The sequence below is a fragment of the Amycolatopsis sp. lyj-109 genome (genome assembly GCF_046548995.1).
Classification (GTDB): domain Bacteria; phylum Actinomycetota; class Actinomycetes; order Mycobacteriales; family Pseudonocardiaceae; genus Amycolatopsis.
This window is the reverse complement of record NZ_JAJPWR010000007.1, coordinates 56,242-280,361: the sequence shown is the minus strand read 5'-3', so window position 1 is coordinate 280,361 and position 224,120 is coordinate 56,242. Positions and strand designations below refer to the sequence as shown.

Sequence of the window (224,120 nt, the reverse complement as noted above, 5' to 3'; positions counted from 1 at the left end):
GTCAGGCCCTGGAGATTGTCGAGGCCGGTGAACAGCAGGCCGGTCACGCACAGCACGACGGTCAGCCCGGACACGACGATCACGTGCCCCGACGTCCGCGCCGCGATCCGGATCGACTCGTCGACGCCGTGGGCGCGTTCCTCCCGGACCCGGCGCAGGAAGAAGAGCGAGTAGTCGACGCCCACCGCCATGCCGATCAGCAGCGTGATCGCGGAAGTGGCGCTGTTGACCGGAATCCAGTTGTCCACAACGGACAGGAAGCCGAAGGCCGCGAACACCGCGGTGCCCGCCAGCAGGACCGGGACCGCGGCCGCGACCAGCGAGCCGAACACGACCAGCAGGATCAGCACGGTGATCGGCAGCGAACGGGCTTCCGACCGCCCGATGTCCTCCTTGATGCTCTTGTCGACCGCGCCGGACACGGAGAGGTCGCCGGCCTGGGCCAGCCGGACGCCCGGGTGCCGGGCGGCGACCGCATCGACGGCCGCGGTCGCCTTCGCGAGGCTCGCCCGGATTTCGGCGCCGGTGCCAGTGATCCGGAAGGTGACCAGTTCCGACCGGCGGTCGGCGGAGACCTGGGAGTGGGTGTCCGCGGCCGCGCCCGACGTCGTCAAGGTGGTCACGAGGTCGGCTGTGGCCGCTGGGGACCGCGGCTGGACGAGAACGTTCTCCCAGAACGGTTCGCGGGTGGGCTGGCGGTCGAGGACGGCTTGGCCGGTGCCGGCGTCGCCAGCGGGGTGCGACCGCGCGTCGGTGCCGGGGGCGAACGCGCCGACGGCCCAGGCCAGCGCGACCAGCGCCAGCCAGCCGAGGATCGCGGCGGCGCGGTGCCGCAGCGACCAGTTCGTGACGCGTTCGACCACCGGCCCCCGCCGGTGAGCCGGGGTACCTGCAGGCAGCATGAACTAAGGTCCTTTTCGTGAAGGAGTGATCCGATGAGAGCTCGCCCTCGGGCGAGGTGGTTGCTTCTTCCTCCTGGGCCGCCGAGTTGCCGCTCGGTGGCCCAGGGCCTCACCTGCGTTTCGGGGGTTCCGGGTGGCGGAGCCCCGGTTGTTACAGTCAGTCGACCTCCTTGAGCACGCGTTCGATGGACCGCAGGCGGTCTTGGACGTCCTTTAGCTGCCGTTCGGTCTCTTCCTGCGTCCGGACGGCTTTCTCGGCCAGTGAGCGGTATTCCTGCTCCCGCGCCAGCTTCGCCTTGGCGCGCCAGGTCGAGGCCAGTTGCACGATCGCGATCGACAGCACGACGGTGATCAGGGCGAAGACCCCGGTCACGCCGATGATTTCCTGCCACTGGTGCCAGTTCATGTCCGTCCCTCCTCGCCGTCCCCCTGGACGGATTCCGGTGTGGTGAGCGTCGGCGCGGCGGCCGCGATCGCCTCCGGCGTCAGCACGACGGAGAACGGGGCGAGCTCGTAGAAGCGCAGCGTCTTGCCGTCCGCGCCGACCTCGAAGCTCGCGGTGACCAGGCCGGCGGCTTCGAGCTTGCGGAGGTGGACCTGCAGCAGCGCGCGGCTGATCCGCAGCTCGCGGGCCAGCTTGCTGACGTAGGTGCGTTCGGCGTGCAGGGCCGCGACGATCCGCAGCCGGTGCGGATTGCCGAGGGCGCCCAGCTGCCGCAGGAGCTCGTCACCCGTCGACCACATGCCAACAAAAGTTAGCAGGTGTCGGATGGGAGCGCTATCGGGGTGATCCCCGAGATCACATCGGGTGGTCCATCCACACGTTCGGCTCGACGTAGATTGCCGTGTCGTAGCCGGTCGACGCGTACACCGGGGCGATGCCGCCCGGGATGAAGTTCTCGCCGTCCTGGAGCTTCACGCCTGTCCAGTCGTGCCAGTCCGACAGGGAACCCGACAGCGTCACCGCGAACGGGCACACCTTCACCACCTGGGCACCCAGGCGCTCGTGGGTGCGTAGCCAGCGGTCGGCCGGCAGGCCGTCGGGACGGCGGCGGGCCGCGTACTCCGGCATCGGGACCGACGGCTCGGCCTCCTTGCCGATCGGGCGCACCGAGACGATCAGCTTGCGCAGGCCCGTTTCCGCCGCCCGCGCCTTCAGCGCCTTCAGCATCGGGGCCGACAGGCCGGTGCCCCGCAGGTGCGGGGCGATCACGACTTCCAGCGCGCACAACGCGTTCGGCGCGCGGCCGTCCATGACGTCCTGGGCCGCCCACTCGATCGCCTGGTCCCAGCCGTGGTCCGGCAGCTCGGTGCGGTCCGGGGCCGGGTAGGCGAGCGGGACCGACAGGGCGCGGGCCATCGGCGTGCCGTCGTCGTCCAGTGCGATCAGGAAGTAGCGCGCCCAGTGGCGCAGGAACCGCTCGCCGGTGATCATCCGGCCGCTTGCGCCCTGGTAGATGAACTGGCCGCCGACGTCGCCGAGGTTCAGTGCGGCATCGAGGAGGTCGGGGCGGCCGGCAAGATCGACAACGCGCATGCGCTCAGTGAAGCGAAAAGCCCGAGCCGTGGATAGCGGCAACCGGGCGACTCAGCGCAGGGCTTTGCGGCGCCGCGTCAACGCGGCCGGGTCGAGGTTCGCCCGGGTGCCGGCGTCGTGGCCGTCGAGGTAGCCGCTGCCGGAGAGCCGCCGGGGCGAGGCGGCGCGCAGGTCGCCGTATTCGGAGTCGAACGCGTGCTGCACCATCTGCGCGCGGTCGCGGACCACCAGCTCCGCCGAGCGCGCGCCGGGCATCGCCGTGCGGACGGCTTCCTGCTCGGCGTGGGAAAGCCGTTCGTGCACCGCGCGGGCGAAGCCGTGCAGCCACGTCCGCCGGTACGCGGCCAGGGATTCGCCGGGGAAGAACCCGCCGGGCCGGACGCGGGTCAGCTGCGTGCTCGCCTGCAGCAGCAGGCTGGTGAACAGCAGTTCCACCCGGCCGAGGTCGGAGCGGAAGCCGAACACTGTGACGCTCTCGACCTTCTGGCCGAGGCGGTGCAGCAGCGTCCGGCACCGCAGCGGGTACGCGACCGAGGTCAGCAGGCTCGCTTTGTCGCGGCTGTACGGGTCGGTGAGCGGGATCTTCAGCGTGCCGAGCTCGTCGGTGCTGGCCCCCGACGCGGCGAGCATCGCCTGGTCGATGCCGTACCGCGCGACGAGTTCGGCGGCCTTCTGGTTGTACGCCTCGGCTTCCGCCTCGGTGACCGCCGGGTCTTCGGCCTTCGCCAGCAGCTTGCGGATGCGCTCGAGCTGCGGGTCTGACTCGGTCATGCCGAGAGGGTATTCGATCAGGTGTTCGGGCGCGTGGACCGGGTCGGCGTGTCGAGGTACGCGTCGAGCGTGACGGCCAGCGCCGCTTCGGGTGACGGCGCGAAGCTCGCGCCCGCGAGACCGCCCCACAGCCACAGCTGGGCGAGGCCGTGCAGGGCCGCCCACAGCGACGCGGCGACCAGCCGCGGGTCGGCGCGGTGGACGCCGGCCGCCGCGACCAGCACGGCGAATTCGTCGAACACCGCGCTGGACGCCGCCGCGAGCGCCGGCTCGTCCGGGTCGATCAGGTCGCGGCGGAACATCAGCTCGAACATCGCCGGGTTCTGCAGCGCGAAGTCGACGTAGCTGTGGCACGCCGCGGTGAGCCGCTCGCGCGGGCCGCTGTCCGGCAGCTGCGTCCGGCGTTCCAGCAGTTCCGTGAAGCCCTGCGTGGCGACGGCCGAGAGGAGTTCGGCGCGGCCGGAGAAGTGCCGCAGCGGTGCGCCGTGCGAAACCCCGGCGGCCTTGGCGATCCCGCGCAGCGTGACCGCGCCGACGCCTTCGCCGGCGAGCAGTTCCGACGCCGTCGTGATCAGGCGTTGCCGGGTGCCCACGCCTCGTCCAGGGTCACCGGGAGCAGGTCGGGGCGCTTGGGGAAGAAGCCGTCGCCGGGCTGGCGGCCGATCAGCCGGTTGCGCGTGCGCGTCACGGCGACCGGCAGCACCTCCCGGACCAGCCACCGCAGGTCGGCGCGCCGGCTGCCGGGAGCGGCGGTGCCGGGCAGCGGCGCGAGCCAGGCCGGGTCGTGGTCGAGGCCGAGCCGGGCGAGGAAGTAGGCGGCGAGCCGGCGGTGGCCGTCGGCGGACAGGTGCAGCCGGTCGGCGCCGAAGTAGCGCGAATCGGTGACGGCCTGGTCGGGCCACAGGTCGATGAGCTGGGCCCCGTAGCTGACGGCGGCTTCGCGGATGGCCTCGTTCAGCGCGACGATCCGCGGCCGCATCCGGCTCCCCAGCGGCATCCGGCGGGAGACGTCGCTGAGCGTGAACGTGACGACGACGGGCGAGATCTCGGTGCAGGCGCGGATGGCGGCGTCGACCCGGCGGGCGACCGTGCGCGCGTCCCAGCCGCGGCTCATGACGTCGTTGCCGCCGCCGAAGAGGGCGATCAGGTCGGGTTCGAGGCGGGCCGCGGCCGGCACCTGCTCGGGCACGATCTGGTCGAGCCGGCGCCCGCGGACGGCCAGGTTGGCGTAGCGGAAGCCCGGCTCGCCTTCCGCCAGCCGCGCGGCGACGAAGTCGGCCCAGCCGCGGTAGTGCCGCTGATCCGGGTACGGGTCGTCGAGGCCTTCGGCGCAGCTGTCGCCGACGACGACGAAACGGTGGTAGCTCATCCCGGTCTCCGTAACCCGTGGTTCACCTTGCAGACACTGTCTATCAAACTTGTGTAGACGGTGTCTACTTCGCGTTCACCCCAGCCAGGGACCGAGCTTGTCGGGGTTCCGGAGGGCCCAGATGTGCGTGATCCGGTCGTCCGCGAAGGCGAACGCGTACACGGCGGCGAGCTCGTCTCCGCGGCGGAGCACCAGCCCGGGGAGGCCGTTGACCGTGCGCTCCTCGATCGTCAGCGCCCCGAAAGCGGCGAGCTCGGCCACGTACCGGGCGACGAGTTCGCCGCCTTCGATGGGCGCGATCGTGGCGCGGACCCGGCCACCGCCGTCCGCGGTCAAGGTCGCGCCGGGGTCGAGCAGCCCGATCAGCGTGCCGATGTCCCCGGCGGCCCAGGCCTCCTTGAAGTCCCGCACCAGGGCGGCCTGCCGGGCGACCGGGGCGGCGGGCCGGGCCGCCCGGATCCGGCGGCGGGCCGCGGAGGCCAGTTCCCGGCACGCCGCCGGCGTCCGGCCGGTGATTTCGGCGACCTCGGCGAAGGAGTACCCGAAGACGTCGTGCAGGACGAGCGCGACGCGCTGGCCCGGGGTCATCGCCTCGAGTGCGACGAGGAAGGCCATGCTCACCGACTCGTCCAGGGTGATCCGGTCGGCCGGGTCGGGCTGGTCGGGCAGCGGCTCGGGCAGCCACTCGCCCACGTACCGCTCACGCCGCACCCGCGCCGAGCCGAGGACGTCCAGGCAGATGCGGCCGGCCACCGTGGTCAGCCAGGCGCCGGGCGAGGAGATCGCCTGCTGCTGCGCCGGGGACAGGGCGTACCAGCGGGCGTAGGTCTCCTGGACGGCGTCCTCGGCTTCGGTCAGCGAGCCGAGCAGCCGGTAGGCGAGGTTGACCAGGTGCCGGCGTTCGGCGACGACGGGTTCCGGTGGCGTTGTCATGACTCCTCCGACGACACAGCTTGCCGGAACGTCAGGGCCTGACATTCCCGCGGGCTGTGTCGTCGGACCTCTCGAAGCCAATCGAACAGGGAGAACGAGGATGAAGATCGGAATCGTGCTCGGCAGCACCCGCCCGGGTCGCGTGGGGGACCAGGTGGCCCGCTGGGTCGAGGAGCGGGCGGCACGCCGGGGTGACGCCGAGTTCCAGCTGGTCGACCTGCGTGACCACCCGCTGCCGCACCTCGAAGAGCCGCCGAGTTTCTCGGGGCAGTACCAGGACGAGCGCACCCGGGCATGGGCCGGAGTAGTCGCGTCGTGCGACGGGTTCGTCTTCGTCACGCCGGAGTACAACCACTCGCTTCCCGGCGTGCTCAAGAACGCCCTGGACCACGTCCACGTCGAGTGGAACACCAAGGCGGCCGGGTTCGTTTCGTACGGCGGGGTCGGCGGCGCCCGCTCGGTCGAGCAGCTGCGCCTGGTCTGCGGGGCCCTGCAGCTGGCCGACGTGACCCCGCAGGTCACGCTGCCCCTGGCGACCGAGTTCGAGAACCGCGCGGTCTTCAAGCCGGGTGACCACCAGCTCGCCGCCCTGGACACCCTGCTCGACCACGTCGTCGCCTGGAGCACCGCGCTGGCGCCGCTGCGGGGCGGGGAGGCGGAAGCCGCGATCCGGGGCCGGCTCGACGAGGTCATCGAGGCGTTGCGGGCCAAGGACCTCGACGCGCTGCGCGGGGTCTACGCGCCGGACGTCGTCTCCTTCGACGTCGAACCGCCGCTGCAGCACGCCGGGGTCGACGCGAAGCTGAAGAACTGGGCGAAGGTGTTCACCATCTTCGAAAAGGTGGACTACGAGCTGCGCGACCTGACCGTCACCGTGGGCGCCGGCCTGGCCGTCGGGCACGGCTTCGGCCGGGTCAGCGGCACGCTGCCGACCGGCCAAGCGGTGACCGGCATGTGGGTCCGGGCCACCTTCGTCTTCCGGAAGACCGGCGGCGACTGGGTGATCGTCCACGACCAGGCGTCCGTGCCGTTCGACATGGCGAGCGGCCGGGGCGTGACCGACCTCGAGCCGTGACGTCTCAGGCGAGTCATGCGCGGTGGGCGGTCACGGCGCCCACCGCGGGTCGGCTGCCGGGAGCGTCCGCCCGGCCGCCGAAGCTTCGATCCTCATCGCGGGCCCCTTTTCCGCTCTCCCTCTGCCCGGCATTGGCAACCTGGCTCAGAAAAAGTCTTCAGTAAGCAAGTGACACCAGCAAGGCAATAAACGAGATAATAAGACTGAGCCAGGAAGCCAATGGAAGAACGAAATCTTTCATGACTTCCCAGCGACTTCGATCTCTCATGGGGTCGAGAAACAGCATGTCACGCTCGATTGATCGTTCCGAAACCTCGGACCGCGGCTTGAGTTCGGAATGCCGGCGACGTATTTCCGGAATAAGGTCCTCTCGTCCGGCGATCACGACGATGGTTACATCGAGCAAGAATCCGCAGAGAGCATCGAACTGTGCGGGCTCCAAATAGTCGGGCGTGTCGACGTCCAATAGTGGACGAGCGAGCCGTGCGGCACGCTCAGAGAGAGCCGGCGGCGATGCCCATGTCCAATGCTCGGTCTGGATGACCAGGAAGAGTGCGCGGGCTGCCGACCCGGCGAGCTTGAGTGCATGAGTTCTGCTACCGCCGTTCTTCCAGATGGCAAGCATCACGCCCACGTTTCGATAGAAGCGCAGTTGACTGCGACTGTCCGCCCCTTTGACGAATCGGACGCTCACTTTGACCGACTTGGCTATCGCCAATGTTGTCGTATACATTATTGAGCTCGCGAACCAGACGATAACACCAATCACTATCAACTTGTCAATTGTCGAGAGTGGTGCATTGGTCGACGGTGGTTTACTCGCAGTACCGCCCGGCGAAATCCATAAAGTGGAGAATAGTAGAAGAACTCCTACGGCGATGGCGATTGTTTTAATGCGCTTGAAGCGCAGCATTCGGAATTGCCTGAAAGATTCCGAAGCTGCCGGATGCCAGGCGGAGAAGAGTAAAAGGCGTGATTCGAAGTACCCCTCGTCGATGTAAGGAAAGTCTCCGAGAATCCAAGAATAAACACGCTCGCGCTTGGTCTTGGGAACATTTATTTCCGGCAAAGGGATTTCACTTGATCTCGGCTGGTCGTCGATCGGGTGCTGGTCGGACATGGCCACCATGCTAGGACGCAAAGACTCAACCATCAGCCGCCAATTGGGCGGCTCTTTTCACTTGCCGGTGGCTCTAATATTCTTCGCGACCACGCCGGCACTCGAACAATCGACCAATGCAAAGCGGACTATCCGGTTCGATATGCTTGGCTGGCATGGCTGGACCATTTTCATGCGAGGGACAATGCCGGCCAAGTCTTCTGATGCTAGAGCGGCGCTGAACCGAGTGCGTCGAACAACGCCGTGGCGAGTACCAGCCCTTCCCGGGCGACCGGGGCGAGCAGGTGCTCGTCCGGCGCGTGCTGGTTGCAGCCCGGGTACGAGTGCGGCAGCCACAGCGTCGCCAGCCCGAGGACGTCGGTGAACACGTGGTTCGGCAGGCCGCCGCCGAAGTTGGGCAGCAACGCCACCGGTCGCTCCGACACTGGGGCCAGCGCCGCCCGGGCCCAGCTCACCCAGGGGTTTTCGACCGGGGTGCGGCTCGCGCGGAAGCCGGCTTCGGCCGTCACCGAAACCATCGGGAACCCCGCCGCCGCAAGGTGTTCGCGGATGGCGGGCGCGATCCCGTCGACGTCCGTCCCGGCCACGTAACGCAGCTGCAGCACCGCCCGCGCGCGGCCCGGGATCGCGTTGACCGGGCGGTCGACGTCCGCCGCGGCCAGGGAAAGGACCTCCAGGGTGTTCCAGCCGTACAGCCGCTCGGCGGGCGTCAGCCGCGGGTCGCCCCACGTGTCGTCCGGCTCCGGGACATCGACGTCCGCCAGGGCCTCGCGCACGGACTCCGGCAGCTCCGGCGGCAGCAGTTCCGGCACCTGGACGCGGCCGTGGCCGTCGACCAGGCTCGCGATCGCGCCGGCCAGGGTCGTCGCCGGGTTGCGGAGGATGCCGCCCCAATTGCCCGAGTGGTGACCTCCCGGGCGCAGGTCGACGTCCAGGTCGATCCGGACACCGCCGCGGGCGCCGAGGAACAACGTCGGTGTTGCCGCGTCCAGACGCGGGCCGTCCGAGGCGATCAGGACGTCCGCCCACAGCCGCTCCTTCTCCTGCGCGGCGAACTCCGTGAGCCCCGGCGAACCGATTTCCTCGCCGGTCTCGAACAGGAACTTGAGGTTGAAGCCCAGCCGGCCGCGCTCGGCCAGCACCAGCCGCAACGCCGTCAGGTTGATCAGGTGCTGGCCCTTGTTGTCGGCCGTGCCGCGGCCGTACCACCGATCGCCGTCCGCGGTCAGCGTCCACGGATCCCGGCCTTCGCTCCACGTTCCGGCTTCCCCGACGACGTCGGCGTGGCCGTAGCAGAGCAGCGTCGGCAGGCCTTCTCCTTCGGTACGCACCCCGACGAGGAACGGGCCGCCCGCCGGATCCGGGTTGGCGTGCTGCGTGACCGCGCAGCCGAGCGCGGTCAGCGCGGGCGTCAGGACCTCGTCGAAGTACGCCTGGATCGCGGCGCGGCCGTCCGGGGCGTCGCTGACCGTGGGGTAGGCGACCAGCCCGGCCAGCTCGGCGAAGAGGGCGCCGGAGTCGACGTGGGCGCGGGCCTTGCCGAGCAGTTCCATGACCGCCAGCCTAAAGGCCGCAAACTGTACGAACGGTCGTGCTATCTTCGGCCCATGAACGTCGACGGCGTGTTTGTGGGGGAACCGAGCGTCCTGGGCTACCGGCGGGACCGGCCGGTGCTGAGCGCGATCACGAAGGCGCGGGTCACGGCGCCGGAGCTGACCCTGACCGAGCTGAACCTCGACGGCGACCGCCAGGCCGACCTCACCGTGCACGGCGGGGTCGACAAAGCGGTCTACGTCTACCCGGCCGAGCACTACCCGGCGTGGGCGGCCGACGGCCTCGAAGCCGAGCCGGGCGGCTTCGGCGAGAACATCTCGCTGTCCGGCGCCACCGAGGACCACGTCCGGATCGGGGACGTCTGGGCCTGGGGTGACGCCCTGGTCCAGGTTTCGCAGCCGCGGCAGCCGTGCTTCAAGCTGGCGATGAAGACCGGGCGCAAGGACGTCACGCCGATGATGATCGACAGCGGGCGCAGCGGCTGGTACCTGCGCGTCCTGCGGCCCGGCACGGTGCCGGCGTCCGGGCCGATCGAGCTCGCCGAGCGCGCGGACGGGCCGACGATCACCGAGGTGTACCTCGTCTCCTTCGCCAACTACGGGCAGCTGCCGGAGGACAAGGTCGAGGCGGCCCTGGACCTCGCCGACCGCGTGCTGGCCACGCCCGCGCTTTCGGCGTCCTATCGCGACGGCGTCCAGTCCACTGTGGACCGCTGGCGGGCGCGGCGTGCCGGGTGACGGCCGGATCGCCCGCGGCGACGCGACCCGGCGCCTGGTGCTGCGCCGGGCCGCCGACGTCGCTTCGGTCGACGGCCTGGCGGGGCTGTCCCTCGGCCGGCTGGCCGCCGAGCTGGAACTGAGCAAGAGCGGGGTGTTCGCGCTGTTCGGCTCCAAGGAGGAGCTGCAGCTCGCGACGATCGAAGCCGCGCTGGCGATCTTCCGGTCGCACGTCGTGACGCCCGCTCTCGACGTCCCTCCGGGGCTGCCGCGGCTGCGCGCGGTGTGCGAGAAGTGGCTGGCCTACTCGGAACAGCGCGTCTTCCCGGGCGGCTGCTTCTTCTTCAACGTCGGCGCGGAGTTCGACGCACGCCCGGGCCGGGTGCACGACGCGGTGAAGGCGGCGAGCGGCTCGTTCGCTTCGTTCCTCCGCGAGACAGCTGCCGACGCGGTCGATCTGCGTCACCTCGATGCGGACCCAGAGGTCCTGGCGTTCGAACTGCACGCGCTGGGCCGCGCGGCCAACGCCGACGCCGTCCTGAACGGCAGCACCCGCCCCTACCACTTGGCTCGCTGCGCGCTGCTGTCCCGCCTCGGCGCCGTCCAAAGTTCGTGAAGGCCACCTTCAGGAACTACAAGTTCCTCAAGGTGGCCTTCACGAACTACTTCCAGTCGACCTGCGGGCTCCGGTAGAAGTCGATGCCCTGTACCACCCAGCGTGGGGACTGCTTCGCGAGGCGGGCGCGGTAGGCGTCCCAGTTGTGCGTCGACTTCGGGGACCAGCCGATCTCGGCGATCCCTGGCAGCCGCGGGAACGCCATGTACTCGATGTCGTCGCTGGTCCGGATGGTCTCGGTCCACAGCGGCGCCTCGACGCCCGCGATCTGGCTCTCGCCGACGCCGTTCACCAGCGAAGCCGGATCCCAGTTGTAGCCATCGCGAACCTCGATCAGCGCGGCCCAGTCCTGGCCGAGCGGCGTCTGCGGGGTGTACTTCATGTCGAGGTACGCGAAGTTCGCCGGCGACATGAGGATCTTGTTGCCGCGCGCCGCGGCCGCCGCGACGTCGGGGTTGTCGCCGCCGAAGTCCCAGTACTGCGGGACCGCCGACACCGGCGGGACCGACTTGGCGATCTCGTGCCAGCCGGTGACCTTCTTGCCGTACTTGGCGACGATCGGCTGGACCTTCCGCTCGAAGGTCAGGTAGTCCGCGGGCGGCGTCGAGTGGGCCTCGTCGCCGCCGATGTGCAGGTACGGGCCGGGGGTGAGGGCCGCCAGCTCACGGACGACGTCCTCGACGAACTTGTAGGTGATCGGCGAGGAGATGCACAGCGAGCTGTAGCCGACCTCGGTGTCCGTGCGCGGCGGGACGGCCTTCCCGTCGCAGTTCAGCTCCGCGTACGTCGACTGCGCCGCGTTCGTGTGGCCCGGCATGTCGATCTCCGGGATCACCGTGATGTGCCGCGAAGCCGCGTACGCGACGATGTCCTGGTACTGCGCCTGCGTGTAGTAGCCGCCCGGGTCGCCGTCGACGGCCGTCCTGCCGCCGACCGTCGCCAGCTTCGGCCAGCTCTTGATCTCGATCCGCCAGCCCTGGTCGTCGGCCAGGTGCAGGTGCAGCGTGTTGACCTTGTACTGGGCGATCTGGTCGATGTACCGCTTGACCTGGTCCGGCTTGAAGAAGTGCCGGGCGACGTCGAGCATCGCGCCGCGCTCGGCGAAGCGCGGGTAGTCGAGGATGGTGCCGCCGGCGACGGTCCACGTCCGGTGCTGCACGCGCTGGGCGTCGATCGCCGACGGCAGCAGCTGCCGCAGCGACTGCACGCCTTCGAAGAGCCCGTCGGCGGTGTTGGCTTTCAGCGTGACGCCGTTGCGCGCGACCTTCAGCTGGTAACCCTCGGTGCCGATCCGCGAGTCGGGGCCCAGCTTCAGCGAGATGGCGGGCAGGCCGTCGGCATGCGGCACGACCGGCAGCGGGTAGCCGGTGGCCGGGCGGAGCAGGCCGCGCAGGTAGTCCGCGACCTGGCCGGCGCCGCTGTCGGCGGTGATCACGGTGGACGCGGTGAGCCGGAAATCGCCGCGAGGATCGGCCTTCGCCGCGACGGGCGCCGGAACGACGTCGGTCACGCTGCGTTCGGGAGCGGCCGTGGCGGCCGTGGCGGAAGCGGGCAGGCCGGCCGCCGTGAGACTCACGACAGCCGCGGTCAGAACGGCTCGGGACAAGCGCATCGAAGCACCTCCGGTCGGGGACTCCCTGCAAAGGTACAGACCAGCAGGTGCATTTGGAACAGTTCTTAACGAAGGGGTGTCAATGTTCGTGAAGGCCACCTTCAGGAACTACAACTTCCTCAAGGTGGCCTTCACGAACTTCGGGCGCGGAGGGCGTCCCGCAGGGCGTCGAGCACCGCGGGGTCCTCGATCGTGGAGGGCACCGCCTCGTCGCGGCCGTCGGCGATCGCGCGCATCGTCTTGCGCAGGATCTTCCCGGACCGCGTCTTCGGCAGCGCGTCCACAATGGACACATCGCGGAACGCGGCGACCGGCCCGATGTCCCGGCGGACCATCGCCACGAGTTCGTCCCGGAGCCGCTCGGCGGGGACGTCGGCACCCGCTTTGAGCACCACGAACCCGCGCGGGAGCTGGCCCTTGAGCTGGTCGGCCACGCCGATCACGGCGCATTCGGCGACCGCCGGGTGCGCGGCCAGCACGGCCTCCATCGACCCGGTGGACAGCCGGTGCCCGGCGACATTGATGACGTCGTCGGTGCGGCCCATGACGAACAGGTAGCCGTCTTCGTCGAAGTAACCGGAGTCACCGGTGAGGTAGTGGCCTTCGTAGCGGGAGAGGTAGGCCTCGCGGAAGCGCTCGTCGTCGCCCCAGAGCGTCGGCAACGACCCCGGCGGCAGCGGCAGCTGCACCGTGATGGCGCCTTCGCGGCCGGCCGGCAGCTCCTCGCCCGCCTGGTCGAGGATCCGGACGTCCCAGCCGGGGACCGGCTTGGTCGCGGACCCGGCCTTGACGTCCATCGGTTCGAGGCCGCGCGGGTTGGCCGCGATCGGCCAGCCGGTTTCGGTCTGCCACCAGTGGTCGACCACCGGCACACCGAGCTTTTCGTGTGCCCAGTGGTAGGTCTCCGGGTCGAGGCGCTCGCCGGCCAGGAACAGCGTCCGGAACTGCTTCAGCTCGTACTTCTCCAGCTCACGGGCGTCCGGGTCGACCTTCTTGACGGCTCGCAGCGCGGTCGGCGCGGTGAACAGCGCCTGGACGCCGTGCTCGGCAATGACCCGCCAGAACGCGCCCGCGTCGGGCGTGCCGACGGGCTTGCCTTCGTACATGACCGTCGTCGCTCCGACCAGCAGCGGCGCGTACACGATGTAAGAGTGCCCGACGACCCAGCCGACGTCGGACGCCGTCCACCAGACGTCGCCGGCGTGGGTGTCGTAGACGGCGTCCATCGAATAGGCGAGTGCGACGGCGTGGCCGCCGGTGTCGCGCACGACGCCCTTCGGCTTCCCGGTCGTCCCGGACGTGTAGAGGATGTACAGCGGGTCGGTGGCCGCGACCGGCACCGGGTCGGCCGGGTCGGCGCCCGCCGCCAGCTCGCGCCAGTCGAAGTGGCGGCCGGCCGTGGCCGGTGCCTGCTCGCGCTGCAGCATGACGACGTGGTCCGGCTGGTGCTCGGTCATCCCCAGCGCGGCCTCGATGATCGGCTGGTACTCGACCACCCGCGTCGGCTCGATGCCGCACGACGCGGCCAGGATGACCTTGGGTTTCGCGTCCTCGATCCGCGCGGCCAGCTCCTTCGGCGCGAACCCGCCGAAGACCACCGAGTGCACCGCGCCGATCCGCGCGCAGGCCAGCATCGCGATCGCGGCCTCCGGCACCATCGGCAGGTAGACGATCACCCGGTCACCCTTCGTGACCCCGAGCGAGCGGAGCGCGCCGGCGAAGCGCGCGACGGTGTCGCGGAGCTCCTCGTAGGTGTAGGTGCGTTGCCGTCCGGTCACGGGAGAGTCCCAGATCAGCGCGGCCTGGCTGCCGCGGCCGGCCTCGACGTGCCGGTCCAGCGCGTTGTACGAGGTGTTCAGCTCGGCGTCCGGGAACCACCGGAAGAAGGGCGGGTTCGTGTCGTCCAGCGCCCGCTCCGGCGGCCTGGTCCAGCTGATCGACTCGGCCGCGGCCAGCCAGAACGCGTCCCGCTCGGCCAGGCTGCGCCGGTAGGCTTCGGAGTACGCGCCCATGCTCGGCTCCTTCGCGTCGGACGTTGCGCCGATCCCCATCATGGCGTGGGAGCGGCGGGCGCGCCGGATTCCCCGCGGAAAGACCCGGCAACCTCACGGAGCCCGGGAGCGTCCTAAGCTGGACCGCGGGCAAACGCCGCGTGACGGCCACGAAGTGAACACGGACAGTGAGGGGAGCCCGGCGGTGAACGGACTCGCGAGCGCGTTGCTCTCGCTAGCCCATTCCTTGTTCGGCCCGGGTTTTTGCCCCGGCGACTGGGTTTGGGCCACGAGTGCGGCCGGCGCGCTCGTCGCGCTGCTTCCGCCGATCGGCGCGGTCGCCGTGTCGATCATCCGGAAGGGCACCGGCAACCGCTACGACGCCACGACGCTGGGCGTCTTCGGGGTGATCGGCCTGCTCAGCACGCTGGTGCTGCCGTGGCTGCTGGCCATCGGCGTCTCGGGTGTCTTCCAGGCGGCGTTCGCCAAGGAGAAGACCGGGCTGTCCTCGACCGAGCTCTCGACGCTGAACGGCCCCGGCGGCTGCTGGGTCGACAACCAGCGGGAGTACCTGGGCGGCGGCCAGACCGTCTACGACGTGCTGTCCTCGCAGAACGGCAAGGACATCCCGTTCTTCGTCTACCTGCTGGCGTTCATCGTCCTGGGCGCGGGCTCGCTGTTCTTCGTCATGCTGCAGGGCCGCACGGCCTTCCGCCGCGGCCCGAAGTGGCCGTCGCGGTTCTTTTGGATCCCGTTCGCCGCGATGCTCGTGTTCAGCGTCGGCATGGAAGCGAACACCGCGCTGCACTTCTGGCTCGGCTTCCTGCCGTTCAGCGTGCTGGGCCTGATCCCGGTCGCGATGGTCGGGCCGCCGCCGTGGTCGGTGATCAACCGGTCGGACCGCTCGGACGAGCCGCCGCCGCGCCGGCAGGAGCCGCAGGGACCGCCGCCGTCGCAGGTCCAGCCGCGCCCGACCCCGCCGCCTCCGCCGCCACCCCCGGTCAACCGCCCGTACCCGAAGACGGCGCTGGCCTCCGCGCCCGAGCCGCCGTCCCCGCCACTCGGCGCGCTGGCCGCGGCACCGGGCCCGATCCCGCCGCCGCCCGGCTCCCGCAACGCCGGCGGCAGCCGCTACCGCCGCGTCAAGCAGCTCGGCGCGGGTGGCTTCGGCACGGTCTGGCAGGCCGTCGACACCCAGCTGAACCGCACGGTCGCGCTGAAGATCGCGCACGCGCCGGACCGCGACACCGCCGAGCGCATGCAGCGGGAGGCCCGGGCGCTGGCCGTGGTCAGCCACCCGAACTGCGTCAAGGTGTACGACCTGGCCGAGGAGCCGGACGGTCTCGCACTGGTGATGGAGTACCTGGAGGGCCGCCCGCTGGCCGAGCTGGTCGACGGCCAGGGCCCGCTCGACGACGTCGCCGCGGGCCGCCTGTGGGCGACGATGGCGGGCGCGCTCGCCGCGGCGCACGAGAAGGGCGTCCTGCACCGCGACATCAAGCCGTCGAACATCGTCCTCGACCCGAGCGGCCTGGCCCACCTGATCGACTTCGGCATCGCCCGCAGCCAGGGCGACTCGAAGATGACGGCCACCGGGATGATGATCGGCACGCCGGACTTCGTCGCCCCGGAGCAGGCGATGGGGGCGACGGCGTCCCCGGCGTCGGACGCGTGGCAGCTGGCGGCGACGATCAGCTACGCGCTGTCCGGCCAGCCCCCGCGCGGAACGCGGGAGACGCCGATGGCGGCGTTGATGGCGGCCGCTCGGGCCGAGCCGGTGTCGCGGCTGCCCCAGCGGAGCGCGCACGCGCGGCTGCTGGCGGCGTCCCTGGACCCGGAGCCGCGTCGGCGTCCGACGTTGAACGCGGTGCGGCGTGAGGTCGAGGGGTGGCTTTCCCGGGCGGGCAAGTCGGCGGACGGCCCGGTGACGCGGGTGGTGCCGCGGCAGCCGGGCAGCCAGCAGCTGCCCCGCCGCTAGCCGGGCTTGACGGCCGAGAAGATCACCAGCTGTTTCGGTTCCACCTGGATGCCGACCCGCGTGAACCCGGCCTGCTCGAGCCGCGCGGGGAACGTCGCCGGGTCGACGACGTTCATCGTGTCGCCGATGTGCAGCAGGCGGAACCTCAGGTTGAGCTGGCCGTCGCTGCCGCAGTACGTGCCGCCCGGGCGCAGGACCCGCGCGGCCTCGGCGAAGATCGCGTCCTGCAGTGCCTTCGTCGGCACGTGGTGCAGCATCGTGAAGCACACCACCGCCGAGAAGCGGCCGCTCTCGAACGGCATCTCCGCGCCGCTGCCCTCGACGACCTCCGCACGGTCGCCGTACTTCGCTCGCAGCAGCTCGCTCGATGCGTGGTCGATCTCCAGGACCGTCAGCTTCGGGACCACGTCGAGCAGCACCTTCGTGGTGGCGCCGAAGCCGGGGCCGATCTCGAGGACGTCGTCGCCGAGGTCGCGTTCGGCCAGCCACGGTGTCAGGCGCTCTTCGACCGTCGCGGCCCACTTCTCCGAACTGCAGATCTTGCGGTGGATCAGGTTCATCGGCATGCGTCCGACGCTATTTCGGCCCGCGTTTGACCGGTAGCCGATACGCTGCCAACTGATGTCGCAAACCGGTCAAGCCATGCTGCTCGGCGCGTTCGACCTGCCCGCGGGCACCTGGTTCCCGTGGCACGAGCACCCGGCGCACCAGCTGGTCTGGTCGGCGCGCGGCGTGGTCGCGGTCAAGGCGGGCGACGCGGGCTGGGTCCTCCCGCCGACCCGGGCGCTGTGGATGCCCGCCGGCGTCCGGCACCGCACCGGCGCGCTCGGGCGGGCGGCGCTGCGGGGCATCTACGCCGACCCGGCGCGCTCGCCGGTGTCGTGGCCGCAGCCGCGGATGGTCGTCGTCCGGCCGCTCCTGCGGGAGCTGCTGGAGTACCTGACCGGCGACGGCGTCGAGCCCGCGGCCCGGCTGCGCGCCGAAGCCGTGGCCTTCGACCTGCTGGAACCACTGGACGTGGTGCCGATCGTGGTGCCGTCGCCCGAAGACCCGCGGGCACGCGACGTCGAGCGCGCGGTGCTGGCGAACCCGGCCGACTCGCGAACCCTGGCCGAGTTCGGCCGGGATGTCGGGGCCGCGGAACGCACGCTCGCGCGGATCTTCGTCCGGGAGTGCCGGATGCCCTTCGGGACGTGGCGCACGCAGGTGCGGCTGCGTGCGGCGTTGCCGTTGCTGGCCCAGTCGGCGCCGCTGGAGACGGTGGCCTACCGGGTCGGATACAGCTCGGCGAGCGCGTTCGTCGCGGCCTTCCGCCGGGCCGTCGGGGTCACGCCGGGGGCCTACTTCGCGGGCTGAGCTACCGCCAGGAGGGCAGCCAGCGCTCGGCCTCCCACTGGCCGTTCGTGATCGCGATGCCGTTCAGGATCGGCCACAGCCAGGCGAAGTTCGCCACCACCAGCCCGACGTACAGCGACACCACGAGCAGGCCTGTCCCGCGTCTCTCGAACCCGCGCCGCGCGCTGCCCAGGATCTGGCCGAGGCACAACGTCAGCCCCAGCACCAGGAACGCGGCCAGCGGCGTCGCGTAGAAGAAGTACATCTGGCGGTCGATGTTGGTGAACCAGAAGACGTACCCGCCGAGGTAGCCGACCAGCACCGCCGCGTAACGCCAGTCCGCGCGGAAGATCGAGCGCCACGCCGCCCAGCCGAGCATCGGGATCGCCAGCCACCACATCGCCGGGGTGCCGATCAGCATCGTCGCGCTGATGCAGCGGGCCTCGCCGCAGCCGGTGACTTCGCCGTTGTAGCTGTAGAGCATCGGGCGCAGCCCCATCGGCCACGTCCACGGCTTCGACTCCCACGGGTGCGGGCTGTCCTTGGGCGTGACCAGGGTTTCGTGGAAGTGCAGGACGTTCGCCGTGTAGTCGCCGAGCGAGCGCAGCGCCGGCGGCATCCACGACCAGAAGCCCGGCGCGATGTCCTTGATCTCGGTGTAGTGCCGGTCCGTGGCGGTTTCGCTGGCGAACCAGGCCCAGTACGCGGCGAAGTACATCAGGAACGGGATGATCAGGATCGCCCACAGCGCGGGCAGCACGTCCCGGCGGATCGTGCCCAGCCAGGGCCGTTCGACGCCGGCCGCGCGCCGCGCCGCGACGTCGAAGAAGACGGTGAGCAGCCCGAACGCGACGATGTAGTACAGCGCCGACCACTTGACGCCGAAGGTGAGCCCGATCATCAGCCCGGCCGCGAACCGCCACCAGCGGAAGCCGAGCTTGGGCCCCCAGACGGACTCGTTGACCCAGCCTTCGCGGACCGCCGTCGCGAGCCGCTCGCGCACCTGGTCGCGGTCGGCGAGCACGCAGGCGAACGCGGCGAGCACGAACAGCGCGATGAAGATGTCGAGCATGCCCATCCGCGACTGCAGGTGCAGGACGCCGTCGCTGATCACCAGGATGCCGGCGATGCCGCCGAGCAGCGTCGAGCGCGTCAGGCGGCGGGCGATCCGGATGGTCAGCAGCACCATCAGCGTGCCGGCCAGCGCGGGCATGATCCGCCAGCCCCAGCCGTTGTAGCCGAACAGCCATTCGCCGATCGCGATCAGCTGCTTCGCCAGCGGCGGGTGGACGACCAGCTCGTAGCCGTAGTTGTCCTCGTACCCGCCGTTGCGCAGCACCTGCCACGCCTGCGGCACGTAGTGCTTCTCGTCGAAGACGGGGCTGCCCTTGTCGGTCGGCTCGCCGAGGTTCTGCAGCCGGACGATGCCGCCGATCAGGGTCAGCACCAGGGTGACGACCCAGCCGCGCAGCCGGTCCGCCGGCATGCCACGGCCGAGCAGGGTCAGCTCGCGGTCGGTGGGCGGCCGGAGCGCCTCGACCGGGTCCGGCCGGACGCTTTCGTCGTCGGGACGGGTCAGCACGGCGGTCACGGGGGCGATCCTACGGGCGGGACGGGGCGTGCGTCGTCCGGATCCGCTGATCAGCCTAGGCTGGGTCGGTGAGCTCCCCGGTTCCTCCCGGCCGCCTGATCCTGGCGGCGACCCCACTCGGCGACGTCCGCGACGCTTCCCAGCGCCTGGCCTCGGCCCTGGCGGAAGCGGACGTGGTCGCGGCCGAGGACACGCGCCGGTTCCGCTCCCTGGCGTCGGCGCTGGGCGTGACCCCGCGCGGCCGGGTGGTGAGCTTCTACGAAGACGTCGAGGCGGCCCGCCTGCCCAAGCTGCTCGAAGCGCTGCACGCGGGCGAGACGGTGGTCCTGGTGACCGACGCCGGCATGCCGAGCGTGTCCGACCCGGGTTTCCGCCTGGTGGCGGCGTGCGTCGCGGAGTCGCTTCCGGTGACCTGCCTGCCGGGCCCGTCCGCGGTGACGACGGCGCTCGCTTTGTCCGGTTTGCCCTGTGACCGGTTCTGTTTCGAGGGCTTCGCCCCACGCAAGCCGGGCGAGCGCACGCGGTGGCTGACGGCGTTGCGCGACGAGCCCCGGACAGCGGTGTTCTTCGAGTCCCCGCACCGCCTGGCGTCCCTTTTGTCCGACGCGGCCGCGGTGCTGGGCACGGATCGGCGCGCGGCGGTGTGCCGGGAGCTGACGAAGACGTACGAAGAGGTGAAGCGGGGAACGCTGTCGTCCCTGGCGGAGTGGGCTTCCGAGGGGGTCCGCGGGGAGATCACGGTTGTTTTGGAAGGGGCGGTGCCGAGGTCGGTTTCGGTGGCCGACCTGGTGGAGGAGGTCTCGGCCCGGGTGGCGTCCGGCGAGCGGCTGAAGTCCGCGGCGGCGGAGGTCGCCGAGGCGACCGGGGTGTCCAAAAAGGAGCTTTACGACGCGGTGCTGGCGTCGCGGGTCAAGTGAGCAGTGCCGTCACCGCGGCGTGTGCCTTGGCGGCGTCCGGCGCGTCCCCGGTGATCACGTCCGTGTACACGAACGACTCGCCGATCCGCACCAGCAGGTAGGCCAGGTCCGGCACCGGCAACGGCGGGTCCAGCCGCCCCGCCGAGACCTCGCCCGACAGCAGGGCCGCCAGCTTCTCCGTGGTCCGCTTCTGGCAGACGCTCGCCCGGGTCGTCAGCAGCCGCAACGCCCGCTCGGGCTCCCGGCGCAGGAAGTCGCGGAACGGCGGTGAGTCGTTCGCGATCCGGACGTACCCGCTCACGAAGTCGGCGATCCCGGCCGCGCCGCGGCCGACGCACGATGGCCACAGCCGCGCGATCGACGCCGACGACAGCGACCACAGGATCTCGCCCAGCAGGAGATCGCGGGACCCGACCCGGCGGTGCAGCGTCGCCCGGCTGATCGACAGGGCTCGCGCCAGTTCGCCCATGTCCACCCGGCGGCCGGCCAGGAACCAGTCGCGGGCCAGTTCGAACTCGTGAGACATATGTCAGAATGTCTCACAACCACGACGGAGAGGGAACGCGACATGCGCGCAGTGCAGGTGACCGAGTTCGGCGGACCCGAGGTGCTCACCCCCGTCGAGCTGCCCGACCCGGTGGCCGGGCCCGGCGAGGTCCTCATCGACGTCGAGCGCATCGGCGTCAACTACGCCGACACGCACCAGGCCGAGAACAGCTACCTCGCGCCGAGCAAGCTGCCGCTCGTTCCCGGTGGCGAAGTCGTCGGGACCCACGACGGCAAGCGCGTCGTCGCCCTGCTCAACGGCGGTGGCGGGTACGCCGAGAAGGCTGTCGCCCCGGCGGCCACCACCTTCCCGGTGCCCGAGGGCATCGACGACCTCACCGCGCTGTCCATGCTGGTCCAGGGCACGACCGCGTGGATCCTGCTCAAGAAGAACGCCCACCTCGCCGCGGGCGAGTCCGTCGTCGTGCATGCTGCCGCCGGTGGGGTCGGGACGGTCGCCGTGCAACTCGCCAAGGCGTGGGGCGCCGGCCGCGTCGTCGCCACCGCCAGCAGCGAGGAGAAGCGCGCGCTCGCCCTCGAGCTCGGCGCCGACGTCGCGATCGACTCCCGCGCCGAGGACATGACCGAGGCCCTGCTCGACGCCAACGGCCGCCGGGTCGACATCGTGCTCGACATGGTCGGCGGGAAGACCACGGACCAGAGCATCGCCGCGCTCGCCCCGTTCGGGCGGCTGGCGTTCTACGGCATGGCCGGGCGCGAGAACCCGAAGCCGGTCGAGCTGCGCAACATCCTCGGCCACAGCACCACGATCAGCGGCATGTGGCTGCCGCACATCTTCCGCGTGCCCGGCAACGTCTTCGGGACGGCGCTGGCGGAGCTGTTCGACCTGGTCCTGGCCGGCAAGCTGAAGGCGATCCCGGGCGGCGAGTTCCCGCTGTCGGACGCGCGGGGCGCGCACGAGGCCCTGCGTTCCCGCAAGACCGTCGGCAAGCTACTGCTCGACCCCGCGAAGTAGCGGGTTCGCGAGGAGGTGTTCCAGGGGTGCCGCCTTGTGGAGGCACTCCTGCCACTCCGCCTCCGGGTCCGAATCCGCCGTGATGCCGCCGCCGACGCCGAGGGCGATCGAGCCGGCGGCGATCTCGAACGTGCGGATCGCGACGTTCAGCTCCAGCCCCGCCACCGGGGACAGCAGGCCGATCGCGCCCGTGTAGACGCCGCGGCCGCACGGCTCCAGCGACGCGATGAGGTCCAGCGCGCGGATCTTCGGCGCGCCGGTCACCGACCCCGGCGGGAACGTCGCGTCGAGCAGCGCGGCGTCCGAGACCGAGGGGCGCAGGACGCCCGTCACCGTCGAGTCCAGGTGCCAGACCCCCGGCGCCGGCCGGACCCGCAGCAGCGACGGCACCGTCACCGACCCGACCTCGCACACCCGGCCCAGGTCGTTGCGCACCAGGTCGGTGATCATCACGTTCTCCGCGACGTCCTTTGTGGACTGACGCAGCAGCTGCTCGTTCCCGTCGTCCGCGGGGCCGCGCCGGGGGAGGGTGCCCTTGATCGGCGTCGACCGCACCGAACGACCGTGCCGCGCGAGGAACAGCTCAGGCGAGAACGAAACCACCGAGCCCCACGAGCCGGACAGGAAGGCCGCCCGGCGCGGCGCCAGTGACGACACGCCGGAGGCGAACAAGGCCGCCGGGGAGCCCGAGAACGAGCCGGTGAACCGGCCGCAGATGTTCGCCTGGAACAGCTCCCCGGCCTCGATCGCGTGCACGCACGCCTTGACCGCGTCCCGGTGCTCCGACGGCAGCGGCCGCCGCAACGGCCCCGCTGTCCACGACGCGGAAGGCACCGGCCCGGCCAGCAACGACTCCATTGTGGACACCGACGGCCCGCCACCGTCCAGGGAGTCCAGGTGGCACGTGCCCGAGGCGGACCACCGCAGCACGTGGTCCGCCCAGCCCCACGCGGCCGCCGGCAGGGACCCGGTCCGGTGCGACGGATCCGCCAGGTCGTAGGACAGGTAGCCGAACCAGCCGCCGCCGATCACGCCGGGCGGGCCGTCGGCCTCGGCGGCGGACGGAAAAGCTCGCGGCGACACGGTGAGCGACGGTGCGATGACGGCCTGCGATCCGAACCAGTCACCCGAGAGCATCGCGGGCGGCGGCAGGCCGCGAGCAGCGGCGTGGGCGGCCAGCACCAAAAGGGCGCGCGACGGCGTCACGTCCGTCCGGAGTGGCTGGCTCGTCACGCGCATGGCGACATATCACCACACGTCAGAGCAGCAGGTCGCCCAATGTGAACGGGTACACGACGGCGTTCTGCTCCACCGGGGCCGCGATGCCGGGGACGTCCGGCGCGAACGCGTGCTGGTGCACGCCGAGCCGCGAGTGGAACCAGCCCGGCCGTCCGGGGATGCCGTTGTGCCGGGCCAGCCACAGCACGACCTCGCTGTCGGCCCAGCGGTCCGGGTGCAGGCGGTGCGCCCAGCAGTCGTGGTCGGCGTAGATCAGCACGCGCTCGATGCGCGCCGCGTGCCGGACGTGCTTGATCCACGCCTTGATGAACCGGTCGTCGACGCTCGGTGCCGCCACTTCCAGCGTCGGGGCCAGCGATCCGGGGGCGAACGCGCCGAGCCTGCTCGCCGTCCGCACGAAGAACTCGGCCTGGTCGTGGACCGCGCCCGGCCGCGCGTAGTGGCGGCCGCCGACGTGCAGCCCGGCCTCCTGCGCGCCGAGCAGCGAGTGCTCCGCGGCCGAGCTGGTCCAGTTGACGTTCTCGCTGATGGTCACCGACACGAACCGGGTCTGCGCGGCGCGCACGGCCTGCCAGTCGGCTACGCGCTCGCGGTGCGACAGCGAGATGCCGAGTTCACTCTTCGGCTCTGTCACGGTCCGCCCCCGGCGCGTCGGTGGAGAGCACACCATACGTCGCCGGAGGCGGACCCGCAGTGACAAACTCGCGGTTGATCAGGCGTTTTCGCGGTGGAAGGTCCGTGTCCCCCACCACACCGACAACACGGCCATCACCAGGACCACGACACCGCCGGTGAACAACGCGTCCATCGTGAAGTCGCCGCGGAACGAGTTCCGCTCGACGTCCACCACGTGGCGGAACGGGTTGATCTGGGAAACCGTGTAGAGCCACTTCGGCGCGACCCCGGCCGTGATCGGCAGGAGAATCCCCGAAAGCAGCAGCAGCGGCATGAGCACCGCGTTGAGCAGGGCCGGGAACGTCTCCTCGCTCTTCAGCGTCAGCGCCAGCGCGTAGGAACACGACGCCAGCGACACTGCCAGCAGGAACACGATCGCCAGGCACAGCAGCACGCCGCCGGCCGGCGCGTCGAGGTCGAACACCAGGTACGCCAGCGCGATGATCAGCACCGCCTGCACCACGGTCTGCAGGGCGTTGGCCAGCACCTTGCCCAGCAGCAGCGCGGTGCGGCTGACCGGCGTCACCCGGAACCGCTCGACGACGCCGGAACGGAACTCGGCCAGCAGCCCGAAGCCGACGAACGAGCTGCCGAACAGCGCCAGCTGGGCGATCAGCGCCGGCGTCAGGAGCATCCAGCCGTCCACTTCGGACAGCCCCTGCCCCTGCATCGCCTTGACCATCAGCGGCCCGAACAGGAACAGGTACAGCAGCGGCTGCATGAGCCCGATCAGCACCCACGTCGGGTTGCGCAGGGCCGACGCCATGTCGCGGCGGAAGATCAGCCAGGTGTCACGCAGCACGGGTGCCCTCCTCCGCTTCCCGCAGCGAGCGGCCGGTCAGGGTCAGGAAAACGTCGTCGAGCGTCGGCCGGTGCACCCGCATCGACAGCATCGCGATGTTCTTCGCGTCGAGCGCGCGCAGCAGTTCCGGCAGGGCGACGTCGCCGCGCGGCACCCGGAACCGGACCTCGCCGCCGTCGACGGACAGCTCCCGCGCGCCCGCGAGCCGTCCCGCGATCTCGGCCGCGTCCGTGGCCTGCTCCGGCTCGACGCCGATCTCGACGCGGTCGCCGTTGACCCGCGCTTTCAGCGCGTCCGGCGTGCCCTCGGCGACGATCCGGCCGTCGTCGATGACGATCAGCCGGTCCGACAGCGCATCGGCTTCATCGAGGTAGTGGGTGGTCAGGAAGACCGTGACGCCCTGTTCTGCGCGCAGCCGGCGGATGTGCTCCCACAGGTTGGCGCGGCTCTGCGGGTCGAGCCCGGTCGACGGCTCGTCGAGGAACACCAGCGCCGGCGAGTGGATCAGCCCGAGCGCGATGTCGAGCCGCCGTCGCTGGCCGCCCGACAGCGTCTTGGTCAGCCGCTGGTCCAGGCCGCCGAGGTCGAGCTGCTCGGCGAGCTCCGCGCCGCGCGCGATCGCGTCGGCCTTGCTCATCCGGTAGAGCCGTCCCTGCAGCTCCAGCTCGTCGGCGACCTTGCTTTCGGGCGCGCTGCCGCCGCCCTGCGCGACGTAACCGATCCGCTCGCGCACGCCCAGCGGGTCGGCCAGCAGGTCGCGGCCGCCGACGGTCGCGGTGCCCGCGGTCGGCTTCAGCAGCGTGGTCAGCATGCGCAGCGTGGTCGTCTTCCCGGCGCCGTTGGGCCCGAGGAAGCCGACCAGCTCGCCCGCTTCGACGTCGAGGTCGACGCCCTTCACCGCGTGCACTTCGCCCCCAGTGCGGCCCTTGCGGCGGAACCGCCGCTCGAGACCGCGTGCCGTGATCATGGGAACCCCTCTCGAAAGTAGTCAAGCTTGACTAGCTGAAGCGCACACTGTGCCGCAGCGACACGCGCTAGTCAAACTTGATACCGGGCGGGTGGTTCGCCGAAGGCGTCCGGGGACTCGCCGGCCATCACGTAGTCGCCGGCTTCGAGCCGGGCGATCAGGCCCTGCAGCCAGGTGAGGCTCGCGTCGGTGATCCCGCCCCACAGCCGGTACAGCTCGCCGACGTGCTCGGGCGTCCCCATGCCCATGCTCACCTTCAGCTCTTCGAGCATCAGCTTCGCCTGCCGCTGCTCGGCCTCCAGGTGGACCAGCCGGTGCCGGAGCAGGTTGATCACGCGCGCCCCGGGGGAGCGTGGTCATCAGCGAGATCGCGGCCGACAGTTCGGGGTGGTTGAGCCGCGGGTCCGACGGCGGTCATCTTCTCGAGCGCGTGGTAGATCGATCCCGGCTGGACGCTGGCCCACTCGTCCGCCGACCAGGTCAGCAGCTCGCGCCGCACCTGGTAGCCGTGCGCGCGGCCGTACCTGCGCACCACCCCGAGCACGAGCAACCGTGTCGCCGACAAACCGGGCCTCCCTCTCGTCAAAGCTCGTGACGCCCTCCGTAGGCTAATAAGGTATGAGCACCTCTGTGTTGACCGCGGTGGCCTGGCCCTACGCCAACGGCCCCCGCCACATCGGCCACGTGTCCGGATTCGGCGTCCCGTCCGACGTCTTCTCCCGCTACCAGCGAATGGCCGGCAACCGGGTGCTCATGGTCTCCGGCACCGACGAACACGGCACCCCGATCACCGTCCAGGCGGACAACGAGAACTCGACCCCGCAGCAGACCGCGGACAAGTACACCCGCCAGATCGGCAACGACCTGCAAGGCCTCGGCCTGTCCTACGACCTGTTCACGCGGACCTCCACCGGCAACCACGCCGAGGTGACGCAGCAGATCTTCCTGGCGCTGCACCGCAACGGCTACGTCGTGCCGAAGACCACGCGCGGGGCGATCAGCCCGTCCACCGGCCGCACGCTGCCCGACCGCTACGTCGAGGGCACCTGCCCGATCTGCGGGTACGACGGCGCGCGCGGCGACCAGTGCGACAACTGCGGCAACCAGCTCGACGCCGCGGAGCTGATCAACCCGAAGTCGCGGATCAACGGCGAGACGCCGAAGTTCGTCGAGACCGAGCACTACTTCCTGGACCTGCCGGCGTTCACCAAGACCCTCGGCGACTGGCTGGGCACCAAGACCGACTGGCGTCCCAACGTCCTCAACTTCACCAAGAACCTGATCGACGACATGCGGCCGCGGCCGATCACCCGCGACCTCGACTGGGGCGTCAAGATCCCCCTCGACGGCTGGAGCGACCAGCCGATGAAGCGGTTCTACGTCTGGTTCGACGCGGTGATCGGGTACTTCTCGGCCAGCGTCGAGTGGGCCCGCCGGTCCGGCAACCCGGACGCGTGGCAGGAGTGGTGGAACAACGCCGACGCGCGGTCCTACTACTTCATGGGCAAGGACAACATCACCTTCCACGCCCAGATCTGGCCCGCGCTGCTGTTCGGGCACAACGGCGAGGGCGACAAGGGTGGCGAGCCCGGCAAGTACGGCAAGCTGCACCTGCCGGACGAGATCGTCTCCAGCGAGTTCCTCACCATGAGCGGCTCGAAGTTCTCGACCTCGCGCGGGCGCGTCATCTACGTCGAGGACTTCCTGCGCGACTTCGGCCCGGACACGCTGCGGTACTTCATCTCGGTCGCCGGCCCGGAGACCCAGGACACCGACTTCACCTGGGACGAGTTCGTCCGCCGGACCAACTTCGAGCTGGCCAACGAGTGGGGCAACCTGGTCAACCGGTCCATCTCGATGGCGCACAAGAACGTCGGCGCCATCCCGCGCCCGGAAGCCCCGACTGCGGCCGACGAGGACCTGAAGGCGCTGTCCCGCAAGGCCTTCGACACCGCGGGCGCGCACCTGGCCCGGTCCCGGTTCAAGCTGGCGGCGAGCGAGGCGATGAAGGTCGTCACCGCGGCGAACAAGTACCTCTCCGACCAGGAGCCGTGGAAGCTGAAGGACGACCCCACGCGGCGCGACACGGTGTTGCACACCGCGCTGCAGGTCGTCTCGGACGCGAACACGCTGCTGACGCCGTTCCTGCCGCACTCGGCGCAGAAGGTGCACGAGGCCCTCGGCGGCACCGGCGTCTGGGCCGCCCAGCCGGAGCTGAAAGAGGTCGAGGACCTCGACATCGCCGGCCGGGTCAACCCGATCCTCACCGGCGACTACGCGGGCGAGCAGGCCAAGTGGGAGTCGAAGCCGATCGAGGTCGGCAAGCCCCTGCAGAAGCCGTCGCCGCTGTTCACCAAGCTCGACCCGGTGCTGGGTGAGACCGGCCCGGAGTGGGCACCGATCGTGAAAGAGTAAGAGGTAGTGCATGGGTGACGAGAAGCGCGAGCTACCGCCGGTCCCGGACCGGCTCCCGGTGTCGGTGGTGGACGCGCACACCCATCTCGACGCGTGCGGCGCGGTCACCGCGGCCGATGTCACGGCCATGGTCGACCGCGCCGAGCGCGCCGGCGTCGCCCGCGTCGTCACGGTCGCGGACGACCTCGCCTCGGCCCGCTGGGCCGTCGAGGCGGCGGGCTGGGACCGGCGGGTGTTCGCCGCGGTCGCGATCCACCCGACCCGGACCAAGGGGTTCGGCGAGGCCGAGAAGGCCGAGGTCGAGCGGCTGGCGGCCGGGGACCGCGTGGTCGCCGTCGGCGAGACCGGCCTCGACTACTACTGGGACTACTCCCCGCACGATGCCCAGCAGGAGGCCTTCCGCTGGCACATCGACCTCGCGAAGCGGCTCGGCAAGCCGCTGATGATCCACGACCGCGAGGCCCACGACGACGTGTTGCGCATTCTGGCCGAAGAGGGTGCGCCGAATGCCGTAATTTTCCATTGTTTTTCCGGGGACGCGGAAATGGCCCGCAAGTGCGTCGACGCGGGGTATGTCCTTTCCTTCGCGGGCACCGTCACGTTCAAGAACGCGAAAGGCCTCCACGAGGCGGCCCGGCTCTGCCCGCCGGGGCAGTACCTCGTCGAGACCGACGCGCCGTTCCTGACCCCCCACCCGTTCCGTGGGCGGCCGAACGAGCCGTTCGGCGCCGCTTACACCGTCCGTCACCTCGCGGCGCTCAGGGGCGAAGCTGTCCACGAAGTCGCCGAATCGGTCCGGACCACCGCCGAGCGGGTCTACCGACTCCCCAGCGTCACAACGGGTTGAACGCATTGCGACAACAGGGTTCCCGGCTCGTCCACCTGATGGGTGACCCAGATCACGACACTCCGGGGGGTGTTTGCGCAACCCGCCGCGACCCGTTACTGTCCCGTGATCGTGCCGGTCGGTACTGCGGACTGCAGTTGCCGACTGTTACGCCCACAGTCACGTCAGTGCACGTCGGGGAAGCGGAACCAGGAGCGGTACGGCCTGGAACTGTGACGATGGCGCCGGCTGAGGGCCCAGACGTAAAGGTGCTGCCCCGAACGGCACCTTGGGAAAGGGAACGACCCGGTGACAGTTAGCAGACAGGCTGGAGCGCGCTCCGCGGCCGTACTCGAACGCGAATTCGAGGACACTGCGTACGGCCAGCTGGACTTCTCTGACAGCCCGAGCATCACGCAGCAGGACATCCTCGCCGCGCTCGGCCCCGACGCCGACGCGATGATGGCCGAGATCGACGTCGACGTCGACGAACTGATCCGGCTCATCAACGCCGAGACGACGTACCTGCCGCCGATCGTCATCCCGGACGGCCTCGAAGAGGACCGCACCGCTTCCCCCGAAGCGCGTCGTGCGGCTCTGGACGAGGGCCTCCGGCAGACCACCAAGGTCTGGAAGCGCCGGTTCCTCAAGGGCGCCGTCCTCAGCGTCATGATCAGCGTCGCCGGCGGCGGCGCGGCCGCGCTGGCGATGAACAAGAGCATCACCGTCGACGTCGACGGCCAGCAGCAGACCGTGCACTCCTTCGGCGGCACCGTCGGCGAGGTGCTCGAGGACGCGGGCCTGTCGGTCGGCGAGCACGACTCGCTGTCCCCCTCGCCGCAGGCCGAGGTCGGCGACGGCGGCGTCATCAAGCTCGAGCGCGGCCGCCAGCTGAAGCTGGTCGTCGACGGCACCGAGCGCACCTCCTGGGTCCGCGCGACCCACCTCGGCGACGCGCTGAGCCAGCTCGGCATGTCCGAGATGGACAAGGCCGGCACGTGGATGTCGATGCCGAAGAGCGGCGAGCTGCCGCTGCAGGGCGCGACTGTCGAGATCAAGACCCTCAAGAACATCACGCTGTACGACGGCGGGAACGCGCCGAAGCAGGTGAAGACGACCGCGGTCACGACGAAGGAGTTCCTGGGCGAATACAAGCTCACCCTGGGCCCGGAGGACAAGGCCGAGGGTGGCCTGGACGTCAAGCTGACCGACGGCGCCGAGGTGCACGTCAGCCGCACCGGCGTCTCGACGGTCGTCCAGAAGGAGTCCATCGACCCGCCCGAGCAGCGCGTCGACGACCCGAACCTGACCAAGGGCAAGACCAGCGTCGAGGACCCCGGCACGCCGGGCGAGAAGGAAGTGACCTACAAGGTCACGCAGAAGAACGGCAAGGAGACCGGCCGGGAGAGCATCTCCGAGAAGGTCATCACCCAGCCGAAGCCGAAGATCATCCACGTCGGCAGCAAGGAAGCCCCGACCCCGGCCGTCGGCGACGGCTCCGCGTGGGACCGCATCGCGCAGTGCGAGTCGGGCGGCAACTGGTCGATCAACACCGGCAACGGCTACTACGGCGGCCTCCAGTTCGACAAGCGCACGTGGGACGCCTACGGCGGCGACGAGTACGCCGCGCTGCCGAACCAGGCTTCGCGCGAGCAGCAGATCGCGGTCGCCGAGAAGGTCAAGGCCGGCCGCGGCGGCAGCTACAGCGCCTGGCCGGTCTGCGGCAAGAAGGCCTGACAGCTCCTCGAACCGGCCCCCGTCCACACGGACGGGGGCCGGTTCGCGTGCGCAAAAAGGCATCACGCGTGATGCCCCTCCAATCACGCGTGATGCCCTCCCAATCACGCGTGATGCCCGCTCAATCACGCGAGATCCGCCGCTGATCACGCGAGTTCCGGGTTCAAGTAGGCTCGTCCGGTGGTTGAACTGCTGGGACCTGCCGAAATCCGCGGGCTGGCGGCCGAACTCGACGTGCGGCCGACCAAGAAGCTCGGGCAGAACTTCGTGCACGATCCCAACACCGTCCGCCGGATCGTCGAACTCGCCGGGATCACCCCGGACGACGTCGTCCTCGAGGTCGGGCCCGGGCTCGGGTCGCTGACGCTCGGGCTGCTCGGCACCGGGGCGCCGGTCGTCGCCGTCGAGATCGACCCCAAGCTCGCCGAGCGGCTGCCGAAGACCGTCGCCGAGCGGGGCCCCGAAGCCGCGGAACGGCTGACCGTCGTCGGGGCCGATGCCCTGCGCGTCACCCGCGAGGAACTCGGCGAGCCGACCGCTCTCGTCGCCAACCTGCCCTACAACGTCGCCGTGCCCGTCGTGCTGCACCTGCTGGCCGAGGTGCCTTCGCTCAAGAAGGGCCTCGTGATGGTGCAGACCGAGGTCGCCGACCGGATGGCCGCCGGCCCCGGCAGCCGGATCTACGGCGTGCCCAGCGTCAAGCTCGCCTGGTACGGAAGTGCACGCAAAGTCGCCGCGGTGCCACGCTCGGTGTTCTGGCCCGTGCCGAACGTCGATTCCGCGCTCGTCGCCTTCGAACGTGGCGACTCGACGGCGTCCGAAGACCGGGAGCTGCTCTTCGGCCTGGTGGACGCCGCCTTCTCACAACGCAGGAAGACGCTCCGGGCCGCGCTCGCGGGCTGGGCGGGCTCGGCCGAACGGGCCGGTGAGCTGCTCACGGCCGCCGGGATCGACCCGAGAACCCGTGGTGAGCAGTTGGACGTACACGCCTTCGCCCGGATCGCCGCCGCCCGTTAGGCACTCCACAGTGGAAGCGTGAAACACGCCCTCGCCGCTCATGATCCCGCGATCCGGACACCGCCACTCGTGTGATCTGGGCCAACGGGCTTGCTTTCGCTCCGTGGGATCGGTTTTACTCAGTACGTCCATCCCGAGCGACTGAGAGACCTGGCTCGCCGAAGTCGCAGCAACCACCCTCCACAGGGCAGGTGCTACCGCCAGGACCGATGGAGGCCGTTTTCGATGAAGAGGGTAGCTCGCCCCCTGCTCCTGACCAGGCGTCGCGTAGTCGACGAAGGCCGCCGCTCCGTGACCGCATGTCGACGCTCCAACTGAGCTAGTCCGACCCGGTCCACCTCTTCTTCATGCACCGTCCGAACAGGACGGAACTCGCTTGCGGCCGGGTGCTGCGCGCTGCGTGCACCCTGTTTTCTGGAGCCTTCGTGATCACCGTCGAAAACCTGTCCAAAACCTTTGCCACCAACGGAAACTCCGTCGTCGCGCTGCGGGACGTGAGCGTCGACGTCCAGGCCGGCTCGCTGTTCGGCGTGGTCGGTCCCGCCGGGTCCGGCAAGTCCGTCCTCGCCCGGTGCATCGCCCTGCAGGAGCGCCCCGACCGCGGCGTCGTCCGCCTCGACGGCCTCAACACCGGCACCCTCGACGGCCGCCGGCTCCGCGAGATCCGCCGCCAGCTCGGCGTCGTCTCGACGAAGCCGGAGCTGATCGCCGAGCGCACCATCGCCGGCAACATCGCCTCCCCGCTCGAGCAGCTCGGCGTCGACGGCCCGCAGCGCCGCAGCCGGGTCGGTTCGCTGCTCGACCTCGTCGGCCTGACCGCGCGTGCCGCGCAGCGTCCCGGCGAGCTGTCCGTCGGTCAGCTCCGCCGCGTCGCGGTCGCGAAGGCGCTGGCGGCGGCCCCGGCCGTGCTGCTGGCCGACGACCCGACCGCCGGCGTCGACCCGGAGGAGGCCGGCGCGGTGCTCGCCGTCCTCGACCGGGCGCGCTCCGAGCTGGGCGTCACCGTCGTCGTCACGACGCCGGACGCGGGTGTGGTCCGCCGGGTCTGCGACGACGTCGCGGTGCTGGAGGACGGCACGGTCGTCGAACGCGGCACGGTGCTCGACCTGATCTCGGACCCGGCCAGCCGCACCGCGCAGGCGCTGCTGCCGGCCATCGAGACCACCCGCGCGCAGGTGGCGCGCTACGACCGCGCGGCCGACGTCGTGCTGGTCGGCTTCGCGTCGGTGGGTGCGCTGCTGCCCGAGGCCGCCGGTCGCTTCGACGTCGAGTTCGCCACCATCGGCGGCGGCCTGACCCGCATCGGCGACACCCCGGTCGGCCGCTTCCGCCTCGGCGTCCGCGGCGAGCGGGCCGACGCGGCGCTGGCCTGGGTCGCCGAGCGCGGCGGCCACGTGACGCACACCGCCCGCGGCCCGCAGGGTGTCGCGGCTGCCTGACCGGCCCGACTTCGTGAAGGCCACCTTGAGGAAGTACAAGTTCCTCAAGGTGGCCTTCACGAAGTTACTGCCGGAAGTGTGAGCGGCGGGGGCCACGTAGGCTGGTCGGGTGCTCGCCGTAGTTCCGCCCCCAGTCACCGTCCGGGTCCCGGCCAAGGTCAACCTGCACCTGTCGGTCGACGACCTGCGCGAAGACGGTTACCACGAGCTGGTGACCGTGTTCCAGGCACTGTCGCTGACCGACGAGGTGACCGTCGCGGTCACCGAAGAGCCCGGCATCGAGGTCTACGGCGAGGGGGAGGGCACGGTCCCGACCGGCCCCGAGAACCTGGCCTGGAAGGCCGTCGAGGCCCTGGCCGCGCACGTCGGGCGCACCGAAGAGCCGAAGGTCCGGGTGGTGCTGCGCAAGGGCATCCCGGTCGCCGGCGGCATGGCGGGCGGCAGCGCCGACGCGGCCGCGACGCTCGTCGGGCTGGCGAGCCTCTGGAACCTCGACGTCACCCGCGACGAGCTGGCCGAGCTCGCCGCCGGACTGGGCAGCGACGTCCCGTTCGCCATCTACGGCGGCACCGCGCTGGGCACCGGCCGCGGCGAGCAGCTCGTCCCGGTGCTGTCGCGGCACACGTTCCACTGGGTGCTGGCCTTCGCCGACGAAGGGCTGTCGACGCCGAAGGTGTTCGGCGAACTGGACCGGCTGCGCGCGGCGGGCAACCCGCCCAGGATCGGCTCGCACACGCCGGTCGTCGAGGCGCTGGCCTCCGGCGATCCGCGCCAGCTGGCCCTGCTGCTGGGCAACGACCTCCAGGCGGCCGCGGTCTCGCTGCGGCCCGACCTGCGCCGCACGCTCCGGGCGGGCGTCAACGCGGGCGCGCTCGCGGGCACGGTGTCCGGTTCCGGCCCGACGTGCGCGTTCCTCTGCGAAGGCGCGCAGTCGGCGGTGGAGGTCGCGGCCGAGCTGTCGGGCGCCGGCGTGTGCCGGACGGTCCGGGTGGCCCACGGCCCGGTCCCCGGCGCCCGCGCCGTCGGCGGGGATGACGCACCCCGTCCGGCACCGCCGCGGGTGCACGCGTGAAGCACGCCGAGTTCGCGTTCCCCGGCCCGCTGCGCGACAAGCTCGTCGCGGCGATCCTGCGCGGGGAGAAGACGTCGACGACCGGCCTGGTCGCCGAATACGAGAAGTACGGCGAAGAACTGCCCGTCGTCGGCGAGCGTGAGCTGATGATCGACTCGGCCGGCAACGGGGTCGCTGTGCTCGAAACCACCGAGGTGCGCGTGCTTCCTCTGTCCGAAGTGGACTTGCAGCACGCGCTCGACGAGGGTGAGGGCGACACGAGCGTCGCCGAATGGCGCGCCGGCCACACGGAGTACTGGCAGAGCGCCGAAATGCGCGCCGCGCTCGAAGATCCGGAATTCACCGTGGACGACACGACCATGGTCGTGGCGTCCCGGTTCGTCATCGTAGAGAGGATCGGCTGAGCAGTGGCCAACCTGGTCAACCTGGAGTCGGTGAGCAAGTCCTACGGGGTGAAGCCACTGCTGGACGGCGTCTCCCTCGGCGTCGCGGCCGGACAGCGCATCGGCGTCGTCGGCCTCAACGGTGGCGGCAAGACCACCCTGCTGGAAGTCCTTTCCGGACTCGCCGAGCCGGATTCCGGGCGGGTGAGCCACGTCGGCGGCCTGCGGATGGCCGTGGTCACCCAGCGGACCGAGCTCCCGGACGGCAGTACCGTCGGCGAAGTCGTGCTCGAACGCTACGGCGCCGAGCACGAATGGGCCGCCGACGCGCGCGTCCGGTCCATAGTGGACGGCTTGGGGATCACCGCGATCGGGCTCGACACGCCCACCGCGAACCTCTCCGGCGGGGAGCGGCGCCGGGTCTCCCTGGCTGCCGCGCTGACCGGCGAGCTCGACCTCGTCGTGCTCGACGAGCCGACCAACCACCTGGACGTCGAAGGTGTCCAGTGGCTCGCCGACCACCTGCTGAACCGGCGGATCGCGGTCGTGGTCGTCACGCACGACCGGTGGTTCCTCGACACCGTCGCGACCCTGACGTGGGAGGTCGCGAACGGCCGCGTCGAGCAGTACGAAGGCGGCTACGCCGACTGGATCTTCGCGCGCGCCGAGCGCGCCCGGCTGGCCGCGACGGCCGAGGAGAAGCGCCAGAACCTGGCCCGCAAGGAGCTGGCGTGGCTGCGCCGCGGCCCGCAGGCCCGCTCGTCGAAGCCGCGCTACCGCATCGAGGCGGCCGAAGCGCTGATCGCCGACGTCCCGCCGCCGCGCGATTCCGTCGAGCTGCAGGCGTTCGCGAAGCGGCGGCTCGGCAAGACCGTGCTGGAACTGGAAGACACGACGTACACGGTGGGCGAGCGGACACTGCTCGACCACGTCACCTGGCGGGTCGGTCCCGGCGACCGGATCGGCCTCGTCGGTATCAACGGCTCGGGCAAGACGTCCCTGCTGAAGCTGCTCGGCGGCGACGTCGAGGGCTCGACCGGCCGCCGGATCGAGGGCAAGACGGTCGCGCTCGCGCACCTGCGCCAGGAGCTCGACGACCTGCCCGGCGACCTGCGCGTGCTGCAGGCGATCGAGCAGGTGGCCGGGCGGGTGGTGTTCGGCAAGCAGGAGATGACGGCGTCGCAGCTCGGCGAGAAGCTCGGCTTCCCGCAGGCGCGCCAGTGGACCCCGGTCGGCGACCTCTCCGGCGGCGAGCGGCGGCGCCTGCAGCTGTGCCGGCTGCTGATGGCCGAGCCGAACGTGCTGCTCCTCGACGAGCCGACGAACGACCTGGACATCGACACCCTGCAGCAGCTGGAGGATCTCCTCGACGGCTGGCCGGGCACGATGGTCGTGGTGTCCCACGACCGCTACCTGGTGGAACGCGTCTGCGACACGATCGTCGCGCTGTTCGGCGACGGCCGCATCACCCACCTCCCGGGCGGCATCGAGGAGTACCTGAACCGCCGCGCCGTCGCCAAGGAACCGGCGGCCGCGGCAGCTCCGACGGCGGCCAAGACCGAGGCGAAGAAGTCGGCGGCGGACCTGCGCGCGGCGCAGAAGGACCTCGGCCGGCTGGAGCGCAAGCTCGACCAGCTGCACGCCAAGGAGAAGAAGCTCCACGCGTCGTTGCTGGAAGCCGCGACGGACCCGGCGAAGCTGATGGAGCTCAACGCCGAGCTGAAGGGCGTCCAGGGCGAGATCGGGGACGTCGAGGCCCGCTGGCTGGAGACCTCCGAGCTGCTGGAATGACCAGGGTGGTCGGCCCGGGCGAACCCTTCGGGCGCCCGGTGCGGCGGATCGCGGTGGCGGGCTCCGCGGGCTCGGGCAAGTCGACCTTGGCGCAAGCCCTGTGCGAGCGGCTGGGCGTGCCGTACGTCTCGCTCGAATCCTTCTACCTCGGGCCCGGCTGGACCGTGCGGGAGACCTGGGAGGCCGAGGTGCTCGGCTTCCTGGATGGTGACGTCTGGGCGATCGAGTGGCAGGGCGAGCAGGTCCGGGAACGGATGACGGCGCGCGTGGACGTGCTGGTGTGGCTCGACCACCCGCGCGCGCTGGCGATGGCCCGGGTCGTCAAACGCACCCTGCAACGCCGCTTCGGCCGCGGTTCGGAGATCGCGGCGGGGAACGTCGAAGGTCCGTTGCGTGGCGTCTTCACCGACCGGGAACACATCGTCCGGGTCGCGTGGCGGTACCACCCGATCATGCGGGCGCGGGTCCGCAAGGTGATCGACGAGAACCGCCACCCCGGCCTCGTCGTCGTGCGGCTGCGGGGGCAACGGCAAGTGGACCGCTGGCTCCGCGGGCCGGTTTCCGCTTTGCGCGGCGGACGTTGACACCGAGACAGTAATGTTCCCGCTATGAGCAGGTTCGTGGACACGCTCGTCGCCACCGCGACGAAGCGGGGGCAGCAGCGCGGCATGGTGACCGGGGAGCCGAAGGAGCCGGTCCGGCGGACCTGGGCCGAGGTGCACGCCGAGGCGCGGCGGATCGCCGGTGGTCTCGTCGCCGGGGGGTTCGAGCGCGGAGGTGCCGTTGCGGTGCTGGCCGCCGCGCCGGTGCTGATCGCGCCGACCGTGCAGGCCGTGTGGCTGGCCGGTGGCAGCGTCACCATGCTGCACCAGCCGACCCCGCGCACCGATCTCGCCGAGTGGGCCGAGGACACCGTGCGGATCCTGGGGATGATCGGTTCGGACCAGGACGCTTTGGGGGGTCCAGGGGGGCTTGCCCCCCGGCCGGGGCCCGGGGCCAGGCCCCGGAATGTCACAGTGCTGCTGGGCGAACCCTTCGACCAGCTGGCGCCGGTGCTGGCCGAGAAGGGCATCGGGTTCCAGCTCATCACCGAGCTCACCGCGGCCGAGCCGCTGGCCGACGTCGTCCCCACCGACGAGGGCGACACCGCGCTCCTGCAGCTCACCAGCGGTTCGACCGCCGACCCCAAGGCCGTGCGGATCACCTACGGGAACCTGTACTCCAACGTCAAGGCCATGGTCGAGCGCGCGGAGTTCGACTTCGACGTCGACGTGATGGTCTCCTGGCTGCCGACGTTCCACGACATGGGGATGGTCGGCTTCCTGACCGTGCCGATGACCTTCGGCGTCGAGCTGGTCAAGATCACGCCGGTCGAGTTCCTCTCGGGGCCGCTGATCTGGCCGGAGCTGATCACCAAGTACCACGGCACCACGACGGCGGCGCCGAACTTCGCCTACGCCATCGTCGGGCGCCGGATGGCCCGCGTCGACGAGGACGACGCCTACGACCTCTCGAAGCTGCGCATCGCGCTGAACGGCGCCGAGCCCGTCGACGAGGCCGCCGTGCAGACCTTTGTGGACGCCGGCGCCCGGTTCAAGATGCCGGCGGAGTGCGTCTTCCCCGCCTACGGCATGGCGGAAGCGACGCTCGCGGTGTCGTTCGCGCCGCTGTTCACCGGCCTCACCCTCGACGTCGTCGAAGCCGACGCGCTGGAGGCGGACAACCGCGCGGTGCCCGTCCCCGAAGGCGACCCGCGGCGGGGGACCGACAGCGTCCGGTCGTTCGCGCTGCTCGGCCGGCCCCTCGACGGGCTGGAGGCGGAGATCGTCAACGACGCGGGTTCGCCGCTGGGTGAGCGTCAGGTCGGCGAGATCCGGCTGCGCGGCGAGGCCGTGACGCCCGGCTACCTGACCATGGACGGCCCGGTCTCGACGCAGGACGATGCCGGGTGGCTGAACACCGGCGACCTCGGTTACCTGGTGGACGGCCAGATCGTCATCTGCGGCCGCCGCAAGGACGTCATCATCATGGGCGGCCGCAACCTGTACCCGACGGACATCGAGCGCGCGGCGACTTCGGTCGAGGGCGTGCGCGCGGGCAACGCGGTGGCCGTCCGGCTGGACGCGGGCAGCCGCCGCGAGCGGTTCGCGGTGGTCGTGGAGTCGAAGCTGGCGGGTGACGCCGAAGCCGAGAAGAGCCTGATGAAGCAGGTGTCGGCGCGAGTCCGCGACGCCGTCGACATGCGGCCGTACGCGGTGGTGGTGCTCCCGGCGGGCAGCCTGCCGAAGACGCCGTCGGGCAAGGTCAAGCGCGCGGCGACGGCGCAGCAGTTCGCGGACCGGATCAAGAAGAACGCCGACGCCTAACGGGCACTTTCACGTGAAAGTGCCGCCTCCAGGGTGGGGCACTTTCACGTGAAAGTGCCCGCTTCAGCGCTGCTGGACGCGGACTGCGCGGAGTGTTGGCGGGGTGGCGCGCTCGGCGGTGGCCTCCGAAGAACTGCGGGCGCCCGGGAGGTCCGGGGCGTGGCCGGTGCGGGAAGCGAGCTGGTCTTCCACCGTGTCGAGGAATTCGTCGACTTCGCGCTCGTCGTAGCCGCGCTTGCCGATCAGCGGCTTCGCGAACATCGCGTGGTGCACTTCGGCGGCGGTCAGGTCGTCCTCGTCGGCGAGCGTCTTGGCGATCCGCCGGACGAACGCGTCGACCTCGTGCTTGGCGTATCCACGGCGGCCGATCGGGGCGTTACCGAAGGTGACCTCGGCGAGGTCTTCGGCGGTGAACGACATGGAACTCTCCGATTCCGGGGGTGGGCGGGTGCGAAACTCCCGTACACCGTCCTAACCCGTGGACAGGCTCCCCGGAAGGGGCTGCTCCCAACCTCACCCCGACGGGCAGCCTCGCGCCCGCCTTCGGGTGAGTGTGTGCTACCGAGCGCTGTGTGGCCGGATTCACACCGTGAGAAGCGCCGTCAGCGCCCGAACCACTTCCGCGGGCCCTCCGGCCGCCGCGGCTCATCGACCTCCGTCGGCGGAGGCGGAGGCGGAGGAGGAGGCGGGGTCCGCATCGCCACCAGCGCCGCTTCGGCCTCGTCGAGGAACAGGTCGACCTGGGCCTGGTCGTAGCTGCGCATGCCGACCGGCATGATCGTGAACTCGACGTAGTGGATGTCGTCCGCCGTCAGGATGTTCCGCCCGGCCAGCGCCTCCGCGATGAGGTCGAGGAACGCGTCCACTTCGTCTTCGTCGTAGCCGCGACGGCCGAACCGGGGTTTGCCGAACGCGATCGACCGGACTTCGTCGGGGGTCATGGCTTCACCTCGCCACCCATGTCAGCCCGCGTGGAAGGAGTTCTGCGCGGCCGCGAGGCCGGTGGCGATCAGCGCTTCGGTCGCGTCCGCGCACCGGTCCACCTCCAACGCGAGTTCCTTGCGCTCAACCGTCGAAAAATCCTTCAGCACGAAGTCTGCCGGGTCCTGACGGCCGGGCGGCCGGCCGATGCCGAACCGCACCCGGTAGTAGTCGCGGGTGCCCAGCGACTTCGTGATCGAACGGAGACCGTTGTGGCCGTTGTCGCCGCCGCCGAGCTTGAGCTTCAGCGCGCCGAAGTCGACGTCGAGCTCGTCGTGCACCACGACGAGGCCGGACGGTTCGACCTTGTAGAACCGCGCCGCGCCGACCACCGGGCCGCCGGAGAGGTTCATGTACGAACGCGGCTTCACCAGCACCACGCGGCGCCCCGCCAGCCGGCCTTCCAGGACCTCGCCGCCGGTCTTGTGCGTCTTGAACTTGCCGCCCACGCGGGCGGCGAGCTCGTCCAGCACCATGAACCCGACGTTGTGCCGGTTTCCGGCGTACTGGGGTCCGGGATTGCCAAGGCCGGCGAGCAGGATCAGCTCGCCGGCCCCGGGCACATCTTCGGTCATGCGGTGATGCTATTCGGAGGCTTCGGCCGACTCGTCGCCCGCTTCGGCGTCGTCGTCGGACTCTTCACGCTGCGGCTCGTTGACGGCCACGACCAGCGACTCCGGGTCGGTGACCAGGGTCGCGCCCTGGGGCAGCTGGACCTGGCCGGCCAGCACCTGGGAGCCGATCTCGAGGCCCTCGATCGAGACCTCGAACTGCTCCGGGATGTGCAGCGCCTCGACCTCGACCTGCAGGGTGTCGACGTCCTGGTTGACCAGGCCGCCGGGGCCGGGGTTGCCGGTGACGACGACGGGGACGTCGACGACGATCTTCTCGCCGCGCTTCACGACCAGCAGGTCGACGTGCTCGATGTAGTTCTTCAGCGGGTGGACCACGATGGTCTTGGTCAGGGCCAGCTCGATCGAGCCCTCCAGGTCCAGCGTGATGACGGCGTTCGAGCCGTTCTCGCGCACGACGCGGGCGAATTCGATCGCCGGCAGCGCGAAGTGCCGCGGGTCCGACCCGTGGCCGTAGAGGACGGCGGGGATCTTGCCGGCGCGACGCGTGCGGCGCGCGGCGCCCTTGCCGAACTCGGTGCGCGGCTCGACGGACAGACGTACCTCGGACACGGTGTTGCACTCCTTCAAATCAAGACAGCATGCTGCGGCCGGGAGAAGCCGTTATGTTCTGTTCAAGGAAGTTTCGGCGGCGAGTTTCCGGGCGTGCACGACGACGGGGGCTACTCGAGCCGCCGCGTCGATCACGCCGGGCACCCCAGAAGGGCCCCGCCTCGCCGAGACAACCTCAAGAGTGTAAACCAACCTCATCACGGTGGGTTGCGGCGGGTGCCCGGCCCACGCTAGAACCCTCCTGGAACCCCGGTACGTGACGACACAAATCCGGTGGCGATTCGACGCCGGCCGAGGTGTGCTCGGTAGCGGGAGAGCAGGGGGCGGGAAAATGCGCGCTCGGTGGAGCAAGGTGGCGGCGGTGCTGCTGCTGGGTGGACTGCTGGCGGGCTGCCAGGTGGCAGTGGCCGGCACCGCCGGTGTCTCCGCGGCGGATCAGGCGACGGCCGACCGTCGCGCGGAGCAGCGCGTCGCGGTCGATGCGGCCCTCACGGCGCTGGGTCAGGCGCCCGCGATCGCGCTGAAGTCCACGGTCAAGGGCGCGGAGCAGCAGTTCCGGATCACCCGCGGTGGCTACGCGGCCGGCGCGCTGCCGCTGGAAGGCCGGTTCGTCCAGGTGACGGTCGCCGCCGGCCAGTTCTACCTGCAGGCCGACGCCGACTACTGGAAGGCGCACGCCATCGACGAGGGCACGCAGTTCGGCACGAGCTGGGTGCGCTCGCTCGGCTCCGAACTGCCCTTCGACCCGGCGGCCCGGTTCTCGCCGCCGGCGCTCGCCGAAGGCCTGCGCAAGGCGCTGGCCGGGCTCGACCGGATGAGCGAGCCGGTCAAGGCGAAGCTGCCGGACGGCACCGAGGTCTACCAGCTCGGCGCCGCGCCGAGCGTCCTGCGCGTCACGACGGCCAAGCCGAACCGCGTGGTCAGCTTCGCCCCGACGCTGCTCGACCCCCAGAACGGGCCGAAGTACGGCACCGAGTTCCAGGTCGCCGCGCTCACCGGCGACGCGGTCAAGACGTTCCACACCGACCTCGACGCCGCCGTCGGCGGGCTGGGGCAGCCGTTCGAGGGGCTGGTGCAGGCCAGCGCCGTCGTCACCAACGACCACCTCGACTGCAAGGACTTCGTCGGCTCCTGCACGACGACGGTCGACGTCTCCAACAGCGTCGTCGGCACGCCGGCGTCGGGGGAGAAGAGCGTCGTCCACATCACCCTCTCGGTGGAGGTCAGCGCCGAGTCGCTCGGGGCGCAGACGTGCACGACGGCCGGGGACGCGGAGCCGTACAAGACGATCCAGCTGTCCTGCGCGGTGAAGTTCAAGCTGCCCAACCGCACGGCCAGCTACCAGGTGCTCTCCAAGCCGAACGCGACGGCGGAGGTCCGTGCGGGCCTCGACGTCAACGCGGTCAAGCAGAAGGTCGCCGCGGAGTTCGCCGGCCTGGGCGGCTGACCTGGACACCTACCCCCAGGTGTGTTGCTTCCGTTGAAGTAGGTGATCTTCCGTTCCTAGCATCGGCCGTGAACGGCCGACTACGAACGAGGAGATCGCATGGCCAAGCTGGTGGTTTTCGGGGCGACGGGGTACGCCGGAGGCAGGATCGGCGCCGAGGCGCTGCGGCGCGGGCACGACGTCGTCGGGGTCGCGCGCAACGCGGGTTCGGTCCCCGAGGGCGTCGATGCGCACGAGGGTTCGCTGCACGACGAGGAGTTCGTCGCGCAGGTCGCGAAGGGTGCGGACGTCATCGTGGTCGCCACCCCGGCCCGCGAGATCGACGGCAAGAAGCTGATCGACGCCGTGCCGGCCCTGGCGCGGATCGCTCGGGAGAACGAAGTCCGGCTGTCGTTCGTCGGTGGTGCGGCGAGCCTGCACGTGGCCGAGGGCGGCCCGCGGCTGTTCGACACCCCGGAGTTCCCGGCCGAGTACAAGGACGAGGCCGGCAACCACGCCGAGGTCCTCGGCCTGCTGCGCGAGCAGCCCGAGAGCCTCGACTGGTTCTACGTCAGCCCCGCCGCCGAGTTCGGCTCGTGGACTCCCGGCGAGCGCAAGGGCGAGTTCCGGATCGGCGGCGACGTCCTGGTGACCGACGAGAACGGCAAGTCGCACATCGGCGGCGACGACTTCGCGATCGCCTACGTCGACGAGATCGAGCAGCCGAAGCACCGCCGCGCGCGCTTCACCGTCGCCTACTGAAGTCTGCCGCAGCTTGTCGTGAGTGGTAACTAGGGTTCTAACCCTAATTACCACTCACGACGGGTGCGGCAGGGCTGGGACTCAGGCGTTGCCGTCGAAGAGCGACGTCACCGAGCCGTCCTCGAAGACCTGCTGGATGGCCTCCGCCAGCATCGGGGCGATCGACAGGACCGTCAGCCCGGGGAACCGCTTCTCCTCCGGGATCGGCAGCGAGTTCGTCACGATGACCTCGCGCGCCTTGCACTGCGAGAGCCGCTCGGTCGCCGGGTCGGACAGGATGCCGTGGGTCGTCGCGATGACGACGTCGGCCGCGCCCTCGTCGATCAGGGCCTCGGTCGCCTTCACGATCGTGCCGCCGGTGTCGATCATGTCGTCGATCAGGACACAGAGCTTGCCCTCGACCTTGCCGACCACGCGGTTGGCCACGGCCTGGTTCGGCTTGTCCGGGTCGCGCGTCTTGTGGATGAACGCTATCGGGCGGTCGCCCAGCGTCTGCGCCCACTTCTCGGCCAGCCGCACGCGGCCCGAGTCCGGCGAGACGACCGTGATGTCCGCGTCGCCGTAGGTCTTCTTGATGTGGTCGGCCAGCACGGTCTGCGCCATCAGGTGGTCGACCGGGCCGTCGAAGAAGCCCTGGATCTGCGCGGTGTGCAGGTCGACCGTCATGATCCGGTCGGCACCCGCGGTCTTGAACAGGTCCGCGATCAGCCGGGCCGAGATCGGCTCGCGGCCCTTGTGCTTCTTGTCCTGGCGCGCGTACGGGTAGAACGGCATCACCACGGTGATCCGCTTCGCGCTCGCCCGCTTGAGCGCGTCCACCATGATCAGCTGTTCCATCACGAACTCGTTGATCGGCGTGGTGTGCGCCTGGATGACGAAGGCGTCGGTCCCGCGGACGGACTCCTCGAACCGGACGAACAACTCCCCGTTGGCGAACGTGTGCGCCGTCTGCGGGGTGATCGTGACGTTGAGGTGCTGGGCCACCTCTTCGGCGAGCTCCTGGTGCGCGCGTCCGGAGAAGAGCATCAGGTTCTTCTTCGGCGTCCCTTGCTTCGGACTCATGCTGGCGACTCCCCGTCGGTTCCTGCTGCTGAATCGGTGTCGAGAGCGGCCTGGGCCGCCTCCGCCGCGGGCGTACCCGGCCGGCGCCGGATCGCCCAGCCTTCGATGTTGCGCTGGGGCGGCGCCGACACCGCGAGTGTGCCCGGCGGGACGTCTTCGCGGATCACGGCACCCGCACCACTGTAAGCGCCGTCACCGATGTGCACCGGGGCGACGAAGGTGTTGTCCGCGCCCAACCGGACATACGATCCGATAACGGTCCGGTGCTTGTTCACCCCGTCGTAGTTCACGAACACGCTGGAGCAACCGATGTTGCTGTGCTCACCGATCGTGGCGTCACCCACGTAGGTCAGGTGGGGCACCTTTGTGCCGGCGCCGATGTCGGCGGCCTTCGTCTCGACGAACGCGCCCAGCTTCGCCTTGACGCCCAGCTTCGTGCCCGGCCGCAGGTAGGTGAACGGGCCGACGTTGACGCCGTCGCCGAGCTCCGAGTCCGAGCCGTGCACGCGGACCACCGAGGCGCCCGCACCGATCGTGACGTTCGTCAACGTGCTGTCCGGGCCGACCGTGCTGCCCTCGCCGACCGAAGTCGTGCCCTTGAGCTGCACGCCGGGCTCGATGACGACGTCCCGGGACAGGGTCACGCCGGCGTCGATCCAGGTCGTGCCCGGGTCGACGATCGTGACACCCTCGCGCTGCCAGCGCTGCACGATCCGGCGGTTGAGCTCGGCGCCGAGCACCGACAGCTGCACGCGGTCGTTGACCCCTTCGGTCAGCCACGGATCGTCGACGATCAGCGCGCCGACGTGCAGCCCGTCGCCGTTCGCGATGCCCAGCACGTCGGTGAGGTAGAGCTCGCCCTGCGCGTTGTCGGTCGAGAGGCGCGAAAGGCCGTCGCGCAGCACCGCCGCGTCGAAGGCGTAGACACCCGAGTTGATCTCGTCGATCTCGGCCTGCTGCGGGGTGGCGTCCTTGTGCTCGACGATCCCGGTGACCTTGCCGGCCGCGTCGCGCACGATCCGGCCGTAGCCGGTCGGGTCGGCGACCACCGAGGTGAGCACGGTGACCGCGTTCTTCGCCTCGGTGTGCTCGTCGAGCAGCGCGCCCAGGGTCGCGGTGTCCAGCAGGGGGACGTCGCCGTAGCTGACGAGCACGGTGCCGGTGACGTCGGCGGGCAGGGTGGCGAGCGCGCAGGACACGGCGTGGCCGGTGCCCTTCTGCTCGGCCTGCACCGCGGTGCCCACGGTGCGCCCGAGCGCGGCCCCGACCTGCGTGAGGTGCTCGCCGACCAGTTCGCGGCCGTGTCCGACGACCACCACGAGGTGTTCGGGGTTCAGGCCGGCGGCGGCCCGGACGGCGTGCTCGACCAGGGGTCGCCCGGCGATCGGGTGCAGCACCTTCGGCGTCGAGGAACGCATGCGGGTGCCTTCACCCGCGGCCAGGATCAACGTGCTCAGCGGGCCGGTCAACGGCGCTCCCAACGATGGCTCCGGTCGGCACTTTCACGTGAAAGTGACCCGGAGGCACCCTCCAGGTCACTTTCACGTGAAAGTGGCGCTTTGGTCGGGCGCCAATCCTAACTGTGGTCGTCGGCGTCCCACGCGGGGTCGGTGGGAGGGGCCTCGCCGGCCCATGCTGCGGCGGGGTCGGCGGCCATCGAGTTCGCCGACGCCACCTGGTTGCCGCCGCCGCGTTTGGCCTGGTACATGGCCGCGTCCGCGCGGGCGAGGACCTGTTCGCCGCGTTCCTGCGGCCGCAATGACACCAGCCCGATCGACAGCGTGACGCCGTGCGAAAGGTGGTGCGGCAGGTTGGAGACCGACTTCACGGCGCGGCCGAGCGCCATCTTCGCCGCGGACGCCGGTGTGCCCGGGAGCAGGACGATGAACTCGTCGCCGCCGTAGCGCGCCACCAGGTCGTCGCCGCGCAGGGCGTCACGAAGCGTGCTCGCGACGACACGCAGCACGTTGTCGCCTTCGGCGTGCGACTGCTTGTCGTTGACGCCCTTGAAGCCGTCGAGGTCGACCAGCGCGACCGCGAGCGGTTGCGCGTCGGCCGACGACGCGAGCTGACGCAGCTTCTCGTCCAGCGCGCGCCGGTTGGGCAGGCCGGTGAGCGGGTCCTGCAGCGCCTGCTGGGTGATCGCGCCGTGCTCGGCGGACAGCCGTTCGTGCTCGCGGCGGGCGTTCAGCGTGGCGATCTGCGACTCGCGCAGGCTCCACATCTCCGACTCCAGGCGCCGCGCGTAGTCGATCAGCGACTCGCCGGCCCCGGAGTCCGGGCTCGTGTCGAGCCGGGCCAGTTCGCGGGCGATGTTCAGCCGCATCGACGGCTGCGAGGTGTCGTCCGAGATCGACTGGCGGGTCTCACGCAGGACCGAGAGGGCCTCCTCGCGGCGCCCCTCCTTGTCCAGGCAGCGCGCCAGCGCGATCGCGACGATCTCCCGGTCGTGGCCGAACGCGCGCTCGGTGTAGAGGTGCTGCAGCCGCTCGACGTGCTCGGCGCCCGGCTGGTTCAGCGCCGGCGCCGCGGCCAGGACGCCGACCTGGTCGATCGCGGCGACGTTCGCCTTGCGCGGGAACAGCGACTCGGCGAACGGGCCTTCGGCGGCCGCACCCATCGACGCCGCGGTGCGGAACTTCTCGGCGCTCTCGTCGTACTCGTCGATGCGCTCCAGCCGCAGGCCCCAGCCGAGCAGCATCTTGATGCGGTTGATCAGCTGCAGGGCGATGTCGTGCGGGCTCGCGCTCTCGCGGATCGCCGTGGCGGCCCGGGCGATCGCTTCCTCGGCTGCCTCGTAGACGCCGAGCTGGTTGAGCACGAGCCAGCAGTCGATCAGCGTCGAGGAGAGCAGCCGGTTCCAGTTGCGCAGGCCGACCTGGCGGTCCGGGATGGTGGAGTCGTCGAGGATGGCCAGCGCCCTGGCGATCTCGGTGAGCGCGGCGTCCTCCTGCGCGGCGATCACCAGCCGGCGCCCGCGCAGGGCGTGCGCGTCGGCCCGGAGCAGCGCGATGCCGTGCCGCCGGGTGTGCGCGAGCATCTCGTCGAGCCGGGGTTCGGCCTCCGCGGCCAGGCCTTTCGTGGCCAGCCGGGCGAGCGCCGACGACCGCAGCAGCTGGGCCACGAGCAGGGGCTCGCCGCGCCGCTGGGTCTCGTCGAGCAGCTCGTCCATCATCGCGACGATCTCGAGCTGCTGGGTGTACTCGTGCCGCTGGACCGCGGCGTTCAGCTCCCGCGCGCGCCCGACGATCCAGGCGTCGGACATTTCGGCCAGCGCGGGCCGCCTGGCCGTCACCGGGTCGGTCGCCTCGTCGGACAGCGCCAACCTCCCGGTGTCGTGGGTTTCCGGTTCCTTCTGCTCCGCCGCCAGGATTCGAACCTGAACTGTCAGAACCAAAATCTGAAGTGCTGCCGATTACACTACGGCGGATCGATCCTGGTCAGGATAGCGACGATCGGGTGTCGTCCGCGCGGGGGATGCATTATGCCCGCCTCCGCCGGGTACCCGGCTGCCGGACAGCAGTGTGAGTTCGGGCTCTCCCCAGCCGCCCGAACCTCCTGTACCGTAACTTACGGCATCGTAGGTTAGGGCGCCCTTGGTAGAAGGTGTGCCTGCGTAGGAAGAAGTGAAGCGTATGACGGCCACGCTCGACCGCTCCCAGTCCGCCGGGGAGCCGGAGGCTCCCAAGGGGCCCAAACCTGTCATCGACGGAACACGCGGAATCGGCGTGCAGCTGTCGGTCTACTTCGGCGTGATCGCGCCGCTCGTGGCCTTGCTGGTCGCGGTGCCGTTCGCGTGGGGCTGGGGCCTGAGCTGGGTCGATGTCGGCGTCTTCGTGCTGTTCTACGCGATCAGCGGGCTGGGCATCACGGTGTCGTACCACCGCTACTTCACGCACGGTTCGTTCAAGGCCAAGCAGTGGCTGCGCGTGTTCATGGCCATCGCGGGCAGCATCGCCCTGCAGGGCCCGGTGATCACCTGGGTCGCCGACCACCGCCGCCACCACGCGTTCTCCGACCGCGACGGCGACCCGCACTCGCCGTGGGCGTTCGGCACCTCGCCGTGGGCCATCGCCAAGGGCTTCTGGCACGCGCACATGGGCTGGCTGTTCGAACGCGACCAGACCAACGCCGAGCGCTTCGCACCGGACCTGGTGAAGGACCCGGCGATCAAGAAGGTCGACGACCTGTTCTGGCTGTGGGCGCTGCTCAGCCTGACACTGCCGGCGCTGCTCGGCGGGCTCATCTCGTGGTCGCTGTGGGGCGCGGTGACCGCGTTCTTCTGGGCCGGGCTGGTCCGCATCTGCGTGCTGCACCACGTCACCTGGTCGGTCAACTCGATCTGCCACATGATCGGCGAGCGCCCGTTCGCGGCCCGCGACAAGTCGGCGAACTTCTGGCCGCTGGCGATCTTCTCCTTCGGCGAGTCGTGGCACAACCTGCACCACGCCGACCCGACGTCCGCGCGGCACGGCGTCAAGCGCGGCCAGATCGACATCTCCGCGCGGCTGATCTGGATCTTCGAGAAGTTCGGCTGGGTGCACGACGTCCGCTGGCCGACGCCACAGCGTCTGGCCCGAATCACCACCGAAAAAGCCTAGTCAACTAGGCTGCTTCGATGGCGGGGAGACGACGTTCGAAGCGTGAGCAGCAGGTCACCGGGGCACGTCCGGCCGCCCCGGTGACCCGGGTCCGGATGACCGGAACCGAGCGGCGTCAGCAACTGCTGAACGTGGCCAGGGCGCTGTTCGCCGAGAAAGGCTTCGACGGCACGTCCATCGAGGAGATCGCCCACCGCGCCAACGTGTCGAAACCGGTGGTGTACGAACACTTCGGCGGCAAAGAGGGCATCTACGCGGTGGTCGTCGACCGCGAAACGCAGCTGCTGCTCGACCGGATGGTCTCGACCCTCCACGGCGGCCACCCGCGGGTGATGCTGGAGCAGGCGGCGACCGCGCTGCTGTCCTACGTCGAGGATTCCCACGACGGCTTCCGCATCCTGGTCCGCGACTCCCCGGTGGCGAGCTCGACGGGGACGTTTTCCACCGTGCTGAACGACATCGCGAGCCAGGTCGAGCACATCCTGGCCCAGCAGTTCGGATCGCTCGGCTACGACGAGAAGCTGGCCGCGCTGTACGCGCAGGCCCTGGTGGGCATGGTGGCGCTGACCGGCCAGTGGTGGCTGGACGCGCGCAAACCCAAGCGCGACGAGGTGGCGGCGCACCTGGTCAACCTGGCGTGGAACGGGTTGTCGCACCTGGAGCACAAGCCCAAGCTCCGGCTGGCTTAAATCGGCTCGACGGCCCTGCCACAGTGGTGGGTATGGCCGAGTTTCCGACCGCCGCCGACGTGCGGCTCATGCAGGGTCTGGCGCAGCGGATCACCGCCACCCGCCCCGATCTGGTGAACGCCGACGCGTCGTTCGGCGAGCTGGCGTGGAACTGGGGCCGGACCCGCGGCGGCGGTGAGAGCCGGCTGTGGTTTTCGGACGGCGAGCTCGTTGCGTGGGGCCAGGCCGAACTGCCGCGCAGAGTCAAGCGGAACGACGGTTCGGTCAAGGACATCACCGGCGCGTACCTGGCGTACCAGGTGCATCCCGGCCACGCGGAGCTCGTCGACGACGTGATCGGCTGGTACGACACGACGGCGGCCGGCCTCGAGCGCACCGTGCTGCCGGCGGCGGCGGACGAGTTCGCGCTGCGGCGGTGGGCCGCGCACGGCTACGAACCCGACGCACCCGACGCGTGGTCGCAGCTCAACGAGCGCGACCTCACGGACGTGGCCGAGCCGTCGCTGCCGGCCGGGTTCTCCTTCCGCACGGCCGCGGAGGTTCCGCCGGAGGCCGTGGTCCAGGCCCATGTGGACGCGTGGACGCCGACGTCGTACACAGCTTCGTCGTACGAGGGCCTGCGGCAGGCGCCGGGCTATCGCGGCGATTTGCACGTCCTGGTGGAGGCCCCGGACGGCACGATGGCGTGCTCGGCGATCATGTGGCTCGACGAGGTGAACGAGACGGTCGAGTTCGAGCCGGTCGGCACGCACCCGGGCTACCGCCGCCAGGGTCTGGCGCACGCGGTGCTGCTGCACGGGATGCGCCTGGCCGTCGCGGCGGGCGCCCGGCACGCGACGGTCGCCTGCATGGGCGAGCCGGCACCGGCGCGGGAGTTGTACTACCGCGCGGGGTTCCGGGCGTTTTCGCGGGACGCGCCGCTCATCGCAGCCGCCCGGCCTCGCGAAGGTGATCGAAGATGAGCCGGTCCACCGCGGACACCCGGTCGCGGTCGGCGTAGCCGAGCCAGCGGATCTCCTCGATCTCGCTGCTCGCGTTGAGGGTGCCGCGGTAGCCGGCGGTGTAGCAGGTCATCCGCACCAGCGTGCCTGCGGCGTGGCCGTCCGCCTGAGCTTCGAACGTTCCCGCCGCGGCGATCGACTCCGGTGTGATCGCCACGTCGAGTTCCTCGCGGATCTCCCGGACCAGCGTGTCGCGGTCCGTTTCGCCGGGCTCGCGCTTGCCGCCAGGAAGGTAGTAGACGTCTTTGCCGCGCGAGCGCGTGCTGAGGATCCGGCCCTCCAGCAGGTGGATCCAGGCGATCTTGTCGATCATCGCGGTCCTCTTTCGTCGTCACCGGCGTTCGTCCGGTTGCGCAGCACCCGCGCCACGGCGCCCGGCGATAACCGGTCGCGCTCGAGACGGGCGATCCCGGCCCGTGCCCGCGCGGAAAAGCCGGGGATCGGCTTGGCCGGGCGGTGCGGGGTGCCGGCGCGCGGCCTAGTACTACAGGGCTAGATCGCCTTCCTGGCGGGAAAAAGCCTGGTCGCGCAGCCCGGGTCCTTCCTCGCAGCTGACGCACTGAGGGGCCTTTCGGGGTTCGTGCCGACCGGAGCGGCCAACTCGGCGGCCGGAGCGGCCAACTCGGCGGCCGGAACGGCCAACACGTTGGAGAACCCGGGCGAGTTGGCCGTTGCGGGTGTCGTGTTGGCCGCTCGGGCGATCCGCTCGCCACCGAACGGCCTCAGCCCGGCCGTAGGCAACTGTCCCTGTAGTACTAGGCGGCATCGCCCTTTCTCCTGATCTGCACACCGCTCATGATCGCAGCCGGCCGTCGTTGTGCAGGTGGTCGAAGATGAGCTGGGCCACCAGGGAAACCCGCGGCCGGTCCGCGTAGCCGAGCCAGGCGATCTCTTCGATCTCCGCGCAGGCCCGCGGCGTCCCTTCGTACTCCGCCGAGTAGGCCGTCGTGCGGACGACCGTGCCCTCCGCGTGGCCGTGGGCCTGGCCCTCGAACGTGCCGGCCGGGGTGATCGAGCCGCTGTCGATCGCCACCCCGAGTTCCTCGCGGATCTCCCGGACCAGCGTCTCGGCGTCGGTCTCGCCCGGCTCGCGCTTGCCGCCCGGCAGGTAGAACTTGTCCTTGCCGCGCGAGCGAGCCGCCAGGATGCGGCCGTCCGACACGTGGATCCAGGCGATCTTGTCGATCACGCCGGTGCCACCAGCGCCGCCAGCGCTTCATCGGTCGTCACGACCGTGCCCAGGCGCGGGAAGATCTTCGTGACGGCGTTTTCGTGCGAGATGGCGGAAAGCGCTGTCATCGCGTCCGACACCGCGACCGTGTCGTAGCCGTGGTCCGAGGCCGCGCGCAGGGTCGACTCCACACCGAATTCCGTGGCGATGCCGCTGAAAACGACCGTACGGACGCCCGCGCCGCGCAGGAACTCGTCGAGGTCCGTGCCCGCGAAGCCGCCGATCGTGTACTTCGTGACGATCTTGTCGTCGCCGGCTTCGAAGACCAGCTCGTTGCCCGGCGGGTTGTCCGGGCGGGACACCTTCACGATCACCACCGGCGCTCCGGCGCTGCGGAACGCCTCCCGCAGCCGCAGTGCGTTCGCGACGACTTCTTCGCCGCTGTACGGCGTGGTGGGCAGCGCCACGACCCGTTCCTGCAGGTCGATCAGCACAAGCGCGGACGTGGCCGGGTCGATCTTGCTCATCCCCCGATCCTAGGCGCTAGGGTCGGGTTCATGGCGAACAACAGGGAAATCGTGGTGACGGGCGGCGGCACGGGCATCGGCTACGCCGTGGCGGCGGCCTTCGCGCAGGCCGGCGAGCGCGTCACGATCACCGGGCGCCGGGAGAAGGTGCTCACCGAAGCCGCGACGCTCGCCGGCGCGCGGCCCGTCGTGTTCGACGCCGCCGACCCCGCGGCCGTCGAAGCCGCACTGGACGAGTTGCCGGATCGCGTCGACGTCCTCGTCAACAACGCCGGCGGCAACACGGATTTCCTCGACGGCGGAAGCGAAGCGGACCTGGCCGGCTTCGCGGCGGCGTTCGAGCGGAACCTGCGGTCCAATGTGGTCAGTGCCGCGCTGGTGACGCACGCGCTGCGCGACAGGCTCGCCGAGGGCGCGCGGATCGTCACCATCGGCTCGATCGCCGCGCACACCGGAGCCGGGTCCTACGGTGCCGCGAAGGCGGCTGTCGAAGCCTGGAACGCGAGCGTGGCCCGGGAGTTCGGGCCGCGCGGGATCACCGCGAACGTCGTCGCGCCGGGCCTGATCGGGGACACCGAGTTCTTCCACGGGCAGCTGAGCGACCAGCGTCGCGACTGGCTCATCGGCAACACGATGAACAAGCGCCCGGGAACGCCGGACGACGTCGTCGCCGTGGTGACGTTCTTGGCGAGCCCTGCCGCCGGGCACGTGACCGGGCAGGTCGTGCACGTCAACGGCGGGGCTTACCTGGGCAAATAGGCCCGGCACATCGGCCATTCGGCCGAGGTGAGCGCTTTCCGGGGCGCGGTTGTCCACCGGATGGCCAAAACTGACCGGCCCATCGGGCGATACCCGCAGATCACCTCCGCAATAGCTTCGGATTCCTCAAGATCCGGCGGAGGTGGACTGTTGCTCGAGCGACTGAACAACGTGAAGGTGCTCGCGGGGATCGCCGTGGTCATCGTGATCGGCGGCCTGCTCATCGCGATCGCCGTCAACAGCGACTCCGGAAGCGACAGCTGGCACGCCCAGTGCGGTTCGCCGCCGGCCGAGCCGGCGGGCAAGCAGGCGAGCGTCGTCGCGGAAGCCAGGAAGGCGTTGCTGAGCACGGGGAACGAGCCGCAGCTCGGGATCGAGATCGTCGACCTGGGAGCCTGCGTCGTGGAAACGCGGTGGAAAGCCGACCAGCCGCAGCCCGCCGCGTCCGTGGTGAAGCTGCTCATCGCCCTCGACCTGATCGACCGTTCCGGAGTGCCTTCCGGCGATGAAGCGACGGCCGTCCACAGCATGCTCGCCGCCAGCGACGATCGCGTCGCCAGCCGCCTGTGGCAGGAGAACGGCGGGCCGGACATCATCCGGCGCCAGGTCAGGGAGCTCGGGCTCACGCACACCACGCCCCCGGCCGACCCCGGCAAGTGGGGCTCCACCCGGATGTCACCCACCGACGTCGTCACGATCTACCGGTACATCACCGCCCGGCTGTCCGAAGAAGAACGCGGGTTCGTCACCGGAGCGATGGAGAACGCCCCGCGCACCGCCGTCGACGGGTTCGACCAGCACTTCGGGATCCCGCGCGGGTTCCCGGGCGCGGCCTGGGCGGTGAAGCAGGGGTGGGGCAGCTCCGATTCCCGGCGGGTGCTCAACACCACCGGGCTGGTCCGGACCGCGGCCGGTACCTACGCCGTCGCGGTGATGGCGTCCTGGAGCGACACCATCGACTGGCCCGCCGCGACCACGGCCGTGACCACCGCCGTCGGGGCGCTGAAGGGTTCGCTCAAGGCCGGCAAGGCCTGAGGCCGGAATGGATGCCGGTCCCCGGGTCGCCAGGTCGGCGATGGCGCCCGGGGACCGGCGCGATGCTGCCGCGGGAACGCTTTCTTCGGACCGCGTCCAACACGCGTCGGGGGCGGGCGAAAGCTTTGGTGCTCACCATGTTCCGCGAACCGCCACCCCGGCGGAAGTGTCCACGGCACTCGGTGGCCGTGCTTTTCGCATGATCCGGCCTGCTGATCAGGCGGGCGTGACCTTCAGCAGCTTGTCGTCCGTGCCGTCCGAGGTGGTCACGTAGAGGGCGCCGTCCGGGCCGCTGCGGACCGCGCGGAGGCGGCCGAACCGGTCGTCGAACTCCGGGGGCAGCGTGACGTCGAGGACCTTGCCCGCCGGGTCCAGGTGGTACAGCAGCAGCTTCTGGCCCTTGAGCGCCACCACGACCAGCGCGCCGTCGTTCGCGCCCCACTGGGCGCCGGTCAGGAAGGCGTTGCCGCTGATCGCCTCGGTGGTCTTACCGGACGTCCACAGTGGACTCACCGCGTCCGGGAAGCGCTTGAGGTCGGTCATCGGCACGCTCTCGTCGTAGCTTGTTTCGGTGCCGCCCTGCGACGGGTCCCAGCCGTAGTTGGCGCCCGGCTTCAGCAGGTTGACCTCGTCGTCGAACGACGGGCCGTGCTCGGCGGTGATCACCTGGCCGCTGCCCGGCCGGATCGCCACGCCCTGGACGTTGCGGTGGCCGTAGGTGTAGATCAGCCGTTCGCGCGGGTTGTTCGAGGTGATGAACGGGTTGTCCGGCAACGGTTCCCCGGTTTTCGCGTCCAGCCGCAGCACCTTGCCGCCGAGGGAGTGGCGGTCCTGCGCGATGGACGCGCGCGCGGTGTCGCCGGTGCCGACGAGCAGCGCGCCGTCCGGGGCGAACGTCGGCCGGCAGCCGGAGTGCCGTCCGCTCGGGTTCACCGGCAGCCCGGTGAGCAGGTCCTTCACCTTCGACGCGCTCGCGCCGTCGGCGGCCAGCTTCCAGGTGACCAGCCGGATGTCGACGGCCCGGCCGCCGTCCTGGTGGTCCTGGCAGGTGATGAACTCGCGGCTGGTCGCGAAGTCCGGGCTGACGACCAACCCGAGCAACCCGCCTTCGCCCTTGACCAGGACGTCGGAGAAGTCGGCACGCACCTCGGCGGCCTGGCCCCTCCGGATCAGCGCGAGCTTGCCGGGTCGCTGCGGCACGAGAATGCCGCCGTCGGGCAGGAAGCCGACGTCCCAGCCGTGCTCCAGGCCGGCTGTCACCGTCTCGACCTTGAACTTCCCGCTCGCGGTGGCCTGGGAGGCCGCCGGCGGGACGCTCTGCACGGGCTCGCTCGCCGCTCCCGAACAGCCCAGGACCAGCAGGGACACCGCACCGAGGAGACCCAGCGAACGCCGCATACGGCTCATCCTGCCATCAAGTGGTGAAATCGCCGTTCGCCGCCGAGCGCGTGAGGAAGTCCAGGTCTGCTTCGCCGGGGATGTAGTGCCCGGTGCCGGGAACCAGGTCCACGACGGCGCCCGCCGCCTCGAGCCGTCGTTTCGTCGTCGCGGAGTCGACCATGGCGTCATCGGCCCCGGCGACGGCGTACACCGGCATGGTCAGCCCGGCCAGAGCCGCGTCGCCGAAGACGGGGAACGGCCCGGTGCGGTACCGGTAGTTCGCGGCCACCAGCAGCTGCTGGGCCACGACCGGCGACGACTCAGGCTCCCCGACCGCGCCGGCAACGGCCTTCCGCCGTCCCTTCTCGCCGAGCAGCGCCAGCAGGACGGCCTTGACGACGAACCCCTTCTTCATCGGGCCGAGGCCGACCGGGCACCGCAACGCCAGTGCGGCGACGCGCTCCGGCCGCCGGATCGCGAAGTCGAGCGCGAGCCAGCCGCCGAACGACGAAGTCAGGAAGGCCGCCCGCCCGACGCCGAAGTGCGCCAGCACGGCCTCCAGCCACCGCGCGTACCGGTCACCGTCGAGCGGCGGCCGCGCTTCGGCGCTCAGCCCGGGTTCGCCGATGATGTCGACGGCGTACACCCGGAACCGCTCGGCCAGCGCCGGGATCCGGGCCGCCCACTCCGCGGAGTTGCTCCCGGAGCCGTGCAGCAGGACCAGCGCCGGGGCGCCGGCCGGCCCCGAGACCAGGACGAACGTCTCGCCTTCGGGCGTCGGGACGCGCACTTGGTCATGGGGGACGGGCCAGGTCTCGAGCGCGTCGAGGTACCGCTCGCGGAGGAGCGCAGCGCCCGCTTCGGACTTGTATATCGTCATGCAAAGTACTCTAAACCTCCGCATCAAGGGGATTAATAGGGAGTGATCAGGAACCTGGTCGCACCAGCCCGGACTCGTAGGCGAAGACGACGGCGTGCACCCGGTCGCGCAGCCGCAGCTTGCCCAGGATCCGCCCGACGTGCGTCTTCACCGTCGTCTCGCCGATGTACAGCTTCGCGGCGATCTCCGTGTTCGACAGCCCGCGCGCGATGAGGCCCAGCACGTCCTTCTCGCGTTCGGTCAGCGCCCCGAGCTTCGCGACGTCCACGGGGTCGCGGTCGTCGGCGAGGTACCGGTCGAGCAGCCGCCGCGTGACCGACGGCGACACCATCGAGTCACCCCGCAGAACGCCTCGGATCGCCACGAGCATTTCTTCCGAGGGCGCGTCCTTCACGAGAAACCCGCTGGCCCCGCCGCGCAGGGCGGCGTACGCGTACTCGTCGAGGTCGAAGGTGGTGATGATGAGGACGCGCACCTCCGGCAGTTCGCCGCAGATCCGCGCGGTCGCCGCGACGCCGTCGAGCACCGGCATCCGGACGTCCATCAGCACCAGATCGGGCCGGAGCTCCCGCGCAAGGGTGATGGCTTCTTCGCCGTTGGCGGCCTCGCCCACGACGGTGAGGTCGTCTTGGCTTTCGACGATCATGCGCAGGCCGACGCGGACGAGCTGCTGGTCGTCGCAGAGGAGGATGCGGGTGGTCACGGGCTCACCACCAGGCTCGCGGACACGCGGTACCCGCCTCCGGGGAGCGAGCCGGTTGTCAGTTCGCCGTGGTACATCTCGACACGCTGGCGCATTCCGGCGAGGCCGCGGCCCGACGACGGCAGTGCCGGCGCCGGGGGTGAATGGCCGCCCGTGTTCGTCACCTCGATGCGGACCTCCGGTGGCTCGAAGGTGATGCCGACGCGGCCGGTCGCGTCGGACGGGGCGTGCTTGATCATGTTGGTCAGTGCCTCCTGGACGATCCGGTACGCCTGCAGCGCGGCGCTCGCGGGCAGGGTGCCCGGGTCGCCGGTGACGTCGAGGGTGACGTCGCGGCCGGACTGGTCGACGAGGTCGCGCAGTTCGGCGAGCGTCGGCTGGGGGGTGCGCGCCGCCTGGCCGGCGTGCAGGACTTCGAGGAGCCGGCGCAACTCGGCCAGCGCGTCCCGGCCCGTGTGGACGATCGTGTCGAGCGTGCGGTCGACGGCGGCCGGGTCGCGGTGGCGGGCGAGCTTCGCCCCTTCGGCGTTCAGCACGATCACGCTGATGCTGTGCGCCAGGACGTCGTGCAGCTCGCGCGCGATCCGGGTGCGCTCTTCCGCGACCGCCGCGCGGGTCTGGGCTTCGTCGCGTTTCTCCTCTTCCGCGGTGAGCTGTCCCTTGGCGCGGAAGAACTCTCCGAGCGCCCAGGCCGCGATGTGCAGGGGAACGATCGCGACGATCGTGAGGGTCGGATTCTGGGTCGACGGGCCCCAGCTGAACCCCCACAAGGCGTCGAGCGCCAGGATGGCGGCCGCGGTCAGCGCGGCGGACCGGCGGTCGCCGCGCTGCACGAGGGTGAAGAGGACGACCGCCATGCCCAGCTCGGCGCGGCCGCGGTCGTAGGCCCAGATTTCGTTGGTGTACGCGACCAGGGTGCCGGCGAGGATCAGCAGCGCGACGGTGCGCGGGAACCGGCGGCGCACCAACAGCGGGAGCAGGAACACCATCGGGATCGCCCGCACGGTCCACGAACCCTGGCCCACCCAGTTCGGCGCGAGGAAGACGAACACGGCGTACAGCGGCAGGTCCACCGTCCACCGGTGCCTGCGCATCCACACGACGAGTCGTTCCATGCCACCGAACGTAGTGCCGGGGGTGGGGCCGGGTCGTCATCCCTTCGGCCCCGATCGAGTCCTCCCTTGGGAGGACAAATCCGGTCGGCCCGGCGGATTCGCGGCCGGTCCCGCCGTTCCTAGCGTCGGGATCATGTCGATCACCAGGGAATTCCTCCGCCACCCCGTGCTGACGGGCGCGATCGCGCCGAGTTCGCCGCGGCTGGCCGAAGAGATGACAGCGGGCCTCGGCCTGGAACGCGCGTCGTGCGTCGCGGAACTCGGGCCGGGCACCGGTGTGTTCACCGAAGCGGTTCTCGCGCTGCTTCGCCCCGAAGCGCGCTTCACGGCCATAGAGATCAACCCGCGTTTCGCGGCCGGCCTGAGCGAGCGCTTTCCCCAGGTCGACGTCGTCACCGGCTCGGCGGAACACCTGGCCGTGGCGAACGTCGACGTCGTCGTCTCCGGGCTGCCGTGGACGGCCATGACCGCGATCCGGCAGCGGCACATCCTCGACGCGGTCACCGCAGCACTCGCCCCGAACGGCCGGTTCACGACGTTCGCGTACGCCCATGCGGCCTGGACGCCACCCGCCCGCCGCTTCGCCGCGTCGCTGCGAAACCGGTTCGCGGTCGTGGAGCGCACGCAGGTCGTCTGGGGCAACCTGCCGCCCGCGTTCGTCTACCGCGCGGCGCTGCCGGTGGCGGTGGGGAGGGCCCGGCGTGGACAGCCTGCTGCGGCCTCTGCTTGACGCGCCCCCGGTGGTCGTCTACCTGGTCTGCGCGCTGGTCATCACGGCGGAAACCGCGCTGCTGCCGGGAATCGTGCTGCCGACGTTGTCGACGCTGCTGCTGATGGGCTTCCTCTCCGAGCGGGGCACGCTCCACCTCGGACTCGCTTGGGTGGTGGCCGTCGCCGCGGCCGTCCTCGGCGACCAGCTCGCGTACCTCGAGGGACGTCGCTGGGGGCCGCGGCTGTCCCGCCGCGTCGGCCGGAAGCGCTGGGAGCGCGCGGAAACGGCCGTCGCGCGCTACGGCGTCCCGGCGGTGGTCGCGGGGCGCTGCCTGGCGGGCCTCCGGACGCTGGTGCCGCGCGTCGCGGGCTCGGCGGCGATGCCGTACCGCCGGTTCGCGGCGGGCAGCGTGGCGGCGGCGGTGCTGTGGGCGAGCGTGGAACTGCTGGTCGGTCACACGACGGCGCTGATGGTCTGAAGCCGTTCCGCGGTCTCGGCGTCCGCCGGCAGGAACGTCTCCAGCTTCAGCTCCGACACGGTCACGTCCGCCGCCGTCGCGAACGTCGTGATCGCCGTGATCAGCCGCAGTTCGCCGGCCGAGGTGGCCAGCCGGACCGGCACCGCGAACCCGAGGTGCTCCGGGCCCGGCGGGGACGACGGCGGCAGGTACCCCTCCAGCTCGGCGAGCTGGGCGGCCAGCCGGTCGTCCGGGGTGCGGGCCAGGTCGTTGCGGAGGCGTTCGAGGATGTGCCGCGCCCAGTCGTCGAGGTTGGCCACGCGCGGCGCCATCCCGCGCGGGTGCAGCGCGAGCCGCAACGTGTCGACCGGTTCGCGCAGCAGTTCCGGCGCCACACCCTCGGTGAGCAGCCGGAACCCGTCGTTCGCCGCGACCAGCACGCCGTAGCGGTCGACGACGATCGCGGGGTAGGGCCGGTGGCCGTCGAGCAGCCGTCGCAGCCCGTCGAGCACCGGCCGGATCGCCGGGTCGTCGAGCCGCGTTTCGGGGTACGTCGGCGCGTAGCCGGCGGCGTGCAGCAGGCCGTTGCGTTCGCGCAGGGGCAGCTCGAGGGACTCGGCGACGCGCAGGACCATGCCGCGGCCGGGCACCGAACGCCCGCTTTCCATGAAGCTGACGTGCCGCTGCGTCGTGCCCGCGCGCAGGGCGAGGTCGAGCTGGCTGATCCGCCGCCGGGTGCGCCAGTCCTTGAGCGCCGTTCCGAAGTCCACGGGTCCATCCTGCTCGGCCGGTCCATTCCCCGCGGGGAATTGAGGGCATACCCCGGTTCGGCGACGCTTCGGCCATGACGAACTACGGCCTGGTCATCCCGACCTACCAGCCCATCCTCGATGCCGGGCGGACCGCTGCCGAGCTGGTCGGCACCGCCGTCGAAGCCGAACGCCTCGGGCTCGACTCGGTCTGGGTCGGCGACACCCTCGCGCGGGCTCCGCTCGACGCCCTCACCGTCCTGGCCGCCTTCGCCGCCCGGACGCACCGGGTGACGCTGGGGACGTCGGCGCTGCTCCCGGCGCTGCGGAACCCGATCCTGACGGCGAACCAGCTGCTCAGCATCGATCTGCTCAGCGAAGGACGGCTCACCGTGGCCGTCGGCGCCGGGTTCTCCGGGCGCAGCGAGCCGGAGTTCGCGTTCGCGGGCGTGCCGTGGGCGCGCCGCCGGGCCCGGCTGGACGACATCGTGGCGCTCTGGCGCGCGGCCTGGAGCGGCGCAACGTCCTTCCACGGCTCGGTGCTGCACCACGACTCGCTGCCGGTGTTCCCCGCCTCGGCTCGCCCGGGTGGCCCGCCGGTGTGGCTGGCGGCGTACACGCCGGGCGCGCTGGAGCGGGCCGGCCGGCTGTACGACGGCTGGCTGCCCTACCCGCCCGACCCCGTGGACTACGGCTCGGGCCTGGCGGCCATCCGCGCCACGGCGTCACGCCCGGTGACCCCGGCGCTGTTCGCGACGGTCCTGGTCGAGGACGATCCGGCGCGCGGAAGTGAGCTGCTGGAGGAGTACTGCCGGCGCAACTACGGGATGCCGGCGAGCTTCGTCCAGGGCATCCAGATGCAGGTGACCGGCAGTGCCGTGGAAGTGGCGGAGCGGCTGCGGAAGTACGAAGGGGTGGAGCACTTCCTGCTGCGCGTCGCGAGCACGGACCCGAAGGTGTTCGACGAGCAGCTGCCCCGCCTCGCGGAGGTGGTGGAACTGCTGCGCGACCAGCCGTGATCGGAAACCTGTCGGGGGTGGCACGTAGGCTGGGACCGTGACCGACGCTCCACTGTCCGGACTCCTCACCGCCATCCTTCCCGACCCGGCCCTGCGCGGTGTGGTCGAGCGCGCCGGCGCGCCGTTGCTCGAGCTGCAGGGCCCGATCGCCGCCCGGCAGCTCGTCGCGGCCGCCGTCGCCGCCGATGCCGGTGCCGCCAAGCCCGTGCTCGCCGTCACCGCCACCGGCCGGGAGGCCGACGAGCTGACCGCCTCACTCGGTGCGCTCCTGGGCAAGCACCGAGTCGCCGACTTCCCGAGCTGGGAAACGCTCCCGCACGAACGCCTCTCCCCGCGCGCGGACACCGTCGGCCGCCGCCTGGAGGTGCTGCACCGGCTGAAGACCGGGGACGATGACCTGCGCGTCGTCGTCGCGACGGTCCGCAGCCTGATCCAGCCCATGGCGCCCGGTCTCGGGTCCCTCGCCCCGGTCGACCTCGTCGTCGGCGAAGAACAGAGTTTCGAGGGCCTGCTCGAACGGCTGGTCGAGCTGGCGTACACCCGCGTCGACATGGTCGAGAAGCGCGGCGAGTTCGCCGTCCGCGGCGGCATCCTCGACCTCTTCGGGCCCACCGCGCAGCACCCCGTCCGCGTCGAGTTCTGGGGCGACGAGGTCAGCGAGATCCGCGCGTTCGCCGTCTCCGACCAGCGGTCGCTGCCCGGCGAGATCCCGCGGGTCACCGCGCCGCCGTGCCGCGAGCTGCTGCTCACGCCGCCGGTCAAGGAGAAGGCCGCGGAGCTGGCGAAGACGTACGAGGCCGACGCGCACCTGGCCGAGATGCTCACCAAGCTCGCCGACGGCATCCCCGTCGAGGGCATGGAGGCACTCATCCCGGTGCTCTGCGAAGACGAGCTCGAGGTGCTCACCGACGCGATGCCGGTGGGCACCCACGTCCTGCTCACCGACCCGGAGAAGATCCGCGCCCGCGCCGCCGACCTCGTCCGCACCGGCCAGGAGTTCCTCGAAGCGTCCTGGACGACGGCCGCGGCGGGCGGCCAGGCCCCGATCGACCTCGGCGCGTCGGCCTACCGCGGGCTCGACGAAATCGCGTCACACGCGCAGGACACCAAGCGCGCCTGGTGGACGCTGACCCAGCTGACCAGCGAAGACCCCGACGTCTACCGCGTCTCGATCGAGGCGGCGCCCGCCTACCGCGGCGAGCTCGAGCGCGCGACGGCGGACCTGCGCGCGCACACCGCGTCGGGCGGCACGGCGGTGCTCGTCGTCGCCGGCCAGGGCACCGCGGCGCGCGCGGTGGAGCAGCTCTCGGCCGCCGACGTCCCGGCGACCCAGGCCGGTGACGGCCTCACCGGAGTGCCCGCCCCGGGCATGGTCACGGTCACCTGCGGTGGCCTCACCGACGGTTTCCTCTCGCCGGAGCGCGCACTGGTCGTGCTGAGCGAAGCGGACCTCACCGGCCGCGGCGCCGGCGCCGGAACGTCCACAAAGGACCTGACCAGCAAGATGCCGTCCCGGCGGCGCAATGCGGTCGACCCGCTGGCGCTGAAGGCCGGTGACTACGTCGTGCACGAGCAGCACGGCATCGGCCGGTTCGTCGAGATGGTTCAGCGCACGGTCGCCGGCGCGACCCGCGAGTACCTGCTGCTCGAGTACGGCTCGTCCAAGCGCGGGCACCCGGGTGACCGCCTGTTCGTGCCGACCGACCAGCTCGACGAGGTGTCCAAGTACGTCGGCGGCGAGCTGCCCACGCTGAACAAGCTCGGCGGCTCCGACTGGAAGAACACCAAGGCCAGGGCCAAGAAGGCGGTCAAGGAGATCGCCGCCGAGCTGGTGCAGCTCTACGCCGCGCGCCAGGCCGCGCCCGGGCACGCGTTCGGGTCGGACACGCCGTGGCAGGGTGAGCTGGAAGACGCCTTCCCGTTCACGGAGACGAACGATCAGCTCGCCGCGATCGACGAGGTCAAGGCCGACATGGAACGCGGCGTCCCGATGGACCGCGTCATCTGCGGCGACGTCGGCTATGGCAAGACCGAAATCGCCGTCCGCGCCGCGTTCAAGGCGGTCCAGGACGGCAAGCAGGTCGCGGTCCTCGTCCCGACGACGCTGCTCGCCCAGCAGCACCTGAACACGTTCCACGAACGCATGCGTTCCTTCCCGGTGACGATCAAGGGCCTGTCCCGGTTCACGAACAAGACCGAGTCCGACCTCATCCTGGAGCAGCTCGCCGAGGGCGAGGTCGACATCGTCATCGGCACGCACCGCCTGCTGCAGACCGGCATCCGCTACAAGGACCTCGGTCTGGTCATCGTCGACGAGGAGCAGCGCTTCGGCGTCGAGCACAAGGAGCACATCAAGGCGCTGCGCACCCACGTCGACGTGCTCACGATGTCCGCGACGCCGATCCCGCGCACGCTGGAGATGTCGCTGGCGGGCATCCGCGAGATGTCGACGATCCTGACCCCGCCGGAGGACCGCCACCCGATCCTGACCTACGTCGGCACGTACGACGACAAGCAGGTCGGCGCGGCGATCCGCCGCGAGCTGCTGCGCGACGGCCAGGTGTTCTACGTCCACAACCGCGTCTCGTCGATCGAGAAGGCGGCGCGGCACATCCGGGAGCTGGTGCCGGAGGCGCGCGTCGTCACCGCACACGGCCAGATGAACGAGGACAAGCTCGAAAAGATCATCCAGGGTTTCTGGGAGAACGAGTACGACGTCCTGGTGTGCACCACGATCGTCGAGACCGGGCTGGACATTTCGAACGCGAACACGCTGCTGGTCGAGCGCGGTGACCTGCTGGGGCTGGCGCAGCTGCACCAGCTGCGCGGCCGGGTCGGGCGAGGGCGCGAGCGCGGGTACGCCTACTTCCTGTACCCGCCGGAAGCGCCGTTGACCGAGACCGCACACGACCGGCTGGCGACGATCGCCCAGAACACCGAACTCGGCGCGGGCATGGCGGTCGCGATGAAGGACCTCGAAATCCGCGGCGCGGGCAACATCCTCGGTGCGGAGCAGTCCGGGCACATCGCGGGCGTCGGCTTCGATCTCTACGTGCGGCTGGTCGGCGAAGCGGTCGACGCGTTCAGGCGACACGCGGGCGCGGAGACGGCGGAGGACGAGGAGCTGGCGGATGTCCGCGTCGACCTCCCGATCGACGCGCACATCCCGCACGACTACGTCCCGGGGGAGCGGCTGCGGCTGGAGGCGTACCGCAAGATCGCGGCGGCGCCGGACACCGAGGGCCTCGACGCGGTCCGCGAAGAGCTGATCGACCGCTACGGCCAGCCGCCGGCGCCGGTCAATCGGCTGCTGTCGGTGGCCAAGTTCCGGCACACGTGCCGCGAGGCGGGCGTGACGGAGGTGGCGGCCCAGGGCAACACGATCCGGTTCGCGCCGCTGCCGCTGCTGGACTCGCAGATGGTGCGGTTGAAGCGGCTGTACCCGAAGGCGGTGTACAAGGCGGTGACGAACACGGTGTCGGTGCCGAAGCCGACGGAGGGCCCGGCGGGTGGCCGGATCGGCGCGCCGACGTTGCGCGACGAGCAGTTGCTGGACTGGTGCACGAAGCTGCTGGTGCAGCTGACGAAGAAACCCGCGGCGGTCTAGCGGCGGAACGTGAAGGCGCCCGGAGAAACGGCGGGTGCGGCGGCGCGCCGGAAGGTCTTGAATGACTCATTCAGGACCGCCGGTGTCCTGAATGAGTCATTCAAGACACCTGCGGAAGCGACCTTGCCGGAACGCTGCCGAATTCCTGCCGAATCCCTGGCGTCAGCCGACTTCGCTGAACATCGGCGGCATCGGCTCCGCCAGCCCCATCCGCACCGACTCCACCGGTACCGGAACCGCGCCGGCCCCGGCCATCGGCAACGGCCGGGGTTTCCGCGGCATGCGCGACCCCGCGCCGCCGCCCCTCCCCGGGTACACCAGCAGCCCCCGCGCCGGATCCGGGACCGCGTCGAGCGCCGCCGTCACGGCCGGCAAGGCCCGGAACGCGTCACGGCGCTCCTCCGTCGCGAACTCGATCTCCAGCACCACGCCCCACCGGTGCTCGTGCCAAACCCACTGCTCCGCGCCGTTCGTCAGCGCCGCTTCGGTGAGTGCGTCCCCTTGAGCCAGGCGCCACAGCGAAGCCGAATGCTCCCCGTCGAACACTTCGATGGTCAGCCAATGGTCCATAAGTCGACATTACCGCCGTGGTGACCCCATGGGTGTTGCGTTTCGGGGGCGATGGTGTGAGAGGGTATGGCCTGTGATGCGGATCATGGGGCGCCCTCGCGCGCTGGTCGCGGTCGTTGCCGGTGCTCTTCTGCTCGCCGGGTGCGGCTCGGGCCCCAGCCAGGTCGGCAGCGCCGTCGTCGTCGGCGACCGGTCGGTGCCCCTCGACCAGGTCCAGTCGATGATCGACCAGGCTCTCCGCGAACACCCGTACGCGCAGAAACTCGCCACCGAGCACAAGCTCGACCTGCTGGGCCGCGAGATCGTCCGGCAGAGCGTCCTCCACGAGCTGACCCTGCGCGCGACCAAGCAGGAGAACCTCGTCGTCGACCAGGCGAAGGTCGCCGGGCTGGCCGCGCAGGTGCCCAACGCGCCGGTGGCGGACACCGGGCAGGGCGACCAGGTCGCCGTCACCCAGATCGTCTCGCAGCTGCGCGACCGCAACGAGGTCGCGAGCGACCTCGTGCTGGAGCAGCAGTTCGCCCAGAAGCTGCTGCCGAAGCTGTCGGTCGGCGCGGACTACGTCGGCATCAGCGCGACCGCCGACAACGACCAGGCGGCCCGTGCCCGCGCCTTCGACCTCGCGAAGGAGTTCGCCGACAACCCCGGCAAGGTCCAGGGGGTCGTCCAGCAGGCGCAGCAGGAAGGGCAGCAGGCCCAGCAGACCGGGCAGCCCGGCCCCAGCGGGTACTCCGCCGGCCAGGCCGCCGAACTCTTCGGCGCCTCGCAGTACCTCGGCCTGGCGTCGACCGCGCTCTTCGGCTCTGAAAAGAACAGCGTCGTCGTCTTCCAGGCGCAGAAGCCGCAGCGCCCGGACTGGTTCGTCTTCGTCATCCGCGCCCGCGGCACCGACCAGGCCGTGCCGGCCGACCAGGAAGCGCAGAAGCCGACGGACGCGCAGCTGACCGCGATCGGCACCCGGCTGCTGCAGCCGTACCTCGGCCAGAGCGGCCTGCGGGTCAACCCGCGTTACGGCGTGTGGGATGTTGTGGGCATGAACCTCGTGCCGAACTCCGACGCCACCCAGGGCGTCGTGCTGCCCATCCGCGGTGCCGCGCCCGCGCAGCAGTGAGCACGGGTGTCGTCGTAGTCGTCCGCGGGACGACGCTGCCCGGTGCGGCGCTCAAGATCCTGCGTGAGTCACCCGCTGTCTACGCGGCCACGGACGTCGACCCGGCCGCGTTCGGCGTCCCGCCCGTCATCGAGGCGCCTTCGCTGAAGGGCGTCGTGCTGCTCGCCGGGTCCCGGGACGAGCCCGCGGCGTCGCTGCTCATCGCGACCGGCGCGGACGTCATCGAGACGCCGGTGCCGCCCTTGGTCGAGGCCGCCGACGTGATGGACCGGCTCCGGTCGCCGGGCGGCTGCCCGTGGGACGCGGTGCAGACGCACGATTCGCTGCGGCAGTACCTGGTCGAGGAGACCTACGAGCTGCTCGACGCCATCGAGGAAGGCGATCGCGAGGCGCTGCGCGAAGAGCTCGGTGACGTCCTCCTGCAGGTGCTCTTCCACGCGCGGGTCGCGGCCGAGGACGCGGACGATCCGTTCGGCATCGACGACGTCGCCGCGGCGCTGGTCGCGAAGCTGGTCGGCCGGCACCCGCACGTCTTCGCCGACGCCGACCAGGTGCACACCGTCGAGCACCAGAACGTCAAGTGGGAAGAGCTGAAGCAGCGCGAGAAGCAGCGTCGATCCATTGTGGACGGCGTGGCGCTCGGCCAGCCCGCGGTCGCGCTGGCGGGCAAGCTGGGGCAGCGCTCCGGGCGCGCGGGCATCCCGCTCGACCTCTTCCCCGAAGGGGTCGGGGTGGCCGCCCAGCTGTTCCGCATCGCGGCCACCGCGCGCCGGGCGGGTGTCGACGCCGAGGGTGAGCTGAGGGCGTTGGGGAAGCAGTTCGCGAAGGACATCCAGGCCGCCGAGGAGGCCGCCCGCGACGCCGGGCTGGAGCCGACGACCCTGGAAGCGGACGGCTGGCGGAAGTTCTGGCCCGTCCGACCGATGTGACGCAGCACACGTCCGGGTGAGAACCGGTTCCGGTCATCCGGCGTCTTGCCCGGTGTGAGACACCTGCCGCTGGAGGACGCCGACGAGGAACACCTCGTCCGGCGCACGGCCAAGGGCGACCGCGCGGCGTTCGAGGAGTTCTACCGCCGCACGGCGCCCTGGCTCGCCGTGCGCCTGCGCCGCCGGTGCGCGGACGAGCAGATCGTCGCGGAGGTCATGCAGGAGACGTTCCTGGCCGTCTGGCGGGCGGCGGCGTCGTTCGCGGGCGCGGCCACCGGCGGGAGCGCGGTCGGCTGGGTCTGGACGATCGCCGCGCGCCGGCTGGTCGACGCGTTCCGGCGCCGGGCCCACCACGCGCAGCTGCCGCCGGAGGTGGCCCTCGACGCGGCACCGGCGGCAGCCGCCGAGGACGAGCTCCTGGCGGCGACGATGGGCGACGAGGTCGGCGCCGCGCTGCGCGACCTCGCGCCGGAGCTGCGCGCGGTGCTGCAGGCGATGGTGCTCGACGGGCTGACGGTTCGGGAGACGGCGGTGTTGCTGGGATTGCCGGAGGGGACCGTGAAGACCCGGGCACGGCGGGCGCGGATCGCGTTGCGGGAGGCCCTGTCATGACGGCTCGCGAGATCGCCGTCCTGCCGGGGTTGCCGGAAGGGACCGTCAAGACCCGCGTGTGCCGGGCGCGGATCGCGTTGCGGGAGGCAGTGTCATGAACCATGCGCCGGAGCGGCTCATCGCCGCGTACGTGGCGGGCGAAGTTCTCCCGGGAGACCAGCTGTGGGGTCTCGAGGCCCACCTCGAGGCGTGCCGCGGCTGCCGGGCGCGGCTGGCCGAGGTGGCGCCGGTCCAGCCGGTCGTGGACCTGGTCTGGGACCGGGTCTCGACCGAGGTCCGGCGGCCGGTCGTCCCGCGGAGGCGGCGGCGCCGGTGGCTCGGCACCTGGGTCACGCCGGCGATGGCGCCGTGGCTGGCGATGATCGTGGCCGTCACGCTGGCCGCGGTCCTGCTCGACAGCGTCTGGCACGCGGTGCTCCGCGTGCCGGCCGTGCAGCTCTTCGCCCCGGTGCTGCCGGTGCTCGGCGTCGCCGCGTCGTGGGCGCGGGGTCTCGATCCGGCCTATGAGGTCGTCACCGCGAGCCCGCGGGCGGGGCTCTACCTGATCGTCCGGCGGACCGTCGCGGTGCTCGCCGTCGTCCTGCCGGTGCTGGGGGTCGCCGGGTGGCTGACCGGCACCCAGCCGGCGCTCTGGCTGCTGCCGAGCCTGGCCTTCACCACCGGCACGCTCGCGCTCGGCGGGCTGGTCGGCGTCAGCCGGGCGGCGTACGCGCTGGTCGCGGTGTGGGTGGCGGTCGTCGTGCTGCCGGGGTTCGGCCGGCCGGGGCAGGTGTTCGCGCTCGGCACCGGCGCGCTGCCGGTGTGGGCCGGGGTCTTCGTGCTGACCACGGTGGTCGTCGCCCTGCGCGGGCCGGCGTTCACCCGGCTCGGCGCACGTCACTAGGTCTTCAGGTCTTCAGGGAGGAAAAGCATGCGGGCAGTAGGGGCCGCCGAGGTCGCACCTTCGACGTACGCCTGGGAAATCCAGGCGGAGGCGCTGAAGGTACGGGTGGGGCGGCAGACGATGGCCGTGGACGGGCTGGACCTGTCCCTCGGCAAGGGCGTGCACGGGCTGCTCGGCCCGAACGGCGCGGGCAAGACGACGCTGATCCGGGCCCTGGCGACGGTGCTCCGGCCGGCGTCGGGCCGCCTGTCGCTGCTCGGCACGCAGGCCGGCGGACGCTCGGGCCAGCGTGAGCTGCGCCGCCGGATCGGGTACCTGCCGCAGAACTTCGGGTACTACAAGCGGTTCACCGTCCGCGAGTTCGTCGAGTACCTGGCCTGGCTCAAGGAGATGTCCAAAGAGGACATCCCGGGGGCGGTCCAGCGGGCGGTGGAGCGGGTCGGCCTGGCCGACCGCGCGGACGATCGCATGAAGACGCTGTCGGGCGGCATGGTCCGCCGGGTGGGCATCGCCCAGGCGATCGTCAACGACCCGGAAATCCTGCTGCTCGACGAGCCGACGGCCGGCCTCGACCCGGCGCAGCGGGTCCGCTTCCGCGAGCTGGTCCAGGAACTGGGCCGCGACTCGTGCGTGCTGATCTCGACGCACCTGGTGGAGGACGTCGCCACGGCGTGCACGGACGTCGTGCTGTTCGCGGCGGGCAAGCTGGTGTTCCAGGGAACGCCGGACGGGCTGGCCGCCGCGGGCACCACCGAGCATGTGGGCGACAGCCCGATCGAGCGCGGCTATTCGGCGCTGCTGAGCCACGAGCCGGGCCGGGAGGCGTGGTGATCTTCCGCATCGAACTGCGGCGCTCGATCGCGCCCTGGGCAGGCCTCGCGCTCGTCGTCCTGGCGCTCGGGTTCCTCTTCCTGCTCTCGGGGCCCTGGTGGAAGGTTCCCGCGCCCTGGACCGCGAACACCACCACGACCGCGCTCTGGGTCCGGTTCCTGCTCCAGTTCCTCTGGCCCGTCGTGGTCGGGGCCGGGGCCATCCAGGGCATGCGCGACAGGCGGTCCGGGATGACCGAGCTGCTGGCCACCACGTCGCGGCCCGCGTGGCAGCGTGCGCTCCGGCTGGCCGGCGCCGTCGCCGCGCTGACCGGACTCGGCTACCTGGTCGTGTTCGGCGTCGGCGTCGCCGAAGTCCTGGCCCACGACGGGTTCGTCTCGGCCGGCCTCGTCCCCGTCGTCGGCGTCGGGGTGCTCGGTGTGGTCGCCGGGAGCTGGCTGGGGCTGGCCGTCGGGCGGCTGCTGCCGCACCCGCTGACCGCGCCCGGGCTCGCCGTGCTCACCCTCGTCGCGACGACCCTCTGCTGGATGTCACTCGAACCGGACCTGGAAACCGTCCTGCCCCGCCGGGTCGGTCCGCTGGCGCCGGCGCTGGCCGAGCCGCGGGGTTCGATGGTGACGACCGCGGTGTCACTCGACGCCGGGCAGGCGGTGTGGTTCCTCGGCCTCGCCGTCACCGGGTTCCTGCTGCTGTCGGTGCAGTCCGTGCGCGCGCGGCTGCTGAGCCTGCTGCCGCTCGTCGCCGGGGTCGCCATCGCGCTGCCGCTGTTCCCGGCGGAGATCCTCACTTCCGACAGCTTCGCGGCTCGCAAGGTCTGCGACGGGCCGATCTGCGTGGCGGAACTGCACCGGGACCGGCTGGCCGCGTTGGCCGGCCCGGGTCGTGAAGCACTCGCCATGCTGGCGAAGCTGCCCGGCGCGCCGACGCGGGTCGAGGAGCAGGTCGCGCCCTCCCCGGTCGAACGCCCTCCGCGTGACTCCGGCGTCGTCTACCTCGACTTCCAACGCAACGACATCCTGCTGAGGGCGGACGCGAGCGACCTGCGGCTGGCCGTGCTGTCCGGGGCGGGCGTGCCGCCCTGCCTGCCGCCGAGCCACGCCGACGTGTCCGACGTGGGCGCCCGGATGATCGCGGCGGCGTACTTCACCGGGGAGCTGAAAACGCTGCCCGAGTTCGCCAGGAACTGGTTCAAGACCCGATCCGGTCCGATCGAGCAGGCCTGGCAGAAGTTCCAGGCCCTGCCCGCGGACGTCCGGTTCGCGCGGGTCGTCGCGCTGCGCCAGGCGTTGCTGACGTGCCAGGGCGACCCGCTCGACACGCTGGTGCCGGGAGCTGCCCAGTGAGGTGGGCGGTGCTGTACGCCCGCTCGCGTCAGCTGCCGGCGGCGTTCGGGGCGCTGCTGGTGGCGACGTCCGGGGTGTGGTTCCTGGGCCGGGACTCCTGGAACGGCGTCCTCGTCGCGCTGGCGCTGACCACGGCGGTGGCGGTGGCGGCGATCGGGCTCAGCGGCCAGGACCCCGACCTCGACCGGACGGCGGCCCTCCCGTGGCCGGTCCGGCGGTTCGCCCACGTGGCGCTGATCGCGGTCGTGGCCGGGGCGGTGGTGCTGGGGGTGCAGGAGCTGGGCCCGTCGGCGGTCGCCGCGTCGGTCATCGTCCGCGACGCGGCCGGTCTCGCGGGTTTGGCGGGCTTGGCGGCGACGGTCGCGGGCGGCCAGTTCGGCTGGACGCTCCCGCTGGCCTGGTGCGCGGTCGCCCCGTTCGTCCCGAACGACTCGTCGACGGCGAGCCAGGTGCTGACCTGGCTCCTGCAGCCGCCGGGGACTGCGGTGGCGACCTGGACGGCGGTGGTCCTGGCGAGCGGCGGAGCCGTGACACACACCGCCTGGGGAGGTCGCCGGTAGTCGTGAGTGGTAAGTAGGGTTCTGGCGAACGCCCACGTTGTCAGTAGGGCCAATTCACCGCCCGGAACGGCCAATTCACGCACCGGAACGGCCAACTCGCCGGTGGGTGTGGGTGAGTTGGTCGTTCCGGTTGGTGAGTTGGCCGCCGGGGGCTGCCTGGGTGCGTTCCCGGCCACGGCAGACTCAGACGCTGCGGACGTTCATCTTCAGTTCGTACGGCTCCTGGTCCCAGTTCTCGACGCCGAACGCGAGGATGCGCTCCGGGTGGACGCGGAGCACCGCGTCGTCGAAGTGGACGTCCGGGAGGTGTTCGTACTGCCCCTGCGGGATTCCGACGTCCACCAGGGCCTCCGCGCGGCCCCGGATCTCCAGGCAGCGGACCCGCCACGGGTTCGTCGAGGGGACGTCGTCGACGACGAGGGCGACGCGGTCGTTCGTCGCGATGTTGCGGAACTTCTTGGTTTCGCGCAGGTTGTGCCCCGTGATGTCGATGGCCTTCTCGTCCGGGTTGTACCGGAAACCGACCGGGTTCACCTGCAGGGTCCCGTCCGGCTGCTGGGTCGCCAGGCGGCCCAGCAGCTGGTCGGTGAGGTAGGCGAGCTCTGCTTCGGTAAACATGCCCGGATTGTCCAACTTCAAGTTCCCTTGAAGTCAAGCTCCGAGGATCATCGACGCGAACCGCGCCCCGATCCGGCGGTGGGCCGCGGGCGACGGGTGGAGGTCGTCCGGCAGCGGGAGGTCCGCGAAGTCCGCTTCGCCGTACAGCGAAAGGCCGTCGAGGTATCGCAGGTTCGGGTCGTCGGCCTGCCGCTGCGCCGAGATCCGGGCCAGCTCGGCCCGGATGACCTCCAGCGTCAGCTTGCCCGCCGCCCGCTCGGCCGGGTCGCCGGTCGCGCGGAACCGGACCACGCCCGCGGCCAGCGCTTCGTGGTCGAAGTCGCCCGGCCCCGGCGTCCGCTCGTGGATCGGGCAGTACAGCGGCGAGACGACCACGAGCGGGGTGTCCGGGTGGCCGTCGCGGATCGTGTCGAGGAACCCGTGCACCGCGGGCCCGAACGCGCGCAGGCGCATCAGGTCCGCGTTGACCACGTTGATGCCCAGCTTCACGCTGATCAGGTCGGCGGGCGTGTCGCGCAGCGCCCGCGCGGTGAACGGGTCGAGCAGGGCGTTGCCGCCGAAGCCGAGGTTCACCAGCTCGACGCCCGCCGCGGTGGCGGCGAGCGCCGGCCAGGTCGTCGCGGGGCTCGCCGCGTTCGAGCCGTGGCTGATCGAGCTGCCGTGGTGCAGCCACACCCGGCCTTCGGGCGCGGCCTCGACCGGTGCGTCGGTGCGCAGGGCGACAAGCTCGGTGAGTTCGTTGTGCGGCAACCAGATTTCGACGTCCTTGGGCTGCCCGCTCAGCCCGGCGAACCGGACGACACCAGGGGAACCCTCGGTGAGCGAGGATGCTCCGGTCGCCATGTCGACGTTGAGGGTGTGGCCGCCGCCCACGCTCGCCTGAGCGACCAGCGAGCCGTCGACGAGCAGGTCGTAGACGCCGTCCGGCCGCGGCGGGGCGCCGGCGTACACCTGCTTGGTCCGCAGCGTCTCCAGCTCGATGACGTCCGCCCGGGTCCGGAACCGCAGCCGGACGCCGGCGGGCTGCGCCTCCGCCATGGCGAGCCGCGGGTCGCTGTTCTGCGCCCGCGCGCGAGCCGGGAGCCGGTGGGGCACCAGGCCGCGCTCGGTGCGTTCGAGTTCGAGTGCGCCGCGGACGAGGCCCGCGGTCAGGGGAATGTCGATCACGACCGTGGCCAATCCTGCAGGAGGGAGTCGAGTGCGGTGAGGATGCGGACCCAGCTCTCGGGCGCGGCAGGGGAACTGTGGTCGAACCCGCCCTGGGTTTCGAGGCTGACGAACCCGTGGAAGACGCTGCCCAGCAGCCGCACGGCGTGCGTCTCGTCCGGTCCGGTCAGGTCGTAGCCGCGGAGGATCGCGCGCATCATCTCGGCGTGCCGGGGTCCGGCGCTCGCGGCGGCGGTTTCCGGATCGAGCCGCAGCTGTGCGGCGGCGTACCGGCCGGGGTGCTCACGGGCGTAGTCGCGGTAGACGTCGGCGAAGGCGACGAGCGCGTCCCGCCCGGCCCGGCCCGCGAGCGCGGCGGCCGCCCGGTCGGCGAGTTCGTCCAGGGCCAGCAGTGCGACCTTCGTCCGCAGGTCGTGTGCGTTCTTGACGTGCGAGTACAGGCTGGCGACCCGGACGCCGAGCCGCCGGGCCAGCTCCGACGGCGTCACCTGGTCGAAGCCCGCCTCGTCGGCCAGCTCCGCTCCGGCGCGCACCACGCGGTCCGTGGTCAATCCTGCCCGAACCATCAACCTTCTCCCATTCACCTAAAGCCAGTGTACCCCACCCTAAAGGCTTTAGGAGGGCACTTTCACGTGAAAGTGCCCTGCCGGGATCAGGAGAAGAGGGCGTCCGCCCAGCTTGAGTCGCGGGTCAGGCCCGGCGGGACCGCGAAGTGCGCGGAGCCGGTGTGCTGGACGTACTCCATCATCGCGTCCTTCGACGACAACGCCTGCTGCATCGGCACGTACTGCTTGCGGGTGTCGCGGTTGAACGCCAGGAAGAACAACCCCGCTTCGAGGTGCCCGAGGCCGTCCGAACCGTCGACGAAGTTGTAGCCGCGGCGCAGGATCCGCACGCCGTTCAGCGCCTGGTGCGAGGCCAGCCGGACGTGCGCGTCCTCCGGGATCACCTTCTCGCCGTCCGCGCCGCCGACGTCGAGGTCCAGCTCGTCGTGCTCCGCGGTCTGGCCCAGCGGGGCGCCGGTGCCCTTCGTGCGGCCGACGATCTTCTCCTGGCCGTCGAGGGTCTCGCGGTCCCACGTCTCGATGTGCATCCGGATCCGGCGCGCCACCAGGTACGAGCCGCCGGCCATCCACGCCGGACCGTCGGCGGCCGTGGCCCACACCTGGTCGCGCAGGAAGTCGGTGTCCTCGGACTTGATGTTGTTCGTGCCGTCCTTGAAGCCGAACAGGTTCCGGGGCGTCGGCTGCTCGCGCGACGTCGACGAGCTGCGGCCGAAGCCGAGCTGGGACCAGCGGACCTCGGTGACGCCGAAGCCGAGCCGGACCAGGTTGCGCACGGCGTGCACCGCGACCTGCGGGTCGTCCGCGCAGGCCTGGATGCACAGGTCGCCGCCGCTGCGGGCGGGGTCGAGCTTGTCCTTCGGGAACAGCGGCAGGTCGATCAGCTGCGGCGGGCGCTTGCCCGCCAGGCCGAAGCGGCCGTCGAACAGCGACGGCCCGAACCCGATGGTCAGCGTCAGGTTCGACGGCGGCAGGTCGAGCGCCTCGCCGGTGTCGCCCGGCGGGGCGTACGCGCCGTTGCCCACCGCGCCGTTCGCGACGACCTCCTGGCCCGCCGTCATCCGGCGGGCCGCGTCGGTCCACGTCTTGAGCAGCTGCCGCAGCTTCTCGCGGTCCTTCGTCGTTACGTCGAGGGCCGCGAAGTGCAGGTTGGCCTGCGCCGGGGTGACGATCCCGGCCTGGTGCTCACCGTGGAAGTCGACGGTGTTCGTCGACGCCTCGGCGTTGCCGCTCGTCGCCTTGTCGATCCCGATGCCGGCGGCGGCCCCGGCCCCGGCGAGCGCGACACCCGCGCCCGCCAGGCCGAAGAGCTTCCGCCGCGAAACGCGCGTGCCCTCTGTCGACGTCACTTCGACACGACCTCCGCAACCTTGCTCAGCGGTTCGCTCAGCGCGTCGACGGCCGAGGCGAACTCCTTGACCTGGTCCTGGGACAGCTCGTTGTACAGCTTGAAGCCGTCACCGGCCCGCTGCTTGTCGAGCAGGGCCTGGACGTTCGCGAACTCCTTGTCCAGAGTGGACACCAGCGCCGGGTCCTTGGCCTGCAGGATCGGCCGCAGCGAGGTGATCGCGCCCTTCGAACCGTCCACATTGGCCTGGAAGTCCCAGAGGTCGGTGTGCGAGAAGGCCTCTTCCTCGCCGGTGATCTTGCCGGTGGCGACCTCGTCGAGCAGGCCCTTGGCGCCGTTCGCGAGGTCCAAAGCGGACAGTTCGAGCGTCTTCGTCTTGGCGACCAGGTCCTTGACGTCGGTCACCAGCTTGTCGGCGATCTGGGCGCTGTCGGGCTGCAGGCCGGTCTTGAACAGGTCCTTTTCCAGCCGGTGGAAGCCGGTGAACTGCTGGTTCGGCTCGAGGTCGGCCTCGCGGACGTCGATGGCCGGGTCCAGGTCGCCGAACTTCTCCGCGACCGGCTCGATCCGCTCGTAGTAGACGCGGGTACGCGCGTACGCGGCCTTCGCCTCGTCGACCTTGCCGGCCTTCACGAGGTCGGCGAACTTCACCGTCTCGTCCTGCAGCGCGGAGGTGTTGTTCGCGATGTAGTCGGCGTAGCTCTTGGTGGCCTGCGACTTCTGGGCGTTGGTGTCGTTCTGCTTCGCGACGCCGCCGGTGACGGTGAAGTCGCCGCGGATGCCGTCGCCCGCCATCCCCGGCTTGCACGCGGTCTGGTACTTGCCGGCGTCGGCGACCTCGACGATCAGCCGCCGGTTGAGCCCGGGCGCGATGTTCTCGACCTCGCCCATGATCCGGTCGCCCTCGGCGTAGAGGTAGAACTCGGTGACCTTGGTGCCCTTGTTGGTGATCTCGAAGGTCACGTTGCCCGCGTTGGCCGTGGTCGCGGAGACCTCGCACGCGGTGTCGGACGCCGAAACCTTGATCGGGCCGCCGTCCGCCGCGGCACCGCCGGTGGCGCTCTTGCTGTCGCACGCGGCCAGCGTCACCAGGGCGGCGGCGCCGGCCAGTACGGCCAGCGAGGGGGTCTTGCGCACGGTCACTCCTTCGAGGCGGCCGCGGCGGCGGGCGCCGGCGCGGTCTTCTTGCTGGGCTTGAGGAAAAGGGGCAGCACGATGGCGACGTAGGCGACCCAGGCGACGGCCTGCAGCACGGTCGTCTGCTGCGAGTAGTTGAAGATGCCCTTGAGCAGGGCGCCGTACCAGGACGTCTCGGGCAGCGTCGCCGACGCGTCGAACGCGAGGGTGCCGATGCCGGGCAGGAACGCCGCCTCCTGCAGGTCGTGGAGGCCGTAGCCGAGCACGCCCGCGGCGACGAACACCAGCAGGACGCCGGTGATCGTGAAGAACTTGCTCAGGTTGAACCGCACCGCGCCCTTGTAGAGCAGGTAAGCGAGCACGACGGCGGCCGCGATGCCGATGGAGAAGCCGATCAGCGGCTGCACCGTGTCCGATTGCGCGGCCTGGACGGTCGAGTAGAAGAACACCGCCGTCTCGAGCCCTTCGCGCCCGACCGCGAGGAACGACAGCAGCAGCACGGCCGCCGGGCCGACGTCCAGCGCGTCGTCCATCTTCCCGCGCAGTTCGGCGGCGATGCTCTTGGCCGCCTTGCGCATCCAGAAGATCATCGCGGTGACGAACACGACGGCGACGATCGACAGGCTCCCGCCGAGCAGCTCCTGGTGCTCGAAGGCCATCTGGTGGGTCGTGAAGGTGAGGATCGCGCCGACGGCGATCGACAGCAGCACCGCGGCGCCGACACCCGGCCAGACCCAGCGCAGCGCGTGCCGCCGCTCGGTCTTGACCAGGAAGGCCACCAGGATGCTGACGACCAGCGCGGCTTCCAAGCCTTCGCGCAGCCCGATCAGCGCGCTCGAAAACAACACCGGTCCGCCTCCCTGAGATTGTGCTCCAGAGATGTTTTTAGGTAAGGCTCACCTGTAAGTCCAGTGCACGTCCGCTTCCTCGAAACGATGCAACCGGACAAACCGGGCATGAATTCGAAGTTAGGTTAGGGTAACCGCAGGTCAGGGGCTTGCACCTCGACTCCATAACGAATTCTGTGATTTCGCAGGCAGTGGGCCTGGGTTTACCTGCCGCTTGCCTGGTCAGCCGATCGGGGGTCGCTCTTGAGTGGCTCCGTAACCTGTTCGGGTGGCCGATACCGCTCAGCCGACCGTCACGCCTCCGCCGTCGCCCTCGGGCGGGCCGCCCAGGCGGTACGTCGGCCGGATCGCCCTCGCGCTGGGCCTGGTGGTCACCGGCGTGGTCCTCGTCGTGACCATCGGTATCCAGAACCCGGACGCGCCGGCCGCGTCACCACCGGTCCAACCGGCGCTCGCCATCCCCGAACAGCGTCCGCAGCCCGGGGCCGAAGCACCTCGAGCCGGGCTCGCCGCGCCGGTCGACCGGCCGCAGGTGTCGGACCGGGCCGAACTGGACGCGTGGGCGACCCGCGTCGCCGGCAAGACGCACATCCCGGCGCGGGTCCTGTCCGCGTACGGCCGGGCGGAAATGTGGATGCAGCGCCAGAAGCCGACCTGCCACCTCTCGTGGGCGACGCTCGCCGGCATCGGCCGGGTCGAGAACGAGCGCGGGGAGTTCGACCTCGCGGCGATCGGCGCGGACGGCCGGGTGGCGAAGCCGGTGGTCGGCCCGCCGCTGGACGGCTCGCCGGGCGTCCCGGCGGTGCACGACAGCGACGGCGGCAAGCTCGACGGCGACAAGTCGTGGGACCACGCGATCGGCCCGCTGCAGTTCCTGCCGTCGACGTGGAAGAAGTACCAGGAGCGGGCGAACGGCGACGGCGGTGCGCCGGACCCGCAGAACATCGACGACGCGGCCTTCACGGCGGCGCGGTTCCTGTGTTCCGGGGGCGACGACCTCGGCACCCCGGCCGGCTGGTGGCGGGCGATCCTGTTCTACAACCAGGCCCTGGCGTACGGCCAGGACGTCTTCAGCGCGGCGGACGCCTACGCGGAGGCGAGCGTCGCGCCCTGAATCACAGCTCGCGGTCGGCGAGCAGCGGCGTGACGGCCATCAGCACGAGCAGCAGCAGTCCGGCGTAAGCACCCAGCGTGGCGAAGATCGACATCGTGGTTCCTCCCTGTTTCGGTCCGCACTCAGCATCGCCGGTGGAGGGGGCGCCGCGGATCGGTCGAGGGGCCCGGTTCGATCGGCCGAAAGGCTGAGGTGAGGCGGGCCCTTCGGCCCTGGCCGCTCAGGGCTCGCGCAGCGCGATGTGCGCCTTGACCTCGCTGATCGCCTCGAGGTACTCCGGCACCGGGTTCATCGCCGACGCGATCCGCAGCTGGGTCAGCGCCTCGGCGTACCGGCCGAGGCGCTGCAGCGTGCGGCCCAGGATGAACCGCGCGTAGTGGTCCGTCGGGTCGAGTTCGAGCACCCGGGTGAACGCCGCTTCGGCGCGTCGCAACTGAGCGGAGTGGAAGTACGCGCGCCCGGCCAGCAAGTGCACCGACGGCTTGTCCGTTTCGGACTCCAGCAGGGGCTGCAGGGCCTTCAGCGCGTCGAGCGGACGACGGCGGCCGACCAGGTCTTCGGCCTGACGGAAGGCATGGAACCGCGACTCCTCGGGAGGCTGCGAAGCAGCTGCGGCGTCCGTCATGGTCACTCCAACGTTACCCCGGGGGAGGGGGTTGCACACGCCTCCGATCGGGACGTGATGGACTGTGCCGCCATGAGCAGCCCGTACCGGGGCCTGGCGCCCTACCTGTACTACGCCGACGCCACCGAGGCGCTCGCCTGGCTGACCAGGGTCTTCGGGTTCGCCGAAGAGGTCCGGTTCTGCGACGGCGCCGGCGAGGTGTTCCAGGCGACCCTGCGCGCGGGCGAAGCGCGGATCCAGATCGCGGGCGTCGGCCCGGGCTACTGGCAGGCCAAGGGCGTCGACGGCCCGGTCGGCCAGCTCAACATCGTGTACGTCGACGACGTCGACGAGCACTACGCGCGGATCTCCGCCGCGCTCGGGGACGAGTGCGAGCTGGAGCCGCCGCAGGACCAGCCGTACGGCGCCCGGGTGTACACGGTCGCCGATCTCGGGGGCAACAGCTGGACGTTCTGGCAGCAGACGTCCGAGACCGTCGAGCTGCCGCCGGGGTGGCAGGAGGTCCGCGCGGGCGGTGAGTCCTCCAACGGGTGAACTCCCGAGACGGCTAGGCTGGGCGCGAAACCGCAGGCCCGCCGACGCTCTCTTTCCCGCGGAGGCGGCGTAGACACAGTACAAAGCACCGAGGAGCATGGCGTGGCTCTCATCGAGCAGGTAGGCGCGCGCGAGATTCTGGACTCGCGCGGCAACCCGACGGTCGAGGTGGAGGTGGCTCTCGACGACGGCACCCTGGCGCGGGCCGCGGTCCCGTCGGGGGCGTCGACCGGTGAGCACGAAGCGGTCGAGCTGCGTGACGGCGACACCGGCCGCTACAACGGCAAGGGCGTCGAGCGCGCGGTCGCCGCGGTGCTCGACGAGATCGGCCCGGAGATGGTCGGCATCGAGGCCGTCGACCAGCGGATCGTCGACCAGAAGCTGGTCGACCTCGACGGCACCCCGGCGAAGTCCCGCCTCGGCGCGAACGCGATCCTCGGCGTCTCGCTGGCCGTCGCGAAGGCCGCCGCCGAGTCGGCCGAGCTGGAGCTGTTCCGCTACCTGGGCGGGCCGAACGCGCACGTGCTGCCCGTCCCGATGCTGAACATCCTCAACGGTGGTTCGCACGCGGACAGCAACGTCGACGTCCAGGAGTTCATGATCGCGCCGATCGGCGCGGAGACCTTCCGCGAGGCCCTGCGCTGGGGCACCGAGGTCTACCACTCGCTGAAGTCGGTGCTGAAGGGCCGCGGCCTGTCCACCGGCCTCGGTGACGAAGGCGGCTTCGCGCCGAACCTCGGCAACAACCGCGAGGCGCTCGACCTGATCGTCCAGGCCATCGAGAAGGCCGGCTACACCCCGGGCCGCGACGTCGCGCTGGCGCTCGACGTCGCCGCGACGGAGTTCTTCGCCGACGGTGCGTACACCTTCGAAGGCGCGAAGAAGAGCGCCGAGCAGATGTCCGCCTACTACGGCGAGCTGCTGGCGAACTACCCGCTCGTGTCCATCGAGGACCCGCTGAGCGAGGACGACTGGGACGGCTGGGTCACCATGACCGCCGAGGTCGGCGACAAGGTCCAGATCGTCGGCGACGACCTGTTCGTCACCAACCCGGACCGCCTGGAGGAGGGCATCACCCGCCGCGCCGCCAACGCGCTGCTGGTGAAGGTCAACCAGATCGGCACCCTGTCCGAGACGCTCGACGCGATCTCGCTGGCCACGTCGTTCGGCTACAAGTCGATGATGAGCCACCGCTCGGGCGAGACCGAGGACACGTTCATCGCGGACCTGGCGGTCGCCACCGGCGTCGGCCAGATCAAGACCGGCGCCCCGGCCCGCGGCGAGCGGATCGCCAAGTACAACCAGCTGCTGCGCATCGAGGAGACCCTCGGTGACGCCGCCCGGTACGCCGGCGAGCTGGCCTTCCCGCGGTTCAGCGCCGAGGCCTGACGCCGATGGCGGACCGGGGGAGGACACGTGGCCGCCGCGGCGGTGGCGGCGGGGCGGCGCGGGTCGGTGGACCCACGCGGACCCGCCGCCCCGAAGCCGGTCGTGCGGGGAGCCCGGGATCCCGGTCACCCCGGACGGCGGACGGCTCGGCGGCGGCGCGCCGCCGAGCCGGCGACGCCGAGACCACGAGGGCCCGGCTGCGCCGGGGCCTCGCGGCGAAACGGGCGTCGGGTGCGGCGAAGGTGCTCGGCATGTCCACCACCCGCCGCGCGGCGGTGGTGGCGATCGTGGTGTGCGCGCTGGCGTTCACCATCGCCGTGCCCCTGCGCACGTACCTCTCCCAGCGGACCGAGGTCCGCGAACAGCAGGCGCAGCAGGCTCAGCTGCAGCAGGAGGTCGCTCAGCTCCAAGGCCGAAAGGCAGAGCTGAGCGACCCCGCGCAGATCGAGGCCGAAGCCCGGCGGCGGCTGCGGTACGTCAAGCCGGGCGAGACGCCGTACATCGTCCAGCTGCCGGAGGACAAGGCTCCGGACGCGGCCCCGCCGGCCGGACAGCAGCAGGTCCCGGGCAGCTCCTGGTACGAGAACCTGTGGAACCAGGTCTCCGGCGGCTGACCCAAGCGCCCCAAGGCGGCCTTGGTTGCGTCTGACGCACCGAAGGCCGCCTTGGTTGCGTCTGACGCACCGAAGGCCACATTGGGGCGCTTTGGGCTTGGAGCCGGGGCACGCTCTAACCTGGACCGCGTGAACAGCACGCAGCAGCACCGGTTCGAGCCCGTCACCGACGCCGACCGCGAGATCATCGCGGAGCAGCTCGGACGGCCGCCGCGGGCGCTGCGCGCGATCGCCGCGCGGTGCCCGAGCGGGCACCCGTCCGTGGTGCAGACCAGCCCGCGGCTGGAGAACGGCACGCCGTTCCCGACGCTCTACTACCTCACCTGCCCGAAGCTGAACTCGATGATCGGCACCATCGAGGCGTCCGGGATCATGAAGGAGATGACCGAGCGGCTGACCACCGATCCCGAGCTCGCCGCGCAGTACCAGCGCACGCACGAGGCCTACCTCGCCGAGCGGGACGCGATCGAGCCGCTGGGTCACCAGGTCACCGCCGGGGGCATGCCCGGCCGCGTCAAGTGCTTGCACGTGCACGTCGCCCACGCGCTGGCCGTCGGCCCGGGCGTGAATCCGTTCGGTGACGAGACGTTGGCTCTGCTTGCGGCCAACGGGTGGCCCTCGGGTGACTGCGCCGCGTAACACTCGCGCCCGGTGAACAGATAACTGGTCCGGGTGAGCGAAAACCTCGATTGCGTCTCTCGATGGGCTGAATCTTCGCCGCGCTTGCGGCAGGCTGTCCCCCGAGAACGGCGATCGATCCGGCCAGGAGGGCTCCGATCATGCGTGTGCGGCGGCTGCCAGACGCAGTCGGGAGCTACGCCCGAAGATTCGGGATCCGCCACCGCACGGCGTACCCGCTGGTCACCGGCATCCTGGCGGTGGTCCCGGCGCTGGTCGCCGGTGGTGGCACCCTCGGCTGGCTCGGCGGCAGTGGTGAGCACACCCGCGACGCCGCGCTCGCCCAGGGCTACGACCCCGGCAACGCCGCCCTCCAGCAGATCGCCGTCGACGGCACCCTCCCCGGCGCCCCCACCCCGAATCCGCTCCCGGCCTACGAGCTCCCCGACGGCCCGCTCGGCATCCCGGCCACCGCGCTCAAGGCGTACCAGAACGCCGCCGACATCCTCGGCCGCGAACTGCCCGCGTGTCACATCGACTGGGCGCTGATCGCCAGCATCGGCCGGATCGAGTCGAACCACGCGCGCGGCGGGTACGTCGACGCGTCCGGGACCACGCGCGAGCCGATCCTCGGCCCGCAGCTCAACGGCCAGGGCAACTTCGCCGCGATCCCGGACACCGACCAGGGCCTGCTCGACACCGACCCGGTGTGGGACCGCGCGGTCGGCCCGACCCAGTTCATCCCGGGGACCTGGAAGGGCTACGCCTCCGACGGCAACGGCGACGGCAAGTCCGACCCGAACAACATCTTCGACGCGGCCCTGGCCACCGGCCGGTACCTGTGCTCCGGCGGGTTCGACGTGGCGAAGCCGGACCAGCTGCGCGGGGCGATCTACCGGTACAACAACTCGGACACGTACGTGAACACGGTGATCCTGTGGGCGGACGCCTACCGCAACGGGATCATGCAGGTGCCGGACAGCACGGTGCCGATCGGCGCGCCGAACGCGGCGCTGGCCCCGGCCCCGCCGGCCGTGCCGCCGCCCCCGGTCCCGCCGGCTTCTTCGGCACCGCCGACGACGAGCACCTCGAAGCCGCCGACCACGTCGCCGACCTGCGTTCCGCCGACGACGACGGTGATCCCGACGACGGTCATCAGCGTCACGACCGAGCCGTCGCCGACCACCACCCCCGACCCGAGTCCGACCACGCCGACGACGACCACCCCGACCCCGTCGCCGACGTGTGGGCAGATCGTCACCTCGGTCAGCACGTCGACCACCCTGACCACGACCACGCTGCCGTCCCCCACCAGCTGAGCGGAGGTCATGAATGACTCATTCAGGACCTCCGACGCCAGGAATGAGTCATTCAAGGCGTTCGCGCCGCGGGCGAGGCGGGGCGTGCGGCCGGTTAGGGTGAGCGCATGCCTCGTGTTGCCGCGATCGACTGTGGGACCAACTCCATCCGCCTGCTCGTCGCCGAGCTGACGCCGCGCCACGACGGCACGGTCGACCTGCGCGACCTGCACCGCGAGATGCGGATCGTCCGGCTCGGCCAGGGCGTCGACGCCACCGGCGAGCTGGCCCCCGAGGCGATCGAGCGCACCCGGGCCGCGCTCGCCGACTACACGATCGCCGCGCGGCGCAAGGGCGTGGAGAAGGTCCGGATGGTCGCCACGTCCGCGACCCGCGACGCGAAGAACCGCGACGAGTTCTTCCGCATGACCCGCGAAACCCTGGGCGTCGAGGCCGAGGTGATCAGCGGCGACGAGGAGGCGCGGCTGTCGTTCACCGGCGCGGTGGGCGAACAGGACCCGGACGACGGCCCGTTCGTGGTGGTCGACGTCGGCGGCGGCTCGACGGAGCTGGTCCTCGGCACCTGGGACGGCAGGCGGGCCGAGGTGCTCGCGGCGAAGTCCGTCGACATCGGCTGCGTCCGGATCACCGAACGCGCGCTGAAGAGCGACCCGCCGTCCGCGGACGAGATCGCCGCCGCCCGCGACCTGGCCGGCAAGGTCCTCACCGACGCGTTCGACGTCGTCGACGTCGCCCGCGCCAAGACCTGGATCGGCGTCGCGGGCACGGTGACCACGCTGTCGGCGATCGCGCTGGGCCTGCCGGAGTACGACAGCGAGCGGGTGCACCTGTCCAAACTGGCCCCGGCGGACATCGACCGGCTGGCGACGGAGCTCCTGCAGAGCGACCACGCCACCCGAGCGGCCAACCCGGTGATCCACCCGGGCCGCGTCGACGTGATCGGCGGCGGCGCGGTGGTGGTCCAGACCCTGGCGGAGCAGCTGGCGGCCCGCGGCGGCCCCACCGAGCTGGTCATCAGCGAGCACGACATCCTCGACGGCATCGCCCTCTCCCTCGCCTGAGAGGTCCGCACCGGGGCATCACGCGTGATCAGCGGGGCATCACGCGTGCGCCGAGGGGCATCATGCGTGACTGGGCGGGCATCACGCGTGACTGGGCGGACATCACGCGTGACTGGGCGGGGGCATCACCGTGATGCCTCTCCAATCACGCGAGATGCCTCCCCAATCACGCGTGATGCCTGCCTGATCACGCGGTGACCGGCAGGTTGCCCGCGAGACCTGACCGACCGTTCGGCCGCCCGAAAGGGCTTGTGGCGCAACGCAAACCGTGGGTGAGCGGGTGATGACCTGCTGTCCGCGCTAGGCCGTCCGGAGTATCCGGATTCCTACGTTTGTTGTGCTCCAACCAGGTGGTCCCGACGACCGTCACACATTTGCAACACCGCAGTCCTGTGATCAGCTTCGTCGGCCCCGATAGCGTGCGTCTCACCTTTCGGACACACCGGATATGGAGGGATCATGCGTCGTTCGCGCAGGCTCTGGGGACCCACGGTGGTGATGACTTCGCTGGCACTCGTGCTCGCCGCGTGCGGTGGCGGGTCGGGCAGCTCCGCGGGCGCCGGCGAGACGGACCCGGACGGCACGGTGAGCGTCTACGGCACCGAACCGCAGAACGCACTGGTCCCGACCAATATCAACGACCTGGGCGGCACCAAGGCGATCCAGCCGATGTTCGCCACATTGGTCGGCTTCAAGGGCGCGGACGCCAAGCCCTTCAACCTGATGGCGGAGTCGATCACCACGACCGATTCCAAAGTCTACGACATCAAGATCAAGCAGGGCTGGAAGTTCCACGACGGCACCGAGGTGAAGGCGCACAACTTCACCGACGCCTGGAACTTCGCCGCCTACGCGCCGAATGGCCAGCTCAACACCGACTTCTTCTCGAACATCCAGGGCTACAAGGACGTTCACCCCGAGGACGAGAACGCCAAGCCGTCCACCGAGGGAATGTCCGGGCTGGTCGTGAAGGGCGACTACGAGTTCCAGGTGACGCTGAACGCGCCGTTCTCGGTGTTCGACATCAAGATCGGTTACCAGGCCTTCGCGCCGCTGCCCGACGTGTTCTTCAAGGACCGCCCGGGCTTCGAGCAGCACCCGATCGGCAACGGCCCGCTCAAGTTCGTCTCGCGGACGCCCAACCAGGACATCAAGCTCACCCGGTTCGACGACTACAAGGGTGACGACAAGGTCAAGTTCAAGAACCTCGACATCAAGATCTACGCCAGCCAGGAGACCGCCTACCAGGACCTGCTGAGCGGGCGGCTCGACTTCATGGAGGCGCTGCCGCCGTCAGCGGTCGCGGGCGGGAAGTACAAGGCCGACCTCGGCGACCGGCTGGTGACCGGCCACCTGCTCGGGATCAGCACGATCGCCGTGCCCTACTACGTGCCCGGCTACAACAACCTCGAGCTGCGCAAGGCCATCTCGATGGCGATCGACCGCGCACAGATCACCAAGACCGTCATGAACGACACCTACGTGCCGGCCGACGGCTACATCTCGCAGGGCATCCAGGGCGCACGCGAAGGCGTCTGCCAGTTCTGCCACTTCGATCCGGTGGCGGCCAAGGAGGCCTTCCGGAAGTCCGGTTTCCAGGGCAAGCTGACCATCGCGTCCAACGCGGACGGTGGCCGCAAGGAACCGCTGGTCGCGGCGTGCAACAGCATCAAGAACACCCTCGGCGTCGAGTGCGACTTCGTGCCCGCCACCGACTTCGGCCAGTGGCGCAGCATCGTGACCGGCCACAAGCTCACCGGCATGGGCCGCTCGGACTGGTCGGCGGACTACCCGTCCATCGAGGACTTCCTCAACCCGATCTTCAAGACCGGCGCGTCCTCGAACGACTCGACGTACTCCAACCCGCAGGTGGACGCCATCCTCAACCAGGCGGACTCGACCGTCGACAAGGACGCCGCGGTCAAGCTGTACCAGCAGGCCGAGGACCTGGTCGCGAAGGACCTGCCGACGATCCCGGTGTGGGACGAGAAGGGCACCGCGGCGAAGTCGAAGAACCTCAAGTCCGCGGCCCTGGACTTCCGCCGCATGCCGGACTACCCGTCCATCGAGGTCCTGAAGAAGTAGTTGCGGCTCCCACCACCACGCCGTCGTGAGTGGTAATTCGGGTTCTAACCCGAATTACCACTCACGAGGGCCGGCGCGCACTAGGAACACTTGATGACCCGCTATGTCCTGCGACGGCTGCTGCAGCTGATCCCGGTGTTCTTCGGCACCACGTTCCTCATCTACGTCCTGGTCTGGGCCGTGCCCGGCGACCCGTTCTCCGGCAAGTGCGGCCAGGCCGCCTGCCCGCCGGCCTACGTCGCCCTGATGACCGAGAAGTTCCACCTGGACGACAACATCTTCGTCCAGTACGTCAAGTACCTCGGCAGCCTGTTCACCGGCGACTGGGGCGAAACCTTCAACGGCACGTCCGTCGGCGAGCTGATCGCGACGTCCTATCCGATCACCCTGCGCCTGGCCGTGATCGCCGTGATCATCGAAGCGGTCATCGGGCTCACGGCCGGCGTGCTGACCGGCCTGCGCGGCAAGGGTTTCCTCGACAACCTCGTGCTGGTTTCGACGACGTTCCTGATCTCGCTGCCGGTGTTCGTCACCGCGATCGTGCTGCAGCTCGCCTTGGGCGCCAACGGCCTCGGCTGGATCGAGGCGAGCGTGTCGGACGACCCGAGCATCGGCGAGCTCATCGTGCCGGGCATCGCGCTCGGCAGCCTGTCCATGGCGTACGTCGCCCGGCTGGCGCGGACGAGCATCGCCGAGAACCGCCGCGCCGACTACGTCCGGACGGCGATCGCGAAGGGCCAGCCGCAGAGCCGGGTCGTGCTCGTCCACCTGCTGCGCAACTCGGTGATCCCGGTGCTGACGTTCCTCGGCACCGACCTCGGTGCCCTGATGGGCGGCGCGATCGTCACCGAAGGCGTGTTCAACATCAACGGCCTGGGTGGGCTGATCTTCCGCGGCATCCAGAACCGGGAGAGCGCGACGGTCGTCGGCGTGGTCGTCCTGCTGGTGGTGGTGTACCTGCTGATGAGCCTGGTCGTCGACCTGCTCTACGCCGTTCTCGACCCGAGGATCCGCTATGACTGACCCGAACCTGGTGGGCGGCGGCGGGGCCGACGCGGCGGAACTGTCCCGTGTGGACGACTCCGCCACCGGCCCGCAGAGACCCCGCAGCCTGTGGAGCGACGCCTGGCGCCAGCTGCGGCGCAAGCCCGCGGTGATCGCCTCGGCGGTGATCATCCTGTTCATCGTGCTGATCGCGATCGCGCCCGGGCTGTTCAGCTCGCGTGAGGCGGGCTTCAGCGACCTGACGCACGCGAACGAGGGCCCGTCCGCGGACGCCTGGTTCGGCTACGACAACCAGGGCCAGGACGTCTACGCCCGCACGATCTACGGCACCCGCGCGTCGCTGCTGGTCGGCGTCTTCTCGACGCTGGTGACCGTGCTGCTCGGCTCGATCATCGGCATCGTCGCCGGCTACTACGGCCGGCTCGTCGACAGCCTGCTGTCGCGCTTCGGCGACATCTTCGCCGGCCTGCCGTTCGTGCTCGGCGCGATCGTCATCCTGACGACGTTCAACGCACCCGGCTCCAATCCCGGCGCGGTGACGATCATCGTCCAGGTGGTCTGCTCCATCGCGGCGCTGAGCTGGCCGGTGGGCATGCGGATCATGCGCTCGGCGACGCTGGTGGCCAAGCAGCTCGACTACGTCAAGGCCGCGCGTGGCCTCGGCGCGAGCACCCCGCGGATCATCTTCCGGCACCTGCTGCCGAACACGATCGCGCCGGTGCTGGTGTACGCCACCATCGCGCTCGGCGCGTTCATCGGCGCCGAGGCGACGCTGGCCTACCTCGGCATCGGCGTGCGCGCGCCGGTGATCTCGTGGGGCGTGCTGATCGCCGACTCGCGGGACTACTTCCGGAACGACCCGCACATGCTGCTGTTCCCCGGTGCCTTCGTCACCCTGACCGTGCTGGCCTTCGTGATGCTGGGCGACGGCATCCGCGACGCGCTCGATCCGAAGTCGAGGTAGATCCTTTGTCCGACAACGAACTGCTGCTCGAGGTCGAGGACCTGCACGTCGAGTTCCGGACGTCCGACGGCGTGGCCAACGTGCTCAACGGCGTCGGCTATTCGGTGCACGCGGGCGAAACGCTGGCCGTCCTCGGCGAGTCCGGCTCCGGCAAGAGCGTCACCGCCCAGACGGTGATGGGGATCCTCGACACGCCACCCGGCGTGATCACCGCCGGCGCGGTGCGCTGGCGCGGCGAGGACCTGCTGACCGCGTCCGAGGACCGCCGGCGCGAGGTGCGCGGCAGCGAGATCGCGATGATCTTCCAGGACGCGCTGTCCGCGCTGAACCCGGTGTTCACGGTGGGCTTCCAGATCGAGGAACAGCTGCGCGTCCGGCTCGGCATGTCCAAGAAGGACGCCCGGAAGCGCGCGATCGAACTGCTCGACATCGTCCGCATCCCGGCCGCGGAACACCGGATCAAGGACTACCCGCACCAGTTCTCCGGCGGGATGCGCCAGCGCGCGATGATCGCGATGTCGCTGGCCCTCGACCCGGACCTGCTCATCGCCGACGAGCCGACCACCGCCCTCGACGTCACCGTGCAGGCCCAGATCATGGACCTGCTGGAGGAGATCCAGGCCGAACGCAAGATGGGCCTGGTCCTGATCACCCACGACCTCGGGGTGGTCGCCGAGGTCGCCGACCGGATCGCGGTGATGTACGCGGGCCGGATCGTCGAGCAGGCCGACGCCGTCGAGCTGTTCCGCGCGCCGGCCCACCCGTACACCGCCGCGCTGATGGACTCCCTGCCCCGGCTCGACCTCAAAGGACAGACCCTGGAGACCATCAAGGGCCTGCCGCCCAGCCTGCTGAACATCCCGCCGGGCTGCCCGTTCCACCCGCGGTGCAAGCGGGCCGAAGCTCGCTGTTCGGAAGAGGTTCCGCCGCAGCACGCGATCGGCTTCGGCCGGACCAGCGCGTGCCACTTCGCCGAAGAGGTGGTGAGCTCCCGTGCCTGACCCCATCCTGTCCGTTCAGGACCTCAAGAAGTACTTCCCGGTCCGCACCGGCATCCTGTTCAAGCGCACGATCGGCCAGGTCAAGGCCGTCGACGGCGTCTCGTTCGACCTGATGCCGGGCGAGACGCTCGGCGTCGTCGGCGAGTCCGGCTGCGGGAAGTCGACGCTCGCCCAGGTCCTGATGCGCCTGGAGGAGCCGACCGGCGGCACCGCGAAGTTCGAGGGCCGCGACATCTTCGCCATGCGAGGAGCCGAGCTGCGGAAACTGCGGCGCGAAATCCAGATCGTGCTGCAGGACCCGTACACCTCGCTCAACCCGCGGATGACCGTCGGCGACATCGTCGGCGAGCCGTTCGAGATCCACTCCGATGTCGCCCCGAAGGGCTCGCGGGCCGGTAAGGTGCGGGAGCTGCTGGAGGTGGTCGGGCTCAACCCGGAGCACCTCAACCGCTATCCGCACCAGTTCTCCGGCGGTCAGCGCCAGCGCATCGGGATCGCGCGGGCGCTCGCGCTGCGGCCGAAGGTGATCATCTGCGACGAGCCGGTGTCCGCATTGGACGTCTCGATCCAGGCGCAGGTGATGAACCTGCTCGGCGACCTGCAGAGCGAGTTCGGCCTGTCCTACGTCTTCATCGCGCACGACCTTTCGGTGGTGCGGCACCTGTCGAACCGCGTCGCGGTGAAGTACCTCGGAAAGATCGTCGAGCTCGGCACCGACGAGGAGATCTACGAACGACCGTCCCACCCGTACACCCAGGCGCTGCTGTCCGCGGTGCCGGTGGCGGACCCGGCCGTGCGCGGGCGCCGCCAGGTGATCCGGCTGACCGGGGACGTGCCGAGTCCCCTGGATCCCCCGTCCGGGTGCCGGTTCCGCACGCGGTGCTGGAAGGCCCAGGACCGGTGCGCGACGGAGGTGCCGGAGCTGGTGCCCAGGACGGACGGGCACTTGTCAGCTTGTCACTTCGCGGAGCAGAAGTCGGTTGTTCCATAACGTACGTTTGGCCGTTGTACACGCATTGTCCGGTCTATACGGTGCAGGAACCGCTTTCTGAGGAGGAGAAACGTGAAGAGATCCAGGCTTCTGGCCGCGGTGCTGGCCGTGCCGCTGTTCGGCGCGGTTTCCGCGGTCGCGGTGCCGGTCGCGTCGGCGCAGCCCGCGCTGTCCGGCCCGGCGACCGAGTTCACCGTGCTCGCCAAGGACGTCCAGAGCATCGGCACTGCTCAGCAGGCGATCAAGGCCGCGGGTGGCACGGTCCTGGAGACCAACACCGCGGTCGGCCTGATCAGGGCCAGCGCGCCGGCGACCGGGTTCAGCGAGCGCGTCACGACGAACCGCGCCGTGTTCGGCGCCGCCAAGGCCCAGTCCATCGGCTCGGTGCCGAAGACGGGCAAGAAGGCCAAGGGTGACGCCGGCGTCGAGAAGGAAGGCCGTGGCGGCGCTTCGAAAAAGAGCACAGCCGCCACCAAGGCCGTCGGGATGGACCCGCTGGACGACCAGCTCTGGGGCCTCAAGTCCGTCCGCTCGGACCTCTCGCGCACCAAGCAGGCGGGCAGCAAGCAGGTCAAGGTCGGCGTCATCGACACCGGCATCGACGGCTCGCACCCGGACATCGCGCCGAACTTCGACCTGGCCGACTCGCGCAACTTCACCCGCGACATCCCGACCGACGTCAACGGCGCCGAAGTCGACGGTCCGTGCGAGTTCCGCGGCTGTGTCGACCCGGCCAACCACGACGACGGCGGCCACGGCACGCACGTCGCCGGCACCATCGCCGCCGCGGCCAACGGCTTCGGCGTCTCCGGTGTCGCACCGAACGTGACGCTGGTGAACATCCGCGCCGGCCAGGACTCGGGCTTCTTCTTCCTGCAGCCGACGGTCGACGCGCTGACCTACGCCGGCGACGCCGGCATCGACGTGGTCAACATGTCGTTCTACACGGACCCGTGGCTGTACAACTGCACGGCGAACCCGGCGGATTCGGCCGCCGAGCAGGCCGAGCAGCGCACGATCATCGAGGCGACGCAGCGCGCGCTGAACTACGCGCACCGCAAGGGCGTCACGATGGTGGTCGCGCTGGGCAACCAGCACACCGACCTGGGCGCGCCGCTGCCGGACACCACGAGCCCGGACTACCCGGCGAACAGCACGCACCCGCGCACGGTGGACAACAGTTCCTGCCTGAACCTGCCGGTCGAGGGCAACCACACGATCGGCGTGGGCTCGTTCGGGCCGTCCCAGAAGAAGGCGGACTACTCGAACTACGGCCTCGAGCAGATCTCGGTCTCGGGCCCGGGCGGCTTCTACCGCGACGGCTTCGGCACGCCGTGGTACCGCACGGTGGAGAACGAAATCCTTTCGACGTACCCGAAGAACGTGGGCATCGCCGAGGGCAACATCGACGCGGACGGCAACGTCACGCCGGACGGCGTCACGGCGGGCGTCAAGAAGGCCACGGCGGCCGACGGCCGGGTCGGCTACTACCAGTGGCTGCAGGGCACGTCGATGGCCACCCCGCACGCCACCGGCGTCGCGGCGCTGATCATCTCGCAGTACGGCAAGAAGTCGCACGGCGAGTTCGGGATGGACCCGGACAAGGTCCAGCGCGTCCTCGAGGGCACGGCGGCGAAGATCGCCTGCCCGGTTCCGCGCACGGTGGACTACCTGAAGGAAGGCCGCACGCCCGAGTTCACGGCCACCTGCCAGGGTGACCCGTCGTTCAACGGCTTCTACGGTCACGGCGCGGTCGACGCCTACGCGGCGGTGACGCTCGGTTCGCAGTACCTGAAGTAAGGAACGCTCGAAACGCAACGCCCCGGACAGGCAACCTGTCCGGGGCGTTGCGCGTGTATGCCGTGACTCGGGGGAGGTTCCGTTGATCGTTCGTGAGCCGGCGCTGCCGGTGGACCCGAACCTGCCCGGCGAGCCCACGGTGCTCGAGGTGGGCAGTACCCGGCTGTGGCTGGGCCGGCGCGGGGTGCGGGTGTGGCTGCCGACGCGGCTGCTGGCGCTGCGCATCGGCGCGCGCGGCTTCGGGCTGCGCGAAAAGCCGGAGTACGCCATCGTCGTCGCCGTTCTGACGTCCTTCGGCGCGGCCGTGGTCACCAAGACGGACCTGCCGGGCAAGGGAGCATTCGTCGGCGTGCTCCTGGCCGTGGTCCTCGTGCTGCGCCGGCGGCGGATGCAGACCCGCGAGCGGCTCGCCGAGCGCCTCGCGGGCACCGGAACCCCGCCCTCCCTGCGGGCGGCGGCCAAGCAGGTGGGCTGGTGGTACCTCAGTGCGGTGGCGGTCACCTTCGCCGGCGGAGCGGTGTTGTGCGCGGCGTCGTTCCTCTCCGCGCCACTGTCCTCCGCGGGGCACTGGTACCTGCCGTCGGTCGAAACCGGGGTGCACACGTTCGCGCTGGCCGTCACCGCCGGGGCGACGGCGCTGGTGCTCGGCAAGGCGCTCCGCGCGCCGGTGATCGCGGAGGACGAGACGTCCCGGCTGGTCGACGAAGTGCTGCGCGCCGAGGACGTCCACCGCTACACCTCGTGCACCGGGTACGCACTGTTCACGGCCCCGGTGCTCATGGCCGGCTGGGAGCCACCCGCCCTGCTGGAGCGGGCCGCGTGGGTGTACGTGGCGGTGGTGGCCGGGCTGGAGCTGACCGGCTGGCTGCTGCATCGCCACCGGTACCGCCGGCTGCCGCCCGGCTGCTACGGCCGGTAAACCTTTTCCCGCTTCGAGCGTGTACGGCAGGACAGGGGGAGGTCCGATGGCGGTGGAAGCAGCGTGGACGACGCTCGCCGAGCGGCAGGGGGCGCGGGCGTGGCTGGCCCGCCGCGGCGTGGAGGTGGACGAGCCGACGCCGCTGCTCGCGGTGCGCGCCGGGGCCCGGGAGCTGGCCACGCGGTCCTACCCGGCCTACAACGTGCTTTCCTCCCTGCTCTGGGCGTTCGCCTTGATCCCGGCGGTCCCGGTGCTCGCGCGGTTCCTGGTGTTCGCCGTGGTCTGCACCGCCTTCCCGCTGCTGCAGTGGCGCCGGGTGCATCAGGCCGACCGCGCCGCCGCCCGGCTGGTTCCCCCGGGCGCCCGGCCGTCGGTCCGGGAGGCGGCCGGGCAGGTGGGCTGGTGGTACCTGGCCGCGGTGGCGACGACGTTCGGCGGCGGCGTGGTCCTGTGCGCGGTGTTCGCCGCCAACCCGGTGGGCTGGGCGGCCGCGCTGGCGATCGGCGCCGCGAGCGTGGCGCTGGTCCTCGGCCGGGCCCTGCGTGCCCCGGTGATCGCCGAGGACGGGGCATCCCTCGCCGTCGACGCCGCCTTGCGGGCCTACGACGCCCGGGCATTCGCGGTGCCGTTCCTGTTCACGTTCCTCGGGTGGATCGACCTGTCCACCAGCTGGCCGTGGCCCCCGGCGCGGTGGGTGCCCGCGGCCGGGTACTTCGCCCTGGTGGTGGCGGTCCACGTCGGTGCCGCGAAGGAGGCCCGGCGCGAAAGCCTGCCGCCCGGCCACTACGGGACGGTGACCTCGTGATCGGCGCGGTGGTCCGGGCGTGTACGGCCCCGCAGGGGAGAAGCCGTGGCTGAACAGGTACCGAGCCGGGAGGTCCGATGAGCACGGAAGCCGAGCGCGCCATGAGCCTGCGGTGGCTGGCGAGCCGCGGGCGGCCGGTCGCGGCGCCGACGCCGTTCCTCGACGCCCTGCTGGCCACGCGCAACGTCGCCATCGGCCGCGTCCTGCCGTGGCTCCTGCTGTTCGGCGCACTGGCGACGGCCGGATCCATCGGCTACCACGAGCTGTTCGGACCGGGCGCGACCGTGGGCACGCCGGCGTACTTCGCCTGTTTCGCCATCCAGCTCGCCATCTGGCTGAGCGCCCGGTCCCGGCAGCGCGCGCTCGCGAAGCAGACCCGTCGGTGGCCCGGTGCGACGCACGAACGACCCGGCGGCTGGTTCGTCGCCTCCGCGGCGCTGGCCTACGGCGGCGGCGCCGCGCTGGCCCTCGTCCTGTTCTTCGCCACTCCGGCGCGGACCTACGCCGCGAGCTGGCTGGGTCTGCTGCTCCTGAGCGCGTTGTGCAGCGGCTGCGTCCTGGCCGGATTCCTGCGGGCGCCGGTGCTCGCGGTGGACGAGCCGTCGCTGGCGGTGTACCGGGCACTGCTCGCGGAGAACGTCCACGCGGCGGCACCGGCTTTGGCGGCGGTCCCGCCGATCCTGGACGTCGCCCTCGGAAACCGGCTGCCGGCGGGGTACGGAGGTTGGCTGGTCGCGTACGCGGCACTGGTGGTGGCGACGGAGCTGGTGGCCTACGTCCGAAGCCGCCGTCCCTTGCCGCCCGGCCACTACGGCGATCCGCTGCCGGTGCAGACCGACGTCGACTGGTCGCCCCGAAGCTTCGGCGCCTGAAGTGGTTTTCCGCTGGAAAACGGTCGGTCTCCGGTAGGAGAGCGGGCCGGTTCGCGTTCCTGATCGGCATTCGTCCCGATTTGTCGGGGTGTGCCGGATATCGGCGTTTCCGGTGGTGAGAGCGTGATCGTGACCCGTCCGGCCGTTGACAGAAACGGGCGGGATCGGGAAATCTTCACCTCGGAGAAATGCGGTCGGGGACCCGGTTCTTCGGACATTCCGCTCGAGGGGGACTTTCAACGTGCGCACCGCGCTGAGACGATTTCGTGCTGCCCTGATCACGACCGCCGTGGTCGCCGTGACCGCGGGTTCGGTCACCGTCCCGGTGGCCGCCGCGGCCGCCGCGCCGCCGCCGGACCGGGCCCAGGTCGAGGTCCTGTGGAAGTACGGCGGTCCGGTCACCCGGGCCGACGCGGCCGCGGCACTCGCCGGTTCCGACGCCGACGTCACCACCTTCCTCACCACGCTGCGCCAGCGCGACGCCGCGATCGACCGGGACGTGCACGTCAACCAGCTCATGGCGGCCGGTGGACCGGCGACGAGGAGCGCGGCGCAGCAGGCGTTGGACGCCGGGGACGACGACGCGCTCGTCAGGTTCCTGCAGTCGGGCTGGCAGGCGCCCTACACCAGTGACCTGCGGGTCCGGGTCGATCAGGTCATGGCCGCGGGCGGGCCGCAGCTGCGCCAGGCGGCACAGAAGGCTCTGGACGCCGGCACCGACGACGCCTTGTCGGCGTTCCTGCAGGCCGGGTGGCGCGGCCCCTTCGCCACGGACCAGCGGCTGCGGGTCAATCAGGCAATGGCTGCCGGTGGCCCCGAGGTCCAAGCCGTCGCGCAACAGGCGCTCGACGACGGGACGGTCGACGCCTACAACCGCTTCCTGGATGCCGACCTCCCGGTCGCACAGGCCCGGGACGCCGAGACGACGGACGTCGCCCAGCTCGCCGCGACGGCGAGCAATGCGGCCTCGACGGCGGCGACCGAGACGAAGGCGGCACAGGACGCCTCCGATCGCGCGGTCACCGAGGCCGCGGCGGCCCAGACCGCGGCACAGGCCGCGAAGGACGCGGCTGCCGCGGCGCAGGGGCACTCCCAGCAAGCCACCGACGCCGCCTCCCGTGCCGCCTTCGCGGCCCGCCAAGCGGCCGCGACGGCGCAGGAAGCGATCGGTGCGGCCAATGCGGCGTCCTCGGCGGCGAACACCGCGGCAGCCGCGGCGTCGCGCGCTGCCGCCGCAGCCGCCGCAGCGGGACGAGCGGCGTCCAACGCCTATGACGCCGCGGCTCTCGCGGTCGGTGATCAGAAGAAGGCCGGCGACGCGAAGTTCGCGGCGCAGGTGGCCCGGGACGCCGCCAATGCCGCGTCCACCGCGGCCAACGCCGCGGACTGGGCCAGGACGGCCTCTCAGCAGGCCGGTCTGGCGGGCAATGCCGCCAACGACGCCGCCAACCAGTCGGTCAACGCCGCCAATGCCGCGACCGAGGCGGCCGACGCTGCCGCCGCGGCGGGCGCGGACGCGCGGGAGGCCAAGGCCGCCGCCGCTCGTGCTCGCGCGCAGGCTGCCCGTGCCGTCGCCGCGGCCGGTGCCAGCCGCGCCTGGGCGAACCAGGCGGCTGACCAGGCCGGCCAGGCCGCCGCGGCCGCCCGGGCAGCGGGAACGGACGCGACGAACGCCGCGGCCGCCGCCGAGGACGCCGCCGCGCACGCCGGCCAAGCCGCCGATGCAGCGCAGCAGGCCACCAACCACGCGAATGCCGCGACCGCCGCCGCTACTACCGCGGTCAACGCCACCCACCAGGCAGCCCAGATCGCCGCCGCGGCACGTCAGGCGGACGCGGACCGGATCGCCCTGGCCGCGCAGCAGGAGGACGACGCAGCCAGGGACGCCCTCGCCGCCGCAGCCCAGCTGCCCGTGACCCCGCGGTGGGATCTGGACCAGGCGGCCACCTGGGACGCCGAAATCACCCGGCTGCTCGCCGAGGCCACCGCGTCCGGCACGGCACGGGCGACAGTGCTGACCGATGCGCGCAAGATCGCCCTGACCCTCAGCGTCACCGGCGGACCGTGGACCAGGGCGGCGGCCGGGTCGGCCCTTGCCGGATCCGACGACGAGGCCGTTTCGTTCGCCACCGGTGGCTTGCTCGCCGCGGCCGGGCAGGACGACCGCGTGATCCTCGGAGATCTGGCGGCGGCCGGAACTTCGGCCTTCAAGGACGCGGCGGCCTCGGTGCTGGCCGGGCCGGACACCGGAGTCCGCGACTTCCTGCGCAGCCGCGAGTATCCGGGACGCGAGCAGGACGACCGGATCCTGGTCGACCAGGTCATGGCCGCGGCGCGCGCGGACGGGCACCTCACGGTCGTCGCCAACGGGCAGAAAGCCCTCGACGCCGGCGGTGACCAGCCACTGCGGCAGTTCCTCGAGACGGGCCGGTATTCCGCTGCCGAGATCGACGACCACGTCGCGGCGAACCAGATCATGTCCGCCGCGCAGTCGTCGGGCTCGCGAGAGCTGGCCGCCGCGGCGCAGGCCGCGCTGGACGGACCACCCCAGCTGCTGCACCGGTTCCTGACCGTCGGCCAGTACACGGCCGCCCGCCGGGATCAGAACAGCGCGGCGCACTACGCGGCGATCGACAGCCTGCTCGCGCAGGCTTCGCGTGCGGCCGCCGACGCGACGCACAACGCCGACGACGCACAGGCCGCGGCTGCGAGGGCTCGCAACGCGGCCCAGCAGGCCGCGGACTACGCCAACCAGGCCGCGGCCGCGGCCAGCCAGGCGGCCGGTTACGCCAATCAGGCCCAGGACGCGGCGGCCCGTGCGGCCGCCTCTGCCGTACAGGCCAAGCAGTCGGCCGACACGGCCGCCCAGGCCGCCGCTTCGGCCGTCGCTTCGGCGGACCGGGCGTCACGCTCGGCGTTGTCCGCCCAGCACTCGGCGGACATCGCGGCCGGGTACGCCGACCAGGCGGCCACCTCGGCCCGCACCGCGTTCGACGCTGCCGTGCAGGCGGGCCTCGACGCCCACGCCGCCGACGAGGCTGCCCGGCAGGCGTGGCAGACCGTCGTCACCAAGGCGAACGCCGAACGCCAGAAGATCATCGACGACCGCACCACGGCGTGCCAGAACCGGAAACAGCAGGGCGTCGTGCTGCTCAGCACCGCCGATTGCATCCTGCTGGTGACGGGCACGGACGCCGACCGCGAACGCATCTTCGGGGCCATGCAGCAGGCGTGCCGCCGGCTGAACGAGGGCGACAACGACCTCGTCAACCGGTGCCTGGACCCGAACAACCTGTGGGACCCCAACTTCAACCCGCTGCCCGATCCGGCCGCCGCGATGGCCGCCCACACCTTCATCGGACCGCCCGGGGAGGCCGCGGCGCTCGAAGGGTTCGAGGGACTGCTCGGTCTCGCCGAAGAGGGGGCGGAGGCCCTTTCGGTGGCCGCCGAAGCGAGCAAGCTGGCCACAGCGGTGAACGAGGCCGCCACGGGCGAGCGGCTGGTCGGCCAGGACGCCCAGCTCGCCGAAGCCGCGCAGGAGGTCGCGGGCCGCCAGCTCGGCGACCACATCGTCCTGGGGTCCCGCTACCACGGGCTGGAGGACCTGACGGCCAAGCTCGGCGGCCGCAACCTGCTGTCCGATCTGGACTGGCGGGAACAGGTGCAGATCTCGGCCGACCTGCTGAAGCTCGGGGACACGGACATCAAGGTCTCGTTCGCGCTGGACGGGCTGGAAGGGGAGACCCCGGCGGAGATCCTCCACCAGGCCTACCTGGCCGACATGCGCGGAACCGCCAACCCGACCCAGTGGGAGCTCACGACGTACAAGTACGCCGGCGTCCTGGACAAGGTCGAGTTCTACCAGGGCGGCGTGCGCACCCCGAACCCGTACGGTGGGTAGCGCGCCCAACGGACAGAGAGGAAGTGCAGCCGTGCAGACCGTGCCCGGACAGCTGCCTCTCGTGCTGAACCGGAAGTTCCACCTGGCGAAGTACGAGAGCGGCCACGCACAACTGCTGCTTCGCAGCGGCCGGAGTGGCTATCACGACGGCGAGTACCTGAAGTACGACTCGGTCGTCGACGTGCTGTTCAAGAACGTCTCGGTGCTCGCGGTGGCCGAGAGCTACCACCCGCTGGAAGTGTCGTTGGGCGGCCCCGCCGAGTTCGCGGGCCTGCGCGACCTGCTGAACTGCGAACTCGGTGACCGCAAGCTCTACGTCCTGCGCAGCTCGTTCGGCGGACCGGTGGGGTACGTGGTCGCCGGCGCGGTCTACTGGACCGACGACCCGCACGGTTCGACCGGCGCCGAAAGCGTGCTGCTCGGCGGGACCGGCCGCGCGCCGGTGTTCGCCGCATGATCGGCTGACGGGTCTCACCGGTCCCCGGAGCAGGATCTCCGGGGACCGGTGGAACTCAGCGGTTCGAGGCCCTCTTGACGAACTTCGCCAGGTCCTTCGATTGCTGCACCCGCGTCGGCTCGTGGACGTACATCATGTGGCCCGCCGGGTAGTACGCCGAGTCGATGTTCTCGCGCAGTTCCTCGGGGATCTGCAAGTGAGCCAGCACGTGCTCGGCCGCGTAGTACGCCGTTGCGCCGTCGTAGTGGCCGAATGCCACGTGCACCTTCAGGTGCGGGTTCGCGCGCATCGCCGCGCTCAGCGAGTCCACCACCGACACCGAGCGGCCCTCGAAGTCCGAATAGGACCACGCCTTGAACGTGTCCTCGCTGATCAGCTCGTACGGCAGGTCGTTGGCGTACCCGAGCTCCGCCCGCACGTAGTGGTTGAACGCCGCCGCGTACGCGCCGACCACGCGGGAGATCGACGGGTCGTCGCTCATGTGCTCGCGGCCGCCGTCCGGCTCCCACGTCGTGAAGCGGCCGTCCATGCGGCCGACCGTCAGGCCGCGGTCGCGCAGCAGCTCCGTGAAGAACCGGACGTGCTCGATCCGCAGGTTCACCCGGTCCACATAGGACTCGGCGAGCCCGGTCAGCGACGCCAGCGTGGCCACCGCCTCCGTCCGGTCCTGAGTGGACAGCCGGGCGCCGCGGGACAGCGCCCACGGCAGGTCCTTCGCCGCGAAGTCCTCGGCGTCGGCGAGGACGTCGTCGAGCGGGCGCTCGCCGTGCAGGCCGTGGTAGTGCGCGATCGCCGCGTACGTCGGCACGTACAGCGAGTACGGGAGGTCGTTGCCCTCCGTGAACCGCAGGGTGCCCAGATCGAGCACCGACGAGATCAGCAGCAGGCCGTTCAGGTAGAGCCCGTGCCGGTCCTGCAGGTGCGCGGCCAGCCCGGCGGCGCGCAGCGTGCCGTACGACTCGCCGGCCAGGAATTTCGGCGACAGCCAGCGCTGGTGGCGGGACACCCACAGCCGGATGATCTCGCCGACCGACTCGATGTCGCCCTTGAAGCCGTGGAAGTCCTTCGTCTCGCCGCCTTCGGACGCGCGCGAGTAGCCGGTCGACACCGGGTCGATGAACACGAGGTCGCTGTGCACCAGCAGCGTCTCGGGGTTGTCGGCCAGCCCGTACGGCGGCGGCACCAGGTCGTCGACGTCGCCCGAGAGCACCCGCCGCGGGCCCAGCAGGCCCATGTGCAGCCAGATGCTCGACGAGCCGGGCCCGCCGTTGAAGGCGAACGTCACCGGCCGCGACCCCGGGTCGGCGTCATCGAGGGTGTAGGAGGTGATGAACACCTCGGCCTTCGCCTTGACGCCCTCGGACTTGCCGTCCTTGACGGTCTCCTTGCGGAGGACGATCCGGCCCGCTTTCGCCGTGTACGCGAGCTTCTTCCGCTTCACGGTCAGCGTGTGCTGGGTGGTGACGATGTCGTCGGTCGGCTCGGCCGGGATCTCCGAAGACTCCGGAGTCTCCGGAGTCTTCGTCTCGGCAGTCTCTTCGGGGGTGGTGTCCGCCATGGACCCAACCTAGTGGTTGACCCGGGCGTCTGTGGCAGGGTGACCTGGTGCACACCGAGGACTGGCCGTCGACGGTCGAGGAGGCGCTCGCCGTGCAGGACCGGCTCCGCGGCCGGGTCGACCTCACCGACGACTGTCCCGAGCTGCCGCCGACGGTCACCGGCCTCGACGTCGCCTACGACGACACCGGCGGCATCGTCGCGGCCGTCGTCACCCTCGAAACCGCCGGGCTCACCGTGGTCGAGGAGCGGACGCACCGCGCGCGGGCCACCTTTCCGTACGAGCCGGGCCTGTTCGCCTTCCGTGAGCTGCCGCCGCTGCTGGCCGCGCTCGAGCGGCTGGACCGCACGCCCGACGTCCTGGTCTGCGACGGCCACGGCCTCGCGCACCCGCGCCGCTTCGGCCTGGCCTGCCACCTCGGGGTGCTGACCGGGCGGCCCGCGTTCGGCGTCGGCAAGACGCGGTTCGTCGGCACGCACGGTTCTCCCGAGGCTGCCCGGGGGTCGTCGGTGCCGCTGGTCGACGCGGGCGAGGTCGTCGGCGCGGTGCTGCGGACCCGAGACGGCGTCAAGCCCGTGTACGTCTCGGCCGGCCACCGGATCGACCTCGCGCACGCGTGCCGGCTCACGCTGGCCCTGACCCCGCGCTACCGGCTGCCCGAGACCACGCGGCACGCCGACCGGCTGTCCCGGGCGGCGCCGCGATGAGGTCCCTGCCCGAACTGGACGCGGCGGTGGCCGGCTGCCGCGCCTGCCCGCGGCTGGTGGCCTGGCGCGAGGGCGTCGCGGGCACCAAGGCGGCGTTCCGCGGTGAGGAGTACTGGGCGCGCCCGGTGCCGGGCTTCGGGCCGCCGGACGCGTCGCTCGCGGTCGTCGGCCTGGCGCCCTCGGCGCACGGAGCCAACCGCACCGGCCGGATGTTCACCGGCGACCCTTCGGGTGATTTCCTGTTCCGCGTCCTGCACGAGGTCGGGCTCGCTTCGCAGCCGACGTCGACGGCGATCGGCGACGGCCTCGAGCTGTACGGCACCCGCCTCGTCTCGCCGGTGCGGTGCGCGCCGCCGGAGAACAAGCCGACGCCGGCCGAGCGGGACACGTGCCGTCCGTGGCTCGCGGAGGAGCTGGCACTGTTACGTCCGACACTGCGGGCGATCGTCGTGCTCGGCGCGTTCGGCTGGCAGGCGTTACTGCCCGTGCTGGCCGCGGCGGGCCGGCCGGTGCCCCAGCCGCGTCCGGCGTTCGGCCACGGGACCGTCGTGGAGCTGGGCGACCTGCGCCTTTTCGGCTGCTACCACGTCTCGCCGCGCAATGTCCAGACGCACCGCGTGACCCACGCCATGGTGGCGGACGTCTTCCGCGCCGCGACCTCGGTGACAGCGCACGACTGAATCGTTACGGAAACCGCGGCGACGCTGGTCACAGCCGGATGGGGCCCCCGAGCGGGGTCGCGGCGAAGGTGTCACCATGAGGACATGGCTGCTGCGAAGTCGAAGTCGGAACCGACTCGGATTCTCGTCCTCGGTGGTGGGTACGTCGGGCTCTACACGGCGTACGGCCTCCAGAAGATGCTCCGGGCCAACGAGGCCTCCGTGACCGTCGTTGACCCGCAGCCCCACATGACCTATGCGCCGTTCCTCCCGGAGGCCGCGGCCGGCGCGATCGAGCCCCGGCACGTGGTCGTGCCGCTGCGGCGGGTGCTCAAGCGCTGCCACGTGCTGACCGCGCGCGTCACCAAGATCGAGAACGAGAAGAAGTCCGTCACGGTCGAGGCGGCCGACGGCCACATCGAGCAGCTGGGCTACGACATCCTGGTCGTCGCGCTCGGCGCGGTGGCGCGCATCCTGCCGATCCCGGGCCTGGTCGAGCAAGGCATCGCCTTCAAGACCATCGGCGAGGCGATCTACCTGCGCAACCACATCATGACCAAGCTCGACGAGGCGGCCAGCACGCTCGACCCCGAGCTGCGCAAGCGCCTCCTGACGTTCACGGTGGTCGGCGGCGGCTTCGCCGGCATCGAGGCGCTGGCCGAGCTCGAGGACATGACCCGGTTCGCGGTGGAGAACTACTACCCGAACATCAAGACCTCCGACATCCGCTGGGTGCTCGTCGAGGCGGCCGGCCGCATCCTGCCCGAGGTCCGCGAGACCTTGGGTGTGTACACGGTCGAGCAGCTGGAGAAGCGCGGCATCGAGGTCTACCTGTCGACGGCGGCGAAGTCGTTCGAGAACGGCCACGTGGTCCTCTCGGACGGAACCGAGTTCGACACCGACACGATCATCTGGACGGCGGGCGTGAAGGCCAACCCGGTGGTCGGCCAGTCCGACCTCCCGGTCGACAAGCGCGGCCGCCTCGAGGCGACGGCCGCGATGCAGGTCGTCGGCCACCCGGACGTGTGGACGGCGGGCGACAACGCGGCGATCCCGGACCTGTCCCGCACGGAAGAGGACCCGACGGCGACCTGCCCGCCGAACGCACAGCACGCGGTCCGCCAGGCCCGCCTGCTGGCCAAGAACATCATCAAGGTCCTCCGCGGCGGCAAGCCGAAGGACTACTTCCACAAGAACCTCGGCGCGGTGGCGAGCCTCGGCCTCCACAAGGGCGTCGCGGACGCGCTGAACCTGAAGATCAAGGGCTTCCCGGCGTGGCTCTTCCACCGCGCGTACCACCTCAAGGCCATGCCGACGTGGAACCGCCGCATCCGCATCCTGTTCGACTGGATCCTCGGCGGGCTGTTCCGGCGTGAGGTGATCTCGCTCGGGCAGATCAACAACCCGAAGGACGAGTTCGCGCGCGTCTCGAAGTCCTGACGTCGCGCTGCCTTCCGCCCCCGGCCCTTGCGGCCGGGGGCTTTCGGCTTTCGGGGCAACCTGCCGGTGGGGTGTGGGGTATCGCCTAGAGTGTGCGGTGCCCCCGTAGCCCAATCGGCAGAGGCAGTCGACTTAAAATCGATTCAGTGCGGGTTCGAGTCCCGTCGGGGGCACCACGCAGACCATCATCACCTGAAAGGCCCCATCCGACCGGTACCCTGGTCATCGAGGGCAGGTACGTCCTCTTGTTGAAGCGCGGGAGGCCGTGATGAGCTCCTCGTCCACCGTGAGCTGGCGCAGTCGGCCACGCTCCGGACGGCAAGCCCGCGGTTGCGTGCTTTCCGGCCGAGCTGATCGGCGTGGCCCTGCCTGATGTTGCTCCGTGGACGTCTGGCCGGGTCGGGTCAATTTTCGGGACTTCCATCGGGAAGCAAGGGTGTTCGCTACGGTTCCTGCCGTACGCGACGTCCGCGAGGTCGTCGCAGCGAAGCTCGCCGTCTAGGAAGAGGACACTCCGTGGTGCGCATCGGAATCACCGGCCACTCCAACCTGACCGACGCCACCGCCGCGCTCGTGGCCGGCGAGCTCCGCGAGATCCTGGAGGAACAGCGCGACGATCTCGTGGGTGTCACTTGCTTGGCCCGCGGCGCCGACCAGGTCTTCGCCAGAGTTGTTCTGGAGCTGGGTGGGACGCTCGAAGTCGTGCTGCCGGCGGCGGACTACCGCGACCGCAAGGTCAAGCCGGACAACGCGGCCGAGTTCGACAGCCTCATCGCGAACGCGAGCGTCCACACGATGCCGCTCACCGAGTCGAACCGTGACGCCTACATGGCCGCCAGCGAACACGTTCTGTCCATAGCGGACAAAATGATCGCGGTCTGGGACGGCGGCCCGTCCGGCGGCCACGGTGGCACTGCGGATGTCGTTGATGCTGCAAGGGGTCGCGGCCTGGACGTCACAGTCGTCTGGCCGGAGCACGCTGCCCGAATCTGAAAGTCGTATACCCGCCAATGGTCGCGCAACCACTGCATAATCCGCCATCTCGGGCTCCGTCACGATTCGGAGCTGCGGAGCAGGCCGCCTGTCGACGGCCCATCGGCGGCGAGCCGTGCCGGCTGCTGATGGCTGCACACTCGGTGTGAACATCCTGTCTGGACTGAGGTCGTCGAGGACTGAGGCGTTCGGCTCGAGGGGAAAGTAGTGACTGGGCAAAGAATAGGTAAGCATTCTTCGGTGCGAACTCGGCGGCCTCACTCGTACGGGTGATAGCCGGTTTTCCAGATTCCATTAGTGTTCTGATCTGCCGCTCTCGGCTCATCGAGTGCGCGCGAACGGGGTAAGTCCTCCGGGGCTTCGGGGTGGGAAGGTTCGTGCTGTGCTCGATTCGGTTGCCTCTGCGCGCAAAAGAACTTTTCGGATCGATCGAGGGCCTTTCGGCCAATGGTCCAGGTTTCGTTCGTTCGTCATTTTTATGGCCGTTTTTGCGCTTTTCTCCAGTTCGGTGGCCACCGTGTCCGCGGCGCCCGCTCCGGTGGGAGCGGCATCGGTGCACCCGGCCGCCGCGCCCGGACCGGGGGACTTCGGGCCGGGTGCGGCGGCCTCGGCCGATGTTGCCGTCGACGGCTGGGGTGACCCGCGGGGGTACCACCTGGAGCTGGGCCGGGAGAGCTCTGGTTTCGCTTGGCACGAGGTTGCGCTGCTGCACCCGGCAGGCTTGGACGACTCGTCGTGGACCGGCTACCAGTGCGTGTCCGGAAATGGCCGGTTCGCCGCAGTGGCGGTGCTGCCGATCTCGGCGGTCACCAGCCAGGCCGCGCGTGACCACGGTGCGTTCGCCTACGCCGTGGACCTCTCCTCCGGTGTGGTGCGCCCGCTGGCGAGCGGTGTCGGGCTGAAGTACTTTTCGCCCGGTTGTGGCGCGGGCGACCAGGCCGTGTTCACCCTCGATGTCGGTGCGAACGACGAGAACACGCAGCTGGTGACCGCGAATCTGGCGACCGGGAAGATCGACGGCTCGACGACGGTGCCCGGACAGGTCACGTCGGCGGTGCCGACCGCGACCGGGATCGTCGGAGTCGCCGGCTCGCGACTGGTCGCGGTGCCCGCCAAGGGAAAACCGGCGGTACTTGCCAGCCTCGCCGGTGATGCCTACGACCTGCGGCCCGCGGCCGACGGCGGGGTCAGCTTCCTGCAGGCCGCGCCCGGCGCGAAGACCGCGTCCGCGGCGCACGAGCGCGCAGGAGCGATCACGACCCTGGGCTCCGGCGACCTCACGCGCCTGCACCTGTTCCAGGGCCGATCCGGTCACGCCGTCCTGGCCGGCGCGGCTCGGACCAGCGCCGCCGCCCTGGCTGACGCGGGCGTCCGGGCAGTCAAGGATTCCGGGCTGTCGCGGGCCTCCACCGCCTCCTCGCTGGACGGCGACGCACTGCTGGGGCCGGACGCGGACGGACAGAAATCCGCGCCGGTGCTGCTGTCGACCAAAACCGGCAACGTCCTGCCCCGCGCCGTCGCCACCAGCACTGCGACGCCGTCGACCGCGTTACCCGGCTACCCCGCGGCCAACGTCGCTGCCGCCCGGAGCGCGCAGCCGGGCTACCTGGCGCCGCACGCCGACGCCGCGCCCGCGCACGGCGGCGGCGGTGCGCCGGCCACGGCGACGACCACCCAGACGCCGACCTGTGCGGTCGCGCCGCTCGACACGGCGAAGCAGGTGATGCAGCCGAACCCGGCACAGGTCGACTGGGCGGTGCAGCTGGCGGAACAGGGTTTGCTCACCGGCAGCGCGTACACGCGCCCGGCCGGGTTCGCCAACCTCGGGCTGGTCGCCTACGCGCCCAACAGTGACTTCCCGCTGATCCCGCTCTCGCATCCGGCCGGCGCCTCGAACACCGTGCCGCGGTCGATCTTCGAGGGCATCATGGCCCAGGAGTCGAACTGGTCCCAGGCCTCCTGGCACGCTCCCGCGGGAACCGCCGGTGACCCGCTGATCGCCAGCTACTACGGCGCCGGCGGCGACATCCGGTCCATCAACTACGCCGGCGCCGACTGCGGCTACGGCATCAGCCAGGTCACCGACGGCATGCACGTGGGCGACCACTCGCTGTCCGCGCACGGCCAGATCAAGGTCGCCGTCGACTACCAGGAGAACATCGCCGCGGGTCTGCAGATCCTGGAGACGACCTGGAACTCCCTCTACGGCGACGGGATCATCGCGAACAACGGTGACCCGGCCGATCTGGAGAACTGGTACTTCGCGGCCTGGGCGTACAACTCGGGCCTGCAGCCGAACGCCGCCAACGGCAACACCACCGGCTGCACGCCCGGCCCGTCCTGCACGGGTCCCGACGGGACCTGGGGCCTGGGCTGGACCAACAACCCGGCCAACCTGGACTACCCGCCCAACCGCGACCCGTACCTGCAGGACACCTACGCCGACGCGGCGCACCCGGCCAGCTGGCCGTACCAGGAACGCGTGCTCGGCTGGACGGCGAGCCCGCTGCTGCGTTACGGCAGCAAGGCCTACGCCAAGCCGACCTACCACGGCGGGAACACGTGGGTGCAGCCCGCGCCGTTCACCGCGATGTGCGACCTCGCGGACAACCACTGCGACCCGAACACCACGAACCAGAGCAACCCGGGCGCCAGCCACTGCCTGCTCAACGACTTCGAGTGCTGGTGGCACCAGCCCGTGACCTGGATCCCCACCTGCGCGACGACCTGCGCGACCAGCCCGTACGCTGTTCCCGGCGGCAGTGAACCGGCGAACCCGAGCCAGAACCCGCCGACCTGTCCACAGGACACCTCGAAGGTCCCTTCGGGCTCGATCATCGTCGACGACGAGCCGTCACCGCCACTGAACCTGCAGGGCTGCGGCAGCGCGAACTGGTCGTCGAACGGGACGTTCGCCTACACCTACGGCACCAACTCCGCCGGTGATCCGATCGGCGCGATCGACACCCACCAGCTCGGCACCGGGCTGGGTGGGCACATCCTGTTCAGCCACACCGAAGACGGCTCCGAGTCCGACCTCATCAACACCGGCACCTGGACGCCGAACCTGCCGTCGCTGCAGTACTACAAGATCAAGCTGCACATCCCGGGCCTGGGCGCCGAAGCGACCAACGTCGTCTACACGATCAACCCCGGCGGTGGCGTGTCGCCGTGGAAGATCCGGGTGAACCAGGCCTGGAACTCCGAGCAGTGGGTCACCATCGGCACCTTCGCCATGCAGAACGGCGGCAACGTCGTGCTCACCAACAACGGCAGCTCGGCCGACCGGGGCGGCTTCGGCTACTCCGACTTCGACGTGGCCTACGACGCGATCGCGTTCGTGCCGCAGGGTGGCACGCCCGGCCAGCCGATCGGCGGCCCGCCCGGAATCCAGGACGCGCCGAGGGGATCCAATCCGGCGTTCGTCGCCTGCGGCTGCGCCAGGCGCACCGCGGGCGACCCGGTGGACACCTCGACCGGCTTCTTCGGCCAGACCTTCACCGACCTGTCCACGCCCGGCCGCGGCATGCCGCTGAACTTCACCCGCAGCTATGCCGAAAGCGTCGCGGATCCCAGCGGGCCCAACGGTTCTCTCGCCGTCGACGGGCCGTTCGGCTGGGGCTGGACCGATTCGTACAACCTGTTCGCGACCACGGCCGCCAACGGGAACGTCACCGTCACCCAGGAAGACGGCTCCCAGGTCACGTTCGTCGACTCGGCCGGCAGCTATGCGCCGTCGGCGCCCCGGTACGACGCGACGCTGGTCAAGAATGGCTCCAGCTACGCGTTCACGAGGCGTGGCAAGGAGATCTTCACCTTCGACACCACCAGCGGCCGCCTCACCGCGGAGACCGATCCGGCCGGCAGCAAGGCGAATCCGCCGTACCAGACCGGTCTCGCCTACGACGGCAGCGGCCACCTGCACACGATCACCGACGCGGCAGGCCGTGGGTACACGCTGACCTGGACCGGCAACCACATCACCGGGCTGAGCGACCCGGCCGGCCGCACCGTCACCTACGCCTACGACGGCAGCGACAACCTGACCGACGTCTACGGAGCCGGCACCACCCGGACACCGTCGGTCAAGGACGACGACCACACGCAATACACCTACGCCGGCCACCTGATGGCCTCGATGCGGTCGCCCAAGAACTACGGTGGCGCCGCGTCCGCGGTCACCGCGATGAGCTACGACAGCGCCGAACGCGTGAAGACGCAGATCGACGCCAACGGGCACACCACGACCTTCACCTACGGCCCCGACGGCGGGCTGACCGCCGGCCAGACCCTGGTGACCGACCCGGCCGGGCACAAGACGCTGGACACCTACCAGAACGCCCTGCTGGTCTCGGAGACCAAGGGGTACGGCACCGCCGACGCCGGCACCACCGGCTACACCTACGACCCGGTGACGCTCGGCGTGTCCAGCCGGACCGACCCCGACGGCAACCTCCAGACGTTCACCTACGACGACCACGGCAACAAGACGTCGGAGTCGAATTCGCTGGGCTTCACGAAGAACTATGCGTACGACGACCACGACGACCTGATCGAGAGCATCGACGCGAACGGCGTCGCCACGGTCACCACCTACGACCCGAACACGCTGGTGCCGACGGTCGCCACCGTCACCCAGGCCAACAACGTGGTGGAGTCGCTGACCGGCAACTTCGGGCCGGCGCCCACCCGCACCACTGCCTACCACTACGACGACGCCGCGCACCCGGCCGACCTGACCCGGGTGACCGACCCGAACGGCAAGACCACCACCACGACCTACGACGGCTACGGCGACAAGGCCACCGTCACCGACGCGGCCGGCGACCGGACCCAGTACGGCTACGACACCCGGACCGGCTGGTCGACCTCCACAGTGGATCCGAACGGCACGGCGGCCGGCGTGTCACCGTCGTGCACGCCGCCGGCAAGGGGCTGCACCACCTACGGCCACGACGCCTACGGCAACGTCAACCGCACCACCGATCCGCTGAACCGCACCTCGACGGCGGTCTTCGACGCCGACGGGAACAAGACGTCGGCCACCGATCCCAACGGCCACACCGTGGGCACCACCTTCGACGCCGCCGACCAGGTGACCAAGGTGACGCAGGCCGACGGCACCACCCGGATCGACGACTACAACCCGGACGGCACGCTCGCCGACACCGTCGACGGCCTCGGCGCCAAGACGCAGTACGGCTACGACGGACAGGGCCGCGAGGACAGCCGCACCGATCCGGACAACCGCGCCACCAGCACGCACCTCGATCCGGCGGGCCGCGCGCTCACCGCGACCGACGCGGCCGGGCGGGTCACGACCATGGGCTACGACGCGGCAGGCCAGCTGAAGTCGGTGTCCTATTCGGACGGTGTCACCCCGGGCGTCACCTACGGCTACGACCCGGCCGGCCGGCGGCGCACGATGACCGACGGCACCGGCACGTCCACCTGGACCTACGACACGTTCGGCGAGGTCGCCGCCCAGACGCAGGGATCCGGTGCGGCCGTCGGCTACGGCTACGACAACGCCGGCAACCAGACGTCGATCACCTACCCGGGGCAGACGACGTCGGTGCTGCGGACCTTCGACGACGCCGAGCGGCTGAAGACCGTCACCGACTGGAACCACAACCAGGTCGTCTTCGGCTACGACAACGACGGGAGGGTGCGGACCACCCAGTACCCGGACGGCGACACCGTCACCGACGGCTACGACGACGCCGAGCGGCAGACCTCGACTTCCGCGGTCACCGGGTCGACCACCGTCCTGTCGGCCACCTACGGCCGTGATCCGCTGGGGCAGCTGTCGTCCCAGACCGTCGGCACGGGCTCGCAGTCCCTCGGCTACACCCCGCGCGAGCAGCTCGGCAGTGCCGGCGGCAGCACGTTCGCCTACGACGCGGCCGACAACCCGACCACCGTCGGAGCCGTGACCCAGGCCTTCGACGCGGCCGGTCAGCTGTGCTGGTCGTTGCCCAGCGGCACGGTGTCCAACCCCACCTGTGGCACCGCACCCAGCGGTGCCACGTCCGCCGGCTACGACAACCTGGGCGAGCGCAAGACGTTCGGTTCCGCGACCTACAGCTACGACCAGGCGGGGCGGCTGACCGGCACGGCCGGGGCGACCTACGCCTACAACGGCGACGGCCTGCGCACGGCCAAGACCGCCGGCGGCGTGACCGCCACGTTCGTCTGGGACAGCGGTAAGACGCCGAACGTGCTTTCCGACGGCACGAACAGCTACCTGTACGGACCGGGCGGCCTGCCCGTCGAGCAGATCGGGTCGGCGACGAACTGGTTCGTGCACGACCAGCTCGGTTCGACGATCGGGTTGCTCGACGGCACCGGGAGTGTGGCCGGACGTGCTGCCTACACGCCCTACGGCGTGGTCACCACGAGCGGCAGCGCCCGCACGCCGTTGCAGTACACGGGCCAGTACACCGACGCCGAGTCCGGGCTGATTTACCTCCGTGCCCGGTACTACGACCCCGCGACCGCGCTGTTCCTGTCCGTCGATCCCCTGGTCGACAGCACCGCCACGGCGTACGCGTACACGGACGGCAACCCGGTCAACCGCACCGACCCGACCGGTGAGCTGTTCGGCCTGGACAACCTCATCGCCGGGGCGGTGGGCGCCATCGCCGCCGGCGGTGGCGCGCTCATCCACGGCGCGCTGACCGGCCACGTCGACTGGGCGGACGTCGGCATCGCCGCCGCGGCCGGCGGGGTGTTCGGGGCGACCTTCGCCGAGTGCGGTATCTGCGCCGGCGTGGCGACCAACCTCACCGTCGACTACCTCACCCAGCTGCACGACAACAGCTGGGACAACAGCAAGGTCGACTGGGGCGAGGTCGCCGGCGAGGGACTGATCGGCGGCGCGGTCGGCGCGCTCGGCGACGGGTTCAACGCGTACGGCAGGTCGGTCGGTTACGACGAGGACTACCTGAAGGTCCTGGGCCGGTTCAACACCACGATGATCGGCGGTCTGAGCATGGCACTCGGCGGGTTCGACCCGATTTACGCGATCAAGAGCGGCTGTGGACACTGATCCGGTGACGGAGCTGAGGTCGACGCCGGCGGTGTTCCGCTGTTCCCTGCGCAACGGGCGCGTTGCCTACCTGGTGATCGTGATGGGACTGTGCACCGCCGGCGTCCTCGCCGCCGGCCTGGTCGGCGGCGGAGTCGCCGGCCGGGGAGCCGGTCAGTTCCTGCTTTGGCTGGGAGCCGTCGTGCTCGTCGCCGGACCGACCGTCGCCTACCTCCGCCGCACCAAGATCGTCATCGATGCCGAGCAGGTCCGGGTGCACACCTTGATCGGTGCGCCCGGCACGGCGCGGCGGGAGGCCGTTGCCGGGATCAGGACGCCGCGGTCGGGCGCCGGTTTCTTCGCCGACGCCGAGGACAAGGTGCTGGTCCCGTTCCGGGACGTTTACACCCGGGCGCAGCTGGCCGAGATGGCAGGCATGCTCGGAGTGGACCTGAGGCCGAGATAAGGGGTCTTTTATGTCCGAAAAGGCGCGACGTGGCTGTCCTTTCCGGACTGCGCCGTCGTCGGCGATCTCGGCACGACGGCGGCCTGCTGCGATGACCGTCATGGCCCGACACCGCCCCGACGGTGTGAGGCGGTCATCGCGGCAGGCCGCCGTCTGTTCCCGAGACCCCCGTCCCGAGTACCGGGAACCTACCCAGCCGACGGGGAGTTCAATCGCCCCGAGGCGATTTCGTCAAAAGCCGGGTGCGGCGGCGGCTCGGGAGTCCGTGCGAACCGGTGCAGGGCGGCGAGCACGGCCGGGGCGGGGGTGGCCGGGTGGTCGGCGTCGTGCAGCAGGTGGTCCACTCCGGGCAGTGGCACCCGGCCCGGTCCGGCGGTGTGGGCGCGGTGCACGGCGGTGGTCAACGCATCCGTTGTGGCGCAAGGGACTTGCTGTACTTGTCGAAGCGCAGCGTGGCGACGCGGTCACTGTCGAGCGCGTCGGCCACCTGCGTCAAGGTGTCCGGGGACGTGTGGTGGTTGGTTGCCGTTGCGGTCGGTGCGCGGGCACGTGCAGGGTGCCGGGTGGCGGTCACGACAGCGGCCGACAACACGACCGCGGCGAGGGGGAGAACATGGTTCAGCGCAGGGCGTTCTCGACCAGCGCGACGGTCGCGCGGGGGTCGTCGACCTGGATGACCATGCGGGCGTAGCGCTCGTCGGCGAGTTCGATCACGACGGCCTTCGACGGGTCCTTGACGTCCCAGAAGATCTTTTCGCCGTCGAGGTGGAACGTGCCCGCGGTGATCACGCCGGGCAGGTGGGCGCCCGGCGCGCGGATCCCCTTGGGGTCGGCGGCGATGCCGGGGTCGGCGGTTGCGCCGCGGACGTTGGCCAGCGGGATGGTCAGGCTGCTCTTGAAGGCCCAGAGCTTGTCGAGACCTTCGATCACGACAACGAGGTCGTCGCCGTCGATGTGGACCAGTGCCATGTGGATTTCCTTGTCAGTCGGGAGAATCGAAGCGTCGGGTCAGCGCGGTGCCGACTCCGTCGGGGTTGCCGCGCAGGAGGATGCCCAGTGCGGCAGCCGTGAGGGCGGCGGCCAGGGCGGCGGGAATGCCGAGCGCGTCGGCGATCGCCTGGTCGACGGCGGTCAGGGCGGCCGCCACCTCGGCGGCCACCTCCTCGTCGGCCGGTGCCCGTTCGACCACCGCCAGCAGCAGCAGGTCGAGGTCGGCCGAGGTGATCAGCCGCAGCGCGGTCGCGGCATCCGGTGCCGCGGCCAGTGCTTCGGCCAGGGGGTGGACGTCGTCGGCGAGGTGGCGGCGCAGCGCGACCAGGTAGAGGCCGCGCTTGCTGCCGAACGTCTTGTACAGGCTGTTGCGGTGCACGCCGAGGTGGGTGACGAGGTCGTCGACGGACACCCCGTCGTACGCGCGGCCACCGAACAACCCCACGGCGGCGCGCACCACCTCGTCCTCGTCGAACGTTCGTTGCCTGCCCATGTCATGACGATAGACTTTTGAGGAACGATCAGTCAAGAACGAGCGTTCCTCAAAATTGGAACCAGCGGCGCACGGCCTCCTCGAACGAACCCCGGTCCGGCACGCGGTCGCCGGCCCACGCGACGATTCCGTCCGGGCGGACCAGCACCGCGCCGAACCCCAGGTCGTCGCGGGCCGGGCCGGCGACGTGCCGGATCCGGTCTCCCACCGCGGGCAGCCGGCCGCTGAAGTCGAGCGCGACGCCGCGGCCGTCCTGGAGCAGGTCGCTCAGGCGGGTTCCGTCCGCCAGCACGAAGTCCGGCGCGTTGTGCCCGGCCAGGCCAGGTTCGCCGAAGTAGCGCAGCGAAGTCCCGGACGTCCGCTCGAAGACGTACGTCGTGCCGTCGCGAGTGGACAGGAGGTCGCGGACCACCGACCGGATCGCGCGGGAATGCGGGTCCGGGCGCGTCACCGCCACCTGCGCCCGGGACCAGTCGAGCACCCGGGCGCCGACCGGGTGGCGTTCGGCGGTGTAGGTGTCGAGGAGGCCCGCAGGTGCGCGCCCGGCCACCGTTGCCGCGAGCTTCCAGCCGAGGTTCAGCGCGTCGCCGATGCCGAGGTTGAGGCCCTGGCCGCCCAGCGGCGAGTGGATGTGCGCCGCGTCCCCGGCCAGCAGGACGCGGCCGCGGCGGTACGTCGTCGTCTGCTTCGCGCGGTCGGTGAAGCTGGACGCGAGGTGCACCTCGCCGAGCGTCACGTCGGTGCCGGACACGCGGCGCAACACCGACTGGAGGTGCTCGCGGGTCGGCGGCTGCGAACGGTCGTACGCCCCGCCGTCGAAGTCCAGCACACCGAGGTGGCCCGGCTCGGACATCGTCACGTACATGCCCTGCGGGGTCACGGCGAAGCCCCGCCGCAGGACACCGGGATCGGTGAGCGTGGCCAGCGCGAGGTAGCCGGTCAGCTGCGGTTCGGTGCCCACGAAATCGAAGCCCGCCAGCCGCCGGACCGTGCTGCGGCCGCCGTCGCAGCCGACGAGCCAGCGGGCCCGGTACTCCTCCGCACCGGACCGGGCGACCACCGCCGCGCCCTCCTCGGCGACGGCCGTGACCGAGACCCCGCGGCGGATCTCGACGCCGAGCTTGCCGGCCCGCTCGGCCAGCACCGTCTCCACCGCTTCCAGGCTGGTCATGATGCCGTCGAGCGCCGGGCCGGCCAGCCGGTAGGGCAGGCGGGCGAGGTCGACGGCGGCCGGGTCGAGGGGCGTGCCGGCGAAGTGGCCGACCGAGCGTGGAGCGGCTGCCTCGGGCCGTTCGTCCACACCGGACGCGGCCAGCAGCGCCGGCAGCATCCCGCGGCGGTGGAACGCCTCGACGGACCCGCCCGACAGGCCCCGCAGGCCGAGCGGGAAGCTCCGCCACGAGGAATGCGGCTCCGCCTCCCGTTCGAGCACCAGCACCGAACGGCCCGCGAGGCCGAGTTCGCAGGCGAGGAACAAACCCACCGGACCGGCTCCCACGATCACCACGTCATGCACGCCATACCGCCTTCTCGAGGTGCTGAGACGGCCCCGAGACTGGCTGCCGTCACTCACACGGCGCGCACACCGCGCTCACCGCGCCAGCCGGGCCGGATCGGCCGCGGCCACGGCAGACGTCGCGTCCAGCTCCCAGCCGTTCGCGTACGCCGCGGCGAATTCGACGTCGCCGAGCGCGGCCCGGCCCCGGTCGGTGAGCTCGCGGACCTGCGGATCGGTGCGGTCGTGCGTGCCGCGCAGCCGGGCGGCGGCGCCGAGCAGCACGGCCGATTCACGCGGCCGCCCGAGTGCTTCGGCGAGCGCGGCCGTGTGCACCGTCACCAGCGACAGGATCGGCAGGTCGCGCGCGGCCAGCGCGGCCGCGTACGCCACGCGCCCGGCCTTGTCCGCACCGGCCAGGTCGCCCGACGCCAGGCACCGCGCGGACCGCGCGCCCGCGATCAAGGTCCGGGCGTGGTCGGAGGGGAATCCGGCGTCGCCGAGCAGCCGGCGTTCGGCGTCGTCGAGCAGGACACCGGCCGCGTCCAGGTCGCCGATGTGTACTCGCAGACCGGCCTCCCAGCCGTCGATCAGGACCGGCAGCTCTGCCGGTGACGTCCGCAGCACCCGCTCCCGGACGGCGCCGATGATCTCCAGGGCCCGGCCGGTTTCGCCGCGCCGGACGTGCAGGTCGAACCAGCGCAGGTCGGTGTAGAGCTGGTCGCCGAGGCTGGGTGCGCCGAATTCGCCCGCCAGCGCCCGGGCTTCGCGCAGGTCGGCCAGCGCGCCGTCGAGGTCGTCGTAGCGCCGCAACTGGGCGCGCATCGGCAGCACCGCCGCCCGGCCCCACCGGTCGCCGGCCCGGTGGAAGCCGGTCAGGGCCGCCTCCACGTGGACGCGCACCCGGTCGAGCTCGCCCGCGTTCTCGGCGATCTCGGCCTGGAACATGTTGGCCAGCCCGGACAACCACTCGTCGGGACCCTCGGCCAGCTGCCGGAAGAGCGCGCGGGCGGTCTCGTCGCCCAGCAGGAAGAGCAGCATCGGCCCGAAGACGCGGTAGTGGCTCGGCAGCCGCGGGTGCGCCGACAGCCGGCCGGCCAGCTCGCGCATCTCCGCGCGGTCCGCCGCGGCTTCCCCGGCGGAGATGCCGGACAGGATGTCCGCCCGGTTGAGCAGGTGGGCGGCCCGGGCGCAGTCCCGCTCGGGCGTCGGTTCGCCGCCGGGCACCGACAGAGCCTCGCCCAGCCAGTAGCCGGCGTCGGCGTCGCGGCCGAACATCTGCCAGTACCAGGTCAGCGCCAGCGCCAAGCCGATCGCGGCGGCGGAGTCGCCGGTGGCGCACCGGTGCCGCAGGGCGGCGAGGGTGTTGTCGTACTCGGCGCCGATGGCGGCCATCGCCGCCGGCTGGCCGGGCCCGCGCAGCTCGGGGTCGTGGCGGGCCAGCAGCCCGGCGAAGTGGGCGGCGGCCAGGTCCCGGACCGGGCCGAGGTCGCCGGAGCCGGTGAGGCGATCGATCCCGTACTCGCGGATCGTTTCGAGCATGCGGTAGCGGCCGGTGCCGGGCGCCAGCTGCAGCAGCGACCGGTCGACGAGAGCGGCGAGCAGTTCGGGGATCTCGACGGCGGGCACGGCGGTGCCGGCGCAGACGGCGGCGGCCGAAGCGGGCGTGACCCCGCCGGGCAGCACGGAAATCCGGTCCGCGACCGTGCGTTCCCGGTCGTCGAGCAGGTCCCAGCTCCACGCGATGACCGCACGCAGGGTGCGGTGCCGCGGCGGCGCGGTCCGGCTGCCGGTGCTGAGGAGCCGGAACCGGTCGGCGAGCCCGTCGGCCAGGTCGGGCAGCGACAGCGTCCGCAACCGGGCGGCGGCGAGCTCGAGGGCCAGCGGCAGGCCGTCCAGGCCGCGCACCACGCGCACGATGTCGGCCCGCGTGGTTTCGTCGACGTCGAAACCGGGCCGCACGGCCGCCGCCCGCTCGGTGAACAACCGCACGGACGCCACCTCGCGGACGTCGTCGTCCGGGCCGGGCAACGGGAGCGGACCCAGCGGCACGAGCGCTTCGCCGTCCACGGCCAAGGGCTCGCGGCTGGTGGCGAGCACCCGCAGACCGGGGCAGCGCGGCAGCAGCGTCGCGACCAGGTGGGCCACGGCGTCGATCAGGTGCTCGCAGTTGTCGAGCAGCAGCAGGCTGTCCCGGCCGCCGAGCGCGCTGACGAGCACGTCCGGTTCGGCACCGCCGGCTCGACGGCGGGCGTCGAACAGCGCACCGCCCCGCAGCCCGATTCCGGCCAGCACGGCCGGCACGACCTTCCCCGGTTCGGTGACGGACGCGAGGTCGATGAGCCAGACGTCGGGGCCGTGCCGGCGGGCCGCCTCCAGCGCGAGCCGGGTCTTGCCGGCGCCGCCGGGGCCGAGGACGGTGACCAGGCGTCCGGTCGTGAGCAGGGCGCCGACGCGCGCGAGGTCGTCGGCGCGGCCGATGAAGCTGGTCAGCGGCGCGGGCAGGGGTGCGGGCCGGGGCCGGTCCGGGCTTGGCGCCGGGACGGGTTGCAGTAGCCGCAGGTGACGGTCCCGCAGCGCGGTGCCCGGGTCGGCGCCGAGGACGTCGGCCAGGGTCCGGCGGACCCGTTCGTAGACGGTCAGCGCTTCGGCCTGACGTCCTTGCGCGGCGAGTGCGTCCATCAGCAGGGCCGCCGCGCGTTCGTGCGCCGGGTGCTCGGCCAGCAGCGCGGTCAGCCGGGCGGCGGCCGGCTCGACGCGGCCCAGCGACAGCTCGGCGTCGGCGAGGTCGGCGACGGCCTCGATCGACAGGTGGGCCAGCCGGGTCGCCACCGCCGGGGCGACGGCGGCGACGAGCGCGGGCTCGCCCCACAACGCCACGGCTTCGGCGAGTGCGGCGTTCGCGGCTTCGGCGTCCCCGGCCCGCAGCCGCTCCCGGCCGGCCGCGGTGAGTTGCTCGAAGCGCAGCGCGTCGACGTCGGCCACGGCCAGCCGGTAGCCGCCCGCGACCTGCACGAGCACACCGTCGGCCGCGGCGAGGGCGCGGCGCAGGCGGGAGACGAGGGTCTGCAGGGCCGAGGCGGTTCCGGACGGCGGCTCGTCGCCCCACACCGCGTCGACCAGCACACCCGGCTCGACCGCGCGGCCCCCGGCGAGCGCCAGCCGGACGAGCAGGGCCCGCAACCGCGCGCCCGGCACCGGCAGGACCACGTCACCCCGGGACACCTGGAACGTGCCCAGCAGCGTGATCCGAAGCCCGTCCATGCTCCGATCTTCGCGTGTTCGGCGCCGCGGCCTCAATCAGGGCGGCCGTGTCAGCGCAGTGTGCGTCGCGTGTGAGCGGTTCGCCGCAGCCTCCGTGGGTCGGCTCGACCCACGGAGGAAACAGATGACCAAGACGAACATCGGCTGGGTGCGCAGCTGGGGCGCCGCACCCCAGTCGGCTCACGACGGGCTGGGCTCGCTCGACGACCACCCGCCGCTCGCCGGCGTGACCCTGCGCCAGGTGGTGCGGCTGAGCGGCGGTGGACGCCGGGTGCGCGTCCGCTTCACCAACGAGTTCGGAACCGCACCGGTGACCATCGGCGCGGCGCGGGTGGGCCTCGCGGTGCCCGGCGGCGGGGTGAAAGACGGGCGCGTGCTGACGTTCTCCGGGGCCACGGCCGGCACCATCCCGGTGGGGGCGCCGATGCTGAGCGACCCGGTCGACCTGCCCGCGGCGGCGCTCACCGAGCTGTCCATCAGCCTCTACCTGCCCGAACGCGTGGAGACCTGCACCTGCCACGACCCCGTCCTGGACACCGGCTGGACGATCCCGGGCGACGCCGTCGCCACTTCGTCGCTGCCGGACGACGCGTCGATCCTGCCGGTTCGGGCATTGATCTCCGCGGTCGACGTGCTCCCCGACGCGCCGGCCTCGGCCGTCGTCGTGGTCGGCGACTCGCGCACCGACGGCGCCGGATCCACTCCGGACGCCCACCAGAGCTGGCCGGAACTGCTCGCCGCGCGCGGCGCCGGCTTCGTCGTCAACCAGGGCATCAGCGGCAACCGGCTGCTCAACGACCGCGTCGGTACCTCGGTACTGGCCCGCTTCGACCGGGACGTCCTGGCGACGCCGGGCCTGGGCGGCGTCGTGCTGTCCGTGGGCGGCAACGACATCGCGATCTCCTGCGCCCCGCGCGACGACGGTCCCCTGGCCGACTTCCTGAAGGTGTTCGGCGGCGCACCGGTGACGACGGACGACGTCATCGCGGGTCACCGGCAGCTCGTGGCGCGGGCGCGGGAACACGGGGTGCGGGTCTACGCCACCACGATCGCGCCGTTCGAAGGCTCGGAGGCCTACACGCCGGAAGCCGAAGCCGCGCGGCAGGTGGTCAACGAGTGGATCCGCACCGGCGGCGCGTTCGACGCGGTGCTGGACTTCGACGCCGTCTGGCGCGACCCGGACCACCCGAGCCGGATCAGAGCGGAGTTCCACTCGGGCGATTTCCTGCACGGCAGCGACGCGGGCTACCGGGCGCTGGCAGGTTGCGTCGATCTCGGACTGTTCGGCTGAGACCGAACCGGCGGCCGATTCCGGGAAAATCGGGCCGCCGATCGCGGGAACGCGGTCACCATGGCGGGATGGCGTTCACCGAACCACCCGGCCCGGGGCACGCGCGCACGCCGGCGGAGCTGATCGCGCGGCCGCGGCCGCGGCCGCGCGAGGCGTGGGCGGGCGGGCCGTCGTACGCGCAGATCGCCGAGCGGGTCGACCGGCTCCGGACGGCCGCCGGGCGGCCGCCCGGGGAGCGGACCGCGCGCACGACCGTGGCCGGCTGCTTCAAGGCCGGCCGGACGCGGCCCAGCACCGATCTGCTGCCGGCCCGGCGCCGCGCGGCGCCGGAATGGCGCATCGAGTGGTTCGCCCGGCGCCCGGGCAAGAGCACGCTCGTGAAGCTGTTGTGCCGCGGGTACGACCCGGCGCGCGGGCAGCTCCTCCTGCGGGACGTGCCGCATGCCTTGCTGCGCAACCGGATCAGCGCCGTCTTCCAGGACCACCTGAACCACGACATGACCGCGGCCGAGAACATCGGGCCCGGCGAGCTGTCCGCACTCGTCTCGCACCGGCTGAGCGCGGTGCGCGACGCCGGCCGCATCGCGGAGCTGGGCACGCACGAGAGCCTGCTGGCCGGCGACGGTGGCCACGCGCGCCGGTTCCACCTGCAGGCCGACGGCCACCAGGCCGTCTCGTGAGAGGGCTGCTGTTCCTCGGCTTGCTGGCCGCCGGCAGTGTCCTCGCCGCTCGCCGCCGGCCGATCATGACCACAGTGGACGGTCCCGGCATGGCGCCCACCCTGTTGTCCGGCGACCGGGTCCTGGTGCGCCGGACCCGCCGCCCGCGCCGTGGTCAGGTGGCCCTGCTGCGGTTCCCGCAGCTGCCGAGCGGAGCGCCGGCGGGAGACCAGCTGCTGCTCAAGCGCGTGGTGGCGGTGGCGGGCGACCGCCTCCCGCCCGGCTGGGCCGACCCGGACGTGCACGGCCTCGGCGGCGAGGTGGTGCCCGGCGGCTGTGCTGTCGTCCTGGGCGACAACCGGCCGGCCAGCTGGGATTCCCGGCACTACGGGTTCGTGCCGAGGGAGCGGATCGTCGGTGTGGTGGTGCGCCACGTCTCCCGCGATACGCCGGGTTCCTAGCGGCCCGGCCGGGCGGGCAGCCGGACCGTGACGAGAAGACCGCCCGCCGCGCGCGGTTCGAGCTCGAGCATCCCGTCGTGGGCCTGGACGATGCTGTGCACGATCGCCAGCCCGAGGCCGACGCCGTCGTGCTCGTCGGTGCGCGTGCGGGCGGTCCCGCGCTGGAAGGGCTCGGTCAGCGTCGGGACCAGCTCCGGCGGGAGCGGCCGGCCGGTGTTCTCGACCAGCAGCACGCTCGCGTAGCGCCGGCGTTCGGTGTGGACGGTGACCGTGCCGTCCGGGAGGTTGTGGACGATCGCGTTCTGGACGAGGTTCGTCACCATGCGCTGGAGCAGCGCGGCGGAGCCGGACGCGTGGACCGGCTCCCCGGTGACGTCCAGCGTGATCCCGCGCCGCTCGGCCAGCGGCAACAGCGTCTCGGCGGCTTCTTCGGCGACGAGGGAGAGGTCGACGGGCTCGCGGGTGAAGTGCCGCCGGTCGCTGCGGCTGAGCAGCAGGAGGGCCTCGGTGAGGTCGATCGCCCGCGTGTTCACCGTGCGGAGCCGTTCGATGAGGTCGTCCCGGGGGTAGGCCGGGTCCTGGCCGGCGACGTCGAGGATGGCCTGCGAGATGGCCAGCGGGGTGCGCAGTATTCGTGCGAGGCGTTCGCGGCGAACCGCTGCTGCTCGCCGACCTGGGATTCGAGCCGTTCGAGCATCGTGTCGAAGACGTCGGCGAGCTCGCGGAACTCGTCGGACGGGCCGGTCAGGCGGACGCGGTGCGCCAGCGAGCCGTGCGCGGCCAGCCGGGCGGCGTCCGCGATCCGGGTGAGCGGGGCGAGCATCCGCCCGGCGAGCAGCCAGCCGCCCAGGACGCCGAACACCAGCAGGAAGCCGAGCGCGGTGGCCGCGGAGGGGGCGAACATCCGCACCAGGAGGTACCGGTTCGGGGAGATTCCGAGCAGCCCCTGATCGTTGTCGGGCACATAGCGCAGCAGCGACACCCGCACGACGGCGAGCATGACCGCGCCGGCGAGCACGAGGAACGCGGCGTAGCTGATGGTCAGCTTCAGCCGCACGCTGAGCCCGGGGCGCCTGTTCACGAGCCGGGAGCGTAGGCGGGACGGGATATCGCGGGCATATGCGACCGGCCGGTTAATCCGTTGTCCCTCGCCGAGCGGTCGGCTACCGTCGGGCCGCTCTGATCCATCCACACCGGGGGGCAGCATGCGCCAGATCCGCAACACCGCCGAATTCCCAGCACTCGTTGCGGCCTCTGGAGCACTTTTTGTCACCCACTTCCCTCAACATCGGAATTCTCGCCCACGTCGACGCCGGTAAGACCAGCCTGACCGAGCGGCTGCTGTTCGACACCGGCGCGGTCGGTGCGCTCGGCCGCGTCGACGACGGCAACACCCAGACCGACACCCTCGCCATCGAACGGCGTCGCGGCATCACGATCAGCACCGGCGTGGTCTCCTTCCGGGCCGGCGGCCGGACGGTCAACGTGATCGACACGCCGGGGCACGCCGACTTCGTCGCCGAGGTCGAACGCGCGCTCGGGGTGCTCGACGGCGTCGTCCTCGTGGTCTCCGGACCGAGCGGGGTCCAGGCGAGCACCCGCATCCTCTGGCGCGTCCTGCGCAGGCTGCGCGTGCCGACGCTGGTGTTCGTCAACAAGCTCGACCAGCCCGGCGTCGATCCGGCCGGGGTGCTGGACGAACTGCGGCAAAAGCTGTCCCCCGCCATGGTGCCGGTCGCCGAGGCCGTCCGCACCCGGGTGACGACCGGCGAGGCGTATCCGGTGTTCTTCGGCTCGGCCGTGACCGGCATCGGCATCCCCGAGCTGATCGCCAGGATCGTGGACCTCCTGCCCACGCCCGAGCCGGGCGCCGAGCTCCGCGCGACCGTCTTCAAGGTCGAACGCGGCAGCGGCGGTGCCCGGATCGCCTACGCCCGCGTGCACGGCGGGACGCTGCGGGTGCGCGACCGGGTGGATCTCTTCCGGCGGACCGGGGACGGCACGGTCGAGCGAAGCCGGCGACGGGTCACGGCGATGACGCTCGCGGGGGCCGAAGTCACCCGGGCGGGCGCAGGAGACCTGGTCCGGCTGTCGGGGCTCGGTGACGTCCGCGTCGACGATCGGCTCGGTTCCGCGGACGGCGTGGCGGACGCCGGGTTGTTCCCGCCGCCCGGGCTCGTTTCGGTCGTCACCGCGCGCCCGGGCGAGGAAACCCGGCTGCACCAGGCGTTGCGGGAGCTGTGCGACCAAGATCCGCTGCTCGGCCTCCGGGCCGACCGCGGCACGCTGTCGGTCCGGACCTACGGCGAGGTCCAGATCGAGGTGCTCCTCGAGCGGCTGCGCGAGGACTTCGGGCTGGTCGCCCGGTTCGCGCCACCGGCGCCGGTCCACGTCGAAAAGCCCGTCGGGGTGGGCGAAGCGGTCCAGTTCCTGGACCGGCTCGGACCCACCGATCCGATCGCCACGGTCGGGCTGCGGGTCGCTCCGGGCCGGGCCGGCAGCGGCGTCCGGTACGAGCTGGCCGTCGAACGCGGCTCGCTGCCGCGGGCGTTCCACACCGCCATCGAGCAGACGGTGTACCGCGCGGCGGAATCCGGCCCGCACGGCTGGGAGGTCACCGACTGCGTCGTCACTCTGACCCACTCGGGGTTCCAGCCGCCGCTGAGCACGGCCGGTGGGTTTCGCGAAGTCACCGCGCGGCTGCTTTCGCTGGCGTTCGAGCGGGCGCGGACCCGGGTGTACGAGCCGGTGGACCGGTTCGACCTCGAAGTGCCCGAGCACGCCGTCGGAGCGGCGCTGATCGCGCTGGCCAAGCTGGCGGCGCTCTGCGAGCCGCCCGTGGTCGAAGGCGAGGTGGCCCGGCTGAGCGGCTCGCTGCCGGCGATCGCGACCGCGGACTTCCGGCGCCGGTTGCCGTCCCTCGGCCAGGGTGAAGCGGTCTTCACGGCCGAGCCCGGCGGCTACCGCCCGTGGCGGCCGTAGGCGGGCCGCCGGCCGGAGGAGGCGGCTGCGTTCGATGGGCGAACGCACGGGACGCTGTTCGCCTCAATCGGCCGCTTTATCCGCGTTGGTGATTGACAACCCCGGGGCCGGGAAGCGACCGTGTGGGCGGGCCTCTGGGAACGCTCCCAGACGCTTCCGCCGTCAGTGTGCACAAGGGAGTGCCGATGTGGGGAAGAGCCGGAAAACGTCCTGCCGTGCTTGCGGTTGCGGGGCTCGCGGTCGCCGCCGGGGTCGTCATCACCTCGACGACGGCCGTGTCGTCGGCGCGTGAGACGAGCGCCGCGTTCGCCTGCCGCGTCACCTACTCGGCCAACGACTGGGGAAGCGGTTTCTCGGCCGCCGTGGGCATCGCGAACGTCGGCTCCGCGGCGGTCGATGGCTGGACGCTGACCTATTCCTACACCGGGAACCAGGCCCTCCAGAACGGCTGGATGGGGAACTGGACGCAGTCCGGCAAGCGGGTCACCGTGACCAACGCGAGCTGGAACGGCAGCATCCCGGCCGGCGGTTCGGTCAGCAGCGGCGCGAACTTCTCCTACAGCGGCAGCAACACCAAGCCCACCGACTTCGCGGTCAATGGCGCCGCGTGCACCGGAACCCCGCCGACCACGGCGACGACCCCGATCACGCTCCCGACGACCACGACGCCCACCACCACCACCACGACGCCACCGCCGCCCGGCCCGGCGCCCGCGTTGCACGTTTCGGGCAACAAGCTGCTCACCGCCGACGGGAAGACCTACCGGCTGCTCGGCGTCAACCGCGCGAGCGGCGAGTTCGCCTGCGTGCAGGGCAAGGGCATGTGGGACAGCGGCCCGGTCGACCAGGCTTCGGTCGACGCGATGAAGGCGTGGAACATCCACGCGGTGCGGATCCCGCTGAACGAGGACTGCTGGCTCGGCCTGTCCGGCACCCCCAGCGGCGCCACCTACCAGCAGGCCGTCAAGGACTACGCGAAACTGCTGGAGGCCAACGGGATCAACCCGATCCTGGACCTGCACTGGACGCACGGCCAGTACACCGGGACGTCGTCGGCCTGCACCGACGTCAACGCGACCTGCCAGAAGCCGATGCCCAGCCGGCAATACACGCCGACGTTCTGGAGCCAGGTGGCCACCGCGTTCAAGGGCGACAACGCCGTGGTGTTCGACTTGTTCAACGAGCCCTACCCGGACGCGGCCGCCAACTGGTCCGACGCGGCTGCCGCGTGGAAGTGCCTGCGCGACGGCGGCACCTGCACCGGCATCACCTACCCGGTGGCGGGGATGCAGGAGCTGCTCGACGCCGTCCGCGCGACCGGCGCCGCGAACGTGGTGATGACCGCCGGCCTCACGTGGACCAACGACCTCACGCAGTGGCTGGCCTACAAACCGTCCGACCCGGCGGGCAACCTGGTCGCCTCCTGGCACACCTACAACTTCAACGCCTGCGTCACGGTGTCCTGCTGGGACAGTCAGATCGGGACGGTCGCGGCCCAGGTTCCGGTGCAGGCCGGAGAGGTCGGCCAGAACAGCTGTGCGCACGACTACATCGACCAGGTGCTGGCCTGGCTGGACGCGCACAACCTCGGGTACACGGCCTGGACGTGGAACCCGTGGGGCTGCAGCGGTGGCAACGTGCTGATCGAGGACTACAACGGCACGCCGACCAAGACCTACGGCGAGGGCTTCCGGGCCCACCTCCTGACGGTCCACCCGTGATGCCGAAGCGGGTGTACGCGCTGATCGCGGTCGTCGCCGCCGTGCTGGGCCTCACACTGGCCCAGCCGGCGGTCTCGGCGGCCGCGCCGGTGCGGATCATGCCGCTGGGCGACTCGATCACGGCCGGTCCGGGCTGCTGGCGGGCGCTGCTGTGGGACCGTCTGCAGCGCACCGGGTACTCGAACATCGACTTCGTGGGCTCGCAGCCCGGCGGCGGGTGTTCGGTGCCCTTCGACGGCGACCACGAGGGCCACGGCGGCTACGCGGCGACCGGGATCGCGGACCAGAACCAGCTGCCACCGTGGCTGGCCGCGGCCCGGCCCGACGTGGTGCTGATGCACCTGGGCACGAACGACCTGTGGGGCGGCACGATCGGCACCGGCGCGATCCTCGCCGCGTATTCGAAGCTGGTCGACCAGATGCGGGCGAGCAACCCGGACATGAAGGTGATCGTCGCGCAGATCCTCCCGATGGAGCCCAGCGGCTGCCCGGGCTGCGCGCAACGGGTGGTCGAGCTGAACAACGCGATCCCGGCCTGGGCGGCGGCGAAGACGACCACGCGGTCCCCGATCACGGTGGTCGACCAGTGGACCGGCTTCTCGGCGGCGGCCGACACCTCCGACGGCGTCCACCCGATCGACTCGGGCTTCCGCAAGATGGCCGACCGGTGGTACCCGGCGGTGGCGGCGGCCCTCGGCACACCGGTCCCACCGTCATCGACGACGACGACCACCGCCACCCCGTCGCCGGGCGGGGCGTGCACCGCGACCTACCGGATGACGGGCGAGTGGGCCGGTGGCTTCCAGGGCGAGGTGAGCGTCCGCAACGGCACCTCGGCGCCGGTTTCGAGGTGGACGGCGACGTTCGGCTTCGCGGCCGGCCAGCGGATCAGCCAGGCCTGGAACGCGACGGTCGCCCAGGAGGAGGCCGTGGTGACCGCTCGCAACGCGGACTGGAACGGGACGCTCGGCGCGGGTGCGTCGGCGACGTTCGGGTTCGTGGCGAGTGGGGGTGCGACGGGAGCGGTCCCGGCGGTGAGCTGCACGGTGGGGTGACTCGGGGTGCGGTGAGCCGCCGCCGCTCACCGCAGGCCCGCGTCGCGCTCGGTTGCCGGGAGCGCCCCAAGGCGGCCTTGGTTGCGTCTCACGCACCCAAGGCGGCCTTGGTTGCGTCTCACGCACCGAAGGCCACATTGGGGCGCTCCTGGGCCCGCGGTGCTCGCCCGTCCCCGTCGTCCGTGCGAGTCTTCAGGGCGCACTCACCCGCTCCGGCACCCGGGGGACCTCCATGGGCAAGCTCCTGCTCGCCGCGCTGCTGGCCGCTTTCGCGCTGGCGCCGTCGCCGGGGCCCGCCGGCCGGAACGACCCGCCCGGCGGCGGTGACCCCTTCGGCCCGGATCTGCGGGCGCGGATCGCGCGGGCGCAGGCCTACGCCGACAGCCGGCCCGGCGTGGCCGGGATCGTCCTGCGGGACCGCTCGACCGGCGCCGTCTACCGCAGCCCGGCCGCGGGCACCCTGATCTGGGCCTGCTCGACGCCGAAGCTCGCCATGGCCGTCGACCTGCTGCTGCGCGAAGACGCCAAAGCGGTCACGCTGACCGCGGAAGATCGCGAGCTGATGCACCGGATGCTCCATTCGAGTGATGACGACGCCGCCCATGCGTTGTGGACCCGTTACGGCGGCGAGTCCGAATTCGGCCGGCGGTTTCCGGCATACGGAATGACCGACATGCGGTTCAGCGATCGTCACCCGCACCACTGGGGCTGGATCCTGACCACCGCGGACGACCTGGACCGGCTGATCGGGTACGTCCTGACCCGCCTGCCCGCCCGGCACCGCGATTACCTCGTCCGGGAACTGCGCACCGTGGACGTCAACCAGCAATGGGGCGTCTGGGGTGCCGGGGCGGCCGCGCACCCCGGGAACAAGAACGGCTGGTCCGACGACAACGACGACGGCTCCTGGATCATGAACTCCGTCGGTTTCGCGGGCCCGGGCGAGCGGTACACGCTCGCCCTGATGAACGACACGCGGGTGATCGCCGGCGGCGACGAAGCCGGCAAGGAGACCACCACGAAGATCGCCGAAATCCTGTTCGGAGGGTATTTCGGCGGCTGAAATCTGCCGCTCTTTCAGGGGATTTCTGAGCAAATTCGTGTTTATGGGGGCACCGTACGTAGCCCTTGTGTGGTCTGTGTATGCTGCCATTCGCTTGACCGGGTGATCACTCACCCGAATCAGTGGCCGCCGTGATCGGGGATCGTGATCTCACGGCGCCCCTAACGGTGTGGTTCGGGCTCGGATAGGAGATTTATGCAGGTCAGGTCAGCTTTCGTGCGTGGCGGGATCGCGGTGCTCGCCGCGGCCGCCGCGGTCATGGTCAGCGCTCCCTCCGCCCTCGCGGACGACGGCGCCGCGCGCGGCCGGGTCGTCGAAGACGCGGGCACGGTCGGCTACCGGATCAGCCTCGAAGGTGGCGGCGACTACATCGCCAAGCTGTTCGGCTTCAAGCTGTCGGACGGCAAGTCGCTCAAGCTCTACTGCGTGCAGATCACCGTCGGCATGCGCACCGACGTCGACATGGTCGAGACGCCGTGGAACAAGTACCCGGCAGCCGACTCGCCGTTCAACAAGAACAGCGACAAGATCAACTGGGTGCTGCACCACGGTTACCCGGGCGTCAAGCTGGACGCGATCGCGGACGCCCTCGGCAAGCAGGGTGTCAAGGTCCACGACGGCGTCTCCGAGCGCGAGGCGATCGCCGCGACGCAGGCCGCGGTGTGGCACTTCAGCGACGGCGTGAACCTCAACCTGACCAAGCCGCTGGCCGAGGCCAACCCGGCCGAAGCCAACGCCGACGTCGCCGCGCTGTACAGCTACCTGATCGGTGACCAGAACAAGGGCATCGGCGCGCAGCCGAAGCCGACCCTGAACATCGCGGGGCCGAAGACCGAGGGCAAGGCCGGTACCAAGATCGGCCCGTTCCAGGTCGCCACGTCCGGTGACGTCACGTCGCTGACCACCGAGCTGCCCGACGGCGTCAAGGTCACCGACGCCGACGGCAAGGAGCTGAAGACCGCCGACGTCAAGGACGGCAGCAAGCTGTTCGTCGACGTCCCGGCCGGCACCAAGCCGGGCAACGGCTCGTTCTCCCTGAAGGCCTCCGGCGAGCTGGACACCGGCCGCCTGTTCGTCGCGGAGAACTACGCGAAGAAGCCGGCGCAGTCGCTGATCGTCGCCGACTCGGAGAAGACCGAGGTGGCCGCGAAGGCGACCGCGTCCTGGGCCGAGGCGGCCGCCCCGACGACCGCGCCGAGCACGCCCGGTGGCGCGCCCTCCGGCGGTGGCGACCTCGCCAACACCGGTGTCGACGCCGCGGTTCCGTTCGGCATCGGCGGCCTGCTGCTCGGCGGCGGCGCGCTGATGCTGCTGGTGAACCGGCGCCGCGGCCGCGCGTAACGCGCTGACGTAGTACCACCGAACGGGGCCGGTCCACTGTGGACCGGCCCCGTTCGCTGTCCGGTACCCGACGATCGGATTGCGATCATCGGGGCAAAACCGGCGAATCGCGCGGGGATCGATCTAGACTTCCCGGCCATGCGCGGTACGACCGTTCCGCCCGGGACGCCCTGCCGGACCCCGCGGCCGGGGGAGCTGCCGATGCACCGGCTGGAGGTGCCCGCCCCGCACGCGCCGCCGTTCGCCGTCGGCACCTTCGACGCGATCGGGCCGCTGTCCCGTGCGGACTTCCCGCACCGGCACACCTTCCACGAGCTCGTCCACGTCACCGGCGGCACCGGTGCGCACGTCGTCGACACCGCGCGCTGGCCGCTGCGGCCGCCGCACTTCGGCGTCATCGCGCCCGGGCAGGTGCACCAGTGGGCCGGCGTCCGGGGCCTGACCGGGCACGTCGTGCTGTTCACCGACGACTTCCTCCTCGACCACCCGGCCGACCGCGAGCTCCTGCGGCGGCTGAGCGAACGGTCGTGGCTGCACCTGGACGACCACGCCGACGCGCGGATCGCGCGGCTGATCGCCGACCTGGAGGACGAGTACCACCGCGGCGGTGACGACACGGAGTCGGTGCTGCGGGCGCTGGTGCACGTCCTGATCGTGCGGGCGGGACGGCTGCTGGGAACGCCGCCGCCCGCACCCGCCGGCGCGGTGGCGGCGGAGTTCGTCCGGCTCGCCGGCCGCCCGGAACCGGGGCTGTGGTCGGTGCGCGCGCACGCCGGACGCCTCGGCGTCACCCCCGGCCACCTCACCGAGGCGGTGAAGGCCGCGACCGGCCGCACGGCCGCGCAGCTGCTGCGGGAGGCCAGGATCCGGGAGGCGCAGCGGTTCCTGCTCCGGACGGACCTCACCGTCCGGCAGGTCGCGAGCCGCGTCGGGTTCGCCGACCCGGCCTACTTCTGCCGGTTCTTCCGCCGCGAGACCGGGCTGAGCCCCGGGGATTTCCGCCGTAGCGGGGAGAAGCACCACGACTGACTGATCCAGTCCATCGCCGCCCGCCCGTGCGCTGCCTACGTTCGAGGAGATCCCCGACCTCCCCACCACGAGGAGCAAGGCATGGACGAAGAAAAGCAGCTCAGCCGCAAGACGGTGCTCAAGGCCGCGCTCGCCGCGGGTGTCGCCGCGCCGGTCGCGCTGCTCGGCGGCCCGGCGCTGGCCCGCGCGAACGCCGTCGGCGGCACGACGCCGGAGCTGACCCCGGCCTGCCACGACGACGACGATCCGACGATCGCGCAGACCGAGGGGCCGTACTTCAAGCCGAACTCGCCCGAACGGACCAGCCTCGTCACGCCCGGCACCCAGGGCACCCGGCTGACCGTGACCGGGTACGTCTTCGGCCGCGCCTGCCTGCCGGTGAACCGCGCGCTGCTGGACTTCTGGCAGGCGGACGTCAACGGCGCCTACGACAACACCGGCTACACCTTCCGCGGGCACCAGTACACCAACGCACAGGGCGCGTTCACGCTGTCCACGATCGTGCCGGGCCTCTACCCGGGCCGGACGCGGCACATCCACGTGAAGGTGCAGGCACCCGGCCGGCCGGTGCTGACCACGCAGCTCTACTTCCCCGGCGAGCCGCGCAACAACACCGACACGATCTTCGACGCGCGGCTGCTGATGACCGTGCGGGACAACGGCTCCGCGAAGGAAGCCGCGTTCGACTTCGTGCTCGACGTCCCGCAGACGCCGACGTCGACGACGCCGCCGCGGCCCACGCCGACCTCCGCCACCCCACCCGGAGGCACGTCCTGGGCGGTGGGCACCGCGTACGCGGCGGGTGCCCGGGTCACCTACGGCGGCCGCGGGTACGTCTGCCGGCAGGCGCACACCGCCCAGCCGGGCTGGGAACCCCCGGCCGTCCCGGCGCTGTGGCGGGCGGAGTGAGGTCGCCCGGCTGACCGGAACCCGGCAGGCCCCGGCCGCAGCACGGGGCCCGCCGGACCCGGGCCGCGCACAATCCGGGACTGCGCACGTTAGGGGTCGACGCCGGCCCGGTGGCCTGCCAGATTGGGGGCCATGACGATTTCCCTCGACGCCTCGGAGTGGGTCCGGCGCTTCCACCCGGCGCCGTCCGCCGCGGCGCGGCTCGTGTGCTTCCCGCACGCCGGGGGAGCGGCGAGCTACTTCCACCCGGTTTCGGCGGCGCTGGCGCCGGCGGTGGAGGTGCTGGCCGTGCAGTACCCGGGCCGGCAGGACCGGCACACCGAGGCCCCGGTGGACGACCTGTTCGTGCTCGCCGACCGGCTGGCGGACGTGCTCGCCCCGGAGATCACCGGGCCGGTGGCGTTCTTCGGCCACAGCATGGGCGCCAGCCTGGCCTTCGAGGTCGCCCGGCGGCTCGAAGCGCGGGGCACGAAACTGCTCGCCCTGTTCGTCTCGGGCCGCCGCGCGCCGTCGGTGCTCCACGACGACCGGGTCCACGAAAAGGGCGACGAAGAACTCCTGGCCGAGGTCAAACGGCTCGGCGGCACCGACTCGGGGGTGCTGGACGACGAGGACATCCGCAACCTGGTGCTGCCCGCGCTGCGCAGCGACTACAAGGCCGCGGAGCTGTACCGCTACCGCCCGGGCCCGGACGTCGGCTGCCCGATCGTGGCGCTGGTCGGCGACCAGGACCCGAAGGTGACCGAGGCCGAGGCACGCCAGTGGGCGGAGCGGACGTCGGCGGGCTTCGAGCTGAAGACGTACCCGGGCGGCCACTTCTACCTGAACGACCACGCGGGAGCGGTCATCCGGCTGATCGCGGACCGGCTCGCCCGCTGAGCGCGCAGGGACGTCGCGAATGACTCATTCGGGACCTCCGACGGTGCTGTTGGCGAAGTCGGGCCAGGGTCCGGCTTACAGTCCTGCCGCGGCTGGTCGTGAGTGGTAATTCGGGTTAGAACCCGAATTACCACTCACGACCACCCGAGCACCGCCCGGCCCCGCGCCGGCGTCCGAGTCCCGATCCGCGGTCACCGGACCCGCCCGCACCCGTGCGGGGGCGGGGGCCCCGCGCCCGCGCGAGCCCCTCACCTGCGGTCCTGACTGTCCGCACAGGCCGAGGAACCCACATTCGGCGCCTCCCGCCCGCCCTTTCCCCTCGGTACGGTGACCGAATGATGCGGAAGGCCGTGGCCGTGCGGCGGGAGGAGATCGTGCGGGCCGCTCTCGCGCAAATCCGGTCCCGGGGCATCGCCGGTGTGCGGGCCGCCGATGTTGCTCACTCGCTCGATATCAGCACCGCGCTGATCTTCTACCACTTCGGGACCCTCGAAACGCTCGTCATCGAAGCCTTCCGGCAGGCCGCCGAGCACGAACTGACCAAGCTGAACGACGAACTCGGCAAAAGTGGCCCCGCCGACACTCGGCTGCGTGCCGTCCTCGCCCTGTACGGGCCCTCCAAGCACGACAATTGGCAGCTCTGGATCGAAGCCGGCGCCGCGGCCATGCGGGATGCCGCCCTGCGGGCCGTGCTGCAGCGGCTGGACCTCCGGTGGCGGGATGCCGTGGTCGCGCTGATCGCGGAGGGTGTCGGGGCGGGGGTCTTCCGGTGCCCCGATCCGCACGGCGCCGCGTGGCGGCTGACCGCCCTTCTCGATGGGCTCGCCGTCCAGGTCGTCGCCCGGCAGGGCACCGTCACCACCGGGGACTGCGACCGGTGGGTCGAGCAGGCGATGGCTTACGAGCTCGGATGTTGACCGGGGGATCAGGAGGGGCGATGACCGAAACAGCCTTGCTCGAAGTGGCGTGGACCGATCCCGTCACCGGGTGCCGCGGGTACCTGGTGATCGACCGGCTCGTGCGGGGCGTCGCCAGCGGCGGCCTGCGGATGCGCCGCGGCTGCTCGCTGTTCGAGGTCCGCGGCCTGGCCAGGGGCATGACGCTCAAGGAAGGCCTCAACTACGACCCCGACGGCCGCTACGTCCCCCTCGGCGGCGCCAAGGGTGGCATCGACTTCGACCCCTACGACGAACGGGCCCGCGACGTCGTCGCCCGGTACCTGCACGCCATGCGGCCGCTCATCGAGCAGTACTGGACCATGGGCGAGGACCTGGGGCTGCGGCAGGACGTCATCGACGGCGTCATCGCCGAGATCGGCCTGCTCAGCCCGGTGCAGGCCATCTACCCGCTGCTCGAAGACCGCGACGCGGCGACCGCGCGGCTGGCCGAGGCCTTCCGGATCGAGGTCGGCGGGCTGGGGCTCGACGAACTGGTCGGCGGCCTCGGCGTCGCGCAGGCCACCCTCACCGGGCTCGAGATGCTCGGCATGGACACTCAGCCCAACCGGGTCGTGCTGCAGGGCTTCGGCGCGATGGGCGGGGCCACCGCGCGGTTCCTCGCCGACGCCGGGTTGCGCGTCGTGGGCGTCTCGGACGTCCGCGGGGTCGTCGCCAACCCGGACGGGCTCGACGTCGAAAACCTGCTCCGGCACCGCGACCGCTTCGGCGGCATCGATCGCGACAACCTCAAGCCCGGTGACGAGCTCCTGCCGCCGGAAGCCTGGCTCGACGTGCCGGCCGAGGTGCTGGTGCCGGCGGCGATCTCCTACTGCATCGACGCCGACAACCAGGCCAAGATCGGCGCGAAACTGATCGTCGAGGCCGCGAACCTGCCGGTCACGCCGGACGCCGAAGAGCTCCTCGACGCCCGCGGCGTCCGGGTGGTGCCCGACTTCGTCGCCAACTCGGCGACCAACTCGTGGTGGTGGTGGACGCTGTTCGGCGACGTCGGCGCGGACGCCGAGGAAGCCTTCGGCAAGGTCCGCGCCCGGATGCGCGCCCTGGTGACCGGCATGTTCGAGGTCGCCACCCTGGACGGCCTGAGCCTGCGCGCCGCCGCGCTGCAGGTGTCGGAGAAGAACCTCGAGGCCATCCAGGCCCGCTTCGGCTGAGGGAACGAATCCGCCCCCGAGATAGTTGAACGTTTCATGAAACTCGGCATCTACAGCTTCGGCGACCGCGCGCCGGACCCGAGCACCGGCGAACAGCCCACCGTCGCCCGGACGCTGGCCAACACCCTCGAGCGGATCAAGCTCGCCGACGAGCTGGGCCTCGGCTTCTACGGCCTCGGCGAGCACCACCTCGACCAGTACGCGATCTCCAGCCCCGGCACCGTGCTGGCCGCCGCCGCGAGCGTCACGAACCGGATCACCCTCAGTTCCGCCGTCACCGTGCTGAGCACCGAGGACCCGGTCCGCGTCTACCAGCAGTTCACCACGCTCGACCAGCTCAGCCACGGCCGCGCCGAGCTGCTCGCCGGGCGCGGGTCGTTCACCGAGTCGTTCCCGCTGTTCGGCAACGACCTCGGCGACTACGACGAGCTCTTCGAGGAGAAGCTCGCCCTGCTCCTGCGCATCGACCGCGAGGACCCGCTGACCTGGTCCGGCAAGTTCCGGCCGCCGCTGGAGAACGCGCGGATCCTGCCCCGGCCGTACGGGAGGCGCCTGCGCATCTCGGTCGGCACCGGCGGCAACCCGGAGTCGTCGATCCGCGCCGGGCTGCTCGGCCTTCCGGTGGTCTACGCGGTGATCGGCGGGCAGCCCGAGCGCTTCGCCCCGCTGGTCGACCTCTACCGCCAGGCCGGCGAGGCCGGTGAACAGGACCCGGCGGACCTGCACGTCACCATGGGCGCGATCGGCTTCCTCGCCGAGAAGTCCCAGGACGCCAAGGAGACCTTCTTCCCGTACTGGCTCGAGACGATGAAGTACGGCGCCCGGGCCCGTGGCTGGGCGGTCCCGACCCGCGCGGAGTACGACGAATACACCCGCGACGCCCAGGCGCTGTTCGTCGGCAGCCCCCAGGAGATCGCCGAGCGGCTGATCGCGGTCGGCAAGCTCACCGGCGCGGACCGGTACGCCATGCAGATGGACTGGTCCGGCGTTCCGCACGCCGAGGTCATGCGGGCCATCGAACTCCTCGGCACCGAGGTGCTTCCGCTGGTGGAAAAGGAGTTCTAACGAGCGGCGGGCGAGTTGGCCGCTCCGGCGGGCGAGTTGGCCGTTGCGGCGGGCGAGTTGGCCGCTCCGGGTGGCCTGAAACCGAATTCGCCAACTCGCCCGGGCTCGGAACCGGCCGACATTCCGGTCACTGCAGCTAGACGTCGTTCGCGGCGATGTAGCCGAATGTCATCGCCGGGCCGATCGTCGACCCGGCGCCGGCGTAGCTGTGGCCCATCACCGCCGCACTTGCGTTGCCCGCCGCGTACAGGCCGGGGATCACCGAGCCGTCCGGGCGGAGCACCCGCGCCCGGGCGTCCGTGCGCATGCCGCCCTTCGTGCCGAGGTCGCCGGGGACCAGCCGCAGCGCGTAGTACGGCGCTGCCCACAGCGGCGCCAAACAGGAGTTCGGCGTCACCGACGGGTCCGTGTAGTAGTGGTCGTACGCGCTCGCGCCGCGCCGGAATTCGGTGTCGGTGCCGGACCGGGCGAAGCCGTTGAATCGGTCCACAGTGGACTTCAGGACCGCCGGTGGCACACCGATCTGCGTTCCGAGGGCCTGGATGCTCGACGCCTTGAAGACCGCGCCGGCGGCGTACCAGGCGTCCGGGAACGGCAGCAGTGGCGCGATGTCGCGGAACAGGTACCGGTTGCGGTAGTTCTGGTCGACGATCAGCCACGCCGGGATGTCCGGCGCCGACGGGTTCTTGTCGTACATGGTGTGCACGACGTCGCTGTAGGGCGCGGCTTCGTTGACGAACCGCTGCCCGGCCTGGTTCACGATCAGGCCACCGGGCAGGGTCCGTTCGGCCAGGCAGAAGTACGGGTCGCCGGGGGTCGGGATGGCCGGGCCCCACCAGGCGTCGTCCATCAGGTCGAGGGCGGCGCCGGCCCGCTGCCCGGCGCGGTGGCCGTCGCCGGTGTTCTCCTTCGCGCCGACCGTCCAGTCGGTGCCGATCGGCTGCCGCTGGTACTGCGCGCGCATCGCCGCGTTGTGCTCGAACCCGCCCGAGCCGACGATCACGCCGCGCCGGGCCCGCACCAGCCCCTGCGGCGTCACGACGCCGGTGACCGCGCCGTTTTCGACGTTCAGGTCGACGAGCGGGGTGTTCAGCAGCACCGGGACGTTCGCGCGCTGGAGGCCGACGCGCAGGGCGGCGGCGAGCGACTGCCCCATGGTGAGCGGCTTCTGCCCGGCCAGCGCGGCGGCCGTGCCGCGGGCGAGGCACTCGGCGGCGACCGCGGCGCCCTTGGCGTTCACCAGGGCGAGGTTCAGCCACTTGTAGTCGGCGCTGAAGACGACGAGCCCGGCCGGGGTGGCCAGGTAGGGCGGGTTCAGGTTCGCCAGCTCCGCGCCCAGCAGGTTCCCGTCGAACTGGTCCGGCTCGATCGACCGGCCGTTCGGCAGGCCGCCCGGGAGCTCCGGGTAGTAGTCGCTGTAGCCCGCCATGAAGCGGAACCGCAGCGGGCTGTTGGCCAGCACGAACGCGATCATCGCCGGGCCGTTGCGCAGGAAGGCCTCCTGCCGCGCGGCCGGCACGTCCGGCCCGACGACGGCGGCGAGGTACTGCGCGGCCTTCGCGGGCGTGTCCGGCACGCCGGCGGCGAGCAGCACCTGGTTGTTGGGGATCCAGATGCCGGCCCCGGACCGGGCCGCGGATCCGCCGAAGGTCGGCGCCTTTTCGAGCACGACGACGCTGAGCCCGCGCTTGGCCGCGGTCAGCGCCGCGGTCATGCCCGCCGCACCGGAGCCGACCACGACGACGTCGTACTCGCCCAGGGGTGCGGCAGCGGCGGGGGTCGCGAGCCCTGCGGTGACAGCGAGGCCCACTCCGGCGGCACTGCCGCGGAGGAGCTGACGGCGGGTCAGGTCGGCATCCATGGCGACTCCTCGCTCGCAGGAACGGCGAGGGACATGGTCTACACAGCAACCCCGAAACTGAAACAGGTTCTACCCGAGTGGAGCAGTCGCGCACCGCTCCGCTCGGCCGATGGTGCCAACCGGACGCGGCATTCGGCGCAGGCCCGGCCCGGCAGCCCGAACCGCGCTACCCCGACCGGCTGGGTACTCCGGCGGGTTGACCGTCGCGAATGACTCATTGGGGACCTCGCACGTCCCGAATGAGTCATTCGCGACACTGGCGGCGGGCGCCCCGGCTCGGCCGCCCTCAGCTCAACCGGCCCAGGTCACCGGCACTTCCTCGGGCCCGCGCACCGACAGCGGCGGCCGCCAGGAGATCGTCTCCGGCGGCACTGCCAGCGCCAGCCCCGGCAGCCGGTCCACCAGCGCCCGCAGGGCGATCTCCCCCTCCAGCCGGGCCAGCGCCGCGCCCAGGCAGAAGTGGATCCCGTGTCCGAAACCGAGCTGCGGGGCGTCCTTCCGGCGGATGTCGAACTCGCTCGCCGACGGGAACGCGTTCTCGTCGCGGTTCGCGGCTCCGACGTGCGCCAGTACCGCCTCCCCCCGGCGCACGAGCACCCCGCCGAGCGACACGTCCTCGATCGCCACGCGCAGCAGGGACGAGTCGACCGGGCCGTCGAAGCGCATGACCTCCTCGACCGCTCCCGGCGTCAGCGACGGGTCGGCGCGCAACGCCGCCAGCTGCTCCGGGTGCCGGCACAGCAGGACGACCCCGCACCCGATCAGGCTGACCGTCGTCTCGTGGCCGGCGAGCAGCAGCTGCGTCGCCAGGTCGATCAGCTCCGGCTCGGTGAGCCGGTCGCCGTCCTCGTCACGGGCGTGCACGAGGGCGCTCAGGAAGTCGTCCGCGGGGCGCGCCCGCTTCTCCGCGACCAGTGCGGCCATGTCCTCGGCGCCGTCGCGCCGCGCCTGCTCGACGTCGGCCGGGGCGTGCTGCATCGGCGTCACGATCACCCGCGACCACTGCCGGAACCGCTCGCGGCCGGCGAACGGGACGCCGAGCAGCTCGCACATGACCGCGGTCGGCAGCGGGAAGGCGAACTCCTCGACCAGGTCCGCCGGCGGGCCGTGCGCGATCATCGCCGTCAGGAGCTCGTCGGTCAGCTCCTGGATCCGGGGCCGGAACGCGGCGATCCGGCGGACGGTGAACGCCTGCGCCGACAGCCGCCGCAGGCGGGTGTGGTCGGGCGGGTCCATGTTGAGGATGCTGTGCTCGCCGGTCGAGAAGTCGCCCGGCTCGATCAGGCACGGCGCGCCCGGGTACAGCAGGTTGCGGCTGAACCGCGGATCGGAGAAGACCGTGCGGACGTCGTCGTAGCGCGTCACCAGCCAGCCTTCGTGCCCGCTGGGGAACGCGATCCGGGACATCGGCGGGTGCCCGGCGTAGATCGCCCCCATCGGGACGGCGGGATGGTCCTTCTCGGCGGGATAGGCAGCGGTCATGCCGCCGATGATGAGGGCCGCTCCCGCCGTCGTGGAAGGCGCGTGACGGCGGAAAACCCGTCCGGACGCCGGAAACCGCCCGGACGGCCTCACCCTGGCGGAGTCCTTTGTGGACATCGAGGCCAAGTTGACGTCACCCTCGACTTGTGGCTAAGTTGAGGGCACACTCAAGTTGAGGAGGTTCCCTTGCCGAAAGTGCTCACCGTCCTGGGCGTTGGTCCCGGGCTCGGCCTGTCGATCGCGCACCGGTTCGGCCGCGAAGGCTTCACGACGGCGCTGGTTTCCCGCACCGACACCCGGCACGCGGGTTACCGCGCGTCGCTGGCCGGGGTCGACGCCCGCACCTACACGGCCGATGTGACCGACGAAGACCGGCTCCGCGACGTGCTGGTGCGCATCACGGCCGACGCCGGCGAGATCGACACCGTGTACTTCGGGCCGGCCGACGCCACGTCCGGTCCGGGCATCACCCCGCTCACCGAAGCCGGCGCCGGCACGCTGCGCGCGTCGTTCGACGCCGTCGTGCTCCCGGCGGCGAGACTCGTCGAAGCCGTGCTGCCGGGCATGCTGGCGCGCGGTTCGGGCTCGCTGCTCTTCGCCGGCGGCCTGAGCGGCAAGTACCCGATGCCGATGCTCGGCAGCCTCGCCCCGGCGTCGGCGGCGCTGCGGATGTACGTGCTCACCCTGCACGCGGCCCTACGGGAAACCGGTGTGCACGCCGGAATCCTCACCATCGGCGGCCTCATCGAGCGCGGCGACATCCACCGCGTGTTCACCGCGCAGGACCACGGCTTCTCCGTGGGCACGCTCGATCCGGACGACATCGCCGACCGGGCGTGGCAGCTGTACACCGAGCGGGAGGCCGAAGCGGAGTTCAACGCGATGGCCGCGGTCTAGGCCAGGTAGGCGAGTTCCGGGTGCGCGGCGACGTAGGCGTCGAGCAGCCGCCGGGCGACCGGCACCGAGCCGACGAGCGGGTGCAGCGCGAACGCCCGCAGCGCCGCCGCCCGCGAACCCGTCACCGCCGCCTCGAGCACCGCCCGCTCGACGGCCTTGACCGTGGTCACCAGGCCCAGTGCGTGGTCCGCGAGCGGCGCGGCGGCGAGCGGGCGGGCGCCGCCGGCGTCGACCGCGCACGGAACCTCCACGACCGCGTCACCCGGCACACCCGGGAGCGTGGAACCGTTGCGGACGTTGAGGATCAGCGTGGTGCGTTCGCCGTGTGCGAGGGCGCGCATCAGCGCCAGCGCGACCTTCTCGTAGCCGCCGCCCTCCAGATTGTCGCGCTCGCCTTCGCGTGTTTCGGCCATGTACGTCGCTTCACGTTCCAGGCGCGTGCGTTCCCACGACGCCAGCGACGGTTCCGCGTAAAAACCCCGTTGCTGCTCGAGGAGGAACGCTCCCCGTGACGCCGAATCGGCGGCCTCGCGGGCGAAGTAGTAATAGTGCAGGTATTCGTTGGGGATCGCGCCGAGCGTACGCAGCCAGTCCGCGCCGAAGAGCCGGCCCTCCTCGAACGACTCGCAGGCAGCAGTGTCGGCGAGCAGCCGCGGCAGGACGTCCTCGCCGCCGACGCGGACCGAGCGGAGCCAGCCGAGGTGGTTGAGCCCGGCGTAGTCGAACTTCGCCGCCGTCGCGTCGATCCCGAGGGCCCGGGCGACGCGGCGGCACAGCCCGACCGGGGAGTCGCAGATGCCGATCACCCGGCCGCCGAGGTGCGCGGCCATCGCTTCGGTGACCATCCCGGCGGGGTTGGTGAAGTTGATGACCCAGGCGCGCGGCGCCAGCTCGCCGATCAGCCGCGCGAGGGCGACCGCCACCGGGACCGTCCGCAGCCCGTAGGCGATCCCGCCCGCGCCGGCGGTTTCCTGGCCCAGCACGCCTTCCGCGTGCGCGATCCGCTCGTCCAGGTGCCGGCCGCGCAGGCCGCCGACGCGGACGGCCGAGAACACGAAGTCCACATCGGACACCGCGGCGGCGAGGTCGGTGGTGGTGCGCACCCGCGGCGCGTTCCCCGCGCCGGCGGCCTGTTCGGCCAGGACCCGTTCGATCGCCGCGAGGCGCCCGGCGTCGACGTCGTGCAGGACGAGCTCGGTGACGCCGCCACCGTCCAGCAGCGCCCCGTGCACCAGCGGCACGCGGAACCCGCCGCCGCCGAGGATCGCCAGCCTCACCGCGGGTCACTTCCCTCGCGCATCCGGCGACCATAGCAGCCGGCCGCACGCAATCCGTGGTACGAACGGCCCAGCTCTTGCGAATCGCGCGCCGCTGACGCAGGCTCGGGCCGACCGTTGCCCGATCGACGTGGAGGCGCCCGTGCCGGCTGAGCCCACCCCCGAAGTCGATGTCTTCCTGTCCGGTCTGCTGTTCTTCGACCTGGTTTTCACCGGGCTCGAACACCCGCCGGCCCCGGGCACGGAGGTGTGGACGGGCGGCATGGGCTCGGGACCGGGCGGGATCGCGAACTTCGCCGTCGCGCTGAGCCGCCTCGGCCTGCGGACGTCGCTGGCGGCAGCGTTCGGCACCGACGTCTACGGGCGCTACTGCTGGGACGTGCTGGCCGGGCAGGAGCACATCGACCTGTCGCGGTCGCGGCGGTTCCCGGAGTGGCACTCGCCGGTGACGGTCTCGCTGGCCTACGCGGGCGACCGCGCGATGGTCACCCACGGCCACCCGCCGCCGGTGCCGGTCGCGGAACTCGCCGGTTCGCCGCCGCCGAGCCTGGCGACGGTGGCGCACATCGGCCTCGACACGGCCGAGTGGGTCCACACCGCACACCAGTCGGGCAGCCTGGTGTTCGCCGACGTCGGCTGGGACCCGTCGGAGGCGTGGTCACCGGCGCTGCTGGAGCAGCTGGCGTGCTGCCACGCGTTCCTGCCGAACGAGATCGAGGCGATGCGCTACACCCGCACGGACACCCCCGAGGCGGCGCTGTCCCGGCTGGCCGAGCTGGTCCCGATCGCGGTGATCACCCGCGGCGGCGAGGGCGTGCTCGCGGTGGACGGCACGACCGGCGAGACGGCGGCCGTGCCGGCGCTCCCGGTCGACGTGCTGGACGCCACCGGCGCGGGCGACGTGTTCGGCGCCGGTTTCGTGGCCGCGACGCTGACGGGCTGGCCGTTGGCGGAACGGCTGCGGTTCGCGTGCCTGACGGCGAGCCTGTCGGTCCAGCACTTCGGCGGCGCGCTGGCGGCCCCGGGCTGGCACGAGATCGCGCAGTGGCACGCGCGAACCCGCAGCCCGGAGTACGCGTTCCTGGACGAGGTCCTGCCGTCCGAAACCGTGGCCGGCATCCGCCGCGGCCCGGTGACCCTCGGCTTCGGCGACGACAGCTGGCGTTGACGCCGTTTCGGCGGAATCCGTGCCACGATGGGAGCAGTGCCGGAGGGAGGCCGCCTGTGCCCGAGCGGGGAGCGCGCGACCTGTCGCCGGGGACGCAGGCGCGCTTCGACCGGTTCTCCCCCACCGGGCCGAAGACGTCGCTGCTCACCGTGCCGGGCGCGGTGGGCGCCGAGGTGGCCGGCTTCACCCCGGTCGGCGACGTCATGGGCTGTGTCGTCCACCAGGTCGGCTACACGGAGACGAGCACCTGGTCCGCCGACCGGATCGGACAGCTGGCGGACATCCTGCGCGCGGGCTACCAGACGGCGCTCGACCGGCTCGTGGAGGAAGCGACCGCGATCGGCGCACACGGCGTGCTCGGGATCGACTTCACGATCACCTCGCCCGATGGCCTGGTGCAGGAGTTCGTCGCACTCGGCACCGCCGTCCGCGCCACGGCCGGGCCGCGGCCGCGGCGCCCGTTCACCACCGGCCTGCCGGGCCAGGACGTCGCCAAGCTGATGCTGGCGGGCTGGGTCCCGGTGCGCGTCGCGGTCGGCATTTCCGGCCGGGCGTTCACCGACCGCTGGGGGCGGCCCATGGTCAACGAGTGGGTCGGGAACATCGAAGTCCCCATGGCCACCGAGCTTGCCACCGCCGTGCGGACCGCGGCGCGGGCGGAGTTCACCCGCGAGATCGGCGACTGCGGCGCCGACGGCGGCATCGTCTCGGACCTCAAGTTCGATCTCTGGCCGGTCCACGACGTCGCGGTCGCCGCCATGGCCACCGTGATCGGGACCGCGATCACCCGCTTCCGCGAAGGCCCGGTCGCGCCGACCAGCACGCTGAAGATCCTGCCGTTGACCCGCATCTGAGGAGGCTCTGTGACGTCCGAGGAATCCGGCATCCCCGCGGATGCGATGCGACGGCTCACCGAGATGCGCCCCGGCGAGAAACCGGGGTTGTTCACCTCGGACCTGACCGTCAACGAGTTCCTCCTCGTGCGCGAAGCCGGGTTCCGGCCGCTCGGGCTGGTGCTCGGATCGAGCATCTACCACGTCGGGTTCCAGTGGCGGCAGTGGAGCAAGAACCAGGAGCTGGACCGGCTTTCGCAGGCGATGTACCACGCGCGCGAGCTGGCGATGACCCGGATGGAGACCGAGGCGGACGTCCTCGGCGCGGACGGCATCGTCGCGGTCCGCCTGGAGATCGAGTTCAAGGAGTTCGGCAACGACCTGGCCGAGTTCATCGCCGTCGGCACCGCGGTCAAGGCCGAGGAGCCCGGCGACTGGCGCACCAACGCCGGGAAGCCGTTCACCTCGGACCTGTCCGGGCAGGACTTCTGGACGCTGGTGCAGGCCGGCTATGCCCCGCTGGGGATGGTGATGGGCACCTGCGTCTACCACATCGCGCACCAGCGGTTCCGGCAGATGGTGGGCAACTTCGGCCAGAACGTCGAGATCCCGCAGTACACCGAAGCGCTGTACGACGCACGCGAGCTGGCGATGTCGCGGATGCAGGCGGAGGCGGAGCAACTGGAGGCGGAGGGCATCGTCGGGGTGCAGCTGCTCTCGCTGCCGCACCAGTGGGGCGGGCAGACGACGGAGTTCTTCGCGATCGGTACCGCGGTGAAGCCGCTGCGCGCCGACCACCACATCGCCAAGCCGCAGCTCGTGCTGCCCCTCACCGACTGATGGGCGGCCTGGACTTCCACCTGCTGGTGGCGGCCCTGCGCGCGGACCGCGCGGACGTGGAGTCCTACCACCGGGTCCTGGTGGACACGCTGGGCGGCGCGCTGCCGCCGGGCATGGTCGAGATCGCGCGCCGCCGGACGCTCGCCGACCGCGTCGCGCGCCGGGACGGCCGGGCGGTGTCGGTGCGGGTGACCACCCCGGACCGGGTGCTGGTGCTGAGCGCGGACGCGCACGGCGGCGTCGCCGCGGAGATCCACCAGGTGGTCCGGGGCGTGGTGATCAGCCGCAAGCCGGCTTCGGTCGACGGCTGGCTCGCGGCCTTGGCCGGGGAGCTGACGGCGCTGGCGGACAAGGACGCGAAGGCCCGCGACGCGCTGTCCCGCCTGCTGGACGGCTGAACTCCCCGCACCCAGCCCTCCGGCAAGGTTCGTGAAGGCCACCTTGAGGAAGTTCAAGTTCCTCAAGGTGGCCTTCACGAACATCCGGACCTACCCGACCGACACCCGCAGGATCTTGTTGTGGCTGTTGTGCGGTGTGCTGTCCTTGTCACCGTCCACGCTGGTGGCCAGCCACATCTGCCCGTCTGGGGCGGGCTCGACCGTGCGGAGCCTGCCGTACGTGCCGTTGAAGAACGTCTGGAAGTTCGTCAGCGAGCTGCCGCTGATCACCGCGCGATAGAGCCGCTGCCCCTTCTGGCACGCGACGTACAGCGCGTCACGGATGATCGTGATGCCGCTACACGAACCCTGCCCCACCGGGTATGTCTTCTTCGGCGCGACGAACCCGTCGCACGAACCCGACGTCCCCTCGCACGACGGCCAGCCGTAGTTGCCGCCCTTCACGATCAGGTTCGTCTCGTCCATGATGCTGTTGCCGAACTCCTGCTCCCACAGCCTGCCCTGCGAGTCGAACGCCAGGCCCTGGACGTTCCGGTGGCCGTAACTCCACACCGCGTTGTGGAACGGGTTGTCCGCCGGGATCGAGCCGTCCGGGTTGATCCGCAGCACCTTTCCGTTGAGGCTGCTCGTGTTCGGTGCGTTGGCGCTGTTCTGCGCGTCACCCGTGCCCGCGAACAGGTAGCGGCCGTCCGGGCTGAACCGCAGCCGGCCGCCGTTGTGGAACTTGTTGCGCGCGATGCCGGTCAGCAGGATCTGCTCGGTGCTCGTGGTCAGCGAGTCGCCGGCCGGGTCGTACTTGATCCGCACGATCCGGTTGTCGCTGCCCGAGGTGTGCATGATGTAGAGCCAGTGGTCGGAGGCGAACGACGCCGGGTTGATCTCCAGCCCGGTCAGGCCGCCTTCACCGTCGGTGCTCTGGGCGTTCGGCACGGTGCCGATCGTCTTCTTCGCGCCGGTCTTCGGGTTCAGGTGGACGATGTCGTGCGCGTCGCGCTGGTTGTAGAGGATCGTGCCGTCCGGCAGGGTTACCAGGCCCCACACGACGTCGTCGTCGGTGCCGACCTGGGTGGCGCCGCAGACCCCCTGCGAAGGCGTGCAGTTCGACCCGCCGGTGGTGGTGACGTCCAGGACCGGCGTGCTCGGCTCGCTGAGGTTGCCGTTCCCGTCGATCGCCCGCACCTGCAGGTGGTACGCCGTGTTCGGGGTCAGCCCGCCGAGCGTGGTGCTCGTCGTGTCCGACGTCCCGATCTGTGTGCCGGAGTGGTAGATCCGGTAGCCGGTGACACCCACGTCGTCGGTCGACGCCGTCCACGCGAGACCGATCGACGTGCTGTTCACCGCGGTGGTGTGCACGTCCGACGGCACGGACGGCGGCGTGTGGTCGTCGGACGGGGGCGTCTTCACGGCCAACGTGCCACTCGCCTGCGAGACGTTCCCGGCCGCGTCGCGCGCGTTGACGTAGAAGCCGTAGGTGCCGTTCGGCCCCAGGTTGCCGCAGGTCGCCGTCAGCGCGCCGGTCGTGCTCGCGCAGAGCTGGCCGTCACGGTAGACGTCGTAGCCCGTGACGCCGACGTCGTCGGTGGCCGCGGTCCACTCGATCGTGGCGCTCGTGGGCGTGACCCCGACGAGCGTCGGCGTGCCGGGTGGTGACGGCGGCCGCACGTCGCCACCCGAGCCGTAGACGCCGAATTCCTGCAGCGAGTAGCCCTTAGACGCGTCCGTGCGGCAGCGTTTCGTGCCGTAGACCCGGACGTACCGGCCGGTGCCGTCCAGCGAGGTCAGGTCCTCGACGCCACCCTTGCCCGCGGTCGTCGCGTAGATCTTCGTCCACGTGACGTGGTCGGCCGAGGTGTCGATTTCGTAGGCGGTGGCGCAGGAAGCATCCCACTGCAGCCGGACGCGGCTGACGTGCACGGCCGCGCCGAGGTCGACGTAAATCCACTGTGGATCGACGCCGGCCGCGCTGGCCCAGCGGGTCGCCGAGTCCCCGTCGACCGCGTTCGCCGCCGGGCAGCACCCGCCCGAGGAGGATGCGGTGACCGGTTTTCCCTGCGAAAGCAAGGGATCCGCGGCCGCCGCCGGGGTGATCGTCCCGGCGACGAGCGCCAGCGCGATCGCCCCTGCCCGAATCAGTCGGCTCATACCGTCCTCCATGGGTGATGACGACGGCGGAGGTCGCGAAAACCCTACGAGCGGGGCGGCCCGATGGTCAACTGGCGTCCCGGTCAACGGGCAGCACCCGGCCGAGGAAACCGCGGATGTACCCGGCGATGGCGTCCAGGTGCGTCTCCAGCGCGAAATGGCCGGAATCGAGCAGGTGGATTTCGGCGTCGGGGAGGTCGCGGGCGTAGGCGCGGGCACCGTCGGCGACGAAGATGTCGTCGTTGCCACCCCAGACGGCGAGCAACGGAACCCGGCTGGTCCGGAAGTACTCATGGAACTTCGGGTACAGGCCGATGTTGTGGTGGTAGCCGGCGAGCAACGCCTGCTGGATCGCCGCGGCGCCGGGCCGGTCCAGCAGCGCCTGGTCGTGGAGCCAGACGTCCGGGCTGACCAGCGACGGGTCGGGCACGCCGTCGAGGTACTGCGCCTTGGTGGCCTCGAGGGTGACCATGCCGCGCAGGTCGTCCTCGGTCAGCGTCCCGGCGCCCAGCTTCTGCGGGAGTCCGGCGCCGAGGCCGTCGGTGTAGGCGTTGCCGTTCTGCGTGACGATCGCGGTCACCCGATCGGGGTTCGCGGCCGCGATGCGCAGGCCCACCGGCGCGCCGAAGTCCTGGATGTAAAGCGCGAAGCGGCCGAGGCCGATCCCGTCGAGCAGGCCGAGCGTGAGTTCGGCGAGCGCGTCGAAGGTGTAGGTGAAGTCGCCGGTGGGCGGCGCGTCGGAGGCGCCGGAGCCGAGGTAGTCCGGCGCGACGACGTGGTAGCGGTCGGCCAGCGCCGGGATGAGGTGCCGGAACATGTGCGAGCTCGTCGGGAAGCCGTGGAGCAGCACGATCGTGGGGGCCTCGGCGGGGCCGGCCTCCCGGTAGAACAGCCGGTGCCCGGCGACGGTGGCGTAGCGGTGGTGCACGGTGACCATGTCTCGTCCTCTCATGTTTACTTTTTCATTTATCCATGAGACGAGGTAGGCTGTCAACGTCGGGGACACTCTGGGGACGGACTTCGGGAGGCGAACATGGTCACGGCGGCACCCGGCGAGGACCGCTCGCCCGCATTGGCACTGGTCAACACCCGCCGTCTGACGGCGGACGACCTGGCCGCACCCGGCACGGCCGCGGCCTGGCTGCGCGAGCACGGGCCGGCGGCGGCCGCCCTCGGCGCGGAGGAACTGAGCCGCCTGACGGACCTGCGCACGGCGGTCCGCGAGCTGCTGGCGGCGACGGCGGAGAACCGGGCACCGGACGCGGCGGCGCTGGAGACGGTGAACGCGGCGGCCCGCGCGGACGCGGCGACGCTTTCCCTGGCCTGGCGTGACGGGCCGGTGCGCGAGTGGCGGAGCGCCCGGCCGGGCAGCCTCGACGAGGCCGTGGCGGCCTTGGCGCGGGACGCGATCGAGGTGGTGAGCGGGGAGCTGGGGCCGCTGGTGCGCCCGTGCGAGGCCCACGGCTGCATCCGGTACTACGTCCGCGAGCACGCCCGCCGCCGCTGGTGCTCGACGACCTGCGGCGACCGGGTGCGCGCGGCCCGGCACCAGCGGCTGGTGGTCGAGCAGCGCGACGGGTCCCGCTGAGGCTCGGCCCGTGCCCTCCCGCCATGCGCCCAGTGGCATTGGGTGCGTCACATGGTGCTGTTGGCGAAGTCGTCGGATGCGGTAGCCGGGTGGTCTGCCGCGGCTTGTCGTGAGTGGTATTTAGGGTTAGAACCCTAAATACCACTCACGACAAGCCGCGGCGCCGGCGTCAACGGACCTCGGACGCGCGACACTAGATCGGCTGTTTGACGTCCCAGTGCTCGACGAGCAGGCCGTCCTCGACGCGCAGGATGTCGACGACGGCCATCCCGGCCACGTGCAGGTGCGCGACGACGAGGTCGTCCTCCGCGACGACGTGCTCGATCACCGCGGTCGCGCCGGCCAGCGGCGAGTTCTTCACGGCGTCGGTGAACGCCTCGCGACCGGAGGGCAGTCCGGGGCTGTGGGTAACGAAATCGGGGTGCAGCGCGGCCTTCGCGGCGTCGAAGTCCTGGTGTACGAACAGGTTTTCGAGGCAGTCGACGACGATCATGCGGTTCTTCGCGGCTTCGCTCATGCCGCCCATCGTCGGCCTTCCGGGTGGCGGCGTCGATTACGCCGGAGGTAATCAGCGCGGGGGCCGGACCCGCCGGGCGCGGACCGCGTCGTCGCCGCCGTAGCGGCCGATGACCGCTGTCAGAAAAGCACGCGCGTCCTCGACGCGTTCGACGCCGTACTCCGCGACCAGTTCTTCCTGAAGTTCCCGCCGCAGCGCCCTCGTCGCTTCGACGGCGGCCAGCGCGTGCTCGGTCAGGTGCAGCAGCTTCGTCCGTGCGTCCGCCGGATCCGGCTCGCGGCGCAGTAGTCCCCGGCGTTCGAGATCCGCGACCGCCTTCGACGCCGCTTGCTGGGTCACGCCCATCCGTTCGGCCAGCGCGGTGATGGACAGCGGCGCGGCCAGGACGTGCTGGATCACGACGCCGTCGTTGAACCGCAGGTCGCCGAAGCCCTGGGTCGCGAGCCGTCGCTGGACCTCGTCGGTCATCGCCCAGCCCGCGAAGAGAGCTGCCAGCGACAGGTCGAGACTGCTAGGATGCACAACCATGGTTGTGGAATCTAGCAGACTGCCGGCCGGACTGGCCGAAGCGTTCGTGCGCGTGGCGCACCGGATCGTCTGGTGCACGCTGGTGACGGTCGACCGGCGGGGCCGTCCGCGGTCCCGCGTAGTCCACCCGATCTGGGAGCACACCCCGGACGGCTTGGTCGGCCGCCTGTTCACCCGGCCGACGCCGCTCAAACTCGCGCACCTGGCGGCATCGCCGTACGTGTCGTGCTCGTACTGGGACCCGCAGCACGAGGTGGCGGTGGCGGAGTGCCGCGCGGAGTTCGAGGACGACGAGCGGACGCGAAAGGAACTGTGGGACCTGTTCGCGTCGACGCCGGAGCCGCTGGGCTACGACCCGAAGATCCTCGGCGGCGAAGACCACCGCGACCCGAAGATCACGGTGCTGCGCCTGACACCGTGGCGGCTCTCGGCCGGCGGCGAGTCCTGGCGGGCCGCATAGGGCTCAGTCCCAGGTGACCGGCAGCCGGTCGATCCCGTAGATCGGGTGGGCGTGCCGGAACGGCAGTTCGCCCGTGGGGACGGCGAGCCGGAGCCGGGGCAGGCGTCGCAGCAGCGCGGGAAGGGCGACGCGGAGTTCGAGGCGGGCGAGGTGGTGGCCGAGGCACAGGTGTTCGCCGTGCCCGAAGGCGAGGTGGTGGTTGGGGCTGCGGCCGAGGTCCACCCGGTCGGGGTCGGCGAACTCGCCGGGGTCGCGATTGGCGATGTCGGCGGCGGCGATGACACCCTCGCCGGAGCGGATGGTGACGCCGCCGAGTTCCACGTCGGCGGTCGCGACGCGGCGGCGCCCGAGGTGGGTGATCGTGAGCAGCCGCAGCAGTTCGTCGACCGCGGTCGCCGGGGCATCGCGCCGGAAGACCTCGGCGTGCTCGGGGTTGTCGAGCAGGAACGCGGTGGAGAGCGCGATCTGGTTGGCGGTGGTTTCGTGGCCGGCGACCAGCAGCAGGATCGCCGTGGCCACGGCGTCGGCCCGCGAGAGCGCACCGGTGGCGACCTGCCCGGCGCTCAGCCGGCCCAGCAGATCGTCGGTGGGGTGCGCGCTTCGCCGGTGCAGCAGGGTGCCGAGGTAGCGGGCGAGTTCCGCGGTGGCGGCCCGGTTGTCCTCGCCGCCGGCGGAGTCGTCCAGCATTGCGCGGGCGCGGTCTTCGAAGAAGGCGTGGTCTTCGTAGGGCACGCCGAGCAGTTCACTGATGACGATGGACGGCAGCGGCAGTGCGTACCGGGCGACCAGGTCGGCCGGCTGAGGCCCGGCGGTCAGCTCGTCCAGCAGGCCGGCGGCGGTGCGTTCGATCGCCGGCCGCAGCGCCTCGACGCGGCGCACGGTGAATTCGCCGATGAGCATCCGCCGCAACCGGGTGTGCTCCGGGCCGTCCATGGAGATGAACGAGCCGCGTCCGGTCCGCCGGCCCCGGCTCGCCGGGCCGCGTGCGGGGTAGCCGGGCCGGGTGGGGTCGACGCTGAACCGGCGATCGGCGAGCACCGTGCGGACGTCCGCGTACCGGGTGAGCAGCCACGGCGTGCTCCCGTCCCAGATCCGGACGCGGGTGATCGGGGCGTCGCGTTGCAGCTCGGCCAGCCGGGGCGGCGGCGTGTACGGGCAGGCGCGGGGCAGCGGGAAGGCGTCGGCGCCGGTCATGGGTTCTCCTTCGCGGCGGGCTGGTCGGCGAGGCGCTCGAGCAGGGGAGCGGCCAGCCGGAGGACCCCGCGCTCGGTCTCGCCCAATGCGCCGAACGCGGCGGCCAGCCACTCGTCGCGTTCGCGCATGTCGGCTTCCAGGGCGGCCGCCCCCGGCCCGGTGAGGCCGAGGACGACGCTGCGCCCGTCGTCTTCGTTGGGCGACCGGCTGATCAGCCCGTCGGCCTCCAGCTCGGTGAACACCTTCGTCAGAGCTTGCGGCCGCTGCGCGTCGGCCGCGGCGATCTCGCCCGGGCTGCTCGCACCGTGCCGCGAGAGATAACCCAGCACGCCCACCTTGGCGGGGCTCAAGGCCCCAGCGGAACGGCTGCCGCGCAATCGCCGCGCGAGCCGGAGCACGCTCCGGCGAACCGCCTGCACCGTCTCGTCGTCCATGAGTTAGTACTGTACTCAGTACTAACTCATGGACGCAATCCAGTCTTCAGTGGCATTTAGTCAGCTTGTTGTTACTTCTTCGGTGACGCGGCGACTCAGGCGGCGCCGACGCGGTGGTCGAACACCAGGCCTTCGGCCGCCCGCAGACCCACGCTGATCGCGCCGGTCAGCACCGCGTCCTCGCCCAGCTCGCCCTGGACCACCTTCGGCACCAGCGGCGTGAACGCGCGCAGGGCGCGGTCGATCGGCTCCAGCAGCAGGTCCGCCGCCGTGCCCATGCCGCCGCCCAGGACGATCAGCTCCGGGTCGATCACCGCCGCCACCGAGGCCACCGTGTACGCCAGGCGGTCCGCTTCCGCCGCCAGTGCCTGCCGGGCCAGCTCGTCGCCTTCGCGGGCCAGCCGGAACACCTCGCGGGCCGATTTCGCCGTGCCCAGCCCGAGTTCGCGGGCGCCCTGGACGACCGACTGGGCCGCCGTCGCCTCTTCGAGGTGGCCGCGCGCGGGCGGGGTGCCGGGCTCGTCGGCCGCGCGGGTGCGGCCGTACGGCAGGTAGCCGATCTCGCCCGCCGCGCCGGTCGCGCCGCGGAACACCCGGCCGTCGACCATCAGGCCCATGCCGACGCCGGTGCCGATCGTGATGCAGCCGAACACCGACGCGCCGCGGGCGGCCCCGCTCTCCCACTCGCCGACGGCGGTGAGGTTCGCGTCGTTCTCCACCATCAGGTCCGGGCCCAGCGCCGCTTCGAGGTCGTCGATCAGCCCCGCGCGGCCCCAGCCCGGCAGGTTCGGCGCGTGCCGGAAGCACCGCTTCTCCGGATCGGCGACGCCGGGGGAGCCGACCACGCGGACAACGATGTCGCCCGCCGACAGCCCGGCCTCCGCGACCGCCGCCGCCGCGATCTTCCCGACCGCCGTCACCAGTGCCGCGCCGGAGCGTGCCGTGTTGCGCTCGTCGCGCCGCGCCACCAGCGTGCGGCCGAGGTCCGACACCGCGACCCGCAGGTGCTCGCGGCCGATGTCGACGCCCAGCACGTACCCCGCGGTGGGATCGGCCTCGTACAGCACGGCCGAACGCCCGGTGCCGGTGGACGTCTGCCCGGTCGGGCGCGCCAGCCCGGCGGCCTCCAGCGCCAGCAGCGCCTGGCTGACCGTCGGCTTCGAAAGCCCGGTGTCCTTCGCGACCTGCGGCCGGGTCGCCGGCCCGCCGCGGCGCAGCAGGTCGAGCACCGCCCGCTGGTTGATCTTGCGCATCCCGGCGGGGGTACCGACCGTGGGGATTCCTACGCCGGCCACCCGTGCCCGCCTCCTGTCGTCTTCGTGCTGCTCGTTCTCGTGCTGCTCGGTGTCGTTGTGCTCGTCGTCCCCGCCACGCTAGCCGTCCCGGCCCGGAGCCCGCCGGAATACCCGCACTTCGCGGCCCGTTGAGCGGAGCATGAGCACTCCGGGACGCGGCCGGGTCCGCGTGGCACAAGGCGCGAAGCGGGTACGGGTGTTCCTCGGCGGGCAGGTCGTCGCGGACACGGTGCACCCCCTCCTGGTGTGGGAAGTTCCGTACTACCCCACGTACTACATCCCGCGCGCGGACGTCGTGAGCGGTGTTCTCACCCCCTCCGGCCGCACGGCGCACTCGCCGAGCCGCGGAGAAGCTGTTCTGTCGACGATAAAGGGTGCCGCGGCCGAGGCGGTGGACGGCGCGCTGGAGTACCCGGATTCCCCGATCGAAGAGCTCCGCGGCCACGTCCGCTTCGAGTTCGGTGCCTTCGACTGGTTCGAAGAGGACGAACAGATCTTCACGCACCCGCGCGACCCGGGCGTCCGCGTCGACGTCCTGCCGAGTTCGCGTCACGTCCGGATCGAGGTCGGCGGCGTCACGGTCGCGGACTCGGTGCGGCCGCACCTGCTGTTCGAAACCGGCCTGCCGACCCGCTACTACCTGCCCCGCGTGGACGTCCGGATGGACCTGCTCTCGAAGATCGACGTGGTGACGCACTGCCCGTACAAGGGCGCCGCCGAGCACTTCGACGTGGCCGGTCAGGAAGACCTCGCCTGGAGTTACCCGACGCCGCTGCCCGAGAGCATCCGCGCCGCGGGGCTGGTGGCGTTCCTCGACGAGAAGGTCGACGTCTACGTGGACGGCGTGCGGCAGGACCGCCCGAAGACGAAATTCGCGTAAGCCCCCAGCTCGTATAACGCCCTATACCTCAGGCCGCGTGGCGGCCGTGGGCTTGGCGGCGGAACGGGCGGGGACGCGGGCGCCCCGCGGCCGGGGTGTCCACAGTGGACCCCGATGTCGCCGCGCCGCCGTCGGCCGTGGCCGCCGGGAGAGGCGTGCCCCGCTCCCGGTGACCCCGGTGCACCGCGTACAGCAGGGCCAGCCCGAGCACGACGAGCACGTGCGTCGCCAGACGGGACAGCGTCACCTGACCCGCCGCCAGGTCGCCCGCGGACAGCGCCAGCAGCACGCCGACGAAGCCGGTCAGCAGCGGCAGCTGGCCACCCGCCGTCGCCGGGCGCAGGACCGCCGTCAGGAGGCCGATCCCGACCGCCAGGTTCCACGCGCCGCTCTCGTGGCCGAGGTGGATGCCGCTGTGGATGGCGCTGTGGATGGCGCTGTGGACGTCGCCGTGGCCGACCGCCGTGCCGAGCAGTTGCGCGAACGCCAGTCCCAGCTGGGAGATCGCCACCATCGCCAGTGCGAGCCGCCATCCCCAGCGCTCGCCGGACGGTGCCGGGGTGCGCTCGAGGATCGCCGCCGTCAGGTCCGGCACCGGCGGGGCCGGGCGCAGCAGCATCGTGCGCCGCAGCCGTTCCGCGGCGGCGAACCACGCCCGGCACTCCGGGCACGACGCCAGGTGCTCGTCGGGCGAAACCGGCTCGGCTTCGCCGTCCGATCGCGCCGACAGAGCTTCACGGCATTCCTCGCACCTCATGGTCCAGTAGTCGGACGGTGGATCCGCGAAGTTCCCGGTCACTGCTATCTTCCGGATCATGACCCACCGTGAGGACGACGACCGCGTCACGGCCTTGGCTCTGTCCGCGGGCCGGGGCGACCGTCGTGCGCTCGAAGCGTGGGTCCGCGCCACCCAGGCCGACGTCTGGCGCTTCCTCGCCCACCTCACGGACACCGCCGCGGCCGACGATCTGACCCAGGAGACCTACCTTCGCGCCTTCGGCAGCCTTCGCCGCTTCGCGGGGCGCTCCTCCTCGCGGACGTGGCTGCTGTCCATCGCGCGCCGGGTCGTCGTCGACCAGCTCCGGGCCGCCGGTGCGCGGCCCAGGATCGCCGACACCGACTGGGAAGCCGCCGCCGAGCGCACCCGTGATCGCGCGGCCGGCTTCGAGGACCTCGTCGAACTGCGGCTGCTGCTCGACGGGCTGGAACCGGACCGGCGCGAGGTGCTCGTCCTGACCCAGGTGCTCGGGCTGTCCTACGCCGAGGCGGCCGACGTCTGCGGCTGTCCGGTCGGCACCGTCCGCTCCCGCGTCGCCCGCGCCCGGGAGGACCTGATCCAGGCCCGGCGCGCCCGCGGGGCCGGCTGACTCAGCCGGTTCCGCCGTCCGGCGCTGTGGCGGCGCACACATTCGGCGGCTTCCGCTGTCATCTCGTCACAGAGATGCGCGAACTCGACTACTCCGCGTTGACGATCGGCCGAGGGCTCCTTAGCGTGGCGCGCACCCCGCCACCTCCCAGCAAGGGATCCCCGATGGCCAGTCCCACCACCGAACAACCCGAGCCCGGGCAGGTCGGCCGCCGCCGCTTCCTGACCTACCTCGTCGCCGCGCCCACGCTCACCGTCGCCACGAAGCTCACCGCCGACGCGGTCGCCCCGGCCCGCGCCGAGGCCGTCATCCCGACCTTGCCGCAGCCGGCGGAAATCCTCGACCTCGGTGACGTCCTGACGCTGTCGTGCGCGCCGACCGCCGGGATGCTCGTGCTCGAGCTGACCACCGACGGCCGGGCGCGGCTGCAGCTGCCGCGCGCCGAGGTCGGCCAGGGCATCACGACGGCGACCGCCATGCTCGTCGCCGAAGAGCTGGACCTGCCGCTCGACCGGGTCGACGTCGTGCTCTCCGACGCCCGCACCGAGCTGCTGTTCAACCAGCTCACCGGCGGGTCCAACACGATGCGCTCGCTCTACGACCCGGTCCGCGCCACCGCGGCGACCGCGCGCGCCCGGATGGTCGCCGCGGCCGGGGCGCAGTGGGGGACCGACGCGTCGCGACTGTCCACACGCGACGGTGCGGTGTGGGCACCCGACGGGCGCAGCGCCTCCTACGGCGTCCTCGCCGGGCCCGCGGCCCGCTCCGGCCTGAGCGTCGGCGCGATCCGGCCGAAAGCCGAGTCGGCGCACACGCTCGTCGGGACGCCGACCTCGCGCAAGGACGCCCGCGCGATGGTCACCGGCAAGCAGGTCTACACGCTCGACCTCGACGTGCCCGGCGCGAACCCGGTGATGGTGCGCCGGCCGCCGACGATCAACGGCACCGTGAAGAAGGTCGACAACGAGGCCACTGTGCGGGCGATGCCGGGGATCATCGACATCGCCGTCGTGCCGACCGGCGTCGCGGTGATGGCCGAGACCTTCGGCCAGGCCCTCGACGGCAAGAACGCCCTCGACGTCACCTGGGGTCCGGGTACGGTCGACGGCGAGAACGACGAGACGATCAAGAAGAAGCTGCGGGCCGCCGCGCTGCCGTTCGTGGTGCCGCCGCTGCTGACCCAGTACGTCGACGGCGAGTTCGACTTCGCGTTCGCCAGCCACGCGCCGATGGAGTCGAACTCCGCGGTGGCCGACGTCCGCGAGGACAGCGCGACCATCTGGGCCGGGCTGAAGTCGCCGATCGTGGCGAAGCAGACCATCGCGCAGGAGCTGGGGCTGCCGGAGAACAAGGTCACCGTGCACGTCCAGCAGGGCGGCGGGTCGTTCGGACGGCGGCTGTTCTTCGACGCGGCACTGGAGGCGGCGCACATCTCGAAGGCGATGAAGAAGCCCGTCCGGCTGATGTGGAGCCGGATCGACGACATGCGCCACGGCCGGGCGCGCGCGGCGAGCTACCACCGGATCCGCGCGACCTTCGCGCTCGGGCAGGTGCTGACGTTCGAACACCGGGTCGCGAGCGTCGAGACCGACTGGAGCCACGGGCTCGGCGAGATCCTCACGGCGTTCGCGGCGAAGCTGCCCGTCGGCGGCAACCTGAGCTTCGCGCAGACGGTGTTCCTGCTGACGGTCAAGTCGCCGTACAACTTCGGTGTCACCACGCAGCTGCTCAACGAGGTCCCGCTGAAGTTCCACACCTCGGCGTGGCGGTCGGTCTACTCGGCGAACACCCGTGGCGCCGAAGAGATCATGGTCGACGAGATCGCGAAGAAGCTCGGCAAGGACCCGGTGGCTTTCCGCCGCGAGTTCATCAAGGAGGAGCGTCAGCGCGCGGTGCTCGACAAGGTCGCCGAGCTCGGCGAGTGGGGCAAGAAGATGCCGGCCGGGTTCGCCCAGGGGATCGCCGTGCACGGCGAGTACAAGTCCTACACCGCGTGCCTGGTCGAGCTGGACGCGCGCGACCCGAAGCACCCGCGCGTCACGAAAGCGACCATCGCGGTCGACGTCGGCAAGCCGGTGAACCCGCGCGGCATCCAGGCGCAGATGCTCGGCGGCCTGACCGACGCGATTTCCACGACGCTCACCGCGGGCCTGCACATCGACCGGGGCCTGCCGCTGGAAGGCAGCTACTCGCAGTTCCACTACGCGCGGCAGAAGAACTCGCCGGCCGACGTCACCGTGCACGTCATGCCCGCCACCGGCGCGGACATCGGCGGCGCGGGCGAGCTGGGCCTGCCGGCGCCGGTCGGCGCGATCGCCAACGCCTACGCCCGGGCGACCGGGATCAAGCCCCGCAGCTTCCCGATCACCTTCCCGGTCGACTTCGACCCGTTCCCGCGCTGAGGAGAGCCACCGTGCCCAACTACACCTTCGTGGTGAACGGGAAGACCGTCACCGTCGACGCACCCGCCGACCTGCCGATGCTGTGGGCGCTGCGCGACAAGCTCAAGGTCCGCGGCCCGAAGTACGGCTGCGGCATCAACGTCTGCAAGGCCTGCACCAGCCACCTCGACGGCGAGGCGTTCAACCCCTGCGTCACGCCGGTGTCCGAGTGCGCCGGGCGGGAGGTCACCACGATCGAGGGGCTGGCCGACGGCGACGAGCTGCACCCGGTCCAGGAGGCCTGGCTGGAGCAGGACGTCGCCCAGTGCGGCTACTGCCAGCCCGGCCAGATCATGGCGGCGGTAGCCCTGCTGAAGAAGACGAAGAACCCGACGGACGCGGACATCGACGCCATCCAGAACGTCTGCCGGTGCGGCACCTACTTCCGGATCCGGGAGGCGATCAAGAGCGCGGCCGCCAAGCTGGCCTGAGCGGGGGGCACTTTCACGTGAAAGTGCCCTCCCCGCGAATGCGGAGGTTCCACAAAAGAACCTCCGCATTCGCGGTTCTTGTAGCAAGTTCACCCGAACGTGGTGGCCTCGTTGGGGTTGGATGTCGGTCTCGGACCTCGACGAAGAGGCCGGGGACCGGAGGCCACCATGCACTACCAGGCGCTTCTGTCCGACGGGCTCGCCCCGCGCGTCGCCGTCCTCGCCACCGAGGTCGAGCGGAAGCTGCCGGAACTCGTCGAGAGCACCGTGCGGCAGATCCGCGCCGAAATGCCGGTCTACGCCGACGCGCGGTTCGTTTCGCACACCGAACTCCGGAACTCGGTGCGCGCCAACCTCGAACACGTGATGCGGACCCTGCGCGGCTCGGACGTCCCCGACCTGTCGCAGGCCCGCGCGACCGGCCGGGCGCGGGCCGTGCAGGGCGCGCCGCTGCCGGAGCTGCTGCGGGCCTACCGGATCGGGCTCACCGAGGTCTGGCACCGGTTCGTCGAGCTGACCGCCGGTGCGCAGGACCTCGCCGGCCTGGTCGCCGCGACCACGGCGATCTGGGCGCTCATCGACGACCTGGCCGAAGCGCTCACGACGGCCTATCGCGACACGACGGCGGAAGTCATGGTGGCGCACCAGAACCGGCGCTCGGCCCTGGTGGAGGCGCTGTTCGCCGGCGGCGCCGCGACCGAGGGGACGCTCTGGGACATCGCCCGCGTGCTCGACCTGTCCCTGGACGGCACGTTCGTCGTCGTCGCGGCGGAAACCCCGCGGCTGGGCCACGAACCGCTCCCGCAGATCGAGGCCCGGTTGCGCTCGGCGCAGCACGCGTCGGCGTGGCGGCTCACCCCGGACCTGCAGGTGGGCGTCGTGTCCCTGCGCAACCCGGCCGCGGCTCCGGCGACCGTCGCCCTGGTCCGGGAGCACCCCGTGGGCCGGGTCGGGATGAGCCCGGTCTTCACCGGCCTCGGCAACACCGCCCGCGCTTTGCATTTGGCGCGGGTGGCGCTGTCGAGCATGACGCCGGGGACGCCGGGGCTGGTGCAGTTCACCGAGTCCCCGCTGGCCGGCCTGGTGGCCAGCGCCCCGGAGGCGTCCGTGCAGCTGGCCCACCACGTGCTCCAGCCGGTCCTCGATCTCCCGGGCGACGACCGCAACGTGCTGCTGCTGACGCTGCGCGCGTGGTTCGACTGCCAGGGTTCGACGAAGCTGACGTCGGAGCGGATGTTCTGCCACCCCAACACGATCCGCCACCGCCTGAAGCGGATCACGGAGGAGCTGGGCCGCTCGCTGACGGACCCGGCGGACATCGCGGAGCTGGGCGCGGCGCTGCGGGCGCTGAACCTGTTCCCGGAGGCGACCCACCTGCCGGCGCCGCGCTGACCCCCGCCCGGCCGGGCTGAAGGGCACCTTCCTTGCATGTGACGGGAGGAAAGTGGCCTTCAGCGCACGCCGGGCCCGTACTGCCGCCCCTTCGGGAGTGACCGGCGTCACGGCGATGTGCTGTCACGGGCGTCCGGCCCCCGGTGTCTTGTGGTCGATCGGATGCCCAAGCAGAACGGGAAACACCATGAGCAAGGTCTGGTTCGTCACGGGTTCGTCGCGCGGCTTGGGCCGTTGCTTCGTCGAGGCCGCCCTCGGCCGAGGCGACCGGGTGGCCGCCACCGCGCGGTCCACCGAGAGCTTTGGCGAACTCGTCGCCACCTACGGCGACGCGGTGCTCCCGCTGGAGCTGGACGTGACCGACAAGGCCGCCGTCTTCGAGAGCGTGAAGCGGGCCGCCGAGCACTTCGGCCGCTTGGACGTCGTCGTGAACAACGCCGGCTACGCGCAGATCGGCGCCATCGAGGAGCTGACCGAGGCCGAACTTCGCGCCCAGCTGGAGACCAACGTGTTCGGCCCGGTGTGGGTCGTCCAGGCCGCCCTGCCCTTCCTGCGTGACCAGCGCGCCGGCCACTTCATCCAGCTGTCGTCGGCCGCGGGGATCATCGCGATGCCGCTCGGCGGGGCGTACCAGGCGTCGAGGTGGGCGATCGAGGCCCTGAACGAAACCCTGGCCAAGGAGGTCGCCGATTTCGGAGTCAAGGTCACGATCATCGAACCGGGCGGCTTCGCCACCCGCGACGGCAAGAACCCGGATCCCCTGGCCAACGGCCACGTCGCCGAGACCAGCCCGGTCTACGACGGGCTCCGCCGCCGGCTCGCCGAGGTGGCGGGCAAGCAGCCTGCCGGCGACCCGGCCGCCGCTGCCCGGGCCCTGCTCAAGGTCGTCGACTCCGCCACCCCGCCCCTGCGGGTCCTCTTCGGGCGCGGCTTCTACCCGATGATCCAGCAGGCCTACGCGGACCGGCTCGCGACCTGGGCCGAGTGGCAGGACCTGTCGGCGGAAGCCCAAGGCGCCGAAACTGTCGGTGCTCACCGGTAGCGTGGAGATCGGGGGGCGCCCCCGCGGCCGGCCGGGGGATCGCCGGCCCGGAGGCGGTTCACGCCGCCAGCAGCTCGCGGGTGCGGGCCTGCTCCGCCGCCGAGCCGAACGGCATCACCAGCAGCTCCGTCGCGCCCGCGTCCTCGAGAGATTTCACTTGGCGCCGCACGGTTTCCTCGTCGCCGAAGAGCACGCTGTCCGACACCCGCTCGTGGCCTTCGCGCTCGAGGATCGCACGGTACGCCGGGATGCTCGCCGCCCCGCCGTACATCTCCTCGACCTGCCGCCTGCGTTCGTCCACTTCGGACGTCACGCAGATCAGCTGGCCGGAGACCACCCGGGACGCACGGCCCAACGCCGGCACCACGAACTCGCCGATCGCCCGCGGGCCCGCCCAGGTCGTGATCACGCCGTCGGCCAGCTCGCCCGCGAGCCGCGTCGACTGCGGGCTCACCGAGCCGATCAGGACCGCGGGCCGCTCGGCGCCCGGGGTGTTCAGCCCGCCCGCCGCCGTCAGGGTCTCGCCGTGGACATCGGCCTTTTCGCCGCGCAGCAACGGGTGCAGCGCCTGGAGGTACTCGCGCAGGTGGCGGATCGGGCGGTCGTACGAATATCCGAACTCGCCTTCGACGATGAACCGGTGGCTCAGCCCGAGGCCGAGGTGGACGGGCACCCCGGTCGACGCCTGGACCGTCAGCGCCTGCGCGGCCATGGTGATCGGGTGCCGCGGGTACGTCGGGACGACGCAGGTGCCCAGTTCGAGGCCGGGGGCGGCCGCGCCGAGCGCCGGGAGTGCCGTGAGCGCGTCCCAGCCGCCGCGCTGCGCCAGCCACAGCGTGCCGTAGCCGAGCTTCGCCGCTTCGCGTGCTTGTGCCGTCATGGCGTCGAAGCCGACGCCGAGTTCGTCGATCAGGATTCCGGTGCGCATGGGTCCTCCAGGGGTCAGTACGCGCGTTCGAGCTGTTTGCGGTCGAGCGCGACGGCTTCGGTGAACAGCGCCAGCGCCCGCGGTGCCACGGCACGCAGCTGCCTCGTCGACACGGCGAGCGGCTCGAAGGCGTGCGCGACGACGTCGGCGATCAGGGCCGGCGCGGGCGGGGGAGTGCGGCCGAGGAAGCCGTGCAGCACGGCTTGGAAAGCGACGACGAGTTCGCGGACCGGCCGGTCGGTGCGCAGCAGGTCGTTCGCCGCCAGCAGCTCCAGGTACTCGACGAAGGCTTCGCCGTGCCGCGGGTCGAGCTTGCCGTGCAGCTTCGGCAGCAGTTTGCCGAGCGTTTCGGTGTCGTCGGCGTACCCGGCCCGCAGCAGCGGACGGCCGAGCACGTTGGCGTACTGGAGCTCGGTCAGCCGCGAAAACCGCACGGCGAGGGGGTCGGCCGCGATCGCCGCCACGAGGTCTTCGAGAGCCCGGACGGATTCGCGGAGCAGAACCGCGAGGAACAGCTCCTCGCGGTTCTTCCAGTGCAGGTAGACGGTGCCCTTGCCGACGTCGGCGCGCTCGGCGACGTCCTCGATGGTCGTGCGCCGGTAGCCGGCCCGCAGGAGCAGCTCGGCGGCCGCGTCGAGGATGCGCTCGGCTCGTTCGGCCCGGTCTTCGGCAGGAGGCACCTGGTCATTGTATGACCAAATACGAAATTTGGTCAAACGTCGGTCGAGAAACGGCGGGAGCAAGCGCCCCCGCCGAAACTGTCGGTGCCGACCGGTAGCGTGGAAAACGGGGGGCGCCCCCGCGGGCCGGGCTCAGGAGTCGGACGAACGCTTCCAGAGGTTGATGTCCGCGTCGGTCGCGTGGCCGTCGATCTCGGTCAGCTCCTCGGACGAGAAGTCGAGGTTGCCGAGCGCGCCGACGTTGTCCTCCAGCTGCTGCACGCTGCTCGCGCCGATCAGCACCGACGTCACCCGGCTGTCGCGCAGGGCCCAGGCCAGCGCGAGCTGCGCCAGCGACTGCCCGCGGCGGCCCGCGATGTCGTTCAGCGCACGCACCCGGCGGAGCCGGTTCTCGTCGAGGGTGCCCGGGTCGAGCGACTTGCCCTCTGCCGCGCGCGAGTCCGCCGGGACGCCCTTCAGGTACTTGTCGGTCAGCAGGCCCTGCGCGAGCGGTGAGAACGCGATGCAGCCCGCACCTGCTTCTTCGAGGGTGTCGAGGAGGCCGTCCTCTTCGATCCAGCGGTTGAGCATCGAGTACGACGGCTGGTGGATCAGCAGCGGCGTGCCGAGCTCGCGCAGCAGCCGCGCGGCCTCGGCCGTGCGCTCCGAGCTGTAGGACGAAATCCCGACGTAGAGCGCCTTCCCGGCGCGGACGGCGGCGTCGAGCGCCCCGACGGTCTCCTCCAGCGGCGTCTCGGGGTCGAAGCGGTGCGAGTAGAAGATGTCGACGTAGTCCAGGCCCAGCCGGCCGAGCGACTGGTCCAGGGAGGACAGCAGGTACTTGCGGGAGCCCCACTCGCCGTACGGGCCGGGCCACATGTCGTAGCCGGCCTTGGTGGAGATCACCAGCTCGTCGCGGTACGGCTTGAAGTCGGTGGCGAGCAGCCGCCCGAAGTTCTCCTCCGCCGAGCCGTACGGCGGGCCGTAGTTGTTGGCCAGGTCGAAGTGGGTGATGCCCAGGTCGAAGGCGCGGCGGGTGATCGCGCGCTGGGTCTCCAGGGGCCGGTCGTGGCCGAAGTTGTGCCACAGCCCGAGCGAGATCGCGGGCAGCTTGAGCCCGGACCGCCCGCAGCGCCGGTAGGGGATCGAGTCGTATCGGCCGGAAGCGGCAACGTAGGTCATGCGGCCGATGCTAGGCCGATCTTCGGGTACGCTCCGGGTGAGCGACCGCTTAGGAGGCACGTGGTGGGCACCGGATTCTTCACCTCCGTCGACGACGTGTCGACCCGGCTGGCCGAGGCGGGCTACCTGGCGTCCACGGCGGTCGCGACGACCGTGTTCCTCGCCGACCGGCTCGGGAAGCCGCTGCTGGTCGAGGGCCCGGCCGGCGTCGGCAAGACCGAGCTCGCCAAGGCCGTCGCCCAGGTCAGCGGCTCGCGGCTGGTGCGCCTGCAGTGCTACGAGGGCATCGACGAGGCCCGCGCGCTGTACGAGTGGAACCACGCGAAGCAGCTGCTGCGGATCACCGCCGGCCGCGACGAGACGTGGGAAGACGCCCGCACCGACATCTTCGGCGAGGAGTTCCTGCTGCGCCGCCCGCTGCTCACGGCGATCTCCTCCGACGAGCCGACCGTGCTGCTGATCGACGAGACCGACAAGGCCGACATGGAGGTCGAGGGCCTGCTGCTGGAGGTGCTTGGCGACTTCCAGGTCACCGTGCCGGAGCTCGGCACGATCACCGCCACGCGCGCGCCGTTCGCCGTGCTGACGTCCAACGCGACGCGCGAACTGTCCGAGGCGCTGCGCCGCCGGTGCCTGTTCCTGCACATCGACTTCCCGGACGAGGACCTCGAACGCGAGATCGTCCGGCTCAAGGTTCCCGGGATCGACGCCGCCCTCGCCGATTCCGTCGTCCGGGTGATCGCCGCGCTGCGCGCGATGGACCTGCGCAAGCTGCCGTCGGTCGCGGAGACCATCGACTGGGCGCGCACCCTGCTCGCGCTCGGGGCGGCCACGCTGGACGAGCGCGTGGTGCGGGAGAGCCTCGGCGTCGTGCTCAAGCACCAGGACGACATCGCCAAGGCGGGCGCCGGCCTGCAGCTCGAACAGGTCCTGGACGCGTCGTGACCGGCGGCGTGCCGGAGCGGCTCGCCGCGTTCGTCAAGGCGCTCCGGGCCCAGGGCATCCCGGCGGGACCCGCGGAGACGGTCGACGCCGCCGCGGCGCTGGAAGTCCTCGGCTTCGACGACCGTGCGCTCGTCCGCGAGGGCCTGGCCGCGGCGCTGGTCCGCCGGGGCGGGCAGCGCGCGGTCTTCGACGCCGCGTTCGACCTCTACTTCCCGGCGGGGATCGGCGCGCCCGAGCGGGCCCGCGAAGACCAGCCGTCGACGCTGGAAGAGCTGCGCGAGGAGCTGGCCGCCGCACTCGCCGACGGCGACCGGCAGGCGCTGTCGCAGCTCGCCGGCCTCGCCGTCGACATGCTGGGGCAGTACGGCTCGGCATCCGGCACGGGTGGCGGCTTCTCCGCCCACCAGACGTTGGAACGGCTCCAGCCGCAGACGCTGATCGCGCGGGTGCTGGCCGCGGTCCGCGGCGGCGGCGCGCGCGGCGAGTTCACCGACCGGCTCGACCGCGCCGAGATCCGCCGCCGCGTCGAGGGCTTCCGCGGGCAGATCCGCACGGAAGCACGCCGCCGCGCGGCCGAGGTCCGCGGCCGCGAACGCGTCGCCAAGCACGCCATCGCGCCCGCCGCCGACCGGGTCGACTTCCTCATCGCCAGCCGCAACCAGCTCGCCGAGCTGCGCCGCACGATCCAGCCGCTGTCCCGCAAGCTGGCGACGCGCCTGGCCGCGCGTCGCAAGAGGACCACGCGCGGCCAGATCGACCTGCGCCGCACGCTGCGCCGGTCGCTCTCGACCGGCGGCGTGCCGCTGCGGCCCGCCTACCGTCACCGGCGGCCCGGACGGCCGGAAATCGTGCTGCTGTGCGATCTTTCCGGTTCCGTGGCCGGCTTCGCGAACTTCACCATGCTGCTGGTGCAGGCCCTGCGCGACCAGTTCAGCAAGATCCGCGTGTTCGCCTTCGTCGACAGCGCCGACGAGGTCACCCACCTGGTCACCACCGGCACGGCCGACCCCGAGCACCTGGGCGCGCGCATGCTGTCCGAAGCGGCGCTGGTGCGCTGGGACGGCCACAGCGACTACGGCGGCTCCCTGCGCCAGTTCACCGAGAACTGGCCGGACGCGATCGGCCCGCGGACGTCGGTGCTGATCCTCGGCGACGCCCGCACCAACGGCGGCGACCCCAACCTCGGCGCGGTCCGCGAGATCAAGGCCCGCGCCCGGCACGTCCACTGGCTGAACCCCGAGCGCCGGTCGCTGTGGTCCACGGGGGACTCGGCGGCGCTCGAGTACGCCGAGGTCGTGGAGATGCACGAGTGCCGCACGGTGCACCAGCTCGGCACGCTGGTCACCCGCCTGCTGCCGGTGTACTAATCCGGCCGAAAGTAGGCCGACCCCCCACGCGGCACGTGACCGTTGCTACGAAGTCATTCGGCCGTGACTGTGGTCGGATTAGTAACGATCGGCACAGTGAGCCAGGCGTCGATGTCGCGCAGCACGGCCTTCTTGGTCGCTTCGGGCGCGAAGGACGCCGTGACGCTCGCGCGGGCGAAGTCCGCCATCGCGGCGTCGTCGTAACCGAAGGCGTCGCGGACGCGGGTGTACTCCTCGGCCAGCGCGGCCCCGGTGACCGACGGGACGTCGGTGTTGAGCGTCACCGTCAGGCCCGCGTCGAGCAGGCGGGGGAGCGGGTGCTCGGGCAGCGACGGCACCAGCCCCAGCGTCACGTTCGACGACGGGCACACCTCCAGGGCCAGACCCCGGTCCCGCACCTCGGCGACGAGCGCAGGGTCGTCGAGGACGCGGATGCCGTGGCCGAGCCGTTCCGTCCCGCCGACGTCCAGTGCCTCGCGGATGCTGTCCGGGCCGGCGTCTTCGCCCGTGTGGTGCAGCAGGTGGATCCCGGCCGCGCGGGCCTTCTCGAAGAGCGCCGCGAACGGACGCAGCGAGTGGCTTTCCTCGCCCGCCATGCCGATCGCGAAGACTTCGTCGTACTTCAGCGCGAGGTCGAGGGTGCGCCCGGCCCGCTCGACCGACCGGCGCCGGGAGTGGTCGAGCACCAGCCGCCACTCCAGGTCCGTGCTCTGCGACAGTCCTTCGAGGACGGATGCCAGCGGCATTTCCGGATCGCCCAGCCGTTCCCCGTGGGAGGCCGCGGTGAAGGTGACTTCGGTGTACCGCGTGCCTTGGGCGGCTTCGTCCTCGCAGTACTCGCGCGCGATGCGTTCGAAGTCTTCGGGACGCCGGAGGCAGGACCGGATGAGCGCGTTGTAGTCGGCGAAGGCGCGGAAGCCGTCGAACACCGGAGGCTCGCCGGGGACGTCGACGCCGTTCGCCTCACCGAGCTCACGCAGCGTGGCCGGGCGGATCGTGCTCTCCAGGTGGACGTGCAGGTGGGCCTTCGGCAGGGCGGCCAGGTCGCGCATGATCTTGAGCCTAGGACCGCCCGACGGTGGTCCGCGCGGCAATTTCCGGGCCGGCCGCGGCGGGCCCAGGTTTTGGGCCTCGTCACACGGGGAACCTCCGGGTGGTCCGTCCGCGTTGTCAGGATGACCGCCACCGACGAGGGAGGGCCACCGTGCCTTTGATGAAGAAGCTGACCATGCTGGCCGGCGCTGCCGGCGCGGCTCGCGCCTACGCCAAGAAGAACCCGGAAAAGGTGAACCAGGCCGTCGGCAAGGCCGCCAAGTTCGTCGACGACAAGACCAAGGGCAAGTACCACCAGCAGATCGCCGGCGCGGTCCGCAAGGTCAACTCGGTGACCGGGCAGCCGGGCCACCCGGGGCCGGCCACCGGCCGGTAGGTCACTCGGCGGTCAGGACCTCCAGGAGTCCCTCGCCGTACTTGGCGAGCTTGTTTTCGCCGACGCCGCTGACCGTGCCCAGATCCGCCAGTGACGCTGGCCGTAGCGTGGCGATCTGGCGCAGGGTCGCGTCGTGGAAGACGACGTAGGCGGGCACGCCCTGTTCCTTCGCGACGTCGGCCCGCCAGGCCCGCAGGCGTTCGAACAGCGGCGCCGCCTCCGTCGGCATGTCCACCGCGGCGGCCGTGGTCTTCCGCGCGCTGCGGACCTTCGCGGCGGCGGCCCGCTCGGGTTCGCGGCGCAGCAGCACCTGGCGATCGCCGCCCAGCACCTCCGCGCTGGTTTCGGTGAGCACGAGCGAGCCGTAGTCGCCTTCGACCGCGAGCAGGCCTTGGGCGAGCAGCTGCCGCACCACCGCCCGCCATTCCGGCTCGCGCAGCTCGGTGCCGATGCCGAACGTCTTGAGCGTGTCGTGCTGGAACTGCGTCACCTTCGGCGTGGACTTGCCGAGCAGGATGTCGATGGTCTGGCCGGCGCCGAACTTCTGGCGCCGCTCGTTGCGCAGCCGTACGACTGTCGAGAGCAGCTTCTGCGCCGGGATCGTGCCGTCCCACTTCTCCGGCGGGTTCAGGCACGTGTCGCAGTTGCCGCAGGGCCCGGCCGGCTGCCCGAAGTAGTTGAGGATCTGCACGCGGCGGCATTCCACCGTCTCGCACAGCGCGAGCATCGCGTTCAGGTGCGCGCCCAGCCGCCGCCGGTGCGCTTCGTCGCCCTCGGACGTGTCGATCATCTTGCGCTGCTGGACGACGTCCTGCAGCCCGTACGCGAGCCAGGCGGTCGACGGCAGGCCGTCGCGGCCCGCGCGGCCGGTTTCCTGGTAGTAGCCCTCGACCGACTTCGGCAGGTCGAGGTGCGCGACGAACCGGACGTCCGGTTTGTCGATGCCCATCCCGAACGCGATCGTCGCGACGACGATCAGCCCGTCCTCGCGCAGGAACCGCGACTGGTGCTTCGCGCGGGTGCGCGCGTCGAGCCCCGCGTGGTAGGGCACCGCCGGAATCCCGTTCTGCACCAGGAACTCCGCGGTCTTCTCCACCGAGTTCCGGGACAGGCAGTAGACGATCCCCGCGTCACCCTGGTGTTCGGTGCGCAGGAGCTCCAGCAGCTGCCGCTGCGGCGAGTTCTTGCCGACGATCCGGTACTGGATGTTCGGCCGGTCGAAGCTCGCGACGAAGTGCCGGGCCTCGTCGAGGTTCAGCCGGGCCGCGATCTCCTTGTGCGTGGCTTCGGTCGCGGTGGCGGTCAGCGCGATCCGCGGCACGTCCGGCCACCGCTCGTGCAGCGCGGAGAGCTGGAGGTAGTCGGGCCGGAAGTCGTGGCCCCACTGGGCGACGCAGTGCGCCTCGTCGATCGCGAACAGCGAGATCTTGCCGCGGTCGAGCAGCCGCACGGTGGATTCGACCGAAAGCCGTTCCGGGGCCAGGTAGAGCAGGTCGAGATCACCGTTCAGGAACGCCGTCTCCACCTCGTGGCGCGCCGCGTAGTCCTGGGTGGAGTTGAGGAAACCGGCGCGGACGCCGGCGTTGCGCAGCGCGTCGACCTGGTCCTGCATCAGCGCGATCAGGGGCGAGACCACCACGCCCACGCCGGACCGCACGAGCGCGGGAATCTGGTAGCACAACGACTTCCCGCCACCGGTCGGCATCAGGACGAGCGCGTCGCCGCCGGCGATCACGTGCTCGACGATCGCCGCCTGGTCGCCGCGGAAGCTGTCGTAGCCGAACACGCGCCGGAGGGTGTCCAGCGCGTCGGACGCGGGTGCGAGGTCGGTCTCTGCCACCCGCCCGACTATAGAGCGGGGGTCCGACAGTTCCGGCCCGCCCCGCCGCGGGTGGCAGACTGAGGGGGTGGAGTACTGGCCCGTTCCCGATCTAGCGGCGTATTTCGGCGGCGCCTGGCACCTGGACCGGGAAATCCGCACTGCGGACGGCGACCCGGCGGGCGAGGTGACCGGGACGGCGACCTTCACCGAGGCCGGGGGAGTGCTCGTCTACCACGAAGAGGGCGAGCTGCGGCTCGGCGGCCACACCGGGCCGGTCACGCGGACGCTGCACTACCGCCCGGCGGGCGCCGGCCGCGCGTCGGTCCACTTCGACCACGGCGGCTTCTTCCACGACCTCGACCTGCGCGAAGGCCACTGGACGGCGGACCACCCGTGCCGCGCCGACCACTACCGCGGGGAGTACCGCGTGACCGGCGCCGCGCGGTGGCGGCAGGAGTGGGCGGTGCGCGGGCCGGCGAAGGACCACGTGATCGTCAGCCGGTTCACCCGTTAGACGATGCCGCCGTTGGCGCGCAGCACCTGGCCGTTCACCCAGCGCGCCGGACCGGCGAGGAACGCGACGACCTCGGCGATGTCTTCGGGCTGCCCGAGCCGCTCCAGCGGCGGCTGAGCGGCCATCCGGGCGATCGTTTCGTCGTCCTTGCCGTCGAGGAACAGGGCGGTCGCGGTCGGGCCGGGCGCGACGGTGTTCACGGTGATGTCACGGCCGCGCAGCTCGCGCGCCAGGATCATGGTGATCGCCTCGACCGCGCCCTTCGTCGCGTTGTAGACGCCGTAGCCGGGCAGGTTCAGCCCGAGCACCGACGTCGAGGTGGTGATCACCGCGCCGCCGTCGCGGACCCGCCGCGCGGCCTGCTGGGCCACCGCGAACGTGCCGCGGATGTTGGTGCGGTGCACCCGGTCGAGGACCTCGAAGTCGGTGTCGGCGATCGGGGTCGGCGGGTTCATCACCCCGGCCAGGTGGGCGACGACGTCCACGCCGCCGTACGTGCGTTCCGCCGTGTCGAACAGCTCCGCGACGGCGGCCGGCTCGGCCACGTCGGCGCGGACCGCGATCGCCCGCCCGCCGCGCGCGGTGATGGCGTCGACGGCGGCCGCGGCCTCCTTCTCGTTGCCGGCGTAGTTGACGACGACGGCCATGCCGTCGGCGGCGAGGCGCTCGGCGACTTCGCGGCCGATGCCGCGGGAGCCGCCGGTGACGATCGCGACGCGGGGAGTGTCCGGGGTGGTCATCGGTTCCTTCTTCCGGTCCGGCGGCGTTCGCCGCTCCACTGACTGTGTTATCGACGATATCACTGATCTGTTAACAACGCTAAGTCGAGTGCTGTTCCCGTGGTCACCCGGCACCCCGGCGCGGCATCCGGCGGCATCGGCGCCGCCGGACGGCCGAATCCCGAGGTCGGGAGCCCCGTTCCCGTTTTCGGCCGAGGTAATCCGGGCACACCGATCCCATCGGGGGCTTGACATCCTTGAAGGAGTTTGAGCGATGCCCACATGGCTGATCGTCTTGATCGTCGTCGTGGCCGTCGCGGTGCTCGGCGCCGTGATCTGGCTGGTGACGCAGGAAATGCAACGAAAACGGCTGCAGCAGCGGTTCGGTCCGGAATACGACCGCACGGTCGCGGAGAAGGACAGCCCCCGTGCCGCGCAGCGCGAGCTCGCCGAACGGGAACGCCGGCACAAGGAGCTCGACATCCGCCCCCTTTCGGCGTCGGCGCGCGAGCGCTACGCCCGGGAATGGGCGCAGGTACAGGAAAAGTTCGTCGACCAGCCGTCCGCCGCGGTCACCGAGGCCCAGCAGCTCCTGAACTCGCTGATGGCCGAACGCGGGTACCCGACCGAGGGCTACGAGCAGCAGGTGGCCGACCTTTCCGTGCGGCACGCCAAGACCCTCGAGCACTACCGGGCGGCGCACACCACGCAGCAGAAGCGCGCCGGAGCGTCCACTGAGGACCTGCGCGACGCGATGGTGCGCTACCGCACCGTGTTCGAGGACCTGCTGACCGACGGCGCCGACGACGAGCAGCATGACCACCAAGAGCGCCGGAACGGGCACGACCACGGCGGGCACGAGCACAGCGGGCGTGACCACGACCGCGACACCGAGCGGCCGGGCACCGACCGGCACGAAACCGAGCGCCAGGCGTCCGCGAGCCCGCGGACCGAGTCGAATGGAGGACGCTGACCATGACCGATCACCTGACGCGGCACGACGCCGAGGACGACCGGGACCTGACCGGACGTGAGGACGCCCACGAGGGCTACTCCGGCGACAACACCACGGACTTCTCCGGCCAGGACCGGGCCGACTTCCGTGAACCGGGCGCCGCCGACGAGCAGAACCTGAGCACCGCCGACCTGGCCTCCGCCGGGCGGCACGACGCCGATGACACGACCACGCCCGACGGCTCGGGCGGCGACGTGGAAGCGCCCGCCGAATCGGGCGGCGACGTGGAGACGCCGGCGGAATCGGGCGGCGACGTGGAGACGCCCGCGGCGTCGAGCGGCGACGTGGAGACGCCGACGCTGATCGACGAGGAGAAGGTCACCGGTTTCCGCACCCGCTGGCAGAACGTCCAGACCGGCTTCGTCGACGACCCGAAGCAGGCGGTCCGGCAGGCCGACGAGCTCGTCGCCGCCGTGATCACTGACCTGGCCACCACCTTCGCCGAGCACAAGAGCGAGCTGGAATCCCAGTGGCAGCAGGGCGAACCGGCCACCGAGGAGCTGCGGATCGCGCTGCGCCGCTACCGCTCGTTCTTCGACCAGCTGCTGCCGCGGTAGCGGTCCGTCCATGAACGCTGGCCGGTGGGGTTGACTCGCCGGCCAGCGTTCATGGCGGGTGGTGGGGTTGCGGTCAGGCTGGTGGATGGCAGATCCAGCCCGGGCGCGCAGGCTGACCGATCATGATGGGTCGGTGGCTGCAGCAGATCGTGAGCTCGCGCGTTGGCGTCAGGAACGCAGGGTGCGCAGGCCGGTGCGGATTTCGCTGACCAGGATCTCGGGCTGTTCCAAGGCCGCGAAGTGCCCGCCCTTGTCAGCCTCGCCGTAGTGGATCAGATTGCTGTAGGTGTCTTCGATCCAGCTTCGTGGCAGGCGTGGGATGTCCTTCGGGAAGACCGTCACCGCGACCGGAAGCGTCAGCTTCGGGCCGGCGAGAGTACCCGATTTGTTTTCCCAGTAGATGCGGCCGGACGACGCTGCGCTGTTGGTGAACCAGTAGAGGGATATCGCGTCGAGCATGTCGTCAATGCCGAGGACGTCCTCGGCGAGCCCGTGGTTGTCGGTCTTGGACTGGAACTTCTCGTAGATCCAAGCTGCCTGACCGGCGGGAGAGTCCGCCAAGGCGAATCCGACCGTCTCCGGCTTCGTGCCCTGAAGGTGGTTCGACCCGCCGAGATCGCCGGTGTAGAAGGCAAGGCCCTCCACGGCGTAGCGCTCTTCGGGCGACAAGGTGTCGGGTATCCGTGCGGGAAAGGCGTACTGGGTGTTCAGATGAATTCCGAGAAGCCCCTCGGGTTGCATGGCCCCGAGAGCGGTGGTGACGACGGCACCCCAATCGCCGCCTTGCGCGGCCCATCTCGGGTAGCCGAGACGCTTCATCAGCTCGACCCACGCGCCGGCGATGCGCGAGACAGTCCACCCGGTGTCCGTGGGCTTCTGGGAGAACCCGAACCCGGGAAGTGACGGGACGACGACGTCGAATGAATCGGCGGCGTCTCCTCCGAACGGGACCGGATCGGTCAGCGGGCCGATCAGCTTCAGGAACTCGACGATCGAGCCCGGCCATCCGTGCGTGAGGAGCAGCGGCATCGCGCCGGGATTCCTGGACCTGACGTGGATGAAGTGGATGTCCAGCCCATCGATCTCGGTCAGGAACTGGGGGAAGCGATTGAGGTCGGACTCGAAGCGCCGCCAGTCGTAGTCGTGCTCCCAGTAGCCGACCAGGGATCTGGCGTTCTCCACGCGAACCCCTTGCGACCAGTCGCCCACCGTTTCCGGATCCGGCCATCGAGTTCTGGCCAGCCGCTGCTTCACGTCGTCGATCTCCGAATCCGCGATCGAGACGGTGAACGGGCGGACGAGGGCTGAGATCGGCGGTGCGGTCATTGCCTTCTCCTGAGCTTCGAAGCGCAGCACAACTTCTCGTTGCACACTGGTGTGCAACCTACGCCATTGCACACCGGTGTGCAATGATGCTGTCGTGCCCACCGAGTCCTCCCGTGCGCGCTTGATGAGCGAGACACGCGATCGCATCCTCGACGTCGCCCTCGATGTGCTGGGAGAAACCCCCGACGCCGGGATGGGCGACATCGCCGCCGCTGCCGGCGTGGTCCGCCGCACCGTCTATGGCCATTTCCCCTCGCGCCTCGACCTGGTTCGGACACTCACGGAACGAGCCGTCACCGAGATGGCAGCCGTGCTCGCCGAAGCCAACGTCTCCCACTCGGGAGCGGACGCGACGTGGGTCGAATTCGTCGCCCGCCTCTGGCCGGTGGCGCACCGGTACCGAGTGCTGTTGGCGCTGCGCCGCGGCGAGTACGGCGAGGCGATCCACGGCCTGCTCGGGCCAGTCGACGAGCTTCTCGCCGACCTCGTGAAACGAGGTCAAGACAGTGACGTGTTCGCACGGCACCTGCCGTCAGGCATTCTGAGCCAGCTTGCCTACGGTGCCGTGTTCGCCATCGCGGACAGCGACCTGCCGGACGGCACCCTCGGCGTCCGAGCGGCGACGATCACCAGCCTGCTGATGCTGGGAGTTCCCGAGACGCGCGCAATCGCTCTCGTGGGCGACCGGCCCTGACCCGCAGCGCTCGAGCGGAGCTCGTTCTTCGACCAGCTGCCGCCGCGCTAGCGGACGCCGTTTGCCGGCGGGCATGATCGGGTAGCACGCCGGGAAACGGGTCGGCAACGGGAGGCAGCCGGATGAATGTGGCCGAATTGCTCGTCGAAGGGTTCAGCCGGGTCCAGGGGACGGTGCACGCGGCGGTGGACGGGCTCACCGCGGAGCAGCTCGGGACCCGGCCGGACGACGAGGCCAACTCGATCGCCTGGCTGGTGTGGCACCTGACCCGGGTCCAGGACGACCACGTCGCCGACGTGGCCGGGACCGAGCAGGTGTGGACCGGCCAGGACTGGCTGTCCCGGTTCGGCCTCCCGTTCCCGGCCGGCGACATCGGCTACGGCCATCGCCCGGCCGACGTCGAGGCGGTCCGCGTCGACGAACCGGACCTGCTCGCCGGCTACTACGACGCCGTGCACGAGCAAACCGTCCGGTTCGTCGCCGGCCTCGGCGAGCAGGAGCTCGACCGGATCGTCGACGAGGCCTGGGACCCGCCGGTCTCGCTGGGCGTGCGCCTGATCAGCGTCCTCGACGACGACATCCAGCACGCCGGGCAGGCGATGTACGTCCGCGGCCTGCTGGAGCGTCACTCTTCGTAGCCGCCCCCGCGGTGGTCGGCGAGGCGCTGCGGCCCCGGGCCGTCGGCGCCGAGCCGGTCGCCGGGGTTGGCCAGCCGGCACTTGGCCAGGGACATGCAGCCGCAGCCGATGCAGTCGCCCAGCTGATCACGCAGCTGTTCCAGCTGCCGGATCCGCGCGTTCAGGTCGTCCTGCCAGCAGCGGGAGATCCGGGCCCAGTCGGTGCGGGTGGGCGTGCGGTCGTCGGACAGCAGGCCGAGCGCTTCCCGGATCTTCGACAGCGGCATGCCGACCCGCTGGGACATCCGGACGAACGTCACCCGCCGCAGCGTGTCCCGGGGGTAGCGCCGCTGGTTGCCCGCGGTGCGGCGGCTGTGGATGAGGCCTTCGTCCTCGTAGAAGCGCAGGGCCGACGCGGGTACCCCGCTGCGGCGGGAGAGTTCGCCGACCGTCAGGTCGGGCAGCGGCCGGGCTGTGGCGTTCACCATGGCGCACACCCAACCACAGTGACACGCTCAACCGCAGCGGCACACTTGACTTCAAGCGAGCTTGAGGTTCCATCCTGGTGTTCAGAGCAGCAACGCCTGTATGTCAAGGAGGAAGTGTGTCGGAAGCGCCGATCCGGGTCGCGGTGATCGTGGGAAGTGTCCGGGAAGGACGGTTCGGGCCGGTGGTGGCGGACTGGCTCGCGGGCGTCGCGGAGGCGTACGGCGGCTTCGAAGTCGACGTCGTCGACCTCGCCGAGCCCGACCTCCCGCTGGCCATGCCGCCGTTCGGCGCCGCGCCGTCCGCGACGGTCGTCGCCGAGGTCGCGAAGGTGGCCCCGCGGCTCGAAGCCGCCGGCGCCTTCGTCGTGGTCACCCCGGAGTACAACCACAGCTACCCGGCTTCGCTCAAGAACGCCATCGACTGGCACCGGCCCGAATGGCGGGCCAAGCCGGTCGCTTTCGTGTCCTACGGCGGGGTTTCGGGCGGCCTGCGTGCGGTCGAGCACCTGCGTGCGGTCTTCGCGGAGCTGCACGCGGTGACCATCCGCGAGACGGTCAGCTTCCACGGCGCCCAGGCGCGGTTCGGGGACGACGGCGTGCCGACCGACGCGGCGGCGGCCGTCGCGGCGAAGGCGATGCTCGACCAGCTGGGCTGGTGGGCCCGGTCGCTGGCCGAGGCCAGGGCGGCGCGGCCCTACCCCGGCTGAGGCCGTTTGGCGTCATGTCGACATCGGCGCTCACGCCTGGCACGTCTGGTACGGCAGCAGGACGTCCGGGCCGGCGAGGGCGACGGTGCCGTCGGTGGTGTAGCCGCCCTGGGCGGCCAGCGTTGCGAACGCGGTGCAGACCAGCTGATTGATCCCCACGCCGGCGAGTGGCCGCAGCGGGAACGGGACGGTGATCGTCGTCGGCAGGCCGGGGGTCACGGTGATCGTGCCGGATCGGCGCGGGAGGGCCGTCGTGTACCCGTCGGCCCGCTCGTCGGCGGACGGTCCGTCCAGGAGCATCGTCAGCGCGGACTCGACGCCCACCACCCCGGCGGCCGGCCGGGCGACCGGGGTCACCCGGTCGTCGAGGACGAAGTAGAGGATCAGGTCGGCGCTGCGGCCTTCACTCGCCGGGTTCCGCAGGGTCGGCGCCGGGCCGGCCGGGACCACCGGTGTCGGCTTGATCCCGCACGCGCTCACCAGCAGCAGCACCGCGAGGACGACGAGTTTCTTCACCACGCCTCCCGGGGCAGCCGCAGCTCGAACCGGGCACCGGTGCCCGTGTCGGCCGCGAGGATGTCACCGCCGTGGAGCCGCGCGTTCTCCCGGGCGATGGAGAGCCCGAGACCGCTGCCCTCGGACCGGGCGCGGGCGGAGTCGGCCTTGGTGAAGCGGTCGAACACCCGGGGCAGCACGTCGGCGGGGATTCCCGGCCCGTGGTCGGTGACCGTCAGCACGATCTCACCGCGTTCCTGCCGCAGCACCACTTCGACCGGCGGCGCGCCGTGCCGCAGCGCGTTGCCGACCAGGTTCGCCACGACGATGTCGAGCCGCCGCCGATCGAGCCGCGCGGCGATCCCGGGCGGCAGGTCGGCGGTCAGCTCGGTGCCGGGTTCCCAGCCCCGCGCGGCGAGGGTGTCGGTGATCGCCGCGGCGACGTCCAGCTCCTCCCGGCGCAACTCCGCCCGCCCGGCGTCGAACCGGGAGATCTCGATCAGGTCCTGCACCAGCCGGGTCAGCCGCCGCGTCTCGGCCGAGACCAGCCGCGCCGCGACCGCGGTGTCCGGCGGCAGCTGCTCGGCGTCCTCGTCGAGGACGTCGGTGACCGCGTTCATCGCGGCGAGGGGGGTCCGCAGCTCGTGGGAGACGTCGGCGACGAACCGCCGCGCGTCGGCCTCCATCGCGCGCAGCGTGCCGACCGTGCGCTCCAGCTCCGCGGCGGTGTGGTTGAACGTCGCGGCCAGCTGCGCCAGCTCGTCGGAGCCCTTCGCGCGCAGCCGCACGTCGAGCCGTCCGCGGCCGAGCTGGCTGGCCGCGGTGTTCAGCGCGCGCACCGGCCGCAGCACCTGCCGGGCCGCGAGCAGCGCGACCCCGACCGCCACCGGCAGGGCAAGCGCGGAGTACAGCCAGGCGTTGCGGGCCAGCTCGTCGATCGCCTCCTGCTGGTCGGTCAGCCGCGCCATCGCGTAGACCTCGAGACCGCTCGGCCGGCCGCTGCCGGTCTGCACCGGGACGCCGACGTAGAACAGCGGGAAGCCCTGGACGTCGACGCGCTGGAACTGGAGGGTGGTCGTGGTGGCCACGGCGTGACGCAGGTCGCCCGGCACGTCGTCGATCGACAGGCCCGACGTGGCGTGCAGGTCGTGGTAGACGACGAGCGCGTTGCTGGACTTGAGCGCCGCCGCGAAGGCGTCGAGCGCCGCCTGGGACGGCGGCAGCGACACGGTGGGCAGGTACGCGACGATCTGGTCGCGCAGCTTCAGCATCGTCTGGTCCTGGACGCCTTCCAGGATGGCCCGGCGCGCGAAGACGTAGCTCACGCCCGCCGCGGTGGAGGCGCCGAGGATCATGATCACCGCGAAGGCGGCCACCAGCCGGGGCCGCAGCCCGGCGAGCCAGGACCGGATCCGCGGTGCCGTCACGACCGGCCGAACCGGTAGCCGAACCCCCGGACCGTCTGCACGTACTCCGGCTTCGCCGGCACGTCTTCGATCTTCGAGCGCAGCCGCTGCACGCAGGCGTCGACGAGCCGCGAGTCCCCGAGGTAGTCGTGGTCCCAGACGGCGGAGAGGATCTGCTGGCGGCTGTACACCTGCCCGGGCGTGCGCGAGAGCTCCAGCAGCAGCTTGAGCTCGGTCGGGGTCAGCGACACCGGTGCGCCGTGCTTGGTCACCTCGAGCGCGGACCGGTCGATGACGAGGTTGCCGTGCCGCTCCTCGGCCGCCGCCGGCTCGCTCGGCCGTTCGGCGGCCGACCGGCGCAGGACCGCCCGGATCCGCGCGTCCAGCACCCGCGGCTCGACCGGCTTGGCGACGTAGTCGTCCGCGCCCGCCTCGAGGCCGGCCACGATGTCGAAGTCGTCGCTGCGCGCGGTGAGCATGATGATCGGGACCGGGCCGGCCGCCCGCATCCGGCGGCAGGTCTCGAAGCCGTCCATGCCGGGCAGCATCAGGTCGAGCACGACGATGTCGGGCCGGTGGTGCACGAGCACCTCGATGCCGAGCTCGCCGGACTCCGCGGTGTGCACCACGTGTCCCTGCCTGCGCAGGGCCAGCTGCAGGCCTTCCCGCACCGCCGCGTCGTCCTCTACCACCAGTACCTCGGCCACGGCGCCATTATTCGGAAAAGCGCACGTCATGGCGACCCGGGCGGATCTTGTAGCGAAACCATGACATCACGCTGACGGGATCCCGAAATGCGCGTTCCAGACTCGGGGACATGGCAGTGATCCTCACCGACGCACCCTCCGCGACCCGCCCGGCAGGCCCCGCGCTCGTGAGCCGGGCCGCGTCCCGCACGGCGATCCTGGCCGCGAGTGCGGCCGGGTTCGCCCTCGCGTTCGTCGCGGCCTACCTGCTCTTCGTCCGCACGGAGGCCGGCCGCGGGGTCGAGAACGGCGTCGTCCGCAGCGCCCAGTCCGCGGGGGACACGGTGGCCTGGGCGGACCCGCTGCGGCAGACCGACCTGGTGGTTGTCCTCGGCGCGGTGGCGGTGCTGATCGTGGCGATCTCCGTGGTGCGGCGACGGCTCGCCCTCGGCGTCATGGCCCTGGTGCTGCTGGCCGCGCCGCTCGTGGTGGCGCAGCTGCTCAAGCTGTACGTCCTGGAGCGCCCGAGCACCGGCGACCGCCTCGGCGTGGCGAGCCACAACAGCTTCCCGAGCGGGCACGTCAGCGCGGCGATGGCCGTGCTGGTGGCGCTGGCGATCGTGCTGCCCCGCAGGTTCCGGCTGACGGCCCTGGTGACGGGCGGCGTCGGCGTCGCCTGGGTCTCGGCGGCGGCGGTGGCTCTGGGCTGGCACCGGTTGAGCGACACCGTCGGCGGCTGCCTGCTGGTCGCGGCGGTCACCTGCGCCGGGGCGGCGGTGGTGTCCGCCCGCCGCCCCGACGGTGACCGGATGCCGCTCGTGCCGGTGCTGATCGGCTTCTCGGCCCCACTGGCGCTGGTGCTCGCCGGTTACGCGGTGCTGGCGACGGCGACGTCGGGCGCGGCCCAGTTCGTGGCGGCGCTGGTGCTGGCGGCACTGTCGTCGATGGCGGTGGTCCTACTGCTGACGGGCCCGTTGCGCCGGGTGGCGTTCGACCCGGCCGAGACCCGCGTCCGCCGCCTCCGCCGCACGTGATGCCCCTCCAATCACGCGAGATGCCTCTCCAATCACGCGAGATGCCTCTCCAATCACGCGAGATGCCCCTCCAATCACGTGTGATGCCCGCCTGATCACGCGAGCGGGCCAGTTTCGGAGGATTGGCCCGCGACAGCGGGACGGCACCGCGCCTACCGTCGCGGAGATGGACCCGAGGCTCGCCGATGACCTGCACTCCCTGCCCGATCTCCTCGACACCGCAAGCAAATTCGCGAGCGACGCACTCGCCGGGCTGGACGAGCGCGCGGCCGCCGTCCCACCCGCGGCCGCCGACCCGGCGCCGCTCCCGCTCGACGGCGCCGGCGCGCGCGGTGCCCTGGACGAGTTCGCCCGGCGCTGGGAACCCGGCTTCGCCGCCGGCGCCGGCCCGCGGTACCTCGGCTTCGTCACCGGCGGCGCCACTCCGGCCGCCCTGGCCGGCGACTGGCTGACCGCCGCCTACGACCAGAACCCGGCGAGCGGCATGGACTCCTCGGCGCAGGACCTGGAACGCGAGACCGTCGGCTGGCTGGCCGAACTGTTCGGACTGGGCTCGGAGTTCTCCGGCGCGTTCGTCACCGGCGCCACGATGTCCACCGTGACCGGCCTGGCCATCGCGCGCGAGTGGCTCGGCGAACGGGCCGGGGTGACCGTCTCCGCCGACGGTGCCGCCGCGCTCGGCCCGGTCACCGTGCTGTCCGGGTCACCGCACTCGAGCGTCCTGAAGGCGTTGTCGTTCCTCGGGATGGGCCGGTCCGCACTGCGGAAGGTGCCGGTGCTCCCGCGCCGCGAAGCCGTCGACGTCGCGAAGCTCGCCGAAGCGCTCGAGACGCTCGACGGTCCCGCCGTCGTCGTCGCGAACGCGGGGACGGTCAACACCGTCGACTTCGACGACCTGCGGGCGATCGCCGAGCTCAAGCGGCGGTACGACTTCTGGCTGCACGTCGACGCCGCGTTCGGCGGGTTCGCCGCGCTGGTCCCGGAGCACGCGGCGCTCACCGAAGGCCTCGACCAGGCCGATTCGGTCGTCGTCGACCTGCACAAGTGGCTCAACGTGCCCTACGACTCGGCCGTCCAGTTCACCCGCCGCCGCGACCTGCAGCTGCGCGTGTTCAGCAACAACGCGGCCTACCTGGGCGAGATCGGCGAGACGCCGGACTTCCTGCACCTCACGCCGGAGAACTCCCGGCGGCTCCGCGCCCTGCCGGCGTGGTTCTCGCTCGTGGCGTACGGCCGCGCCGGGCACCGCGAGATCGTCGAGCGCTGCGTCGCGCTGGCCCGCGACCTGGGCGCGCGGATCGACGGCTCGCCGCAGTGGCAGCTCCTTGCGCCGGTGCGGCTCAACGTCGTCTGCTTCACCCCGGCCGGGGCCGCCACGCAGGACCGGATCGACACCCTCGTGCGCGCCATCGCCGAGGACGGCACCACGTTCCTGACGCCGACGGTGTACGACGGCCGCCCGGCGTTGCGCGCCGCCTTCAGCAACTGGCGCACGACCGAGGCGGACGTCGAGCGGGTCTTCGCGGTGCTGGAGCGCCTGGCCTAGCTGCGGTCCGACTTCGGCATCACGTACTTCCACGGCGACGCGCCGACACCCAGTTCGCACGGCACGTGCACCAGCGCCGGCCGGCCCGCGGCGAACGCCTTGTCCAGCGCGCCGCGCAGGTCGTCCGGGGTGCGTGCGGTCAGGCCGAGCGCACCGAAGGTCTCGGCGAGCCGGGCGAAGTCCGGGTTCCCCAGCCGTCCGCCCAGTGCCCGACCCTCGAACAGCCGCTCCTGGTCGAGGTGGACGTTGCCGTAGTAGCCGTTGTCGAACACCACCGCGACGACGTCGAGTCCGTATTGGACGGCCGTGGCGAGTTCCTGCGCGGCGAACATGAAGCCGCCGTCGCCGGCGACCGAGACCACCGGACGCCCGGGGAAGGCGGCCTGCACCCCCAGCGCCGTCGGGTAACCGAAGCCGAGCGTGCCCTGGTGGCCGCAGGTGACGAACGTGCGCGGGGCGTAGACCTCGAACCCGAAGTAGGACGCGAAGCCGACCTGGCAGATCTCCTCGACGAAGAAGCCGTCGCGCGGGAGCACGTCCCGGATCGCCCGGAGGTACTCCAGCTCCGGCCCGACGTCGGTGACGCGCTCCGCCACGGCGGCCTTGAGCGCGGTGAACTCCGCCGCCCGGTCCGTCCGTTGTGGACCGACGGCGCCGGTGAGCGCGGCCGTGGCGTCGGCGGCGTCGGCGACGATCGCGACGTCCGCCTCGAGTCTGGTCGCCTGCCGCGGATCGATGTCGAGCAGGATCGTCTTGAGGCCGGCGGGCTTGCCCGGCCAGCGGAACCAGGACAGCTCCAGCCGCGATCCGATGCCGACCACGACGTCGGTCTCCGGCCATCGTTCGAAGCCCGAGACGCAGGTGAAGCCGAGCGGGTGGTCGTCGCCCACGATGCCGCGCCCGCCGCGGAACGGCACCACCGGCGCCTGCAGCCGCTCCGCCAGCGCCCGGACCTCGGCGGCGGCGTGCCGCGCACCGCCGCCCACCATGATCATCGGGTGCTTCGCCGATTTCAGCAGGTCCGCGGCCTGATCCACGGCGACCGGGTCGACGGCCGGCCGGGGCAGTGGCAGCGGGCCGGTGACCTCGGCCGGGGCGCGCAGCCCGAGCACGTCCCACGGCACCGCCAGTGAAACCGGCCGGGGCCGTCCGCCCGCCGCTTCCCGGAACGCCGTCGCCAGCGCGTCCGGGACCTCGACCGGGTGCTCGACCAGCGCCGACCACTTGGTGATCGAGCGCAGGGTCGCCAGCTGGTCGGGCATTTCGTGCAGGTGCCCGAGCCCGCGGCCGAGGTACGCGCGCGGGATCTCGCTGGTGAGGCACACGACCGGTGCGCTCGCGCCGTGTGCCGAGAGCAGCGCGGCGGACGCGTTGAGGACGCCGGGGCCGGGGACGACGGCGCAGACGCCGGGGCGGCCGGTCGCCTGGGCGTACCCGAACGCCATGTAGGCGACGGTCTGCTCGTGCCGGGCGCCGATCACGCGGATGTCGCCGCCGGTGCGGGCGAGGCTGTCGAACAGGTCGTAGGTCTGCACGCCGGGCAGGCCGAACACGGTGTCGACGCCGTGGGCCCGCAGCCCGCCGACGATCAGGTCGGCCGCGGTGGGGAGCACCGGGGACATCGGCATCGCCTCCTGGAGGGTCGCTCGGCGGCAGACCATATATGGTTTCCTACATGATTGGCGCGTCCGCGGGAAGACCGGTCACCAAGTCGCAGCTGGCCTACGAGACGATCAAGGCCCGGATCCTCGACGGGCGCTACGGGCCCGGGTACCGGCTCGTGCTCGACCAGATCGGCCGCGAGCTCGACGTCAGCGCGGTGCCGGTCCGCGAAGCCCTGCGCCGGCTGGAGGCCGAGGAGCTGATCGAGTTCGAGCGGAACGTCGGCGCCCGGGTCGTGGCCATCGACCCGGTCGCGTACCGGCACGCGATGCAGACGGTGGCGATCGTCGAGGGCGCGGCCACCGGTCTCGCGGCGCCGCTGCTGACGGCCGAGGCACTGGGGCGGGCCCGCGAGCTCAACGGCCGGATGCGTCGCAGCCTCGCCGAGTTCGACCCGGTGGCGTTCACCGCGCTGAACGCCGAGTTCCACGAGGTGCTGTTCGGCGCCTGCCCCAACCCGAACCTGGTCGACCTGGTCCGGCGCTGCTGGACCCGGTTGGCGGCGGTCCGCGACAGCACGTTCACGTCGGTGCCGGGAAGGGCACCGGAGTCGGTGGTGGAGCACGAGCGGCTGCTCGCCCTGATCGAGGGCGGGGGAGCGCCGGCGGAGGTCGAGCGGTTCGCCCGGGGCCATCGGATGGCGACGCTGGAGGCCTATCTCGCGCGGGAGCGGTGACGCCGGCTCGGTCGCGCGCTTGTTCCGCCGACCCGGAACTGCCAGGGTCGGGGCGTGCCGATCTTCTCCGCGCCGGACGGAACCGCGCTCGCCTTCCACCTCGCCGGCTCCGGAGCCGAGCCACCGGTGGTGTGCCTGCCCGGTGGCCCGATGCGCGCCGGCGCGTACCTCGGCGACCTCGGCGGCCTGACCACCCGGCGCCGCACCGCCGTGCTGGACCTCCGCGGCACCGGCGGCTCGGCGGAGCCCGCCGACGTCGCCACCTACCGGTGCGACCACCAGATCGAGGACGTCGAGGCGTTGCGCAAGCACCTCGGCCTCGAACGCTTCGACCTCCTCGGGCACTCGGCCGGGGCGAGCCTGGCCGTCCGGTACGCGGCGCGGTATCCCGGGCGCCTGAGCCGGCTCGCCCTGATCGCGCCGAGCCCGCGGGCCGTCGGCTTCGACGTGCCGTCCGCCGAACGGCGCCGGATCATGGCCCGGCGGGCCGGCGCTCCCTGGTTCGCCGCCGCGGCCGCCGCCTACGAATCGATCGCCGCGAAGACGGCGACCAGCACCGACTGGGCCGCCTTCGCCCCGCTCTACTACGGCCGCTGGGACGCGGCGGCCCGGCAGCACCAGGCCGGCGAACCGGGTCAGCGCAACGGCGCGGCGGCCCGGATCTACAACGCCACCGGCGCCTTCGAGCCCGAGACGACCCGTGCCGCACTCGGCGCCGTCACCGCGCCGGTGCTGGTGCTGGCGGGCGAACTGGACTGGATCGCGAGCCCGGCCGTCGCGGACCGGTTCGCCGCGCTGTTCCCGGACGGCCGCGCCGTCGTGCTGCCCGGGGCCGCGCACTACCCGTGGCTGGACGACGCGCCCGCGTTCGGGTCAGCCCTCGGCGCTTTCCTGGCCTGAGGCCGGATTGCGGCGGGGTTTGATGCGGACGGCCGGCAACGCGGGGGCCGGCAAGCGCTCGCCCGGGTAGCCAGTCACGCTGCCGAACTGGTCCGAGCCGGCTTGCCACGCTTCGCGGAACGCGGCGATCTCCTCGTGGGTGCGGCCGACGAAGTTCCACCACATCAGGATTTCTTCGTCGAACGGGGTGCCGCCCAGCAGCAGGAACCGAGCCGGCTCGGTGCCGCGGTTGCTGAGGGGCAGGGAGCGCACCCCGGTGCCGACGTAACCCAGCTCCGCCGCCCGCACGCGGGTGCCGGCCACGACGACGTCGCCGCTGTCGACCAGGACGCCGTGCTCGAAGCCGGGATCCACGCCGAGGGACATGTGGGCGTCCGGGCCCAGCACGACTTCCGCGCCCAGCAACGGGGTGAACGTCGGGATCGGCGACGTCCGGCCGGCCAGCGAGCCGAGGAACACGCGGATCTCCGCGCCTTCGATCCGGTTCACTGAAGGGACGTAGTGGTCGAACGCCCGTGCCGTGTGTCGGTGCCGTTCGGGCAGGGCGACCCAGAGCTGCACGCCGTGCAGCGTCTTCGTGGCGGCGGTGGAGACTGTGGAGACTGTGGAGACTTCGGAGTGGCAGATGCCGTGCCCGCCGGTCATCAGGTTCAGCTCACCGGGCCGGACCATCGCGTGCGTGCCGAGGCTGTCGCGGTGTTCGATCTCGCCGGCGAACAGCCAGCTGACGGTCTGCAACCCGGTGTGCGGGTGCGGGGCGACGTCCATCGCGCCGGGCCCGGCGACCTCATCGGGGCCGTAGTGGTCGGCGAAGCACCACGCGCCGATCAGCGACCGAGACCGCTGGGGCAGGGTCCGCCGGACCCGCATCGCCCGCGGGCCGCCGAGCGGCACATCGCGCGGAGTGAGGACCTCGACGGCGGGCCGATCCGGATCGGCGGCCGCGGGCCGATCGCCACAGGCGACTTCGGCCGGGGCGGCCTCGGTGTTGCTCATGCCGGCCACGGTAGTCGCGATGACGGCCGGGGCGATGATGGGCAGCGTCACGCCCGCCCCGGCGGTCATCCCTCGCGGCAGTCCAGCCACTGACTTCACCCTGCGGCGCCGACCCGTCGCGTCGTCGTGTCTGCGTGGAGGAAGCGCTCCGCACCCTGGCCGCTCGGTCCCGGCAGCCGATCCGCCCCGCACCCGGACCGTTAGGACCCGACCGGCGCGAACCCGGCTGCCCGTCGCCCGATCCCGGCCGTCGTCCCGGCAAACCGGCCGTAAACCGCGGCAAGCAGCACGAGATCGACCGCACCACCGGCCCCGCGCGGCCAGTCACGACCGTCCACCCACGCCCCCACCTCCCGCTCGGCCACCCCCACGAGCGCAACCGCGGCGCCGAGCCCCGCCCCGTCCCCGCCGACCAGCACCTCCCGCAGCGCCCGTGCGGCGGCCACCGCGTGCCCACCGAGCCGCTCCAGCGCGGGCCGCACTTCCGACGGCACGCGACCTCGCGCCTCGGCGACCTCCTGCGCAAGACCACCCATCCGAGTGAGATCCGCGGCGGTGTGAACGGCCGCGACGACCGCCTTCACTTCCGCCTCCCGCGGCGCGTGCAAGGCCAGTAAAGCGCACGCCTGGTCCTCGCACGCGGCCCCGAGCGCGGCCACCGCGGCAGCCTGTTCCCGGGCACGTCCGCCCAGCGTGGGGTCACTTTCCAGGACCGAGCGCGTGGCCTCCTCGAGCGCGATCGAGACGAGGTCGCCCAGGTCCGCCAGCCGGTGGGCGAGCGTCACGAGTTCCTTCTGAAACGCCGTCGGCATGGCGGCAGGAAACCAGCCCGGCCGGGTGTCGGCATCTCGTCGGCGACCCGGAATTGTCGGACCCCCGTGCTCTTCTCGTCGGCAAGAGCGGTGCACCCCGCACCCGGAGGACAAGGAGAGACCGATGGCAGGCGAAACGACGGTCACCGTGGTCGGCAACCTCACGAGCGACCCCGAACTGCGGTTCACCCCGGCCGGCTCGGCGGTCGCGAACTTCACGGTCGCGAGCACCCCTCGCGTGTTCAATCGCGAGTCCGGCGCCTGGCGCGACGGCGACGCGCTGTTCCTGCGCTGCAACCTGTGGCGGGAGTACGCGGAAAACGTCGCCGAGTCGCTCGTGCGCGGCACCCGCGTGGTCGTCCACGGCCGGCTGAGACAGCGGTCCTACGACACGAAGGAGGGCGAGAGGCGCACCGTCGTGGAGCTGGAGGTCGACGAGATCGGGCCGTCCCTGCGGTATGCCACGGCCAAGCTGACCAAGGTCAGCCGCGCGGCAGGCGGCGAAGGGAGCAATTCCTGGACTCCGGAACCGGTGGCGGCGGAAAAGCCGCCCTTCTGACCCTGTCCGTGCGCGGCCGGCCTCCGAACGCCCGTCAATAGGGCTTCGACCCGTGCTCGATCGCCTGCGGTGACGATGAGGGAACGCTCCGGCCGGACCCTCTGTCGAAATCCCGACCACCGATTCGACGCAGGGGTAGAAGCCGAACCACGAGCGGGAGGGACCGACATGAACGGGAACGAGAAGACCGGCTCACCGGCAGCGCACCCCGTGGTCAACCACCGGATGCGGGCGATGCTCCGAGCGGTCGGCGCGGGCCGCGCCCGAGTGTCCTGCAGCAGCGAGCCGGACCTGTTCATCGACGGCCTGTCGTGCGGCGACCAGTTCGCGGCCCACGCACTGGCGCACCAGGGCCTGGTCCGCGCGGCCCGCCCCGGCCGTCCGGGCGAGCTGGTCCCGGCGGTCCTGACACCGGCAGGTCAGGCCCTCATCAACCCCGAGCAGAGACCGGCCGCCTGACCCGGCGACCGGCGGATGTTTGACAACTCGATAGAGCAGCGTTACCGCCGCGGAGCCGGCCGCGCCGGGGCGAGCGTGGCGGCACGGATGTCGCGCTGACGGGTGCGGCCCTTGTAGCCGCGGGGAAATCGCGCTTGAACCGGAGAGGGCGCGCCGGCGGTCCGGACCGCCGGCGACGGCCGGTGCCTAGTGGCCCTGCTGCGGGAACTGGCCCTGCTGCGGCTGCTGACCCGGCTGCGGGAACCCCTGCGGCTGGGACGGGTGCGGCTGGGACGGGTGCTGCGGAAAGCCCTGCTGCGAAGCACCCTGCGGCTGGGACGGGTGCTGCGGGAACCCCTGCTGCGGAGCACCCTGTGAAGGGTGCGGCGGGTATCCCGGCGTGGCCTGCTGCTGGGCCTGGCCGTGCTCCTCCTGCGCCTGCAGCCGGACCGCTTCCTCCTTCGGGATGCGGTTCTCGATCCCGCAGAACGTGCACTGCGCGGTGTACTTGACGCTGATCGGGAACAGCGGGATGAAGAACAGCGTGAACTTCGTGACCGCCTTGCGCACTGCGTGCGAAGCCGGATTGCCACACCGGCCGCACAAGAACGTCGTCATCGCCAGCACGTAGATGCGGGTACGCCAGCCCCAGATCAGCATCGGTCTTCTCTCTTTCGGTTCTTCCTTCGCCGCGCAGCCTCGCACACCGTTGCCGGTTGCCGGAGCGGTTTTGCCGATCCCGTCGGACCGGCACCCGGCGAACCGGACATTCGGCCCGTACCACGGCGCCGGAAGCCGCGGGACTAGATTGGGATCATGCCGAGCGACTTCGCCCTGAAGACCATGAATGCCGTGCACCGCGGCCTGATCAAGCTGACTGGCGGGCGGGTGGGCTGGCAGGTCGCCATGCCCGTCCTGGAACTCACCACCGTCGGCCGCAAGAGCGGCCAGCCGCGGTCGGTGCTGCTGACCTCGCCCCACCAGGAGGGTGACGCGGTGGTCGTCGTGGCGTCGCGGGGCGGCGACGACACGCACCCCGCGTGGTTCCTCAACCTGCGCGACAACTCCGACGTCGAGGTCTCCCTGAAGGGCGGGCCGAAGCAGCCGATGCGCGCCCGGATCGCCGATGCCGAAGAGCGGTCGCGGCTGTGGCCGAAGATCACCGCCGACTTCAAGAACTACGCGCAGTACCAGACGAAGACCGAGCGCGAGATCCCGCTCGTCTTCCTCGAACCGCGGTAGTCCCCGAGTCGGCCGTGATTGTGGTCGGCTGGGGAACCAACGGCTCAGTCACGATCGCGCCGCCAGGTAGGCCGGATCGGCGGCGGGGATCGGCTGGTCGGGGACCCCGGCCAGCAGCCGGCTCATGGCGTGGAAGTACGGCGGCGCGGCGACCGTGCCGCCGAACGCACCGTGGCCGCAGTCGCCGAGGTGCACCGGGGTACCCGGGCAGATCTCCCGCGGGTGCGGCCCGTCGGCGAACACCATGGACGACACCGCGTAGCCGTCGACACCCCCGACGAAGGCGACCGATTCGCTCAACTGCGTCGTGCCCGTCTTGCCGATGTCGGGCCGGGTCCAGCCGGCCGCGTGGGCCGCCTCGGCGGACGTGCCGCTCGTGGTGTCCTTGCTCAGCCCCGCTTCCAGGGTGTCCGCCACGCCCTGGGGGACGACCCGTTCGCACGCCTGCTGCGCGACCGGCACGGCGTTGCCGTTCCGGTCGGTCACCGACAGGATCGGGTCCGGTGGGCACCACACGCCGCCGCTCATCAGCGTCGCCGAGACGTTCGCCATCTCCAGCGGGCTGACCGGGCTGTTGCCGAGGGTGAACGACAGCAGGTCCCGGAAGTACTGCGACTGCGGCTCGCTGTACTGCGGGTTGCCCGACTTCGGGTCCGGCGTGCGGCCGGCGTCGTTGGTCCCGAGGGTGGTGCGCAGCCCGAGCTTGTAGGCCATGTCGAGCACGGCGGGCATCCCGACCTGGCTCTCCAGCCCGACGAACGCGACGTTCGGCGATGTCGCCAGCCCGTCGGCGAGGGTGATCGGGTCCGCGTAGTGGCCGTCGTTGTGGACGGTGTAGCAGGACGCGTGCGCGTCCGGCACCGGGAAGCACTGGCTGTCCGGGTTGGGCAGGGGAGTGTCGAGGCCTGCCTTGCCGGTGACGAGCGCCGCGGCCGAGGTGAAGATCTTGAACGACGAGCCCGCGCCGAACTCGTTGCTCGCGTCGGCGACGATGTCGGTCGATGTCTCGCCCCGCGCCGGATCGGTGCCGTAGTTGCGGTTCGCGACCATGGCGAGCACCTGGTGCCCGTCCTGGCCCGGCTGGACGACGGCGAAGGTGTTGGCCACGCCGTCCTGGGTGGTCGGCACGTTGGCGTCGACGGCGTCCTTGGCCACCTGCGAGACGCGCGGGTCGAGGGTGGTCTTGATCGTGTATCCGCCGGTGGCCAGCCGGTCGGCGGTGAAGCCGGCGTGCACCAGGTAGCTTTCCGCGTAGGCGCAGAAGAATCCCGCGTCCGGTGCCGCACCCAGGCAGGTGCCCGACGGTGTGGCCGGGCCGTTCGGCAGGAGCCCGAGTGGGGCCGCCTTCGCCGTCGCCGCGTACGAGGCCGGGATGGAGCCGTTGGTGACCATGTCGTCGATGACGAGGTTGCGGCGCTGCAGTGCCTTGTCCGGGTGGGCGTACGGGTTGTAGATGCTGGGGTTGTTCACCATTCCGGCGAGCAGCGCGGCCTGCGGAACGGTCAGTTTGTCCGGCGTTGTCCCGAAATACGCCTTGGCGGCCGCGCCGACCCCGTACACGGTTCCGTTGAATTCGACCACGTTGAGGTAATTCGCCAGAATGTCGTCCTTGCTCATGGTCGCGTTGAGCTGAACGGCCATTTTCGCCTCGCGCAGCTTGCGGGCGAGCGAGTCCTCGCGATCGGCCTGCTGGGCGGCGGGGTCGTTCCGGTCGACGACGTTGATCAGGTAGTTCTTGACGTCCTGCTGCGTGATCGTCGAGGCTCCCTGCAGTGCCCCGCCGGTGCTGTCGTTGACCGCCGCGCGGAGCATCCCCTGCATGTCGACGCCGCCTTCGGTGTAGAACCGGCGGTCCTCGACCGCGATGATCGCGGCCTTCATCGTCGTCGCGATCCCGGCCGCGGTGGCGGGCAGCCGGTACTGCGCGTAGAGGGTCGCGATCGGGGTGCCGTCGCGATCGGTCACCGTGGTCACCAGTGGCGGGTCGGCCGCGGCGAGCTGGGCGGAAATGGCGTCCACCGAATCGCTGACCTGATTCGACAGCAGGCCCGCCCCGATGGCGGCGGGCGCCACCGTTCCGGCCACCAGAATTCCGGCGAGCACACACAATCCGGCAAAAGGGACCACGCCCCGGCGACGTTTCACGAATTCGACATTAGGCATCGGGCGATAAAGCTTCCGTTCGGTGAGACATGTGCCTCAGCGGGCCAACCTGCCGAGCAGGGCCGAGGCGACCGAAACGGCCACCGCTGTCGCCGCCGCCAGCACGGCGAAATCGGTGCCGAGGTGGGCGGGTGTCCCGATGAGCAGGCCGCGCAGGGCGTCGACCTGGTAGCTCAGCGGGTTGACGTGGCTGAGCACCTTCAGCCACGACGGCATCAGGTCCACCGGGTACAGCGCGTTCGAGCCGAAGAACAGCGGCATCGTGATCGCCTGGCCGATGCCCATCAGCCGTTCCCGCGACAGCACGATCCCGGCGATCACGATGGACAGGCAGCAGAAGAACGCCGAACCGAGTACGAGGACGACGGCCGTGGCAAGGAGCTTCAGCGGGTTCGCGGTCAGCCCGACGCCGAGGATCGCGGCCAGGATCAGCACCATCAGCGCCTGCACGAGCGCGCGGACCCCGGCCGCGAAGGCCTTCCCCGCGACGAGCGCCGCGCGCGGGGTCGGGGTCACCAGGAGCTTGGCGAGCACGCCCGCGTCGCGCTCCCAGATGATCTGGATGCCGTAGAAGATCGCGATGAACAGCGCCGACTGGGCCAGGATGCCCGGCGCCAGGAAGTCGAGGTACGGCGTCGAGCCGGTCGGGATCGCGCGCAGCCGGGTGAACGTCTCCCCGAAGATCAGCAGCCACAGCGCGGGCTGGATCGCCCTGGTGATCAGCTCGGTCTGGTCGCGCCGCAGTTTCTGCAGCTCCACCAGGCACATCGCGCCGACGCGGGCGCCGAGCACGCGCAGCCGGCGCAGCGGGCCCGGGTCAGCCGAGGCGGCGGGCGGTACGGCGAGTGGCACGGACACCGCGGATCCCTCCTTCTTCGCTCGTCAGCTCGTTTCCGGTCACCGCCCGGAACACGTCGTCCAAAGTGGACTCCGGGCCCAGGTCGGTCTCCAGTTCGGCGGGTGTGCCCAGCGCGCGGATCCGGCCCGCGTGCATCAGGGCGACGCGGTTGCAGTACTGCTCGGCCTCGTCCATGTAGTGCGTGGTGACGAGCACCGTCATGCCGGTCGCCTCGCGGATCGAGGCGATGCGGTCCCACACCGACGATCGCGCGACCGGGTCGAGCCCGATCGTCGGCTCGTCGAGAATGAGCAGCCGTGGCGAGCTGACCAGCGCCTGGGCGAGTTCGAGCCGGCGGATCATGCCCCCGGAGTACGTCTTGGCCGTGCGGTCGGCGTCGCCGGCCAGCCCGACCAGCTCCAGGGCCCGCCGCACCTGTTCGGGCCGCTCGCGGCGGGGCACGTCGAAGAGCCGCGCGAACAGCGCGACGTTCTCGCGGCCGGTCAGCGCGCTGTCGGCGGACAACTGCTGGGGGACGTACCCGATCAGCCGACGCACGGCCATGCGGCGGCGCGCGACGTCGACGCCGAAGACGGTGATGCGGTCGGGGCCGGTCGGCAGCAGCGTGGTGATCATCCGGAGGGTCGTCGTCTTGCCGGCACCGTTCGGGCCGAGCAGTCCGAACACCTCGCCGGGGTGGATTTCGAGGTCGACGCCGTCCACCGCGCGGGTCGCGCCGAACGCATGGCTCAGGCCGGTGCAGCGCACCGCCGCGGGTTCGGTCATGGCTGCTCCTTCAGGATGCCCATGAGTTTTTCGAGCGCCGGCAACGCCTGCCCGATCGCCGCGATGTCCTCTTCGGACAGTTTGGCGAGGGCGTCGGCGACGAGGCCGGTGCGGGCGCGGCGCCAGGCCGCCATCCGGGCGGCGGCCGCGGCGGTGACCTCCAGCCGGGCCGCGCGCCGGTCGGCGGGGTCGGCCTCGCGGCGCAGCAGGCCCGCGTCGGCGAGCTGGTTCACCAGCGTGCTGACCGAGTTGTTCGCCAGGTGCAGTTCGCGTGCGGCCGCGGCGACGCCGATGCCGGGGTGGTCGGCCACCACGCGCAGGAGCTCGACCTGCGCGCCGGGCAGCGGGGTGCCCGGCACGTCGGCCCGCACCCGGCGGCGCACCACCCGGCGGATGCCCTGGACGGCGCCCAGCAGCCGGTCGGCGAGTTCGGTCATGCCGTCGAAGGTAGCTCTGCCCCAGATCTATTAGCAATGCTAAATGTCTGGTTGGCGAGGAAATGGAGAAATCAGGGGCGTGCGGCTTCGGTGAGGGCCAGGTCGAGCAAGCCGGGGAAGCGGGCGTCGAACTCGTCGCGGCGCAGCGCGTTCAGTCGCTGGGTGCCGCTGTCCCACTGCCGGAGCAGCCCGGCGGCGCGGAGGATCTTGAAGTGCCGGGACGCGGCGGGCTTGCTCACCGGCGGCATGATCGCGCCGCACGACTGGCCGGGTTCCCCGGCGAGGGCGGCGATCATGGCCAGCCGGTGCGGGTCGCGCAGGGCTTCGAGGGCCGCAGTGAAGGAAACGTCCTCGAGGTCCGGGTGTTCCAGGGGGGTCGCGGTGCGGCTGGCCATGTCCCGAGTATCCCCGGTTGCCTGCGCGTGGGCCGCTGTGCCATGGTCGATGTTAGTCATTTGATTAACATGAGGAGTCGTGGTGCGCGTCTACCGTCCCCGGTCCGGCCGCCTGGTCCAGTGCGAAGAGCCGATGCCCGAGCCGCGGCGCGGCGAAGTGCTCGTCCGGGTGCGGGCCGTGTCGCTGAACTACCGGGACCTGCTCATCCTGAACGGCGATCACTTCGCCACCGGGCCCGGGGCGCTGATCCCGGTCTCGGACGCCGCGGGCGAGGTCGCGGCGGTCGGCGAGGGCGTCACGCGCTTCGCCGGGGGAGACCGGGTGATCAACGCCTTCCACTCGGACTGGATCGCCGGCCGGATGCCGGACACCGTGGTGGGGTACGGCAACGGCCGGGACGGCTGGCTGGCCGAATACCGCGCCGTCCCGGAGCACGCGCTCGTCGCGCTGCCGGACTCGCTGAGCTTCGAGCAGGGCGCGACCTTGCCGTGTGCCGCCGTCACGGCGTGGACGTCGCTCGACGGTGTGCGCCCGGGCGATGTCGTGCTGACCCTCGGCACCGGCGGTGTCTCCCTGTTCGCCGTGCAGCTGGCGAAGGCGCGCGGGGCACGGGTCCTCGCGACGACCTCGAGCGCGGACAAGGCGGCGAAGCTGGCCGGACTCGGTGCGGACACGGTGATCGACTACGTCGCGACGCCGGAATGGGGCAAGGCAGTGCTCGACGCCACCGGCGGGCGGGGTGCGGACCGGATCGTCGAGGTGGGTGGACCCGGCACGTTCGCGCAGTCGCTGGTCGCGGCCGGGACGCACCACGCCGAGATCGCGCTCGTCGGGTTCGTCGGCCGGAGCGGGCCCGCGGTCGATTTCATGGATCTGTTCCGCAGCGGCGCGACCGTGCGGAAGATCTGGGTCGGCAGCCGCGAGGACACCGAGGACCTGCTCCGGTGGCTGCAGGTGTGGCCCATCGAGCCGGTCGTCGACAGCGTTCACTCGTTCGATGACGCCGAGGCGGCCTTCCGGCGCTTCGAGGGCCGGGAGAACTTCGGCAAGGTCGTGATCACCATCGCGTGAGGCGAGAGGAATACCGCTGATCGGCGGAACCTACCCGGAGTGACCGTTCGGCGGCGGGCCGGTGCCGTTCGCCGCGCCGCGGCGGGAGTTCCGTCCGGAATGGGCGGCGCAGGCGCATGCTGTCCTTTCCGGTCCCGCGTCCCCGCGCCTGACGTCCACAGTGGACATTGCCAGTGCGCCCGGTCCGGCGGCCTCCGAAATGAGGATAGGAACGTTCGTCGTGACCCTGCTGGACAGCAAGCTGGTCCGGTGCTGGACCTCCCGCCCGCACCTGCAGTCCCTCTACACCCTCGCCGCGGCCGCCCCGCGGATGCGCGCCGCGCTCGGCCTCGCGCCCACCGGCGGCGGCACGGTCGACTTCAAGGTCACCGGGGACGCGCTGGCCCGCACCGCGGCGGAGCTGATCGCCGCGACGTCGGCGCGGCTGCCGGTGCACCCGCTGGTGACGCAGGACCTCCACGGCCGTTCGACGGTCCGGTGCTGGCGGCGCAACCGCGACCTGCGGGTGCTGACCGGCGACCTGGTGGACGTCGCGGACCGGCTGGCCAGGGCGGGGTACGGCGGCTCCCTGCGGTTCGCGACCGTCGAGTTCGGCGAGCCTGCCGGGCGCCGCGAAGGGAAGCTCGCCCTGGTCTACCTGTTCGACCGCGGGACGTTCCACACCGCGGCGCCGGGCGCCCGGCCGCTGGACCGGGCCCTGGAGCTGCGCGCTCGCGCGGCGTTGCACGGCGCGCTGCCGCTGGAGCCCGTCGCGCAGCGGCGGTTCGTGCTCTGACCGGCAGGGGAAAGACCTGCCGCTGAAGGGCCGCGGCGCTGAAAAATCGCCGATTGGCGCGGCCCGGGCGTTCTGCGAGGATGCTGCTCTCGTCCGATCGAAGGAGATGGCCGTGGCTTCTCGTCTGAACCCGTACCTGAGCTTCCGCGACGACGCGCGGCAGGCCATGGAGTTCTACAAGGGTGTCTTCGGCGGCACACTGACCCTGAACACGTTCGGGGAATTCGGTTCACCCGAAGGAGCGGATGCGGACAAGGTCATGCACGCGCAGCTGGAGGCCGAAAACGGCTTCACGCTGATGGCGTCCGACACCCCGGCCGGGATGGAATACAACCCGGGAACGAACATCTCGGTGAGCCTCAGCGGAGACGACGCCGACGACCTTCGCGCCTACTGGGACAAGCTGAGCGACGGCGGCACCGTGACGGTTCCGTTCGAAAAGCAGATGTGGGGCGACGAATTCGGCGCCTGCTTCGACAAGTTCGGCATCCCCTGGATGGTCAACGTCGTGCAAGGCTAGCCGCGAGCCGTTGCAGCCGGTGCCGTCGTCGGTGACGATGGAGGAGCCGGCGTGGTGTGGCGCCGGGCCGAAGGAGGCCCGATGGCGGGTTTTCCCTGGACGTGTGCGCAGTGCGGCGCGGTCAACGACCCCGTTGCCCGGCGGTGCGGCACCTGCGCGGGCCTGGCGCCGGGCCGGGCTCGCGCGCGGGCGCTGTGGGTACTGCTGACCCTGATGGTGGTCGCCGGCGCCGCGGTGGGCGGAGTCCTGTTGTTCACCGGGCACTCGCAGCCCTCGTCGTCCGGGTCGGGGCCGTTCCCGGAGTACACGACGCCGGTGCTGCCGACCACCAAGACCGTGATCACGACCGCCAACGGCGTCACCCCGCCCGCCACGCCGGCCACGACCACGTCGACGCCCGCGGACAAGCCGTGCCCGGCGGACGCGTCCCGCTACTTGCCCGGCGGCACCGGGACGGCGCTGCTCGTGGGGCAGACCGAGAAGTCCCTCGTCACGATCTGCCGGATCCCCGACGGCCGGATCTTCTACGACGGCCAGGCCCGCGGGCAGGCGGCCTCCGGCGACACCCACATCATGCTGCCGGCCCAGGCCGAGGGCAGTGGCTTCGTCGCGGTGAACGGTGACTACCGCTACCGGGTGGACGGCGGCCGGCTGGTCGTGTCGGCCGGGGCCGAGGTGCTCTCGGACGAGGAGCTGAGCACGGTCGGCTGAGCGCCGTACAACTCGTCCACCGGCTCCGCGTCGAACCCGAGGTCGGCCCGCATCCGTGCGCGCATGACGCGGTAGCCGCGCTGGCCGGCCTCCCAGGCGGGCCGCATCCTGGTGCAGGTGTCTTCCGGGTCCAGCAGCATGGCGGCAAGGCGCATCCGGGGCAGCGTGGCGTCGCTGATCAGCCGGCGGACCGCCTCCGGGGCGTGCAGCACGACGGGCCCGAGCGCGTGCTGGGCCTCGCTGCGCACCTCCCGCAGTTCGGCGAGGTGGTGCTCGTCGAGGTCACCGTCCGATTCGCGGATCGCGCGGGCCTGGAACAGCACGCCGTCGAACGCTTCGAGGGAGCCCATCAGCTCGGCGTAGGCGGCGGCGCGGGTCTCGTGGGTCCGGGCCTCGCGTTCGCGCTGCCACCGCCGCTCCTCGCGAGCGGCCTCCTCGGCCATCCGACGGGCCTCCCGCCGCCCCGAAAGGACCTGGGTCAGGATCACCCCGGCGAGGCCGAGAAGGGCGACGACGATCGGAATCCACACCGGGACCTGGGAACCCACGTGGGCACCCTACCCAGGATGTGGGAGTGGCGGCGGCCACTCGCCCCGAGTCCGCATGCTGGAGCCATGGCTTCTCCGCTCGACAACCCGGCCTGGGCGTCCCTGACCGGCCCGCACGCCCACTTCGCGGAACGGCAGGGGCGCGTGGTGCGCTATCCGGAGGACGTCGCGCCGTTCCTGGCGCTGCCCGGAGACCCCGGCGAGCAGGACTGGCTGGACGTCACCGAGCTCGCCGGGCCGGGCGCGACCGTCGTGCTCGCCGCGGCCGCCGCGCGCCCGCCGGCCGGCTGGGAGGTGCTCGACGAGATCCCCGGCGTGCAGCTGGTCGACGAGGGCGTCGCGGCCGCGCCCGAGCCGGAAGCCGTGCGGCTCGGCCCCGCGGACGTGCCGGAGATGCTGGACCTCGTCGAGCGGACGCGGCCGGGGCCGTTCCGCAAGCGGACCGTCGAGCTCGGCACCTACCTCGGCATCCGGCGCGGCGGCGCGCTCGTCGCGATGGCCGGCGAGCGGCTGCACCCGCCGGGCTACACGGAGATCAGCGCGGTCTGCACCGATCCGGCGTACCGCGGGCAGGGCCTCGCGACGCGGCTGGTGCTGGCGGTGGCGGCGGGCATCCGCGAGCGGGGCGAGATCCCGATGATGCACGCGGCCGCGGGGAACACCTCGGCGATCCGCCTCTATCTCTCCCTGGGGTTCGCCCTGCGGTACCGGCCGGACTTCGTGGCGGTGCGCGTGCCGCTCGCGGTTGTGGTCTAGGCACCGGTCGACGACCCGGGCCGGACGATCATCAGCACCGTCACCACCGCCCACAGCAGGTTGAACACGCCGGTCAGCATGGCCAGCCGGCCGAGGGTGTCCGATGTGGACTCCGCGGCCAGCAGCCGCTTCTGGCGCGGCAGGATCAGCAGCGCGAGCACCGCGGCCGCGGCCGCCGTCAGGGCGATCGACACGAGCAGCCACGGGTCGCCCATGACGTGCATCGTGCCCGCGACGCCGAAGCCGAACACCGGGACCGCGATGGCCGCGTAGGCGTAGACGCGGCAGATCCGGTGCAGCAGGGTCGCCGCCTTGACGTCGTCGCGGCGGACGGCAGCGGGGAACATGCTGGCCGCGACCGCGACCGGGCCCACGGCGAGGATCGCCGCCAGGACGTGGATCGAGAGCAGGATTTTCGACACGCACCGAAGCTAGCGATCTTCGCGAGCCGGGGCGAGTGGCTGAATCGCCAGGAACCGCCGGGATCCAGCCAGTAGGCGGCGGGATGTCGAATCGGGGCGCGCCGGTTCGACGTCCGGGTAACGATAAGGAGGGCACGATGACCGCCACGACCAGCACCCCGAACCGGGTCCGGAGCCTGCCGGTCCTGCTCGCCACCGAGGACGACGCCGAGGACATGGGCCTGCTGGCGCCCGACGACCGGCTGACCTGCCACGTGCACGGCCGGTGGATCCACCAGTGCGTCGCCTCGCCGGCGCACGTCAGCCCGGTCACCCGGCACCGCTGGTGCCGCGGCTGCCGGACCGAGCTGGCCGTCGCGGTCGACGAGCTGTCCCTGGCCGTGGCGATGTCCTGCCCGCGCTGCGGTCACGGCGGCAGCGCCGCCACCGCCCGGCTGACCGGGGCCTGCCGCGCGAGCCTCGCCGCCGAGCGCGTCGCCCGCCGTGCGGCCTAGCCCGGCACCCACATGGTGACGCGGGTGCCGCGGCCCGGCTGCGAGTCCACCGTGCCGTGGCCGCCGACCTCGGCCAGCCGGGCCACGATGGACTGGCTGATGCCGAAGCCCGGGGGCCGGTCCTGGACGTCGAAGCCGAGACCCTGGTCGCGGGCCACCACCGCGATCCCGCCGTCACGTTTCTCCACCCGCAGCACGACCTGCTTCGTCCCCGAGTGCTTCACCGTGTTGCGCAACGCCTCCCGGACCGCTTCGCACAACGCGGTGCGCCGGTCCTGCGACACCTTGTGATCGTCGGCGAAGTCCGCGGCGACGAGCTGCGTGCGCAGGCCGTCGCGCGCGAGCTCGGTGGCGACGTCGGCGAGTTCGACCGCGAACCCGCGCGTCGACCCGGTCGGCACGGGCTCGGTGATCTGGCGGCGCAGCTCGGCCGCCTCCGCCTTGGCGACCGAGCGCAGCTCCGACAGCCGCGTGACGGCGTGGGCCTCGTCGCCCGGTGCCGAAATGGCCAGTGCCTCGAGAGTCTGCAGCACGCTGTCGTGCATGATGCGCCGCGTCCGGCGGCGCTCGGCCTCGCGCCCGCGTCGCAGCCCGATGTCCACCGCGAAGCGCGTGCCGACGCCGAGCAGGATGAGGATCGCCACGGCGAGCACGATCGCCACCGCGAGCGCCACCGCGCAGCCGATCGACCGCGTCAGGGCGAGCTGGTTGCCGAGCGGCAGCCCGCCGGCCAGGGTCAGCAGGGCCCGGAACGGAATGGCCGCGGCGAACAGCCACAGCGCGGCGGGCACCCCGCACGTGCCCGCCCACATGGCGACCGAGCCGACGAGCCAGGTCCAGGACACGTCGACGGCGAACGGCTGGATCTCGGCCGGGGCCGTCATCGCGACCACCAGGTTGAGGGCCACGCCGAGGGACAGGTCCAGACCCAGGGCGCGCACGGTGAGCCGCGCCCGCAGGCCGCCCGAGCGCAGCACCCAGACGACCGCGGCGACGTTGGCCGCGACGGCGAAGGCAGTGGCGCCGAGCACCGGCCCGAGCCCCAGCACGCCGTTCGCGGCGGTGAACCCGATGAACACCTTGACGAACGCGGCGGCCCGGTAGGCCAGCGGCACGGCAACCCAGTAGCGCGAGGCGCGGGCGAGCGTCGCGTCCCCGACGGCGGTCAGGTCGCTGCTGTCGGGAACGGGTTCGGCAGGTTCCGCGGGTGTGCCGCTGCGCAGCAGTGTGCGGACGAAGGCGCGTGGCGGTGCGGCAGAGCCCGCCTCGGGCATCGGTGTCCCCGTTCATCCGGCCGTCCGGGCGGCCTGAGCCTGGCAGCGGGGCAGGGGAATAGTCAACCGTCCCGGCCCGGAGCCAGCCCGCTGGAGCAAAGCCCTCAATCGCTTCGTGATCTGCCGGTCGCGCAAGGGGACGGAGGTGGCGGCGGCGCGGGCGGGTGGCACCGGTTGGGGTGCGGGGCGGGGATGAGGTCGCGGCTGCTGCGGACGCTGAGGGCGGATAGTTGCGTTGCGGGTGTGGTCGGCGGGGCGAGCAGGCGAGCCCCGCCGACCCGCGGCGCGCCGTCAGTACGCGTGGAACATCGTGTCCTCGCCCGTGTACTCCGCCCAGCCCGGTGATCCCGTCGTCGCGAAGCGGTGCCAGGCGCCGTTCAGCTCGGCCGCCAGCTCGTGCGGCGGGTTCTCGCCGAGCAGGCCCCGCGGCCCCGAGAGCTTGTCCAGCGCTCCGAACACGAACGGCAGCTCGAGCCCGTGGCACGCACCCAGCCTGCCTTCGAGCAGGGGCGAGCCCCACTCGAACTCGTACCTGAACGTCCGGCCGGTGTGGTTCTCGGCCAGATCCCGGACGCCGTCGCGGAAGACCAGGTCCGTGAGCGCCTCGACCAGGATCTCGCCCGCCGTGCGGCCCGATCCGAGGCCGTAGGCGTACAGCACGCCCGCCGGGTCCGGGTGGGATACCGCGAGGGAGGCTACCGCCTGGTCGTCCGTCACCGCCTCCAGCGCGCCCGTCGGGACCAGGTAGAGCCGCATCTCTTCGCTGCAGCTGCCCACGATCAGGTCGACGTCGCGGCCTGCTCCGGCCTTGATCGCCTTGGCGGGGTGCTGCGGGAGGACGTCGTCGCCCACCATCGGGAGGAACGGGCTGAGGCCGTAGCCGCGGTCGTAGCCCAGCGCGTCGCGCAGGTCGGGGGCGCCGCCCGGGCGGAGGACCGCGTCCTGGGCGTCGAGCAGCTGCTCGGTCGACACCTTGCGGAACGCCTCCGCCGTCGGTTCCGCCTTCAGCTCGTCGGCGACCACCTTGGCCAGCCGCCGGGCCTCGACGCCGCCGCGGACCATGTCCGGGTGTCCGCTTTGGACGATCGCGCGGTGGAAGAGGCCCGCCGACAGCGGCGAGCCGAGCAGGCAGGCGACGCTGACGGCGCCCGACGCCGCGCCGAAGAGGGTGACGTTGGCCGGGTCGCCGCCGAACGCGGTGATGTTCTCCTGCACCCAGTGCAGGGCGGCGAGCTGGTCGCGGAGGCCGAGGTTGGTCGCGCCGCCGTCCAGGGGCAGGAACCCGTCGATGCCGAGCCGGTACTGCACGGTGACCAGCACCGCGCCGGCGCCGGCGAACGCCGTGCCGTCGTGGACCGCGGCGGACGCGGCGCCGCCGATGAAGGCGCCGCCGTGCACGAACACCAGCACCGGCAGGGAAGCGGCGCCCGGCTGCGGCGTCCAGACGTCCACCGTCAGGTACTCCGGCCCCGGGCGCCAGCCGGTGCCGGTGAGCGGGGTCAGGTCGAGGCCGGGCACGTCGTGACGGCGTTGCGGCGCCGTCGGCCCCGGTCTCCGCGTGTCGCGGGCGTCCTCCCACGGCGGTGCCGGGACGGGTTCGGCGAAGCGCAGCTCGCCGTCGGGCGCGGCGGCGTAGGGGATGCCGCGGAAGAGCACCACGCCGGCGGGGGTGACCTGACCGCGGACCGCGCCGGATGTGGTGGGGACGACGGGGTCGGTCATGCGGGGGTCCCTTCGTGGACTGTCGGGGGAAGCGCCCGTCAGCCTAGGACCGCGGACGGCCCGCCGTCATGGGCGTTCCGTCTCCGAGGTTGTCGCGGATGGATAACGGCGTCCGGCCCGGATTGGCCAAGCGCGCGACGACATCGTGAATTCCTGGTGCGGTGCGGGCAGGGCGTCCGGGAACGCCCTGCCCACACCGTCAGCCTTCGAGGAGGTCCTCGATGGTGATCGGGATGTGCCGGACCCGGATGCCGGTGGCGTTGTACACGGCGTTGGCCACCGCCGCCGCCATGCCGACCGTGCCGATTTCGCCGAGGCCCCGCGCGCCCACCGCGTTGTGCAGGGTGTCCGGGTACTCGACGAAGTGGACGCCGACCTCCGGGATGTCGGCGTTGACCGGGAGCAGGTAGCTCGCGAAGTCGCCGTTGGCGAGCCGGCCGTTCGCCTCGATCTCCAGGCCCTCGTGCAGCGCGGCCGAGACACCCCAGATCATGCCGCCCATGATCTGGCTGCGGGCCGCCTTGTCGTTGATGATCCGGCCGGCGTCGAACACCCCGAGCATCCGGGACACGCGCGCCTCGCGCGTCCACTTGTGCACCCGGACCTCGCAGAACTGGGCGCCCCACGAGGCGAAGGAGTGCTTGGTCATCTCCTCGCCGGGCGCCGAGGTGCCGGTCACCTCGAGCGATTCGCGTCCCACGGCCCGCAGCAGCTCGCCGAAGGTCATCGAGTCGCCGTCGGCGAAGACGCGGCCGTCGGCGTAGGTGACCTGGCGCCCGGCGAACGGCGCGCCGGGGTCGGCGGCGAGCGCGGTCAGTTCGTCGATCGCCTTGGTGGCGGCGAGCATGATCGCCGTGCCCGCGCTCGCCGTCGCCGTCGAGCCGCCGGACATGCCACCCGGCGGGAGGGCCGAGTCGCCGAGGCGCGGGGTGATCCGGTCCGCCGGGATGTCCAGCGATTCGGCGCCCACCAGGGAGAGCACGGTCAGCAGGCCGGTGCCGGGGTCCGCGCCGCTCGTCGCGACGTCGGCGGTGTCGTCCGCCCGCAGCGTGATGCCGACGGTGGCCGGGAACCGCAGGGCGGGGAACACCGCGGTGGCGACGCCCATGCCGACCAGCCAGTCGCCGTCGGTGCGCGCGCCCGCCGGGCGGTGCGCCCAGCCGAAGCGGTCCGCGCCGATGCGGAAGCACTCGTCGAGGTGCTTGCTCGACCACTGCAGGTCGTGGCCGGGCGGGGCGGTCGAGTTGTTGCGGACGCGCAGCTCGATCGGGTCCATGCCCAGCTTCACGGCGAGCTCGTCGATCGCGCTCTCCAGCGCGAACGAGCCGGGTGCCTCGCCGGGGGCCCGCATGAACGTGGTCGGCGGGACGTTCAGCGGCACGATCTTCTGGCTGATCGAGAGGTTCTTCGTGGCGTACCACTCGCGCGAGGTGCCGTGCGACGTCGGCTCGACGAACGACCGGGCGGTGTCGGTGTGGCACCACGAGTCGTGGCGCAGGGCGACCAGGGTGCCGTCCGGCTCGGCGCCGATCGCGAGCTTCTGGACCGTCGCGGCCCGGCCGGCGGTGGCGGTGAAGACCTGTTCGCGGGTGAGCGCGGCCTTCACCGGCCGGTCGAGGCTGCGGGCCGCCGCCGCGGCCAGGAACGCCGGCGTGGACGTCCGCCCCTTGCCGCCGAACGCGCCGCCTACGAACGGGTTGACCGCGTGGACGGCTCCCGGCGCCAGGTCGAGCGCGACGGCCAGTTCGGCCGCCTGCATGTCGGACGCCTGATTCCCGCTGTAGACGGTCAGCTCGCCGTCGTCCCACACCGCCACCGCGGAGTGCGGCTCCATCGCGGCGTGGTTCTGCGTCGCGGTCGTGTAGGTCGCCTCGACGACCACCGGGCTCGCGGCCAAGGCGGCTTCGATCGATTCGACGCCCTCTTCGAGCACCTCGATTTCGGGGGGAGCGCCGCCGAAGGTCGGTGCCGCGGGTTCGGCCGTGTCGAGGCCCTCGACGAGCGAGGTCCGGGCGGGCCGCTCCCGGTAGGTGACTTCGACGAGGGTCGCGGCGTCCCGGGCCTGCTCGAACGTCTCCGCGACGACGAAGCCGATCGGCTGGCCGTAGTAGGCGACTTCCGTGTTCTGCAACGGAACCCACGTCTCGCCGAACGGCGGCATGCTCGGCGTCTGCAGCGTCAGCGGGTCGAACGGCGTGTAGACCTCGAGCACGCCGGGTGCGCTCTTCGCCGCGGTGACGTCCACGGCCTCGATCTCGCCGTGGGCGATCGTGCTGAGCAGGACGTAGCCGTAGACCATGCCGGGGAAGGTGTGGTCGGCGCCGTACTTGGCGTCGCCGGTGACCTTCAGCGGCGCGTCCAGCCGGGTGATCATCGGGAGCTCCCGTCGGTCAGTTCGAGCAGGGCGCGGACGATGGTCCGCTGCAGCAGCGGCACCTTGAACCCGTTTTCCGACAACGGTTGCGCGCCGTCGGTGGCCGTCGCCGCGGCGGCCACGAAGGCCGCCTCGGTCGCCGGGGCGCCGCGCAGGGCCGCTTCGACGGCCGGCAGGCGCCACGGCACCGTCCCGACGCCGCCGGCCGCGACCCGGGCGTCGGCGACGATCCCGTCCCGGACGTCCAGCGCGACCGCGGCGGAGCACAGCGCGAACTCGTAGGACTGCCGGTCGCGCACCTTGACGTAGGTGGAGTTCGCGGCCCAGTCCAGCCGCGGCACGAGCACCTCGGTGATCAGCTCGCCGGGACGCAGGTCGTTCTCCACGGCCGGGGTGTCCTCGGGCAGCTGGTAGAAGTCGCCGAGCGCGACGTCGCGAGTGCCGGAGGCGTCCGCCAGCCGCAGGCGGGCGTCGAGGGCGACCAGGGCGACGGCGACGTCGCTGGCGTGCGTCGCCACGCACGACTCGCTGGTGCCGAGGATCGCGTGCATCCGGTTCGCGCCGGTGATCGCGGAACAGCCGCTGCCGGGAACGCGCTTGTTGCACGGCATGGCGACGTCGCGGAAGTACGAGCAGCGCGTGCGCTGCAGCAGGTTCCCGCCGATGCTGGCCATGTTCCGCAGCTGCTGGGAGGCGCTCAGCAGCAGGGCGCGCGAGATCGCCGGGTAGACGCCCGGGTGCGCGGCGATGGCGCCCATCCGCTCGAGCGCGCCGAAGCGCAGCCCGTCGGAGGTGTCGATGCCGCGCAACGGCACGTCGTTGATGTCCAGGACGTGGTCCGGCGTCAGGACGTCGAGCTTCATGAGGTCGACCAGGGTGGTCCCGCCCGCGAGGTACGTGCCGGGTGTGGCGACCGCCGCTTCGACGGTGGTGGGTGCGGTCAGCTCAAAGGGACGCATCGGCCCGCCTCGCCTGCTCGACCGCCTTGACGATGTTCGGGTAGGCCGCGCACCGGCAGAGGTTGCCGGACATGAACTCCCGCACGTCTTCGACGTCCTGCTCGACGGCGGTGACCGCCGACATGATCTGCCCGGCGGTGCAGAACCCGCACTGCAGAGCGTCCTGGTCGACGAACGCCTGCTGCACCGGGTGCAGCCCGTCCTCTGTGGACAGTCCCTCGACCGTCGTCACCGGCTGCTTGACGGTGGCGGCCAGGGTGAGGCACGACAGCACGGGCTTGCCGCCGACGTGCACGGTGCAGGCGCCGCACTGCCCGCGGTCGCAGCCCTTCTTCGGGCCGGTGACGGCGAGGCGCTCGCGCAGCGCGTCGAGGAGTGTGACGCCGGGATCGACGTCCAGGTGTTCGGTGGTGCCGTTGACTTGGAGTGAGATGTCCACTGGTCTCTTTCCGCGGAGCCGGGCGGGTTGCCCGACGGTGTGGTGGGCGGTGGCAGGGGGAGCGGATACTCATCCGCTTCACTCGGTCGCGAGGCTAGCGGATTACAATCCGCTTGGCAACGAGCCTGGCGCCCTGGAGCAGCTCCAGGGCTCGGCTAGATTCAGCGGGACGGCACGACCACCGGGAGGAACGATGACGACCGGATCGGTCAGCCCGCGCCGAGCGGACACCCGGCGCAACCACGAGCGCATCCTCGCCGCCGCGGCGGCTTCGCTGGCCGACACGGGCGAGGTCTCGTTCAACGCGATCGCCCGGCAGGCCGAGGTCGGCGTCGGCACGGTCTACCGGCACTTCCCGACCTCGGAGGCGCTGATCCTGGCGGTCTACCGGCGGGAAGTCCTGCACATCGTGGAGATCGTGCCGGTGCTGCTGGACAAGCACGCCCCGGACGAAGCGCTCCGGGTGTGGGTGACCGACCACGTCGCCCACTACATGATGACGAAGAAGGGACTGGCCGACGCGCTGCGCACCGCGACGGCGGCCCGGGGCGAGCTGCCGGGCGACGCCTTCGAGGACATGCTCGGCGCGGTGTCGGCGATGCTCGAAGCCAACGTGGCGGCCGGAACGGTCCGGCCGGGCCTGACGCCGCTCCTGGTCATGCGCGGCCTGGGCGGCCTGCTGTGGCTCGACCCGAGCGGCGACTGGCAGCGCGACGCGGCGGAACTCGCGGACCTGCTCTGGCACGGGATGGCCGCGCAGCCCGGCTAGGCTTCGCCGCCGAGGTGGACGGTCACGGTGACCCGGCCCTTCGCGTCGCGGCGCGCGACCGCGTGCCCGGTGTGGCCGGTGCCGCCGAGGTCGAGGGTGAGCGGGGCGCCGTCGCCGGTGAAGTTGCGCCACCACGACTTCGCGTCGGGCATCCGCACGCCGATGGTGACGACGTCGCCCGCCCGCTGATAGCCGACCGGCGTGCTGAAGGTGCGGCCCGACCGCCGGCCCGTATAGGTGATCTGTGTGAGGTGACGCCGGACCAGCGGCCCCCAGCGCGCTGAGGTCCGGAGCGCGCCGACACAGGTGTTGACGCGGTCGACGGCGTTCTTCGGGAGCGGGCCTCGGTATCCCACGGCGGCCTCCTTCGGCTGGCTGCCGCCACGGTACCGGAAAACGGAGAAGAGTGTTCCGGTTGTGGGTGGTGGGCTCAGCTGGACGTCGGGAAGGTGAACGCGGCCTCGGTGTGCGGCCAGCGGGTGGTGACGACCTTGGCGCGGGTGTAGAACCGGACGCCCGCGGGGCCGTGGATCGGGCTGTCGCCGATGAGGGAGTCCTTCCAGCCGCCGAAGGAGTAGTACGACATCGGGACCGGGATCGGCACGTTGACGCCGATCATGCCGACCTTCACCTCGCGCTGGAACTTGCGCGCCGCCTCGCCGCTGCCGGTGAAGACGGCGGTGCCGTTGCCGTACGGGTTGGCGTTGATGACGGCGATCGCCTCGTCGAGCGTCCGGGCGCGGACGATCGCCAGCACCGGGCCGAAGATCTCGTCGCGGTAGGCGTCCATCTCCGGCGTGACGCCGTCCAGCAGGGACGGGCCGACGAAGAAGCCTTCCTCGTGGCCTTCGACCTTCAGGCCGCGCCCGTCGACGACGACCTTCGCGCCTTGTTCCGCGCCGCGGGCGACGGAGTGCTCCACGCGTTCGCGGGCGGCCTCGGTGACGACCGGTCCCATGTCGCTGGCCGGGTCGGTGCCGGGGCCGACCCGCACTTCGCGGGCCTTGCGTTCCAGGATCTCCACCAGCTTGTCGCCGGCCGCGCCGACGGCGACGCCGACGGAGATGGCCATGCACCGCTGGCCGGCCGAGCCGAACGCGGCGGCGGTGAGGTGGTCGGCGGCGAATTCGAGGTCGGCGTCGGGCAGGACGACCGCGTGGTTCTTCGCGCCGCCGAGGGCCTGGACGCGCTTGCCGGCCGCCGTCCCGCGTTCGTGGACGTACCGGGCGATGGGTGTGGATCCGACGAAGGACACCGCCGCGATGTCCGGGTGGTCGAGGAGGGCGTCGACGGCGGTCTTGTCGCCGTGCACGACGTTGAAGACGCCGTCGGGCAGCCCGGCTTCGGCGTACAGCCGCGCGACGAAGTTCGAGGCCGAAGGGTCGCGCTCGCTGGGCTTGAGGACGAACGTGTTGCCGGCGGCGATGGCGATCGGGTGCATCCACAGCGGCACCATGATCGGGAAGTTGAACGGCGTGATCCCGGCGACCACGCCCAGCGGCTGGCGGAAGTCGTGCACGTCGACGTCGCGGGAGACCTGGTCGGAGAAGCTGCCCTTGAGCGCGTCGGCGATGCCGCACGCGTACTCGACGACCTCGCGGCCGCGGACGATCTCGCCGCGGGCGTCCTCGACCACCTTGCCGTGCTCGGCGGAGATGATCCGGGCGAGCTCGTCCTCGTGCCGCACGAGCAGCTCGCGGAAGGCGAACATCACCTTGGTGCGCTGGGACAGCGACGAGTTGCCCCACGACTCGAAGGCCTTGCCCGCCGCCGCGACCGCGGTGTCCACATCGGACGGTTCGGCCAGCAGCACCTGGGCCTGCTGCCGTCCGGTGGCCGGGTCGTAGACCGGCGCCGTGCGGGTCGAGCCCGCCGGCGTGGCGGTGCCGTCGATCCAGTGTTCGATGGTGTTCACGGTGTTCCTCCGGGTAGTGGCGCCGGTGCGGGGGTGCGGGTTCACAGCAGGCCCACCGCGGTGTCGACGGCCTTGGCGACGTCGCCGTCGCGGGGGTAGAGCAGCGACCGGCCGACCACCAGGCCCTGCACGGTCGGCTGGGTCAGGGCCCGCTGCCAGGCGGCGAAGGCCGCGTCCGGGTCCTTGACCTCGCCGCCGAGCAGGACGGCGGGCAGCGTCGAGGACGCCAGCACACGCTCCATGTCGTCCACCACGGGGAGCTTGAGCCAGGTGTAGGCCGACGAGCGGCCGAGGCCGGCGGCGATCGTGATCGACTTGATGACGGCGTCGGGGGAGAGATCGTTCTGCAGGCGCCCGTCGACCCATCTCGACAGGAACGGCTCGACCAGCGCGATGAGCTTGCGGTCGGCCAGCTCGTTGACCGCCTTCGCGGTGTTCTCCAGGACGCTGGGCGTGGCCGGGTCCTCCAGGCAGATCCGGGTCAGGGTCTTGCCGCCGTCGAAGCCCATCCGCTCGATCGCTTCCGCGTCGTAGCAGGCGAACCGGTCGTCGATCTCGAAGCTCGACCCGGCCAGCCCGGTGCGGTTCATCGACCCGAGCACCGTCTTGCCGTCGAGCACGCCGAGCAGCAGCAGGTCGTCGATGATGTCCGCGGTCGCCAGGACGCCGGTGACGCCCGGGCGTTCCAGGGCCAGGCACAGCCGCTCCAGCAGCTCGCCGCGGTCGGCCATCGCCGACGGGTTGCCGCCCACCGCGTTCGCGCCGCGGGCGGGGTGGTCCGCCGCGATGATCATCGTGCGGCCCTTGTCGTTGAACGGCGACTCGGCCCGGATGCGGTTCGCGGCCGCCTCGGCGATCGCTCCCGGCTCGTGCACGCGTTTGGCGACGATGCGCCGCAGCACGTCGGTCACAGGTCCGCTCCCAGCTCCCGGTCTTCGAGGCGCGTCCTTCGTGCCCTGCCGGCGACGATTCCAGCAGGCTGGATCTTTGTCAAGACATATGGACAACACGTCATCCCAACAGGTGGCGCGAAGGCGGTACGCTTCGCGGATGAGCAAGCTGGACGCGGCCTTCCCGGCCTGGGACGCGGGGCGCGAGATCGTCCTGGATCCGGGCAGCCCCGAGCCGCTGTACTTCCAGGTGTCCCGGCAGCTGCACGCCGCGATCGAGGACGGCAGGCTGCCGGCGGGGGCGCGGCTGGACAACGAGGTCGACCTCGCCGCGCGCCTGCGCCTGTCGCGCCCGACGCTCCGCCAGGCGATCCAGACGCTGGTCAACCAGGGCCTGCTCGTGCGCCGGCGCGGCGTCGGCACGCAGGTCGTCCGCACGAAGGTCGCCCGGCCGCTGCGGCTGAGCAGCCTGTTCGACGACCTCGCCGGGCTGGGCGGCAAGCCGGAGTCGGCGGTACTGGTCAACCGGGTCGAAGAGGCCGGCGCCGACGTGGCCGAGCTGCTGGAGGCACCCGGGCTGACGCGCGTCCGGCGGCTGAAGCGGCTTCGCTCCACCGACGGCGAGCCGCTCGCCCTGATGAACAACTACCTGCCCGACGGCGTCATCGACCCCGGCGACGACGAGCTGCGCGAGCGCGGGCTCTACCAGCTCCTGCGGTCGGCCGGGGTGCGGCTGCACGCGGCCGAGCAGAACATCGGCGCCCGGCTCGCGACCGAAGAGGACGCGGAACTGCTCCGGGAGGAGCCGGGAGCGGCGTTGCTCACGATGCAGCGCACGACCTACGACGACACGGGGCGGGTGGTCGAGTACGGCTGGCACGTGTACCGGGCGTCCCGCTACACGTTCAACCTCTCGCTGACCAACGGGCCTCAGTAGGAAGCCGGCATCCCGGGGTGGGCGGCCACGGTGCCGGTTACCGCGCAAACGTCCGGCGCAGCGCCAGGACCACCGTGTCGTCGGCGTGCAGCACCACGTCGTGCATCCGGGTGACCAGCTCGCGCGGCAGGCCCGCCACCGGCCGCCTGCGGTCGGCGTCCGCCAGTGCCAGCAGCCGGGCCTGGCCTTCGTCGATGTCCTTGCGGCTCTCCACCAGGCCGTCCGTGTAGAGCAGCACCGTGTCCCCCGCGGCCAGGACCACCTCGGCCAGCCCGCGGCTGCCCGGATCGGGGAAGCCGACCCCGCGGCCCGGCACCGGCGCGGGCAACAGGCGGGCCGGCTCGGCCGCGGTGACCAGCACCGGCTCCGGATGGCCGCCGTTCGCGAAGCGGGTGCGGCCGGTGGCCGGGTCCAGCCGGGCCAGCAGGACCGTGGCCATCAGATCCGGCTCGATCGTCGCCAGGGTGTGGGACGCGTGGGCGATCAGGTCGCGGAACGGATGACCCTCCAGGGCGAGCGTGCGGATCGCGTGCGTCACCGTCAGGGCATGCCGGGTCGAGGTCACCCCGTGGCCGACCGCGTCGACCAGCGTCACGTGGACCTGGCCGCCGGGCAGGACGAACCAGTCGTACAAGTCGCCGCCGGTGGGGGAGTCCTGGTCGGTCGGCGAATAGTGGACGGCCAGCTCCAGGCCCGGCACCACCGGCGGCCGCGGGCGCAGCGCGTCCTCCAGTTCGCGGAAGATCGCCGCGTGCGCGCGGCGGAGCTGCTCGTCCCGCTGCTCCAGCTCGACGTACATCGCCAGCACGCCGCTGTTGGTTTCCGCGAGCTCGTGCTTGAGGTCGCGTTGTTCGTGGGCGAGGGAGTCGACGCGGGCGACCAGCGCCAGCATCTCTTCGCGCGTCGCCCGGTCGTCGTCGAGGTCGGGGCCGAGGTCGGGGCCGAGGTCGGCCGGGGCCGCGGGCCTGCCGCCGGTGAGGTGCCAGGTCAGCGTCGGGCCGTCGCCGCGCTCGGGCAGCAACGGCAAGGCGTCGCGGCTGCCCTGGGCGACGGCGTGGTCCAGCCGCACGGTGACGGCGAGCCGCGGCTCCGAGGCCGCCGTCGCCACGTCCACGGTTTCGCCCGCGGTGAGGGCGGGTTCGGCGAGCAGCGTGACGGCGAGGACCAGCCGCCCGCGGTCGTCGGCGGGCACGCCGGCTTCGGCGCAGGCCGTGCGGAGCCGTCGCCGGATCCGGGCCAGGTCGGGCCGCATCAGGTGGACCGGTCCGCGCTCAGGGCGAGCATCGCCGCGTCGTCGCGGGCGTTCCGGTGCCGGTGGGCGAGGTCCGCGGCGAGCAGCAGCAGATCCGGGGCCCGGCCGGGGACGCGCCAGCCGGTGCCGACGCCGTCGGTGTGCAGGACGACGACGTCGTCGTCGGCCAGCGTCAGGTGCCGGACCGGGGCCGACGGCAGCGTGAACCCGACGATGCCCGGGGTACTGAGCAGCAGCCGGGACGGGCCGGCGCCGATGCTGGCGCCGCTGACGTTGCCGACGCCGCAGAACTCGAGCCGCCGCGGCGCGATCCGCACGAGCGCCACCGCCGCGCCGCGGGTCGTGCGCAGCGCGCGGTGCATGTTCGTGAGCTGGTGGGGCAGCGGGCGATCCGGGTTTTCGGTGAACACGCGCAGCGCGGCGTCCGCGGCTTCGGCGGCGTCGGACCCGTGGCCGAGCCCGTCGGCGACCACGGCGGTCCGGCTGCCCGTGACGTCGGCCAGCGCGACGGCGTCACCGCAGTACTCCTCGCCGTCGCGGGGCAGCCGGAAGTGCCCGATCGACCGGCGGGGTGCCGGTTCGGCGGGGTCGAGCAGGCGGGCGGCGGCGAGCGTGCCGGCCGCGGGCGAGGAGGTGATCCGGAACTCGGCCGCCATCCGCCGCACTGCGCCGAGGCCGGTGCCCAGGGTGGCCGTCGTCGTGTTGCCGTCGAGCAGCCAGCGGTCGAGGTCGGCCATGCCGGGCCCGTCGTCGGCGGCCAGCACGTCGACGCCGAGGCCCATGAGAGATTGCTGCACGAACACCGAGCCGCCGCGGGTGTGCTTGTCGATGTTGCCCGCGAGCTCGGCCGCCACCATCGCGGCGCGGTCGGCCGGCTCGTCCGCGAGCCCGGCTTCGCGCGCGATCTCGCGGGCGACGCGGGCGGCGGCGTACCCGGCGCTGGGGTGGTCGACGCGGATCCGGCGCGTCAGGCCGGCGACGGTCGCGGTCATGGCTTCCACCGCACGACCGTGACGGTGGTGCCGCGGCCGGGCGTGGTGTCGAGGTCGAAGTCGTCCATCAGCCGCCGGGTGCCGCCGAGGCCGTGCCCGAGTCCCGCGCCGGTGCTGAAGCCGTCGGTCATCGCCTGGTCGACGTCGGCGATCCCGGGCCCCTCGTCGCGAACCTGGAGCCGGATCCCGAGCCGCCCCGTCCGGTCCCGCACGGTCTCGACGGTCATGGTGCCGCCCCCGCCGTGGATGTAGGCGTTGCGGACCAGCTCGCTGGCCGCGGTCACGATCTTCGTCTGGTCGACGATCGTGAACCCGGCCGCGACGGCGGCCGCCCGCACCGCGTGCCGGGCGGCGAGGAGGTCCTCCTCCACCCGGACCGGGTGCTCGCCGGACGGGGCGACCCGTTCGTCAGGAAGCACGAGGCGCTTCTTCGGTGGCCTCGGCGGGACGGCGCCGGCCGAGCATGAGCACGCGCGCGACGATGACGCCGCGGAGGCCTTCGTTCACGTTCACCCGGCCACCGCGCCCGGGCGGGCGCTGTCCCGCTCGCGGCTCACGGCCCGGTCTTCCGCCGGCATGCGCGCCAGGACCGAGCGGACCTGGCTGTCGTCCGTGCCCAGCACCCGAGTCCTCCTCCGGTGTTCGGGGCGCGCGCTGTTGTACGCCGATCGAGTGATTGTCATACAACAACAGTTGTATCAGGAATGCAAATTCGGGAGGTCGCCGGCCGCCTCGGTCAGTGCCCGGTACTCCTGCAGCCCGGCGGCCAGTGCGAGCCGGCCTGCCGGGCTCATCTTCGCCAGCAGCGTCTCGACGCGGTCCCGGCGCCGGGAGCGGAGGTCCTGCAGGTAGGCGCGCCCGCGGTCGGACAGCCGCAGCGTCAGCTCCCGCCGGCTGCGCGCGCTGGGCAGGCGTTCGAGGAACCCGACCGCTTCCAGCCGGTCGCAGAGCCTGCTGACCAGCGGCGGCGTCGAGCCCAGCTGCTCGGCCAGCTGCCGCAGGTTGACGCCGTCGTGGCGATCCAGCGCGACGACCGCGCGCAGCTGCGAGACCGACAGCGGGCGCGGCGAAACCTCCCGCTCTCCCTCGACCACCGACTCGAGGAGGCGAGCGAGGTCCGACACGGCAGCCGGGCCGTCCGGGGCGGCCTGCTCGCGGGATCGATCCACGGCGTCCACTGTGGCATCCCTATGCTGAACCGGCAGCACAGCTCACGCGACTCGCCGTGGACCGGCGCGCCGGAGCGGCGCAGACTCGACAGAACCGATCCCGGCACGGGTCCGTGAGCAGGAGGCAGGCGTTGGACAGATCCTTGGCGGTGGAGCGTCTCCTCCGTGACGTACCACCGCACGACCTGCCCGGCGCCCTGCGCTCCGGGCTGGGCGAGCACTTCGGCGCCGAAGCGGTCGAGTTGCTGATGGCCGACTACGCCCTGACGGAGCTGTGCCAGGTGGGCGAGCAGCCCTACACGGCGGAGCCGATCCCGGTCGACGGCACGACCCCCGGGGCGGCGTTTCTGGCGCAGGCGGCGACGTTTTCCCGCGACGGCGACCGCGTCACCGGCTACCTGCCGGTCAGCGTCCGCGGTGACCGGCTCGGCGTCCTGGCCGTCACCTTGCCGAGCGAACCGGAGCCGCCGGTGTGGGCCGAGCTCCAGCGGTTCGCCGAAGCGGTGGCCCACGAACTGTTCGTCGCCGACCGGGACACCGACCTCTACATCCAGGCACGGCGGTCTTCGCGGCTGACGCTGGCCGCGGAAATGCAGTGGCAGCTGCTGCCGGGGCGGGCCTGCACCCGCGCCGAGTTCGCGCTCGGCGGCCAGCTGGAACCCGCCTACGCCATCTACGGCGACTGCTTCGACTGGTCGGCGTCCGCGCGGAAGCTCGCCGTCACGCTGATCAACGGCATGGGGGAGGGCAGCGAAGCGGCGCTGCTGACCAACCTCGCGGTGAACGCGTTGCGCAACGCGCGACGGGCCGGCATCCCGCTCGACGCGCAGGCCGAACTCGCCGACCAGGCGCTCTACGCGCACTACCGCGGTGCCGAGCACGTGGCCGCGCTGCTGCTGGAGTTCGACCTGGGCACCGGCGCGGTGACGGTGGTCGACGCCGGTTCGCCGCGGCTCTGGCGGCTGCGCGACGGCAAGGCCGAGCGGATCCTCTTCGACGAGCAGCTCCCGCTCGGCACGTTCGACGGCACGATCTACACGCTCGAAGACTTCCAGGCGGCCGATGGCGACCGGTTCGTCTTCGTCAGCGACGGCGTCTACAACGCGCTCGGCCCGCACGGCGAGCGCTACGGGGACCGGGAGCTCGCCGAGGCGGTGACGACGACGGCGGAACTGCCGGCGGCGCACGTGCCGGGCGCGGTGCTGCGGGAGCTGTCGACCCGCCGGCACGGCAGCCAGGCCGAGGACGACGCGATGGTGGTGTGCCTCGACTGGTTCGGCTCGACGCCGTTGTCCGGCACGGGGAACGAGCCGTCGGTGACCGTGCGGCGGGCCGACGAGACGCGGTAGCGCGGAGTAGCGCGGGTTCGAACGTCGCGAATGACTCATTCGGGACCTCGGACGTCCCGAATGAGTCATTCGCGACATCGGCGGCGGCCCGGCTTCTGTCCGTCAGGCCTGGATTTCCTTCCGGCCGGACCGGTCGCCGCTGATCTCGATGCGCCGTGGCTTGGCCTTCTCGGCGACCGGGATGCGCAGGGTCAGCACGCCGGCCTCGTAGTCGGCGGCGATGCGGTCGGTGTCGAGGCTGTCGCCGAGGAACAGCTGACGCGAGAACATGCCCAGCGGCCGCTCGGACACCTGCATCTCCACGTTGTCCCCGCCGGGGAGCGGGCGGCGCTCGGCCTTGACCGTCAGCACGTTGCGCTCGATGTCGAGCTCGATGGCGTCCGGAGCGACGCCCGGCAGGTCGAAGCAGACCACGAACTCGTCGCCGGCGCGGTAGGCGTCCATCGGCATCGCGGCCGGCTTCGACCAGGTTCCGGCGGTGCCGAGGGCCTGCTGGGTGAGGCGGTCCAGCTCGCGGAACGGGTCGGTGCGCATCAACATCGGTGTCCTCCTTCTGGGCTTCGGCGGTGGCCGTCAACACGCACTACTGTTCTAACACGTCATCCAAACGATGACAAGTGGGAAGTCGTCGTCAAGATGACGGAATGATTCTCCGGGTGCCGGGAACACGCAGGGAGAGATGCCCGCCCGTACCGGAGGAGCCACCGTGTCCCAGCAGCCCGCCCAGCAGCAGACCCCGCCCGGGACCACCGCCGCGATGACGCCGCGGCCCGACCACGGCGAGCACACTTACCGCGGCTCCGGCAAGCTGACCGGCAAGGCGGCGCTCATCACCGGGGCGGACAGCGGGATCGGCCGCGCGGTGGCGATCGCGTACGCGCGGGAAGGCGCCGACGTGCTGATCTCCTACCTGGACGAGCACGAAGACGCCGAGGAGACGCGGCGCTGGGTCGAGGAGGCCGGGCGCAAGGCCGTCGTCGTGCCCGGTGACGTCGCCGATCCGGCGCACTGCCGGGCCCTGGTCGCGCGCACCGTCGAGGAGTTCGGCCGGATCGACGTCCTGGTGAACAACGCCGCCTTCCAGATGAGCCACGACACCCTGGACGAGATCCCGGACGAGGAGTGGGACCGCACCCTCGCCATCAACCTGAGCGCGTTCTTCCACCTCGCCAAGGCGGCGGTGCCGCACATGAAGCCCGGGGCGTCGATCATCGGGAGCTCGTCGGTGAACTCCGACAACCCGACCCCGCAGCTGCTGCCCTACGACGTGACGAAGGCGGGCATCGCCAACATGACCGCCGCCCTGGCGCAGCTGCTGGGGCCGAAGGGGATCCGGGCCAACAGCGTCGCGCCGGGGCCGATCTGGACGCCGCTGATCCCGGCCACCATGCCGGAGGAGCAGGTGAAGTCCTTCGGCGAGCAGGTGCCGCTGGGCCGCGCCGGCCAGCCGGCCGAGCTGGCGCCGGTGTACGTGCTGCTGGCCTCCGACGACGGCAGTTACGTCTCCGGTGCCCGCATCGCGGTGACGGGCGGCGTGCCGATCCTCTGACTCAGCGCTCCAGGTGCGCGCACACCGCGAGGTTGACGGCGACGCAGCCGGCGAACAGCCACGGCAGCGCCAGGAAGATCCCGGCCGCCAGCAACGCCAGTGCGACGGCGTCCAGGCACAGGCACAGCAGCAGCCGTGACCGGGCGCGGGCTCGCAGGCCCCGCTCGATCCCGCGCAGCCGCCGCCGTTCCCACGCCCGCAGCGGCGGGCCCGGGTCAGCGGCCGCGGGGGTCGTCACTTTCGCCTTGCTCGTCGGGCTGGGTGGCGCCCGCGGCGACCTCGAACGGCGATGCCTTGCCGCCGGGGTGCCCGCGGGTGAGGTGGCCTTCGGCGCGCATCCGCTCGACCATGTGCGGGTAGTGCAGCTCGAAGGCGGGGCGCTCCGAGCGGATGCGGGGCAGCTCGAGGAAGTTGTGCCGGGGCGGCGGGCTCGTCGTGGCCCATTCGAGCGAGTTGCCGAAGCCCCACGGGTCGTCGACGTCGATCGGCTCGCCGTACCGGTAGCTCTTGAACACGTTCCAGATGAACGGCAGCACCGACAGGCCCAGCAGGAACGCGCCGACCGTGGACACCATGTGCATCCAGGTGAAGTTGTCGCTCGACAGGTAGTCGGCGTAGCGGCGCGGCATGCCCGCGTCGCCGAGCCAGTGCTGGACGAGGAACGTCGTGTGGAAGCCGATGAACGTCGTCCAGAAGTGCCACTTCGCCAGCCGCTCGTCGAGCATCCGGCCGGTGATCTTCGGGAACCAGAAGTAGATGCCGGCGAAGGTCGCGAAAACGATGGTGCCGAAGAGCACGTAGTGGAAGTGGGCGACGACGAAGTAACTGTCGTGGACGTGGAAGTCCAGCGGTGGCGAGGCGAGGATGATCCCGGTCAGCCCGCCCAGCAGGAAGGTGACGAGGAAGCCGACCGACCACAACATCGGCGACTCGAACGTCAGCTGCCCCTTCCACATGGTGCCGATCCAGTTGAAGAACTTGATCCCGGTCGGCACCGCGATGAAGAACGTCATGATCGAGAAGAACGGCAGCAGCACGGCGCCGGTGGCGAACATGTGGTGGGCCCACACCGCCACCGACAACGCCGTGATGCCGAGCGTCGCGAACACCATGGTCTTGTAGCCGAACAACGGTTTCCGGCTGAACACCGGGATGATCTCGGTGACGATCCCGAAGTAGGGCAACGCGACCACGTAGACCTCGGGATGGCCGAAGAACCAGAACAGGTGCTGCCACAGGATCGCGCCGCCGTTCTCCGGGTCGAACACGTGCGAGCCGAGATGCCGATCGGCCAGCAGCCCGAACAGCGCCGCCGTCAGGATCGGGAACGCGAGCAGGATCAGCACCGAGGTGAACAGGATGTTCCAGGTGAAGATCGGCATCCGCCACATGAGCATCCCGGGACAGCGCAGGCACACGACGGTGGTGATCATGTTGACCGCGCCGAGGATCGTGCCGAGACCGGTGACGATCAGGCCGGTGATCCACAGGTCGCCGCCGATGCCGGGGGAGTGGATGGCGTTGGACAGCGGTGTGTAGGCCGTCCAGCCGAAGTCGGGTGGGCCGCCGGGCGTGGCGTAGGCGGACAGGACGATCGTGCCGCCGAACAGGTACAGCCAGTAGGAGAACGCGTTGAGCCGGGGGAACGCCACGTCCGGCGAGCCGATCTGCAGCGGCAGGACGAAATTGGCGAACCCGAACAGGTTCGGGGTGGCGTAGAGCAGCAGCATGATCGTGCCGTGCATGGTGAACAGCTGGTTGTACTGCTCCGGCGACAGGAACTGCAGGCCCGGCCGGGCCAGCTCGCCCCGCATGAGCAACGCGGTCAGGCCGCCGATCAGGAAGAACGCGAACGACGTCGTCAGGTACAGCACACCGATGGTCTTGTGGTCGGTGGTGCGGATCGTCTTGAGGATCGTCGCGCCGCGCTGCCCCCGCCACACCGGCCGGTGGGGGATCGGGGCCGGGCGTGTCACCGTGTCGGTCATCGGGCTCCCACCTGCTGCCGCCGGGGAAAATCGGGTTCGTCCCGCGCGCGTACCCCGGCCCGGGGGCGGATACACGCGCGCGGCGCCGGTTTCCGGAAATCAGCCATCCGGCCCAGTCGGCCGGAACGGCGGCGTCCGCAACCGGAGTGAGACCCGATCGGGGATTGGTGCCCTTCCGGACGGGTATGCCGTCCGGCGTAGCGCCGCCCAGCGGCCGGACCCTGACCCCGGGTCCGGCCGCGGCGCGATCACCGAAAGGAACCGCCATGTCCACCGCCTCTCCCACCCGCACCCGGACACCCGTGCAGGTCGCCGCCGCGGTCGTTGCGGTCGTCTTCCTGCTGGTCGGCGTGCTCGGCTTCGTCCCGGGCATCACGACGGACTACGACCAGCTGAGCTTCGCCGGCCACGACTCGATGGCGATGCTGCTGGGCCTGTTCATGGTCTCGGTGCTGCACAACATCGTCCACCTGCTGTTCGGCGTCGTGGGTCTCGCCTCGGCCCGTACCCCGCGCGGCGCCCGGCTGTTCCTCATCGCCGGCGGCGCCGTCTACCTGGTGCTCTGGCTTTACGGGCTGCTCATCGACCACGGCAGTGACGCGAACTTCGTGCCGGTCAACACCGCCGACAACTGGCTGCACCTGGTACTGGGCGCCGGCATGATCGCCCTCGGCCTGCTGACCGCCCGCGCGGGCCGCACCGGCCCCGGACCGCACGCCAACCGGGGTCCCGGCCTCGGCTGACCCCTGCCGCGGATGTTCGTGAAGGCCACCTTGAGGAACTACAAGTTCCTCAAGGTGGCCTTCACGAACTTTCGCCGGGTGGGGCCGGAGGTCAGGTGGCCTGGTCCTGGGTGCGCAGCAACACCGTCAGGGAGCGGCCGGCGACGACCAGCGTTCCCTGGCCCGGCACCGTGCGCGGCGTGGCCGGCTGGTCGCCCGCCACGCCGCCGACCAGGACACCGCCGATGGACCGGTGGAACACCTCGCCCGTCGCCGAATCCAGCACGATCGCCCACTCCTTGCCGTATTCGCCGTCGGGGACGGTCATCGTGATGTCGTCGTCGTGGGCGTTGAAGCAGAGCAGGAACGAGTCGTCCACCACGCGCTCGCCGCGGGCGTCGAGGTCCGGGATCGCCGTTCCGTTGAGGAAGACCATGATGCTGCGGCCGAAGCCGGCCTCCCAGTCCTGGTCGGTCATCTCGTCGCCGGCCGGGGTGAACCAGGCGATGTCGCGCAGTTCGTCGCCGCGGCGGATCGGGCGGCCGGCGAAGAACCGGCGGCGGCGGAACACCGGGTGCCGGTGGCGCAGGTCCACGACCGCCGAGGTGAACTCGAACAGCTCGCGGTTGCGCTCCAGCTGCGACCAGTCCACCCAGGACAGCTCGTTGTCCTGGCAGTAGGCGTTGTTGTTGCCCTGCTGGGTGCGGCCGAGCTCGTCGCCGTGCAGGAGCATCGGCACGCCCTGGGACAGCAGGAGCGTGGCGATCAGGTTCCGGCGCTGGCGGGCGCGGAGGTCGAGGACCTTCTCGTCCTCGGTCGGGCCCTCCTCGCCGCAGTTCCACGACCGGTTGTCGTCGGCGCCGTCACGGCCGTCCTCGCCGTTGGCCTCGTTGTGCTTTTCGTTGTACGACACCAGGTCGTTCAGGGTGAAGCCGTCGTGGGCGGTGACGAAGTTGATCGACGCGAACGGCCGGCGGCCGTCGTTCTGGTAGAGGTCCGACGAACCCGTGATCCGCGAGGCGAACTCGCCCAGCGTCGCCGGCTCGCCGCGCCAGAAGTCGCGGACGGTGTCGCGGTAGGCGCCGTTCCACTCCGTCCACAGCGGCGGGAAGTTGCCGACCTGGTAGCCGCCCGGGCCGACGTCCCAGGGCTCGGCGATCAGTTTCACCTGGCTCACCACCGGATCCTGCTGCACCAGGTCGAAGAACGTGGCCAGCCGGTCGACGTCGTAGAACTCGCGGGCGAGCGTGGCGGCGAGGTCGAACCGGAAGCCGTCGACGTGCATTTCGGTGACCCAGTACCGCAGCGAGTCCATGATGAGCTGCAGGGTGTGCGGCTGGCGCACGTTGAGCGAGTTGCCGGTGCCCGTGTAGTCCATGTAGTACTGCGGGTCGTTCTCGACCAGCCGGTAGTAGGCCTGGTTGTCGATGCCGCGCATGGACAGCGTGGGCCCGAGGTGGTTGCCCTCGGCCGTGTGGTTGTAGACGACGTCGAGGATGACCTCGATGCCTGCCTCGTGCAGCGCCCGCACCATCGCCTTGAACTCGTGCACCTCGCTGCCCGGTGTCGTGGTTGCGATCGAGGCCGCGTATTCGTTGTGCGGCGCGAAGAAGGCGATGGTGTTGTACCCCCAGTAGTTGGCCAGGCCGCGCTCGGTGAGGGCGTGGTCGTGCAGGAACTGGTGGACCGGCATCAGCTCGACGGCCGTGACGCCGAGGGTCTTGAGGTACTCGATCATCACCGGGTGCGCCAACCCGGAGTACGTCCCCCGCAGCTCCTCCGGGATGTCCGGGTGGAGCTGCGTCAGCCCGCGGACGTGGGCTTCGTAGATGACGGTCTCGTTGTACGGCACGTTCGGCGGCCGGTCGTTGGCCCAGTCGAAGTACGGGTTGACGACGACCGCGCGGACGGTGTGCGCCGCCGAGTCGTCGTCGTTGCGCTCCTCGGGACGGCCGAAGCGGTAGCCGAACACGGACTCGTCCCAGTCCACCCGGCCGGTGACGGCCTTGGCGTACGGGTCGAGCAGCAGCTTGGCGGGATTGCAGCGCAGCCCGCGGCCGGGGTCGTACGGCCCGTGGACCCGGAAGCCGTACTCCTGGCCGGGGCCGACGCCGGTCAGGTAGCCGTGGTGGACGAAGCCGTCGACCTCCGGCAGCCGGATCCGGGTCTCGGTTCCGTCCGGGGCGAACAGGCACAGGTCGACGCGGTCGGCGACCTCGGAGAAGAGCGCGAAGTTGGTGCCGACGCCGTCGTAATCGGCCCCGAGCGGGTAGGGGGAACCGGGCCAAGGCTGCACTGGGCCTCCACAGGTGCGAGTGATCTCCGGCCGGGGTACCCAGCGGGAACCCTCCGGACACCGTGACGTCGCCCTCGTCACCGGACGCACCCGGCACGGGACCGCTGTGTGTTCAACGATCCCGCGCCGATCACCGGTGGGCGTCAGGTCAGCTTGTTCTTGACTTCCTTGGCCTTCCCCTTGGCCGTGCCCTTGGCGTCCTGCAGGGGCGCGTAGGTGCCGTAGAGGGCGGGGTCGGGTTTGGGTGCGGTGCCGGGGCCGCCGAGGGGTTCGGGGTCCATCAGGTATTCGATGCCGGCGTCGGTGGTCCAGCTGGCGCCCTTGGCGCCGTCGGGGCCGTCGGAGAGGTGCCAGATGGTGTGGTTGTGGGTCTGGTCTTCTTCGTCGAGCAGGGCGTTGGGGACGATGTCTTCTTCGAGGCCGTCGGCCTTGAGTTCTTCGATCGCGGCGAGCCACTGCTTCTGGTGGACGGTGTCGCGAGCGAGGTTGAACTGGAGCATCGCCTTGACGCCGGGGTCGTCGGTCATGTTGTAGAGGCGGGCGGTTTGGAGACGGCCTTGGGCTTCGGCGGCGACGTTGGCGCGGAAGTCGGCCAGCAGGTTGCCGGAGGCGACGATGTAGCGGCCGTTCCAGGGGTAGCCGTTGCTGTCAGCCGGCAGGGCTCCGCCACCGGCGACGATGGCTTGCTGGACGTCCATGCCGCCGAGGGTGGCGGCCATGACGGGGTCTTTGACGGCTTCGGCGGTCATGGTGGCGGGGGCGCCTTCGAGCAGGCGGGCGACCATGGTGGCGAGCATTTCGACGTGGCCGATTTCTTCGGTGGCGGTGTCCATGAGGAGGTCTTTGTACTTGCCTTCGATGCGGCAGTTCCAGCCCTGGAACAGGTACTGCATCGTGACGCTCATTTCGCCGAAGGCGCCGCCGATGAGTTCCTGGAGTTTGCGGGCGTAGACGGCGTCCGGCTTTTCGGGTTTGGCTTCGAACTGCAGCAGCTTCGTGTGACGGAACACGAGAATTCCCTCCGTCGTCCGGGGTGCCGCCGGCGGGGGCCGGCGGTCCAGGGGGCTTTCCCGGTTAGCGGAGGGTTAAGCACGGCGATCGTGGACGGCCCGGCCCGCGGGGGCCGAGGATCGACAACGCCACCGTCGCTGTGATAGTTGAACGCGGAACGTTCGATGGCGAGTGGAGCGATACGTGAGCGATCACCAGGAGCGGGTGCCGGCCTGCCGGCGGTACCAGTGCGACGAGCCGGCCCTCTGGCGGAGGATGTGCGCGGCTCACTGGGCTCGCTGGCAGAACGGGACCGACCCGCTCGACCAGCCGGGCGACGACGGTGCGTCGCCGGAAGCCCGGGTGTGGCAGCCGCCGTTGCGGGAGAACAGCGTTTCGCAGCGTCACCCCGGCCGGCCGGGGTGACGCCGGCGGGGAGCCCCGCCCGGGGGACTCCCCGCCGTGGCGTGGTCAGCGCGCCAGCTCGGCCACGGTGACGCCGATCGGCGTGGTCGGGCGGCCGATGAGGGTGCGCAGGTCGTCCGTGGTCTCGGCGAGCAGGCCGTCCTTGATGTTGGCGTCCAGGGCCACGAGGAAGCCGGCAACCGGCTCCGGCAGGCCGGCCTGGGTGAGGACCTTGGCGTGCTCGTCGGCCGGCAGGTCGACGTAGGTGATCTCGCGGCCGGTGGCCTGGCCGATCTCGGCGGCGAGGTCCGCGTTCGTCCAGGTGACGTCCCCGGCGAGCTCGTAGACCTTGCCCTCGTGGCCCTCGCCGGTCAGCACCGCGACCGCGGCCGCGGCGTAGTCGGCGCGGGTGGCGCTGGCGACCCGGCCGTCGCCGGCGCTGCCTGCGAAGCTGCCGGTCTGGACGGCCTGCTTGATCGTGTCGGCGTAGTTCTCGTTGTACCAGTTGTTGCGCAGGATCGTGGCGGTCAGGCCGGAGGCCTGGATCAGTTCCTCGGTCGCCTTGTGCTCCGGGGCCAGCACGAGCGCGGACGTCGTCGCCTGCGGCGCGCTGGTGTAGACGAGGTGCCCGACGCCGGCCTGCTCGGCCGCCTCGACGACCGCCTGGTGCTGAGCGGCGCGCTGGCCGACCTCGCTGCTGGAGACGAGCAGCACCTTGTCGGCCCCCTTGAACGCGGTGACCAGGCTGTCCGGGTCGGCGTAGTCCGCGCGCCGGACCTCGACGCCGCGTTCGGCCAGGTCGGCGGCCTTCTCCGGGGTACGCACCGCGGCGACGATCTGGTCGGCGGGCAGCTTCTCGAGCAGGCCTTCGACGACGAGCTTGCCGAGGTGGCCGGTGGCGCCGGTGACGACGATCATGACGACTCCTTGAAGGTTCAAGTACCTGTTCCCTGAAGCATGTACTAACTTTTAGAAAGTACCAACTCATTGTTAGTGCCGTCACATCCATCGTGCAAACTTTTAGGTAGTATTGAGGTGTGGATGAAGAAGCTGACGCCGAGCACGAGGCACTGGTGGCCGACGTGTTCAGTGCCGCGTGCGCGTCGCGGACCGTGCTGGAGCACGTCACGGGCCGCTGGGGCACGCTCGCCCTCGTCGCGCTCAACGACGGCGTGTTCCGGTTCAACGCCCTGCGCCGCCGGGTGCAGGGGGTCAGCGAGAAGATGCTCGCCCAGACGCTGCAGGCGCTCGAGCGCGACGGCTTCGTGCACCGGGAAGCGCGGCCGACGATCCCGCCGCACGTCGAATACAGCCTCACGCCCGCCGGTCAGGAGGTCGCGCGGCGGCTGCTGGGGCTGATCGAAATCCTCGAGGCGAGCGTGCCCGGCGTCGTCGAGGCCCAGATTCGCTACGACGCGGCAAAAGCCGCGGGCGCGTGACGCCGGAGCCGGGTCAGTGAGCTGAAGGCCGGGCGGGCGCGAGGTTCGCGATCGCGCCCAGCAGGAACATGCCCGTCGCGATGCCGAGCATCGTCAGCACCCCGCGTGGCCAGAAGATGTGGCTGTCGAAGAAGGAAATGCTCGCCGCCAGCAGCAGTACGGCGCCCGGTACCGCGCGCCACGACGTTTCCCGTGCGACGGTCGCGACCACCGCGACATTGGCTGCGAGAAAGCAAAGCGCGCCAGCCTGGCCGAGGGTGTCACCCATGCCGAAGACCGCTCCGGTGACGGGGGTGACGGCGTGCTCGGCGTGCACCACGGTTCCGGCGGCGATGCCGGCCACGGCGTCGAGTCCGCCGTAGAACGCCGCGAACCCGAACGCCGCGAGCCGGCCCGGGCGGCGAAGTGCCGCGGGTGCGGACGAGAGCAGCAGCCACTGCGCCACCGCGAGCAAGGGGAACACCGGCAGCAGGACGACGTGCAGGGTGGTCCACCACGGTGCACTGGCCGGGTCGAGCACGAGCGGGTGCGTCAGGCCGAATCCGGCCAGTACCAGTGCGGGCGCGGCGTAGCCGGCGGCGCGGGTCCATCGTGAGCGAAGCATCGTCCGACGGTATCGGCCGCCGTTGCCGTCCGGCGGTTACCGAACTCTTACCGCCTCGGAGGGCAAGGGAGTCAACGGATCCGGCGCTCCCGCGTCCGGCGGCGGCGCGAAAACTGACCGTTGCGCTCCCTCGACCCGAGGGTTATGTTAGCGCTCACAATCGCTCCGCTTGTGCCGTTCCTGCGTGTCGGTGATCGAGGAGGAGGTTGGCAACGTCGCCGGCCCGCGCACCTGTCGATTCGACGATTTCCGTACCCCAGCGGGAGATCACCCATGGCACGACAGCCGAGATATGCCCGTTCACGCGCCATCGCGCCGGCCCTGGTCGTCGCCGGCACGCTCGTCACCGGCCTCCTCGTCGGCGGCGGCACGTCCCAGGCGGCCACCCAAGGACCGTGCGACATCTACGCGTCCGGCGGCACGCCTTGTGTCGCCGCGCATTCCACGACCCGGGCCCTGTACGGCGCCTACACCGGTCCGCTGTACCAAGTCCGGCGCGCGTCCGACAGCGCCACCCGCGACATCGCCCCCTTGGCCGCGGGCGGCGTGGCCAATGCCGCGACGCAGGATTCGTTCTGCTCGGGAACCACCTGCCTGATCACGGTCATCTACGACCAGTCCGGCCGGAACAACCGCCTCACGCAGGCGCCGCCGGGCGGGTTCCAGGGACCGGCCGCGGGCGGGTACGACAACCTCGCCAACGCCACCGCGGCACCCATCACCGTCGGCGGCCACAAGGCTTACGGCGTCTACGTGGCGCCCGGAACCGGATACCGCAACAACAACACCAACGGCGTCGCGACCGGTGACCAGCCGGAGGGCATGTACGCGATCTTCGACGGCACGCACTACAACGGTGGCTGCTGCTTCGACTACGGCAACGCCGAACGCAACAGCCGCGACAACGGCAACGGCACGATGGAAGCCATCTACTTCGGCAACAACAACGTCTGGGGCTACGGCGCCGGCAACGGGCCGTGGATCATGGCCGACCTGGAGAACGGCCTGTTCTCCGGGGTGAACCAGCGCTACAACGCCAATGACCCGAGCATCAGTCACCGCTTCCTGACGGCGATCGTCAAGGGTGGCCCGAACCGGTGGGCGATCCGCGGCGGCAACGCCCAGTCCGGCGGCGTGTCGACGTTCTACGACGGCGTGCGCCCGAACGTGGCCGGCTACAACCCGATGAAGAAGGAAGGGGCCATCATCCTGGGCATCGGCGGCGACAACAGCGTCGGCGCCCGCGGCACCTTCTACGAAGGCGTGCTGACGTCCGGTTATCCCTCGGACGCCACGGAAAACGCCGTGCAGGCCAACATCACCGCGGCCGGCTACGCCACCGGTTCCGCGGGCACCGGCCTGACGCCGGGCACGTCCGTCTCGCTGCGCGCCACCACCGCCTGCTGCACCGACCGCTACATCCACCACACGGGGTCCACTGTGGACACCGCGGTCATCGGCACCGGCAGCTCCGCCACGGAGAAGGGCAACGCGTCCTGGACCGTCCGGACCGGACTCGGCAGCGGTTCGTGCGTGTCGTTCGAGTCCAAGAACGTGGCCGGGCAGTACCTGCGGCACCAGAACTACCGGCTGTACCTGCAGGCCAACGACGGCAGCTCGCTGTTCGCCCAGGACGCGACGTTCTGCCCGGAGGCCGGCCGCAACGGCCAGGGTGCCTCGCTCAGATCGCTCAACTTCGCCGACCGCTACGTCCGCCACTACGACAACATCGTCTACATCGCGGCCAACGGCGGATCGAACACGTTCGACAGCGCCAATGCCTACAGCGACGACGTGAGCTGGCTCGTCAGCTCACCGTGGGCTTCCTGATCCGAACCGCAGTCACGCGCCCGGCCCGTCGGCCGGGCGCGTGACAGCGCTTTCCCGGCCGGCCGGGCGGCCGTAACCTGAGCTACCGGTACCCCGACGAAAGGACATC

219 protein-coding genes, 2 tRNA genes, 1 pseudogene and 1 riboswitch (1 of these 223 running past the window's edge) are annotated in these 224,120 nt (G+C 71.4%); of the genes and pseudogenes, 118 read left to right on the top strand and 104 right to left on the bottom strand.

Annotation, left to right across the window (positions count from 1 at the left end; all coding sequences use genetic code 11):
• From ACLJQF_RS18215 to sigJ, 8 genes are all read right to left on the bottom strand, one after another.
• On the bottom strand, positions 1–902 hold the 5' end (the start) of the coding sequence (locus ACLJQF_RS18215) for an MMPL family transporter (RefSeq protein WP_410610104.1). The gene continues 1,219 nt to the left of window position 1, outside the view; 902 of the gene's 2,121 nt are visible here — the first part of the coding sequence; its start codon is at positions 900–902; the stop codon falls past the left edge of the window.
• Between the two features lie 157 nt (positions 903–1,059).
• Entirely contained in the window at positions 1,060–1,308 is a 249-nt protein-coding gene (locus tag ACLJQF_RS18210) for a hypothetical protein (protein WP_410610103.1), read from the bottom strand.
• Positions 1,305–1,646, bottom strand: coding sequence for an ArsR/SmtB family transcription factor (locus tag ACLJQF_RS18205; protein WP_410610101.1), 342 nt, complete (start codon positions 1,644–1,646; stop codon positions 1,305–1,307). The genes ACLJQF_RS18210 and ACLJQF_RS18205 overlap by 4 nt, the downstream gene beginning before the upstream one ends.
• Positions 1,647–1,701: 55 nt before the next feature.
• Positions 1,702–2,439, bottom strand: a complete 738-nt coding sequence (locus ACLJQF_RS18200; protein WP_410610100.1) for a Long-chain-fatty-acid--CoA ligase — start codon at positions 2,437–2,439, stop codon at positions 1,702–1,704.
• Positions 2,440–2,490: 51 nt separating this feature from the next.
• Positions 2,491–3,210: a DUF2786 domain-containing protein gene (locus ACLJQF_RS18195; RefSeq protein ID WP_410610098.1), complete on the bottom strand. Its 720-nt coding sequence runs from the start codon at positions 3,208–3,210 to the stop codon at positions 2,491–2,493.
• Between the two features lie 17 nt (positions 3,211–3,227).
• Positions 3,228–3,803, bottom strand: a complete 576-nt coding sequence (locus tag ACLJQF_RS18190) for a TetR/AcrR family transcriptional regulator (RefSeq protein WP_410610096.1) — start codon at positions 3,801–3,803, stop codon at positions 3,228–3,230.
• Entirely contained in the window at positions 3,782–4,579 is a 798-nt protein-coding gene (locus ACLJQF_RS18185; RefSeq protein ID WP_410610095.1) for an SGNH/GDSL hydrolase family protein, read from the bottom strand. Before ACLJQF_RS18185 ends, ACLJQF_RS18190 begins: the two co-directional genes overlap by 22 nt.
• 75 nt (positions 4,580–4,654) lie before the next feature.
• Positions 4,655–5,512 carry an RNA polymerase sigma factor SigJ gene (gene sigJ, locus ACLJQF_RS18180; RefSeq protein WP_410610093.1) on the bottom strand — a complete coding sequence of 286 codons (858 nt, stop codon included), beginning with the start codon at positions 5,510–5,512 and terminating at the stop codon, positions 4,655–4,657.
• A 100-nt stretch (positions 5,513–5,612) separates the two neighbouring features.
• Between sigJ and ACLJQF_RS18175 the strand changes: the two genes are divergently transcribed.
• Positions 5,613–6,587: an NAD(P)H-dependent oxidoreductase gene (locus tag ACLJQF_RS18175; protein ID WP_410610091.1), complete on the top strand. Its 975-nt coding sequence runs from the start codon at positions 5,613–5,615 to the stop codon at positions 6,585–6,587.
• A 157-nt stretch (positions 6,588–6,744) separates the two neighbouring features.
• On the opposite strand, the gene ACLJQF_RS18170 is transcribed toward ACLJQF_RS18175, so the two are convergent.
• Both ACLJQF_RS18170 and ACLJQF_RS18165 read right to left on the bottom strand, forming a co-directional pair.
• Positions 6,745–7,707 carry a hypothetical protein gene (locus ACLJQF_RS18170; protein WP_410610090.1) on the bottom strand — a complete coding sequence of 321 codons (963 nt, stop codon included), beginning with the start codon at positions 7,705–7,707 and terminating at the stop codon, positions 6,745–6,747.
• A gap of 206 nt (positions 7,708–7,913) precedes the next feature.
• Positions 7,914–9,260: a M20 family metallopeptidase gene (locus ACLJQF_RS18165; protein ID WP_410610088.1), complete on the bottom strand. Its 1,347-nt coding sequence runs from the start codon at positions 9,258–9,260 to the stop codon at positions 7,914–7,916.
• 54 nt (positions 9,261–9,314) lie between these two features.
• Between ACLJQF_RS18165 and ACLJQF_RS18160 the strand changes: the two genes are divergently transcribed.
• The gene (locus ACLJQF_RS18160) at positions 9,315–9,998 is read left to right on the top strand and encodes an MOSC domain-containing protein (RefSeq protein ID WP_410610087.1); all 684 of its coding nucleotides are present in this window, start codon (positions 9,315–9,317) and stop codon (positions 9,996–9,998) included.
• On the top strand, positions 9,988–10,593 hold the full coding sequence (locus ACLJQF_RS18155; protein ID WP_410610085.1) for a TetR/AcrR family transcriptional regulator: 606 nt from the start codon (positions 9,988–9,990) through the stop codon (positions 10,591–10,593). The genes ACLJQF_RS18160 and ACLJQF_RS18155 overlap by 11 nt, the downstream gene beginning before the upstream one ends.
• Positions 10,594–10,639: 46 nt before the next feature.
• On the opposite strand, the gene ACLJQF_RS18150 is transcribed toward ACLJQF_RS18155, so the two are convergent.
• Positions 10,640–12,205 (bottom strand): beta-N-acetylhexosaminidase, encoded by a 1,566-nt coding sequence (locus ACLJQF_RS18150; protein ID WP_410610083.1) that lies wholly within the window; start codon positions 12,203–12,205, stop codon positions 10,640–10,642.
• 131 nt (positions 12,206–12,336) lie between these two features.
• Entirely contained in the window at positions 12,337–14,217 is a 1,881-nt protein-coding gene (locus ACLJQF_RS18145) for a propionyl-CoA synthetase (RefSeq protein WP_410610081.1), read from the bottom strand.
• Between the two features lie 184 nt (positions 14,218–14,401).
• Between ACLJQF_RS18145 and ACLJQF_RS18140 the strand changes: the two genes are divergently transcribed.
• Positions 14,402–16,174 carry a serine/threonine-protein kinase gene (locus ACLJQF_RS18140; protein WP_410610080.1) on the top strand — a complete coding sequence of 591 codons (1,773 nt, stop codon included), beginning with the start codon at positions 14,402–14,404 and terminating at the stop codon, positions 16,172–16,174.
• Here the strand turns inward: ACLJQF_RS18140 and ACLJQF_RS18135 are convergent.
• Positions 16,171–16,740, bottom strand: coding sequence for a class I SAM-dependent methyltransferase (locus tag ACLJQF_RS18135; RefSeq protein WP_410610079.1), 570 nt, complete (start codon positions 16,738–16,740; stop codon positions 16,171–16,173). The two genes, ACLJQF_RS18140 and ACLJQF_RS18135, sit on opposite strands and share 4 nt — an antisense overlap.
• A gap of 76 nt (positions 16,741–16,816) precedes the next feature.
• Here ACLJQF_RS18135 and ACLJQF_RS18130 point away from each other — a divergent pair, with 76 nt between their 5' ends.
• The gene (locus ACLJQF_RS18130) at positions 16,817–17,530 is read left to right on the top strand and encodes an AraC family transcriptional regulator (protein ID WP_410610347.1); all 714 of its coding nucleotides are present in this window, start codon (positions 16,817–16,819) and stop codon (positions 17,528–17,530) included.
• Between the two features lies 1 nt (position 17,531).
• Here the strand turns inward: ACLJQF_RS18130 and ACLJQF_RS18125 are convergent, their stop codons facing one another.
• Positions 17,532–19,100: a dolichyl-phosphate-mannose--protein mannosyltransferase gene (locus ACLJQF_RS18125; protein WP_410610077.1), complete on the bottom strand. Its 1,569-nt coding sequence runs from the start codon at positions 19,098–19,100 to the stop codon at positions 17,532–17,534.
• 68 nt (positions 19,101–19,168) lie between these two features.
• On the opposite strand from ACLJQF_RS18125, the gene rsmI reads away from it, so the two are divergent.
• Entirely contained in the window at positions 19,169–20,017 is an 849-nt protein-coding gene (gene rsmI, locus ACLJQF_RS18120) for a 16S rRNA (cytidine(1402)-2'-O)-methyltransferase (RefSeq protein WP_410610075.1), read from the top strand.
• Here the strand turns inward: rsmI and ACLJQF_RS18115 are convergent.
• Positions 20,010–20,543, bottom strand: a complete 534-nt coding sequence (locus ACLJQF_RS18115) for a QsdR family transcriptional regulator (RefSeq protein WP_410610073.1) — start codon at positions 20,541–20,543, stop codon at positions 20,010–20,012. The two genes, rsmI and ACLJQF_RS18115, sit on opposite strands and share 8 nt — an antisense overlap.
• Positions 20,544–20,585: 42 nt before the next feature.
• Here ACLJQF_RS18115 and ACLJQF_RS18110 point away from each other — a divergent pair, with 42 nt between their 5' ends.
• Positions 20,586–21,539, top strand: a complete 954-nt coding sequence (locus tag ACLJQF_RS18110; protein WP_410610071.1) for a quinone oxidoreductase family protein — start codon at positions 20,586–20,588, stop codon at positions 21,537–21,539.
• Here the strand turns inward: ACLJQF_RS18110 and ACLJQF_RS18105 are convergent.
• From ACLJQF_RS18105 to ACLJQF_RS18085, 5 genes and pseudogenes are all read right to left on the bottom strand, one after another.
• Positions 21,516–22,778 (bottom strand): aminodeoxychorismate synthase component I, encoded by a 1,263-nt coding sequence (locus tag ACLJQF_RS18105; protein WP_410610070.1) that lies wholly within the window; start codon positions 22,776–22,778, stop codon positions 21,516–21,518. The genes ACLJQF_RS18110 and ACLJQF_RS18105 overlap by 24 nt on opposite strands.
• A gap of 19 nt (positions 22,779–22,797) precedes the next feature.
• Positions 22,798–23,412: a glycoside hydrolase family 25 protein gene (locus ACLJQF_RS18100; protein WP_410610069.1), complete on the bottom strand. Its 615-nt coding sequence runs from the start codon at positions 23,410–23,412 to the stop codon at positions 22,798–22,800.
• Positions 23,413–23,490: 78 nt separating this feature from the next.
• Positions 23,491–24,255: an ABC transporter permease gene (locus ACLJQF_RS18095; RefSeq protein WP_410610067.1), complete on the bottom strand. Its 765-nt coding sequence runs from the start codon at positions 24,253–24,255 to the stop codon at positions 23,491–23,493.
• Positions 24,245–25,222 carry an ATP-binding cassette domain-containing protein gene (locus tag ACLJQF_RS18090; RefSeq protein ID WP_410610066.1) on the bottom strand — a complete coding sequence of 326 codons (978 nt, stop codon included), beginning with the start codon at positions 25,220–25,222 and terminating at the stop codon, positions 24,245–24,247. The genes ACLJQF_RS18095 and ACLJQF_RS18090 overlap by 11 nt, the downstream gene beginning before the upstream one ends.
• 71 nt (positions 25,223–25,293) lie before the next feature.
• Positions 25,294–25,787 (bottom strand): annotated as a pseudogene (locus ACLJQF_RS18085) (PadR family transcriptional regulator).
• A gap of 53 nt (positions 25,788–25,840) precedes the next feature.
• Here ACLJQF_RS18085 and metG point away from each other — a divergent pair.
• The 10 genes from metG (at position 25,841) to ACLJQF_RS18035 (ending at position 38,268) form a co-directional block, all read left to right on the top strand.
• The gene (gene metG / locus ACLJQF_RS18080) at positions 25,841–27,637 is read left to right on the top strand and encodes a methionine--tRNA ligase (protein ID WP_410610064.1); all 1,797 of its coding nucleotides are present in this window, start codon (positions 25,841–25,843) and stop codon (positions 27,635–27,637) included.
• Between the two features lie 10 nt (positions 27,638–27,647).
• Positions 27,648–28,484, top strand: coding sequence for a TatD family hydrolase (locus tag ACLJQF_RS18075; protein ID WP_410610063.1), 837 nt, complete (start codon positions 27,648–27,650; stop codon positions 28,482–28,484).
• Between the two features lie 288 nt (positions 28,485–28,772).
• Positions 28,773–30,200 carry a transglycosylase family protein gene (locus ACLJQF_RS18070; protein ID WP_410610062.1) on the top strand — a complete coding sequence of 476 codons (1,428 nt, stop codon included), beginning with the start codon at positions 28,773–28,775 and terminating at the stop codon, positions 30,198–30,200.
• Between the two features lie 180 nt (positions 30,201–30,380).
• Positions 30,381–31,217 (top strand): 16S rRNA (adenine(1518)-N(6)/adenine(1519)-N(6))-dimethyltransferase RsmA, encoded by an 837-nt coding sequence (rsmA, locus tag ACLJQF_RS18065; protein WP_410610061.1) that lies wholly within the window; start codon positions 30,381–30,383, stop codon positions 31,215–31,217.
• A gap of 125 nt (positions 31,218–31,342) precedes the next feature.
• Positions 31,343–31,433: riboswitch (SAM riboswitch) on the top strand.
• 209 nt (positions 31,434–31,642) lie between these two features.
• On the top strand, positions 31,643–32,656 hold the full coding sequence (locus tag ACLJQF_RS18060) for a methionine ABC transporter ATP-binding protein (protein ID WP_410610060.1): 1,014 nt from the start codon (positions 31,643–31,645) through the stop codon (positions 32,654–32,656).
• Between the two features lie 109 nt (positions 32,657–32,765).
• Positions 32,766–33,728 (top strand): 4-(cytidine 5'-diphospho)-2-C-methyl-D-erythritol kinase, encoded by a 963-nt coding sequence (locus ACLJQF_RS18055; protein WP_410610059.1) that lies wholly within the window; start codon positions 32,766–32,768, stop codon positions 33,726–33,728.
• A complete protein-coding gene (locus tag ACLJQF_RS18050; RefSeq protein WP_410610058.1) occupies positions 33,725–34,132 on the top strand; it encodes an ASCH domain-containing protein in 408 nt (135 codons plus the stop codon). The genes ACLJQF_RS18055 and ACLJQF_RS18050 overlap by 4 nt, the downstream gene beginning before the upstream one ends.
• Before the next feature lie 3 nt (positions 34,133–34,135).
• Positions 34,136–35,902 (top strand): ATP-binding cassette domain-containing protein, encoded by a 1,767-nt coding sequence (locus ACLJQF_RS18045; RefSeq protein WP_410610057.1) that lies wholly within the window; start codon positions 34,136–34,138, stop codon positions 35,900–35,902.
• The gene (locus tag ACLJQF_RS18040; RefSeq protein ID WP_410610056.1) at positions 35,899–36,486 is read left to right on the top strand and encodes an adenylate kinase; all 588 of its coding nucleotides are present in this window, start codon (positions 35,899–35,901) and stop codon (positions 36,484–36,486) included. The genes ACLJQF_RS18045 and ACLJQF_RS18040 overlap by 4 nt, the downstream gene beginning before the upstream one ends.
• Positions 36,487–36,510: 24 nt before the next feature.
• Complete coding sequence (locus ACLJQF_RS18035; protein ID WP_410610055.1) at positions 36,511–38,268, top strand: fatty acyl-AMP ligase; 1,758 nt, start codon at positions 36,511–36,513, stop codon at positions 38,266–38,268.
• Positions 38,269–38,331: 63 nt separating this feature from the next.
• On the opposite strand, the gene ACLJQF_RS18030 is transcribed toward ACLJQF_RS18035, so the two are convergent.
• The 4 genes from ACLJQF_RS18030 to ACLJQF_RS18015 all read right to left on the bottom strand — a co-directional run bounded on the left by ACLJQF_RS18030 (position 38,332) and on the right by ACLJQF_RS18015 (position 40,433).
• Positions 38,332–38,688 (bottom strand): DivIVA domain-containing protein, encoded by a 357-nt coding sequence (locus tag ACLJQF_RS18030; protein WP_410610054.1) that lies wholly within the window; start codon positions 38,686–38,688, stop codon positions 38,332–38,334.
• 182 nt (positions 38,689–38,870) lie between these two features.
• Positions 38,871–39,209 (bottom strand): DivIVA domain-containing protein, encoded by a 339-nt coding sequence (locus ACLJQF_RS18025; protein WP_410610052.1) that lies wholly within the window; start codon positions 39,207–39,209, stop codon positions 38,871–38,873.
• A gap of 21 nt (positions 39,210–39,230) precedes the next feature.
• Positions 39,231–39,824: an aminoacyl-tRNA hydrolase gene (gene pth / locus ACLJQF_RS18020; RefSeq protein ID WP_410610050.1), complete on the bottom strand. Its 594-nt coding sequence runs from the start codon at positions 39,822–39,824 to the stop codon at positions 39,231–39,233.
• Positions 39,825–39,833: 9 nt separating this feature from the next.
• Complete coding sequence (locus ACLJQF_RS18015) at positions 39,834–40,433, bottom strand: 50S ribosomal protein L25/general stress protein Ctc (protein WP_410610049.1); 600 nt, start codon at positions 40,431–40,433, stop codon at positions 39,834–39,836.
• Positions 40,434–40,785: 352 nt separating this feature from the next.
• Here ACLJQF_RS18015 and ACLJQF_RS18010 point away from each other — a divergent pair, with 352 nt between their 5' ends.
• Both ACLJQF_RS18010 and ACLJQF_RS18005 read left to right on the top strand, forming a co-directional pair.
• Entirely contained in the window at positions 40,786–41,880 is a 1,095-nt protein-coding gene (locus ACLJQF_RS18010; RefSeq protein ID WP_410610346.1) for a hypothetical protein, read from the top strand.
• Between the two features lie 99 nt (positions 41,881–41,979).
• Positions 41,980–42,621, top strand: coding sequence for an NAD(P)-dependent oxidoreductase (locus tag ACLJQF_RS18005; RefSeq protein WP_410610047.1), 642 nt, complete (start codon positions 41,980–41,982; stop codon positions 42,619–42,621).
• 81 nt (positions 42,622–42,702) lie between these two features.
• On the opposite strand, the gene ACLJQF_RS18000 is transcribed toward ACLJQF_RS18005, so the two are convergent.
• The 4 genes from ACLJQF_RS18000 to ACLJQF_RS17985 all read right to left on the bottom strand — a co-directional run bounded on the left by ACLJQF_RS18000 (position 42,703) and on the right by ACLJQF_RS17985 (position 47,113).
• Entirely contained in the window at positions 42,703–43,683 is a 981-nt protein-coding gene (locus ACLJQF_RS18000) for a ribose-phosphate diphosphokinase (RefSeq protein ID WP_410610045.1), read from the bottom strand.
• Positions 43,680–45,152 (bottom strand): bifunctional UDP-N-acetylglucosamine diphosphorylase/glucosamine-1-phosphate N-acetyltransferase GlmU, encoded by a 1,473-nt coding sequence (gene glmU, locus ACLJQF_RS17995; RefSeq protein WP_410610043.1) that lies wholly within the window; start codon positions 45,150–45,152, stop codon positions 43,680–43,682. Before glmU ends, ACLJQF_RS18000 begins: the two co-directional genes overlap by 4 nt.
• A 107-nt stretch (positions 45,153–45,259) precedes the next feature.
• Positions 45,260–46,948 (bottom strand): diguanylate cyclase domain-containing protein, encoded by a 1,689-nt coding sequence (locus ACLJQF_RS17990; RefSeq protein ID WP_410610344.1) that lies wholly within the window; start codon positions 46,946–46,948, stop codon positions 45,260–45,262.
• A gap of 93 nt (positions 46,949–47,041) precedes the next feature.
• Positions 47,042–47,113, bottom strand: a tRNA-Gln gene (locus tag ACLJQF_RS17985).
• Positions 47,114–47,318: 205 nt separating this feature from the next.
• On the opposite strand from ACLJQF_RS17985, the gene ACLJQF_RS17980 reads away from it, so the two are divergent.
• The 3 genes from ACLJQF_RS17980 to ACLJQF_RS17970 all read left to right on the top strand — a co-directional run bounded on the left by ACLJQF_RS17980 (position 47,319) and on the right by ACLJQF_RS17970 (position 49,935).
• The gene (locus ACLJQF_RS17980; RefSeq protein WP_410610041.1) at positions 47,319–48,284 is read left to right on the top strand and encodes an acyl-CoA desaturase; all 966 of its coding nucleotides are present in this window, start codon (positions 47,319–47,321) and stop codon (positions 48,282–48,284) included.
• 95 nt (positions 48,285–48,379) lie between these two features.
• Positions 48,380–48,973 carry a TetR/AcrR family transcriptional regulator gene (locus ACLJQF_RS17975; RefSeq protein WP_308675190.1) on the top strand — a complete coding sequence of 198 codons (594 nt, stop codon included), beginning with the start codon at positions 48,380–48,382 and terminating at the stop codon, positions 48,971–48,973.
• A 32-nt stretch (positions 48,974–49,005) separates the two neighbouring features.
• A complete protein-coding gene (locus ACLJQF_RS17970; protein ID WP_410610039.1) occupies positions 49,006–49,935 on the top strand; it encodes a GNAT family N-acetyltransferase in 930 nt (309 codons plus the stop codon).
• Here ACLJQF_RS17970 and ACLJQF_RS17965 read toward each other — a convergent pair.
• The 3 genes from ACLJQF_RS17965 to ACLJQF_RS17955 all read right to left on the bottom strand — a co-directional run bounded on the left by ACLJQF_RS17965 (position 49,895) and on the right by ACLJQF_RS17955 (position 51,672).
• On the bottom strand, positions 49,895–50,287 hold the full coding sequence (locus tag ACLJQF_RS17965; RefSeq protein WP_410610037.1) for an NUDIX hydrolase: 393 nt from the start codon (positions 50,285–50,287) through the stop codon (positions 49,895–49,897). The genes ACLJQF_RS17970 and ACLJQF_RS17965 overlap by 41 nt on opposite strands.
• 480 nt (positions 50,288–50,767) lie before the next feature.
• A complete protein-coding gene (locus ACLJQF_RS17960) occupies positions 50,768–51,163 on the bottom strand; it encodes an NUDIX hydrolase (RefSeq protein ID WP_410610036.1) in 396 nt (131 codons plus the stop codon).
• Positions 51,160–51,672: an isochorismatase family protein gene (locus ACLJQF_RS17955; protein ID WP_410610034.1), complete on the bottom strand. Its 513-nt coding sequence runs from the start codon at positions 51,670–51,672 to the stop codon at positions 51,160–51,162. Before ACLJQF_RS17955 ends, ACLJQF_RS17960 begins: the two co-directional genes overlap by 4 nt.
• Before the next feature lie 30 nt (positions 51,673–51,702).
• Here ACLJQF_RS17955 and ACLJQF_RS17950 point away from each other — a divergent pair, with 30 nt between their 5' ends.
• Together ACLJQF_RS17950 and ACLJQF_RS17945 are read left to right on the top strand one after the other, a co-directional pair.
• The gene (locus ACLJQF_RS17950) at positions 51,703–52,431 is read left to right on the top strand and encodes an SDR family NAD(P)-dependent oxidoreductase (protein ID WP_410610033.1); all 729 of its coding nucleotides are present in this window, start codon (positions 51,703–51,705) and stop codon (positions 52,429–52,431) included.
• Positions 52,432–52,581: 150 nt separating this feature from the next.
• Complete coding sequence (locus ACLJQF_RS17945) at positions 52,582–53,466, top strand: serine hydrolase (protein WP_410610032.1); 885 nt, start codon at positions 52,582–52,584, stop codon at positions 53,464–53,466.
• A gap of 216 nt (positions 53,467–53,682) precedes the next feature.
• Here the strand turns inward: ACLJQF_RS17945 and ACLJQF_RS17940 are convergent, their stop codons facing one another.
• Genes ACLJQF_RS17940 through ACLJQF_RS17925 form a run of 4 tightly spaced genes read right to left on the bottom strand, consistent with a single transcriptional unit; the run spans position 53,683 to position 57,544 of the window.
• A complete protein-coding gene (locus ACLJQF_RS17940) occupies positions 53,683–54,864 on the bottom strand; it encodes a PQQ-dependent sugar dehydrogenase (RefSeq protein ID WP_410610030.1) in 1,182 nt (393 codons plus the stop codon).
• 16 nt (positions 54,865–54,880) lie between these two features.
• Positions 54,881–55,726, bottom strand: coding sequence for an alpha/beta fold hydrolase (locus tag ACLJQF_RS17935; protein ID WP_410610029.1), 846 nt, complete (start codon positions 55,724–55,726; stop codon positions 54,881–54,883).
• A 46-nt stretch (positions 55,727–55,772) separates the two neighbouring features.
• Complete coding sequence (locus ACLJQF_RS17930; RefSeq protein ID WP_410610027.1) at positions 55,773–56,429, bottom strand: response regulator; 657 nt, start codon at positions 56,427–56,429, stop codon at positions 55,773–55,775.
• Positions 56,426–57,544, bottom strand: a complete 1,119-nt coding sequence (locus tag ACLJQF_RS17925; protein ID WP_410610025.1) for a sensor histidine kinase — start codon at positions 57,542–57,544, stop codon at positions 56,426–56,428. The genes ACLJQF_RS17930 and ACLJQF_RS17925 overlap by 4 nt, the downstream gene beginning before the upstream one ends.
• A gap of 133 nt (positions 57,545–57,677) precedes the next feature.
• On the opposite strand from ACLJQF_RS17925, the gene ACLJQF_RS17920 reads away from it, so the two are divergent.
• Positions 57,678–58,274 (top strand): class I SAM-dependent methyltransferase, encoded by a 597-nt coding sequence (locus tag ACLJQF_RS17920; RefSeq protein WP_410610024.1) that lies wholly within the window; start codon positions 57,678–57,680, stop codon positions 58,272–58,274.
• Complete coding sequence (locus ACLJQF_RS17915; protein ID WP_410610022.1) at positions 58,246–58,734, top strand: DedA family protein; 489 nt, start codon at positions 58,246–58,248, stop codon at positions 58,732–58,734. The genes ACLJQF_RS17920 and ACLJQF_RS17915 overlap by 29 nt, the downstream gene beginning before the upstream one ends.
• Here ACLJQF_RS17915 and ACLJQF_RS17910 read toward each other — a convergent pair.
• Positions 58,710–59,483, bottom strand: coding sequence for a helix-turn-helix domain-containing protein (locus ACLJQF_RS17910; protein ID WP_410610021.1), 774 nt, complete (start codon positions 59,481–59,483; stop codon positions 58,710–58,712). The genes ACLJQF_RS17915 and ACLJQF_RS17910 overlap by 25 nt on opposite strands.
• Positions 59,484–59,557: 74 nt before the next feature.
• Here ACLJQF_RS17910 and ACLJQF_RS17905 point away from each other — a divergent pair, with 74 nt between their 5' ends.
• On the top strand, positions 59,558–60,481 hold the full coding sequence (locus tag ACLJQF_RS17905) for an LLM class flavin-dependent oxidoreductase (RefSeq protein WP_410610020.1): 924 nt from the start codon (positions 59,558–59,560) through the stop codon (positions 60,479–60,481).
• A gap of 52 nt (positions 60,482–60,533) precedes the next feature.
• Positions 60,534–64,088 carry a transcription-repair coupling factor gene (mfd, locus tag ACLJQF_RS17900; RefSeq protein WP_410610341.1) on the top strand — a complete coding sequence of 1,185 codons (3,555 nt, stop codon included), beginning with the start codon at positions 60,534–60,536 and terminating at the stop codon, positions 64,086–64,088.
• A gap of 162 nt (positions 64,089–64,250) precedes the next feature.
• Here mfd and ACLJQF_RS17895 read toward each other — a convergent pair whose 3' ends face one another.
• Positions 64,251–64,658, bottom strand: a complete 408-nt coding sequence (locus ACLJQF_RS17895) for a hypothetical protein (RefSeq protein WP_410610018.1) — start codon at positions 64,656–64,658, stop codon at positions 64,251–64,253.
• An 85-nt stretch (positions 64,659–64,743) separates the two neighbouring features.
• Here ACLJQF_RS17895 and ACLJQF_RS17890 point away from each other — a divergent pair, with 85 nt between their 5' ends.
• From ACLJQF_RS17890 to ACLJQF_RS17855, 8 genes are read left to right on the top strand one after another with little or no spacing between them, the layout of a single operon-like run.
• Complete coding sequence (locus tag ACLJQF_RS17890; protein ID WP_410610017.1) at positions 64,744–65,769, top strand: hypothetical protein; 1,026 nt, start codon at positions 64,744–64,746, stop codon at positions 65,767–65,769.
• Complete coding sequence (locus ACLJQF_RS17885) at positions 65,766–66,698, top strand: MazG family protein (RefSeq protein ID WP_410610015.1); 933 nt, start codon at positions 65,766–65,768, stop codon at positions 66,696–66,698. Before ACLJQF_RS17890 ends, ACLJQF_RS17885 begins: the two co-directional genes overlap by 4 nt.
• 54 nt (positions 66,699–66,752) lie before the next feature.
• On the top strand, positions 66,753–67,310 hold the full coding sequence (locus ACLJQF_RS17880; protein ID WP_410610014.1) for an RNA polymerase sigma factor: 558 nt from the start codon (positions 66,753–66,755) through the stop codon (positions 67,308–67,310).
• Positions 67,307–67,408 (top strand): sigma factor-like helix-turn-helix DNA-binding protein, encoded by a 102-nt coding sequence (locus ACLJQF_RS17875; protein WP_410610012.1) that lies wholly within the window; start codon positions 67,307–67,309, stop codon positions 67,406–67,408. Before ACLJQF_RS17880 ends, ACLJQF_RS17875 begins: the two co-directional genes overlap by 4 nt.
• Complete coding sequence (locus tag ACLJQF_RS17870; RefSeq protein WP_410610010.1) at positions 67,405–68,193, top strand: zf-HC2 domain-containing protein; 789 nt, start codon at positions 67,405–67,407, stop codon at positions 68,191–68,193. Before ACLJQF_RS17875 ends, ACLJQF_RS17870 begins: the two co-directional genes overlap by 4 nt.
• 27 nt (positions 68,194–68,220) lie before the next feature.
• Positions 68,221–69,024 (top strand): ABC transporter ATP-binding protein, encoded by an 804-nt coding sequence (locus ACLJQF_RS17865; RefSeq protein WP_410610009.1) that lies wholly within the window; start codon positions 68,221–68,223, stop codon positions 69,022–69,024.
• Positions 69,021–70,367: a hypothetical protein gene (locus ACLJQF_RS17860; protein ID WP_410610008.1), complete on the top strand. Its 1,347-nt coding sequence runs from the start codon at positions 69,021–69,023 to the stop codon at positions 70,365–70,367. The genes ACLJQF_RS17865 and ACLJQF_RS17860 overlap by 4 nt, the downstream gene beginning before the upstream one ends.
• On the top strand, positions 70,364–70,927 hold the full coding sequence (locus ACLJQF_RS17855) for a hypothetical protein (protein WP_410610006.1): 564 nt from the start codon (positions 70,364–70,366) through the stop codon (positions 70,925–70,927). Before ACLJQF_RS17860 ends, ACLJQF_RS17855 begins: the two co-directional genes overlap by 4 nt.
• Positions 70,928–71,110: 183 nt before the next feature.
• Here the strand turns inward: ACLJQF_RS17855 and ACLJQF_RS17850 are convergent, their stop codons facing one another.
• The 6 genes from ACLJQF_RS17850 to efeU all read right to left on the bottom strand — a co-directional run bounded on the left by ACLJQF_RS17850 (position 71,111) and on the right by efeU (position 76,608).
• Positions 71,111–71,545, bottom strand: a complete 435-nt coding sequence (locus ACLJQF_RS17850; RefSeq protein WP_410610005.1) for a PPOX class F420-dependent oxidoreductase — start codon at positions 71,543–71,545, stop codon at positions 71,111–71,113.
• 33 nt (positions 71,546–71,578) lie between these two features.
• A complete protein-coding gene (locus tag ACLJQF_RS17845) occupies positions 71,579–72,712 on the bottom strand; it encodes a GDSL-type esterase/lipase family protein (protein WP_410610003.1) in 1,134 nt (377 codons plus the stop codon).
• Positions 72,709–73,278 carry a TetR/AcrR family transcriptional regulator gene (locus ACLJQF_RS17840; protein WP_410610001.1) on the bottom strand — a complete coding sequence of 190 codons (570 nt, stop codon included), beginning with the start codon at positions 73,276–73,278 and terminating at the stop codon, positions 72,709–72,711. Before ACLJQF_RS17840 ends, ACLJQF_RS17845 begins: the two co-directional genes overlap by 4 nt.
• Positions 73,279–73,364: 86 nt before the next feature.
• On the bottom strand, positions 73,365–74,624 hold the full coding sequence (gene efeB / locus ACLJQF_RS17835) for an iron uptake transporter deferrochelatase/peroxidase subunit (RefSeq protein WP_410609999.1): 1,260 nt from the start codon (positions 74,622–74,624) through the stop codon (positions 73,365–73,367).
• A complete protein-coding gene (gene efeO, locus ACLJQF_RS17830; protein WP_410609997.1) occupies positions 74,621–75,766 on the bottom strand; it encodes an iron uptake system protein EfeO in 1,146 nt (381 codons plus the stop codon). The genes efeB and efeO overlap by 4 nt, the downstream gene beginning before the upstream one ends.
• Positions 75,763–76,608, bottom strand: a complete 846-nt coding sequence (efeU, locus tag ACLJQF_RS17825) for an iron uptake transporter permease EfeU (protein ID WP_410609995.1) — start codon at positions 76,606–76,608, stop codon at positions 75,763–75,765. The genes efeO and efeU overlap by 4 nt, the downstream gene beginning before the upstream one ends.
• A 367-nt stretch (positions 76,609–76,975) precedes the next feature.
• Here efeU and ACLJQF_RS17820 point away from each other — a divergent pair, with 367 nt between their 5' ends.
• Complete coding sequence (locus tag ACLJQF_RS17820) at positions 76,976–77,722, top strand: murein transglycosylase (protein ID WP_410610339.1); 747 nt, start codon at positions 76,976–76,978, stop codon at positions 77,720–77,722.
• Positions 77,723–77,942: 220 nt separating this feature from the next.
• Here the strand turns inward: ACLJQF_RS17820 and ACLJQF_RS17815 are convergent, their stop codons facing one another.
• Positions 77,943–78,347, bottom strand: a complete 405-nt coding sequence (locus ACLJQF_RS17815; protein ID WP_410609993.1) for a tetratricopeptide repeat protein — start codon at positions 78,345–78,347, stop codon at positions 77,943–77,945.
• Between the two features lie 72 nt (positions 78,348–78,419).
• Here ACLJQF_RS17815 and ACLJQF_RS17810 point away from each other — a divergent pair, with 72 nt between their 5' ends.
• From ACLJQF_RS17810 to ACLJQF_RS17730, 17 genes are all read left to right on the top strand, one after another.
• Positions 78,420–78,881, top strand: a complete 462-nt coding sequence (locus tag ACLJQF_RS17810) for a VOC family protein (protein ID WP_410609991.1) — start codon at positions 78,420–78,422, stop codon at positions 78,879–78,881.
• Between the two features lie 102 nt (positions 78,882–78,983).
• Positions 78,984–80,270, top strand: coding sequence for a phosphopyruvate hydratase (gene eno / locus ACLJQF_RS17805; RefSeq protein ID WP_410609989.1), 1,287 nt, complete (start codon positions 78,984–78,986; stop codon positions 80,268–80,270).
• 251 nt (positions 80,271–80,521) lie between these two features.
• On the top strand, positions 80,522–80,884 hold the full coding sequence (locus tag ACLJQF_RS17800) for an FtsB family cell division protein (RefSeq protein ID WP_410609987.1): 363 nt from the start codon (positions 80,522–80,524) through the stop codon (positions 80,882–80,884).
• Between the two features lie 129 nt (positions 80,885–81,013).
• Entirely contained in the window at positions 81,014–81,523 is a 510-nt protein-coding gene (locus ACLJQF_RS17795) for a DUF501 domain-containing protein (RefSeq protein ID WP_410609986.1), read from the top strand.
• A gap of 140 nt (positions 81,524–81,663) precedes the next feature.
• On the top strand, positions 81,664–82,821 hold the full coding sequence (locus ACLJQF_RS17790; RefSeq protein WP_410609985.1) for a lytic transglycosylase domain-containing protein: 1,158 nt from the start codon (positions 81,664–81,666) through the stop codon (positions 82,819–82,821).
• A 107-nt stretch (positions 82,822–82,928) separates the two neighbouring features.
• Positions 82,929–83,882 (top strand): exopolyphosphatase, encoded by a 954-nt coding sequence (locus ACLJQF_RS17785; RefSeq protein ID WP_410609983.1) that lies wholly within the window; start codon positions 82,929–82,931, stop codon positions 83,880–83,882.
• Positions 83,883–84,341: 459 nt separating this feature from the next.
• Positions 84,342–85,967: an ABC transporter substrate-binding protein gene (locus tag ACLJQF_RS17780; RefSeq protein ID WP_410609982.1), complete on the top strand. Its 1,626-nt coding sequence runs from the start codon at positions 84,342–84,344 to the stop codon at positions 85,965–85,967.
• A 93-nt stretch (positions 85,968–86,060) separates the two neighbouring features.
• On the top strand, positions 86,061–86,990 hold the full coding sequence (locus ACLJQF_RS17775) for an ABC transporter permease (protein WP_410609980.1): 930 nt from the start codon (positions 86,061–86,063) through the stop codon (positions 86,988–86,990).
• Positions 86,983–87,936: an ABC transporter permease gene (locus tag ACLJQF_RS17770; protein WP_410609979.1), complete on the top strand. Its 954-nt coding sequence runs from the start codon at positions 86,983–86,985 to the stop codon at positions 87,934–87,936. The genes ACLJQF_RS17775 and ACLJQF_RS17770 overlap by 8 nt, the downstream gene beginning before the upstream one ends.
• Positions 87,937–87,941: 5 nt before the next feature.
• A complete protein-coding gene (locus ACLJQF_RS17765; RefSeq protein ID WP_410609977.1) occupies positions 87,942–88,937 on the top strand; it encodes an ABC transporter ATP-binding protein in 996 nt (331 codons plus the stop codon).
• Complete coding sequence (locus ACLJQF_RS17760; protein ID WP_410609975.1) at positions 88,930–89,928, top strand: ABC transporter ATP-binding protein; 999 nt, start codon at positions 88,930–88,932, stop codon at positions 89,926–89,928. Before ACLJQF_RS17765 ends, ACLJQF_RS17760 begins: the two co-directional genes overlap by 8 nt.
• A gap of 72 nt (positions 89,929–90,000) precedes the next feature.
• Complete coding sequence (locus tag ACLJQF_RS17755) at positions 90,001–91,728, top strand: S8 family serine peptidase (protein WP_410609974.1); 1,728 nt, start codon at positions 90,001–90,003, stop codon at positions 91,726–91,728.
• Between the two features lie 82 nt (positions 91,729–91,810).
• Positions 91,811–92,647, top strand: a complete 837-nt coding sequence (locus ACLJQF_RS17750) for a hypothetical protein (protein ID WP_410609972.1) — start codon at positions 91,811–91,813, stop codon at positions 92,645–92,647.
• A 46-nt stretch (positions 92,648–92,693) separates the two neighbouring features.
• A complete protein-coding gene (locus ACLJQF_RS17745; RefSeq protein WP_410609971.1) occupies positions 92,694–93,452 on the top strand; it encodes a hypothetical protein in 759 nt (252 codons plus the stop codon).
• 77 nt (positions 93,453–93,529) lie between these two features.
• Positions 93,530–94,324: a hypothetical protein gene (locus ACLJQF_RS17740; protein ID WP_410609969.1), complete on the top strand. Its 795-nt coding sequence runs from the start codon at positions 93,530–93,532 to the stop codon at positions 94,322–94,324.
• 241 nt (positions 94,325–94,565) lie between these two features.
• On the top strand, positions 94,566–98,225 hold the full coding sequence (locus tag ACLJQF_RS17735; RefSeq protein WP_410609968.1) for an ALF repeat-containing protein: 3,660 nt from the start codon (positions 94,566–94,568) through the stop codon (positions 98,223–98,225).
• A 31-nt stretch (positions 98,226–98,256) separates the two neighbouring features.
• The gene (locus ACLJQF_RS17730; RefSeq protein ID WP_410609967.1) at positions 98,257–98,682 is read left to right on the top strand and encodes a hypothetical protein; all 426 of its coding nucleotides are present in this window, start codon (positions 98,257–98,259) and stop codon (positions 98,680–98,682) included.
• 55 nt (positions 98,683–98,737) lie between these two features.
• Here the strand turns inward: ACLJQF_RS17730 and ACLJQF_RS17725 are convergent, their stop codons facing one another.
• Positions 98,738–100,240: a S10 family peptidase gene (locus ACLJQF_RS17725; RefSeq protein ID WP_410609965.1), complete on the bottom strand. Its 1,503-nt coding sequence runs from the start codon at positions 100,238–100,240 to the stop codon at positions 98,738–98,740.
• Between the two features lie 47 nt (positions 100,241–100,287).
• On the opposite strand from ACLJQF_RS17725, the gene ACLJQF_RS17720 reads away from it, so the two are divergent.
• From ACLJQF_RS17720 to ACLJQF_RS17690, 7 genes are all read left to right on the top strand, one after another.
• A complete protein-coding gene (locus ACLJQF_RS17720) occupies positions 100,288–100,947 on the top strand; it encodes an endonuclease V (RefSeq protein WP_410609964.1) in 660 nt (219 codons plus the stop codon).
• Positions 100,944–101,627, top strand: a complete 684-nt coding sequence (locus tag ACLJQF_RS17715) for a uracil-DNA glycosylase (RefSeq protein ID WP_410609962.1) — start codon at positions 100,944–100,946, stop codon at positions 101,625–101,627. Before ACLJQF_RS17720 ends, ACLJQF_RS17715 begins: the two co-directional genes overlap by 4 nt.
• Before the next feature lie 84 nt (positions 101,628–101,711).
• A complete protein-coding gene (locus tag ACLJQF_RS17710; protein WP_410609961.1) occupies positions 101,712–103,046 on the top strand; it encodes an NAD(P)/FAD-dependent oxidoreductase in 1,335 nt (444 codons plus the stop codon).
• A 99-nt stretch (positions 103,047–103,145) separates the two neighbouring features.
• Positions 103,146–103,222, top strand: a tRNA-Leu gene (locus ACLJQF_RS17705).
• Positions 103,223–103,562: 340 nt separating this feature from the next.
• Complete coding sequence (locus ACLJQF_RS17700) at positions 103,563–104,039, top strand: hypothetical protein (protein WP_410609959.1); 477 nt, start codon at positions 103,563–103,565, stop codon at positions 104,037–104,039.
• A 508-nt stretch (positions 104,040–104,547) separates the two neighbouring features.
• Positions 104,548–111,090 carry an RHS repeat-associated core domain-containing protein gene (locus ACLJQF_RS17695; protein WP_410609958.1) on the top strand — a complete coding sequence of 2,181 codons (6,543 nt, stop codon included), beginning with the start codon at positions 104,548–104,550 and terminating at the stop codon, positions 111,088–111,090.
• 4 nt (positions 111,091–111,094) lie between these two features.
• Complete coding sequence (locus ACLJQF_RS17690; protein WP_410609956.1) at positions 111,095–111,535, top strand: hypothetical protein; 441 nt, start codon at positions 111,095–111,097, stop codon at positions 111,533–111,535.
• A gap of 188 nt (positions 111,536–111,723) precedes the next feature.
• Here ACLJQF_RS17690 and ACLJQF_RS17685 read toward each other — a convergent pair whose 3' ends face one another.
• The 5 genes from ACLJQF_RS17685 to ACLJQF_RS17665 all read right to left on the bottom strand — a co-directional run bounded on the left by ACLJQF_RS17685 (position 111,724) and on the right by ACLJQF_RS17665 (position 117,777).
• Complete coding sequence (locus ACLJQF_RS17685) at positions 111,724–111,939, bottom strand: hypothetical protein (protein WP_410609955.1); 216 nt, start codon at positions 111,937–111,939, stop codon at positions 111,724–111,726.
• A 214-nt stretch (positions 111,940–112,153) separates the two neighbouring features.
• Complete coding sequence (locus tag ACLJQF_RS17680; RefSeq protein WP_410609954.1) at positions 112,154–112,504, bottom strand: hypothetical protein; 351 nt, start codon at positions 112,502–112,504, stop codon at positions 112,154–112,156.
• A 13-nt stretch (positions 112,505–112,517) separates the two neighbouring features.
• Positions 112,518–113,018: a TetR/AcrR family transcriptional regulator gene (locus ACLJQF_RS17675; RefSeq protein WP_410609952.1), complete on the bottom strand. Its 501-nt coding sequence runs from the start codon at positions 113,016–113,018 to the stop codon at positions 112,518–112,520.
• Positions 113,019–113,067: 49 nt separating this feature from the next.
• Positions 113,068–114,534: an FAD-dependent oxidoreductase gene (locus tag ACLJQF_RS17670; protein WP_410609950.1), complete on the bottom strand. Its 1,467-nt coding sequence runs from the start codon at positions 114,532–114,534 to the stop codon at positions 113,068–113,070.
• 75 nt (positions 114,535–114,609) lie between these two features.
• Positions 114,610–117,777 carry a BTAD domain-containing putative transcriptional regulator gene (locus ACLJQF_RS17665; RefSeq protein ID WP_410609948.1) on the bottom strand — a complete coding sequence of 1,056 codons (3,168 nt, stop codon included), beginning with the start codon at positions 117,775–117,777 and terminating at the stop codon, positions 114,610–114,612.
• Between the two features lie 124 nt (positions 117,778–117,901).
• Between ACLJQF_RS17665 and ACLJQF_RS17660 the strand changes: the two genes are divergently transcribed.
• The 3 genes from ACLJQF_RS17660 (at position 117,902) to ACLJQF_RS17650 (ending at position 120,188) form a co-directional block, all read left to right on the top strand.
• Positions 117,902–119,068: an SGNH/GDSL hydrolase family protein gene (locus ACLJQF_RS17660; protein ID WP_410609947.1), complete on the top strand. Its 1,167-nt coding sequence runs from the start codon at positions 117,902–117,904 to the stop codon at positions 119,066–119,068.
• Between the two features lie 68 nt (positions 119,069–119,136).
• Positions 119,137–119,748, top strand: a complete 612-nt coding sequence (locus ACLJQF_RS17655; RefSeq protein WP_410609946.1) for an ATP-binding cassette domain-containing protein — start codon at positions 119,137–119,139, stop codon at positions 119,746–119,748.
• Positions 119,745–120,188, top strand: coding sequence for a S26 family signal peptidase (locus ACLJQF_RS17650; RefSeq protein ID WP_410609945.1), 444 nt, complete (start codon positions 119,745–119,747; stop codon positions 120,186–120,188). The genes ACLJQF_RS17655 and ACLJQF_RS17650 overlap by 4 nt, the downstream gene beginning before the upstream one ends.
• Here the strand turns inward: ACLJQF_RS17650 and ACLJQF_RS17645 are convergent.
• Entirely contained in the window at positions 120,185–120,721 is a 537-nt protein-coding gene (locus tag ACLJQF_RS17645) for a sensor histidine kinase (protein WP_410609944.1), read from the bottom strand. The two genes, ACLJQF_RS17650 and ACLJQF_RS17645, sit on opposite strands and share 4 nt — an antisense overlap.
• Positions 120,718–121,269 (bottom strand): HAMP domain-containing protein, encoded by a 552-nt coding sequence (locus ACLJQF_RS17640; RefSeq protein ID WP_410609943.1) that lies wholly within the window; start codon positions 121,267–121,269, stop codon positions 120,718–120,720. Before ACLJQF_RS17640 ends, ACLJQF_RS17645 begins: the two co-directional genes overlap by 4 nt.
• Before the next feature lie 185 nt (positions 121,270–121,454).
• Here ACLJQF_RS17640 and ACLJQF_RS17635 point away from each other — a divergent pair, with 185 nt between their 5' ends.
• From ACLJQF_RS17635 to ACLJQF_RS17585, 11 genes are all read left to right on the top strand, one after another.
• Positions 121,455–123,170: a GTP-binding protein gene (locus ACLJQF_RS17635; RefSeq protein WP_410609941.1), complete on the top strand. Its 1,716-nt coding sequence runs from the start codon at positions 121,455–121,457 to the stop codon at positions 123,168–123,170.
• Positions 123,171–123,385: 215 nt separating this feature from the next.
• Positions 123,386–124,891: a cellulase family glycosylhydrolase gene (locus ACLJQF_RS17630; RefSeq protein ID WP_410609939.1), complete on the top strand. Its 1,506-nt coding sequence runs from the start codon at positions 123,386–123,388 to the stop codon at positions 124,889–124,891.
• Positions 124,891–125,946 (top strand): cellulose binding domain-containing protein, encoded by a 1,056-nt coding sequence (locus tag ACLJQF_RS17625; RefSeq protein ID WP_410609937.1) that lies wholly within the window; start codon positions 124,891–124,893, stop codon positions 125,944–125,946. Before ACLJQF_RS17630 ends, ACLJQF_RS17625 begins: the two co-directional genes overlap by 1 nt.
• A 232-nt stretch (positions 125,947–126,178) precedes the next feature.
• Positions 126,179–127,009: a tat pathway signal sequence gene (locus ACLJQF_RS17620; RefSeq protein WP_410609936.1), complete on the top strand. Its 831-nt coding sequence runs from the start codon at positions 126,179–126,181 to the stop codon at positions 127,007–127,009.
• 195 nt (positions 127,010–127,204) lie between these two features.
• Positions 127,205–128,350, top strand: a complete 1,146-nt coding sequence (locus ACLJQF_RS17615) for a thioester domain-containing protein (protein WP_410609934.1) — start codon at positions 127,205–127,207, stop codon at positions 128,348–128,350.
• Between the two features lie 201 nt (positions 128,351–128,551).
• On the top strand, positions 128,552–129,379 hold the full coding sequence (locus ACLJQF_RS17610) for an AraC family transcriptional regulator (protein ID WP_410610337.1): 828 nt from the start codon (positions 128,552–128,554) through the stop codon (positions 129,377–129,379).
• 81 nt (positions 129,380–129,460) lie between these two features.
• Positions 129,461–130,288, top strand: a complete 828-nt coding sequence (locus ACLJQF_RS17605) for a carbohydrate-binding protein (protein ID WP_410609933.1) — start codon at positions 129,461–129,463, stop codon at positions 130,286–130,288.
• Positions 130,289–130,420: 132 nt separating this feature from the next.
• Positions 130,421–131,167 (top strand): thioesterase II family protein, encoded by a 747-nt coding sequence (locus ACLJQF_RS17600; protein WP_410609931.1) that lies wholly within the window; start codon positions 130,421–130,423, stop codon positions 131,165–131,167.
• Between the two features lie 335 nt (positions 131,168–131,502).
• Positions 131,503–132,084 carry a TetR/AcrR family transcriptional regulator gene (locus tag ACLJQF_RS17595; RefSeq protein ID WP_410609929.1) on the top strand — a complete coding sequence of 194 codons (582 nt, stop codon included), beginning with the start codon at positions 131,503–131,505 and terminating at the stop codon, positions 132,082–132,084.
• A 20-nt stretch (positions 132,085–132,104) separates the two neighbouring features.
• A complete protein-coding gene (locus tag ACLJQF_RS17590; RefSeq protein WP_410609928.1) occupies positions 132,105–133,277 on the top strand; it encodes a Glu/Leu/Phe/Val dehydrogenase dimerization domain-containing protein in 1,173 nt (390 codons plus the stop codon).
• A 36-nt stretch (positions 133,278–133,313) separates the two neighbouring features.
• On the top strand, positions 133,314–134,342 hold the full coding sequence (locus ACLJQF_RS17585) for an LLM class flavin-dependent oxidoreductase (protein WP_410609926.1): 1,029 nt from the start codon (positions 133,314–133,316) through the stop codon (positions 134,340–134,342).
• A 136-nt stretch (positions 134,343–134,478) separates the two neighbouring features.
• Here ACLJQF_RS17585 and kstD read toward each other — a convergent pair whose 3' ends face one another.
• The gene (kstD, locus tag ACLJQF_RS17580; protein WP_410609925.1) at positions 134,479–136,203 is read right to left on the bottom strand and encodes a 3-oxosteroid 1-dehydrogenase; all 1,725 of its coding nucleotides are present in this window, start codon (positions 136,201–136,203) and stop codon (positions 134,479–134,481) included.
• 291 nt (positions 136,204–136,494) lie between these two features.
• Entirely contained in the window at positions 136,495–137,685 is a 1,191-nt protein-coding gene (locus ACLJQF_RS17575; RefSeq protein ID WP_410609924.1) for a cytochrome P450, read from the bottom strand.
• Between the two features lie 195 nt (positions 137,686–137,880).
• On the opposite strand from ACLJQF_RS17575, the gene ACLJQF_RS17570 reads away from it, so the two are divergent.
• A complete protein-coding gene (locus tag ACLJQF_RS17570) occupies positions 137,881–138,582 on the top strand; it encodes an SDR family NAD(P)-dependent oxidoreductase (protein ID WP_410610336.1) in 702 nt (233 codons plus the stop codon).
• Here the strand turns inward: ACLJQF_RS17570 and ACLJQF_RS17565 are convergent.
• Complete coding sequence (locus ACLJQF_RS17565; RefSeq protein WP_410609923.1) at positions 138,579–139,859, bottom strand: 6-phospho-beta-glucosidase; 1,281 nt, start codon at positions 139,857–139,859, stop codon at positions 138,579–138,581. The two genes, ACLJQF_RS17570 and ACLJQF_RS17565, sit on opposite strands and share 4 nt — an antisense overlap.
• 142 nt (positions 139,860–140,001) lie before the next feature.
• Between ACLJQF_RS17565 and ACLJQF_RS17560 the strand changes: the two genes are divergently transcribed.
• From ACLJQF_RS17560 to ACLJQF_RS17545, 4 genes are read left to right on the top strand one after another with little or no spacing between them, the layout of a single operon-like run.
• Entirely contained in the window at positions 140,002–141,027 is a 1,026-nt protein-coding gene (locus ACLJQF_RS17560) for a carbohydrate kinase family protein (RefSeq protein ID WP_410609921.1), read from the top strand.
• Positions 141,028–141,083: 56 nt separating this feature from the next.
• Positions 141,084–141,881 carry a heavy metal-binding domain-containing protein gene (locus ACLJQF_RS17555; RefSeq protein ID WP_410609919.1) on the top strand — a complete coding sequence of 266 codons (798 nt, stop codon included), beginning with the start codon at positions 141,084–141,086 and terminating at the stop codon, positions 141,879–141,881.
• Positions 141,882–141,890: 9 nt separating this feature from the next.
• A complete protein-coding gene (locus ACLJQF_RS17550) occupies positions 141,891–142,700 on the top strand; it encodes a heavy metal-binding domain-containing protein (protein WP_410609918.1) in 810 nt (269 codons plus the stop codon).
• Positions 142,700–143,098: a hypothetical protein gene (locus ACLJQF_RS17545; protein ID WP_410609917.1), complete on the top strand. Its 399-nt coding sequence runs from the start codon at positions 142,700–142,702 to the stop codon at positions 143,096–143,098. The genes ACLJQF_RS17550 and ACLJQF_RS17545 overlap by 1 nt, the downstream gene beginning before the upstream one ends.
• 90 nt (positions 143,099–143,188) lie before the next feature.
• Here the strand turns inward: ACLJQF_RS17545 and ACLJQF_RS17540 are convergent, their stop codons facing one another.
• Together ACLJQF_RS17540 and ACLJQF_RS17535 are read right to left on the bottom strand one after the other, a co-directional pair.
• Entirely contained in the window at positions 143,189–145,240 is a 2,052-nt protein-coding gene (locus ACLJQF_RS17540) for a PQQ-dependent sugar dehydrogenase (RefSeq protein WP_410609916.1), read from the bottom strand.
• A 67-nt stretch (positions 145,241–145,307) separates the two neighbouring features.
• Complete coding sequence (locus ACLJQF_RS17535; RefSeq protein WP_410609915.1) at positions 145,308–146,177, bottom strand: alpha/beta fold hydrolase; 870 nt, start codon at positions 146,175–146,177, stop codon at positions 145,308–145,310.
• Between the two features lie 96 nt (positions 146,178–146,273).
• Between ACLJQF_RS17535 and ACLJQF_RS17530 the strand changes: the two genes are divergently transcribed.
• The gene (locus ACLJQF_RS17530) at positions 146,274–146,828 is read left to right on the top strand and encodes a CGNR zinc finger domain-containing protein (protein ID WP_410609913.1); all 555 of its coding nucleotides are present in this window, start codon (positions 146,274–146,276) and stop codon (positions 146,826–146,828) included.
• Positions 146,829–147,021: 193 nt separating this feature from the next.
• Here ACLJQF_RS17530 and ACLJQF_RS17525 read toward each other — a convergent pair whose 3' ends face one another.
• Complete coding sequence (locus tag ACLJQF_RS17525; protein WP_410609912.1) at positions 147,022–147,345, bottom strand: nuclear transport factor 2 family protein; 324 nt, start codon at positions 147,343–147,345, stop codon at positions 147,022–147,024.
• Between the two features lie 51 nt (positions 147,346–147,396).
• Positions 147,397–147,873 carry a MarR family winged helix-turn-helix transcriptional regulator gene (locus ACLJQF_RS17520; RefSeq protein ID WP_410609910.1) on the bottom strand — a complete coding sequence of 159 codons (477 nt, stop codon included), beginning with the start codon at positions 147,871–147,873 and terminating at the stop codon, positions 147,397–147,399.
• Between ACLJQF_RS17520 and ACLJQF_RS17515 the strand changes: the two genes are divergently transcribed.
• Positions 147,872–148,333, top strand: coding sequence for a pyridoxamine 5'-phosphate oxidase family protein (locus tag ACLJQF_RS17515; protein ID WP_410609908.1), 462 nt, complete (start codon positions 147,872–147,874; stop codon positions 148,331–148,333). The two genes, ACLJQF_RS17520 and ACLJQF_RS17515, sit on opposite strands and share 2 nt — an antisense overlap.
• A 3-nt stretch (positions 148,334–148,336) precedes the next feature.
• Here the strand turns inward: ACLJQF_RS17515 and ACLJQF_RS17510 are convergent, their stop codons facing one another.
• The 3 genes from ACLJQF_RS17510 to ACLJQF_RS17500 form a co-directional block, all read right to left on the bottom strand.
• Positions 148,337–149,527 carry a cytochrome P450 gene (locus tag ACLJQF_RS17510; RefSeq protein WP_410609907.1) on the bottom strand — a complete coding sequence of 397 codons (1,191 nt, stop codon included), beginning with the start codon at positions 149,525–149,527 and terminating at the stop codon, positions 148,337–148,339.
• A complete protein-coding gene (locus ACLJQF_RS17505; protein ID WP_410609906.1) occupies positions 149,524–149,961 on the bottom strand; it encodes a MarR family winged helix-turn-helix transcriptional regulator in 438 nt (145 codons plus the stop codon). The genes ACLJQF_RS17510 and ACLJQF_RS17505 overlap by 4 nt, the downstream gene beginning before the upstream one ends.
• A 95-nt stretch (positions 149,962–150,056) precedes the next feature.
• A complete protein-coding gene (locus ACLJQF_RS17500) occupies positions 150,057–151,214 on the bottom strand; it encodes an ROK family protein (RefSeq protein WP_410610334.1) in 1,158 nt (385 codons plus the stop codon).
• A 181-nt stretch (positions 151,215–151,395) separates the two neighbouring features.
• On the opposite strand from ACLJQF_RS17500, the gene ACLJQF_RS17495 reads away from it, so the two are divergent.
• On the top strand, positions 151,396–152,136 hold the full coding sequence (locus ACLJQF_RS17495) for a DUF427 domain-containing protein (RefSeq protein ID WP_410609904.1): 741 nt from the start codon (positions 151,396–151,398) through the stop codon (positions 152,134–152,136).
• 28 nt (positions 152,137–152,164) lie between these two features.
• Here the strand turns inward: ACLJQF_RS17495 and ACLJQF_RS17490 are convergent, their stop codons facing one another.
• The gene (locus ACLJQF_RS17490; RefSeq protein ID WP_410609903.1) at positions 152,165–152,953 is read right to left on the bottom strand and encodes a hypothetical protein; all 789 of its coding nucleotides are present in this window, start codon (positions 152,951–152,953) and stop codon (positions 152,165–152,167) included.
• On the opposite strand from ACLJQF_RS17490, the gene sigC reads away from it, so the two are divergent.
• The 5 genes from sigC (at position 152,952) to ACLJQF_RS17465 (ending at position 158,809) form a co-directional block, all read left to right on the top strand.
• Entirely contained in the window at positions 152,952–153,503 is a 552-nt protein-coding gene (sigC, locus tag ACLJQF_RS17485) for an RNA polymerase sigma factor SigC (protein ID WP_410609901.1), read from the top strand. The two genes, ACLJQF_RS17490 and sigC, sit on opposite strands and share 2 nt — an antisense overlap.
• Before the next feature lie 164 nt (positions 153,504–153,667).
• Positions 153,668–155,905, top strand: a complete 2,238-nt coding sequence (locus ACLJQF_RS17480; RefSeq protein ID WP_410609899.1) for a molybdopterin cofactor-binding domain-containing protein — start codon at positions 153,668–153,670, stop codon at positions 155,903–155,905.
• Between the two features lie 11 nt (positions 155,906–155,916).
• A complete protein-coding gene (locus tag ACLJQF_RS17475; protein WP_013224858.1) occupies positions 155,917–156,375 on the top strand; it encodes a (2Fe-2S)-binding protein in 459 nt (152 codons plus the stop codon).
• Between the two features lie 168 nt (positions 156,376–156,543).
• Complete coding sequence (locus tag ACLJQF_RS17470; protein ID WP_410609897.1) at positions 156,544–157,767, top strand: PucR family transcriptional regulator; 1,224 nt, start codon at positions 156,544–156,546, stop codon at positions 157,765–157,767.
• A gap of 187 nt (positions 157,768–157,954) precedes the next feature.
• Positions 157,955–158,809 (top strand): SDR family NAD(P)-dependent oxidoreductase, encoded by an 855-nt coding sequence (locus ACLJQF_RS17465; protein WP_410609895.1) that lies wholly within the window; start codon positions 157,955–157,957, stop codon positions 158,807–158,809.
• 58 nt (positions 158,810–158,867) lie between these two features.
• On the opposite strand, the gene ACLJQF_RS17460 is transcribed toward ACLJQF_RS17465, so the two are convergent.
• From ACLJQF_RS17460 to mgrA, 3 genes are all read right to left on the bottom strand, one after another.
• Positions 158,868–159,737, bottom strand: coding sequence for a TIGR03564 family F420-dependent LLM class oxidoreductase (locus ACLJQF_RS17460; RefSeq protein WP_410609893.1), 870 nt, complete (start codon positions 159,735–159,737; stop codon positions 158,868–158,870).
• Between the two features lie 14 nt (positions 159,738–159,751).
• Entirely contained in the window at positions 159,752–160,417 is a 666-nt protein-coding gene (locus tag ACLJQF_RS17455; protein ID WP_410609891.1) for a TetR/AcrR family transcriptional regulator, read from the bottom strand.
• Positions 160,418–160,549: 132 nt separating this feature from the next.
• Complete coding sequence (gene mgrA, locus ACLJQF_RS17450) at positions 160,550–161,578, bottom strand: L-glyceraldehyde 3-phosphate reductase (RefSeq protein ID WP_410609889.1); 1,029 nt, start codon at positions 161,576–161,578, stop codon at positions 160,550–160,552.
• A 63-nt stretch (positions 161,579–161,641) separates the two neighbouring features.
• On the opposite strand from mgrA, the gene ACLJQF_RS17445 reads away from it, so the two are divergent.
• Both ACLJQF_RS17445 and ACLJQF_RS17440 read left to right on the top strand, forming a co-directional pair.
• Positions 161,642–162,523: an AAA family ATPase gene (locus ACLJQF_RS17445; protein WP_410609887.1), complete on the top strand. Its 882-nt coding sequence runs from the start codon at positions 161,642–161,644 to the stop codon at positions 162,521–162,523.
• On the top strand, positions 162,520–163,890 hold the full coding sequence (locus ACLJQF_RS17440; protein ID WP_410609885.1) for a vWA domain-containing protein: 1,371 nt from the start codon (positions 162,520–162,522) through the stop codon (positions 163,888–163,890). The genes ACLJQF_RS17445 and ACLJQF_RS17440 overlap by 4 nt, the downstream gene beginning before the upstream one ends.
• A 53-nt stretch (positions 163,891–163,943) precedes the next feature.
• On the opposite strand, the gene add is transcribed toward ACLJQF_RS17440, so the two are convergent.
• A complete protein-coding gene (gene add / locus ACLJQF_RS17435; RefSeq protein WP_410609884.1) occupies positions 163,944–164,942 on the bottom strand; it encodes an adenosine deaminase in 999 nt (332 codons plus the stop codon).
• A gap of 152 nt (positions 164,943–165,094) precedes the next feature.
• Here add and ACLJQF_RS17430 point away from each other — a divergent pair, with 152 nt between their 5' ends.
• Positions 165,095–165,319: an antitoxin gene (locus tag ACLJQF_RS17430; protein ID WP_360177090.1), complete on the top strand. Its 225-nt coding sequence runs from the start codon at positions 165,095–165,097 to the stop codon at positions 165,317–165,319.
• A 1-nt stretch (position 165,320) separates the two neighbouring features.
• On the opposite strand, the gene recQ is transcribed toward ACLJQF_RS17430, so the two are convergent.
• Positions 165,321–167,159 (bottom strand): DNA helicase RecQ, encoded by a 1,839-nt coding sequence (gene recQ, locus ACLJQF_RS17425; RefSeq protein WP_410609882.1) that lies wholly within the window; start codon positions 167,157–167,159, stop codon positions 165,321–165,323.
• Positions 167,160–167,226: 67 nt separating this feature from the next.
• Between recQ and ACLJQF_RS17420 the strand changes: the two genes are divergently transcribed.
• Entirely contained in the window at positions 167,227–167,655 is a 429-nt protein-coding gene (locus ACLJQF_RS17420; RefSeq protein WP_410609880.1) for a DUF6314 family protein, read from the top strand.
• On the opposite strand, the gene ACLJQF_RS17415 is transcribed toward ACLJQF_RS17420, so the two are convergent.
• Complete coding sequence (locus tag ACLJQF_RS17415) at positions 167,652–168,395, bottom strand: SDR family oxidoreductase (protein ID WP_410609878.1); 744 nt, start codon at positions 168,393–168,395, stop codon at positions 167,652–167,654. The genes ACLJQF_RS17420 and ACLJQF_RS17415 overlap by 4 nt on opposite strands.
• A gap of 253 nt (positions 168,396–168,648) precedes the next feature.
• On the opposite strand from ACLJQF_RS17415, the gene ACLJQF_RS17410 reads away from it, so the two are divergent.
• Together ACLJQF_RS17410 and ACLJQF_RS17405 are read left to right on the top strand one after the other, a co-directional pair.
• Positions 168,649–169,347 carry a hypothetical protein gene (locus ACLJQF_RS17410; RefSeq protein WP_410609877.1) on the top strand — a complete coding sequence of 233 codons (699 nt, stop codon included), beginning with the start codon at positions 168,649–168,651 and terminating at the stop codon, positions 169,345–169,347.
• A gap of 2 nt (positions 169,348–169,349) precedes the next feature.
• A complete protein-coding gene (locus ACLJQF_RS17405; RefSeq protein WP_410609875.1) occupies positions 169,350–169,946 on the top strand; it encodes a hypothetical protein in 597 nt (198 codons plus the stop codon).
• A gap of 168 nt (positions 169,947–170,114) precedes the next feature.
• Here the strand turns inward: ACLJQF_RS17405 and ACLJQF_RS17400 are convergent, their stop codons facing one another.
• Entirely contained in the window at positions 170,115–171,272 is a 1,158-nt protein-coding gene (locus ACLJQF_RS17400; protein ID WP_410610333.1) for an epoxide hydrolase family protein, read from the bottom strand.
• Between the two features lie 94 nt (positions 171,273–171,366).
• On the opposite strand from ACLJQF_RS17400, the gene ACLJQF_RS17395 reads away from it, so the two are divergent.
• Together ACLJQF_RS17395 and ACLJQF_RS17390 are read left to right on the top strand one after the other, a co-directional pair.
• Positions 171,367–171,966, top strand: a complete 600-nt coding sequence (locus tag ACLJQF_RS17395; RefSeq protein WP_410609873.1) for a TetR/AcrR family transcriptional regulator — start codon at positions 171,367–171,369, stop codon at positions 171,964–171,966.
• 122 nt (positions 171,967–172,088) lie between these two features.
• Positions 172,089–172,604 (top strand): mycothiol transferase, encoded by a 516-nt coding sequence (locus tag ACLJQF_RS17390; protein WP_410609871.1) that lies wholly within the window; start codon positions 172,089–172,091, stop codon positions 172,602–172,604.
• Here ACLJQF_RS17390 and soxR read toward each other — a convergent pair.
• The gene (soxR, locus tag ACLJQF_RS17385; RefSeq protein ID WP_410609869.1) at positions 172,592–173,071 is read right to left on the bottom strand and encodes a redox-sensitive transcriptional activator SoxR; all 480 of its coding nucleotides are present in this window, start codon (positions 173,069–173,071) and stop codon (positions 172,592–172,594) included. The genes ACLJQF_RS17390 and soxR overlap by 13 nt on opposite strands.
• 116 nt (positions 173,072–173,187) lie before the next feature.
• On the opposite strand from soxR, the gene ACLJQF_RS17380 reads away from it, so the two are divergent.
• A complete protein-coding gene (locus tag ACLJQF_RS17380) occupies positions 173,188–173,778 on the top strand; it encodes an NADPH-dependent FMN reductase (RefSeq protein WP_410609867.1) in 591 nt (196 codons plus the stop codon).
• Positions 173,779–173,808: 30 nt separating this feature from the next.
• Here ACLJQF_RS17380 and ACLJQF_RS17375 read toward each other — a convergent pair whose 3' ends face one another.
• From ACLJQF_RS17375 to ACLJQF_RS17365, 3 genes are read right to left on the bottom strand one after another with little or no spacing between them, the layout of a single operon-like run.
• Positions 173,809–174,294, bottom strand: coding sequence for a hypothetical protein (locus ACLJQF_RS17375; protein ID WP_410609866.1), 486 nt, complete (start codon positions 174,292–174,294; stop codon positions 173,809–173,811).
• Complete coding sequence (locus tag ACLJQF_RS17370) at positions 174,291–175,700, bottom strand: ATP-binding protein (RefSeq protein ID WP_410609864.1); 1,410 nt, start codon at positions 175,698–175,700, stop codon at positions 174,291–174,293. Before ACLJQF_RS17370 ends, ACLJQF_RS17375 begins: the two co-directional genes overlap by 4 nt.
• Positions 175,697–176,386 carry a response regulator gene (locus ACLJQF_RS17365; RefSeq protein ID WP_410609862.1) on the bottom strand — a complete coding sequence of 230 codons (690 nt, stop codon included), beginning with the start codon at positions 176,384–176,386 and terminating at the stop codon, positions 175,697–175,699. The genes ACLJQF_RS17370 and ACLJQF_RS17365 overlap by 4 nt, the downstream gene beginning before the upstream one ends.
• Positions 176,387–176,496: 110 nt before the next feature.
• On the opposite strand from ACLJQF_RS17365, the gene ACLJQF_RS17360 reads away from it, so the two are divergent.
• Positions 176,497–177,399, top strand: coding sequence for a phosphatase PAP2 family protein (locus tag ACLJQF_RS17360; RefSeq protein WP_410609860.1), 903 nt, complete (start codon positions 176,497–176,499; stop codon positions 177,397–177,399).
• 166 nt (positions 177,400–177,565) lie between these two features.
• A complete protein-coding gene (locus ACLJQF_RS17355; protein WP_410609859.1) occupies positions 177,566–178,945 on the top strand; it encodes a pyridoxal phosphate-dependent decarboxylase family protein in 1,380 nt (459 codons plus the stop codon).
• Here the strand turns inward: ACLJQF_RS17355 and ACLJQF_RS17350 are convergent.
• Positions 178,942–180,567: a thiamine pyrophosphate-dependent enzyme gene (locus ACLJQF_RS17350; protein ID WP_410609857.1), complete on the bottom strand. Its 1,626-nt coding sequence runs from the start codon at positions 180,565–180,567 to the stop codon at positions 178,942–178,944. The genes ACLJQF_RS17355 and ACLJQF_RS17350 overlap by 4 nt on opposite strands.
• A gap of 41 nt (positions 180,568–180,608) precedes the next feature.
• On the opposite strand from ACLJQF_RS17350, the gene ACLJQF_RS17345 reads away from it, so the two are divergent.
• Both ACLJQF_RS17345 and ACLJQF_RS17340 read left to right on the top strand, forming a co-directional pair.
• Positions 180,609–181,283: a GntR family transcriptional regulator gene (locus ACLJQF_RS17345; protein ID WP_410609855.1), complete on the top strand. Its 675-nt coding sequence runs from the start codon at positions 180,609–180,611 to the stop codon at positions 181,281–181,283.
• 54 nt (positions 181,284–181,337) lie between these two features.
• Positions 181,338–182,183, top strand: coding sequence for an alpha/beta fold hydrolase (locus ACLJQF_RS17340; protein ID WP_410609853.1), 846 nt, complete (start codon positions 181,338–181,340; stop codon positions 182,181–182,183).
• Here the strand turns inward: ACLJQF_RS17340 and ACLJQF_RS17335 are convergent.
• Together ACLJQF_RS17335 and ACLJQF_RS17330 are read right to left on the bottom strand one after the other, a co-directional pair.
• On the bottom strand, positions 182,157–183,179 hold the full coding sequence (locus ACLJQF_RS17335) for a pirin family protein (RefSeq protein WP_410609851.1): 1,023 nt from the start codon (positions 183,177–183,179) through the stop codon (positions 182,157–182,159). The two genes, ACLJQF_RS17340 and ACLJQF_RS17335, sit on opposite strands and share 27 nt — an antisense overlap.
• Positions 183,180–183,379: 200 nt before the next feature.
• Positions 183,380–183,991, bottom strand: coding sequence for a PhoU domain-containing protein (locus tag ACLJQF_RS17330; protein WP_410609849.1), 612 nt, complete (start codon positions 183,989–183,991; stop codon positions 183,380–183,382).
• A gap of 124 nt (positions 183,992–184,115) precedes the next feature.
• On the opposite strand from ACLJQF_RS17330, the gene ACLJQF_RS17325 reads away from it, so the two are divergent.
• Together ACLJQF_RS17325 and ACLJQF_RS17320 are read left to right on the top strand one after the other, a co-directional pair.
• The gene (locus tag ACLJQF_RS17325) at positions 184,116–184,550 is read left to right on the top strand and encodes a single-stranded DNA-binding protein (protein WP_410609848.1); all 435 of its coding nucleotides are present in this window, start codon (positions 184,116–184,118) and stop codon (positions 184,548–184,550) included.
• 168 nt (positions 184,551–184,718) lie between these two features.
• Positions 184,719–185,009: a hypothetical protein gene (locus tag ACLJQF_RS17320; protein ID WP_410609847.1), complete on the top strand. Its 291-nt coding sequence runs from the start codon at positions 184,719–184,721 to the stop codon at positions 185,007–185,009.
• 186 nt (positions 185,010–185,195) lie between these two features.
• Here the strand turns inward: ACLJQF_RS17320 and ACLJQF_RS17315 are convergent, their stop codons facing one another.
• Positions 185,196–185,648: a zinc-ribbon domain-containing protein gene (locus ACLJQF_RS17315; protein ID WP_410609845.1), complete on the bottom strand. Its 453-nt coding sequence runs from the start codon at positions 185,646–185,648 to the stop codon at positions 185,196–185,198.
• A gap of 156 nt (positions 185,649–185,804) precedes the next feature.
• Here ACLJQF_RS17315 and ACLJQF_RS17310 point away from each other — a divergent pair, with 156 nt between their 5' ends.
• Positions 185,805–186,230 carry a nitroreductase/quinone reductase family protein gene (locus ACLJQF_RS17310; protein WP_410609843.1) on the top strand — a complete coding sequence of 142 codons (426 nt, stop codon included), beginning with the start codon at positions 185,805–185,807 and terminating at the stop codon, positions 186,228–186,230.
• Between the two features lie 48 nt (positions 186,231–186,278).
• Here the strand turns inward: ACLJQF_RS17310 and ACLJQF_RS17305 are convergent, their stop codons facing one another.
• The 5 genes from ACLJQF_RS17305 to ACLJQF_RS17285 form a co-directional block, all read right to left on the bottom strand.
• The gene (locus ACLJQF_RS17305; RefSeq protein WP_410609842.1) at positions 186,279–188,393 is read right to left on the bottom strand and encodes a transglycosylase domain-containing protein; all 2,115 of its coding nucleotides are present in this window, start codon (positions 188,391–188,393) and stop codon (positions 186,279–186,281) included.
• A 36-nt stretch (positions 188,394–188,429) separates the two neighbouring features.
• Positions 188,430–189,251 (bottom strand): ABC transporter permease, encoded by an 822-nt coding sequence (locus ACLJQF_RS17300; protein ID WP_410609840.1) that lies wholly within the window; start codon positions 189,249–189,251, stop codon positions 188,430–188,432.
• On the bottom strand, positions 189,211–190,017 hold the full coding sequence (locus ACLJQF_RS17295; RefSeq protein WP_410609838.1) for an ABC transporter ATP-binding protein: 807 nt from the start codon (positions 190,015–190,017) through the stop codon (positions 189,211–189,213). Before ACLJQF_RS17295 ends, ACLJQF_RS17300 begins: the two co-directional genes overlap by 41 nt.
• A complete protein-coding gene (locus ACLJQF_RS17290; RefSeq protein ID WP_410609836.1) occupies positions 190,014–190,454 on the bottom strand; it encodes a MarR family winged helix-turn-helix transcriptional regulator in 441 nt (146 codons plus the stop codon). Before ACLJQF_RS17290 ends, ACLJQF_RS17295 begins: the two co-directional genes overlap by 4 nt.
• Before the next feature lie 71 nt (positions 190,455–190,525).
• Positions 190,526–190,849: an ArsR/SmtB family transcription factor gene (locus tag ACLJQF_RS17285; RefSeq protein WP_410609835.1), complete on the bottom strand. Its 324-nt coding sequence runs from the start codon at positions 190,847–190,849 to the stop codon at positions 190,526–190,528.
• A gap of 82 nt (positions 190,850–190,931) precedes the next feature.
• On the opposite strand from ACLJQF_RS17285, the gene ACLJQF_RS17280 reads away from it, so the two are divergent.
• The 4 genes from ACLJQF_RS17280 to ACLJQF_RS17265 all read left to right on the top strand — a co-directional run bounded on the left by ACLJQF_RS17280 (position 190,932) and on the right by ACLJQF_RS17265 (position 193,927).
• Positions 190,932–191,921, top strand: a complete 990-nt coding sequence (locus ACLJQF_RS17280) for a zinc-dependent alcohol dehydrogenase family protein (RefSeq protein ID WP_410609834.1) — start codon at positions 190,932–190,934, stop codon at positions 191,919–191,921.
• A gap of 220 nt (positions 191,922–192,141) precedes the next feature.
• A complete protein-coding gene (pspAB, locus tag ACLJQF_RS17275; RefSeq protein ID WP_410609832.1) occupies positions 192,142–192,696 on the top strand; it encodes a PspA-associated protein PspAB in 555 nt (184 codons plus the stop codon).
• Positions 192,697–192,808: 112 nt separating this feature from the next.
• Positions 192,809–193,216 (top strand): VOC family protein, encoded by a 408-nt coding sequence (locus ACLJQF_RS17270; protein ID WP_410609831.1) that lies wholly within the window; start codon positions 192,809–192,811, stop codon positions 193,214–193,216.
• An 81-nt stretch (positions 193,217–193,297) separates the two neighbouring features.
• Complete coding sequence (locus ACLJQF_RS17265; protein WP_410609829.1) at positions 193,298–193,927, top strand: hypothetical protein; 630 nt, start codon at positions 193,298–193,300, stop codon at positions 193,925–193,927.
• Here the strand turns inward: ACLJQF_RS17265 and ACLJQF_RS17260 are convergent.
• Positions 193,846–194,475 (bottom strand): hypothetical protein, encoded by a 630-nt coding sequence (locus tag ACLJQF_RS17260; protein ID WP_410609827.1) that lies wholly within the window; start codon positions 194,473–194,475, stop codon positions 193,846–193,848. The genes ACLJQF_RS17265 and ACLJQF_RS17260 overlap by 82 nt on opposite strands.
• Before the next feature lie 66 nt (positions 194,476–194,541).
• Here ACLJQF_RS17260 and ACLJQF_RS17255 point away from each other — a divergent pair, with 66 nt between their 5' ends.
• On the top strand, positions 194,542–195,231 hold the full coding sequence (locus tag ACLJQF_RS17255) for a GNAT family N-acetyltransferase (RefSeq protein WP_410609826.1): 690 nt from the start codon (positions 194,542–194,544) through the stop codon (positions 195,229–195,231).
• Here ACLJQF_RS17255 and ACLJQF_RS17250 read toward each other — a convergent pair.
• Positions 195,228–195,653: a hypothetical protein gene (locus ACLJQF_RS17250; protein WP_410609825.1), complete on the bottom strand. Its 426-nt coding sequence runs from the start codon at positions 195,651–195,653 to the stop codon at positions 195,228–195,230. The genes ACLJQF_RS17255 and ACLJQF_RS17250 overlap by 4 nt on opposite strands.
• A 137-nt stretch (positions 195,654–195,790) precedes the next feature.
• On the opposite strand from ACLJQF_RS17250, the gene ACLJQF_RS17245 reads away from it, so the two are divergent.
• Positions 195,791–196,147: a hypothetical protein gene (locus ACLJQF_RS17245; protein ID WP_410609824.1), complete on the top strand. Its 357-nt coding sequence runs from the start codon at positions 195,791–195,793 to the stop codon at positions 196,145–196,147.
• Here the strand turns inward: ACLJQF_RS17245 and ACLJQF_RS17240 are convergent.
• The 5 genes from ACLJQF_RS17240 to ACLJQF_RS17220 all read right to left on the bottom strand — a co-directional run bounded on the left by ACLJQF_RS17240 (position 196,144) and on the right by ACLJQF_RS17220 (position 202,915).
• On the bottom strand, positions 196,144–197,421 hold the full coding sequence (locus ACLJQF_RS17240; RefSeq protein WP_410609822.1) for a sensor histidine kinase: 1,278 nt from the start codon (positions 197,419–197,421) through the stop codon (positions 196,144–196,146). The two genes, ACLJQF_RS17245 and ACLJQF_RS17240, sit on opposite strands and share 4 nt — an antisense overlap.
• Before the next feature lie 291 nt (positions 197,422–197,712).
• On the bottom strand, positions 197,713–199,143 hold the full coding sequence (locus ACLJQF_RS17235; protein ID WP_410609821.1) for a carboxylesterase/lipase family protein: 1,431 nt from the start codon (positions 199,141–199,143) through the stop codon (positions 197,713–197,715).
• A gap of 199 nt (positions 199,144–199,342) precedes the next feature.
• Positions 199,343–201,517, bottom strand: a complete 2,175-nt coding sequence (locus tag ACLJQF_RS17230) for a xanthine dehydrogenase family protein molybdopterin-binding subunit (protein WP_410609820.1) — start codon at positions 201,515–201,517, stop codon at positions 199,343–199,345.
• A complete protein-coding gene (locus tag ACLJQF_RS17225) occupies positions 201,514–202,476 on the bottom strand; it encodes an FAD binding domain-containing protein (RefSeq protein WP_410609819.1) in 963 nt (320 codons plus the stop codon). The genes ACLJQF_RS17230 and ACLJQF_RS17225 overlap by 4 nt, the downstream gene beginning before the upstream one ends.
• Positions 202,463–202,915, bottom strand: coding sequence for a (2Fe-2S)-binding protein (locus ACLJQF_RS17220; RefSeq protein WP_410609817.1), 453 nt, complete (start codon positions 202,913–202,915; stop codon positions 202,463–202,465). Before ACLJQF_RS17220 ends, ACLJQF_RS17225 begins: the two co-directional genes overlap by 14 nt.
• Positions 202,916–203,108: 193 nt before the next feature.
• On the opposite strand from ACLJQF_RS17220, the gene ACLJQF_RS17215 reads away from it, so the two are divergent.
• Positions 203,109–203,684 carry a TetR/AcrR family transcriptional regulator gene (locus tag ACLJQF_RS17215; protein ID WP_410609815.1) on the top strand — a complete coding sequence of 192 codons (576 nt, stop codon included), beginning with the start codon at positions 203,109–203,111 and terminating at the stop codon, positions 203,682–203,684.
• Here ACLJQF_RS17215 and ACLJQF_RS17210 read toward each other — a convergent pair.
• The 3 genes from ACLJQF_RS17210 to ACLJQF_RS17200 all read right to left on the bottom strand — a co-directional run bounded on the left by ACLJQF_RS17210 (position 203,681) and on the right by ACLJQF_RS17200 (position 206,510).
• The gene (locus ACLJQF_RS17210; RefSeq protein ID WP_410609813.1) at positions 203,681–204,040 is read right to left on the bottom strand and encodes a hypothetical protein; all 360 of its coding nucleotides are present in this window, start codon (positions 204,038–204,040) and stop codon (positions 203,681–203,683) included. The genes ACLJQF_RS17215 and ACLJQF_RS17210 overlap by 4 nt on opposite strands.
• Before the next feature lie 74 nt (positions 204,041–204,114).
• The gene (locus ACLJQF_RS17205) at positions 204,115–205,599 is read right to left on the bottom strand and encodes a CoA-acylating methylmalonate-semialdehyde dehydrogenase (RefSeq protein ID WP_410609811.1); all 1,485 of its coding nucleotides are present in this window, start codon (positions 205,597–205,599) and stop codon (positions 204,115–204,117) included.
• Between the two features lie 41 nt (positions 205,600–205,640).
• Entirely contained in the window at positions 205,641–206,510 is an 870-nt protein-coding gene (locus tag ACLJQF_RS17200; protein WP_410609809.1) for an aldolase, read from the bottom strand.
• A 139-nt stretch (positions 206,511–206,649) separates the two neighbouring features.
• Between ACLJQF_RS17200 and ACLJQF_RS17195 the strand changes: the two genes are divergently transcribed.
• Positions 206,650–207,426, top strand: coding sequence for a GntR family transcriptional regulator (locus ACLJQF_RS17195; RefSeq protein ID WP_410609807.1), 777 nt, complete (start codon positions 206,650–206,652; stop codon positions 207,424–207,426).
• Between the two features lie 37 nt (positions 207,427–207,463).
• Here the strand turns inward: ACLJQF_RS17195 and ACLJQF_RS17190 are convergent, their stop codons facing one another.
• From ACLJQF_RS17190 to ACLJQF_RS17175, 4 genes are all read right to left on the bottom strand, one after another.
• Positions 207,464–208,678, bottom strand: coding sequence for a PP2C family protein-serine/threonine phosphatase (locus tag ACLJQF_RS17190; RefSeq protein WP_410609806.1), 1,215 nt, complete (start codon positions 208,676–208,678; stop codon positions 207,464–207,466).
• Positions 208,678–209,670, bottom strand: coding sequence for an ATP-binding protein (locus ACLJQF_RS17185; protein WP_410609805.1), 993 nt, complete (start codon positions 209,668–209,670; stop codon positions 208,678–208,680). Before ACLJQF_RS17185 ends, ACLJQF_RS17190 begins: the two co-directional genes overlap by 1 nt.
• Positions 209,667–210,089: an ATP-binding protein gene (locus ACLJQF_RS17180; protein WP_410609804.1), complete on the bottom strand. Its 423-nt coding sequence runs from the start codon at positions 210,087–210,089 to the stop codon at positions 209,667–209,669. Before ACLJQF_RS17180 ends, ACLJQF_RS17185 begins: the two co-directional genes overlap by 4 nt.
• A gap of 279 nt (positions 210,090–210,368) precedes the next feature.
• On the bottom strand, positions 210,369–210,794 hold the full coding sequence (locus tag ACLJQF_RS17175; RefSeq protein WP_410610332.1) for a MarR family transcriptional regulator: 426 nt from the start codon (positions 210,792–210,794) through the stop codon (positions 210,369–210,371).
• A 176-nt stretch (positions 210,795–210,970) separates the two neighbouring features.
• On the opposite strand from ACLJQF_RS17175, the gene ACLJQF_RS17170 reads away from it, so the two are divergent.
• Positions 210,971–212,188, top strand: a complete 1,218-nt coding sequence (locus ACLJQF_RS17170) for a PP2C family protein-serine/threonine phosphatase (protein ID WP_410609803.1) — start codon at positions 210,971–210,973, stop codon at positions 212,186–212,188.
• A gap of 102 nt (positions 212,189–212,290) precedes the next feature.
• Here the strand turns inward: ACLJQF_RS17170 and ACLJQF_RS17165 are convergent, their stop codons facing one another.
• The gene (locus tag ACLJQF_RS17165; RefSeq protein WP_410609802.1) at positions 212,291–212,728 is read right to left on the bottom strand and encodes an Hsp20/alpha crystallin family protein; all 438 of its coding nucleotides are present in this window, start codon (positions 212,726–212,728) and stop codon (positions 212,291–212,293) included.
• Positions 212,729–212,894: 166 nt separating this feature from the next.
• Here ACLJQF_RS17165 and ACLJQF_RS17160 point away from each other — a divergent pair, with 166 nt between their 5' ends.
• A complete protein-coding gene (locus ACLJQF_RS17160; protein ID WP_410609801.1) occupies positions 212,895–213,737 on the top strand; it encodes an SDR family oxidoreductase in 843 nt (280 codons plus the stop codon).
• 1 nt (position 213,738) lies between these two features.
• Here the strand turns inward: ACLJQF_RS17160 and ACLJQF_RS17155 are convergent, their stop codons facing one another.
• A complete protein-coding gene (locus ACLJQF_RS17155) occupies positions 213,739–213,975 on the bottom strand; it encodes a hypothetical protein (protein WP_410609799.1) in 237 nt (78 codons plus the stop codon).
• Positions 213,953–215,725, bottom strand: a complete 1,773-nt coding sequence (gene ctaD / locus ACLJQF_RS17150) for a cytochrome c oxidase subunit I (RefSeq protein ID WP_410609798.1) — start codon at positions 215,723–215,725, stop codon at positions 213,953–213,955. The genes ACLJQF_RS17155 and ctaD overlap by 23 nt, the downstream gene beginning before the upstream one ends.
• A gap of 266 nt (positions 215,726–215,991) precedes the next feature.
• Here ctaD and ACLJQF_RS17145 point away from each other — a divergent pair, with 266 nt between their 5' ends.
• Entirely contained in the window at positions 215,992–216,468 is a 477-nt protein-coding gene (locus ACLJQF_RS17145) for a DUF4383 domain-containing protein (RefSeq protein WP_410609796.1), read from the top strand.
• Positions 216,469–216,559: 91 nt separating this feature from the next.
• On the opposite strand, the gene glgX is transcribed toward ACLJQF_RS17145, so the two are convergent.
• Both glgX and ACLJQF_RS17135 read right to left on the bottom strand, forming a co-directional pair.
• On the bottom strand, positions 216,560–218,743 hold the full coding sequence (gene glgX / locus ACLJQF_RS17140; protein ID WP_410609795.1) for a glycogen debranching protein GlgX: 2,184 nt from the start codon (positions 218,741–218,743) through the stop codon (positions 216,560–216,562).
• A 143-nt stretch (positions 218,744–218,886) separates the two neighbouring features.
• Complete coding sequence (locus tag ACLJQF_RS17135; protein ID WP_410609793.1) at positions 218,887–219,753, bottom strand: manganese catalase family protein; 867 nt, start codon at positions 219,751–219,753, stop codon at positions 218,887–218,889.
• 184 nt (positions 219,754–219,937) lie between these two features.
• On the opposite strand from ACLJQF_RS17135, the gene ACLJQF_RS17130 reads away from it, so the two are divergent.
• Positions 219,938–220,159, top strand: a complete 222-nt coding sequence (locus tag ACLJQF_RS17130) for a hypothetical protein (RefSeq protein ID WP_410609792.1) — start codon at positions 219,938–219,940, stop codon at positions 220,157–220,159.
• Between the two features lie 45 nt (positions 220,160–220,204).
• On the opposite strand, the gene ACLJQF_RS17125 is transcribed toward ACLJQF_RS17130, so the two are convergent.
• Positions 220,205–221,056 carry an SDR family oxidoreductase gene (locus ACLJQF_RS17125; RefSeq protein ID WP_410609791.1) on the bottom strand — a complete coding sequence of 284 codons (852 nt, stop codon included), beginning with the start codon at positions 221,054–221,056 and terminating at the stop codon, positions 220,205–220,207.
• A gap of 119 nt (positions 221,057–221,175) precedes the next feature.
• Between ACLJQF_RS17125 and ACLJQF_RS17120 the strand changes: the two genes are divergently transcribed.
• A complete protein-coding gene (locus ACLJQF_RS17120) occupies positions 221,176–221,577 on the top strand; it encodes a winged helix-turn-helix transcriptional regulator (protein WP_410609789.1) in 402 nt (133 codons plus the stop codon).
• A 13-nt stretch (positions 221,578–221,590) separates the two neighbouring features.
• Here ACLJQF_RS17120 and ACLJQF_RS17115 read toward each other — a convergent pair whose 3' ends face one another.
• A complete protein-coding gene (locus tag ACLJQF_RS17115) occupies positions 221,591–222,181 on the bottom strand; it encodes a hypothetical protein (RefSeq protein WP_410609787.1) in 591 nt (196 codons plus the stop codon).
• Between the two features lie 273 nt (positions 222,182–222,454).
• Between ACLJQF_RS17115 and ACLJQF_RS17110 the strand changes: the two genes are divergently transcribed.
• Positions 222,455–224,011 carry an alpha-L-arabinofuranosidase B gene (locus ACLJQF_RS17110; RefSeq protein WP_410609786.1) on the top strand — a complete coding sequence of 519 codons (1,557 nt, stop codon included), beginning with the start codon at positions 222,455–222,457 and terminating at the stop codon, positions 224,009–224,011.
• Positions 224,012–224,120 lie beyond the last annotated feature (109 nt).

Excerpts from the sequence above, each read along its gene's own strand:
- ACLJQF_RS17230 (WP_410609820.1), bottom strand. The coding sequence starts at position 201,517 with ATGATCACCCGGCTGGACGCGCCGCTGAAGGTCACCGGCGACGCCAAG.
- ACLJQF_RS17525 (WP_410609912.1), bottom strand. The coding sequence starts at position 147,345 with ATGAGCGAAGCCGCGAAGAACCGCATGATCGTCGTCGACTGCCTCGAA.
- ACLJQF_RS17545 (WP_410609917.1), top strand. The coding sequence starts at position 142,700 with ATGGGCGGCCTGGACTTCCACCTGCTGGTGGCGGCCCTGCGCGCGGAC.
- pth (WP_410610050.1), bottom strand. The coding sequence starts at position 39,824 with ATGACCGAAGATGTGCCCGGGGCCGGCGAGCTGATCCTGCTCGCCGGC.
- ACLJQF_RS17975 (WP_308675190.1), top strand. The coding sequence starts at position 48,380 with ATGACCGGAACCGAGCGGCGTCAGCAACTGCTGAACGTGGCCAGGGCG.
- ACLJQF_RS17905 (WP_410610020.1), top strand. The coding sequence starts at position 59,558 with ATGACGAACTACGGCCTGGTCATCCCGACCTACCAGCCCATCCTCGAT.
- ACLJQF_RS17320 (WP_410609847.1), top strand. The coding sequence starts at position 184,719 with ATGAACGGGAACGAGAAGACCGGCTCACCGGCAGCGCACCCCGTGGTC.
- ACLJQF_RS17970 (WP_410610039.1), top strand. The coding sequence starts at position 49,006 with ATGGCCGAGTTTCCGACCGCCGCCGACGTGCGGCTCATGCAGGGTCTG.
- ACLJQF_RS17590 (WP_410609928.1), top strand. The coding sequence starts at position 132,105 with ATGACCGAAACAGCCTTGCTCGAAGTGGCGTGGACCGATCCCGTCACC.
- ACLJQF_RS17815 (WP_410609993.1), bottom strand. The coding sequence starts at position 78,347 with ATGACGGACGCCGCAGCTGCTTCGCAGCCTCCCGAGGAGTCGCGGTTC.
- ACLJQF_RS17225 (WP_410609819.1), bottom strand. The coding sequence starts at position 202,476 with ATGCGTCCCTTTGAGCTGACCGCACCCACCACCGTCGAAGCGGCGGTC.
- ACLJQF_RS17740 (WP_410609969.1), top strand. The coding sequence starts at position 93,530 with ATGAGCACGGAAGCCGAGCGCGCCATGAGCCTGCGGTGGCTGGCGAGC.
- ACLJQF_RS17330 (WP_410609849.1), bottom strand. The coding sequence starts at position 183,991 with ATGCCGACGGCGTTTCAGAAGGAACTCGTGACGCTCGCCCACCGGCTG.
- ACLJQF_RS17195 (WP_410609807.1), top strand. The coding sequence starts at position 206,650 with ATGAGCAAGCTGGACGCGGCCTTCCCGGCCTGGGACGCGGGGCGCGAG.
- ACLJQF_RS17235 (WP_410609821.1), bottom strand. The coding sequence starts at position 199,143 with ATGACCGACCCCGTCGTCCCCACCACATCCGGCGCGGTCCGCGGTCAG.
- ACLJQF_RS18170 (WP_410610090.1), bottom strand. The coding sequence starts at position 7,707 with ATGTCCGACCAGCACCCGATCGACGACCAGCCGAGATCAAGTGAAATC.
- ACLJQF_RS17625 (WP_410609937.1), top strand. The coding sequence starts at position 124,891 with ATGCCGAAGCGGGTGTACGCGCTGATCGCGGTCGTCGCCGCCGTGCTG.
- ACLJQF_RS18040 (WP_410610056.1), top strand. The coding sequence starts at position 35,899 with ATGACCAGGGTGGTCGGCCCGGGCGAACCCTTCGGGCGCCCGGTGCGG.
- ACLJQF_RS17920 (WP_410610024.1), top strand. The coding sequence starts at position 57,678 with ATGTCGATCACCAGGGAATTCCTCCGCCACCCCGTGCTGACGGGCGCG.
- ACLJQF_RS17600 (WP_410609931.1), top strand. The coding sequence starts at position 130,421 with ATGACGATTTCCCTCGACGCCTCGGAGTGGGTCCGGCGCTTCCACCCG.
- ACLJQF_RS17410 (WP_410609877.1), top strand. The coding sequence starts at position 168,649 with ATGCCCACATGGCTGATCGTCTTGATCGTCGTCGTGGCCGTCGCGGTG.
- ACLJQF_RS18165 (WP_410610088.1), bottom strand. The coding sequence starts at position 9,260 with ATGGAACTGCTCGGCAAGGCCCGCGCCCACGTCGACTCCGGCGCCCTC.
- ACLJQF_RS17620 (WP_410609936.1), top strand. The coding sequence starts at position 126,179 with ATGGGCAAGCTCCTGCTCGCCGCGCTGCTGGCCGCTTTCGCGCTGGCG.
- ACLJQF_RS17530 (WP_410609913.1), top strand. The coding sequence starts at position 146,274 with ATGGTCACGGCGGCACCCGGCGAGGACCGCTCGCCCGCATTGGCACTG.
- ctaD (WP_410609798.1), bottom strand. The coding sequence starts at position 215,725 with ATGACCGACACGGTGACACGCCCGGCCCCGATCCCCCACCGGCCGGTG.
- ACLJQF_RS18035 (WP_410610055.1), top strand. The coding sequence starts at position 36,511 with ATGAGCAGGTTCGTGGACACGCTCGTCGCCACCGCGACGAAGCGGGGG.
- ACLJQF_RS17780 (WP_410609982.1), top strand. The coding sequence starts at position 84,342 with ATGCGTCGTTCGCGCAGGCTCTGGGGACCCACGGTGGTGATGACTTCG.
- ACLJQF_RS18175 (WP_410610091.1), top strand. The coding sequence starts at position 5,613 with ATGAAGATCGGAATCGTGCTCGGCAGCACCCGCCCGGGTCGCGTGGGG.
- ACLJQF_RS17980 (WP_410610041.1), top strand. The coding sequence starts at position 47,319 with ATGACGGCCACGCTCGACCGCTCCCAGTCCGCCGGGGAGCCGGAGGCT.
- ACLJQF_RS17390 (WP_410609871.1), top strand. The coding sequence starts at position 172,089 with ATGAATGTGGCCGAATTGCTCGTCGAAGGGTTCAGCCGGGTCCAGGGG.
- ACLJQF_RS17520 (WP_410609910.1), bottom strand. The coding sequence starts at position 147,873 with ATGGTTGTGCATCCTAGCAGTCTCGACCTGTCGCTGGCAGCTCTCTTC.
- ACLJQF_RS17290 (WP_410609836.1), bottom strand. The coding sequence starts at position 190,454 with ATGACCGAACTCGCCGACCGGCTGCTGGGCGCCGTCCAGGGCATCCGC.
- soxR (WP_410609869.1), bottom strand. The coding sequence starts at position 173,071 with ATGGTGAACGCCACAGCCCGGCCGCTGCCCGACCTGACGGTCGGCGAA.
- ACLJQF_RS18090 (WP_410610066.1), bottom strand. The coding sequence starts at position 25,222 with ATGATCACGGCACGCGGTCTCGAGCGGCGGTTCCGCCGCAAGGGCCGC.
- ACLJQF_RS17265 (WP_410609829.1), top strand. The coding sequence starts at position 193,298 with ATGGCGGGTTTTCCCTGGACGTGTGCGCAGTGCGGCGCGGTCAACGAC.
- ACLJQF_RS17925 (WP_410610025.1), bottom strand. The coding sequence starts at position 57,544 with ATGGAACGACTCGTCGTGTGGATGCGCAGGCACCGGTGGACGGTGGAC.
- ACLJQF_RS17505 (WP_410609906.1), bottom strand. The coding sequence starts at position 149,961 with ATGGACGACGAGACGGTGCAGGCGGTTCGCCGGAGCGTGCTCCGGCTC.
- ACLJQF_RS17495 (WP_410609904.1), top strand. The coding sequence starts at position 151,396 with ATGAGCACTCCGGGACGCGGCCGGGTCCGCGTGGCACAAGGCGCGAAG.
- ACLJQF_RS17615 (WP_410609934.1), top strand. The coding sequence starts at position 127,205 with ATGCAGGTCAGGTCAGCTTTCGTGCGTGGCGGGATCGCGGTGCTCGCC.
- ACLJQF_RS17770 (WP_410609979.1), top strand. The coding sequence starts at position 86,983 with ATGACTGACCCGAACCTGGTGGGCGGCGGCGGGGCCGACGCGGCGGAA.
- ACLJQF_RS17110 (WP_410609786.1), top strand. The coding sequence starts at position 222,455 with ATGGCACGACAGCCGAGATATGCCCGTTCACGCGCCATCGCGCCGGCC.
- ACLJQF_RS17405 (WP_410609875.1), top strand. The coding sequence starts at position 169,350 with ATGACCGATCACCTGACGCGGCACGACGCCGAGGACGACCGGGACCTG.
- ACLJQF_RS17515 (WP_410609908.1), top strand. The coding sequence starts at position 147,872 with ATGGTTGTGGAATCTAGCAGACTGCCGGCCGGACTGGCCGAAGCGTTC.
- ACLJQF_RS17955 (WP_410610034.1), bottom strand. The coding sequence starts at position 51,672 with ATGAGCAAGATCGACCCGGCCACGTCCGCGCTTGTGCTGATCGACCTG.
- ACLJQF_RS17950 (WP_410610033.1), top strand. The coding sequence starts at position 51,703 with ATGGCGAACAACAGGGAAATCGTGGTGACGGGCGGCGGCACGGGCATC.
- ACLJQF_RS18195 (WP_410610098.1), bottom strand. The coding sequence starts at position 3,210 with ATGACCGAGTCAGACCCGCAGCTCGAGCGCATCCGCAAGCTGCTGGCG.
- ACLJQF_RS17575 (WP_410609924.1), bottom strand. The coding sequence starts at position 137,685 with ATGACCGCTGCCTATCCCGCCGAGAAGGACCATCCCGCCGTCCCGATG.
- ACLJQF_RS18105 (WP_410610070.1), bottom strand. The coding sequence starts at position 22,778 with ATGCGCGTGACGAGCCAGCCACTCCGGACGGACGTGACGCCGTCGCGC.
- ACLJQF_RS17785 (WP_410609983.1), top strand. The coding sequence starts at position 82,929 with ATGCCTCGTGTTGCCGCGATCGACTGTGGGACCAACTCCATCCGCCTG.
- ACLJQF_RS17655 (WP_410609946.1), top strand. The coding sequence starts at position 119,137 with ATGGCGTTCACCGAACCACCCGGCCCGGGGCACGCGCGCACGCCGGCG.
- ACLJQF_RS18130 (WP_410610347.1), top strand. The coding sequence starts at position 16,817 with ATGCTGCTCGGCGCGTTCGACCTGCCCGCGGGCACCTGGTTCCCGTGG.
- ACLJQF_RS17745 (WP_410609971.1), top strand. The coding sequence starts at position 92,694 with ATGGCGGTGGAAGCAGCGTGGACGACGCTCGCCGAGCGGCAGGGGGCG.
- ACLJQF_RS17215 (WP_410609815.1), top strand. The coding sequence starts at position 203,109 with ATGACGACCGGATCGGTCAGCCCGCGCCGAGCGGACACCCGGCGCAAC.
- ACLJQF_RS17665 (WP_410609948.1), bottom strand. The coding sequence starts at position 117,777 with ATGGACGGGCTTCGGATCACGCTGCTGGGCACGTTCCAGGTGTCCCGG.
- ACLJQF_RS17285 (WP_410609835.1), bottom strand. The coding sequence starts at position 190,849 with ATGGCCAGCCGCACCGCGACCCCCCTGGAACACCCGGACCTCGAGGAC.
- ACLJQF_RS17415 (WP_410609878.1), bottom strand. The coding sequence starts at position 168,395 with ATGACCACCCCGGACACTCCCCGCGTCGCGATCGTCACCGGCGGCTCC.
- ACLJQF_RS17115 (WP_410609787.1), bottom strand. The coding sequence starts at position 222,181 with ATGCTTCGCTCACGATGGACCCGCGCCGCCGGCTACGCCGCGCCCGCA.
- ACLJQF_RS17510 (WP_410609907.1), bottom strand. The coding sequence starts at position 149,527 with ATGACCGGCGCCGACGCCTTCCCGCTGCCCCGCGCCTGCCCGTACACG.
- ACLJQF_RS17540 (WP_410609916.1), bottom strand. The coding sequence starts at position 145,240 with ATGAGCCGACTGATTCGGGCAGGGGCGATCGCGCTGGCGCTCGTCGCC.
- ACLJQF_RS17310 (WP_410609843.1), top strand. The coding sequence starts at position 185,805 with ATGCCGAGCGACTTCGCCCTGAAGACCATGAATGCCGTGCACCGCGGC.
- ACLJQF_RS17790 (WP_410609985.1), top strand. The coding sequence starts at position 81,664 with ATGCGTGTGCGGCGGCTGCCAGACGCAGTCGGGAGCTACGCCCGAAGA.
- ACLJQF_RS17145 (WP_410609796.1), top strand. The coding sequence starts at position 215,992 with ATGTCCACCGCCTCTCCCACCCGCACCCGGACACCCGTGCAGGTCGCC.
- ACLJQF_RS17965 (WP_410610037.1), bottom strand. The coding sequence starts at position 50,287 with ATGATCGACAAGATCGCCTGGATCCACCTGCTGGAGGGCCGGATCCTC.
- ACLJQF_RS17865 (WP_410610009.1), top strand. The coding sequence starts at position 68,221 with ATGCGGGCAGTAGGGGCCGCCGAGGTCGCACCTTCGACGTACGCCTGG.
- ACLJQF_RS17660 (WP_410609947.1), top strand. The coding sequence starts at position 117,902 with ATGACCAAGACGAACATCGGCTGGGTGCGCAGCTGGGGCGCCGCACCC.
- ACLJQF_RS17460 (WP_410609893.1), bottom strand. The coding sequence starts at position 159,737 with ATGCGCACCGGAATCCTGATCGACGAACTCGGCGTCGGCTTCGACGCC.
- kstD (WP_410609925.1), bottom strand. The coding sequence starts at position 136,203 with ATGGATGCCGACCTGACCCGCCGTCAGCTCCTCCGCGGCAGTGCCGCC.
- ACLJQF_RS17610 (WP_410610337.1), top strand. The coding sequence starts at position 128,552 with ATGCACCGGCTGGAGGTGCCCGCCCCGCACGCGCCGCCGTTCGCCGTC.
- ACLJQF_RS17675 (WP_410609952.1), bottom strand. The coding sequence starts at position 113,018 with ATGGGCAGGCAACGAACGTTCGACGAGGACGAGGTGGTGCGCGCCGCC.
- ACLJQF_RS17305 (WP_410609842.1), bottom strand. The coding sequence starts at position 188,393 with ATGCCTAATGTCGAATTCGTGAAACGTCGCCGGGGCGTGGTCCCTTTT.
- ACLJQF_RS17940 (WP_410610030.1), bottom strand. The coding sequence starts at position 54,864 with ATGCGGCGTTCGCTGGGTCTCCTCGGTGCGGTGTCCCTGCTGGTCCTG.
- ACLJQF_RS18005 (WP_410610047.1), top strand. The coding sequence starts at position 41,980 with ATGGCCAAGCTGGTGGTTTTCGGGGCGACGGGGTACGCCGGAGGCAGG.
- ACLJQF_RS17325 (WP_410609848.1), top strand. The coding sequence starts at position 184,116 with ATGGCAGGCGAAACGACGGTCACCGTGGTCGGCAACCTCACGAGCGAC.
- metG (WP_410610064.1), top strand. The coding sequence starts at position 25,841 with ATGAGCACCTCTGTGTTGACCGCGGTGGCCTGGCCCTACGCCAACGGC.
- sigC (WP_410609901.1), top strand. The coding sequence starts at position 152,952 with ATGACCCACCGTGAGGACGACGACCGCGTCACGGCCTTGGCTCTGTCC.
- ACLJQF_RS18025 (WP_410610052.1), bottom strand. The coding sequence starts at position 39,209 with ATGACCCCCGACGAAGTCCGGTCGATCGCGTTCGGCAAACCCCGGTTC.
- ACLJQF_RS18115 (WP_410610073.1), bottom strand. The coding sequence starts at position 20,543 with ATGTCTCACGAGTTCGAACTGGCCCGCGACTGGTTCCTGGCCGGCCGC.
- ACLJQF_RS18160 (WP_410610087.1), top strand. The coding sequence starts at position 9,315 with ATGAACGTCGACGGCGTGTTTGTGGGGGAACCGAGCGTCCTGGGCTAC.
- ACLJQF_RS17470 (WP_410609897.1), top strand. The coding sequence starts at position 156,544 with ATGCACTACCAGGCGCTTCTGTCCGACGGGCTCGCCCCGCGCGTCGCC.
- ACLJQF_RS17490 (WP_410609903.1), bottom strand. The coding sequence starts at position 152,953 with ATGATCCGGAAGATAGCAGTGACCGGGAACTTCGCGGATCCACCGTCC.
- ACLJQF_RS17295 (WP_410609838.1), bottom strand. The coding sequence starts at position 190,017 with ATGACCGAACCCGCGGCGGTGCGCTGCACCGGCCTGAGCCATGCGTTC.
- ACLJQF_RS17605 (WP_410609933.1), top strand. The coding sequence starts at position 129,461 with ATGGACGAAGAAAAGCAGCTCAGCCGCAAGACGGTGCTCAAGGCCGCG.
- ACLJQF_RS17190 (WP_410609806.1), bottom strand. The coding sequence starts at position 208,678 with ATGCGGCCCGACCTGGCCCGGATCCGGCGACGGCTCCGCACGGCCTGC.
- ACLJQF_RS17895 (WP_410610018.1), bottom strand. The coding sequence starts at position 64,658 with ATGGACCATTGGCTGACCATCGAAGTGTTCGACGGGGAGCATTCGGCT.
- ACLJQF_RS17725 (WP_410609965.1), bottom strand. The coding sequence starts at position 100,240 with ATGGCGGACACCACCCCCGAAGAGACTGCCGAGACGAAGACTCCGGAG.
- ACLJQF_RS17345 (WP_410609855.1), top strand. The coding sequence starts at position 180,609 with ATGGTTTCCTACATGATTGGCGCGTCCGCGGGAAGACCGGTCACCAAG.
- ACLJQF_RS18200 (WP_410610100.1), bottom strand. The coding sequence starts at position 2,439 with ATGCGCGTTGTCGATCTTGCCGGCCGCCCCGACCTCCTCGATGCCGCA.
- ACLJQF_RS17875 (WP_410610012.1), top strand. The coding sequence starts at position 67,307 with ATGACGGCTCGCGAGATCGCCGTCCTGCCGGGGTTGCCGGAAGGGACC.
- ACLJQF_RS17185 (WP_410609805.1), bottom strand. The coding sequence starts at position 209,670 with ATGACCGCGACCGTCGCCGGCCTGACGCGCCGGATCCGCGTCGACCAC.
- ACLJQF_RS17850 (WP_410610005.1), bottom strand. The coding sequence starts at position 71,545 with ATGTTTACCGAAGCAGAGCTCGCCTACCTCACCGACCAGCTGCTGGGC.
- ACLJQF_RS18075 (WP_410610063.1), top strand. The coding sequence starts at position 27,648 with ATGGGTGACGAGAAGCGCGAGCTACCGCCGGTCCCGGACCGGCTCCCG.
- ACLJQF_RS17715 (WP_410609962.1), top strand. The coding sequence starts at position 100,944 with ATGAGGTCCCTGCCCGAACTGGACGCGGCGGTGGCCGGCTGCCGCGCC.
- ACLJQF_RS17535 (WP_410609915.1), bottom strand. The coding sequence starts at position 146,177 with ATGGTCACCGTGCACCACCGCTACGCCACCGTCGCCGGGCACCGGCTG.
- ACLJQF_RS18210 (WP_410610103.1), bottom strand. The coding sequence starts at position 1,308 with ATGAACTGGCACCAGTGGCAGGAAATCATCGGCGTGACCGGGGTCTTC.
- ACLJQF_RS17775 (WP_410609980.1), top strand. The coding sequence starts at position 86,061 with ATGACCCGCTATGTCCTGCGACGGCTGCTGCAGCTGATCCCGGTGTTC.
- ACLJQF_RS17990 (WP_410610344.1), bottom strand. The coding sequence starts at position 46,948 with ATGTCCGACGCCTGGATCGTCGGGCGCGCGCGGGAGCTGAACGCCGCG.
- ACLJQF_RS17935 (WP_410610029.1), bottom strand. The coding sequence starts at position 55,726 with ATGACGATATACAAGTCCGAAGCGGGCGCTGCGCTCCTCCGCGAGCGG.
- add (WP_410609884.1), bottom strand. The coding sequence starts at position 164,942 with ATGCGCGACCTGGCCGCCCTGCCGAAGGCCCACCTGCACGTCCACCTG.
- ACLJQF_RS17255 (WP_410609826.1), top strand. The coding sequence starts at position 194,542 with ATGGCTTCTCCGCTCGACAACCCGGCCTGGGCGTCCCTGACCGGCCCG.
- ACLJQF_RS17125 (WP_410609791.1), bottom strand. The coding sequence starts at position 221,056 with ATGATCGTCGTCACCGGCGCCACCGGCCACCTCGGCAAGCTCGTCGTC.
- ACLJQF_RS18150 (WP_410610083.1), bottom strand. The coding sequence starts at position 12,205 with ATGCGCTTGTCCCGAGCCGTTCTGACCGCGGCTGTCGTGAGTCTCACG.
- ACLJQF_RS17500 (WP_410610334.1), bottom strand. The coding sequence starts at position 151,214 with ATGCGCAAGATCAACCAGCGGGCGGTGCTCGACCTGCTGCGCCGCGGC.
- ACLJQF_RS17240 (WP_410609822.1), bottom strand. The coding sequence starts at position 197,421 with ATGCCCGAGGCGGGCTCTGCCGCACCGCCACGCGCCTTCGTCCGCACA.
- ACLJQF_RS17360 (WP_410609860.1), top strand. The coding sequence starts at position 176,497 with ATGGCAGTGATCCTCACCGACGCACCCTCCGCGACCCGCCCGGCAGGC.
- sigJ (WP_410610093.1), bottom strand. The coding sequence starts at position 5,512 with ATGACAACGCCACCGGAACCCGTCGTCGCCGAACGCCGGCACCTGGTC.
- ACLJQF_RS17480 (WP_410609899.1), top strand. The coding sequence starts at position 153,668 with ATGGCCAGTCCCACCACCGAACAACCCGAGCCCGGGCAGGTCGGCCGC.
- ACLJQF_RS18030 (WP_410610054.1), bottom strand. The coding sequence starts at position 38,688 with ATGTCGTTCACCGCCGAAGACCTCGCCGAGGTCACCTTCGGTAACGCC.
- ACLJQF_RS17165 (WP_410609802.1), bottom strand. The coding sequence starts at position 212,728 with ATGTTGATGCGCACCGACCCGTTCCGCGAGCTGGACCGCCTCACCCAG.
- ACLJQF_RS17680 (WP_410609954.1), bottom strand. The coding sequence starts at position 112,504 with ATGGCACTGGTCCACATCGACGGCGACGACCTCGTTGTCGTGATCGAA.
- ACLJQF_RS17465 (WP_410609895.1), top strand. The coding sequence starts at position 157,955 with ATGAGCAAGGTCTGGTTCGTCACGGGTTCGTCGCGCGGCTTGGGCCGT.
- mgrA (WP_410609889.1), bottom strand. The coding sequence starts at position 161,578 with ATGACCTACGTTGCCGCTTCCGGCCGATACGACTCGATCCCCTACCGG.
- ACLJQF_RS18185 (WP_410610095.1), bottom strand. The coding sequence starts at position 4,579 with ATGAGCTACCACCGTTTCGTCGTCGTCGGCGACAGCTGCGCCGAAGGC.
- ACLJQF_RS17355 (WP_410609859.1), top strand. The coding sequence starts at position 177,566 with ATGGACCCGAGGCTCGCCGATGACCTGCACTCCCTGCCCGATCTCCTC.
- ACLJQF_RS18110 (WP_410610071.1), top strand. The coding sequence starts at position 20,586 with ATGCGCGCAGTGCAGGTGACCGAGTTCGGCGGACCCGAGGTGCTCACC.
- ACLJQF_RS18000 (WP_410610045.1), bottom strand. The coding sequence starts at position 43,683 with ATGAGTCCGAAGCAAGGGACGCCGAAGAAGAACCTGATGCTCTTCTCC.
- ACLJQF_RS17810 (WP_410609991.1), top strand. The coding sequence starts at position 78,420 with ATGAGCAGCCCGTACCGGGGCCTGGCGCCCTACCTGTACTACGCCGAC.
- ACLJQF_RS17710 (WP_410609961.1), top strand. The coding sequence starts at position 101,712 with ATGGCTGCTGCGAAGTCGAAGTCGGAACCGACTCGGATTCTCGTCCTC.
- ACLJQF_RS18205 (WP_410610101.1), bottom strand. The coding sequence starts at position 1,646 with ATGTGGTCGACGGGTGACGAGCTCCTGCGGCAGCTGGGCGCCCTCGGC.
- ACLJQF_RS17840 (WP_410610001.1), bottom strand. The coding sequence starts at position 73,278 with ATGGTTCGGGCAGGATTGACCACGGACCGCGTGGTGCGCGCCGGAGCG.
- ACLJQF_RS17595 (WP_410609929.1), top strand. The coding sequence starts at position 131,503 with ATGATGCGGAAGGCCGTGGCCGTGCGGCGGGAGGAGATCGTGCGGGCC.
- ACLJQF_RS17335 (WP_410609851.1), bottom strand. The coding sequence starts at position 183,179 with ATGAGCAACACCGAGGCCGCCCCGGCCGAAGTCGCCTGTGGCGATCGG.
- ACLJQF_RS18135 (WP_410610079.1), bottom strand. The coding sequence starts at position 16,740 with ATGCCGATGAACCTGATCCACCGCAAGATCTGCAGTTCGGAGAAGTGG.
- ACLJQF_RS17400 (WP_410610333.1), bottom strand. The coding sequence starts at position 171,272 with ATGACCGCACCGCCGATCTCAGCCCTCGTCCGCCCGTTCACCGTCTCG.
- ACLJQF_RS17245 (WP_410609824.1), top strand. The coding sequence starts at position 195,791 with ATGACCGCCACGACCAGCACCCCGAACCGGGTCCGGAGCCTGCCGGTC.
- ACLJQF_RS17800 (WP_410609987.1), top strand. The coding sequence starts at position 80,522 with ATGTCCACCACCCGCCGCGCGGCGGTGGTGGCGATCGTGGTGTGCGCG.
- ACLJQF_RS17315 (WP_410609845.1), bottom strand. The coding sequence starts at position 185,648 with ATGCTGATCTGGGGCTGGCGTACCCGCATCTACGTGCTGGCGATGACG.
- ACLJQF_RS17585 (WP_410609926.1), top strand. The coding sequence starts at position 133,314 with ATGAAACTCGGCATCTACAGCTTCGGCGACCGCGCGCCGGACCCGAGC.
- ACLJQF_RS17890 (WP_410610017.1), top strand. The coding sequence starts at position 64,744 with ATGGGGCGCCCTCGCGCGCTGGTCGCGGTCGTTGCCGGTGCTCTTCTG.
- ACLJQF_RS18145 (WP_410610081.1), bottom strand. The coding sequence starts at position 14,217 with ATGGGCGCGTACTCCGAAGCCTACCGGCGCAGCCTGGCCGAGCGGGAC.
- ACLJQF_RS17870 (WP_410610010.1), top strand. The coding sequence starts at position 67,405 with ATGAACCATGCGCCGGAGCGGCTCATCGCCGCGTACGTGGCGGGCGAA.
- ACLJQF_RS17350 (WP_410609857.1), bottom strand. The coding sequence starts at position 180,567 with ATGTCCCCGGTGCTCCCCACCGCGGCCGACCTGATCGTCGGCGGGCTG.